General features: G+C 40.6%; 198 protein-coding genes and 1 tRNA gene (2 of these 199 running past the window's edge). 81 read left to right on the plus strand and 118 right to left on the minus strand.

All coding sequences use genetic code 11. From position 1 onward, the window contains the following. Nucleotides 1–549, minus strand: partial view of a LytR/AlgR family response regulator transcription factor gene (locus tag N7E81_RS14265; RefSeq protein WP_263050267.1) — the 5' portion only. The gene continues 165 nt to the left of window position 1, outside the view; the window shows 549 of its 714 coding nt (coding positions 1–549); the start codon lies at nucleotides 547–549; the stop codon falls past the left edge of the window. Continuing rightward, nucleotides 539–1,600 carry a sensor histidine kinase gene (locus tag N7E81_RS14270; RefSeq protein ID WP_263050268.1) on the minus strand — a complete coding sequence of 354 codons (1,062 nt, stop codon included), beginning with the start codon at nucleotides 1,598–1,600 and terminating at the stop codon, nucleotides 539–541. Before N7E81_RS14270 ends, N7E81_RS14265 begins: the two co-directional genes overlap by 11 nt. Before the next feature lie 300 nt (nucleotides 1,601–1,900). On the opposite strand from N7E81_RS14270, the gene N7E81_RS14275 reads away from it, so the two are divergent. The 6 genes from N7E81_RS14275 (at nucleotide 1,901) to N7E81_RS14300 (ending at nucleotide 11,993) form a co-directional block, all read left to right on the plus strand. Further along, the gene (locus N7E81_RS14275; protein ID WP_263050269.1) at nucleotides 1,901–4,960 is read left to right on the plus strand and encodes a SusC/RagA family TonB-linked outer membrane protein; all 3,060 of its coding nucleotides are present in this window, start codon (nucleotides 1,901–1,903) and stop codon (nucleotides 4,958–4,960) included. Between the two features lie 13 nt (nucleotides 4,961–4,973). Next, nucleotides 4,974–6,518, plus strand: a complete 1,545-nt coding sequence (locus N7E81_RS14280; protein ID WP_263050270.1) for a SusD/RagB family nutrient-binding outer membrane lipoprotein — start codon at nucleotides 4,974–4,976, stop codon at nucleotides 6,516–6,518. Between the two features lie 412 nt (nucleotides 6,519–6,930). Further along, entirely contained in the window at nucleotides 6,931–8,895 is a 1,965-nt protein-coding gene (gene nagB / locus N7E81_RS14285; protein WP_263050271.1) for a glucosamine-6-phosphate deaminase, read from the plus strand. Between the two features lie 61 nt (nucleotides 8,896–8,956). Beyond that, nucleotides 8,957–10,048: an acyltransferase family protein gene (locus N7E81_RS14290; RefSeq protein ID WP_263050272.1), complete on the plus strand. Its 1,092-nt coding sequence runs from the start codon at nucleotides 8,957–8,959 to the stop codon at nucleotides 10,046–10,048. A 110-nt stretch (nucleotides 10,049–10,158) separates the two neighbouring features. Continuing rightward, entirely contained in the window at nucleotides 10,159–11,016 is an 858-nt protein-coding gene (locus tag N7E81_RS14295; protein ID WP_263050273.1) for a hypothetical protein, read from the plus strand. Beyond that, nucleotides 11,016–11,993, plus strand: coding sequence for an ROK family protein (locus tag N7E81_RS14300; RefSeq protein WP_263050274.1), 978 nt, complete (start codon nucleotides 11,016–11,018; stop codon nucleotides 11,991–11,993). The genes N7E81_RS14295 and N7E81_RS14300 overlap by 1 nt, the downstream gene beginning before the upstream one ends. A 9-nt stretch (nucleotides 11,994–12,002) precedes the next feature. Here the strand turns inward: N7E81_RS14300 and N7E81_RS14305 are convergent, their stop codons facing one another. The 4 genes from N7E81_RS14305 to N7E81_RS14320 all read right to left on the minus strand — a co-directional run bounded on the left by N7E81_RS14305 (nucleotide 12,003) and on the right by N7E81_RS14320 (nucleotide 16,345). Next, on the minus strand, nucleotides 12,003–14,531 hold the full coding sequence (locus N7E81_RS14305) for a sensor histidine kinase (RefSeq protein ID WP_263050275.1): 2,529 nt from the start codon (nucleotides 14,529–14,531) through the stop codon (nucleotides 12,003–12,005). A 281-nt stretch (nucleotides 14,532–14,812) separates the two neighbouring features. Next, nucleotides 14,813–15,289, minus strand: coding sequence for a hypothetical protein (locus N7E81_RS14310; protein ID WP_263050276.1), 477 nt, complete (start codon nucleotides 15,287–15,289; stop codon nucleotides 14,813–14,815). 23 nt (nucleotides 15,290–15,312) lie between these two features. Then, nucleotides 15,313–15,762: a hypothetical protein gene (locus N7E81_RS14315; RefSeq protein WP_263050277.1), complete on the minus strand. Its 450-nt coding sequence runs from the start codon at nucleotides 15,760–15,762 to the stop codon at nucleotides 15,313–15,315. Between the two features lie 43 nt (nucleotides 15,763–15,805). After that, the gene (locus N7E81_RS14320; RefSeq protein WP_263053091.1) at nucleotides 15,806–16,345 is read right to left on the minus strand and encodes an RNA polymerase sigma factor; all 540 of its coding nucleotides are present in this window, start codon (nucleotides 16,343–16,345) and stop codon (nucleotides 15,806–15,808) included. Between the two features lie 202 nt (nucleotides 16,346–16,547). Here N7E81_RS14320 and N7E81_RS14325 point away from each other — a divergent pair, with 202 nt between their 5' ends. The 7 genes from N7E81_RS14325 to lepB all read left to right on the plus strand — a co-directional run bounded on the left by N7E81_RS14325 (nucleotide 16,548) and on the right by lepB (nucleotide 24,436). After that, nucleotides 16,548–18,182, plus strand: coding sequence for a CTP synthase (locus tag N7E81_RS14325; protein WP_263050278.1), 1,635 nt, complete (start codon nucleotides 16,548–16,550; stop codon nucleotides 18,180–18,182). A gap of 3 nt (nucleotides 18,183–18,185) precedes the next feature. Then, nucleotides 18,186–20,018: a membrane protein insertase YidC gene (yidC, locus tag N7E81_RS14330; RefSeq protein ID WP_263050279.1), complete on the plus strand. Its 1,833-nt coding sequence runs from the start codon at nucleotides 18,186–18,188 to the stop codon at nucleotides 20,016–20,018. 188 nt (nucleotides 20,019–20,206) lie between these two features. Next, the gene (locus tag N7E81_RS14335) at nucleotides 20,207–20,989 is read left to right on the plus strand and encodes a ParA family protein (protein WP_263050280.1); all 783 of its coding nucleotides are present in this window, start codon (nucleotides 20,207–20,209) and stop codon (nucleotides 20,987–20,989) included. Between the two features lie 25 nt (nucleotides 20,990–21,014). Beyond that, nucleotides 21,015–21,929 carry a ParB/RepB/Spo0J family partition protein gene (locus N7E81_RS14340; protein WP_263050281.1) on the plus strand — a complete coding sequence of 305 codons (915 nt, stop codon included), beginning with the start codon at nucleotides 21,015–21,017 and terminating at the stop codon, nucleotides 21,927–21,929. Nucleotides 21,930–21,936: 7 nt separating this feature from the next. Beyond that, entirely contained in the window at nucleotides 21,937–22,533 is a 597-nt protein-coding gene (locus tag N7E81_RS14345) for a DUF5683 domain-containing protein (RefSeq protein WP_263050282.1), read from the plus strand. Between the two features lie 56 nt (nucleotides 22,534–22,589). Further along, the gene (dapB, locus tag N7E81_RS14350; protein WP_263050283.1) at nucleotides 22,590–23,303 is read left to right on the plus strand and encodes a 4-hydroxy-tetrahydrodipicolinate reductase; all 714 of its coding nucleotides are present in this window, start codon (nucleotides 22,590–22,592) and stop codon (nucleotides 23,301–23,303) included. Nucleotides 23,304–23,344: 41 nt separating this feature from the next. Further along, on the plus strand, nucleotides 23,345–24,436 hold the full coding sequence (gene lepB / locus N7E81_RS14355) for a signal peptidase I (RefSeq protein ID WP_263050284.1): 1,092 nt from the start codon (nucleotides 23,345–23,347) through the stop codon (nucleotides 24,434–24,436). Between the two features lie 60 nt (nucleotides 24,437–24,496). Here the strand turns inward: lepB and ung are convergent, their stop codons facing one another. Then, nucleotides 24,497–25,159: a uracil-DNA glycosylase gene (ung, locus tag N7E81_RS14360; protein ID WP_263050285.1), complete on the minus strand. Its 663-nt coding sequence runs from the start codon at nucleotides 25,157–25,159 to the stop codon at nucleotides 24,497–24,499. 80 nt (nucleotides 25,160–25,239) lie between these two features. On the opposite strand from ung, the gene apaG reads away from it, so the two are divergent. The 3 genes from apaG to N7E81_RS14375 all read left to right on the plus strand — a co-directional run bounded on the left by apaG (nucleotide 25,240) and on the right by N7E81_RS14375 (nucleotide 27,435). Then, on the plus strand, nucleotides 25,240–25,626 hold the full coding sequence (gene apaG / locus N7E81_RS14365; protein WP_263050286.1) for a Co2+/Mg2+ efflux protein ApaG: 387 nt from the start codon (nucleotides 25,240–25,242) through the stop codon (nucleotides 25,624–25,626). Between the two features lie 12 nt (nucleotides 25,627–25,638). Further along, entirely contained in the window at nucleotides 25,639–26,427 is a 789-nt protein-coding gene (locus N7E81_RS14370; RefSeq protein WP_263050287.1) for an O-methyltransferase, read from the plus strand. 78 nt (nucleotides 26,428–26,505) lie between these two features. Further along, nucleotides 26,506–27,435, plus strand: coding sequence for a coiled-coil domain-containing protein (locus tag N7E81_RS14375; RefSeq protein ID WP_263050288.1), 930 nt, complete (start codon nucleotides 26,506–26,508; stop codon nucleotides 27,433–27,435). A gap of 1 nt (nucleotide 27,436) precedes the next feature. On the opposite strand, the gene N7E81_RS14380 is transcribed toward N7E81_RS14375, so the two are convergent. Beyond that, a complete protein-coding gene (locus N7E81_RS14380) occupies nucleotides 27,437–27,862 on the minus strand; it encodes a DoxX family protein (protein ID WP_263050289.1) in 426 nt (141 codons plus the stop codon). A 121-nt stretch (nucleotides 27,863–27,983) separates the two neighbouring features. Between N7E81_RS14380 and N7E81_RS14385 the strand changes: the two genes are divergently transcribed. After that, a complete protein-coding gene (locus tag N7E81_RS14385) occupies nucleotides 27,984–28,445 on the plus strand; it encodes a MarR family winged helix-turn-helix transcriptional regulator (protein ID WP_263050290.1) in 462 nt (153 codons plus the stop codon). Here the strand turns inward: N7E81_RS14385 and N7E81_RS14390 are convergent. The 3 genes from N7E81_RS14390 to serA all read right to left on the minus strand — a co-directional run bounded on the left by N7E81_RS14390 (nucleotide 28,442) and on the right by serA (nucleotide 32,731). Then, on the minus strand, nucleotides 28,442–29,365 hold the full coding sequence (locus N7E81_RS14390; protein WP_263050291.1) for a universal stress protein: 924 nt from the start codon (nucleotides 29,363–29,365) through the stop codon (nucleotides 28,442–28,444). The genes N7E81_RS14385 and N7E81_RS14390 overlap by 4 nt on opposite strands. A gap of 70 nt (nucleotides 29,366–29,435) precedes the next feature. Continuing rightward, nucleotides 29,436–30,518: an aminotransferase class V-fold PLP-dependent enzyme gene (locus N7E81_RS14395; protein ID WP_263050292.1), complete on the minus strand. Its 1,083-nt coding sequence runs from the start codon at nucleotides 30,516–30,518 to the stop codon at nucleotides 29,436–29,438. A gap of 314 nt (nucleotides 30,519–30,832) precedes the next feature. Then, a complete protein-coding gene (gene serA / locus N7E81_RS14400) occupies nucleotides 30,833–32,731 on the minus strand; it encodes a phosphoglycerate dehydrogenase (RefSeq protein WP_263050293.1) in 1,899 nt (632 codons plus the stop codon). A gap of 467 nt (nucleotides 32,732–33,198) precedes the next feature. On the opposite strand from serA, the gene N7E81_RS14405 reads away from it, so the two are divergent. Continuing rightward, the gene (locus tag N7E81_RS14405; RefSeq protein ID WP_263050294.1) at nucleotides 33,199–34,452 is read left to right on the plus strand and encodes a cation:proton antiporter; all 1,254 of its coding nucleotides are present in this window, start codon (nucleotides 33,199–33,201) and stop codon (nucleotides 34,450–34,452) included. 43 nt (nucleotides 34,453–34,495) lie between these two features. Further along, nucleotides 34,496–35,131 carry a GOLPH3/VPS74 family protein gene (locus N7E81_RS14410; RefSeq protein ID WP_263050295.1) on the plus strand — a complete coding sequence of 212 codons (636 nt, stop codon included), beginning with the start codon at nucleotides 34,496–34,498 and terminating at the stop codon, nucleotides 35,129–35,131. 33 nt (nucleotides 35,132–35,164) lie between these two features. On the opposite strand, the gene N7E81_RS14415 is transcribed toward N7E81_RS14410, so the two are convergent. The 3 genes from N7E81_RS14415 to N7E81_RS14425 all read right to left on the minus strand — a co-directional run bounded on the left by N7E81_RS14415 (nucleotide 35,165) and on the right by N7E81_RS14425 (nucleotide 39,767). After that, nucleotides 35,165–35,587: a hypothetical protein gene (locus N7E81_RS14415; RefSeq protein WP_263050296.1), complete on the minus strand. Its 423-nt coding sequence runs from the start codon at nucleotides 35,585–35,587 to the stop codon at nucleotides 35,165–35,167. Nucleotide 35,588: 1 nt separating this feature from the next. After that, entirely contained in the window at nucleotides 35,589–36,671 is a 1,083-nt protein-coding gene (locus tag N7E81_RS14420) for a potassium channel family protein (RefSeq protein ID WP_263050297.1), read from the minus strand. Nucleotides 36,672–36,938: 267 nt separating this feature from the next. After that, complete coding sequence (locus N7E81_RS14425) at nucleotides 36,939–39,767, minus strand: response regulator (protein ID WP_263050298.1); 2,829 nt, start codon at nucleotides 39,765–39,767, stop codon at nucleotides 36,939–36,941. 464 nt (nucleotides 39,768–40,231) lie between these two features. Between N7E81_RS14425 and N7E81_RS14430 the strand changes: the two genes are divergently transcribed. From N7E81_RS14430 to N7E81_RS14440, 3 genes are all read left to right on the plus strand, one after another. After that, nucleotides 40,232–41,656, plus strand: coding sequence for a thioredoxin-like domain-containing protein (locus N7E81_RS14430; protein ID WP_263050299.1), 1,425 nt, complete (start codon nucleotides 40,232–40,234; stop codon nucleotides 41,654–41,656). Between the two features lie 105 nt (nucleotides 41,657–41,761). Beyond that, nucleotides 41,762–42,235, plus strand: a complete 474-nt coding sequence (locus tag N7E81_RS14435) for a hypothetical protein (RefSeq protein WP_263050300.1) — start codon at nucleotides 41,762–41,764, stop codon at nucleotides 42,233–42,235. Nucleotides 42,236–42,285: 50 nt separating this feature from the next. Next, entirely contained in the window at nucleotides 42,286–42,843 is a 558-nt protein-coding gene (locus N7E81_RS14440; RefSeq protein WP_263050301.1) for a rhomboid family intramembrane serine protease, read from the plus strand. Here N7E81_RS14440 and N7E81_RS14445 read toward each other — a convergent pair whose 3' ends face one another. From N7E81_RS14445 to N7E81_RS14470, 6 genes are read right to left on the minus strand one after another with little or no spacing between them, the layout of a single operon-like run. Then, nucleotides 42,844–43,659, minus strand: coding sequence for an alpha/beta hydrolase (locus N7E81_RS14445; RefSeq protein ID WP_263050302.1), 816 nt, complete (start codon nucleotides 43,657–43,659; stop codon nucleotides 42,844–42,846). A 54-nt stretch (nucleotides 43,660–43,713) separates the two neighbouring features. Next, nucleotides 43,714–44,598, minus strand: coding sequence for a metal ABC transporter permease (locus tag N7E81_RS14450; protein WP_263050303.1), 885 nt, complete (start codon nucleotides 44,596–44,598; stop codon nucleotides 43,714–43,716). Then, nucleotides 44,598–45,902, minus strand: a complete 1,305-nt coding sequence (locus N7E81_RS14455) for a metal ABC transporter permease (protein ID WP_263050304.1) — start codon at nucleotides 45,900–45,902, stop codon at nucleotides 44,598–44,600. The genes N7E81_RS14450 and N7E81_RS14455 overlap by 1 nt, the downstream gene beginning before the upstream one ends. A 5-nt stretch (nucleotides 45,903–45,907) precedes the next feature. Continuing rightward, on the minus strand, nucleotides 45,908–46,699 hold the full coding sequence (locus N7E81_RS14460) for a metal ABC transporter ATP-binding protein (RefSeq protein ID WP_263050305.1): 792 nt from the start codon (nucleotides 46,697–46,699) through the stop codon (nucleotides 45,908–45,910). Then, nucleotides 46,696–47,616 (minus strand): metal ABC transporter solute-binding protein, Zn/Mn family, encoded by a 921-nt coding sequence (locus N7E81_RS14465; protein ID WP_263050306.1) that lies wholly within the window; start codon nucleotides 47,614–47,616, stop codon nucleotides 46,696–46,698. Before N7E81_RS14465 ends, N7E81_RS14460 begins: the two co-directional genes overlap by 4 nt. Next, nucleotides 47,613–48,269 (minus strand): metal-dependent transcriptional regulator, encoded by a 657-nt coding sequence (locus N7E81_RS14470; protein ID WP_263050307.1) that lies wholly within the window; start codon nucleotides 48,267–48,269, stop codon nucleotides 47,613–47,615. Before N7E81_RS14470 ends, N7E81_RS14465 begins: the two co-directional genes overlap by 4 nt. Before the next feature lie 221 nt (nucleotides 48,270–48,490). On the opposite strand from N7E81_RS14470, the gene N7E81_RS14475 reads away from it, so the two are divergent. The 12 genes from N7E81_RS14475 (at nucleotide 48,491) to N7E81_RS14530 (ending at nucleotide 62,997) form a co-directional block, all read left to right on the plus strand. Next, nucleotides 48,491–49,669: a DUF4856 domain-containing protein gene (locus tag N7E81_RS14475; RefSeq protein WP_263050308.1), complete on the plus strand. Its 1,179-nt coding sequence runs from the start codon at nucleotides 48,491–48,493 to the stop codon at nucleotides 49,667–49,669. A gap of 72 nt (nucleotides 49,670–49,741) precedes the next feature. After that, the gene (locus N7E81_RS14480) at nucleotides 49,742–50,851 is read left to right on the plus strand and encodes an imelysin family protein (RefSeq protein ID WP_263050309.1); all 1,110 of its coding nucleotides are present in this window, start codon (nucleotides 49,742–49,744) and stop codon (nucleotides 50,849–50,851) included. Next, nucleotides 50,841–52,214, plus strand: a complete 1,374-nt coding sequence (locus N7E81_RS14485) for an HTTM domain-containing protein (protein ID WP_263050310.1) — start codon at nucleotides 50,841–50,843, stop codon at nucleotides 52,212–52,214. The genes N7E81_RS14480 and N7E81_RS14485 overlap by 11 nt, the downstream gene beginning before the upstream one ends. Next, the gene (locus N7E81_RS14490; RefSeq protein ID WP_263050311.1) at nucleotides 52,195–54,669 is read left to right on the plus strand and encodes a TonB-dependent receptor; all 2,475 of its coding nucleotides are present in this window, start codon (nucleotides 52,195–52,197) and stop codon (nucleotides 54,667–54,669) included. The genes N7E81_RS14485 and N7E81_RS14490 overlap by 20 nt, the downstream gene beginning before the upstream one ends. Nucleotides 54,670–54,776: 107 nt before the next feature. Next, nucleotides 54,777–56,144: an MATE family efflux transporter gene (locus tag N7E81_RS14495; RefSeq protein ID WP_263050312.1), complete on the plus strand. Its 1,368-nt coding sequence runs from the start codon at nucleotides 54,777–54,779 to the stop codon at nucleotides 56,142–56,144. Nucleotides 56,145–56,315: 171 nt separating this feature from the next. Beyond that, a complete protein-coding gene (locus tag N7E81_RS14500; protein ID WP_263050313.1) occupies nucleotides 56,316–59,312 on the plus strand; it encodes a ligand-binding sensor domain-containing protein in 2,997 nt (998 codons plus the stop codon). After that, nucleotides 59,305–59,925 carry a response regulator transcription factor gene (locus N7E81_RS14505; RefSeq protein WP_263050314.1) on the plus strand — a complete coding sequence of 207 codons (621 nt, stop codon included), beginning with the start codon at nucleotides 59,305–59,307 and terminating at the stop codon, nucleotides 59,923–59,925. The genes N7E81_RS14500 and N7E81_RS14505 overlap by 8 nt, the downstream gene beginning before the upstream one ends. Before the next feature lie 132 nt (nucleotides 59,926–60,057). Further along, nucleotides 60,058–60,270 carry an RNA-binding S4 domain-containing protein gene (locus N7E81_RS14510; protein WP_263050315.1) on the plus strand — a complete coding sequence of 71 codons (213 nt, stop codon included), beginning with the start codon at nucleotides 60,058–60,060 and terminating at the stop codon, nucleotides 60,268–60,270. 1 nt (nucleotide 60,271) lies between these two features. Next, nucleotides 60,272–60,577 (plus strand): DUF3817 domain-containing protein, encoded by a 306-nt coding sequence (locus N7E81_RS14515; protein WP_263050316.1) that lies wholly within the window; start codon nucleotides 60,272–60,274, stop codon nucleotides 60,575–60,577. Between the two features lie 92 nt (nucleotides 60,578–60,669). Beyond that, entirely contained in the window at nucleotides 60,670–61,446 is a 777-nt protein-coding gene (locus tag N7E81_RS14520; RefSeq protein WP_263050317.1) for a tRNA pseudouridine synthase A, read from the plus strand. A 78-nt stretch (nucleotides 61,447–61,524) separates the two neighbouring features. Next, a complete protein-coding gene (locus tag N7E81_RS14525) occupies nucleotides 61,525–62,202 on the plus strand; it encodes a hypothetical protein (RefSeq protein WP_263050318.1) in 678 nt (225 codons plus the stop codon). Nucleotides 62,203–62,241: 39 nt separating this feature from the next. Beyond that, the gene (locus N7E81_RS14530; protein WP_263050319.1) at nucleotides 62,242–62,997 is read left to right on the plus strand and encodes a TIGR01458 family HAD-type hydrolase; all 756 of its coding nucleotides are present in this window, start codon (nucleotides 62,242–62,244) and stop codon (nucleotides 62,995–62,997) included. A gap of 24 nt (nucleotides 62,998–63,021) precedes the next feature. Here N7E81_RS14530 and N7E81_RS14535 read toward each other — a convergent pair whose 3' ends face one another. Further along, complete coding sequence (locus tag N7E81_RS14535) at nucleotides 63,022–64,746, minus strand: 7TM diverse intracellular signaling domain-containing protein (RefSeq protein ID WP_263050320.1); 1,725 nt, start codon at nucleotides 64,744–64,746, stop codon at nucleotides 63,022–63,024. Between the two features lie 311 nt (nucleotides 64,747–65,057). Here N7E81_RS14535 and N7E81_RS14540 point away from each other — a divergent pair, with 311 nt between their 5' ends. Beyond that, nucleotides 65,058–66,905 (plus strand): FG-GAP-like repeat-containing protein, encoded by a 1,848-nt coding sequence (locus N7E81_RS14540; protein ID WP_263050321.1) that lies wholly within the window; start codon nucleotides 65,058–65,060, stop codon nucleotides 66,903–66,905. Between the two features lie 41 nt (nucleotides 66,906–66,946). Here N7E81_RS14540 and floA read toward each other — a convergent pair whose 3' ends face one another. Further along, the gene (gene floA / locus N7E81_RS14545) at nucleotides 66,947–67,858 is read right to left on the minus strand and encodes a flotillin-like protein FloA (RefSeq protein ID WP_263050322.1); all 912 of its coding nucleotides are present in this window, start codon (nucleotides 67,856–67,858) and stop codon (nucleotides 66,947–66,949) included. Between the two features lie 211 nt (nucleotides 67,859–68,069). On the opposite strand from floA, the gene N7E81_RS14550 reads away from it, so the two are divergent. Beyond that, nucleotides 68,070–69,767, plus strand: coding sequence for a polysaccharide lyase 6 family protein (locus tag N7E81_RS14550; RefSeq protein WP_263050323.1), 1,698 nt, complete (start codon nucleotides 68,070–68,072; stop codon nucleotides 69,765–69,767). Here the strand turns inward: N7E81_RS14550 and mltB are convergent, their stop codons facing one another. The 5 genes from mltB to N7E81_RS14575 form a co-directional block, all read right to left on the minus strand. Continuing rightward, nucleotides 69,768–70,778, minus strand: coding sequence for a lytic murein transglycosylase B (gene mltB, locus N7E81_RS14555; RefSeq protein ID WP_263050324.1), 1,011 nt, complete (start codon nucleotides 70,776–70,778; stop codon nucleotides 69,768–69,770). A gap of 238 nt (nucleotides 70,779–71,016) precedes the next feature. After that, entirely contained in the window at nucleotides 71,017–71,478 is a 462-nt protein-coding gene (locus N7E81_RS14560; protein ID WP_263050325.1) for a heme-binding domain-containing protein, read from the minus strand. A 37-nt stretch (nucleotides 71,479–71,515) separates the two neighbouring features. Next, the gene (locus N7E81_RS14565) at nucleotides 71,516–72,268 is read right to left on the minus strand and encodes a glucose 1-dehydrogenase (RefSeq protein WP_263050326.1); all 753 of its coding nucleotides are present in this window, start codon (nucleotides 72,266–72,268) and stop codon (nucleotides 71,516–71,518) included. Then, on the minus strand, nucleotides 72,265–73,095 hold the full coding sequence (locus tag N7E81_RS14570; RefSeq protein ID WP_263050327.1) for a mechanosensitive ion channel family protein: 831 nt from the start codon (nucleotides 73,093–73,095) through the stop codon (nucleotides 72,265–72,267). The genes N7E81_RS14565 and N7E81_RS14570 overlap by 4 nt, the downstream gene beginning before the upstream one ends. A 28-nt stretch (nucleotides 73,096–73,123) precedes the next feature. Then, nucleotides 73,124–73,621 (minus strand): mechanosensitive ion channel family protein, encoded by a 498-nt coding sequence (locus N7E81_RS14575; protein WP_263050328.1) that lies wholly within the window; start codon nucleotides 73,619–73,621, stop codon nucleotides 73,124–73,126. A gap of 129 nt (nucleotides 73,622–73,750) precedes the next feature. Between N7E81_RS14575 and N7E81_RS14580 the strand changes: the two genes are divergently transcribed. From N7E81_RS14580 to N7E81_RS14610, 7 genes are all read left to right on the plus strand, one after another. Then, complete coding sequence (locus tag N7E81_RS14580) at nucleotides 73,751–74,584, plus strand: DUF4197 domain-containing protein (protein WP_263050329.1); 834 nt, start codon at nucleotides 73,751–73,753, stop codon at nucleotides 74,582–74,584. 102 nt (nucleotides 74,585–74,686) lie between these two features. Continuing rightward, nucleotides 74,687–75,151 (plus strand): hypothetical protein, encoded by a 465-nt coding sequence (locus N7E81_RS14585; protein WP_263050330.1) that lies wholly within the window; start codon nucleotides 74,687–74,689, stop codon nucleotides 75,149–75,151. A gap of 197 nt (nucleotides 75,152–75,348) precedes the next feature. Then, nucleotides 75,349–77,214 carry a DNA topoisomerase IV subunit B gene (locus tag N7E81_RS14590; protein WP_263050331.1) on the plus strand — a complete coding sequence of 622 codons (1,866 nt, stop codon included), beginning with the start codon at nucleotides 75,349–75,351 and terminating at the stop codon, nucleotides 77,212–77,214. Nucleotides 77,215–77,217: 3 nt separating this feature from the next. Beyond that, nucleotides 77,218–79,914 carry a DNA gyrase/topoisomerase IV subunit A gene (locus tag N7E81_RS14595; protein WP_263050332.1) on the plus strand — a complete coding sequence of 899 codons (2,697 nt, stop codon included), beginning with the start codon at nucleotides 77,218–77,220 and terminating at the stop codon, nucleotides 79,912–79,914. Next, nucleotides 79,907–80,602: a TrmH family RNA methyltransferase gene (locus N7E81_RS14600; protein WP_263050333.1), complete on the plus strand. Its 696-nt coding sequence runs from the start codon at nucleotides 79,907–79,909 to the stop codon at nucleotides 80,600–80,602. Before N7E81_RS14595 ends, N7E81_RS14600 begins: the two co-directional genes overlap by 8 nt. 5 nt (nucleotides 80,603–80,607) lie before the next feature. Next, a complete protein-coding gene (locus N7E81_RS14605) occupies nucleotides 80,608–81,207 on the plus strand; it encodes a SanA/YdcF family protein (RefSeq protein ID WP_263050334.1) in 600 nt (199 codons plus the stop codon). Nucleotides 81,208–81,328: 121 nt separating this feature from the next. Next, a complete protein-coding gene (locus N7E81_RS14610) occupies nucleotides 81,329–82,570 on the plus strand; it encodes a hypothetical protein (RefSeq protein WP_263050335.1) in 1,242 nt (413 codons plus the stop codon). A gap of 25 nt (nucleotides 82,571–82,595) precedes the next feature. Here the strand turns inward: N7E81_RS14610 and N7E81_RS14615 are convergent, their stop codons facing one another. From N7E81_RS14615 to N7E81_RS14645, 7 genes are all read right to left on the minus strand, one after another. Further along, a complete protein-coding gene (locus N7E81_RS14615; RefSeq protein WP_263050336.1) occupies nucleotides 82,596–82,952 on the minus strand; it encodes a DoxX family protein in 357 nt (118 codons plus the stop codon). A 124-nt stretch (nucleotides 82,953–83,076) separates the two neighbouring features. After that, nucleotides 83,077–84,633 carry an NFACT RNA binding domain-containing protein gene (locus N7E81_RS14620; RefSeq protein ID WP_263050337.1) on the minus strand — a complete coding sequence of 519 codons (1,557 nt, stop codon included), beginning with the start codon at nucleotides 84,631–84,633 and terminating at the stop codon, nucleotides 83,077–83,079. Between the two features lies 1 nt (nucleotide 84,634). Further along, nucleotides 84,635–85,396: an MBL fold metallo-hydrolase gene (locus N7E81_RS14625; RefSeq protein WP_263050338.1), complete on the minus strand. Its 762-nt coding sequence runs from the start codon at nucleotides 85,394–85,396 to the stop codon at nucleotides 84,635–84,637. Next, nucleotides 85,393–85,665, minus strand: coding sequence for a hypothetical protein (locus N7E81_RS14630; protein WP_263050339.1), 273 nt, complete (start codon nucleotides 85,663–85,665; stop codon nucleotides 85,393–85,395). The genes N7E81_RS14625 and N7E81_RS14630 overlap by 4 nt, the downstream gene beginning before the upstream one ends. Continuing rightward, nucleotides 85,658–86,035, minus strand: a complete 378-nt coding sequence (locus N7E81_RS14635) for a response regulator (RefSeq protein ID WP_263050340.1) — start codon at nucleotides 86,033–86,035, stop codon at nucleotides 85,658–85,660. The genes N7E81_RS14630 and N7E81_RS14635 overlap by 8 nt, the downstream gene beginning before the upstream one ends. 67 nt (nucleotides 86,036–86,102) lie before the next feature. Next, nucleotides 86,103–90,464 carry a PAS domain S-box protein gene (locus N7E81_RS14640; protein WP_263050341.1) on the minus strand — a complete coding sequence of 1,454 codons (4,362 nt, stop codon included), beginning with the start codon at nucleotides 90,462–90,464 and terminating at the stop codon, nucleotides 86,103–86,105. A gap of 116 nt (nucleotides 90,465–90,580) precedes the next feature. Then, complete coding sequence (locus N7E81_RS14645; protein WP_263050342.1) at nucleotides 90,581–91,090, minus strand: hypothetical protein; 510 nt, start codon at nucleotides 91,088–91,090, stop codon at nucleotides 90,581–90,583. Nucleotides 91,091–91,241: 151 nt separating this feature from the next. Between N7E81_RS14645 and N7E81_RS14650 the strand changes: the two genes are divergently transcribed. Continuing rightward, entirely contained in the window at nucleotides 91,242–92,960 is a 1,719-nt protein-coding gene (locus N7E81_RS14650) for a PAS domain-containing sensor histidine kinase (RefSeq protein WP_263050343.1), read from the plus strand. Here the strand turns inward: N7E81_RS14650 and N7E81_RS14655 are convergent. Next, nucleotides 92,957–93,574 carry a beta/alpha barrel domain-containing protein gene (locus tag N7E81_RS14655; protein ID WP_263050344.1) on the minus strand — a complete coding sequence of 206 codons (618 nt, stop codon included), beginning with the start codon at nucleotides 93,572–93,574 and terminating at the stop codon, nucleotides 92,957–92,959. The two genes, N7E81_RS14650 and N7E81_RS14655, sit on opposite strands and share 4 nt — an antisense overlap. Nucleotides 93,575–93,673: 99 nt before the next feature. Between N7E81_RS14655 and N7E81_RS14660 the strand changes: the two genes are divergently transcribed. The 4 genes from N7E81_RS14660 to N7E81_RS14675 all read left to right on the plus strand — a co-directional run bounded on the left by N7E81_RS14660 (nucleotide 93,674) and on the right by N7E81_RS14675 (nucleotide 98,229). Next, nucleotides 93,674–93,991 carry a thioredoxin family protein gene (locus N7E81_RS14660; RefSeq protein WP_263050345.1) on the plus strand — a complete coding sequence of 106 codons (318 nt, stop codon included), beginning with the start codon at nucleotides 93,674–93,676 and terminating at the stop codon, nucleotides 93,989–93,991. A gap of 1 nt (nucleotide 93,992) precedes the next feature. Next, a complete protein-coding gene (locus tag N7E81_RS14665; protein WP_263050346.1) occupies nucleotides 93,993–94,238 on the plus strand; it encodes a DUF6952 family protein in 246 nt (81 codons plus the stop codon). Between the two features lie 601 nt (nucleotides 94,239–94,839). Further along, the gene (locus N7E81_RS14670) at nucleotides 94,840–97,047 is read left to right on the plus strand and encodes a DNA cytosine methyltransferase (protein WP_263050347.1); all 2,208 of its coding nucleotides are present in this window, start codon (nucleotides 94,840–94,842) and stop codon (nucleotides 97,045–97,047) included. Nucleotides 97,048–97,050: 3 nt separating this feature from the next. Continuing rightward, on the plus strand, nucleotides 97,051–98,229 hold the full coding sequence (locus N7E81_RS14675) for an MvaI/BcnI family restriction endonuclease (protein WP_263050348.1): 1,179 nt from the start codon (nucleotides 97,051–97,053) through the stop codon (nucleotides 98,227–98,229). A 633-nt stretch (nucleotides 98,230–98,862) separates the two neighbouring features. Here the strand turns inward: N7E81_RS14675 and N7E81_RS14680 are convergent. The 6 genes from N7E81_RS14680 to N7E81_RS14695 all read right to left on the minus strand — a co-directional run bounded on the left by N7E81_RS14680 (nucleotide 98,863) and on the right by N7E81_RS14695 (nucleotide 101,377). Continuing rightward, complete coding sequence (locus N7E81_RS14680; RefSeq protein WP_263050349.1) at nucleotides 98,863–99,795, minus strand: hypothetical protein; 933 nt, start codon at nucleotides 99,793–99,795, stop codon at nucleotides 98,863–98,865. Nucleotides 99,796–99,925: 130 nt separating this feature from the next. Further along, a complete protein-coding gene (locus tag N7E81_RS14685; RefSeq protein WP_263050350.1) occupies nucleotides 99,926–100,537 on the minus strand; it encodes a hypothetical protein in 612 nt (203 codons plus the stop codon). A gap of 11 nt (nucleotides 100,538–100,548) precedes the next feature. Beyond that, nucleotides 100,549–100,773 carry an MJ0042-type zinc finger domain-containing protein gene (locus tag N7E81_RS19510; RefSeq protein ID WP_407692702.1) on the minus strand — a complete coding sequence of 75 codons (225 nt, stop codon included), beginning with the start codon at nucleotides 100,771–100,773 and terminating at the stop codon, nucleotides 100,549–100,551. Between the two features lie 11 nt (nucleotides 100,774–100,784). Beyond that, complete coding sequence (locus N7E81_RS19515) at nucleotides 100,785–101,042, minus strand: DUF1883 domain-containing protein (protein WP_407692703.1); 258 nt, start codon at nucleotides 101,040–101,042, stop codon at nucleotides 100,785–100,787. Next, entirely contained in the window at nucleotides 101,039–101,188 is a 150-nt protein-coding gene (locus N7E81_RS14690; RefSeq protein WP_263050351.1) for a hypothetical protein, read from the minus strand. The genes N7E81_RS19515 and N7E81_RS14690 overlap by 4 nt, the downstream gene beginning before the upstream one ends. A gap of 18 nt (nucleotides 101,189–101,206) precedes the next feature. Then, complete coding sequence (locus tag N7E81_RS14695; protein WP_263050352.1) at nucleotides 101,207–101,377, minus strand: hypothetical protein; 171 nt, start codon at nucleotides 101,375–101,377, stop codon at nucleotides 101,207–101,209. Nucleotides 101,378–101,545: 168 nt separating this feature from the next. Between N7E81_RS14695 and N7E81_RS14700 the strand changes: the two genes are divergently transcribed. The 4 genes from N7E81_RS14700 to N7E81_RS14715 are packed head-to-tail and all read left to right on the plus strand — an operon-like array spanning nucleotide 101,546 to nucleotide 103,880. After that, on the plus strand, nucleotides 101,546–102,124 hold the full coding sequence (locus tag N7E81_RS14700) for a sigma-70 family RNA polymerase sigma factor (RefSeq protein ID WP_263050353.1): 579 nt from the start codon (nucleotides 101,546–101,548) through the stop codon (nucleotides 102,122–102,124). Next, on the plus strand, nucleotides 102,121–102,873 hold the full coding sequence (locus tag N7E81_RS14705; RefSeq protein ID WP_263050354.1) for a hypothetical protein: 753 nt from the start codon (nucleotides 102,121–102,123) through the stop codon (nucleotides 102,871–102,873). Before N7E81_RS14700 ends, N7E81_RS14705 begins: the two co-directional genes overlap by 4 nt. Nucleotides 102,874–102,888: 15 nt before the next feature. Next, complete coding sequence (locus N7E81_RS14710) at nucleotides 102,889–103,344, plus strand: hypothetical protein (protein WP_263050355.1); 456 nt, start codon at nucleotides 102,889–102,891, stop codon at nucleotides 103,342–103,344. Next, the gene (locus N7E81_RS14715) at nucleotides 103,341–103,880 is read left to right on the plus strand and encodes a GIY-YIG nuclease family protein (protein ID WP_263050356.1); all 540 of its coding nucleotides are present in this window, start codon (nucleotides 103,341–103,343) and stop codon (nucleotides 103,878–103,880) included. Before N7E81_RS14710 ends, N7E81_RS14715 begins: the two co-directional genes overlap by 4 nt. A gap of 710 nt (nucleotides 103,881–104,590) precedes the next feature. On the opposite strand, the gene N7E81_RS14720 is transcribed toward N7E81_RS14715, so the two are convergent. The 16 genes from N7E81_RS14720 to N7E81_RS14795 form a co-directional block, all read right to left on the minus strand. Beyond that, a complete protein-coding gene (locus N7E81_RS14720) occupies nucleotides 104,591–105,202 on the minus strand; it encodes a hypothetical protein (RefSeq protein ID WP_263050357.1) in 612 nt (203 codons plus the stop codon). Nucleotides 105,203–105,215: 13 nt separating this feature from the next. Continuing rightward, a complete protein-coding gene (locus N7E81_RS14725; protein ID WP_263050358.1) occupies nucleotides 105,216–106,097 on the minus strand; it encodes an inositol monophosphatase family protein in 882 nt (293 codons plus the stop codon). Then, nucleotides 106,094–107,083, minus strand: a complete 990-nt coding sequence (locus tag N7E81_RS14730; protein ID WP_263050359.1) for an ecdysteroid 22-kinase family protein — start codon at nucleotides 107,081–107,083, stop codon at nucleotides 106,094–106,096. Before N7E81_RS14730 ends, N7E81_RS14725 begins: the two co-directional genes overlap by 4 nt. A 15-nt stretch (nucleotides 107,084–107,098) precedes the next feature. Continuing rightward, nucleotides 107,099–107,746: an MCP four helix bundle domain-containing protein gene (locus N7E81_RS14735; protein ID WP_263050360.1), complete on the minus strand. Its 648-nt coding sequence runs from the start codon at nucleotides 107,744–107,746 to the stop codon at nucleotides 107,099–107,101. A gap of 156 nt (nucleotides 107,747–107,902) precedes the next feature. After that, a complete protein-coding gene (locus tag N7E81_RS14740) occupies nucleotides 107,903–108,682 on the minus strand; it encodes a cysteine hydrolase family protein (protein WP_263050361.1) in 780 nt (259 codons plus the stop codon). Continuing rightward, nucleotides 108,675–109,913: a Zn-dependent hydrolase gene (locus N7E81_RS14745; RefSeq protein WP_263050362.1), complete on the minus strand. Its 1,239-nt coding sequence runs from the start codon at nucleotides 109,911–109,913 to the stop codon at nucleotides 108,675–108,677. The genes N7E81_RS14740 and N7E81_RS14745 overlap by 8 nt, the downstream gene beginning before the upstream one ends. Nucleotides 109,914–109,943: 30 nt before the next feature. Next, nucleotides 109,944–111,935 (minus strand): asparagine synthase (glutamine-hydrolyzing), encoded by a 1,992-nt coding sequence (gene asnB, locus N7E81_RS14750; protein ID WP_263050363.1) that lies wholly within the window; start codon nucleotides 111,933–111,935, stop codon nucleotides 109,944–109,946. 3 nt (nucleotides 111,936–111,938) lie between these two features. Further along, the gene (locus N7E81_RS14755; RefSeq protein WP_263050364.1) at nucleotides 111,939–113,021 is read right to left on the minus strand and encodes an aspartate/ornithine carbamoyltransferase family protein; all 1,083 of its coding nucleotides are present in this window, start codon (nucleotides 113,019–113,021) and stop codon (nucleotides 111,939–111,941) included. Then, nucleotides 113,015–113,137 (minus strand): hypothetical protein, encoded by a 123-nt coding sequence (locus tag N7E81_RS14760; RefSeq protein ID WP_263050365.1) that lies wholly within the window; start codon nucleotides 113,135–113,137, stop codon nucleotides 113,015–113,017. Before N7E81_RS14760 ends, N7E81_RS14755 begins: the two co-directional genes overlap by 7 nt. Before the next feature lie 16 nt (nucleotides 113,138–113,153). Beyond that, a complete protein-coding gene (locus N7E81_RS14765; protein ID WP_263050366.1) occupies nucleotides 113,154–114,584 on the minus strand; it encodes a sodium:solute symporter family protein in 1,431 nt (476 codons plus the stop codon). Continuing rightward, the gene (locus N7E81_RS14770) at nucleotides 114,581–114,988 is read right to left on the minus strand and encodes a fibronectin type III domain-containing protein (protein WP_263050367.1); all 408 of its coding nucleotides are present in this window, start codon (nucleotides 114,986–114,988) and stop codon (nucleotides 114,581–114,583) included. The genes N7E81_RS14765 and N7E81_RS14770 overlap by 4 nt, the downstream gene beginning before the upstream one ends. Before the next feature lie 11 nt (nucleotides 114,989–114,999). Further along, nucleotides 115,000–115,233 (minus strand): cold-shock protein, encoded by a 234-nt coding sequence (locus N7E81_RS14775; protein ID WP_263050368.1) that lies wholly within the window; start codon nucleotides 115,231–115,233, stop codon nucleotides 115,000–115,002. A gap of 149 nt (nucleotides 115,234–115,382) precedes the next feature. Beyond that, the gene (locus N7E81_RS14780) at nucleotides 115,383–115,856 is read right to left on the minus strand and encodes a MarR family winged helix-turn-helix transcriptional regulator (protein WP_263050369.1); all 474 of its coding nucleotides are present in this window, start codon (nucleotides 115,854–115,856) and stop codon (nucleotides 115,383–115,385) included. Nucleotides 115,857–115,977: 121 nt separating this feature from the next. Beyond that, entirely contained in the window at nucleotides 115,978–116,694 is a 717-nt protein-coding gene (locus tag N7E81_RS14785; RefSeq protein ID WP_263050370.1) for a peptidase, read from the minus strand. Between the two features lie 46 nt (nucleotides 116,695–116,740). After that, a complete protein-coding gene (locus tag N7E81_RS14790) occupies nucleotides 116,741–117,715 on the minus strand; it encodes an alpha-E domain-containing protein (RefSeq protein WP_263050371.1) in 975 nt (324 codons plus the stop codon). Beyond that, nucleotides 117,700–119,148, minus strand: coding sequence for a circularly permuted type 2 ATP-grasp protein (locus N7E81_RS14795; RefSeq protein WP_263050372.1), 1,449 nt, complete (start codon nucleotides 119,146–119,148; stop codon nucleotides 117,700–117,702). The genes N7E81_RS14790 and N7E81_RS14795 overlap by 16 nt, the downstream gene beginning before the upstream one ends. 154 nt (nucleotides 119,149–119,302) lie before the next feature. Between N7E81_RS14795 and N7E81_RS14800 the strand changes: the two genes are divergently transcribed. Both N7E81_RS14800 and N7E81_RS14805 read left to right on the plus strand, forming a co-directional pair. Continuing rightward, nucleotides 119,303–122,782: a transglutaminase family protein gene (locus tag N7E81_RS14800; RefSeq protein ID WP_263050373.1), complete on the plus strand. Its 3,480-nt coding sequence runs from the start codon at nucleotides 119,303–119,305 to the stop codon at nucleotides 122,780–122,782. Between the two features lie 10 nt (nucleotides 122,783–122,792). Continuing rightward, on the plus strand, nucleotides 122,793–123,587 hold the full coding sequence (locus N7E81_RS14805; RefSeq protein WP_263050374.1) for a transglutaminase family protein: 795 nt from the start codon (nucleotides 122,793–122,795) through the stop codon (nucleotides 123,585–123,587). 138 nt (nucleotides 123,588–123,725) lie between these two features. On the opposite strand, the gene N7E81_RS14810 is transcribed toward N7E81_RS14805, so the two are convergent. The 5 genes from N7E81_RS14810 to N7E81_RS14830 form a co-directional block, all read right to left on the minus strand. Further along, complete coding sequence (locus N7E81_RS14810; protein ID WP_263050375.1) at nucleotides 123,726–124,931, minus strand: tetratricopeptide repeat protein; 1,206 nt, start codon at nucleotides 124,929–124,931, stop codon at nucleotides 123,726–123,728. Between the two features lie 52 nt (nucleotides 124,932–124,983). Continuing rightward, nucleotides 124,984–127,524, minus strand: coding sequence for a DNA gyrase subunit A (gene gyrA, locus N7E81_RS14815; RefSeq protein WP_263050376.1), 2,541 nt, complete (start codon nucleotides 127,522–127,524; stop codon nucleotides 124,984–124,986). Nucleotides 127,525–127,673: 149 nt separating this feature from the next. Continuing rightward, nucleotides 127,674–128,750: a hypothetical protein gene (locus N7E81_RS14820; RefSeq protein WP_263050377.1), complete on the minus strand. Its 1,077-nt coding sequence runs from the start codon at nucleotides 128,748–128,750 to the stop codon at nucleotides 127,674–127,676. A gap of 19 nt (nucleotides 128,751–128,769) precedes the next feature. Next, nucleotides 128,770–129,765 (minus strand): FKBP-type peptidyl-prolyl cis-trans isomerase, encoded by a 996-nt coding sequence (locus N7E81_RS14825; protein WP_263050378.1) that lies wholly within the window; start codon nucleotides 129,763–129,765, stop codon nucleotides 128,770–128,772. A 136-nt stretch (nucleotides 129,766–129,901) separates the two neighbouring features. Next, nucleotides 129,902–130,408, minus strand: a complete 507-nt coding sequence (locus N7E81_RS14830) for a hypothetical protein (protein WP_263050379.1) — start codon at nucleotides 130,406–130,408, stop codon at nucleotides 129,902–129,904. Between the two features lie 143 nt (nucleotides 130,409–130,551). On the opposite strand from N7E81_RS14830, the gene N7E81_RS14835 reads away from it, so the two are divergent. Further along, a complete protein-coding gene (locus tag N7E81_RS14835; RefSeq protein ID WP_263050380.1) occupies nucleotides 130,552–130,905 on the plus strand; it encodes an arsenate reductase family protein in 354 nt (117 codons plus the stop codon). Here N7E81_RS14835 and N7E81_RS14840 read toward each other — a convergent pair. From N7E81_RS14840 to N7E81_RS14885, 10 genes are all read right to left on the minus strand, one after another. Beyond that, nucleotides 130,902–132,302, minus strand: coding sequence for a COG3014 family protein (locus N7E81_RS14840; protein ID WP_263050381.1), 1,401 nt, complete (start codon nucleotides 132,300–132,302; stop codon nucleotides 130,902–130,904). The genes N7E81_RS14835 and N7E81_RS14840 overlap by 4 nt on opposite strands. Before the next feature lie 88 nt (nucleotides 132,303–132,390). Beyond that, nucleotides 132,391–132,966 (minus strand): penicillin-binding protein activator LpoB, encoded by a 576-nt coding sequence (locus tag N7E81_RS14845; protein WP_263050382.1) that lies wholly within the window; start codon nucleotides 132,964–132,966, stop codon nucleotides 132,391–132,393. A 28-nt stretch (nucleotides 132,967–132,994) separates the two neighbouring features. Next, nucleotides 132,995–135,361 (minus strand): TonB-dependent receptor, encoded by a 2,367-nt coding sequence (locus N7E81_RS14850; protein ID WP_263050383.1) that lies wholly within the window; start codon nucleotides 135,359–135,361, stop codon nucleotides 132,995–132,997. Between the two features lie 46 nt (nucleotides 135,362–135,407). After that, nucleotides 135,408–137,045 (minus strand): S8 family peptidase, encoded by a 1,638-nt coding sequence (locus N7E81_RS14855; protein WP_263050384.1) that lies wholly within the window; start codon nucleotides 137,043–137,045, stop codon nucleotides 135,408–135,410. After that, nucleotides 137,032–137,715, minus strand: coding sequence for a hypothetical protein (locus tag N7E81_RS14860; RefSeq protein ID WP_263050385.1), 684 nt, complete (start codon nucleotides 137,713–137,715; stop codon nucleotides 137,032–137,034). Before N7E81_RS14860 ends, N7E81_RS14855 begins: the two co-directional genes overlap by 14 nt. Further along, nucleotides 137,705–138,823, minus strand: coding sequence for a tRNA 2-thiouridine(34) synthase MnmA (gene mnmA, locus N7E81_RS14865; protein ID WP_263050386.1), 1,119 nt, complete (start codon nucleotides 138,821–138,823; stop codon nucleotides 137,705–137,707). The genes N7E81_RS14860 and mnmA overlap by 11 nt, the downstream gene beginning before the upstream one ends. A 445-nt stretch (nucleotides 138,824–139,268) precedes the next feature. Further along, a complete protein-coding gene (locus N7E81_RS14870; protein WP_263050387.1) occupies nucleotides 139,269–140,822 on the minus strand; it encodes an SDR family NAD(P)-dependent oxidoreductase in 1,554 nt (517 codons plus the stop codon). Nucleotides 140,823–140,826: 4 nt separating this feature from the next. Next, complete coding sequence (locus N7E81_RS14875; protein ID WP_317624078.1) at nucleotides 140,827–141,123, minus strand: T9SS type A sorting domain-containing protein; 297 nt, start codon at nucleotides 141,121–141,123, stop codon at nucleotides 140,827–140,829. Nucleotides 141,124–141,136: 13 nt separating this feature from the next. Further along, complete coding sequence (locus N7E81_RS14880; protein ID WP_263050388.1) at nucleotides 141,137–141,376, minus strand: hypothetical protein; 240 nt, start codon at nucleotides 141,374–141,376, stop codon at nucleotides 141,137–141,139. Nucleotides 141,377–141,625: 249 nt separating this feature from the next. Continuing rightward, a complete protein-coding gene (locus tag N7E81_RS14885; protein ID WP_263050389.1) occupies nucleotides 141,626–142,018 on the minus strand; it encodes a hypothetical protein in 393 nt (130 codons plus the stop codon). 287 nt (nucleotides 142,019–142,305) lie between these two features. Here N7E81_RS14885 and N7E81_RS14890 point away from each other — a divergent pair, with 287 nt between their 5' ends. The 3 genes from N7E81_RS14890 (at nucleotide 142,306) to N7E81_RS14900 (ending at nucleotide 155,721) form a co-directional block, all read left to right on the plus strand. Then, the gene (locus tag N7E81_RS14890) at nucleotides 142,306–147,930 is read left to right on the plus strand and encodes a choice-of-anchor tandem repeat GloVer-containing protein (RefSeq protein WP_263050390.1); all 5,625 of its coding nucleotides are present in this window, start codon (nucleotides 142,306–142,308) and stop codon (nucleotides 147,928–147,930) included. 301 nt (nucleotides 147,931–148,231) lie between these two features. Beyond that, nucleotides 148,232–150,988 (plus strand): ATP-binding protein, encoded by a 2,757-nt coding sequence (locus tag N7E81_RS14895; protein ID WP_263050391.1) that lies wholly within the window; start codon nucleotides 148,232–148,234, stop codon nucleotides 150,986–150,988. Nucleotides 150,989–151,113: 125 nt separating this feature from the next. Continuing rightward, nucleotides 151,114–155,721 (plus strand): leucine-rich repeat protein, encoded by a 4,608-nt coding sequence (locus N7E81_RS14900; RefSeq protein ID WP_263050392.1) that lies wholly within the window; start codon nucleotides 151,114–151,116, stop codon nucleotides 155,719–155,721. A gap of 115 nt (nucleotides 155,722–155,836) precedes the next feature. Here N7E81_RS14900 and N7E81_RS14905 read toward each other — a convergent pair whose 3' ends face one another. Continuing rightward, on the minus strand, nucleotides 155,837–158,764 hold the full coding sequence (locus N7E81_RS14905) for a response regulator (protein ID WP_263050393.1): 2,928 nt from the start codon (nucleotides 158,762–158,764) through the stop codon (nucleotides 155,837–155,839). A 259-nt stretch (nucleotides 158,765–159,023) separates the two neighbouring features. Here N7E81_RS14905 and N7E81_RS14910 point away from each other — a divergent pair, with 259 nt between their 5' ends. The 5 genes from N7E81_RS14910 to N7E81_RS14930 all read left to right on the plus strand — a co-directional run bounded on the left by N7E81_RS14910 (nucleotide 159,024) and on the right by N7E81_RS14930 (nucleotide 173,086). Then, a complete protein-coding gene (locus tag N7E81_RS14910) occupies nucleotides 159,024–160,985 on the plus strand; it encodes a histidine kinase dimerization/phosphoacceptor domain -containing protein (protein ID WP_263050394.1) in 1,962 nt (653 codons plus the stop codon). Further along, on the plus strand, nucleotides 160,985–161,731 hold the full coding sequence (locus N7E81_RS14915) for a LytR/AlgR family response regulator transcription factor (protein ID WP_263050395.1): 747 nt from the start codon (nucleotides 160,985–160,987) through the stop codon (nucleotides 161,729–161,731). Before N7E81_RS14910 ends, N7E81_RS14915 begins: the two co-directional genes overlap by 1 nt. A 454-nt stretch (nucleotides 161,732–162,185) precedes the next feature. Then, nucleotides 162,186–168,050, plus strand: a complete 5,865-nt coding sequence (locus tag N7E81_RS14920; protein ID WP_263050396.1) for a cadherin domain-containing protein — start codon at nucleotides 162,186–162,188, stop codon at nucleotides 168,048–168,050. 180 nt (nucleotides 168,051–168,230) lie between these two features. After that, a complete protein-coding gene (locus N7E81_RS14925; protein WP_263050397.1) occupies nucleotides 168,231–168,485 on the plus strand; it encodes a hypothetical protein in 255 nt (84 codons plus the stop codon). Between the two features lie 11 nt (nucleotides 168,486–168,496). After that, a complete protein-coding gene (locus tag N7E81_RS14930) occupies nucleotides 168,497–173,086 on the plus strand; it encodes a BspA family leucine-rich repeat surface protein (protein ID WP_263050398.1) in 4,590 nt (1,529 codons plus the stop codon). Nucleotides 173,087–173,330: 244 nt separating this feature from the next. Here N7E81_RS14930 and N7E81_RS14935 read toward each other — a convergent pair whose 3' ends face one another. From N7E81_RS14935 to N7E81_RS14965, 7 genes are all read right to left on the minus strand, one after another. Beyond that, on the minus strand, nucleotides 173,331–173,675 hold the full coding sequence (locus tag N7E81_RS14935) for a hypothetical protein (protein WP_263050399.1): 345 nt from the start codon (nucleotides 173,673–173,675) through the stop codon (nucleotides 173,331–173,333). 333 nt (nucleotides 173,676–174,008) lie between these two features. Next, complete coding sequence (locus N7E81_RS14940; protein WP_263050400.1) at nucleotides 174,009–174,368, minus strand: hypothetical protein; 360 nt, start codon at nucleotides 174,366–174,368, stop codon at nucleotides 174,009–174,011. Between the two features lie 18 nt (nucleotides 174,369–174,386). Beyond that, nucleotides 174,387–175,850: a potassium/proton antiporter gene (locus tag N7E81_RS14945; RefSeq protein WP_263050401.1), complete on the minus strand. Its 1,464-nt coding sequence runs from the start codon at nucleotides 175,848–175,850 to the stop codon at nucleotides 174,387–174,389. A 186-nt stretch (nucleotides 175,851–176,036) separates the two neighbouring features. Then, nucleotides 176,037–176,306, minus strand: a complete 270-nt coding sequence (locus N7E81_RS14950) for a hypothetical protein (RefSeq protein WP_263050402.1) — start codon at nucleotides 176,304–176,306, stop codon at nucleotides 176,037–176,039. Then, on the minus strand, nucleotides 176,290–176,742 hold the full coding sequence (locus N7E81_RS14955) for a VOC family protein (RefSeq protein WP_263050403.1): 453 nt from the start codon (nucleotides 176,740–176,742) through the stop codon (nucleotides 176,290–176,292). Before N7E81_RS14955 ends, N7E81_RS14950 begins: the two co-directional genes overlap by 17 nt. 49 nt (nucleotides 176,743–176,791) lie before the next feature. Next, nucleotides 176,792–177,172, minus strand: coding sequence for a nuclear transport factor 2 family protein (locus N7E81_RS14960; protein ID WP_263050404.1), 381 nt, complete (start codon nucleotides 177,170–177,172; stop codon nucleotides 176,792–176,794). Between the two features lie 71 nt (nucleotides 177,173–177,243). Then, nucleotides 177,244–177,636 carry a VOC family protein gene (locus N7E81_RS14965; RefSeq protein WP_263050405.1) on the minus strand — a complete coding sequence of 131 codons (393 nt, stop codon included), beginning with the start codon at nucleotides 177,634–177,636 and terminating at the stop codon, nucleotides 177,244–177,246. A gap of 114 nt (nucleotides 177,637–177,750) precedes the next feature. Here N7E81_RS14965 and N7E81_RS14970 point away from each other — a divergent pair, with 114 nt between their 5' ends. The 5 genes from N7E81_RS14970 to N7E81_RS14990 all read left to right on the plus strand — a co-directional run bounded on the left by N7E81_RS14970 (nucleotide 177,751) and on the right by N7E81_RS14990 (nucleotide 184,184). Further along, nucleotides 177,751–178,743 (plus strand): GlxA family transcriptional regulator, encoded by a 993-nt coding sequence (locus N7E81_RS14970; protein WP_263050406.1) that lies wholly within the window; start codon nucleotides 177,751–177,753, stop codon nucleotides 178,741–178,743. 403 nt (nucleotides 178,744–179,146) lie between these two features. Further along, nucleotides 179,147–181,531, plus strand: a complete 2,385-nt coding sequence (locus N7E81_RS14975) for a TonB-dependent receptor (RefSeq protein WP_263050407.1) — start codon at nucleotides 179,147–179,149, stop codon at nucleotides 181,529–181,531. A 21-nt stretch (nucleotides 181,532–181,552) separates the two neighbouring features. Then, a complete protein-coding gene (locus N7E81_RS14980) occupies nucleotides 181,553–182,764 on the plus strand; it encodes a hypothetical protein (RefSeq protein WP_263050408.1) in 1,212 nt (403 codons plus the stop codon). Between the two features lie 71 nt (nucleotides 182,765–182,835). Beyond that, a complete protein-coding gene (locus tag N7E81_RS14985) occupies nucleotides 182,836–184,002 on the plus strand; it encodes a PepSY-associated TM helix domain-containing protein (RefSeq protein WP_263050409.1) in 1,167 nt (388 codons plus the stop codon). Nucleotides 184,003–184,007: 5 nt separating this feature from the next. Next, a complete protein-coding gene (locus tag N7E81_RS14990) occupies nucleotides 184,008–184,184 on the plus strand; it encodes a hypothetical protein (RefSeq protein WP_263050410.1) in 177 nt (58 codons plus the stop codon). On the opposite strand, the gene N7E81_RS14995 is transcribed toward N7E81_RS14990, so the two are convergent. The 26 genes from N7E81_RS14995 to mnmE form a co-directional block, all read right to left on the minus strand. Then, on the minus strand, nucleotides 184,185–184,766 hold the full coding sequence (locus tag N7E81_RS14995) for a C40 family peptidase (RefSeq protein WP_263050411.1): 582 nt from the start codon (nucleotides 184,764–184,766) through the stop codon (nucleotides 184,185–184,187). It abuts the gene before it with no gap. A gap of 55 nt (nucleotides 184,767–184,821) precedes the next feature. Beyond that, nucleotides 184,822–185,547: a metallophosphoesterase family protein gene (locus N7E81_RS15000; RefSeq protein ID WP_263050412.1), complete on the minus strand. Its 726-nt coding sequence runs from the start codon at nucleotides 185,545–185,547 to the stop codon at nucleotides 184,822–184,824. A gap of 219 nt (nucleotides 185,548–185,766) precedes the next feature. After that, complete coding sequence (locus N7E81_RS15005) at nucleotides 185,767–186,123, minus strand: iron chaperone (RefSeq protein WP_263050413.1); 357 nt, start codon at nucleotides 186,121–186,123, stop codon at nucleotides 185,767–185,769. A 2-nt stretch (nucleotides 186,124–186,125) separates the two neighbouring features. After that, entirely contained in the window at nucleotides 186,126–186,503 is a 378-nt protein-coding gene (locus N7E81_RS15010) for a DoxX family protein (protein ID WP_263050414.1), read from the minus strand. Further along, nucleotides 186,504–187,037 (minus strand): dihydrofolate reductase family protein, encoded by a 534-nt coding sequence (locus tag N7E81_RS15015; protein WP_263050415.1) that lies wholly within the window; start codon nucleotides 187,035–187,037, stop codon nucleotides 186,504–186,506. 8 nt (nucleotides 187,038–187,045) lie between these two features. Then, nucleotides 187,046–187,510: an SRPBCC domain-containing protein gene (locus N7E81_RS15020; RefSeq protein ID WP_263050416.1), complete on the minus strand. Its 465-nt coding sequence runs from the start codon at nucleotides 187,508–187,510 to the stop codon at nucleotides 187,046–187,048. A gap of 48 nt (nucleotides 187,511–187,558) precedes the next feature. After that, nucleotides 187,559–187,888, minus strand: a complete 330-nt coding sequence (locus tag N7E81_RS15025) for an ArsR/SmtB family transcription factor (protein ID WP_263050417.1) — start codon at nucleotides 187,886–187,888, stop codon at nucleotides 187,559–187,561. 66 nt (nucleotides 187,889–187,954) lie between these two features. After that, nucleotides 187,955–188,401, minus strand: a complete 447-nt coding sequence (locus N7E81_RS15030; protein WP_263050418.1) for a DinB family protein — start codon at nucleotides 188,399–188,401, stop codon at nucleotides 187,955–187,957. Between the two features lie 12 nt (nucleotides 188,402–188,413). Continuing rightward, entirely contained in the window at nucleotides 188,414–188,728 is a 315-nt protein-coding gene (locus N7E81_RS15035; protein WP_263050419.1) for an ArsR/SmtB family transcription factor, read from the minus strand. Continuing rightward, nucleotides 188,728–189,159: an SRPBCC family protein gene (locus N7E81_RS15040; RefSeq protein ID WP_263050420.1), complete on the minus strand. Its 432-nt coding sequence runs from the start codon at nucleotides 189,157–189,159 to the stop codon at nucleotides 188,728–188,730. The genes N7E81_RS15035 and N7E81_RS15040 overlap by 1 nt, the downstream gene beginning before the upstream one ends. A gap of 530 nt (nucleotides 189,160–189,689) precedes the next feature. Further along, nucleotides 189,690–190,064, minus strand: a complete 375-nt coding sequence (locus tag N7E81_RS15045) for a DUF1801 domain-containing protein (protein WP_263050421.1) — start codon at nucleotides 190,062–190,064, stop codon at nucleotides 189,690–189,692. Between the two features lie 5 nt (nucleotides 190,065–190,069). Further along, complete coding sequence (locus N7E81_RS15050) at nucleotides 190,070–190,705, minus strand: DUF998 domain-containing protein (protein ID WP_263050422.1); 636 nt, start codon at nucleotides 190,703–190,705, stop codon at nucleotides 190,070–190,072. A 167-nt stretch (nucleotides 190,706–190,872) separates the two neighbouring features. Continuing rightward, nucleotides 190,873–191,823: an SRPBCC domain-containing protein gene (locus N7E81_RS15055; protein ID WP_263050423.1), complete on the minus strand. Its 951-nt coding sequence runs from the start codon at nucleotides 191,821–191,823 to the stop codon at nucleotides 190,873–190,875. A gap of 53 nt (nucleotides 191,824–191,876) precedes the next feature. Next, nucleotides 191,877–192,260, minus strand: a complete 384-nt coding sequence (locus tag N7E81_RS15060) for a DoxX family protein (RefSeq protein ID WP_263050424.1) — start codon at nucleotides 192,258–192,260, stop codon at nucleotides 191,877–191,879. 6 nt (nucleotides 192,261–192,266) lie between these two features. Further along, nucleotides 192,267–192,761, minus strand: coding sequence for an SRPBCC family protein (locus tag N7E81_RS15065; RefSeq protein WP_317624051.1), 495 nt, complete (start codon nucleotides 192,759–192,761; stop codon nucleotides 192,267–192,269). A gap of 2 nt (nucleotides 192,762–192,763) precedes the next feature. Then, nucleotides 192,764–193,078: an ArsR/SmtB family transcription factor gene (locus N7E81_RS15070; protein ID WP_263050426.1), complete on the minus strand. Its 315-nt coding sequence runs from the start codon at nucleotides 193,076–193,078 to the stop codon at nucleotides 192,764–192,766. A 124-nt stretch (nucleotides 193,079–193,202) separates the two neighbouring features. Next, nucleotides 193,203–193,667 (minus strand): VOC family protein, encoded by a 465-nt coding sequence (locus N7E81_RS15075; protein ID WP_263050427.1) that lies wholly within the window; start codon nucleotides 193,665–193,667, stop codon nucleotides 193,203–193,205. Nucleotides 193,668–193,737: 70 nt separating this feature from the next. Then, on the minus strand, nucleotides 193,738–194,553 hold the full coding sequence (locus tag N7E81_RS15080; protein WP_263050428.1) for an AraC family transcriptional regulator: 816 nt from the start codon (nucleotides 194,551–194,553) through the stop codon (nucleotides 193,738–193,740). Between the two features lie 50 nt (nucleotides 194,554–194,603). Beyond that, nucleotides 194,604–195,041, minus strand: a complete 438-nt coding sequence (gene arr, locus N7E81_RS15085) for an NAD(+)--rifampin ADP-ribosyltransferase (protein WP_263050429.1) — start codon at nucleotides 195,039–195,041, stop codon at nucleotides 194,604–194,606. Between the two features lie 10 nt (nucleotides 195,042–195,051). After that, entirely contained in the window at nucleotides 195,052–195,501 is a 450-nt protein-coding gene (locus N7E81_RS15090; protein ID WP_263050430.1) for a MarR family winged helix-turn-helix transcriptional regulator, read from the minus strand. Between the two features lie 101 nt (nucleotides 195,502–195,602). Continuing rightward, nucleotides 195,603–198,014, minus strand: a complete 2,412-nt coding sequence (locus N7E81_RS15095) for an outer membrane beta-barrel family protein (protein WP_263050431.1) — start codon at nucleotides 198,012–198,014, stop codon at nucleotides 195,603–195,605. After that, entirely contained in the window at nucleotides 198,001–198,468 is a 468-nt protein-coding gene (locus N7E81_RS15100) for a PepSY-like domain-containing protein (protein WP_263050432.1), read from the minus strand. The genes N7E81_RS15095 and N7E81_RS15100 overlap by 14 nt, the downstream gene beginning before the upstream one ends. A 70-nt stretch (nucleotides 198,469–198,538) precedes the next feature. Next, entirely contained in the window at nucleotides 198,539–199,822 is a 1,284-nt protein-coding gene (locus tag N7E81_RS15105; protein ID WP_263050433.1) for a sensor histidine kinase, read from the minus strand. Next, nucleotides 199,819–200,493, minus strand: a complete 675-nt coding sequence (locus tag N7E81_RS15110; RefSeq protein ID WP_263050434.1) for a response regulator transcription factor — start codon at nucleotides 200,491–200,493, stop codon at nucleotides 199,819–199,821. Before N7E81_RS15110 ends, N7E81_RS15105 begins: the two co-directional genes overlap by 4 nt. Nucleotides 200,494–200,799: 306 nt before the next feature. Continuing rightward, nucleotides 200,800–201,633: a hypothetical protein gene (locus tag N7E81_RS15115; RefSeq protein WP_263050435.1), complete on the minus strand. Its 834-nt coding sequence runs from the start codon at nucleotides 201,631–201,633 to the stop codon at nucleotides 200,800–200,802. Nucleotides 201,634–201,785: 152 nt separating this feature from the next. Then, nucleotides 201,786–203,147, minus strand: a complete 1,362-nt coding sequence (gene mnmE, locus N7E81_RS15120; RefSeq protein WP_263053093.1) for a tRNA uridine-5-carboxymethylaminomethyl(34) synthesis GTPase MnmE — start codon at nucleotides 203,145–203,147, stop codon at nucleotides 201,786–201,788. A 121-nt stretch (nucleotides 203,148–203,268) separates the two neighbouring features. Here mnmE and N7E81_RS15125 point away from each other — a divergent pair, with 121 nt between their 5' ends. Next, the gene (locus tag N7E81_RS15125) at nucleotides 203,269–204,216 is read left to right on the plus strand and encodes an FKBP-type peptidyl-prolyl cis-trans isomerase (protein ID WP_263050436.1); all 948 of its coding nucleotides are present in this window, start codon (nucleotides 203,269–203,271) and stop codon (nucleotides 204,214–204,216) included. Nucleotides 204,217–204,305: 89 nt separating this feature from the next. Here N7E81_RS15125 and thrS read toward each other — a convergent pair whose 3' ends face one another. Next, a complete protein-coding gene (thrS, locus tag N7E81_RS15130; RefSeq protein WP_263050437.1) occupies nucleotides 204,306–206,246 on the minus strand; it encodes a threonine--tRNA ligase in 1,941 nt (646 codons plus the stop codon). Between the two features lie 4 nt (nucleotides 206,247–206,250). Beyond that, nucleotides 206,251–207,363, minus strand: a complete 1,113-nt coding sequence (locus N7E81_RS15135) for a tetratricopeptide repeat protein (protein ID WP_263050438.1) — start codon at nucleotides 207,361–207,363, stop codon at nucleotides 206,251–206,253. Between the two features lie 507 nt (nucleotides 207,364–207,870). Here N7E81_RS15135 and N7E81_RS15140 point away from each other — a divergent pair. The 5 genes from N7E81_RS15140 to N7E81_RS15160 all read left to right on the plus strand — a co-directional run bounded on the left by N7E81_RS15140 (nucleotide 207,871) and on the right by N7E81_RS15160 (nucleotide 212,627). Then, complete coding sequence (locus tag N7E81_RS15140) at nucleotides 207,871–208,452, plus strand: SiaB family protein kinase (protein ID WP_263050439.1); 582 nt, start codon at nucleotides 207,871–207,873, stop codon at nucleotides 208,450–208,452. A gap of 110 nt (nucleotides 208,453–208,562) precedes the next feature. After that, complete coding sequence (locus N7E81_RS15145) at nucleotides 208,563–209,120, plus strand: hypothetical protein (RefSeq protein ID WP_263050440.1); 558 nt, start codon at nucleotides 208,563–208,565, stop codon at nucleotides 209,118–209,120. 26 nt (nucleotides 209,121–209,146) lie between these two features. After that, nucleotides 209,147–211,045: a sensor histidine kinase gene (locus N7E81_RS15150; protein WP_263050441.1), complete on the plus strand. Its 1,899-nt coding sequence runs from the start codon at nucleotides 209,147–209,149 to the stop codon at nucleotides 211,043–211,045. 23 nt (nucleotides 211,046–211,068) lie between these two features. Then, nucleotides 211,069–212,349: a response regulator gene (locus N7E81_RS15155; protein ID WP_263050442.1), complete on the plus strand. Its 1,281-nt coding sequence runs from the start codon at nucleotides 211,069–211,071 to the stop codon at nucleotides 212,347–212,349. 35 nt (nucleotides 212,350–212,384) lie between these two features. After that, complete coding sequence (locus tag N7E81_RS15160) at nucleotides 212,385–212,627, plus strand: hypothetical protein (RefSeq protein ID WP_263050443.1); 243 nt, start codon at nucleotides 212,385–212,387, stop codon at nucleotides 212,625–212,627. A 269-nt stretch (nucleotides 212,628–212,896) separates the two neighbouring features. Here N7E81_RS15160 and N7E81_RS15165 read toward each other — a convergent pair whose 3' ends face one another. Beyond that, nucleotides 212,897–214,696 (minus strand): acyl-CoA dehydrogenase, encoded by a 1,800-nt coding sequence (locus tag N7E81_RS15165; protein WP_263050444.1) that lies wholly within the window; start codon nucleotides 214,694–214,696, stop codon nucleotides 212,897–212,899. A 261-nt stretch (nucleotides 214,697–214,957) separates the two neighbouring features. Between N7E81_RS15165 and N7E81_RS15170 the strand changes: the two genes are divergently transcribed. Then, a tRNA-Asp gene (locus tag N7E81_RS15170) sits at nucleotides 214,958–215,031 on the plus strand. A gap of 294 nt (nucleotides 215,032–215,325) precedes the next feature. Here N7E81_RS15170 and N7E81_RS15175 read toward each other — a convergent pair. Beyond that, on the minus strand, nucleotides 215,326–215,724 hold the full coding sequence (locus N7E81_RS15175) for a hypothetical protein (RefSeq protein ID WP_263050445.1): 399 nt from the start codon (nucleotides 215,722–215,724) through the stop codon (nucleotides 215,326–215,328). 56 nt (nucleotides 215,725–215,780) lie between these two features. Continuing rightward, complete coding sequence (locus tag N7E81_RS15180) at nucleotides 215,781–217,394, minus strand: capsule assembly Wzi family protein (RefSeq protein WP_263050446.1); 1,614 nt, start codon at nucleotides 217,392–217,394, stop codon at nucleotides 215,781–215,783. 101 nt (nucleotides 217,395–217,495) lie between these two features. Here N7E81_RS15180 and N7E81_RS15185 point away from each other — a divergent pair, with 101 nt between their 5' ends. Beyond that, nucleotides 217,496–218,479: a glycosyltransferase family 2 protein gene (locus N7E81_RS15185; RefSeq protein WP_263050447.1), complete on the plus strand. Its 984-nt coding sequence runs from the start codon at nucleotides 217,496–217,498 to the stop codon at nucleotides 218,477–218,479. On the opposite strand, the gene N7E81_RS15190 is transcribed toward N7E81_RS15185, so the two are convergent. From N7E81_RS15190 to N7E81_RS15205, 4 genes are read right to left on the minus strand one after another with little or no spacing between them, the layout of a single operon-like run. Then, complete coding sequence (locus N7E81_RS15190; RefSeq protein WP_263050448.1) at nucleotides 218,476–219,429, minus strand: hypothetical protein; 954 nt, start codon at nucleotides 219,427–219,429, stop codon at nucleotides 218,476–218,478. The two genes, N7E81_RS15185 and N7E81_RS15190, sit on opposite strands and share 4 nt — an antisense overlap. Beyond that, nucleotides 219,426–220,256, minus strand: coding sequence for a DUF1647 domain-containing protein (locus N7E81_RS15195; RefSeq protein ID WP_263050449.1), 831 nt, complete (start codon nucleotides 220,254–220,256; stop codon nucleotides 219,426–219,428). The genes N7E81_RS15190 and N7E81_RS15195 overlap by 4 nt, the downstream gene beginning before the upstream one ends. Beyond that, nucleotides 220,256–221,869 (minus strand): cyclic peptide export ABC transporter, encoded by a 1,614-nt coding sequence (locus N7E81_RS15200; protein WP_263050450.1) that lies wholly within the window; start codon nucleotides 221,867–221,869, stop codon nucleotides 220,256–220,258. Before N7E81_RS15200 ends, N7E81_RS15195 begins: the two co-directional genes overlap by 1 nt. Nucleotides 221,870–221,903: 34 nt before the next feature. Further along, nucleotides 221,904–222,812, minus strand: a complete 909-nt coding sequence (locus tag N7E81_RS15205; RefSeq protein WP_263050451.1) for a stealth family protein — start codon at nucleotides 222,810–222,812, stop codon at nucleotides 221,904–221,906. Between the two features lie 40 nt (nucleotides 222,813–222,852). On the opposite strand from N7E81_RS15205, the gene N7E81_RS15210 reads away from it, so the two are divergent. Next, nucleotides 222,853–223,455, plus strand: a complete 603-nt coding sequence (locus tag N7E81_RS15210; RefSeq protein WP_263050452.1) for a LicD family protein — start codon at nucleotides 222,853–222,855, stop codon at nucleotides 223,453–223,455. Nucleotides 223,456–223,460: 5 nt separating this feature from the next. Here N7E81_RS15210 and N7E81_RS15215 read toward each other — a convergent pair whose 3' ends face one another. Then, the gene (locus tag N7E81_RS15215) at nucleotides 223,461–224,177 is read right to left on the minus strand and encodes a phosphocholine cytidylyltransferase family protein (RefSeq protein WP_263050453.1); all 717 of its coding nucleotides are present in this window, start codon (nucleotides 224,175–224,177) and stop codon (nucleotides 223,461–223,463) included. A gap of 268 nt (nucleotides 224,178–224,445) precedes the next feature. Between N7E81_RS15215 and aepX the strand changes: the two genes are divergently transcribed. The 4 genes from aepX to N7E81_RS15235 all read left to right on the plus strand — a co-directional run bounded on the left by aepX (nucleotide 224,446) and on the right by N7E81_RS15235 (nucleotide 228,992). Next, complete coding sequence (aepX, locus tag N7E81_RS15220; protein WP_263050454.1) at nucleotides 224,446–225,738, plus strand: phosphoenolpyruvate mutase; 1,293 nt, start codon at nucleotides 224,446–224,448, stop codon at nucleotides 225,736–225,738. 6 nt (nucleotides 225,739–225,744) lie between these two features. Beyond that, on the plus strand, nucleotides 225,745–226,863 hold the full coding sequence (gene aepY / locus N7E81_RS15225) for a phosphonopyruvate decarboxylase (protein WP_263050455.1): 1,119 nt from the start codon (nucleotides 225,745–225,747) through the stop codon (nucleotides 226,861–226,863). Between the two features lie 106 nt (nucleotides 226,864–226,969). Continuing rightward, entirely contained in the window at nucleotides 226,970–228,049 is a 1,080-nt protein-coding gene (locus N7E81_RS15230) for a 2-aminoethylphosphonate aminotransferase (protein ID WP_263050456.1), read from the plus strand. A gap of 136 nt (nucleotides 228,050–228,185) precedes the next feature. After that, the gene (locus tag N7E81_RS15235; RefSeq protein WP_263050457.1) at nucleotides 228,186–228,992 is read left to right on the plus strand and encodes a phytanoyl-CoA dioxygenase family protein; all 807 of its coding nucleotides are present in this window, start codon (nucleotides 228,186–228,188) and stop codon (nucleotides 228,990–228,992) included. A 47-nt stretch (nucleotides 228,993–229,039) separates the two neighbouring features. Here N7E81_RS15235 and N7E81_RS15240 read toward each other — a convergent pair whose 3' ends face one another. Beyond that, the gene (locus tag N7E81_RS15240; RefSeq protein ID WP_263050458.1) at nucleotides 229,040–229,861 is read right to left on the minus strand and encodes a C45 family peptidase; all 822 of its coding nucleotides are present in this window, start codon (nucleotides 229,859–229,861) and stop codon (nucleotides 229,040–229,042) included. A gap of 36 nt (nucleotides 229,862–229,897) precedes the next feature. Then, nucleotides 229,898–230,686: the 3' portion of a hypothetical protein gene (locus N7E81_RS15245; RefSeq protein ID WP_263050459.1), read on the minus strand. Its footprint extends 936 nt past the window's final position; 789 of the gene's 1,725 nt are visible here — the last part of the coding sequence; its start codon lies beyond the right edge, outside the window; the stop codon is at nucleotides 229,898–229,900.

Here is a 230,686-nt window from a genome sequence, read left to right on the forward strand (position 1 = left end):
CTCAGTGATACCTACTAGGTTGTTGTGATTGATCAAACTCTCATCGTAAGTTTTGATGCGTACATAGTCCTTGAGACTTTCGATATAGAGGATGTCGTCCAAATAGACTTTGATCATCTTCTTATCTATTTTGAAAAACACATGTGCTTTTTCATTGTCCTCAGACCCATTCGATTCGTTGGATTCTTTTTCCGCATGGCGTTGCTCTATGCGGTTGATAGTTTTCATAAACCGCTGGAGCGAAAATGGTTTGACCAAGTAGTCGATTACATCCAGTTCAAAACTTTCTACGGCATATTCTCTATAAGCTGTGGTGATTACTACAGCAGGAGGGTTTTGTAAACTTCGAAGAAAGTCTAGCCCAGAGATGGTAGGCATATTGATGTCCAAAAAAATCACATCCACCTCGTGGTTGGATAGGAAGTTGAAGCCCTCTACGGCATCCTTGCAGGTGCCTGCCACTTCAAAGTTTTTGAAATTGACCAAGAAGTTCTTGATCACATTAATGGCTAGTGGTTCGTCGTCAATGATCAAACAATTAATTTTCATCCAATGGTATATTTAAATAAGTTCTGTATTTCTCTTCGCCTTCGATGAGCTCTAGTTCATAATCATGATTGTAAATCAATTTAAGTCTTCTTTTGGTATTTTCTAGACCGACCCCATGATTATAGGTTTGTAGACCATTGTCGGCAATGGGGCCAGGAGACTTGTTATTTTCGGTTACGAAATGCAACCGACCCGCTTTCACACTCAAGGAGATCAGAATAGGAATGTCTTGCCCTATAAGTCTTGTGCCGTGTTTGAAACTATTTTCTATAAATGGCAACAGCAGGACAGGAGGAATGAGCTTGCCTTCTATATCTCCAGAAATTTCTAAATCTACATTGAGTCGCTCACCGTAGCGGAGCATTTCTAAATCTAGATAGTTTTGAATGTGTTTGATCTCTTTTACTAATGGTACTTTTTTTTGTTTGGCATCGTAGATCACGTAGCTCATCAGCTCGGATAGTTTCAATACCGTATAGGGTGCTTTGTTGGATTTGTCCAGTGTTAGCGAATACAGGTTGTTGAGTGTATTGAAAAAGAAGTGCGGTTGTATCTGTGACTTGAGGAAAGCCAATTCTGTTTCTAAATTCACTTTTTGCAGTTCAGTAGTCTTGCTTTTGTACTGTATCCAGTCTGCGGTCATTTTGATTGCCGTGCCTATAGCCACCACATAGATCTCTCCGATAAAGGAAGCAGAGACATATTTGAAATGGAATAATGAAAGGTCTTCAAAACCAGATTCTTTATACACATCGGTAGTCACGAAATAATAAGTCAACACAATACGAATGAGCGTGATCGCCAAAGTAGATACAAACAGTATAATGGCATACCAAGCTATCCTTTTAGGAATGAGGTGGGGCATCAGGTAGTATATATTGAAATATACAAGTACGATGTGTAGTGGGAATTCTACCAGATTGGATTGAAATGAATAATGATAATCATCAAAGTAAGATCCCCATCTTATCCAATTGAATGTGAAGTAAATAATCCAAAAAAGGAAGTGATATACAATAGGGTGCTTTGCAAAGCTTCTGTCTGCTTGCATAGAAGTGTCTTCGGGTTGAAAAAAAGAATAATTTGAAGATAGCAAAACTTTGTCTTAGTTGTTCTTGTAATCTTATCTCTATTCTGTCGAAATTTGCATGACAAGACCTATCTATTCGCTGGCTAGTGCATATTAGCCGCTCAACGACCAAATCTTACTGTTAACAGGCATAACCTACTTCCTAACTTCATTCAAAGGCAAAATGATGCCATTCAGCTATTTATTTTTAATAAGGCTGAAATAATAGTCAAAATTAAGGATGCTAAAATCTATTAATAATGACTATCTAAAATTAAGTCTATGAAGAAGAGAATACTTTTATTAAGTTTTGTCATGGGTATGGTGCTGTTTGCACAAGCCCAAACCCGGACCTTGACTGGTACAGTCACAGGGGCAGACGATGGCGTTGCTTTGCCGGGTGTAAACGTGTCAGTAAAAGGGACCAGCACAGGTACAATTACTGATATCGATGGTAACTATAAGTTGGATGTATCAGACGAAAGCGTTTTGATGTATTCTTATATAGGATATACTACGCAGGAAGTTCCTGTAGGTGTGCGAACCACAGTCGACATCATATTAGCAGTAGATGCAGAAGAGCTAGACGAAGTGGTAGTAACAGCTTTGGGTATTGAAAGAGAAGAAAGATCGCTTTCGTACGCAGCTGCCCAAGTGGACGGAGACGAGCTAGCATTAGCTAGAGAATCCAACATCATGAATAACCTTTCTGGAAAAGTAGCTGGTGTGAATGTGTCTCCATCTGGATCTGGTATGGGTGGTTCTACCAAAATCACGATTAGAGGTAATAGCTTCCTTTCGGGATCTAACCAGCCTTTGATTGTGGTAGACGGTGTGCCTATCGACAACATGGGAGGAGCTACTGATGACACTTGGGGAAACAGACAAATCGATTATGGTAATGGATTGAACGACATCAATATGGATGATGTAGACAATATTTCTGTATTGAAAGGTCCTGCTGCTTCTGCACTATATGGTTCTAGAGCAGGCAATGGTGTCATCATGATTACGACTAAGAAAGCCAAGAGCGGTACGAGCGGGTTTAGCTACAACTCTAATACTGTAGTGGAAATTCCAAGAGCTTACCTAGAGATGCAAAATAAGTATGGACAAGGTATAGAAGGTACTTTCGATCCTAATGCTGGAGGTAGCTGGGGACCTGAGATGAAAGGCCAGTCTGTGACAGATTGGACAGGGGAGACTAAGTCTTTGGAAGCTCGCGACAACGACATCAGAGATTTCCTACAAAAGGGACTATCAACTACCAACACCATCGAGATGTTCTCTTCGGATGAAGTAAAAGACGTTCGTGCTTCTGTAGGATACAACTACACTAAAGGGGTATTGCCGACTAGCGATATCAAAAAAATTACTGCAGCTCTGAAAGCAGGTACTAAGTTGGGCAAATCGTTTTCTACTGAATTCAGTGTAAACTATGCCAACACGAGAGCCAACAATAGAATCAAGTTGACCAGAGACCCTGACAACCCATACTACGCATATACCATTATGCCAAGAAGTGTGAGTTACACAGATTTGGAAAACAATGTGAGAGATGAGGATACTTATGAGCCACTACGCTGGACAAACAACGGTGGAGTGATGCTCAATCCTTACTTTACTACACAATACAACACAAATGAAGACACTAGAAATCGAGTGATGGGCTATGGTAAAGTAGCTTATGAAGCAGGTGATGTATTCAAGTTTCATGTGAGATACGGTGTAGATCACTATGATTTCAGACAAAGAGATCAATTGGGTACAGGCGTACCATACTGGTTTTCTTCTGGAGATGTGAGACAGACGATGACAAGCTCTACGGAGACTAACTTGGAATTGCTCGGTCAGTTCAACCCTTTCGAATTGGGAGGAGGATTGAAAGTAGGTGTGACGGCTGGTGCCAATTTCATGGCTGCCAATAGCTATGCACAGACTGGTCAGGCACAAGGTCTGGTCGTGCCAGATTTTTACTCGATCAACAACTCTGCTGACAAAGATGCCTCTGAGTATATCTACAGAAGAAGAACTAACTCAGTATTTGGAATGGCTCAATTGTCGTTTAGAGAATATCTATTCTTGGATTTTACTGCTAGAAACGACTGGTCGTCTACTTTGAGCCCAGACAACAGATCATACTTCTACCCATCTGTAGGATTGAGCTGGGTGATTTCTGATACTTTCGATGGTATGCCTTCATGGTTGAGCTATGCTAAAGTAAGAGGGTCTTATGCAGAAGTAGGTAAGGATGCAGAGCCATATAGTTTGTATCTAACTAACACCATTACTAATGCAGGTGCTTTGCAGCCAGACATCAAACCAAATGAAAACATTCAGCCTGAGCGTTTAAAGTCAACTGAATTCGGTGTGGATTTGAACTTCTTCCACAACAGATTCACTTTGGGATATACTTTCTATAAAAACAACGCTGAAAATCAAATCATTCCTTTGCCAGTCAATGCGGCTACAGGGTTTACACACGAGTTGATCAACGCAGGTAACATCGAAAACAAAGGGCATGAAGTGACTTTGGGAGTAGGTATTATCAATACAGGTGCATTCAAGTTTGATGTAGGTCTAAACTGGGCCAGAAACAGAAACAAAATCATCGAACTAGCTGATGGGGTAGATTCATACCTACTAGGTAGTGGAGAAGAAGGGTCTCGTTTGGTTCAAGTAGTAGCTGAAGAAGGTGGCTCGTTTGGAGATATCTATGGGTATACTTATATGACTGACGATCAGGGCAATATGATCCTTGATGGTAGTGGTAGATTTCAGAGAAGCAATGAAAGAGAATACCTGGGCAATTTCAACCCAGATTGGAATGCAGGTATCACAGGCGCATTGAGCTACGGTACTGCCAGCATGGGTAGAGTTTCTTTTACCGTATTGTTTGATTACATGAAAGGTGGCGACATCTATTCTTATACCAATGCCCAAGCTGCAGCTTTTGGAACCAGCGCCATTACTGCTGAAAATAACAGAGCAGATTATGCGATCGCTGGTGTAGATGTAGATGGTAATCCTGTTTCTAGCACATTGAGTGCTCAGCAGTACTGGGGAGCTATGTCAGCCATCGATTCTGAGTGGATGTTCGACAAGAGTGAAATCAATTTGAGAGAACTTACTTTAGGCTACAGCCTGCCGTCATCCATCTTTGGAAACTCTGGCATTCGTGGAGCTACATTGAGTATAGTAGGTAGAAACTTAGCCACCTTCGGTAGCGAACTGAATGGGGTTCCTCCATATGCCTATACTACATCAAGCCAGCAAGGCGCAGAAGCTTATACTGCTCCTAGAACGGCAACTATCGGTTTCAACCTAAAAGTTCAATTCTAAATTTCTGATTATTATGAAACTAAAAATATTATCAAGTGTACTTGCATTGACCCTAGTGTTCAGTGCGTGTTCAGATTGGGAAGAAATAAATACGGATCCTAACAATCCTCTCGCAGAAGATGTAGATCCAGGACTGAAAGTGGGTAGTGTGTTCAAAGAGGCTTGTCTCACAGCTCACCTGCACCAAAGGATACAGAACCTATATGTAGACATGTTTGCACAATACTATACAGGTACTGGTTTTGCTACTTATACCAACAATTCTGTAGATGGCTGGACAGGCGATTACTGGAATGAGCATTACAAGTGGTTCAATTCGTTGAGCAATCTTGTAGATCAATACGAGGACTCGGATAGCTATACCAATGCCGTAGCCGTGATCCGTATCTGGAGAGTGTGGGTGACACATCGTGCTACTGACTTGATGGGAGATATTCCTTATTCTAATGTAGCAGAAGGAGTGTATGACTCAGAAGAAACGATCTATAAAGACATGCTTAATGAATTGGAAGAAGCTGTGGCCAGTATCGATCCAGACAAAGCCATGTTTAGTGATGCCATCTATCAGGGAGATTTGACCAAGTGGACTTTGTTTGCCAACTCTCTAAGACTGAGATTGGCAATGAGAATCTCTGGAGTAGAACCTGCATTGGCTAAACAGCACGCAGAAGCAGCAGTAGTTGGTGGTGTGCTAGAGACACAAGCCAATATGCCCACTATGTATGCCAACACGGCTATCTGGGGCGAAGGCTATAGTTACAACTATTATTTCTGGTGGGGATCAGGCAATGGAGTAGGTATGACAAGTACATTCTATGACCTGACAGCTGGAATTGGTGGCCTAGCGTTCAATACGGCAGATGTAGGAGCAGCTGTAGCTACTTACCCTGCTGTAGTAGATCCACGAGCTACTATTATCTTTGGTTCGTCTGATCAAAATGCAGACGTAGGCGAAGGGTTTGAAGGTGTTTGGTCTGGAATTGATGCAGGTCTTGCTCCATCAGCATTGACTGCACCAGAGAATTTTGTACAAAACAACTCTAGAATGAATACAACATTGAGAGGTGAGTTCAATGGCGACAATGCTAGAAGCTGGACCATCATGCCAATTGCTGAAGTATGGTTCTTGAGAGCCGAAGGAGCTTTGAATGGTTGGAATATGGGCAAGACGGCTCAAGAAGCTTACGAAAGCGGTGTAGCTGCTTCGTTTGAATACTGGGGACTAAGCTCATCGAGCACTTACCTTGCTTCAAACGAAGTCAACCAAATGGGCGTATCAGCTGCTTGGGGCGATGGCAATGGTACTGATCTAGAAAAAGTAATTGCTCAAAAATTCATTGGTGGATATCCTGACAATGGATGGGAAGCATGGGCTGACTTGAGAAGATTGGAACTTCCAGCGGTAGACTTTGGTCTACAGTCAAACACTAACGTGCCTGCAGGTAAAGTGATCCAAAGAGTGAAATACCCATCATCACAAGCCGTACTAAACGAGGCTAATTATGCTCAGGTGGCCGACAAGGACGTAGAAGGTACCAAGCACTGGTGGGCCAAATAAGAAAACGTTAATACATAGTGATTTTTCAAAAGGCTGCTCCTTCACCTGGGCAGCCTTTTTTCTGTTTTAAAGTGACTGAATTTTGTGTTCTCCATTCGACTCGTCATTGAGCGACAAACAATTGCGCTCTAGCGAAAAAATAAACAAAAAAACATCCTTACGGTTAGTTTAGTATTACGATTTAGCGACAGCGAGATCAAAGAATTTAAATTAGAGTTTTGGGTTAGAAAGGGTCACGTTTTACGTGATCTTTTCTTTTTTGTGCCAGTCACATATACACACATCCGTTTAGCTTCAAAAAATATCCCTTTAGCTAATATATTTCCCCTCCATAGCGTCACTTATTAGCTTTATACATATAAAGAATGGAGTAAAGGTGTCGTTATCACTTTTAATATAAAGGAAATTGGATATGAGTATTACAATGGTAAAAGAAACCGCAAGAGGATCGAAGAGTATCAGCCGAAAAGCATGGAGTGCGATGGAAGCTACCAAATTCGAGAAAATACATACAGAGGTATTCGAAGGGTCTGACGAAGCCTCACTTGTCATAGCGCAAGAAATTGCCGATTTGATCAGGAGTAGGGAGGCAAAAAATGAAAAGTGCATTTTGGGCTTAGCTACTGGGTCGTCTCCGATTCGGGTCTATGCCGAGCTGGTACGTATGCATAAGAAAGAAGGATTAAGTTTTCAGAATGTAGTGTCATTCAATCTAGATGAGTACTATGGACTAGACAAGACAGACAATCAAAGCTATATCCATTTCATGCATTATCATTTGTTCGATCATGTAGATATCCTTCCGGAAAACATCAATGTACCAAGTGGTAAGATCGCCTTTGAGCACATAGCTGAATACTGCACACAGTACGAAGAAAAAATTGAAAGCTATGGCGGCCTCGATTTTCAACTTCTTGGTATCGGGCGTACAGGCCATATTGGGTTCAACGAACCAGGCTCCAAAATTAGCTCAACCACGCGAATGATCACTTTGGATTATCTCACCCGTCAAGACAATGCCTTTGCTTTTAATAGCAAAGCAGATGTACCACGCAAAGCCGTGACGATGGGTGTGGGAACAATCCTAAAAGCCAAAAGAATCGTGATCATGGCTTATGGAATGAAGAAAGCCGAGATCGTAAAGAAAACTGTAGAAGGAGAAATGTCTACCGACGTACCTGCTACATTTTTGCAGACACATGGCGATGTTACTTTTGTGATGGATGAAAATGCAGCTAAGGATTTGACACGCTTCGAAACGCCATGGATCGTAGGGGACTGCGAATGGACAAAGGACCTAAAAAGAAAAGCAGTGGTTTGGCTGAGCCAAAAACTAAACAAACCCATACTGAAGTTGGCTGATCGTGACTACAACGACAACGGCATGTCTGAAATACTAGGAGAGGGTGGAGCCTATGAGGTAAACATTAAAATGTTTAATCATTTTCAGCACACGATCACGGGATGGCCTGGAGGCAAACCAAATGCGGATGACACCAATCGTCCTGAAAGAGCTAATCCAGATAAGAAAAGAATTATCATTTTTAGTCCACATCCAGACGATGACGTGATCTCTATGGGAGGTACTTTTTTGCGCTTGGTAGACCAAGGACACGAAGTACATGTGGCTTATCAGACGTCGGGTAATATTGCCGTAGCAGATCATGAAGCACTGAGGTTTACGGAATTTGCCAAAGAACTGTACGAATACGCTGCAGGACAAAAGGCAGACCCCAAGGTGTTTGACAAGATATTTAAAGACATCAATGACAAGGCAAATCAAGAGGTAACGCCAGTAGATGTACGAAAAGTAAAAGGCTTGATCAGACGAGGCGAAGCAATCAGCGCTTGTAGATACTATGGCATACCAGATAGTCAGGTACATTACCTAGACTTGCCTTTCTACGAAACGGGAAAAGTGGAGAAAAACCCGCTTGGCAAAGCCGATGTACAGATTGTCAAAAATTTGATCGACGAGATTAAACCCCATCAAATCTACGCAGCTGGCGACTTGGCAGATCCGCATGGCACACATGAAGTATGTCTCAAAGGCATCTTTGCAGCATTAGAAGATCTGAAAAAACAGAAGTATATGAAAGACTGCTGGGTATGGCTATACAGAGGCGCTTGGCACGAATACCCGATCGATGAGATCGAAATGGCTGTGCCTATTAGTCCAGAAGAGCTACTCAAAAAACGTATGGCTATTTTTCGTCACCAGTCGCAGAAGGATGGTGTAGTATTTCAGGGCGACGACAGTAGGGAATTTTGGCAGCGCTCAGAGGATCGCAATAAAGAAACTGCCGAAATGTACGACCAGCTCGGGCTAGCCGAATACGAAGCAATAGAAGGGTTCAGAAGATATCACTTTCTATAAGATCAATTATTATTACGGCTCAGCGAATGTTTTCGTTGAGCCTTGATTCAATCCCTGCCATTTGAATAAAGATAGACTTCTCAGCCTTGATGTCTTTAGAGGCCTCACTATTGCTGCCATGATATTGGTGAATGACCCTGGTTCGTGGTCGTATGTATATGCTCCGCTATTGCATGCACAGTGGCATGGCTGTACGCCTACAGATCTGATTTTTCCATTTTTTCTGTTTATGGTAGGCATGGCTGTTTCGCTAGGTACTCCCAAAGGAGGAGAAGCTAGAAAGCAAATCGCTAAGAAGATATTGAAGCGAAGTTTATATCTGATATTAATCGGCCTATTTCTCAATGGCTTTCCGTATTTCGAACTTGCTACTTTACGAATTCCTGGTGTGTTGCAGCGTATAGGCTTGGTGTTTTTGGCTATTGCACTTATGCATCATTATGTGACTACCCGAAACCAAATCATAATTGGAGCTTTATTGCTGGTGGGCTATTGGGTGCTCATGACGATGGTGTCAGTGCCAGGTATAGGTGTTGCCAATCTTGCGCCAGACACCAATTTTGCTGCTTGGTTCGACAGGATATTTCTATCTGGCCATATGTGGAAACTGAGCAACACTTGGGACCCAGAGGGCTTGCTCAGTACAGTGCCTGCAATTGGTACAGGCTTATTGGGTGTTTTTACAGGCAAATTGTTGTTTGGTACGGCTGATCAGACAGCTGGTCTGACGAAGGTGTTTGTACTGGCCAATGTACTTATTGCGATGGCACTTGCCTGGGATTTGGTCTTTCCAATCAATAAAAGCCTGTGGACGAGTTCGTTTGCGCTCTATACTGGAGGTGTAGCGATGAATTTTTATGCAGTGATGTACTGGCTATTAGATATACAGAAGTATCGTTCATGCTATACCTTTCCATTCGAGGTTTTTGGTTCTAATGCTATCACGGCTTATGCACTATCAGGTATTTTGGCGACTATATTTGGTTTGATTTCCATAGGAGAGCATTCTTTGCAGGAATGGATATACACAGGAATGGTCAGCATATTCGGTGATTTTTATTTTGCGTCTCTGGTCTATGCGTTTGGTTTTGTGGTGATTTGCTATCTCCCTGTACTCCTTTTATATAAGAGGAATATTTTCATCAAGGTGTAAGGGAAACTGAAAATATCATAATAATTTTAAACTTTATTGTAATTTCTTCTAACGAAAGTGGCCAATCGGAAGAATACAATTAAATTCGAGATTTAATAAAGGGGCAACGCATGATACTCATCGGAACTAGTGGATCTTCCAAGTGTGACTGGGAACTGATTCAGGATAATAAAAAAGTACTGACACTCAGTTCGAGTGGTATCAATCCCTATTTTCATACTGAGGATATTATAGAAGTGTCTGTCAGGTCAGCTGGCGAATTGCTAAAATATGCCGATCAGATTGAAGTGGTTTTTTTCTATGGTAGTGGATGCTCTAGTAAAAAACTTCAAAATATCGTCCACCGAGCCTTGTCCAAAGTATTTGTTCAGTCGCATATTTATGTGAATCACGACATTGTAGCAGCTGCTTTTGCTACTTATAATGGTACGCCTAGTTTTACTTGCTTGATGGGTACAGGCTCTAATTCATGTTTTTTCGATGGAGACATCGTAAGGCAAGAAGTGCCAGGTGTCGACTATGTGTTGGGCGATGAGGGGAGTGGAGCTTATTTTGGTAAAATATTGCTGCAAGCTTTTTTACGTAAACAATTACCTGCCGAATTAGCTACGGCATTCGAAGAAACATACAACATTACCAAGCATGATATCCTGCAAAACGTTTACATGAAACCTTTTGCCAATGTGTATCTGGCGTCTTTTTCTCAATTCATTCATCAACACAAAGACCACGATTTTTTTAGAGTGATACTCAAAGATGGGATCAGAGAATTTGTAGAGATTTATTTGGAATGCTACCCAGACCACAAGAACTACACGGTTCATTTCGTGGGTTCAATACCTTTCTTTTTTGAAGACATTCTGAAAGAAATATTAACAGAAAAGGGAATTGCCTTAGGCAAAATTATCAAAGAGCCGATTGAGCAATTAGTACAATATCATATTAATAAACACTACACGACAAGATAATGCTTGAATTAATAGTTGGAATAGACATAGGAGGAACTAGTACTAAATTTGGACTGGTAGACACAGCAGGAAAGGTTCGAATTCATAGCAGTATAGCTACAGACAACCCTGACATCAATGTTTATATCAAAGATTTGGCTAAAGCTATAAGAAATGCTGCCGATTCATTGGACGAGCCCGTAGAGTTTATTGGCGTGGGTGTAGGTGCTCCTAATGGCAATTACAAAAAAGGCACAATAGAGGATGCCCCTAACTTACCATGGTCTGGTACGGTGCCTTTATCAGATCTGCTTAATAAAGAATTTGGTCTGCCTGTACAGCTTACCAACGACGCCAACGCAGCGGCCATGGGTGAAATGATGTTTGGCGGAGCCAGAGGGATGGACGATTTTATTGTGATCACATTAGGGACAGGATTGGGCTCTGGTTTTGTGGCCAACGGGCAGTTGATCCAAGGGCATGATGGACATGCGGGCGAACTTGGGCATATCGCCTACAAAATAGGTGGTGGTAGATACTGTAAGTGTGGCAAGAAGGGATGCTTGGAAACGTACGTTTCGGCTACAGGTTTAAAAAGAACCGTCTATAAGTTGCTGGCAGATCATCACATGGATAGTGAGCTGAAACGCTACAGCTTCGATGATCTAAATACCAAAATGGTAGCTGATGCTGCTAAAAATGGTGATGTAGTCGCTCAGGAGGCCTTCGAGTATACAGGTAAGGTATTGGGAGCCAAGCTAGCTGATGCTGTGGGGCATACCAGTCCAGAGGCGATATTCATCATGGGAGGATTAGCGAAAGCAGGTGATTTGATATTCAAACCTACCATCAAGCATTTCGAAAAGAACTTGTTACACATTTATCAAGGTAAGATCAAGGTTTTGCCTTCAGAATTGAACAGCACGCATACGCCAATCATAGGAGCGGCCAGTTTGATACTGAAAGATATTATGACAAAAAAAGGCTTAGTGATTTGATCTAATGCTTTATGCTTCGATCTTTTTATGCAGGTGATTATTAGTTTTGATAAAAGGTAAGGTAATCGTAAAGCGAGTGAATTTGCCTAGCATGGAGTTGAGCTCAATACTGCCGTTCATTTTTTCTACGGCTTCTTTAATAATGTAAAGACCCAAGCCAGCACCTTTTGACCGGTCGCTGGCACGGTAGAACATATCAAATATTTTGCACTGTTGGTCAGGTTCAATGCCTATACCATTGTCGGCTACTTCTATGCGAAGTCCAGCTGCTGATTCGCTGATTTCTATCATGATTTCTGATGCTTTATCATAGTCTTGATACTTGATGGCATTAGAAATCAAGTTGGATAAAATCATACTAATTCGTCTTTTGTCAGTTTTGAATGGATGATTTAATTCTATTTTGTTTTTGAATTTGAGTCGTTGATAGCCACCGATGTGACTCAGGTTATTTATAGTTTCTTGTATGATGGTATCGAAATGGATCAATTGATATTGAATTTCTAGTCTTGAGTTTCTAGAGTAATCCAATATGTCCATGATAAATTTATCGAGTCGATCTACACTAGTTGTTATTAATTCTAGGTATTTCATCAAAGGAGGGGAAGGCTTTTCTGTAATGGATATATTGACTAACCCTTTGATGGAAAGTAGAGGTGCGCGTAAATCGTGGGAAACACTATAGACAAACCTGTCAAGCTCAAAATTAACTTTTTTAAGTTCGTCTATTTGTTGAACGAGTAGGTTTTGAGCTTCTTTTCTATCGGTAATGTCCTCTAAGGATCCTTCATATTTGATTGGGTTAGAACCGTTAAAGTGCACTCTTATATTTGAACGTACCCAAATGATGTCTCCATTTTTTTTGTAAACCTGATGCTCTATTCCGTTGACCTCACCTGTCATTTGAAGGAGCTCTCTTATTTTCATCCTATCCTGCTGATTCACCATAAGTGATCCAGCACCAGGGACAAGTTTGCAGAACTCCTCACGTGATTCATAGCCAAACATTTTGACCATAGCAGGGTTTACTGTAGTGAAACTTCCCTCGCCGTCAGCAACATATATGCCTTCTAAAGAATTTTCGAAGAGTTCGCGGTATTTGTCTTCTGCATTTTTTTTCTCTGTAATATTCCTAAACGACCATACACGCCCTACATTCTTTCCATCCAGTATCATTGGCACCGAATGCCTTTCGAATATTCTTCCATCTTTGCAATGCACCAAGCAAGTGTGCGTGTCATTAGATGAATGCAATTCAATCAATTCGGTCCAGGTTTCATCTGCATTTTCTATTTGGTCATAGATAAAAGCAGCAACGGTTTTGAAATCACGGATAATATCCAGCTGAGCTGTGTTGATTTTCCAAAGGTGAGCAAATTGTTCGTTAGCTTCTAAAGCTTCTCCTGCTTGGTTAGTTGCTAATATGCCGTTGTCTGTGCTATTGAGTATGGTGTGTAGATATGATGCTCTCTTTATGTTTTGATCTTCCAGTTCTTTTTTTGCACGTAGATCATATATGTGCGCACAAAATAATGCATCTTGGTTTTCATTTAAGGTGAGTATAGAAAGTTCAATCGGAATGACAGTACCGTCTTTATGTAGTGCGATCGTTTCTACTCTTGGGTTAGGAAGAGGAGGGATGCCTACTCGGATATAGTTTTTTATCCCTTCTTGGTGTTGATTTATAAGTTCTTTAGGGATTATAGTGTCGGTCAGTTTTTGGCCAATTATTTCGTCTTTAGTCCACCCAAAAGTTTTTTCAGCTTGTGGGTTCCAGAAAGAGATCACACTGTCTTTGTCGTACCAAATCGAGGATTCGAAAGAGCCGTTCATTAAATTATTACGAAGGGCATTTGCGGTAGTTAGTTTTTTTAGAGCCCTTAAGCCAAGGCGACCTGCTAGACCTATAAGTAATACAATGAAGAAGACATTTACCCAAAAAAGCCAAGAATTGATAGTTCTAGCGGTCTTTCCTAGTACGGTACTGAAATCCCTCTCTATTGTTGTCAACAGATCCGAAACTTCACTAATCTGCTTTAGGGCATTGATGGTTTCTGACTTGGTCAATTTACCTGTGAGTATTACCTGCCGGTATTTCATACCCAGATCAGAAAGGCGTCCCACATGAAAGTCACCTTCTTTCCAAATTGAGATGGCTTCTTTCATAAATGAAATGTTTTGAAATTTTTCAAACAACCAAATCATGTGATCAATATCCTTTTCATGATTTTTCCCCTGCAATAACCCTTCTTGCATTTGTTGGATTGAGTCACCTGTTTGCATGGCTATGCGTGCCAGACTATCTCCGATGGGAATGCTTAGGCCTTTTTCAAATGCACTCCAATACTGTTCTTCATTTGTGATTAGATAGAGCATGAGGTTGTTGGATGCGTCTTTTTGTCCTTTGGAGTATTGAGATTCCCCACTAATGTATGCACGTACAGCTGAGGTTGTTCGAAGCGTGTAGTAGTTGATACTGATCAGGATGGTGCAAATCATGAAAAGTATAGATAGTGCGGTAAGTCTGATTTTTATCATTTGGGATTAGATAAGGATAAGGTGCTTTATACTACGATGTTAGGAAGAATGTAGGACAAGTAAATATATACTAGGCGAGTCGCTTAGAATACTCGTTCAGTTAGTGGTTATTTCTAGGTTAAGCTCAGCAAGTGTAACGTGAATGATCCAAGTAACTAGGGGTATAGTTTGAAGGCCGAAGACATGAATAGACTTCTGACATGATGTAAAATCATAGGAGGGTTAGACCGAAATTCAAATGAATGGATTGGCTAGGTATTATGACAACAGACGGTTTCTCCCTATTTTGAATCTTTAGGTGTCTTTCCTCCGTGGCTGTTTCTGCGTTTTTCTAATCGCTCAAATAGCATTTTTTTGAAATCTCGTTCCGCATCTTGTAGGGCTAGCATCTGCTTGAGGTCAAGCACTGCCTGGAGGCGCTTATTATATTCTTTTTCAATCTCAAATTGTTTTTCTTTCACTTGCATCCCCATCTGTAGAAGGGTTTGTGTTTCTTCTTCAGTAGCTGTTTCTGGATCGTAGGCTTTGCGCTTCTGAGCAAACTCTATATAATTTTCTCTGCGCTTCTGATTGAGTTCGTTATAGATTGGCCAAAATTTCTCTGCTTGCTCAGGAGTAAGCGACACGTGTTCGGTGATGTATGCAATTTTTGCAGACTCTATTCTTTGACGAGCTTCTTCGCGTTGAGCGTGCGCTAGTGTGGAACCTGTGAGAAGTAAAATTACCAAAAGGAGTTTTTTCATCATTAATGTTTTCATGTCAATTTCTTTATATAATAAGCTTACATGATTTCTGTTGAGTAATCGAGTTCAGAATAGATCTTTTCTAAATCCTCGGCTGATATTGACGGGTCTATCAGGTCTTGATCTATCGGCGATAGTTCATCAAGTATAGTGCTTTCGTCTAGTAAGGTTAGAATATCGTAAGTGCCTAGAGTCTCCTCATACAAATACGCAATCATATCTTCAGACTGCACATTGGTTAGTAGTTGGTCTGCTGTGAAGTCTTGAGGACTCGGGGACAAGTAAAACCAACCAGCAACAAATAGAACTATTGCTGCAGCAATAGGCCAAGTCAGTGGTTGACTAAATACAGAAAGGGAAGGAGCCGCTATGCGTTCATGCTCTATTCTCGACTGAACCTTCAAAGGCAGCTGATCAAAGTATCCATCAGGTATTTGATGGATGTTTTGCTTTTTCAATGATTCGATATCTATTTTCCTGTTTTTCATAATCTTACGATCGCTAGCTTAGACCCATGTTTTTCGAAATGGTTTAACCTAAATTTATGTGTTGTTCTATTTTCTTTACTGCTAGATGATAACTCGCCTTTAGTGCACCCACACTCGTATCGGTGATGGTGGCTATTTCTGTAAATTTCATCTCGTCGAAATACTTCATGTTGAATACCAGTCTTTGTTTATTGGGTAATTTCAATAATGCTTTTTGCAATTTCAATTGAATTTCGTCTCCTGAGACATGCGGGCTTTCTTCCAGTTTGCCTGCTAGCTCTCCTGCTACATCGTGTATGGGTATAAAGAATTTGTTTTTCTTTTTCTTTAAGAAGGTTAGACATTCATTTGTCGCGATGCGATAGATCCAAGTATAGAGACTCGAATCCTCTCTAAACTTATGGATGTTGTTCCAGATTTTCACAAATACATCCTGAACTAAATCATCCGCATCATCATGATCAATCACCATTTTTCGAATGTGCCAATAGATACGTTGCTGATACTCGCGTACCAACAAACTGAAGCCGTAGTTTCGACTTTCTTCACCTTTCAATTTTTCTATTAGCTCTTGATCTGTCAACATCGTGTAATTGTGGCTTTAGATGTAGACTGTAGTAAAAGGTTTAAAACCAAGGACAATATTTTTTGTAACACTTTAAGCAGATTTCATCAAACTTCCACCTTTTCTATAACTTCTCAAAATATTATCCAGCCCGTCCAAGATTATTGGGTCTTATGCCATAACTTTGAGCCCCGTAACAATAGTTTCGAATACACATCAAATGACATCTACAAAATACATTTTCGTTACGGGCGGGGTCACCTCTTCTCTTGGTAAAGGAATCATATCAGCATCTTTAGGTAAGTTATTGCAAGCCAGAGGCTTCTCAGTGACCATTCAAAAATTAGACCCATACATCAATGTAGACCCGGGTACGCTCAACCCTTACGAACATGGCGAATGTTATGTCACTGACGATGGAGCCGAAACAGATCTTGACCTCGGACACTACGAAAGATTCCTAAACGAACCCACCTCTCAGGCCAATAACGTAACGACTGGTCGAATCTATTATAATGTAATCAAAAAAGAGCGTGAAGGGGAGTTTTTAGGCAAGACCGTACAGGTAGTTCCTCATATCACAGATGAAATCAAGGAAAGTATATACCGACTAGGCAATACCGAAAAATACGACTTCGTGATTACCGAAGTAGGAGGGTGTGTAGGTGATATCGAATCACTTCCATTTATCGAAGCCATGAGACAGGCTCGCTTCGAATTAGGGCCTACGAATGCGATCAATATTCATTTGACTTTAGTGCCTTATCTACAGGCAGCTGGCGAGTTGAAAACCAAACCGACTCAACACTCTGTAAAGCAATTGCTCGAAGCAGGTGTTCAACCTGATATATTAGTTTGTAGAAGTGAGCATAAGCTCAGTTCTGATCTAAGAAAGAAAATTGCATTGTTTTGCAACGTGCCCGTCAACTGTGTGATCGAAGCCCAAGATGCGGACACCATCTATGATGTGCCGCTATTGATGAGAAAAGAAAAACTCGATGAAAGGGTGCTTTCTCGCATGAAATTTTCCTATAAAAAGGAGCCAGGATTAGAGCATTGGAAAACCTTTTTGGGTAAACTGAAAAACCCTGTTTCGGAAGTCAACATTACCGTAGTAGGTAAATATGTAGAACTACAGGATGCCTATAAGTCTATTTCAGAGGCGTTTGTTCATGCTGGCGCAGATAATGAATGTAAGGTGAAAGTGAAGTGGCTTTCTTCAGAATCTGTAACAGAGGATAATGCCGCTAAACTACTCGAAGGCGTGGATGGATTGCTTGTAGCCCCTGGGTTTGGAGAAAGAGGTATAGAGGGTAAAATCAAGGCGATCCGAATTGCTCGTGAGCAAAACATTCCTTTCTTTGGAATTTGTCTAGGTATGCAATGTGCCAGTATAGAATTTGCTAGAAATGTATTAAATCTCAAAGATGCCAATTCGAAAGAAATGGTGGAAAAGCTGAAAGATCCAGTGATAGATATCATGGAAGATCAGAAAAACATCACTGAGATGGGAGGAACGATGAGATTGGGGGCTTACGAGTGTCAGATACAGAAAGGTACCAAAGCCTATAATGTATACGGGCAAACAAAGATTCAAGAAAGACATAGACACAGATATGAGTTTAATAATGCATATCTAAAAGACTTCGAAGAGCATGGTATGCTTGCCTCAGGCCGAAATCCTAAAACAAATTTGGTTGAGATTATCGAGCTGAAAGACCACAGATGGTTTGTAGGTGTTCAGTTTCACCCAGAACTAAAAAGTACGGTTCTCAACCCACATCCGCTTTTCGTTAAATTTGTAAAAGCAGCCTTGTCATATAAGAAAGATAAATCATCAGAAAACAATAATTAATAAATGGATAGAAACCAGATCACAGGTTTGGTCTTGATGCTTGCATTGATGACCATATATTTTCAATTCTTTGCTCCGGAAGTGCCAGAGCAGCCTGTCGAACAAGCCACCATTGAAACAACTACTCCTGCAGCTATCAGAGAGGCGGAAATATCTACACCAGTCGCGACTGGTGTAGATGATTCTTTGACTTCTGCAATTTACAAAGAACGTTATGGCATTTTTGCGCCATTTGCATCAGGTGAAGAGAAAGAGGTTGAAATAGAAAATGAATCAGTTAAAATCATTCTTTCTAGCAAAGGAGGGGTAGTCAAAAGAGTAGAACTCAAAGATTACTTGACATATGAGAAGGATCCATTGATACTTATAGATAGAAATAGCAGTACGTCTGATTTGCTTTTGATGAGCAACTACAAGGCGATCAATGTTTCTGAATTATACTATCATACACAACACAGTAAGTTAGAGGTGTCGGGCACAGATTCGTTGTCGGTCAGCTTTAGAGTTGCTTTAGACGGAGGTAGATACCTAGAGCACAAGTACAAACTTGGAGGTACAGGCTTTCAGTTGAAATATGAGATCAATCTCGTAGGGATGGATGGCGTGATAGACAACCAAGATGCTCAGCTTACTTGGGTGGATCACATGAAGAATGTAGAGCATACCTTGAAGGAATCAAGAGCAAAAACGACGATCAATTATCAGCCCATTGGAGGAGATTTTGATGACTTAGGTATAAGTGAAGATGCTGAAACAGAAAACATTGAGCAAGGGTTGAAATGGTTTGCTTTTAAGCAAAGGTTTTTTGCTGCAGCTTTGATTGCAGAAAACAAAATTTCAAAAGCTACGCTAAGTACTTATGTTGATACATCCGACAGCACTACAGTAAAATCAGGTACAGCTGTTTTGACATTGCCAATTGGCGATTTAAAAACAGGTAAAGGCCAGTTTCAGTACTACTTTGGACCAAACGATTATACGATTCAGAAGAAAGTAGTAGACGGCTTCGAGCAAAACGTAGAGTTGGGGTGGTTTGTCTTCAGATTGGTCAACAAATGGTTGATTATCCCAATATTCAATTTGCTTGAGAAATTCATTTCCAACTACGGGGTAATTATTATCATTTTAGTGTTTGTCATCCGCTTAATTTTGGCACCATTGACGTACAAGTCGCATATGTCTATGGCCAAGATGAAAGTCTTGAAACCAGAGATGGATGCGATCAAGGAAAAGCACGATGGAGACATGCAGAAATCTCAGCAAGAGACCATGGAGCTGTATCGAAAGGCTGGAATCAATCCATTGAGTGGCTGTATTCCAGTTTTATTGCAGTTTCCATTCTTGCTGGCCATGTTCAACTTCTTTCCGAATTCAATTGAGCTGAGACAGCAACCATTTCTATGGGCGACGGATTTATCTACCTATGATAATGTAATGAACCTGCCATTTACCATACCGTTCTATGGTGACCATGTGAGTATGTTCTGTCTGTTGATGACAGCCTCTACTTTGCTCTATACTTGGTCTAATAGCCAGATGAACACGCAGATGCAAGGACCTATGAAGTCGATGCAGTATATGATGCCGATCATGTTCCTGTTCTTCTTGAATGAATTTTCAGCAGGTCTTACTTTCTATTACTTTGTATCTAACATCGTGTCTTTTGGACAGATGGCTTTGTTTAGAAAGTTTGTAGACGAAGACAAGATTTTGAAGGTGATGGAAGAGAATCGAAAGAAAAACGCAAATAAATCGAAATCCAAATTTCAACTGAAACTGGAAGAAGCCATGAAGGCAGGAGAAGTACAGCGTAAACAAGGAAAGAAAAAGAAGTAAATTTAAAGTCTCGCAAATCGCGAGACTTTTTTGTTTTCAAGTGGTTAGCTATTTATCAACATTCCAATGTGGAGAAGTTTCCAAGGACATATAGAATAAATGCGGAAACGAAAATTATATTTGCCATAGTCGATTATGTGTAATTATCGGCTATTCGACAATTTTCATTTAATCTGACAACGAGCTTTATGGGCAAGATCATCTCAATTGCAAATCAAAAAGGTGGCGTGGGTAAAACGACGACATCGATCAATCTGGCAGCAAGTTTGGCGGCACTCGAATACAAGACGCTGCTAGTGGATGCTGATCCACAGGCCAACTCTACGTCAGGTATAGGAGAAGACCCTAAAGAAGTAAAAGCTGGTATATACGAATGCATGGTCGATGCGATCGATCCTTATGAGTGTATCATCAAGTCAGATATAGATTATTTGGATCTGTTGCCTTCTCATATCGATTTGGTAGGAGCAGAGGTAGAACTGGTCAATTACGAGGAGCGTGAAATGAAGATGCGTACAGCATTAGAATCCATTCGTGATGATTACGATTATATCATCATCGATTGCTCTCCTTCTTTAGGTTTGATTACCGTCAATGCTTTGACGGCATCTGATTCCGTAATCATTCCCGTACAGTGTGAGTATTTCGCATTGGAGGGCCTAGGGAAACTGTTGAATACAATCAAGATCATTCAGGCTAGATTGAATCCAGAATTAGAAATTGAAGGCATCCTCTTGACCATGTACGACATGCGCTTGAGATTGTCTAATCAGGTGGTAGAGGAAGTAACTACACACTTCAAGTCAATGGTCTTTAATACTTTGATTCCAAGAAATATTAAGCTTAGTGAATCGCCTAGTTTTGGGTTGCCAGCTATCTCGCATGATGCAGAGAGTAAAGGAGCAATTAGCTATTTGAACCTCGCACATGAGATCATAGCCAATAATGAGCAAATGGCTGAAATGGCCTAACGGACTGATTAAATAAGATACTTAGATGAGCCAAAATAAAGGGAATAAACGAAATGCGTTAGGTAGAGGGTTGGGAGCATTGTTAAATGACGACAATGTATCAGAGAAAGCCGTATTGCCTAAGAAACCACTTCGCGAACGCAGTGGGTCGGTGGGGAGTATTTCTGAAGTTAGTCTGGATCAAATAGAAGTAAATCCCTTTCAACCAAGAACTGATTTTGATCAAGAGGCCTTGCAAGAACTTTCTGAGTCTATCAAAGTACAAGGCATCATCCAGCCAATTACAGTAAGAAAACTGAATAACAATACCTTTCAGCTGATCTCAGGTGAAAGGAGGTTTCAAGCGAGTAAGCTAGCTGGGTTGGAAAAAGTGCCAGCCTATGTAAGAACAGCTGATGACCAACAAATGTTGGAAATGGCCTTGATAGAAAATATTCAACGTCAAGACCTAAATGCGATGGAAGTAGCCCTCAGTTATCAGCGGTTGCTGTCTGAGTGTGATCTCAAGCAAGAGCAGCTAGGCGACCGAGTGGGCAAAAAAAGGTCTACGGTCAATAACTACTTGCGTCTGTTGAAACTGCCGCCCGATATTCAGGCAGCCGTTAGGGACGGTCGAATTTCCATGGGACATGCCAGAGCTTTGATCAATGTAGAAGACACTTCGTTGCAGCTAGATTTGCTCAAAAAGATATTGAGCGAAGACCTTTCGGTAAGAAAAGTAGAAGCTTTGGTGAAGCAAGCATCGTTTCCTGACGAGCCGAAAGAAGAAGCAGAACAAAAAGAAGAGAATAAAGAGATATTAAGTGTTCAAGACAAGTTATCTTCGCACTTTGGGACAAAAATAAAAATTGCCTCAAAAGATAACAACAAAGGAGAGATCAAAATACCTTTCACTTCCGTTACGGAATTGAACCGTATTTTGGAAATCATTGACGCTTAAATACAGAGTGAAATCATCGGTAATTGTATGGATTTTGTGCCTCACAGGCCTATCATCAGTCATGGCTCAGGATGAGACCATCATTCGAGCCAATACAGATACTACCGTAGTCATTTCAGATTTTGGGGGCATTGAAACCTTTCAAAGCAAATCCACATTAGACCCCGACAAAGCAGCCTTATATTCGGCTGTTTTTCCTGGCTTAGGCCAAATGTATAATAAGCAATATTGGAAACTGCCGATCGTGTATGGTGGTGCCATGGTGATCGGTCACTTCATCAAATACAATAACGATTTTTACAATGCATTTCGCAATGCGTACATTGCTGAGACGGACGGAGATGAAAGTACGACCAATCCATTTGAGGGCCAATTTTCCGAGGAAGCTTTGCAGTTGAATGCAGAGCGGTTTAAGCGCAACAGAGACTTTATGGTCATCATGGGGGTAGTGTATTATTTGGTGCAAATCGTAGATGCACATGTTTCCGCCCATCTGATAGAGTTCAATATAAACGATGATTTGGCTTTGCAGCCAACGTATTACCCAAGAGAAGAATACTTTGCCCAAAATGTAGGTATGTCTTTGGTTTTAAAATTGAAATAAGTAGTAATAAATCTGGATGGTCAACACTAATAAACTGTTTAATAAAAAGTAAAAAAATGAAAGTAGGATTGGTAGGGTATGGAAAAATGGGACAAGCTATCGAAAAAATACTTTTGGATAGAGGTCACTCGATTTCAAAAATAATCAACATAGACAATGTCAATGAGGTCAACGAAATCACGCCAGAAACGACGGATGTGGTGATTGAGTTTACCGCTCCTGAATCTGCACTTAGCAATATCAAAGCCGTTTTGTCTAATAAAGTACCAATAGTGTCAGGCAGTACGGGATGGTTAGCTCATTATCAAGAAGTAGTTGACTTTTGCAAAAAACAAGACACGGGCTTTTTCTATGCATCCAACTATAGCCTCGGTGTCAATATTTTCTTCAAACTCAATCAGCAATTGGCTAAAATGATGGAAGGAAGAGGATACAGTAGTGAAATGCTTGAAATCCATCATACACAAAAATTGGATGCTCCTAGCGGAACAGCCATTACCTTGGCTGAAGGTCTGATTGCTAATAATAGCGACAAAACGAGTTGGGTAAACGAACCCACTGACAAAGCTAAAGAACTTGCTATCATCTCTGAACGTGTAGATAGTGTGCCAGGTACACATGATGTGACCTATAGTTCTGAAGTAGACACAATCAAAATCAGTCATGTAGCACACAACAGGCAAGGGTTTGCCCAGGGAGCTGTCATGGCAGCAGAGTATTTGGCTGGCAAAAAAGGCGTTTATTCTATGAACGATTTACTCAATTTTTAGGAGTCACATTTAATCATATCTTTGCCGAAATAATATCAACTATGAATTGGAATTTTTTTAAACCCAAGAAGAAAAAAGTAAATAAAGGGCCGGTTAGAGAATGGGTAGATGCGATCGTATTTGCCGTAGTTGCAGCCACACTCATCCGATGGGCTTTTATGGAGGCATTTACCATCCCGACGCCCTCTATGGAAAATTCATTACTGGTTGGCGACTTCTTGTTTGTGAGCAAGATCAACTATGGACCTCGTACACCTAAGACTCCATTACAAATTCCATTGACTCATGCTAAAGTATGGGGAACTAATATTCCTTCATATTCTGAGGCTATCCAATTGCCACAATTTAGGTTGCCAGGTTTTGGAGATGTAGAGCGAAATGATGTAGTAGTATTCAACTATCCTCCAGAATTTGAACACCCCACAGATCTCAAAACGCATTACATCAAACGATGTGTAGCAGTAGGTGGTGATACTATAGAAGTAAGAGATTCTCAGGTGTATATCAATGGGGAAAAAGGACAGAATCCAGCAGATATGCAATTTGCCTATTATTTGCGAACGGATCAAAAAATCAATGATAGAGTCTTTAAGAAATTTGGAGTATGGGATTATAACCGTGGTACCAATAATGGTTTTTATCAAATACATGCCAAGCCCTCGGATGCCGCTAAGTTTGAAAGCTTAGATTTTGTAGAGGAAGTAATTCCTCATAAAGAACCAGCTGACTTCGTGAATCCAAGAATATTCCCTAATGCCAATCGTTTTCCTTGGAATGCAGACTTTTTTGGTCCGCTAGTCATTCCTGCCGAAGGAATGACTATTGAGTTGACAGCGGATAATGTGGCCATGTATGGCACCACTATTCGCAATTACGAAGGTTTGGATAAGGTAGATCTGAAAGAAACGGAATTGTTTGTGAATGGGGAGAAAGCTACTTCGTATACATTCAAACAAAATTATTACTTCATGATGGGTGATAACCGTCACAATTCGGAAGATTCGAGATTCTGGGGATTTGTACCAGGAGACCATGTCGTGGGCGAAGCATCATTCATTTGGATGTCAATCGATCCTAATGAGAGTTTTCTCAATAAGATCAGATGGTCTAGATTGTTTAGAGGCATCGACTAAAAAAATGAAATTACAAGAAGTAAAAGCGTCTAGCATTAATCAATGTTAGACGCTTTTTTGTTACCACTCTATCTCTTTGCATCCATTGTTACGCAAGAAAGTGTTTGTCTTGCTAAAATGTTTGTTGCCAAAAAAACCTCGGTGTGCTGCAAAAGGAGAGGGGTGCGCCGATTTCAATACATAGTGTCTGGATTCGTCTATGAATTCCCCTTTGCGTTGAGCATATGCCCCCCAAAGAAGGAAGACTAGATTTTCCTTTTGACTTACTAATACCTTCACCACGGCATCTGTAAACTCCTCCCAACCTTGCTTCTGATGAGAGCCAGGTTCGTGTGCTTGTACCGTGAGTGTTGCATTGAGAAGCAGAACCCCTTGCTTTGCCCACCGTTCTAGGCTACCATGGCTAGGAGAAACAATGCCCAGGTCGTCCTGAATCTCCTTAAAAATATTCTTTAAGGAAGGAGGCATTCGCATACCTTCTTGTACAGAAAAGCATAATCCATGTGCCTGTCCGTCTCCATGATAGGGGTCTTGCCCTAGTATTACCACACGTGTTTCGTCAAACGGACATAAGTCAAATGCACGAAAGATTTGCCCCGCAGGAGGAAATATTTTGTGCCCCTGGTATGCTGACTTCACAAAGAGTGTCAGGTTCTTAAAATACTCAGCTTCAAATTCTGCTTGAAGTTTTGACTTCCAGCTTTTTTCAATTTTTACATTCATTATTTTCGAAAATAAAATAAATTGACTTACTTGTACACGTAATCTTAATCGTATTTATCAATTGAAGGCATTATTTTTTGATGGTAACAGAAATAACAAAAGGCATTAAAGTAAGTGTGGAGACAGAATACCAACCCAAGTATTCTAGCCCCAGACAATTTCATTATGTCTTTACTTATAAGGTTACTATAGAGAATCAAAGTGAGCACACTGTTCAATTGAAATCACGCCATTGGTATATCAAAGATGCAGCTTATAGTGATCGTGAAATCGAAGGAGAAGGCGTAGTAGGGCAGCAGCCGATTATCGAACCTGGTCAGGAGCATATTTATGTTTCGGGTTGTAATTTGAAAAGCGGATTAGGTAAAATGATTGGTACTTATTTGATTGAACGAATCATCGACGGTAAAAAAATAGAAGTTCGCATTCCTGAATTTGTAATGATCGTGCCAGATCGTTTCAACTAGTATTCTCTTTTCTTGACACTTCAAATCATTGTTTTTCGAATCATTCGATACATCAGGTATTGGCTTTTGTGTATGGATGAGCATGGACTGCAGTCTCCATTTGTATTTCAGGTATACAAAGAAGTGCTAAACCCATCGAAACGAAAAAAATGCAAGGATACTGCTATAGAGTCCCTGAGAAGTCAGCTTTCCAAAGATGATACAGTTATAATGAGTAGTGATTTTGGATCAGGGTCGAGTATGGCTGTTGCTAAATCCAAACAAGTAAAAACCATTGCGCAATCGGGTATTTCCGAACTCAAACAGTCTGAAGTCATTACTAATCTCATTGCTTTTGTGAATGCGAGTCATGTCCTAGAACTAGGCGCCTCTTTGGGTATCAACACCCTGTATATGAGTAAAGTGTCAGTAGTAGAGCAAGTCATTAGTATAGAAGCAAACCCAGAATTAGCTGCGTTAGCGAGCGATCATTTAAAAATATTAGCCTCTTCGAATGCGGAAATCAAAGTCGTCGATGTGGATGATTTCTTTGAAGCAAACAGTCAAACTTTTAACCTTATTTATATAGATGCCAACCATACGTATGAAGCGACTATCAGGTACTTTAATCAGGCGGTGAAGGTGCTTTCGACACATGGTGCCCTAGTGATTGATGACATCAATTGGTCGCCAGGTATGTCAAAAGCTTGGACTCAAATCATAGCTCAGCACCCAGCACATCTATATCTCGAAAATCATAAATTTGGAATAGTATTTGCCAATAGAGCACTCGAAAGGAATCATTACATTTTACGGTTTTAGAGGGTTTTTATCTCTTCACTTGTATGTAATTGTGTATCTCTAATTATCTTATATTTTTGCAGCTAACATTATTCACCTATGGAAAATAAATCTACAATGCCAGAGTCGAAACCAGCACCTGAAAAGGGGCAAAACAAAAGAATTGTTACCGTAGTACTAGTCATCTTGCTGTTGGCAGCTAGTGGAGCCTTTGTGTATAAATACATGGAATCATCTGATTTGGCTGCGCAAAACCAAATGACTCAGGCACAACTGGATCAGGCCTACAATGATCTCGATTCAATGAGTAATGAATTGGATACTAGAATATTGAAAATCGCTCAATTAGGTGGAGAGATCGATACGCTGTTGCAAATCAAAACACAGTTGGAAGAAGAGAAGAAAGCTTTTAGAAAAAAAGCTTATAAGCAAATTAATGACCTACAAGGCAAGGTACAAGGCTACAAAGATTTATTGTTGGCACAAGATGTAGAAATAGAGCGATTGAAAGTAATGAACGACTCTTTGTTGGTAGAAAATACGGAATTAAAGGTAGAAGCTAATAATCTGAGTGCGTCTATCAAAGACCTGAATCAGAGTAAGGCTAAACTAGAGGAAAAGGTAGCTACAGCATCTAAGCTAAAAATAGAGAAGGTGCAAATATTGGCGGTAAGCTCGAGTGGTAAAGAGCGGCCATCTCCATTCAAAAACAGGCATATCGATCATTTGAAAATTGATTTTGAAATCCAAGAAAATCGAGTAGCTCCAATAGAAGGTAAAGGTATTCTGGTGAAAATAACAGGCCCAGATGATAATGTGATTTTTGATGTCGCGGCAGGGTCTGGCACGTTTGTGTTTGAAGGAAGAGAGAGCTTTTACACGATTAAAAAAGACATTCTATTCGATAGAAATAGTCAAGCATTATCTTTTTTGTATAACAAGGGGAGTGATTATGAATTGGGTAAATACATCTTGGAAGTGTATACCGATGATTATAAAATGGGAAAAACAGAGTTTATCGTGAAGTAAACTACTTGCCAAAGTAATTGAGAATTTGCTGTTTTTCATCAATCATCACTTTGGTACAGCACATCAGTACGATGAGAGCCATCATCATGAGTTGGCCTCCATCATTGCCTACAATTACGCCAATAATAAACACATGAGAAATAATGGCACCCATCATCAGAAAAACGCCCATGATAGCGCCTATGCCTGCATGTCTAGGCCAAAGTAGAAGAATGGAAGTGATCAACTCTAAAACGCCTGTGCTTACCCTGAACCATCCTTCAGATTCTGCGTGACCGAGTACGAATATTGCCACTTGAGTAAATAGAGCCTTCGACTCACTAAGAAATACCTCGCCCCCAATACCAAATTTGAAAAGTAAAGTTTCAAGCAAAATAATCGCTGCAATAATTCTTGGAAGGTGTTTTATGATCTTATTTAAATTCATAGGTCACGGACTAATTCAGACAATAAGTTAATGTAAAGTCTCCGTTGACTGACTATTTTGCCCTTCAAAATTTACTTTTTATCATTTGTGTATCTACATTAGATATAGGTAATTATAAGGTATGGGATTGAGTAAAGAGATCAAACAGAAAAAATTCAAATCTGAATTTGAGAAAGCAGTGGTTAATCTAATTTTCACTAGAAATTGGTTTGATGAACAACAGCAGAAACTATTGAAACCCTATGGGTTGACTACTGCACAATATAATGTATTGCGAATTCTGAGAGGTCAGTATCCTGAAGTTTGCACGGTTAATCTAATTATAGAACGCATGCTCGACCGCATGTCAAATGTTTCCAGAATAGTGGATAAACTGGTTTCAAAAGGGTTGGTGTCCAGGTTGCCTAATATAGAAGATAGGCGAGCTGTGGATGTTTCCATTACTTCAAAGGGATTAGAAACTCTTGAAATACTGGATGAGACGTTTTCACAGCTATTCAAAGCTATTAATGTCTTCACAGAGGATGAGTGTAGGCAGGTCAATGATTTTTTAGACCGTTTTAGAGGTGTAGAACCAGACTAAATCCCCCTGATGATGTCGATAAGGCCTTTTTGTTTTTCTTTAGATCTTACAACCAAAACAGGAATCTCTGAGTGCAGCTGAACAAGTTTTTCGGCACTGCCGCCGATAAACAAAGAAGCTGCTGCCGTGATGCCTTGGGCTCCAATCACGATAGCGCCAGCCTTTTCTTTCTTTGCCGTCTTATAGATCGCAGAAATAATATCCTCATGTCTGTCGAGCGTATATATAGGTTCCAAAATCAATTTGGTTGGGTCTACTTTTTTCATAAATACCTGATAGTCCTTTTGGGCATGCTCTTCCATGATCGAAGCGAATTCCTCGAAAGACTTGCCAGTATAATGATACCCACTAGGTACTTGATATACATGCTGTACTAGACATTTCGGTTTAGGGAAATGTTCAATATTGAGTAGATCAATGGTTTGGTTGAGTGCATCCAGAGAGTTTTTCGAATAATCTACCGGTACGAGCACTTTGCTGATTCTGCGTTTGAACCCTTTGGGGATAATTAGCAGAGAACAAGCGGCCCGTCTAGCCAAACGGCTTATCGTAACTCCACCACCAGGCTTTTCATTCTTTCGTCCTACGATGATCAAATCTACTTCTTTGCTTGCGCTAAACTTAAGAATAGATTTTGTAGGCTGACCTGATTTGATTTCTACTTTTACGATCGATTTATCTTCAGTGTAATATCTATCTATCTCTCGTTTTATTTCCTTTTTTCGCTCTTCCATTGCATCATGGATGATGTTTGGAAATTCCTTTTTAATGGCAGCAGGTACGTTTAAATCTTTGATTACATTGATGAATTTCACTGACTTTGCTTCTGCCAATTTTGCAATCATGGCAGTAGCAAAGATCAATTCTTTATCAAGATCTGTGTGATCTAAAGCAACAAGGATAGTTTCGAATTTATACATTAGAATGTGGTGTTCAGGTCGTTATAGTATTGTCTAGGTCTGTAATTAATGTAAAAAGATAATTCAAAAATTAGAAATCCAACTGATTTATCTCATCTACTAGCATTTCTATTTGCTCTTTTGAGTGAGTTGGGAAGGAAGCTATTCTGATTTGCTTGTTTTTGAATTCTCCATACCCATTGCCAATATGAAGGCCTTTAGCTGCTAACCCTGCAATCAATTTTTCAGAACCGCCTTCTACATTCGCTACTCCGACAGTTTGCGATCTGAATTTTTTATCGGCTACGAATGCACTCAGCTTCGGGTGAGATTCAAATAAGTTATATAGCAATGCACTCTTATATGCCGCTTCTTGCCTGATTTGACCTATGCCTTTTGTGTTCATGTCTTGTACTACTTTACCTAGTAGGTAGATGTTGAGCACATTAGGGGTGCAAGTGGTCTGATGCTTTTGAGCCATTTTGGCAATTTTCAAAAGACTGTTGTATGATTCATGGTATTGATTGTTGGCTTTCATGGCTTCAGCCTTTTCCAAACATCTGTCGTTGAATGTCCATACGCCTAGACCAGCAGGAAGGCCAAAAGATTTTTGTACAGAAAAATACAAGCTGTCTAGCTGGTTGAAATCGAATGCAGGTACTGGCAACGAACTCACTGCATCTATAGCAAGAAGAGGGGTGGGGTATTTAGACCTCAATAGATTGATGTCTTCCACAGGCATAGCAGCACCTGTACTTGTCTCATTTTGAGCCAATCCGATTAATTCTATATCTTCATCCATGACTACGCTGGACAAGTCATGGTGAGTGCCAGCTTCTACTTCGCGAGATTCGGCATTTTTGCCATGAGCAGCTACTGCACTATGGAATTTTTTAGAAAAGTCTCCATTCACAAAATGTAGCGATCGGTTGGCAATCAGATTTTCACTCATGCGATCCCAGATTTCTGTAGCAGAAGAAGTAAACCCGATAGTGAAATTGTCTGGAAGCTGGAGTAGTTCGGTAAGTGCTTCAGTAGTTTCCTGATGCATTTTCACATAGCTCTTGCTTCGATGGCTGATCGACGGAATATTTTCGTTTAGCGCATTTTTGATGTGCTGCTCAGCTGTGAAATATAAGCCAGAAGGCCCAGGAGTGAAGAAGATGTTTTTCATTATGATATCGATATAAAAAAAGGAAAGATAAAGGCGTATTTACCTGTCGTAATCCAATGCAAAATGAATACTTTTGCTGGACAAATCTCTGGGTTTTTGAATGTTTATTAAACTAACAGTATAAAAATGACCGAGTGATTTCTGTGGCTAGAGCAGGCCTCATTCCGGTTTCTGATCGGAACTCTTCGGAGATAACAGAGGAAGGTCGAATCATTTGAATAGCTCAAATCCTTACATTTATGGGTTTAATTTAAACCTTAAACTCAGAGATTTTATAAAAAGTCTCCTACTTTGGTAGGAGACTTTTTTCGTTTCTAATACAGTACACGGAAGCGGATAGTGCCTTCTATTTTCTTAAGGTCTGCTATAGCTTCTTTGCTGTAGTTTTTGCTAATGTCTGTAATCACATATCCTACTGTATCATTGGTTTTGAGGTATTGTCCCAAAACGTTGATGTCGTGCTTAGCTAATGTATTCGTGATTTTTGCCAATACACCTGGCTGGTTGTGATGCATGTGGATGAATCTATGCGCATCATGGAGGATGGGCAATGTTAGGTTAGGGAAGTTTACACTGTTGGTCGTGGTGCCCGTATTGATATAGTCAATAATTTTGGTCGGTACGAACTCAGCAATATTTTCCTGTGCTTCCAAAGTGCTTCCACCAATGTGAGGAGTCAGTATCACGTTAGGCAAACCTCTTAACTCTGATACAAACTCATGTGCATTGCTTAGTGGTTCTTCAGGGAATACATCAACAGATGTTCCTGCGATTTTACCACTTTCGATATTCTTTTTTAGTTCTTGAATATCTACTACATGTCCCCTTGATAGGTTCATGAAAATGACACCATCCTTCATATAGCCAAACTCTTTTTTGCCTATTATGTTCTTGTTGGTTTTTCGACCATCTACATGAAGAGAGATTACGTCTACCTTAGAAAGTAGCTCTTTGAGTGACTTGCATTTGGTGGCATTGCCAAGGGCTAGTTTTTCATCTAAATCATAATAGTAGACATTCATACCTAAGGCTTCCGCCAAAACAGAAAGCTGTTTACCTATGTTGCCATAGCCTATGATTCCTAATTTTTTGTTGCGGATTTCAAAACTGTTATTAGCAGATTTGTTCCATTTGCCTTGATGCATGGCAGCTATTTTGTCAGGCAGATTTCTAATAAGTAGAATCATCTCACTGATGGCCAGCTCTACTACTGATCGTGTATTACTAAATGGAGCATTGAAAACAGCTATACCTCTTTTGGTGCATTCGGCTAGATCTATTTGGTTGGTTCCAATACAGAAAGCACCTACAGCCATTAGGCGGTTAGCATGGTCTAGTACTTTTTTGGTTAATTGAGTTTTGGAGCGAATACCAATGATGGATACATCTTTGATTTTCTCACAAAGCTCATTTTCATCGATCCCCGCTGGGTATATTTCGACCTGATAACCTTCTTCTTCTACAATTTTCACCCCTTTCTCATGGATGTTTTCCAAAAGCAGGACTTTGATTCTGTTCTTAGGATATGATAGTGCTCCTTCCATTTTGTTATGATATAATATTTCGTCCAAAGAGGGTGCTACGTGGTCTGCATTTTTTACCACTTCTTCTCTTGAGACATTTTCAGTAAAGGCATAAAACCGGTTGGCTTTTCCTTCTTTTCTAATTTCGTAGTCGTTGTACCCATCGCCAATCACATGAATTTCGCCTTCTAGCTTGAGTGATTCTATTAAAGCTGGCTTGCCTTTGCTTTGCGAGAGGACATTAGTTTTGTCAAAGCCAATGATATTTCCTTCGTTATCCATGACGAAGGTATTGGCATGAACATTCTCTTCTTTTATTCCATATTTCTTTACAATAGGATAGATGAATTCTTTAAAACCATTGGACAATATGTAGACCTGATCCGCATGTTCTTCGAGAAATTTCTTATTTCTCTTGAATGATTTGGAAACTAATTTTTCTAACTCATCAATAAGGAGTGGGATATGCTCTTTTTTAGCATTCAATACACTGAGTCGCTGCTCTAGTGATTCCCTGAAAGAGAGGTTGCCACCCATAGCCAGATCTGTGACATCTGCTATTTTCTTTAGCCTTGCTTCTTTTTCAGGGTGATTTTTTAGCGATATCGCTCCTAATACATCCAGTGCTTCTACACTAGTGAATGTACTGTCAAAGTCAATCACAAAATTCTTTGTAACTGTTTCTGTCATGCTAACAATGTTCTTTAAACATGAATTTGTATTAACCTATAAATATCACCTTGGGTTGAGTGCTGCAAAATTATTTTTATATTCCTATAAATACGTACTTCAAGTAGATTTTATAATGTCCATCATGATATTTTAATCAAATAAGCAAAAAAGCCATGCTTCATTAGAAAATTTTAAATTTTATTCAATTTCACCAAATGTTATTCTTTCTAATGGCTATTTGTGAATGACTATCGCTCAATTCATAGATGCTGAAAAACATATGCAGGATACTAATTCTTAAAATTAAGGGCGTAGGAATGCTTTTAAGTACAAAAACTATAGTCTTTCATGAGAGGATAAATACATCCGACTGATAGTTTATTTGTTGTATATTGGTGATATTCTTAACAAATAGTATAATTGCACTATTGGAAGAAAATTGAAAGTGAAATAATTATAGCATCTAAAACTAAAACTTTGCTCCAATGGGTATTTTAGACCTTATTACTTTATTAATTTTTCTGGCTGCAGTATTTACACTTGTCAATATTACTTTTCTTCGTTTGCCATCCACCATTGGACTTATGGCCATTGCTTTGGCTGCATCTGTAGTAATTGTGATTTTAGGCTTGGCTGTGCCTGCCGTGATGAACGGCGCAAGTCATATCGTAGAAGAATTTGACTTTAAAGAAGTGTTGCTCAATGTCATGTTGAACTTCTTATTATTCGCTGGGGCACTCTCTGTGAATTTAAGTAAGCTCTTAGAAGAAAGGGCGCCTATTATTGTCTTGGCAACGATAGGTACGTTGATGTCTACTTTTATTGTAGGCTTTCTTATGCAGTATGGTTTTGCTTTTGTAGGTGCTGATGTGCCGATGATTTATTGCCTATTGTTTGGAGCCTTGATTTCTCCTACGGATCCTATTGCGGTATTGGCATTGACCAAAGAATTTGGTTTAAATAAGAACTTAGAAATAAAAATTGCAGGAGAATCTCTATTCAATGATGGTGTTGGAGTGGTGATTTTCTTAACCATATCAGGTATAGCCATGGGCGGAGACGCACATGGGGGTGGAGAGATCACAGCCATGAGTATTGGCGGTCTATTTGTGAAAGAGGTAGTAGGCGGGCTATTGCTTGGCGCTGGGTTTGGTTACATTGGCTTTAAGTTGCTCAACTATATAGACAATGATCATGTAGAACTAGAAGTACTTGTTACTTTAACGCTTGTCATGGTAGGAGGTCGTGTAGCAGAGCTGTTGCATGTGTCTGGCCCATTAGCCATGGTGGTTATGGGACTATTCATTGGTAATGAAGGAAGAAGCGAGCACCTAGCCAATGCCACTGGTGAATATGTGTTCAAATTTTGGCATTTGTTAGACGAAGCACTCAACGCCATATTGTTTATTTTGATAGGTCTAGAAGTTATTATTATTGCTCAAGATTTTCAAATGGAATTCTTAATGATTGCGCCTATTGCAATTATAATTGTATTGTTTGCAAGATTCCTCGGGGTCTCTATTCCTATTAAAATCATGGAAATGATGGGTAAGAAATTTGAAGATAAAACAATCATTATCTTGACGTGGGGCGGATTAAGAGGAGGAATTTCTGTAGCTTTGGCACTTTCGTTGTCGGATACGATACCTTATAAGGATATTATCTTGGCAGCTACATATGCAGTGGTGGTTTTCTCTATTCTAGTGCAGGGACTTACCATTAAGAGCATATTGAAATAATTAATAAGAAGAAACAAATTAGTAGTAAATAAATTACGGTTAGATGAAACTAAGTTTAGCAGAAGGATTGATGTTGATTGCGTTGGATGACGAAGAAGGAAGATTATTGTCAGCAGCAGAGCATTCAATTGATCATGGCCTGTTGTCCATTTTCATATTAGAGCTTTCATTAATAAAAAGAGTCGGGTTCGAAAACAACAAGATAGTTGTTAAAGACTCTACAGGTACGGGTAATAAAGTGCTTGATAATGTTTTAAAAGCGATTGGTGGCGGCGGAGATTCTGTGTCAAATACAGTTAAAAAAATTGCCCCTTCATTTGAGTCTGTTCAAGACGATGTAATAGAGCTTTTGGTTCAACGTGGGATATTGAAAGTAGAATCTACTAAGTTGCTTTGGATTCCTGTTTCAGAAAGAATGGATAATGCTAATTATGCTTTTGAACAGGAGATTAGAGATACTTTGAAAGCTGTTGTTCAGAAAGGTCAAAAAGCAACACCAGCCATAGTTATTTTGATGTCTATGATTTCTAATTGTAAAATATTGGAAGAAGTATTCAAGGAAAAAGATGAGCTAATAGATGCTGTGAAAGTGGCTAAAGACATCACTAATTCTGGGGTGGTGGATAAAGAAACTCAACTTGTATTGAACGATCTAAAAGAACATTTTTTGTCGTTGTAAGCAAATTAGAGATACAAAAAAAGGAGCTGATGATTATTCATCAGCTCCTTTTTTTTGTGTTGGAAGAAGACTTTGACTATTCTTTAGGTGGAATTCGAAAAGCTTATTTACACTAGCCTCAGATTCTTCAATAGATTGACCTGTCTTTGCTGCTAACGTTTCTACCTGAATATCTACTAAGGTCTTGAGGTATGCTTTGATAGTATCTAGGTTTCCTATTGTTTTGTTGGCTTTCATGGCCATAAAACCAAACCCTTCGTGAGGGTTGTTTCTGTCTCTTTCTAGGATATAATATTCATGGCCTTCAATGGTGACTTGATCAAAGTGATATTCGATGTCCTCATGAATTTCACTAAAATTAGGTCCATCTGAATAATTGACATCGCGATTTTCACAAGACAGCAAAGAGATCGTTAATAAACCTAGGATAGGTAGGATGTGGGTGTGTTTTGTCATATTATTTTTCTTTAAAATATCCTTCTTGGACATTAAATACTTTTTGGATCTCTTGAAAAGAACTGCCGTTGACTATAATGATCAAGTAATCGCCTAGTGAAATTGTGAATTTCTTTTCAGGATTTTTAATCAACTGCCTTTTGCCAGTTTTGTCCTTTTTACTCATACCTATCAGGATGCCATTGTAGGTCGATTTTATCAAACTGAATGTTTCGTGATAATCCTTGTTTAGATAGGGGTTGTCATAAGTGACTAGAAATTGTTTGATGTCATAGTCAGTAGGGGTATGAGCAAATGACATGATGTCTTCAGTGAATGCAGCCACATCTGGTTCAAACATGTAGCTTGCTAATATTTTAGATGAGATGTCATGAGGAGAGATGGCATTAGTCACACCAGCACTAATAAAAGTGTTTTTGAGGTTGGCATTTTCTAGTGTTACTACAAATTCAAGGTCTTCAAATACCTTTTTCATGTTTAAGATAAACACCAACTTTTCTGTGTCATCATCGAGGTTTACGAAGACAACAGTTGAATGCTCTATGTTTGCTTTTTTGAGCATTTCTGTGTTTTCAAAATCAGAATATAAGGTGAACACCATATTTGTGTCATATTTTTCATGGATATGTTCTATATGACTTTTTACGTTCGTAATAATAGCCACTCGCTTATTGGCTCCGATGAGTTGCTCTACGACTAGCTGACCAAATTCGCTCCAGCCGATCATGACCACATGTTGTTCAAACATGGTTCCGTTGTACCCTAGCATTTTGTTTTGTTTTAAAGTGGTAATAAGGTTTGTAATTTGTCCAATCAAAAGCCCATAGATCCCGACACTGAGCAGCACGAAAATGAACCCTATAAACCTACCGTATAAGGTGACAGGATAAATATCTCCATACCCTACAGTGGTGAGTGTAGCGATGGTAAACCACAAGGCTTGGTGGTAATCAGTAATACTTGATTGAGAGCTATCTTTTTCAAAATGAATGAGTAGGGTAACTAATACGTAAAATATCAATGTACCTAAGATTGACCCAATAATAAAGCGATTTACTCGTCTTTTTTCACTCGTGTTTAGCATTGATTAGCTATAAATTACAACTCAAATTCTGAAAAATGAAGTTATCCAAAATTGACTATCAAAAGAAATTTTGTAGTGATTATTATAATTAGATCGCAGGATTAATGTTTGCTTGAATTAGGCATAAAAAAAGCTCCAGAATTTCTTCTGGAGCCAGCAGCATTTTGAGAAAAATTAATTATGAAACTAAAGTAGGTTGTACCTGTTTCAAAATGCTGCCAACCTTCTTAAATATCTTGCCAATGGCCTTTTCCTTTCATTATAGGGCTATTTGTAGTCCATGGGACTTTTGCCAAACCTCTTTTTAAATTGAGTATTGAAATGACTCACGTTGTTCATGCCTATGGATTTGGCAACTTCAGATGCACTGCTTACATTCTTTTCTTTGAGTATCCTACTGGCATATTGCATACGTACTTCTTTGATAAACTCGAATGGAGTGCCATTGGTCATTTTCTTGATCATTCGGTAAAATTTCCGTTCACTTACAGCGATATGATCAGCCAAGTAGTGGATGGATAGAGTTGGGTCGTCTATTTTGTCAAGAACCAGTTGTTCTACTTTTTTCAAGAGAGATTGTTCTATCTCATCTAAGGTTTGTTGGTTGTTAATAAAAAGCGCCCCTTCGTTGTTATTGTTCCAAATTTCTTTCTTGTCCAATAAGTTTTCTATTCGTTGTAGCAGTTCATTTGGTTTAAAGGGTTTACACAAGAAATCATTGACCCCTTGTGACAAGACTTTAGTTTTATCTTCTTCTGATGTCCTAGCCGAAAGGACAAGGGCAGGGATTTTTTTAAGTTTATCACTTTCCTTCAGTTTTTCAAGTAATTCAAATCCGTCGAACCAAGGCATCATTAGATCTGTGATGATTAGGTCTACCGCTTCTTTGTCTAGTACTTTTAGTGCTCGCTGTCCATTGGGAGCTGTGAGCACGTGATATCGTGTCTCTACGATGGCTTGAATAAATTCTCGTACTTCTGGATGGTCTTCTACGATAAGTATTGTAGGTTTAGTGTTGCTGACCCGCCTGTTTAGATTAATCACTGGTTTTGAGTCTGACTCAGCTTCATCTAATTCTCTGAATAATCCACGAGTTTTGTCACTATATTCTAAATGAGGGAGTTGAGTGATTTGATCCTCATTTACCAGTTCTTGGTGTATCGTAATCATAAATTCAGAGCCTTCGCCTAATTTACTTTTCACTAGGATAGCAGCCTCGTGTTTGTTAATAATCTCTTTCACTAGCGCTAGCCCTATACCAAACCCTTCTTGAGTTTTAAAAGTAGTATCTGGTGATTGATAATAGCGCTCGAAAATATAGGGTAGGTTCTGTTCGGGGATTCCTTCTCCAGAATCAATCACAGAGACGATTAGATTCTCATCTTCTTTGTTCAACGCGACGGTTACAGAGTCATCCTTTTGTGTGTGTTTGAGTGCATTGGTGATCAAATTGAAAAGAACTTTTTCAAACTGAGTAGGATCTATATGTGCGATGGGCGCTCCCTCAAAAATAGATTTGGAGTAGGAGAGGTGTATGCCTTTGAGTTCAGCCATGGAGTCAAACATTTTTACAAATAGTTTGAGCATCTTGTCAAGGTCAATGTATTGTCTATGGATGACTAGTTTTCCATCTTCAAGTTTGATGAGTTCATTGATTTCGTTGGTGAGGTGAATGATTCTTTCACCATTCAACAATCCTGTTTTTAACTGACGCTCGGCTTTGTCGGTGAGTAGCATGTCTTCACTTTTTAGTACTTGCTCTATGCCTCCCATGATCAAAGTGAGTGGTGTCCGGAGGTCGTGCGAGATATTGGCAAAGAATCTAGATTTGGCTTCGTCGAGTTGTTTGAGACGATCAGATTGTAGCTGTATTTTGGCTGAGAGCTGCTTGTTGATTAGGTAACTTCTGTAGATGATTAAAGCGATAATCACGACAAGTAAAAGGCCGATACCAATACTGTAAAGTAAGATGTTTTGTGCTCGAATGGTTTCTTCGTTCACTTTCTTTTGCTCCTTGAGAAGTTCGTTTTCGTTGGCACGTTTCTCTGCCTCTAGCCTCATTTGTACCTTGTATTTATTACTTTCCTCTTGGCGTATTTCTATAGAGTCTTTGGCTTGTTGGAAGTTTTGATGGATATATACGGCTTCTTTATAGTTGCCCTGAGCGACCAGAGCATCGTACATGATTTCGGACATAGAAACCACGTGTCTTAAGTTGTTGGTGTTGTAGGCAGTAGGTAGGTGCTTTTCACAAAGAGAAATGGCTTGGTCGTAATTTTTTAATTGGATATTGATTAGAGCCAGTTGCTCAATGCAATCTAGTGCATGGTCTCTTGCGTTTATGGATCTATACCCAGCCAGTGCTGCTTCGTAATACGGGATGGCTTCAGCGTACCTTTCTTGAGTATACAAATTGAGCCCCATCGATCGTGTGGAGTAAAATTCTTCGTTTTTATTTCTTTGGGCGATAGCCAGACTTTTAGCACTATCCAGATACAAAGCTGCCTGATCATAATTCTCAAGCCTTATATTTATTCGGCCTAATTGGTTGTAGTTATAGGGGTAGGGGCTCAGTCCATGATCTAGGAATATATGATTTGATTCATCATAGCAACTAAGCGCACGCTCATAGTTTTTTAATTTAAAATAGATCAGTCCAATGTTACTGACAATCTTAGCGACCTCTTTATATCGCTTGTCCTTGTTATGGATTTGTTTGGCGGTGAAGTAGCAATCGAGTGCGATGTCGAAATCATCGAATCTATAATATGAATTAGCCAAGTAGGTATAGGTGTAGGCGAGTAATGTATCTGATTTGTTATATTTAGAAATAAAATCACGCGCTACTGATATAGACTCAATGTAGTTTCCTTTTTTGTATAGCTCCTTCATTTTTTTGTATAAAAAAGAAAAGTAACGGTCGCTATACATCTCTTCTCCAAGAAGCCCACCAGACTCCTCACTTAGTAGGTAGTAGGCTTTGTCTAGTTCGTTGGAATAGAGCAACGAGTCGAATGTTTGAATGAATTCTTCTGAGTGGTTTTCAGTTTCAGTTGAAGTGTGCTGAGCAAAACTTCTCAAAGTAAGTATCAACAACCCAAAGGTGATAAGAAGGCACTGATATGTTAGGTTTTTAATCAAACGATTTAAATAAATAATCTCTCAAAATGCTGCTAGGCTTGATTAATTGAAATGCTCTCCTCCTGGATCAGTAGGCGCATCGTCATCTTCATCATCCTTTGGCTTACGGCCACTCAACAGCCATTCTTCTTTAAGATTCATGATAAATTAGTTTTAGTTATTATTAATTTGAAATCCAAGGTAGCCAAACTTATCTATCTGGTCAAGAAGCGCTGATTTTCTTTTTGAAGAATATTATTCTGATTAAAAAATGGGGAGTTTATTGATGATTTCTCACCTCTATCCAAGAAGAATTTGACTTTCAAGAATGCTTCCGTTTGTTAGAATAGTGATTATCAAAAGTTAAAAATTCGTTAAAAATTTAAATGCTAGTGCCATTTTTGTTTGCTTTACGTTCTTTTAGAATTAATTCAAAATAGATGAATCATAGAATATCTCTACTTACATGGTTGGCCAGCTTTTTCGCTTTGGCTCCAGTGGCAGTAGCCCAACTATCAAATGATCAAAAAGAACCATATCGAATCGAAATATCTGTAGAAGGAGTGACTGATAGTGTTGCTTATCTGGGGTATTATCGAGGGGATAAACGGTATGTATTGGATACGACCTCGATCGACAATAAAGGATCGATGGTTTTTGAAGGAGAAAAGGTGATCAAAACGGGTGTCTACTTCCTATATACGGGCTCATATACCATGGAATTTCTTATAGATCGGTCTCTGAATTTTAGTCTAACTACTAAAAAGGAAACGACTTATCCTGATATGATTATTGAAAACGCGGAAGACAATGAGCAGTTTAGGGCCTTTCAGCTAATAATGATCGCACATCAGCAAAAGATGAAAGAGCTGATGTCGGTGTTGGATTCGATCAGCACGGCAGCTGATACCATTCGTGTGCGAGAGGATATGGCAAAGGCTACTGAGCTCAATCAATCAAAGAGAGACAGCTTGCTGGTAGCATTTGGAGATTCCTTTATGACCCAAATCTTAGTGATGATGAATAAATCAGCTGAGCTAAAGATTGACTCGCCAAACCCTACACTAGCACAGAAAAAAGCACAGTACAACTACTATAAAGACCACTTTTTTGATGGTTTGGATTTCGACTCAGAAGGGTTGATTCGAACTCCCAACTTTTACGGAAAAGTAAAAGAATACATAGATAGAGTCACCTTTCAGAACCCTGATTCTATCATTGCATCTATCGATGTAGTGCTTGATAAAGCTAAAAACAATCCAGAGCTATACCGGTATTGGATGGGGGTGTTCTTTCAAGAGTATCAAAACCCGAAAATCATGGGTATGGACAAAGTGTTTGTACATCTTTCGGACGAATACTACCTAAAAGGGAAAGTAGACTGGGCAGATAGTACGCTGCTGGCCGAACTCAAAAAGGAAATGACTTTTTTGCGCGAAAATCAGATTGGGATGAAAGCCCCTCAGATCTATCTAGTAGATACACTAGATCGGCGAACTACGTTATATGATATCCAGTCGGATTACTTGGTGCTTTATTTTTATGACCCAGACTGTGGACACTGCAAGAAAAAAACCCCTGTGCTGTTTGATTTGTACAAAAAAATGGAAGGAGATTTTGACGTGGCCGCTGTGACGGTAGGTACCGATATTGAAAAATGGAAAGAGTTCATCCAGAAATTTGGACTGGAAGGTTGGCTGAACCTAGGAGACCCTCACTACAAGAGTAACTTTAGAGTGCAGTACAACGTGAGAAGTACACCTCAGATTTATATACTGGATCGGAACAAGGAGATTATTGCTAAGAAACTAGACGTAGAACAAATCGAGGGTTTTATCAACGATAGAAAAAAGATGGATCAGTAAAAGTAATAGCTAGTACTGGTTTGCCATAATTACTTAGAAAATTTCCTGATTTAGATGAAATTAGTTTATTTTCGATTTTTTTAAACCAAAATAAATTTCAATCAGATGATTAGTGAATTCAACACGTTACGTGATGATGAAATAGAGGTGTTGCTGAAGGCTCCTGTCTTGGTATCCATTCTTATCGCCGGGGCCGATGACAATATTGATAAGTCTGAAATCCATCAAGCAGTGGAAATTGCGAATAACAAGCAATCAAGAGCCAGAGAACAACTCATGGAATATTACAAAGAAGTGGGTAAGGACTTTCAGCAGAAGTTTGAAACGATGGTCAATGAAATGCCTGATACAGCAGAGGGGAGAGCCGAAATCATTGGTAAAGAGCTCAGAAAACTTAACTTTATTTTGCCAAAGGTGGATCATAAATTTGCTGTAAAACTACATGCTAGTTTGAAGGATATGGCAAAGAAAATTGCAGAAGCTTCTGGCGGGATTTTAGGATATATGTCCGTGAGTTATGAAGAAGCCAAACTAATGGAACTCTCGATGATAGATGATCCTTCCGACTACGAAAACTAAAAAAAGGATAACCCCGCCAGTCGGGGTTTTTTTTGCTCCCTATACCACCTATGTATACCAGATACAGAGCCAGCATCATTTTTCCCTTGCGGTTGACATTTGTCATTTGGCTGGTATTTACCTTTCAATTTTACTCACATATCGATCTAGGTTTTTTAGGTGTGTATCCGCGTACGGTCAAAGGGCTGGTAGGCATACTGACCGCCCCGCTTATACATGGCAATACCCAACATATTCTTTCTAATACACTCCCTTTACTTTTTTTAGGAATTACCCTATTTGTGTTTTACAACCGAATAGCCCTTTGGGTGTTTATCAATTGCTATTTTCTGACTAGTATTTTAGTGTGGTTTTTTGGGCGTCCATTTTATCACATAGGAGCCAGTGGGGTTATTTATGGACTGGCTTTCTTCCTGATTTTTTTTGGGTTATTCCGAAAAGACTTTCGCTCATTAGCCATTTCGATAGTTGTGGTGATTTTATACGGTGGGCTGGTGTATGGCATGTTGCCTACTGGATCTAATATCTCTTGGGAATCGCATGCCTTTGGTGCCTTTGTGGGGATTGCACTGGCTTTTGTTTATCGCCATATGCGTAATCTGGACTAGTTACAAGCTTAGTACGAAGCCGTAAATTTGCCGTGCGTACTCAGATTCATTAATGGTAAAATTGTCCATTCTAGAAGCCAAATCAAACTGATACAGTTCTTTGAAGTCTAGCGTAGTAGCCTCGAGTAATAATTCCATATCTTCGGTACTATATAAGAAATTTTTAGAGCCATGCAAGAAAAGCAAACCACGTAGTTTTTCTCCAGGCTCTTTTTTTACAATATTGAGCGTATTGTAATCATTGTTTTCTATGCCTTCCGGCAATGTCATCACAGCGTTGATGTTTTTAAATTTAGTTTTTAAAGCGGTGAAATCCACAAATGGTTCGTCAGCAATGATTCCAGCTATGTCTTCTTTTTGATAACCTCTAGCTAAAGAGATGCCAGCTCCAATGCCCCACCCATAGGCTATGAGCTCATGATGAAAGGTCTGTTCGCAATAGTTGTATACTGCGTCAAAGTCGTCGTAAAACTCCTTGTAGATGTATTGATATTTATTGATTTTGAAATCACTGCTTTCGCCAAACCCTCGATAGTCATAGATCACTACACTAAAACCATAGTTAACCAATATTCTGACACGTTCTAGGTAATCCCCTATATTACCTACTCCATCATGACTCATTACCATCAGCTGGTCTCCAAGCTTGGATGGGAAGTACCATGCATTCAACTCCGCACCATTGGTAGAAGGTATGCGAAGCTTTTCATAGGTCATATGAAAATCATGAGGTGTCCGATCATAAGTGCGCTTAGGTGATAGAGCAAATGCAGAAGTAGAGAGAAGACATAATAGGAGTAGGTTTAATATTCGCATGCGTTAATTTTTCAATTTGGGATAAAGAAAACGTTTTTCGAGTGGAGAAAAAAATCAGATCTCAGTTTTCATCTCCTTGCTGCGCCATTTTTTGATCGCTAACCCTTCAGAAGGGGAAAACAAAAACGCAAGTAAAAATAACAGACCAGCTACCGTCGACATGGCACCTGCGATTGAACCATCCACCCATGCAGCCAAGTAATAACCCATTATAGACACGATAATACCCAAAACGGCCGTAATGAAAAGCATCTTAGGAAAACTCTCTGTGAGTAAATAGGCAGTAGCAGGAGGGGCGATCAAAAGTGCTACTACTAAGATAGCTCCTACAGACTCAAATGAAGCTACAGTAGTAAGAGACACAGCTGCCATTAATAAATAATGCCAAAGTACAGTGGATATACCAATGGCTGTAGCAAAAGCAGGGTCAAAAGTAGTGAGGTACAACTCTTTGTATCCGAGTATGATAAAGCTAAGAATGAGAAGTAACACAAAGCCAGAGACATACAATACACGAGGCCCCAAGATCGTTCCTGAGTCCGTGATCCAAAGATCGAGTGGTACATAAGCAATTTCTCCATGCAAAACACAATCTTGGTCTAAGTCTACCTCATTGGCATAGATGGAAATCAAAATCACACCCAAGGCAAAAAGCGAGGTGAAAGTGACCCCAATAGCAGCATCTGTCTGTAGGTTTCCTTTTTTATGGAAAAATTCGATGAGGACAGTCGTTAGGATGCCTATAATTCCAGCACCCAGTAGCATGATGACAGAATCTCGACTGCCACTAAATAGAAAAGCCAACACGATACCAGGTAGTACCGCATGAGAAATAGCATCTCCTACCATCGCCATCTTTCTGAGGATTAGAAAACACCCCAAAAGACCACAAGTAATAGCCACTAAAGAACCTGCAGATATGATATATAAGGCATCCATCAGTTATTGATTGGTTTGTGATAAGGTATAGTAGATTCGTGTGGATCGCTTGTAGGGTATTTCAGCAGGGCTTCCAACCTAGCTTCTAGTTCTGGTGTAAGAATATGCTCTATATTATCAGCATCTTCATGAACATGATCTGGCGCTATGCGCAAGTAGGTGGTGAGATATACCTCCCATAGCCTATGTAGTTTTACGATACGTTGTCCTTTTTTCTGCCCTTGGTCTGTAAGCTTCCACGTGTCTTGTTGTTTTTTTAAAAAACCTTGATAGGCTAGTGCATTCAATCCTGTAATCAAAGTTGGAGTTTTAATAGGGCGTTTGGCTTGGATTTGAGCAACGCTACGTTGCTCCTCAAAGTTCTGGTCTATTTCCCCTAATTGGTAAAATAGCTTTAGGATATTTTCATTTAATATGCGTTTCTTGATTTTAGTCTGACGAATCAGTTTGTAGAGTATTCCTTTTTCAGGAGCTACAAAAAAAGAGACTAAAGCAATCACAGATATCATCATAACGATCCATGGCCCAGTGGGCATCGATGGTGCCACATATGAAATGTAAGCACCACTCACTCCTGAAAAAGCTCCAAATATGGCAGCCAGTAGTAGCATGATACTGAGGCGATTCGTCCAAAATCGAGCAGCAGCGGCAGGAGTGATGAGCATCGCTGCCATAAGTACCACCCCCACAGCTTGTATGCCAGTTACCACAGCTAAGACCGTAAGTGTAGTCAGAACTAGTTCGAGCCGTTTTACTGGAAATCCAATCGATTTGGCATAGTCTTCGTCAAATGATATCAGAGCAAACTCTTTGTAAAAGAGAATCACACCGAGCAACAAGCTAATACTGATTACACTAAAAATCATTAAATCTTGACCTACCAAGGCAGCTGCTTTTCCAAAAAGGAAAGAATCTAGTCCTGTTTGTGCAGCATTACCCGAATGCTGAATCATCGTAAGCAATAAAATGCCTACACCAAAAAACACGGAAAGGATCAGGCCTATAGCTGTGTCTTCTTTAATTTTAGAATTACGGGTAATGGCATCAATCAATAGCAAAGACAGCCATCCTGTAATGAATGCGCCAATGATCAGATAGATAGGGTTTTTAGTGCCAGACAGTAAGAAAGCCAAACAGATACCTGGTAATACTGCATGCGCTACGGCATCGCCTACCAGTGCTTTTTTCTTGAGAAAGGTAAAGCATCCTACGAGCGCAGAGCTGATGGCTAAAAGCATAGAGCCGCCCGTGACATATCGAATGTTCGGGTTTTGAAAAGAGAAAAATGTAATCAAGTCTTCCATGTCGACTAGGTCAAATCTCGGGTTGGAAATTGCTGTTTCTTTAGTAGGTTGCCGACTTCAGAGAGTATACTTAGTTTGCCGCCATAAGTTTCTTGCAGTAGCTCTTGAGTGAAAGCTTGCTCTACAGGGCCTGAAGCTACCAATCGAGTATTGAGCTGTACTACCCAATCGAAATATTGAGCTACGGTTTGCAGATCGTGATGTACAACGATCACTGTTTTACCTTCTGCCGACATGGTTTTTAGGATATTGATAATGGCCTTCTCGGTAGCAGCATCTACACCGGCAAAAGGTTCGTCCATAAAATAGATTTCGGCATTTTGTGCCAGTGCACGAGCCAGAAAGACGCGTTGTTGTTGGCCGCCAGAGAGCTGGCTGATCTGCCGATTGGCAAACTGCTGCATGTTGACTTGCTCTAGGGCGTAGTCAGCTGCTTCATAGTCTGCTTTTCTTGGTCTTTTGAATAGCCCCAATTCAGCATATCTGCCCATGACTACCACATCGCGAACGGAGGCGGGGAAGTCCCAGTCTACAGATTCTTTTTGAGGGACGTAGCTTACTTGGTTTCGTACTTCAGCGATTGGCTTTTGCAGTAATTCTACCCAGCCACTACTCAGTGGTACAATTTCCATAATGGCTTTGATGAGTGTGGATTTTCCAGCACCATTAGGCCCTATAATCCCGACCAACGCACCTTTGGGTAGAGTAAGGTCTACACCCCACAAGACTGGTTTTCTGCTGTACGTTACCGTCAGGTCATGAATCTCTAATATCGGTTTCTCTACGTTTACTATCATTTGAGTGCACTTACTATAGTTTCCACATTGGTATGAACCATGCCAATATAGGTGCCTTCGAATTGACCAAAAGCCCCCATGGCATCTGAGTAGAGGCTGCCGCCAATTTGCACATCGTGCCCGTTTTGTTTACAGCCTTCTACTACTGCGTTAATGGCTTTTTTAGAAACAGAGGTTTCGATGAAGACTGCTTTGATTTTGTTTTCTACTATCATATTGACTAAGTCTGCGACATCCTTCAAACCAGGCTCAGATAGAGTAGAGATACCTTGCAATCCTTTGACCTCTATGTCGTAGGCTTCACCAAAATAGCCGAAAGCATCGTGTGCCGTGATGAGTATGCGTTGGTTTGGAGGGATTGTGGCAATACTGTTTTTTACGGCGAGGTGTAGAGAGTCTAATGATTTCAGGTATCGGAAAGCATTTTCATCATAAATAGGCTGATTAATACTGTCTAGTGATACTAGCGTGTGGTGAACTTGTGTCACTGCTTCTTTCCAGAGCGATACATCAAACCAAATGTGAGGGTCATAAGTGCCTGGGTATAATTCGCTAGAGCGAAACCGGTCTTTTTCGATGTGGCTAGATACTGCTTTTACAGCTTTGATTCGTCCTAGCTTTTCAAATACCTCACCCATTTTGCCCTCCAAGTGCAGGCCGTTGTAAAGAATAAGATCAGCGTCTTGGAGTTTTTTTAGATCTCCTTGTGTAGCCTTATACAAATGCGGATCTACGCCTGGCCCCATCAAGGCTTGTGCAACCACTTGATTTCCTCCTATATTGATCACAGCATCGTAGATCATGCCTGTAGTTGTTGCCACTTTTAGTTTACCATCTCTGGTTTTTTTGGTGTGTTCACAAGCGCCTAGTGCGATGAGTAGTACTGATCCTATGATAAAGAGTTTATTCATTTTCATTCTGTTACTAATAAGTTGTCTGCCACTTGCTTTGAAATAAATATGACTTGTTTGTCTGATAGCTCTATTTGCATTGAGCTGTCGAAGCTGTTTTTTTCTTTGACTATAACCTTGGTGCCAAGGGCTATTTTGATTTTGTCGAGGTGTAACAAGAATGCTGAATCCGAATCTTCTACACCAGTCACCAATACTGTTTTACCCTCTGTGATTTCTGATAAGGGTACTTTTTTACCAATCACGATTTCGCCTCGTTCGTCTGGAATAGGGTCACCATGTGGATCTACTCTCGGATAGCCCAAAAACTTGTCTAGCTTTTGAGTCAGAATAGGAGATTTGATATGTTCCAGTTGCTCTGCGATATCATGAACTTCGTCCCACTTGAATTGTAGCTTATCTACTAAGAACACTTCCCATAGTCGGTGCTTTCTTATGATCTGAAGTGCTTCCTTTTTACCTTTCGGTGAAACATTGACGCCTTTATATTTTTGATAATATATAAAGCCCTTTTCGGAAAGCTTTTTAATCATATCGCTTACAGAAGCAGGCTTGGTCTGTAATACTTCGGCTATGGCATTAGTCGAAACATCCGATTTATCAGCTTGTGATAAATGATAGATGGCTTTCAAATAGTTTTCTTCTGCGTGACTGAGCATGGATTCTAAATGTATTTATGCAAAAGAAAACAATTTTTAGGTCAATCTAAATATAAGTTTTGATTGATTTGAATAGGGTGATAGTTGTCAATCACTAGAAGTAGTGATTTTTTTGTATTATCTAGAGTTTGTCTAAATAATAATTGCCTCGATAAGGGAAGTAATTACTTTTGCATTATTATTTATAACCAGTCTTAATAAACATAATATATTTACGACTTATGAACTTCAACAAGTTATATATAGCCCTTCTTTTTGGTGCCACGGTTATGGCTTCTTCTTGTAGCGACGACGACAGTGACAATCTTCCTAGTGTAGATGCTCCAGATGCCTATGTATTTACTAGAAATGGCTCAAGCTCTGTTTCTTATGATGGCCAGACGACCAGAATAGCAATGACTCAAGAATTGGGTACTGCCATCAAAGACGAAACTAAAACGAAAGAAGAATTGCTAGCCATGTTTGCACATGAAGCAGGCGATGCAGATTTTACTGATACGGACTTGAACGCATCAGACAAAAACATAAGAAGCAAAGTAGCTGCTTCGGCCGACCTATTCGCTAGCAATACCACTGATGCTACAGCGATCAAGTCGCAGCTAGATACTTGGATCGAAAAACAAGAGGAAGAAGTGTTTCCAAGATGGAATGAAGAAGCATCAGCAGGTGAAGCAGGACAGCTCGTGGATGGCGGGTCTGCTAGATATGTAAGTGCTGATGGGTTGGAATACAACCAGTTGCTTGCTAAATCATTAATAGGTGCTTTGTTTGCTGATCAGGTGATCAATAACTATCTAAGTACTGCTGTACTAGATGCAGGAACCAACCAAGAAGACAATGATGCTGACGTAGTAGAAGAAGGTGAAAACTACACGTCTATGGAGCACAAGTGGGACGAAGCCTATGGTTATGTATATGGTGCAGCAGAAGGCAAAAGCTACTTGCTAAGTTATATCGATCAGGTAGCAGAAAATGAGAACTACGCAACGATAGCCACTGACATCGAACAAGCTTTTATTCTCGGAAGAGCAGCTATCGTAGCCAAAAACTATACGGTAAGAGATGCGCAAGCAGAAATCATCAGAGAAAAAGTATCTCAAGTCATTGCAATCAGAGGTGTACATTACCTACAAGCTGGCAAATCACTACTAGCTGCAAAAGACTTTGGAGGCGCATTTCATGACTTGTCAGAAGGCTTGGGTTTTGTGTACAGCTTACAGTTTACCAGAAAACCAAACACTACGGAAGCGTATTTTACTAAAGCTGAAGTGGATGGATTTTTTGACGACATCCTAGCCAATGAGCATGGCCTATGGAACGCCTCAGCGACTACGCTCGATGAGGTGTCGCAGGAGATCGTGGATGCACTAGGACTTACTTTGGCAGAAGCCGCTGAGTAAGCATAGAAATAAATTTAAAATAAGAAGTGAGATCGTTTTGATAAGCGATCTCATTTTGCTGTATTGAAGAATATGTATCGATTTTTTTTCCTTCTTTTGGCTGTAGCCGTTTTCTCTTGCGAATCTGCAAGTAATGAATCTTCTGATGACAACTTTGATCGCAGCGCAATGCTTGCCAGCTGGGCCGATCACATCATTATCCCAGCTTATCAGCACTACGAAAAGGAAATGGATGCCTTGGTGGATCAATCCAAAACATTCACGGCGGATGCAAACACCAACAATCTGGCGACTCTAAGAGCACAGTGGGAAAAGGCTTATCTCGCTTGGCAGTGGGTAGAAATGTTCGAGATTGGTAAAGCAGAAGCCCTCTATCTACAGAGTTATACCAATTGGTTTCCCACCAAAACGGACCAAATAGACAACAATATATCTACTGGCAGTTACAATCTAGCATTGGCATCCAAGCGACAGGAGCAGGGCTTTCCCGCGATCGATTATATGATCAATGGACTAGGGGGCACGGATGCAGACATCCTTGCAGCCTATACCGATGCTACTACAGGAGCAGCTACCAAAAAATACCTAACGGATCTAACCGCAAGATTACAGACGTTGACCTCCGAAGTAGTTGCCGATTGGGAAAATGGCTACAGAGATACTTTCGTAAACAACGACGGGTCTAGCGCTACAGGTGCGGTAAACAAAGTGGCAAACGACTACATATTCTATTTCGAAAAACAACTAAGAGCCAATAAGATTGGTATTCCTGCAGGCGTATTCGACACACAAGGCGATACATACTCTGAGGCTGTAGAGGCATACTTTGCCAAGGATATAAGTAAGGTGCTGTATGAGGAAGGGCTGGCAGCCAGTGAGACATTTTTTAATGGTCAGTATTTTGGAGGTACTGAAAAAGGGGCAAGTTTTGCTAGCTATTTGGACTACATCCGAACATTGAATGGAGGGGATGATATTACTAAAATGATTAATGATCAGTTTACGAAGATAGAAACTACCAGCCAACCACTTGCCAATGATTTTGCCGACCAAGTGGAGACAAACAATACATTGATGCTGCAGACTTATGATGAGCTGCAAAAAAATGTAGTCTATTTCAAGGTAGATATGTTGCAAGCCCTAGACATTAGTGTGGACTATGTAGATGCGGATGGCGATTGATACGAAGATATCATATTGGACACAAACGACTCAGGCCGCACCACTAGCGGTCTTTCGTGTTTTATTTGGGTTGCTCATGTGTGTGAGCATGATTCGTTTCTGGTGGAATGGCTGGATAGAAAAACTTTACCTCCAACCTCAATTTTTCTTCTCATATTATGGGTTCGAATGGGTCAAGCCATTAGGAGCATATACCTATCTCATATTTCTAATTTGTGGGATTTCAGCCTTTTTCGTTGCTTTAGGTTATAAATATCGCATAGCGATAGTCGTCTTCTTTTTGAGCTTCACTTATATCGAGCTCATGGACAAGACGACCTATCTCAACCATTACTATTTTGTGAGTCTGGTGAGTTTTCTACTCATCTTTCTCCCTGCTCAGGTTACCGCATCGATAGATGCCGTAAAGCATCCCCAATTGGCCTACAGTCATGTTCCACGCTGGACGATCGATTCACTCAAGCTCATGATGGGTATTGTCTATTTTTATGCTGGCTTGGCCAAACTCAATTCGGATTGGCTCTTAAATGCTATGCCTCTTAAAATTTGGTTGCCAGGTAGTTATGATTTGCCTTTACTGGGCTACTGGCTTCAGCAGACGTGGGTACATTATGCCATGAGTTGGGTCGGAGTACTTTATGATCTGAGTGTGCCCTTTTTGTTGCTTTTTGCACCCACTAGATGGCTAGGCTATGCTTTAGTGGTGGTGTTTCACTTGCTCACGCGATTGTTGTTTCCTATTGGTATGTTTCCCTACCTGATGATCGCTTGTACCCTCATTTTTTTTTCGCCACAGCTGCACGAACGCTTGTTGGCATGGGGCGGACATTGGCTACATTGGCTCAAACCAAATACGGAATCAAACCGAATATGGGCATTAGATCAGAATTCTTTCTGGCTAAAAGTAAAAGTGAATCTTGTAATCGTTTTCTTTGCGCTCCAATTGACGATCCCTTTCAGGTATCTGTGCTATCCTGGAGAATTATTTTGGACAGAGGAAGGCTTTCGGTTTTCTTGGCGTGTGATGCTGATGGAAAAAGCAGGTGCTACCAATTTTAAAATTGTGAACAGAGATACAGGACATCGGTTTTATGTAGACAATCAGGAGTTTTTATCTCCTTTTCAGGAAAAACAGATGTCATTTCAGCCTGATTTTATTTTGGAGTATGCCCATTTTTTAAAAGCATATTTCGAAGCAAAAGGGATTGAAAATGTAGAAGTATATGCCGAGAGTTTTGTGGCACTCAATGGCAGAAAAAGTCAGCCCTATATTGATCCTACAGTCGATTTAGGAAGGGAAAAAGAATCATTTAGATCTAAGCATTGGATTTTACCATTCGGAGATGAAATTAAAGGTTTGTAGTATCATAGGTGTTTGTATGTTGTGGACTCAGGTAGCTTGGGCACAACATAGCCTGAGTGGTCGGGTGATAGATGCCGCGACTCAGAAAGGTATTGCCACCACACAAGTCTATATTCAAGAAACCAATCAACTCTTCGAAACCGATAAAACAGGTACATTCCAATTCAAGAATTTACCGAAAGGTACATACACTATTGTCATTTTTTCTTACCAGTACAAAACCCAAACGGTATCTGTAGACCTTGATGAAAATGAGGTGGTTAATTTCGAGTTGAATGAATTGAGTACGGAACTTTCTGAAGTAGTTATCAATCAAAAGAAAGAGGAGATATTTGGACTCAAAAGACTGCAGCCAGTAGAAGGAACAGCAATCTATGCAGGTAAAAAAACAGAGGTCATTCTACTAGATCAGATGGTGGGCAATCGCGCCAGCAACAATGCCCGACAGGTCTATGCACAAGTAGTAGGTCTCAACATCTATGAAAGCAATGATGGAGGCCTGCAGTTGAGCATTGGTGGTAGAGGGTTAGACCCCAATCGAACCTCAAATTTTAATACGAGACAGAATGGCTACGATATTAGTGCAGATGTGCTGGGCTATCCAGAAAGCTACTACACGCCCCCAATAGAAGGATTAGAAGAGATAGAAGTAATTCGTGGAGCAGCATCGCTGCAATATGGCACACAGTTCGGCGGGTTGATCAACTTCAAAATGAAGAAGCCCGTAGCAGATAAGAAAATCGAATTGGAAACCAGACAAACACTAGGTTCTTTTGGCCTGTTTACCAGTTTCAACAGTCTAAGTGGTACGATAGGTAAGTTTAGCTATTATACTTTTTTTAATTACAAAAAAGGGGATGGCTATCGTCCTAATGCTGGCTTTGACTCCAAAAATCTCTTTACCAATTTTAGATATGCTTTTAGTGATGAAACTAGCTTGTCAGTAGACTTTACCTATCTCAAATACCTGGCTCAGCAAGCAGGAGGGCTCACGGATACGCAGTTTGAAGCAGATGCCCGTTTTAGCAATAGATCTCGTAATTGGTTTGCAGTGGATTGGAAGCTCTATTCCATTAGACTCGATCATAAAGTGTCGAACCGGACAGACTTTAGTTTGAACGTATTTGGACTCAATGCTTCGCGCAATGCACTAGGTTTTAGAGGCATTCCTGGCGTAGATGGATTGAATAGAAATCCCGTGAATGAACCCGACGAGTATTATAACGGGCAATACACCTATCCTAGAGATTTGATCAAAGGTAATTTTAAGAATTGGGGAGTAGAAGCCCGTTTGCTTACCAGATATAGCTTGTTCAATAAAGATGCGGTCTTTTTGATCGGATCGAAATATTATAAAGCAGAAAACACTTCGGTGCAAGGCCCTGGTTCATATGGCTCTGATGCAGATTTCAGCTTTGATCCTAACAATCAGACTTATTCAAACGTGTCGGACTTTACCTTCCCCAATCAAAATATAGCGTTCTTCGCCGAAAATATCTTTTACCTCAATGACCACCTCTCCGTGACGCCTGGTGTCAGGTTTGAGCACATCAAAACAGAAAGTGATGGTACGTATCGCTATTTCCCCAATCCATCAGATGATACGAGTTATGAAGAAAAACAAGACCTACAAACACTGCCACGTACGTTTGTACTCATGGGAGTAGGCTTGAGCAACGAGTTTAAACCCAATTTGGAGTTGTATTGGAACTTCTCTCAGAACTACCGATCGGTGACCTTTAGTGATATCCGCACGGTGAATCCTTCCTTCATCATAGATGAAAACATAAAGGATGAAAATGGGTACACCAGCGACATTGGATTGCGAGGCAAATGGAAAAAGTATATCTCCTATGATGTGGGAGCTTATGCTATGATGTATCGAGATCGTATTGGAATCATATTCGACGATCGTGCTAATCGGGTGAGAACCAATATCGGCGATGCATTGATCTATGGTTTTGAGTTTTTCGCAGATTGGAACCTTCTAGAAACCCTACAGGTGAGAAATCCAAACCTGAAGCTGCGGTGGTTTGTCAACGCTGCTTTTACGGGCTCACAGTATATGAATGCCATCGAGGGCAACAATGGTGTAAACGGGAAGAAGGTAGAGTTTATACCAGGTGTAAATATCAAAACGGGATTGAATATGGGATACAAAAACCTACTGGCTAGTTTGCAGTTGACCCAAATGACCAAGCAATACACCGATGCACAAAATTCGCCTGTAGCCGAATCTGGTAGTGCTAGAGAAGGGGTGATCGGGGAGATTCCTGCCTATCATATTTTGGATTTTTCTATATCCTATGCCTACAAGGTATTCAAACTAGAAACTGGTGCAAACAATCTGGCCAACAATAGCTACTTCACCCGAAGAGCTACGGGCTATCCTGGGCCTGGTATTATCCCCTCAGATGGTAGGAGTTTTTATGTGACACTGGGCGCTAAATTTTGAGTTTTCTCCTAGTGAGCGGAGTAAGGTCGACTAATACTCTATATTTAATTTTTAATCAGTCGGGACAATCACCTCAAAGAATTGAGACTTAGTATTTTTAATATTCCATGCAACCCATTCCATCACATACAGAAGGTAGTATTCTAAAATCCTTGGTCAGAATGGCTTTCCCCATCATCATGGCCAACATCCTGCAAACCATGTATCAAATGATTGATACATTTTGGTTAGGACGACTGGGTGCCAATGCAGTAGCTAGTGTGAGTTTGAGTTTTCCTATACTGTTTTTGGTGCTTTCACTAGGGGGTGGACTCACCTTGGCAGGCACAGTGATGGTATCGCAGTACAAAGGAGGCGGCAATCAGCGGATGGTCAACTATAGCTCTTCTCAGACCGTTATGGTCATTTTTCTGCTTTCCATTATATTGGCTTTTGTGGGCTATTATGCTGCACGACCTTTGATGCAGCTGGTAGGTGCTGGGCCAGAAGTACTAGAAGACTCGGTCACTTATTTTCAAGTTTCTTCTTGGGGCTTCATTTTTCTTTTTATGTTTTTTGTTTTTCAATCGCTTATGCGCGGTATTGGCGATGTGATTATGCCCATGTATATCGTGCTGGCTACGGTTTTGCTCAACCTGATTTTGGATCCGCTGTTTATTTTCGGATACGGTGCTATACCAGGGTATGGAGTAGCAGGCGCAGCTATGGCAAGTATAGCGACACAGGGCTTGTCCGCCTTGGCTGGAATGATTATACTATTTAGCGGCAAGCGAGGGATCACCGTTAGCTTTTCGCAAATGAAGTGGGACTTTTCATGGGTTAAGCGCCTATTTGCCATGGGTATACCTTCGAGCTTAGACCAATCCAGCCGAGCAGGAGCCATGACGATCATGATCATGCTCGTGACACACTATAGCAACGACGTAGTAGCGGCCTATGGGGTAGGCGCAAGGATTTTAAGTTTGGTCATTGTACCAGCCTTGGGGTTTTCTATTGCCACCACGAGTTTGGTGGGTCAGAATTTTGGGGCAGGTAAGATCGAACGTGCCGAAAAGGTGGGTAATCTCAGCAGTCTGATTGCTCTAGTAGGGCTGTCGTTTGTAGGCATGGTGCTGTATCTTTTTGCAGAACCCATCACCGCCTTTTTTATTCCCAACGATCCTGAAGTAATCCGTGATGGTGCCGTGTTTATCAAAATCATGGCACCTTCTTTTGGTCTGCTTGGCGTGCAGCAAGTGCTCAGTGGTGTGTTCAATGGCGTAGGGCTCACTAAAGTATCCATGCTCATTTCCGTATTTGCACTCTGGGTCATTCGGTTTCCCGTCGCTTTTATGTTGTCCAATAAGACGCCGCTGGACTATGAAGGCATTTGGTGGGCATTTCCCGTGTCCAATGCTTTAGCGGCAGTAGTGGCCTTCGCTTATTATAAAACTGGATCATGGAAGCTTGGAGATAAGCAGATACCAGCCATTTAAGTTTGTAGTTCTATCATCATTTCAAATGGTCATAAAAAAACAATTTGCAGCCCTAGTGTTATCTACTTACATTTATCTACCCATCTTAACCCTATTGATTGTAAAATAAAATACTAGCTAGAATTTTAAAGGAAGGGAAGGTTGAAGGTTTATGTCATTTTGTGGTTGGGAATGCTTACGCATTATTTTGGCGCATATGCGCAAGTAGACACCCTTCAAATCAACTACATAGGCCAGGAGCAAGGCATTACTCAGCTCAATATTCAAGAAATAGTTCAAGATGATCTAGACTACCTCTGGTTTTCCACAGAAGATGGACTACACAGGTTTAATGGCAAACAGCTCAAAGTATATGAGGACAATCCACTAGACAGTCTGAGTATACCCGATGATCACAATAGAGGACTACTTATCGTAGACGACACACTTTGGATTGCTTCCAATTCTAAAGGTTTTTTTGGTTTAGATCTTCGTGCAGAAAAGTTTTTCATTCCGTTCGACAGGCTTTCCGAAGTTATCTCTTATCATGTTTTTCAACTCGACGAGACTCATCTCTTATTTTCGTCTGCCAATGTTTTTAATATTTATAACCGAAAAACTAAACAACTGAAAGAAGTCGTATTGCCACATGAGTACTCAGAAAACTATGTGAAGGCGATAACCAAACTTCAAGACGGGATTTATGCCTTGGCTACGCTGAGCTCAGGTTTGTTGATCTTTGATCTGAGTACAATGAAAATTATCCATCAGCAAAACCTTGACGAATCTGCTCATAATGCTGTTTTGTTGGTAGATGATCAATTGTACATAGGTACGGAGTTGGGGTTGTATGTCATGCCTCTGTTTAGCTATGAAGCGATAAAAGTAGTTGCTAATGAAGTGATCAATTGCATCTTTTTGGATGAACATGGAACATTCCTAATAGGAACTGAAAGTGGTTTGATGACTTACGACAGGTTGGACCAGTCTTATGCTTTTCAAATACTTAAAGACCAATCCGATAGGGTTTATGCCCCCTTAGAGGTCACTTCAATCTATGGAGATGAAAAGGGGAATTTATGGATTGGTACTGCAGGAGAAGGCTTGCATTATTACAACAAGTATCAAAAGAAATTTCACTCAATTGAAATCAGACTGGATGGCTATACAAAAGACACTAGACTGAGTACGTTTCAATTCATGCCAGATGTAGATTCTACGTTGTGGTTGGGCACCACAGACAACGTGCTCAAGTACAATTATAAAACCCAGCGATTCAAACATTACAGTGCCCCCCCCAAGGCATTGATATATGCTATGGAACGCGATCTGAATGGTGATATTTGGTGTGGGGGCTTTGAAGGAACAGGATTGCTCAAATACAATTCTAAACAGGACAAATTTGAGCAAGCAGTAGTGGCAGATGGCTTTAATAATGATAAAACCGTCATTGACATTCGCCCGCTTAAGAAAGACAAACTGCTAGTATCGACCTGGTCTAGTGGCATGTATAGCTATGACTTGGTTAATCATCGCTTTGAAGAATTTTTGGTCAATGGTGAAAAAATCAATCGTGTACGCACATCTTTTATCGACAGTAGACAAAATCTGTGGCTAGGTTCTGATCAAGGTGCTTATCGTATAGCAGATTTGGGAGCGGGAGCTGTTCAGCTTTTCTCAGATCATTTGCCCGATTCATTCGCAATCAATAGTAATCGCATTTTCGCTATCAATGAAGACGCCAACAGTAACATCTGGCTAGGTACAAGTTCGGGGCTTGCACAAGTACAACGAGATACCTGGAAGACTCAGCGGTATTATCAGCAAGAAGGTTTTCCTAATGATTTTGTGTATAGTGTGCTTATCGATCCCAAAGGCAAAATTTGGATGGGTACCAATAAGGGGATTGCTGTTTTAGACCCAGTTACGGGCCAGTTTGTAAACTATTCTGAAAAGGATGGCCTGCAAAACGATGAGTTCAATGGCAAGGCAGCTTTCCATGACGAGTTTGGCAACTTTTATTTTGGAGGAGTCGATGGAATCAATGTTTTCAATCCATTGGCCATAAAAACCAACCCATATCACCCCCAAGTACACCTAGAGTCTATCGAATTGTTTAATGAACCTATAGATGTAAATACACTATACACGGATACGTATGATTTTCATAGTGATGAAAATGTGCTGACGTTTCGCTATGCGGCAAACAATTTTCTAAACCCGTCTAAGGTCAACTATTCCTATTACATGGATGGGTTTGATAAAGGTTGGCGGCCAGCTACCAAGAGCCAAAATATTACTTATACCAACCTACCTCCAGGAGAGTATACTTTTCGTATCAAAGCCACTAATGACCATGGCGTCTGGGGCGACGAACGAAAGGTGAAAATCACCATCATACCACCATGGTATGATCAAATATGGTTTAGATTGGTGGTTTTATTTACGCTGGTTTTGTCTGTGGTGGGATATATGCTGAACAAGTCCTACAACTACAAACGTAACCAAATCCGCCTAGAGTACATCGTGCAAGAACGAACCAACGACCTGCAGAAGGCACTGAGTGTATCTAACGCTCAGCAGGATAGTATCAAGTTTTTGATGCGTGAACTGAAGCATCGTGTGAAAAACAATCTGCAGATTATTTCTAGTTTACTTAGCCTACAAGCCATGCAGATCAACAACAAGGAAGCTGGTCGTACTTTGCAGGTAGCCAAAAATAGAATCTTGACGATTTCACATGTGGAAAACATCATGGATTCCGAAAAAGAACATGTACAGGTAGATGTGTTTACCCGAGAGCTATGCGACAATGTATTGAAACTCATAGCGATAGAGGAAAAGCCTAATTTTGAATTAAAATATGAGCTCCAATCAGCCAAGGTCACTAATTTTAATATCACCTACTATGGTTTAATGATTAATGAATTGATTACCAATACCAGTAAATATGCTTTTGATTCATATAATGAAAAGAATGAATTGTATATAAAGTGTAAGATAGAAGGGGACTTGTTAGTTTTGGAAATTGCAGATAACGGGAAAGGTTATCAAGTGGAAGAGATCAAAGCTAACAGCATAGGACTTGATTTGGTCAAAGATATGGTCAAACAACTGAAGGGTGATATACAAATAGAAAACCTAAACGGAACCAAAAATATAATTAGAATACCGTTGATTTATGGATAGCCTAAAAATTCTGCTAATAGAGGATGTATTGATAATAGCCAAGGACATAAAAGTGACTTTGGAAAAAGACAAATATGCTCAGGTAGAGATAATAACAAACCCTGAAGATGCTCGTGTGAGCTATGCTTCTAATGACTATGATTTAATTATCTCTGATATCAATCTCAACGCTGAAATCGACGGTATAGATTTAGTGAAAGAATTATGCGTGCAAAAGAGAGTACCTATTGTGTATCTCACCGCTTATAGCGATGCCGCCACCGTGACTAAAGCAGAACAGTCATTGCCTTTTGCATACCTACTCAAACCGTACAATTCTAACCAACTCAAACTAACGATTAATTTGGCCATGCTCAATGCTCAAAAAGAGCATCAATCCATCGAATACGATGAGAAAAACGTCGAATTACTCAATGCATTGACACGCCGAGAACGCGAGATATTGTTTATTCTGGCTTCGGGCAAAATGAGTAAAGAGATTGGTGATATACTCAATATAGCTACCAGCACTGTAGAAAAGCACAAGCAACACATTAAAGAAAAGCTAGAACTAAAAACTCTTGGCGAATTGGTCAATTTTGCTGTATCTACCAAAACAGTGACTATAGATTAAAAACAAAAAATCAGCTCTATTCTAAAAAGATTCTGATGAGGATATTCCTTTTCACTCTCAGGGATTTCATGGCTTGGTGTGTGAAATTTTGGTTTAGCTTTGCATTAAAAATATAGCCTAGAGATCAACTTTATGGAGACATTCAATCTCAAACCAGACGAAGAATACATTGAACTTAACAACTTACTAAAAGCTATGGGTTGGGTGGCTACAGGAGGTGAGGCTAAAATCAGAATAGACAGTGGAGAAGTGAAAGTGAATGGTGAAGTAGAGACCCGCCGCCGAAAGAAAATGAGAGCAGGGGACGCCGTCGAATTTGAAGGAGAAAAAGGAAAAGTAGCATAATATGTATTTGAAAACACCACTAGGTCGCTTGCGTCTATTCGCCATACTAGAAGGGATCAGTTATTTGTTATTTGGGATCACCATGCCACTTAAATATATGCTCGACATCAAAGAACCCAATTTTTATGTGGGTATGATTCATGGGTGGCTATTTATACTCTACGTAGTGCTTTGCTTTCAAAACATCTATCTTCGCCAGTGGAATTTTAAAACTTCCATGATAGCTCTTGCTGCATCATTAATCCCTTTTGGGACTTTCTATGCGGATGCCAAAATTTTTAAAACAGCACAAGTTTCTAAAAGATAATCACCTTAGTACTTAATGCTTTGAAAAACTTTTATACGGCCAAGGCCATATAAATACTAAATTTGCGCCACGCAAAAACACTACTTTAATACATGCAAAAAAATCATTTCTATCTCATCGAGATACAATACCTCGGGTTTCGCTATCATGGGTGGCAAAGGCAGCCAGGAGTGAAGACCGTACAAGAGATGATCGAGCGTACGCTCAAATATATATTGGCCGACAAGCCTTTCAAAATACTGGGTGCTAGCCGTACAGATGCTATGGTGTCTGCTACACAGGCGGCTTTTGAGCTCTTCTTGCAAGAGCCTGAAGACCCCTCACTACTCTTGGCAGCTTTTAATGAAAACCTACCAGCAGATATAAGAGCCACAGACATCCAAGAGGTAGACGCTACATTCAATGTCATTCAGCATGCCAAGCAAAAAGAGTATTTATACTTATTTTCTTTTGGTGAAAAAAACCACCCTTTTGCAGCGCCTTATATCACTTATATTAGAGAGGAATTGGATGTTGAATTGATGAAAGAGGGAGCGCGTTTATTTTTGGGTAAGCATAATTTTAGCGAATACTGCTATAAGCCCAATGAAGGAACCGTGTTTGAACGTGAGATTTTAGAAAGTGAGATTGTGGCCAATGACATTTGGACCGCTAATTTCTTTCCCACTCAGAGTTTTTTATATCGGGTAAAAGGCATGGGGTTTATGCGCAATCAGATCCGGTTGTTTATGGGGCGTTTGTTTCGGCTAGGCAAGCATGAGATCACATTGCAAGATATCGAACAGTCGCTGACGAGTCCTTCCGAATCTCCAACATACTATATAGCACCAGCTTCTGGGCTGATGCTACATCAGATGGCGTTCAAATAATTAGGATTTGATAACAAGCTAATAATTAGTAATATTGAACAAGAGCTACGGTTCTTAATAATTTCATAATGCAACTCAATGAGTCTCGAACAATTAATCAATGAGCGGAATGAAGCCATACTCAAAGTAGATGAGTATGGTTTACTGTGTATGACTACACCCTATATGCCGCCTGAGGTAAAGCATGATCCTAGCAAGCAACTACTCTATACGTCTAAACAAGCCTATATGTGGGTGCCTATTTTGGCGTATATCGTAGAAAACGTAGACATTTCAGAAGAAGACATGAAGATTTTTTTGGAGATGTCGCTAGACTCGCTGACCACACACCATAGGACACGCTGGAGCAATAGAGCAGAGGCACTCGAAGGTATGCTAGAGATGCTCAACTCGATGTTGTTTTATACTACACGTAAAAAACTAGAAGATCCTATTTTTGAATACGCCTCCTTATTTGGCGGATCTATTGAAGACATATTAGATCGATTGGAAGGCTTAAGCTTGGTAGAGGAGCATTATATAGAGCCGATTGGCAATCAGCAAGTGGCCATGATGGGTTTCGTTCCCTTTGGCTTTACCAAAAGAACCCGATTGGGAGAAGAGTTGTTTGCCAAACTTAATAGCTTGATGCTATTTTATGCCCAAAAGAATTTAGTAGAAGAGTCCGATTTCAAAATCCATTACAAATTCTTCCGTGCTTGGGAAATATTTAAAGAAATAGTGATGAAAATGGATAAACCACTAGACAAGAAATAAGAAAAAAATCACTTGCCTTTTTTATTATTTTAAGATCATATGAATCCCATCAAAGGCCTCCTTATTGATATCGACGGTGTTTTAATAGAAGATGGTCATGCTTTGGATAAGGCAGTGGATAAACTGAATGAACTGAAAAGTAATTATAGCATTAGGTTGCTGACAAATACCACTACCAAGCGAGTGAAAGAAATCCATCAAATGTTGACACGCTTGGGATTCGATATTCATCAAAATGAAATTGTGACAGCTCCAGTGGCTGCTCAAATACTGCTAAAGCATAGCGGTTATACCCGTATCTATCCTGTGGTAAGTACTAATATTTTGCCTGAATTTGAGGGTTTTACATTTGACGAAAAAGAGCCTCAAGCGATTGTAGTTGGTGATATTGGGCGACGTTGGGATTATGACTTATTAAATCAGATTTTCAAACCTCTGATGAGTGGAGCAGAGTTAATTGCTTTGCACAAGGGAAAGTTTTGGAAGAGTGAAGGAGCCCTGCAGCTGGACATTGGGGCGTTTGTAGCAGGGCTAGAATATGCCACTGGCAAGGCTGCTACCGTGATAGGCAAACCCAGTAGGTCTTTTTTTGATGCTGCATTAAAAAGTATGGGCTTACCCAAAAATGAAGTATTGATGATCGGGGATGATATCGATGGAGACATAGGAGGAGCACAGCACGCTGGTATAAAAGCTTGTCTGGTGAAAACCGGAAAATATAACGAACAATTTGTGGCTCAATCTGAACTAAAACCAGATCAGGTCATAGCTACCTTTGCTGCTCTATCTTTATAGCATAATCTACTCTCTTTCATGTCGTTAGACCTTATCTAGTCGCTCACATTGGTTTAGTGTTTGCAAATAACTGGTAAGGTCTAGGTCGGTAGGTAATTGAAGACGCTTTTTCAATCGGTATTTAGAAGTTTGAACGGTTCGCTTGGAGTGATGGAGCAGTTGGCATATTTGATCCGTACTCAAGTTGAGTACGAGCAAGGAGGCAAACCTTAGCTCATTTTCAGTGAGGTCAGGTGTCTTACTGAGCAACTTTTGAAAAAACTTAGGATTCGTTTTTTCAAATCGAATTTTAAACATTTTCCAATCTTCTTCCAATCGCATTTTAGATTTGATCTCAGAGAGTAGTTCCTTGCTTGCTAGATTGGGCAAGGTGCTCATGTGATGATACACCTTATCTAATATTTCTTTTTTGGATGCTGTGATGATGGATAAGTTATAAAGTTCATTGTTTTTTAGTTGCATCTCAGTCTCGTGTTTTTCTTTTTCAAGCAACTGGATGGATAGCAGGTGTTCTTTTTCTTTTTGTTTTTCTCTGAGCTCAAAAGAGGCTTTCACTGCTTTCTTTTTGTTTTGGTTCATTTTTCGAGTCAAACCCAACTGGAAACAACACAGTTCAAAACCATAACCTATCAGGGTATAATGGTATGATTCTGTCAGAAATGAAAGATGAAGAGACAAACTGGTAAACACGGCTCCTGCAATTCCAAACATTAAACCTGCAATGACGAAATACTTATTTCTTTGCTTGGATAGCAATACCGTAAACATAAAAGGAATGGAAACGATAGCTATAGAGGTATTGGTGCGAGGTAAAAAATGGTAATACACCTCTGTGGAAATCATATAAAGAACCATCATCGACACAGAAATGAATGCAGCATAACCGATAAACAATTTGGCAATTCGCCAGGAGCGGGCGTGTGTATATCTGTAGTCTAGGTAATTGCTGGCAAAAAGAGCATAAAGCATCCAGTTGACAGGAAACAATATACTCGCATCAAAATTGAATCGAGGGGCGACAAACCATGTGAATTTAAAATACCCACAGAGGTAAAGGCTCAGTGAAATCACAAAAAAGAGATAATACAAATTGCTTTTTTCTTTGAATATCAACCCTAGTGATGAATTGGTCAGAAGCAATACCACGACCATGCCTACGAAAATGCCAATGGCTAAAAGATCATTGATAGCCTGTTCTCTAAATAGGTCTTCGCGTTGAATGAAAAAATGATCTGCCACTTTGAATGGCATCTCCCATACCTTACCTTCAATCTTGATATATAATCGCTTGGCCTCCTTGGCATCAAGTGCGATTCTAATCTTTGTTTCATTGTTTTGTCCCGTATAAAAATCGTCGTGGACTTTGGAGAGTAATACGCCTTTTTTTTCGCTACGAATTAATTCAGTGTTTTTAAATTCCCAGAATTCAACTTCCCATTCATTGCTAAAAAGTAGAAAAGCCAATGGGGACGAACTGCTATTTTCAAAGTCGATGCTATACCAATAATTATAAGTAGAAAAGTGCTCAGACAATGTATCCGTATATACAAATCCGTCGGCATTTAAGACTTCATCTATGTTCATTACACCAGTGGTGTCTATATACAACCCAACCTGATGAGCAGGTAGTTCTGATTTGTTTAAATAATCGGTAGTCGCCAAGCTAACCCGCTCCAATTCCGCAGAGAGTACTGGACTGACCAGCCAAAGTGAAAGGGTGATAAATAAGAAACTAAAGCTTTTTTTCATGAGTGTCAAAAAAGAGAAGCATGACTTAGGCGAATATAAGGTGATTAGGGCCTTGGTGTGTAGTTCTGGAATTAAAAAACGGCATGTAGTAGCTATGTAGTAGGCCTTTTTTGTAGGATTTTAGGGCTATAGCGTACTATTGGGCTTCAATCAAACTATACTGAATAAACATGAAATCTTTTCGAAACCATTTAAATACTATACTATTTCAATCTATAATTCTAGGGCTTTTTACCTTTTTATGTCTGGGCTCAAATAGAGGCTATGCTCAGTTTGTTAGAGATGAAGCGGCTAGTACTATCATTCAAGATATGGCAGGTACCAAAGCCGATTGGGGTGACTATGACAATGATGGAGATCTAGACTTGGCAGTAATCGGAGGTAACGGTTCTAGCTATGCCAAAATATATAGAAACAACAACGGTTCGTTTGAAGATATAGAAGCTGAACTACAAGGCATTTCAGATGATGGCTATGTTATGTGGGGAGATTTTGATATGGACAACGATTTGGACTTGCTGATTACTGGAGGGGCTACAATTGGCGTTTTTCCTAATCAGCAAGACATAAATATTAGCTATATCTACCGAAACGATAATGGGGTATTTGTAAACCATCATGCTGAACTCACAGGAGTAGCAGGATGGGGGCTATGGGGTGATTATGATCACGATGGGGATTTGGATATCGCTCTGATTGGCCCTCCTACAAATACAGAAGAAAATGATGTCATAAAAATATACAACAACGATCAAGGGGTATTTGCCGAAGTAGATATACCGCTACAGCTGACACGTCGTCATATGGGAGCCTCAATAGATTGGGGGGATTATGACAATGATGGAGACGAAGATTTATTTGTGTCGACCACAGGAGAAAGCGATGAAGCTTTAGAAAACTGGATTTCTGTCATTTTAAAAAATGACGATGGCGTATTTTCAGTTGTATACCCTAATATTCATGGCGTATTTGATAGTCATGTCAAATGGGGAGATTATGATGCAGATGGGGATTTAGACTTGGCTATCATGGGGATCAACCGAAAGGATAAGGATGTTACTACGATCTATAAAAATGATGAGGGCGACTTTAAAGACATTGGATTTGATTTTGGAGGCAATACCGACGATCATAAGTGTGCGTGGGGTTTCTTAGACTGGGAGGATTACGATACGGACGGAGATCTTGATTTACTAGTATCAGGTAAGAATGGAGCAACATTTACATTCATTACTAAAATATTAAGAAACGAGGAGGGCATATTTAGCGACATGTATATGCCTCTGCCAGGTGCACTTGGGTATGCCATTTGGGGTGATTATGACAATGATTTTGATCCAGACGTATTGATAGGAGGCGTTCAGCTAGTAGATGGTAAATATGAGAACCTTACAGAATTGTACATCAATGAAATCAGAGCACCTCATACCATCACGTTCAATCCTATTGAAGAGAAAACCTACGGAGATACTGATTTCGAAATACTAGCTGAATCTAGCGCAGATCTTGAAGTGAAATATAAATTGATCAGCGGAGCTGCTACCTTAAATGATCGCTCCATTAGTATTCATGGTGCTGGTGAGGTGAGTGTGCGCGCCTTTCACGCAGGAACCGAAACGTATAACCCCAGCCAAAAAGATCAGTTGATTTTAGTGAAAAAAGCGATTTTAACCGCAACAGCAAATAATGAGTCCATCGACTTAGGAGATGCCATACCCGAGCTTGGCATCTCCTACGATGGATTTGTGAATGACGAAGATGTCGATGATTTGCAAGAAGCACCTAAAACAAGTACTACCGTTACTACAACAAGTGACCCAGGTACGTATACCATTCGTTTGTCTGGTGGGCTGTCCAGCAATTACGAATTGGTATTGGTAGATGGTGTACTAACTATCGAAGGGGTAGTTATGGAGGCGGGTTTAAAGTCATCGCATATGATGGCATACCCAAATCCGACTCGTGATGTTTTGACCATCGATGGAGGGGGAAGTTGGCATAATATGAAACTCTACGACTTGAGTGGACAACAATTGCTTATTAACATACAAGGCAACTCATTAGATCTTTCTTTGCTGCAAACGGGCGCGTATATTCTTCATCTCACTGATACCAATGGGACAACTGTTTTTAAACAAAAAATAAGGAAACAGGATTAGACCTTGTAATTGAAAATAAAGAAGGCATTTAGCGAATCAAGCTATTTGCCTTTTTTCATATAGCCTTGCATCAGATTGCCAGCTCTAAACGAATAAGACAGAGCCGCAGGAATGAGTGTTTCTGCCTCTATTAGTTTGGCTTTGGCTTCTTGAACCAGGGCAGTCATTTCTTGCTCTAGGGCGACAGCTTGTGCTCGTCGCTCTTCTGCTTTCGCCTTAGCAATATTCAAATCCGCCATGGCTTGATCGATTTGCAATTTAGCGCCAATGTTTTTACCAATATTGATATCTGCTATATCGATAGAGAGAATTTCGAACGCAGTGCCAGCGTCCAGACCTTTGGATAGAACTAATTTTGAAATGGCTTCTGGTTTTTCTAAAACCTCCAAGTATGTTTTTGCCGCACCGATTTTGGAAATAATACCCTGACCTACACGTGCTTTGATGGTTTCTTCTCCTGCACCGCCTACCAATTGTTTGATGTTCGTTCGAACCGTTACGCGTGCTTCAGCAATCAGCTGGATGCCATCACGAGACAAACCAGTAATAGCCGGAACAATAATCATATAAGGAGTCACTGAGATGTGAACCGCCTCCAGCACATTTCTACCTGCCAAATCTATGGCGGCGGCTTGTTTAAATGACATTTCCAGATTGGCTTTTCCTGCTACGATTAAGGCTTTGATGACTGACAATAATTTGCCATTTGCCAGGTGGTGGGTTTCCATTTGTTGGGTTGTTACATCCATGATACCAGCTTTGGAAGCCAAAATCATCATGTTGACAATCAACCCTGGCGGCACACGACGAAATCTCATCATTGCCAAATCCAACAGATTGATATGAACGCCTGAAAACGCAGCTGTGATCCATAAATTGACAGGAATGAGATAAAGGATTAAGGAAATTCCTACAAGGGTAAGTCCAGCGAATAGAAGAATGGAAAGGATCATGTATAGTATCAAATATGTACCGCGGAAGGTACGCCTATTCCTCTGCTACTGTACTATAACATGGCTCTTATATTATGTAACTTGTGAGAGCTTATGTCTCTTTCTATATAACATGACAAATAGCAGGTAGAAGGAGAGGCGCAAATGACAAATGTGTACATTGATGGTGTGCCGAATTTGTATAAACGTTAAATTAGAATAAAAAAAGCACATGGTACGTTCTGTTTTTACACTTCTTTTTCTAGTCAGTTTCTCATACGCCTTTGCCCAAAATGTATTGGTGAGTACCCTTCAAGGGTTTGATGCAGCGGTAGAAGGTGCAAATGCTGGCGATACCATTTTTTTGACAAATGGGACTTGGTCCGATGTCGTACTGAATTTTTATGCCACTGGAACCTCCGACAATCCTATTGTGCTCACAGCTCAGACACCTGGTGAGGTGATATTATCTGGGTCGTCAAGGTTAAAGATTTACGGTGAGCATTTGGTTGTTCGTGACTTGGATTTTCAAAAAGGAAGCACATCAGGAGATGCCATTGTTGAATTCAGAAAAAGCAGTGACGAGCTGGCGCAAAATTGTAGACTCACCAATTCTAGAATTCTAAACTATAATCCTGCCACAGATGCTATTGATTACAAATGGGTGTCTATGTATGGTAGCAATAATAGAGTAGACCATTGTCATTTTGATGGAAAAAATAACGAAGGAGCCTTACTCGTGGTATGGCTGACTGGGCAAGCTAATCATCACAGGATAGATCATAATTATTTTGCTAATATTCCTAGCTTAGGTAGAAATGGAGGCGAGACCATTCGAGTGGGCACCAGCACCAATAGCATGACAGAATCCCGTACGATAGTGGAGTACAACCTCTTTGAAGCATGCGATGGTGAAATTGAAATCATTTCGAATAAATCTGGATTTAATATCTACAGGTATAACACCTTTAGAAACAACGATGGTACATTGACTATACGACATGGCAATGATTGTGAGGTTTATGGTAATTTCTTTTTTGGAGGAAAAAATAAATCTTCTGGAGGTGTACGTATCATTGGCGAAAGGCATAAGGTCTACAACAACTACTTTCAGGATTTGAGCGGAACAGGGTATAGAGCAGCGATAAGTATGATGAATGGTGTCCCTGATGCAGCACTCAATAGTTACTTTCAAGTTAAGAATGCGGAAGTGCTTAATAATACCCTGGTTGACTGCGAAGAACCTTTTGCAATAGGAGAGGGAAGTGATAGTGAGAAAACATTGGCTCCGTTGGATTGTGTCATTGCCAATAATATTGCTATCCGTACGACGGGTAGTAAGGCTATTACCTATACCGATACTCCTGTGAATATGACCTACGAATCAAATTATATAACTGGAAATGTTGGAATCAGTGATGCCGGAATTGTCAATGAAGATCCAGGGTTGGAGTTGACTGACGGACACTGGCGAGCGAATAGTTCCAGTGCCATTACAGATGCAGAAGCACGTGCAGTTAGCTATTTGGATTTGGATATTGACGGTCAGGCAAGAGATGAAAACCCAGACATTGGCTGTGATGAAGTAGCCGATTCTGAAATCACCAATTTTCCATTGTCACAAGAAGATGTAGGCTTTGATTGGAGCCATTCGGGTACGCCACCATTACTAACAGTACATAAAATAGATGATAAAATAAATATCACATACAGCAATGGTCGGCTGGTGATTCATGGGTTAGAAACAACCGACCTTCCTGTCAGATTGATTATTCACGATTTGCAAGGCAGGCGATTAATAGCTGAAAACATTGCCAAGACAGATTTCAGCCTTCCGTTAGATTTTGGTGGAATCCATATCATCTCACTGGAGAATCAACAGGGAGTGATTCGCTACAATGCCAAAGTTCTAATTTCAGAAAAGAGATGATTACCCATCCGTCTTGCGTGCTTCCTTGATGGCTTCGCCCAACTGAAACACAGCCAAAGCGTAGAGTGGACTATGGTTGTACCGGGTGATTACATAAAAATTCTTGAAGGTAACCCAATACTCTTGACTGCCGTCTTCCATGTCCATCACTTGAAGCGAAACCAATTTAGAAGGACTCACTGGCTCTGCGGGTTCATATCCCTTTTGGGTATAAAATATTATCGTGTTAGCGGGTTTTACACTTTGTTTGGAAAGCGTTTCAGCGTGCTCGCTTTTGTTAGCGGGCATGGCTACCAGTTCACCTTTGTTCCACCGATGCACTTTCAGGTAATTGGCCACGCTGGCTATACCATCTTCTACCTGATTGATCAGGTCAGCTCCTGAGTCACTGTCGTAGCTTTTGGCATAGGCTAGATAGCTGCTCGGCATAAATTGGCCATAACCTATAGCACCAGCGTACGACCCTTTGACAACCAAAGGATCAAGTCCTTCTTTTTTGCATAGTTCCAGATATTTACCCAATTCTTTTTTGAAAAAAGACGATCGCTTTGGATATCCAAATGCCAAAGTATATAAGGCATCTAACACACGGTACGTTCCCATGCGTGCTCCAAAATAGGTCTCTACACCTATGACCCCAAGGATGGTTTCTATAGCCACGCCAGTTTCTTCACTCACTCGATTGAGCGCCTGCTCATTTTCTTTCCAAAAAACTACTCCTGCATGGATTCGCTCAGAAGTCATGAAAATATTTCGATAACGCTCCCATGTCATGGTCTTTTCTGCTGGTCGCGACATCTTTTCTATAATCACAGGCTGAAATTCAGCTTGATCGATAATATAAGCAATGTCTTTCAGTGGTCGCTTTTGCTGATAAGCTGAGATTCTCACAAAATCATCTACAGCTGATTGATCCACTTGGGCATAGCTCACAGGTGGAATAAACCATCCCAAATAAAGCATGAAGAGTATAGAGATGCTTTTGGCCGAGAGGGTATGGGTAGTGTTCATAAATGTAAACGGAATGATCTGTGGTGAATTTCACCATTTAACAGACAACAACAAAGTACTGACACACTTATGCTTTATTTGCAATAAAAAAGAGGAGGGTATTGAATTCACAATTCAGCCAAAGAGCTACACTATTGCTATCCGACCCTATTTTCTTTAATGACTGGAATTTTTAAGCATAAAAAAACCTCTAAAGCTGTGACAATCTTAGAGGTTTTAAATTGATTTTTTTATCTATTTAATGCTCTGCTTCTACTCCTGGTAGACTTTTGACCCAAGTCACCAATTGAGAAACTTGCTCTGGAGAAAGACTGGCATCGCCATGTAGAATGGTGTAGGAACTCAACGGCATTTCGCCTTTTTCTACTTCTTCGTAAAATTCCTCTAGCTTGTGAAGGGCTTTCTTTTCAGTATAAGTGCCCCATGTCGAGAGGTTAAAGTGTTTTCTACCATCTTCGATATGATCGCCAATCCACCAAGAAACAGGAGCCACGCTAGCATACCAGGGGTATTTGGTTTCATAAGAATGACAGTCGTAGCACGAGGTTTTTATGATCTGAGCGATTTCTGCAGGAGGATTCATCATTGTGATAAAATCATTTTTCGCTTCATAAGCTGGAATTTCATTATCGAACCCGAAAAATTGGATGAAGACCAATACTGTCAAAAGACCTATTATAATTTTAGTTTTTATAGTCATGTGAAATGCTTGTTATTTCTATTCGAAGATAAAAAAATTAGATAGTAAACCCACCATCGGCTGTATAAACGCCTCCTGTGCAATATGAAGAAGCCTCTGAGGCAAGAAATAGAGCCAAACCAGAGATCTCGTCAGACTCCCCAATACGACCCAAGGGCAGGTGTTTGATGAATTTTTTGGTCAATTCGTCATTGGCCCACAGTGCTTCGCTAAACTTTGTTTTGATCAAGCCTGGGCAGATTACATTGGCACGAATGCCTTGTGGTCCTAGTTCTTTGGCTAGCACTTTGGTTAGGGAGATGAGCGCAGCTTTACTCACACTATAGATGCCTAATTGAGCCTCGGGAGAAATACCCCCCACACTGCTGATATTGATGATAGACCCGCCAGCCTTCATATGTGGTGCGCACAACTTTACCAGTTCAAACGGTCCCTTCACGTTCACATCCATGATTTTATCAAAGGCATCTAGGTCTGTATTGATCACAGGCCCAAAGACAGGGTTGGTGGCGGCATTATTGACTACAATATCCACTTGGCCATAAGCTTCGAGGGTTTGATCTACAAGATGACCGATTTGCTCCATGTCTCCCGTGTTGCAAGCGACACCAATGGCTTCAAAGCCTGCTTCGTTTATTTTGTCTGCTACTTCGTCTACAGCTTCTTGCTTGCGGCTAGATACCACCACTTTGGCACCAGCTGCGGCATAGATACTGGCCATGGCTTCACCGATACCTTTACTGGCACCTGTTACGATGGCTACTTTGTTTTTGAGTGAAAATTTGCTCATTGGGTATGATTTGATTTAATGTGAATATCTGTTTGGGGAAAGGGGATTTCTATCCCATGATTGTGAAAGGCATCGTAAATATCAAACCTAATGTCACTCTTAATGGATTCGATCTCCCACATGTTTTTACACCAAAATCTAATTTCTAAATCCAAAGATGAATTTCCGAAGTCAATGAATCTAGCAAATGGTTTGGGTTTTTTAGCTACTTCTGGATGCCTAGCAGCCACATCTTCGATGAGCTTGGTCGCCTTGCGCACATCAGTACCATAGGCTACGCCCACATTTACTTTGAACCGAGTCGATTGGCGGTTGTGCGACCAATTGATGACTTTGTCGCTTACTAGTTTGGAGTTGGGCACGATGATAATGATACCATCCCTAGTCACCACTTCGGACGTACGGATATTGATTTCTGTGATTTTCCCAACTAAGCCTTCTAGCTCCACAATATCTCCAATGGAGACAGTGCCTTCAAATAACAGCACTAAGCCAGAAACTAGGTCATTGAACTGCTGCTGTACCCCAAGCCCAAACCCAACCAATAGAGCCGCCGAACCAGCCAGTAGCAAGGTGAGCTTGACGCCGATCAATTCTAAACCAGCGGCTATGGCTGCTACGATCACGATATACTTTACGATTTGATAAACAGCCCACGCCCGACCTTCATCAAACTTATTGAACTTGATTTGTCGTTTGAAAAAACGGCGAACCAAGAGTAAAACCAGTTTGGCAATCACTATTACACCAATCAATGACAGCACATGATAAACCATGATGTTGATGTCGCCAAAGTGTAAAAGTTTAAATTGAAGAAACTCTTTCATATCGTTTAAGTAGTAGTTGGTTTATGGATTAATCCATAATTTCCATAATTGGCTTTTGCAATGCAAGATTATTAGGATAGAAAACCACCTTTTTCTTTTCTACTTCTAGCTGTAGCGAAAACAAGGTCATATCCAATATGGTACCTTCGACTGTATTGTCGCCATCGATGATTCGGATCTTAGATCCGATACGATGAGGAAAACTGAAAAACAAAACGGCACTTGCTGTGATGTTGCTCAGGATAGACCAACTGGCAAATAAAGCAATACCTGCTACTGTAAAAAATGATGCAAAGTATATGGCAATACCCTCAAAGGTAATGTTCCAAATAAAGCCTAAGATAATCAGACAGGCCACCAAAAAGGTACTATTGATGATTTTGGCTGTATCTGCCGCTCTTCCTTTTTTGAATTTTCGGCTTGTGGCAAACTTTTCGGTATAGCGTCTGGTGAGAAATTTAGCTACAGAATAAACAATGAGGATGCCTACAGAGAGGAGACTTTGGATGATTAACTTTTCTTGCATTACGTTTTACTTCTTCTACTTTTTTGAGTGAATGATAGGCCGAAGTTAGAATTTAAATTTTATTTATAATGGGCCATTGTACAACAAAATCGACCTATTTTTGATTGTAGTATAGAGAAAAATATAATTATGATGAGATTAACATTAATAGCAGCAGTAGTATCACTTTCCTTTGTTTTTATATCCTGTGATGAATTGGAGGACGCCCTCAATCAAGACCTGTCTAATGACGACATCGTAGCTGGACTCAAAGAAGCCCTAGACACTGGTATAGATAGTGCTGTGACTTCTGGCTCGGCCGTAGATGGGTATCTCAAAAATGAATTGATCAAAGTGCTATTGCCAGAAGAAGTGAAAAAATTACAGGCGGAGATTGAAACAGGGAGTATCAACCTTGCGGTTACCTCCGTATCCTACCAAACCATCTTGGATGCCTATGTGAAGACCAATCCCAAGATTGACAATGATCCTTTTGACGAACTAGTCACAGCGATGAATCGAGGCGCAGAGCAAGCAGCTTCCAAAGCCAAGCCCATCTTCGTGAGCGCCATCAAAAACATGAGCTTCACAGATGCACTCAATATCCTACAAGGCGATGAGACTGCCGCTACCGACTATTTTAAATCAACTACTAGTGCAGCACTGATCACGGCTTTTCAACCAGATATCAAAACCGCACTAGGCGAAACAGCCGCTACAGATATCTATGCTGGGGTAGTGAGCTTTTTGAATTGGGAGTATAAAGTGAGTGGTTTAATCCCCATAGAAGTAAAGGTCAATGACTACATTGGCAAAAACTTAGACTTGCCTGAGTCGCTCGACGAATATGCCACCACCAAAGCCGTGGATGGGCTGTTTTATCTAGTAGGGGAGGAAGAGAAGAAAATCAGAAAGGATCCCTTCGGGTATGCTAGCGACATCATTCAAAAGGTATTCTCAAGCGACGAAGCGCAAGGGAAGTAAGTGCTTTTTAGTTTCAAATGGCTTACAGGCAGGAGACAGAATTAGCCCTTTGAATCCGAAGTACATTATATACATTTGCAGCACAAAACTGACGCGAAAAATATGATCAAGATTACCAAACTCCTGTACACACTATCGATATTCATTTTTCTTGCCATGCTCTTGTATGTATATGCATTTCTTCCAGAGCAATTCGGCATCTTTTTCGATGGTAGTGGAAAGGCATCGATCATGATAGGTCGTACGGATTTTTTTTATGCTGCATTGGGTTTGTTTGTCCTTACCAACGGCGCCATTTTATTGTATAGGCGTATGAATCGCGGCTCGCTCAACTTGAGCAAAACCAGTTTTGATGAAATGTCTGCGCCAGAGATTGTCTACCATTGGCTCAATGGGTTGTCGTTCGTCATCAACGTGATTTATATCTTCTCTATCATGTTTGTGGGCATGTATCACAATTCAGAGCATTTCGACATTGCCAATTATGCGGCGCTGATTTACATCGGGCCTGTACTTTTGGCTGGCTGGATTTTTTGGTTTATTTATTTGCAAATTTCTAAGCGATAAAAAACCAACTGTTTATCAAATACTTACCTTGATCGAATTAAATAATCGGTCAAATATTGAAACTGTTTTTGGGCTGATCTCAGGAGATTCTGGTTTGATTTTTTTATTCCAAATGTTCTATATTCACCTTCAATTTTGGAAAGTGAAAAACCCCCATTTTTTGTTTTTGATTAATCACCTTTAGGAATAGGAGACGTATGGCTGCTAGTGTAGAATATAATGAAGACAGTATAAAATCGTTGGATTGGCGTGAGCACATTCGCCTAAGACCTGGTATGTATATCGGGAAACTAGGGGATGGATCTGCTGTAGACGATGGCATCTATGTCTTGGTCAAAGAAGTAATAGACAACTGTATCGATGAGCACGTCATGGGACATGGCAAAACGATACATGTCAAAGTAGGCGATCATCGAGTAGAAGTACGTGATTTCGGCCGTGGTATTCCATTAGGCAAAGTGGTAGATTGTGTATCCAAGATCAATACAGGAGGGAAGTATGATTCATCCGCTTTTCAAAAATCTGTAGGTCTGAATGGAGTAGGTACCAAGGCGGTCAACGCCCTGTCTACTTATTTCAAAGTACAATCCTTCCGCGAAGGAGAAACTAAAATGGCTGAATTCAACACGGGGCAACTAACCAACGATGCACCCATTACCAAAACAAGTGATCGAAACGGCACGTTGATCACCTTCGAGCCAGACAATACGGTATTCAAAAACTACCATTTCATTCCAGAGTATTTGGATAACCAAATCTGGAATTACGCTTTTCTAAACGCAGGGCTGACCATCAATTTTAACGGTCAGAAATACCACAGCGAAAATGGTCTTTTAGACCTATTGACTCGAAAGTCTAATATGGACAATATTCGATACCCAATTATTCATCTAAAAGGAGAAGACATCGAAATTGCCATGACTCATACCAACCAGTATGGAGAGGAGTACTACTCCTTTGTGAATGGGCAGTATACCACACAAGGCGGTACACACTTGTCCGCTTTCAGAGAAGCAGTAGTCAAAACCATTCGGGATTTTTATAAGAAAGACTATGACGCGGCAGATATACGAGCTAGTATCGTAGGGGCGATTGCCGTACGAGTACAAGAACCTGTATTTGAATCACAGACCAAAACCAAGCTAGGGTCGATTAATGTAGCGCACGATGGCCCTACCATGAGAAGCTTTGTGTTGGATTATATCCGAAAAGCACTCGATGATCATTTGCATAAAAACCCTGATGTAGCCGATGCGCTACTCAAGCGTATCCTCCAATCAGAGCGCGAACGAAAGGAAATTGCCGGCATCAAAAAATTAGCCAACGACAGGGCTAAAAAAGCCAACTTACACAACAAGAAATTGAGAGATTGTCGTCTGCACTTCGACGACAAGAAGCAGGATGAAGACAAGCGATCAGCGACTATGCTCTTCATTACAGAGGGAGACTCTGCCAGTGGATCGATTACCAAATCCAGAGATGTACAAACGCAGGCAGTGTTTAGCTTGAGAGGTAAGCCGTTCAACTGCTTTGGCCATACCAAAAAAGTAGTGTATGAAAATGAGGAGTTTAACCTCTTGCAGCATGCGCTTAATATAGAAGATGGTATCGAAGGTTTGCGTTATCGTAAAATCGTCATCGCTACCGACGCAGATGTGGATGGCATGCACATTCGATTGCTACTACTGACTTACTTTTTGCAGTTTTTTCCTGAGTTAGTCAAAAGTGGGCATGTATTCATTCTCGAAACGCCTCTGTTTAGGGTTAGAAATAAGAAAGAAACGATCTACTGCTATAGCGACGAAGAGCGTCAGCGTGCCATAGCCAAGTTGGGCAACAAGCCCGAAATCACTCGATTTAAAGGATTGGGTGAGATATCTCCAGAAGAATTTGGGGAGTTTATTGGAGAAGATATTCGGCTAGAGCCAGTCATATTAAAGAAGGATACCAAAATCGAAGATTTGTTGAAATTCTATATGGGTAAAAATACACCTGATAGACAGAATTTTATTATCGACAAGTTGAGAGTAGAAAAAGATCTAGTGGAGGAAGAATTAGTTTAACCAATGGAAGAAAATAATCATAATAACGGGCAAGAATCACCTAACGAACCTCTACACGATATCATTCCAGTATCGGGCATGTACGAAAATTGGTTTTTGGACTATGCCTCTTATGTCATACTCGAAAGAGCAGTACCAGCTATTAATGATGGACTAAAGCCAGTACAACGCCGTATCCTCCATGCCATGAAGGAAATGGATGATGGCAGGTATAATAAGGTGGCCAATATCATCGGTAGCACCATGCAGTATCACCCACACGGCGATATGTCTATCGGCGATGCCATGGTAAACATGGGACAAAAAGAACTGCTCATAGATATGCAAGGCAACTGGGGAGATGTACGTACAGGCGATCGAGCGGCAGCCTCTAGGTATATCGAAGCCAGACCTTCCAAGCTAGCATTAGACATCCTCTACAATCCTCAAACGACCGAGTGGCAGCTGTCTTACGATGGTCGAAAGAAAGAACCAGTTACTCTTCCAGTTAAATTTCCATTATTGCTAGCACAAGGCGTGGAAGGGATCGCCGTAGGTTTGTCTACCAAGATATTGCCTCACAACTTTTGCGAACTGATCGACGCATCCATCAAACACCTGAAAGGCAAAAGCTTCAAACTGTACCCAGATTTTCAGACTGGAGGAATCATCGATATAGAAGAGTACAACAAGGGCCATCGTGGTGGAAAAGTAAAAGTTCGGGCAAAGATCGAAGAATTTGATAAAAAGCAGTTGGTTATCAAAGACATCCCCTTTGGCACTACGACCACCAGTTTGATTGAATCAATTATCAAGGCCAATGACAAAGGTAAGATCAAAATCAAAAAGGTGATAGACAACACAGCCAAAGACATCGAAATTTTGGTGCAATTGGCTCCTGGTGTGTCGCCTGATATTACCATAGACGCACTGTATGCCTTCACGGACTGTCAGGTCTCTATCTCACCCAATGCTTGTGTGATTGTAGATGACAAACCGATGTTTACCAATGTCCATGAAATCCTCAGGCTCAATACAGACCAAACAGTCAACTTACTCCGTCAGGAATTAGAAATTCGAAAAGGGGAGTTGTTAGAGAAAATTCTCTTTTCTTCTTTGGAGAAAATATTTATAGAAAATCGCATTTATCGAGACATTGAGGAGTGTGAGACATGGGAGGCCGTGCTCGAAACGATCGACCAAGGCTTAGAGCCATTCAAATCTCAGTTCTATAGAGTAATCACACAAGACGATATTGTGCGATTGACAGAGATCAAAATCAAGAGGATTTCTAAGTTTGATAAATTCAAAGCAGACGAGTTGATGAAAAGGCTGGAAGAAGAGCTCGCACAAGTAGAGCATGACTTGATCCACATCATCGATTATTCTATTGCATATTATCAAAACCTATTGACCAAATATGGTAAAGGCAAAGAGAGAAAAACAGAGATTTCATCTATCGAAACCATCGCTGCTACAGAAGTAGCCGCCAACAACGCCAAGCTTTACGCCAATTTCAAAGACGGCTTTATTGGATTTGGTCTAAAGAAAGACGAATACATTTCAGAATGCTCTGATCTGGACGATATCATCGTGTTTAGAAAAGATGGTCGATGTGTGGTTACCAGAATTCAAGACAAAGTCTTCGTAGGCAAAGACATCATTTATGCAGGTGTGTTCAAAAAGAACGACGAACGCATGGTTTACAACCTTGCATACTTAGATGGAAAATCTGGCCGTACGATGGTCAAAAGGTTTAATGTGACTTCTGTTACACGAGACAAAGAATACAATCTTACCAAAAGTGAAAAAGGATCAAAAGTGCTTTACTTCACGGCCAATCCAAATGGCGAAGCAGAGGTCATTACTGTATACTTGACGGCTGGTGCCAAAGCTCGAAAAAAGGTATTTGACTTCGATATAGCCGACATAGATATCAAGGGCCGTGCTGCTGGTGGCAACATACTGACTAAATACCCTGTACGCAAAATTGATTTGAAGTCAGAAGGAAAATCAACGCTTGCAGGTACAGACATCTGGTTTGATGAATCTATCGGAAGATTGAATAGAGACGAAAGAGGAGTGCATTTAGGTAATTTTAATGCAGATGACTATATCATCGTATTCTTTAAAGATGGCAGCTATGAGCTGACTTCTTTCGAATTATCTAATCACTACAATACAGGGCAAATGTTTAGTATTCATAAATTTGACCCCGATAAAATTGTTTCTGTCTTGCACCAAGATGGAGAATCTAAAGTGGTGTATGTCAAGCGTTTTATGATCGAGACCATGACCGTTGGTAAAACCTTTTCCTTTATCCACGAAGCGCCTAATTCGAAGTTGCTACACGTTTCTATAGCGGATCAGCCACAAGTAAAAGTGACCTACAGAAAGAAGGGAGAACGTTCGAAGAGCGAAAGAGAACTAAATCTAGCCGACCTTATTGATAAGAAAGGGTGGAAGTCGATTGGTAATAAATTTCCCGTACAAAACATTTCTATAGTAGAGGAAATACAATCAGAAGAAGAAAAAACAGAAGAAAAAGGCTCTACTGATGTAGATCCAAATCAACTGTCCGAACTGAAAGCAGAAGTGCAAAAGGAGGTAGAAGAAGAGGAAACGAAGAAACCTGGATTTGATGTTGGGAGTTCTATTGATCTGAATACAGATAAAAGCAACGATGATGATGAAAAACCACAATTAGGGCTCTTTGAATAATATTGAATACCAAAAAGAGCTATTGGCTTATCTATCGGACTATGTGACCGACCATAAAAAAGAGCTTTTTGAGGAAGTACTCAGTCAGCGTACGAGACACCTCACCGTGGTATTAGAAGATTTGTTTAAAGCGCACAACGGCAGTGCTGTCATGCGTACGGCAGAGGGTATGGGCCTACAAGATATCCATGTGGTAGAACAGCGCAATGCTTATGATTATAACCCATACGTGCTAAGAGGAGCGGGTAAGTGGCTGACTCTGTACAAGTATAAAGACACTGATCAAAACATGAAGGTTTGTTTTGATCATTTGAAAGCCGAAGGCTATCAAATCATTGCCACTTCACCACACGAATACGCCAAAGACTTTAGAGACTATGAAATCACTCAAAAGACAGCAGTAGTATTCGGTGCTGAGGAAACAGGAATCAGTGACTATGTAAAGGCACATGCCGATGATTTTGTTAAAATCCCCATGCATGGGTTCACCGAGAGTTACAACATCTCTGTAAGCGCTGCTATCATCCTAGAAGACTTCAGCCGCCAACTAAGATCAAAAATAAAAGGCATAGGGCTAACGCCAGAGGAAATATTTACGTTGAAATTAGAATGGTATCAAAAAATGGTACCCAATGTCGACGCTCACTTAAGAGCCTTCGACAAATCGTATAAAACCAAGCTGAACTAAACAAGATGTTGGATATCATCAAATGGCTGACCATCAGCACCCTTTCCTTTGTAGTGATATGCAACCTATGGATTGTTGGCACCACACATGAGCGAGTGATCCGAGACAGTAGCCAACTCATAGGTGCCGAAGTAGGCCTCGTATTTGGCACTAGTCAACATCAAATAAACGGAGAATCCAATCCATTTTTCACCAATCGTGTGGCTTCAGCCAAGCAATTGTTTTATACCGGAAAAGTTGAAAAATTGGTATTAAGTGGTTCTAAAGACTCTATTTATTATGATGAAGCCGAAGCTATGAAATCAGCTTTGCTGGAGCAGGGGATAGCTGATGAAGTGCTTATACTAGACAAATATGGTAATCGTACGATAGAATCTTTGTCCAGATTGAGAGATGTGTATGGCTATAATCAGTGTATACTCATCACCCAAGAGTATCATGCCTACCGCTGTTTGTTTATCGCCCAAAAGCTCGGTTTGGATGCCCAATGTTTCGTGGCACAAACCCCAGATCGTAAAGAACACATCTGGGCACTACTCAGAGAATTGCTAGCTCGTACCAAAGCAGTCATTGATTTATACATTCTACCCGCCCAAAATGACTGATCTTTGATTAATTCAAAGCATTGTTTTTTTTCTTAACCCCTTATCATAACTTCGTGTCAAACTTGGTGAATTAGGCGTTATTGGCTTAATTTATTATTCCTACTTAAATGAAGCTGAGCATATGGAGATTATTGATACTTATCTAGAAGATAAAAGTACCTATCAGTTTGGTCGCGAACCTCTACTAATACAAAGCGAGTTTTTCAATATAAAAATCCAAAAGGCCGTCGAAAATCTCGGTCGAAAAATAAACCTAAAGTCTGTATTAATGGTTTCAGCTCAGGTATTGAGCTATAATCAATTTTCTAATTTCTTTAAGGATCAACATAAAATGAGCGTAGAAGACCGCAAAAAATTTGTGGAAAATTACTATGCACATTGTGGATTCGGCAAGCTATCTATGCGAGGCATCTCCAACAAAGGTGGACATGCCGACTTGATTTCAGATCATTATGCTGCTGCTTGGGTCAAATATTATGGTCAGCGACCTAGTAGCCATCCTGGAGTAGGTTATTTCACCTGTGGATTTTTATGTGGAGCAATCGAAGCTATTTTTGACGTGCCTTCTGGTACTTTCGATGGTAAACAATCCATGTGTATTTCCAAGGGAGAATCTAATAGTAGATTTGAAATATTCAGAGGATTGAGAAGAAAATTAAACCCTTCGCCAGCTTTTGGTAAGCAGCAAGCGATTGATGAATCTATATCTGAAAATGGATTAAACAATCAAAAAGTAGTAGAAGCCATCCGAAATTTGCACGTTACGGGGCTCGCCTCAGAAAAAGGTTTGATAGAAGCATTCGATACTACTTGGACTAAGCACTATGCCAATTATCATTCGTTGATCATGATCAAGTTGCTCATGAAAGCAGATCAAAAACTAGGAAAAGGAGGGGTAGGACATATCAAAAAAATATTTAAAGAAGGCGCTGAGCGCAATGCTTATTTCACACTAGGCAAAGTGCTAAATTCTTCTTTTTGGAAAGAAAAAATAGCAGGTCTAGTGGATAGCGATGCCAACAGCCAATGGAGTGCTTGCCTAGCTGTCATGACAGGGTTTGGCTATGGCAAATGGGAACTGACTGAAGGTAGCTCTACGGAATACAAAGTCAATGTGATTAATAATCCGCTCACCAATGCTTACTTAAAACTAGTTGGTAATACCAAAGCACCTTTAGGGTATTACACAGGAGGGTTTCTTACAGGCTTGGCTAATTATATCCGTCAAAACCCGAAGCCTACAGACGTAGACGCTGAGTTTGTAAATGAGATGGTTGCTGCAAAAGGTGATGTCTCTTATAAAGAAGAGCAGTCTCGAATGACAGGTTCAGATAAAGAAACGCTTATGATTCTAGTGCATTAAAAATAGAACCATAAACGTATAACAATCAGTCAGAAAGTTGCCCAGACATATACCAAGCACCACCTGCAAGAGCTATATCTTTCAATAGGTTTGGCATACTCATTTCATTGCCATTTGTCACGGATACCAAATGAATCAATACTGCAAAAAGTAAAAGCATCAGTCCTAATAGCTGAGTGGCAAGCTTTGCTTTTTTGCCAATGATAACAGCTACAGCAGCAGCTACTAAAGCGGCGCCAGTCAGATATACCCACAAGATACCGCCAGGTACAAATGACGGCACCGTGCCTGACATTTCTCGTGCATTTAAAAAGTGAAATAATCCAAAAATAGCCATTGGAATAGCAAACATAAATTTGCCTAGTGTTGGTAACATTTTCATACTGTAATTGGTTTTTGTTGTTTAATCATTTAGATGTATCGACAAATAAATTAAGCAAATTCCAGTTGAAAACAAACAATGTAAAGAGCAGAGTCTTAACTGCTTTCTTGCAAGGATTATTTTTTCAATCTAATGCCGTACGATTGGGAGGGACGAGAATGACTTCTTCTTTCGACAGCAGGACTTGTCCAGGCAGTGCGCCTTTAGGTTTTCGTACAAATTTTTTAGGCGTATAGATCACAGGGCATAGGGTGTCGGACTTTCGCTTAGAATACCACGCAGCTACTTGCGCTACCTTCTCTATGATGTGCATGGGGATATTCACTCCATTGGGGTTGCGTATGATAGCATGTGATCCAGAAACGTCCCTAGCGTGCAGCCAAAGGTCATCCTTCTTCGCAAATTTCTGAGTAAGCACATCATTGTTTTTGGCGTTTTTTCCAACATAGACCTGAAATCCACCAGCCGAAAACTCCATAAAAGGTGTGGTTTCTTTATGGTTTTGTTGGGTTGGATTAGGCTTGGTCAGTGTTCTTAGCGCTTTGATATCGCCTAGTGCTTCAATCTCCAATTCTTTTGCTTGTAGTTGTGCTAATGTCTGCTGTTTGGCTTCTATATTTTTTTTCAGCATCTCCACTTCCTTTGCTTGATTTTTGGCCTTACGGTAAAGGTTTTCTGCATTGAGCTGAAGGGATTGATGTGGCTTTAGCTTGATAGTGATCTGTTCATTGGTATAAAAGTCAAACAGCTCGATTTGCTTGTCAGCAGGGTTTACTTTCAAATGAAGGTTAGCCATCAGAATATTAGCCAATTCGCCGTAGCCTCTACGATTCATGATTTCATCCAATTTGGCATCAGTCTGACTGAGATACGACAGACTCTTTTTGATTTCTTTTCTGACCTGTCCCAGTAGTTTGTTTTTGAGTTGGGCTACACCATGATTAGTAAAAAATTCACGAGCTAGGGCATTAGAAGCTACTATGGGGTCATTGTACACCTCGTACTTCCCTTCGGGCTTGAAGAGCAGTAACTTCGGTATATCTTTGATTGTAGTAAGGTAGTATGTTTTTTCATGAAGCTGATCTAATAATTCATGTAGGATATGAAGTTTAGTTTTAGGAGTCTCCGTGTCGTAAAACCCAGCTGATTTTAGGTGGTTTTTGATATGCTTATCGAACGTAGGGAAAATTGGAAATAAGTCAAAAGATTCCCGAACTATAGCTTCATCACTTTGGTCGATCTTTCTATTAAGGTCATTTAGGATCAAGGCCTGGTCGTGTTCAATATTTTTTTTGAACGCCTCTTGTATAACCTCTTTTTTGAAAAGTATCAGATTAGCATGCCTGCCGTGCAGTTTGAACAAGAGTTCAAAATGATTTTCAAACAGGATTGAAAAAGAGCGCTCGTTATCAAACTGTCGTATACTATAAACCTTCAACCCAACCAACTCCTCAAAAAGATCTACAGAGTTTTTCTTTGCTCTTGCAAAGTCAGCAGGAAACGACAGAAGGGAAGCTTCACTGTCTAGGTTGGCCTTGATGAAAATCTCAGTTCCTTCTCCTTCGAAAGCAAGAATTAGCTCATCTTTATTTTGTGAGAATACAGCTGTTATTCGCAGGTTTATTAGACGAGGTCCCAGTACTTTGGAAAGCTGTTTTAAGAAATAATAGTTGAATTGCATCCTAGCTATTCAGAATTAAACCATCGTAAGCCAAATGCACATTTTTTGGTAATTCGAGCGCCACATCGCGGTAGAGCCCCATGTAATGCCCTACATGAGTGATGTAAGCTCTTTTCGGATTTATTTCTTCGATAAACTGAAGGGCTTCCGCCAAGGTGAGGTGGGAGATGTGCTCTTTCTTTTGCAAGGCATTGATCACAAGTACGTCGAGATTCTTTAGTTTTTCTCTTTCAGATGGTGCTACTGTTTTAGCATCTGTGATATAGGCCATATTGTCAAATCTAAAACCAAAAACAGGAAGTTTATAATGCATCACCTCGATAGGTTGCACCATGATATCTCCTATTGTAAACGGACTGTTTTTTAGCTCATGGATGGCGACATTGGCTACGCCCGGATATTTCTTTTCAGCAAACATATAGGCGTATTCTTTCTTGAGTTGATCGAGTACGGTATGTCTCCCATAAAGTGGCATATCCATTTTTTGTTTGAAGTTGAAACTTCGAATATCATCCAAGCCTGCGGTGTGGTCTTTGTGTTCGTGTGTGTACAAGACGGCATCTAGTCGTTTTACCCGGTGAGTGAGCATTTGCTGTCTAAAATCCGGTCCAGTATCAATCAATAAGCTGGTCTCTTTATGTTCAATGAGGACAGAGGAGCGTAGCCTTTGGTCATGAAAATCTACGCTGCGGCATACTTCGCAGTCACAAGCTACTACAGGAATACCTTGTGATGTACCGGTCCCCAGAAATGTAAGTTTCAAATCTTAAGAGTGGTTTGCGAGAGCTCTTTGAAGAGTGTCTTGTTTTTATCACTAAATTTGGAAGTGTCGAGTTTCACTTCTTTTAGTATTTCGAGTAGACAGTTAATCTTGCCATCTAGTGTATAAAATTTATTGACGATGGCTACTTTGGTGTCTTTGAGTACGCAGTAGCCAGACTGAAAACTTCCCTTTTCATACCTCAGCACGTAGTCCGACTCTGAAAAAAGATCTTCCAGTTTGTTCAGAAAGTGCTTGGAGTATTTAATCATCTGTCGAAACGTAGTTTTTCACCTTGTCTACTAGTATATCAAAGTTCAACGGCTTAGGAATATATTCGTTGATGCCTACTTCTTTAAAATCATTGATTGAGTAATTTTTTGCATTGCCCGTGATGGCCAAAATTGGAATTTTTGACTTGATCGGATCTGTCATTTTTCGAATGGCCTTGGCGCACTCCATGCCATCCATTTTTGGCATGTTGATATCCATCAGGATCAGGTCATAATCTTCTGCATCCAATTTTTCTAAAACCTCTTGTCCGTTTTTCACAGAAGTGATGCTAAAATTTTGAATCTCTAGTATCTTTTTGGTTAGGTTTTGAATGACTGAACTGTCTTCAGCAATAATAATTTTTTTCATAGAAGAATGATTAATAGACCTGCTTCCTCAAGCGTTAAAACAAGCCGTCAAGTTAAAAACAAATCGATCAGATTTGAAGTATATTTTTGTAATTTTCTTTAAACTCAATGAAACACTCTTGTATCCTATCCAATTGTGGTTTCAAATTCGTGGTGTCTGTTAATTTTAATTGTAATTCTAGTTTAATGACATGATTGGCTAGTTTTTCAATACCTAATGTTCCAGCACTACCTTTTAGAGTATGGAGTTCTTTTCGAATTTCTTCGATCTGATTATCAGCAAAATAAATCATACAGTTTTTGATCAGTTCGTTGGCTTCTTGCTCAAAATCAGACAGGACAGATTCTAGCAATTCAGCCCCTCCAAATTTAGCCAGCTGATCTAGTGTTTCCATATTGATGAGTAGATCCGAGGCTTTCTCATTTTGCGGTTCAATCTCAGTGATTTCTGGTTTGTACTGAATGTATTCTTTTACTTTTTCGATAATCGTTACAGCTCGAATAGGCTTGGCAACATAGTCATCCAGCCCTTGCGATAAGAATTTCTGACGGTCATCTTCCATCGAGTAGGCCGTCATGGCTATGATAGGAGGGAGCTTAGGCAAACCCAAGGCTTTTATGTTTTGTGTAGTTTGTACACCATCCATATTTGGCATTTGTATATCCATAAACACCAAGTCTAATGGATGTTTTTCAACAATTTCAAGAGCTTCGAGTCCACTAGCAGCTAAATACACTTTGCAGCCAGACTTCTCTAAAATTTGACTAGCTACGGTTCGGTTTACTTTGTTGTCGTCTACTACTAGTATATGAGGAATGACATGCTCGAATGACTTAGTAATATGCAATGGTTCTTCTGGCTCTGACGATACTGTGCCTGTATTGCTGTCGAGGATTTCTCCTTCGAAGGTGAACCAAAAAGTGCTTCCTAGACCAGGAGTAGAAACTACACCGATCTCGCCGTTCATAGAACGCACCAATTCTTTAGATATGGCAAGTCCCAAGCCTGTACCTGAATACACTTTGGTGCTAGAGTTGTCGAGTTGGTTGAAATTGATAAAGAGGTGCTTGATTTGATCTTTAGGAATCCCAATTCCTTCATCTTTGATCTGTACCTTAAACGTGCAAGTATTATTTTCTTGTCGTTTGAGCCGGAGACTAATATCTATTATGCCTTTGCCATCTGAAAACTTAATGGCATTACTCACCAAATTAGACAAGACCTGTAGCAACCTTGTCTCATCCAGCATAATGACTGATGGTATTTTTTCATCTAGGTTATAATTGAGGTAGATGTTGTGTGTGTTGGCTTCTTTAGAAAAGAGGTCGTACAATCGCTGAAAAGTAGCGATTAAACTTATTGGGCGCTGTTTTAATTCCATTTTACCCGCTTCTATTTTAGACAAATCCAAGATGTCGTTGAGAATATCCATCAAAGTCTGAGATGACTTCTTGATAGTCTTTACATAATCCATCTGCTCTTTGTCTAGCGCGGTACTGCCTATCAGGTCGATCATACCAATGATACCATTCATAGGTGTCCGGATTTCGTGACTCATATTAGCCAAAAACCGCTCTTTGATGGCGAGAGATTTTTCCGCTAGTTCTTTCGCTTTAGAGAGTTCCTCGTAGGCACGTCTGATTTCTGTAATATCACGTGCTACGCCTTCAAATCCTATGGTTTGTTTGTTTCTAAATAATATGCGTACGTTACACAAAAAGTCTATTTTTTCGCCGTCTTCGGTCTGATAACTGGCCTCTAGGTTTTGTACCTTGTGCTGGCGGAGTAGGTTTCGCAAGATAGAGCCCGACGAAGATTCTGAGTTAAAAAAATATGTAATGTTTTTGCCCAGTACATCTTCAGATGACAACCCCAACGATTCTTTGGCTGATGGGCTGATCATGACAATTTTGCCATGCATGTCGCATCGGAAATATATATCTTGAATCGACTCGAATATTTCTCTAAACTTAGCTTCACTTTCATATAGGGCTAATTCTGAGCTTTTCTTTTCCGTAATGTCGTTGGATATGACAGAAACTTCTTCGATCGTGCCATCTTCTTTTACAATCGGGTTGATAAAGACCTCAGACCATTGTATTTGGTCATTGATCGCTCTTACTTCGTGCTGGAAGTTAAGTGCCTTGCCCGCAAATGCTTCATTGTATTTTTGTTCCCAAAACCGATTGAAAGCACCTGACAACTTATGTTTTTCCTTGGAGTATGCAGAGCCCACCATCGCCTCTATGCCATAATTGCTTTTCAGTGACAAGGCATAGTTGTTATTGAACGAAGTCAATAAGTACTGCTCGTCTACCGACCAAATCTGATGACTGCTACTTTCGAATATAGCCTTGAGTCGGGCCGCTTGATCTACGATCTTTTCTTCGTTTATTTTTCTCTCGATAGCCAATGAAATTTGACTGGCTATGAAGTAGAGCAATTCCAAATCTTTGGCACCAAAGTCGGATCTGTCGTCATAGGAGTATGTGCTAAGTAGCCCTATAGCTTTATTGCTTACTGTGATCTGTACACCAAGCCATACTTTAGGGTATAGGCCCGTGTAAGCATGGTCGAGCTGAGCTACATGGGCTTTGATCTGCTCTTCGTAGGTGATCAATTGCTTGGACTTATCATCCATTTGTGTAGCAATCAGCTCATTGATAAGCTTTTGATTTTCTAGCTGCACAGTGTCTTCGAATTCTGATCGCAGATATGGGGTAGAGGCATTGGATTTGTCCGTCAGGTTCAGTTCGATAGACAAATTTTTGATATTGAGTAAACCCTGCAACTCATCAAACAGCTTGGAGTAGAGCGTTTCTAGTTGTGGTCCTTCGATATTGAAGTCTGCTACTTTGTAGTATAAGCTTTGAGCCTTCTCTGTACGGATACGCTCGGTAATGTCGTAGAAAATACCTCTAAATTGGGCATTGCCATTCATATCAAACGAGCAGTTTACACGGCCAGATACATAGATGTTTTTGCCCATATCCGAGACCAGTACAGTTTCAAACCGATCTACTTTTTCGCCCTTGATGATTTTATCAAGATTTGCGACGGTCTTGCCCCAATGGTCGGCATGTACTAAGTCTTTAAATCTGATTTTATCAAGCTGATTGGTATAGCCTAACTTTTCTACCCAAGCTTGGTTTACAAATTGGAATACACCGTCGTGATCAAAGGTTTGGATTAGGTCATAGGAGTTGTCGAATAGTTCCTTGAGCTGGTCGTTACTCTTTTCAAGCTGCTTTTTAACCTTGTTTTGTTCGGTCACATTTTCACCTATCAGGTTGATGCCAGAAACTTCGTTGAAACTATCCTTGAGTAGGATTACATTAAAACGGACATAGATTTCCTCCTTCTCTTTGGTGAAAAACTTGCCTGCGATAGCTCCAGAGTGTTTACCTGTTTTAGCAATTTGTCCAAACTTCTTTTGGTTGATTTTGGTGGCTGCATCTGGAATAAATAGATCAAATAGATTGGCACCTACGATTTCGGTCTTGTTCAAGCCTAGCGTGTCTACTAGCTTGTTGTTACAAAAAGTAATGCTACCTTCAGTATTGGTAGTCATAGCCACCACTTCAGATTCGTCGAGTGACTCCTGAATCTTATGTTCTGATTCGGATATGGCCTTTTCTCTTGTGGTTTCTACCTCTAGAGCCTTTCGTTCAGTGGTATCTATAGCGGCGGCGGCATAGCCTATAAATTGTTTGTTTTTCGAGTACCTGGGTGTGCCAGATTCGAGCAGCCATCGATAGTTGCCTTTGCTGTCTTTGATCCGAAACGAATACTCGTAGTTTTTCTTTTTCGAAATTGAAAAATCTACAGTACTGCTGTACTCTGCGAGATCATCTGGATGAATATTATCAACCCATTTCGAATACGTTTCTTTGTCTTTGCTGCCCAGTAGGTCATACCAGCCTTTGCTGAAATAGGTAACGTTGTTTTTTTCGTCGCTTATTTTGATAAATACAGGAGCATTGTCTGTGATGGCATTGGCCGAAACGACCAAGTTTTCTGTGTTCTCTACCAAATCAAAATGCAATAAAAATCGCTCGTCTTTTACTTTGCTGATCGTAGCGATCGTGGCAAAAGATTGTCCATTTTTATCTAAAAACTCAAATTCAAAAGGGGCTGACTTGGTATGTTGGGCACTTTTGAAATTGCTCGCCCAAGTCTTACTGCTTCGTTCGCCATCTACTTGAAAAATGGGCATCAGCTCGTCTATAGTTTTGTCAGAGAAGTCGCTGGCAAAAACAAATTTTTCTTCTGCCTTTGGGCTAAATTCTATGACAGTCCCTTCCTCAAATATCACAAAATAACTGGCAGAAGACTCTAACAAGAGGTCATACTTATTGTTGAGCTCTTTGAGTTTATTCTTGAGCTTATCTACTTCATTTAAGAGTTCAGTCCTGCCTTGGTTAAGCATGAGATGTTCAGAAATTTGATGGTATTAAGAAATAGGCTGGCATAGTAATTTATATTTTTTAATGAAAATATATGAATATAATCTAATATTTAGATGAGCTATTTCTGACCTTTTTATTAGTTAAGGTCTTTCAAGATTTTTTTCCCTCTGTTCATCACTCCAGGCGTGGCGTGTAGGAGTACATCTTCAATCACTAATTTGAGCTCTGGCTTCAGTTCGGGGTACTGTTTGGTGAAGCGATGAATAATGGTCATGGAGAAGGCTTTGACCGCAGCGGTCTCATGAGCTTGCTGCAGATATTCGAAACATTTCTCAAGAAGGATGCCTTGGAAAGCTTCAGGAATTTCTTGGCTTTGTAGCAGTCTTACTGTATTTCTTCTAATAGCTACCTCAGGGTTAGACTGCAGGTATTCTATCATAGGTCCGATATAGGGGAGTAGCAAATGTGGGTAAGCATCTACACAATGGCTCACGGCATGGGCGGCACGCTGAGACACTCGATACTCTGGATAAAAAAACAGCTGCATCAGCTCAGCAAAACGATCCTCGTCTGAAGCGATGTGGTCAGCGATCAGTCGTGCATTTTCTTTGCTGTGCACTAAGGCCAATTGTTTTTTTAAATCCATTCAATCTTGAAATTTTATCTTAAAAAAGCAGACAAAGAAATATTGCCACTCTCTTTCATTTACTTTGAATTTAAAATTAAATGTTTAACTTATTAAAATCCAATCAATCCTTCAGCTACAATTAACAGCAGTTTTATTTTATAGATAGTGAATGAGGGTTTTGAGAAATTTAATTAGATACCTGCTAAACGCAGGGGTGTATGGTAATACACAAATAGTAGAGCGTAGGAGAATCAGATTAGTCAATACTTTTAACCTGATCGGTTTCATGATTCTATTGCTTTTTAGCGGAATCAATTTATTCGTCGGTTCTTATGAAAATGCAATTGTTATTTTTACAGGTGTATTTTTCTTGAGTTTACCCGTCCACCTGCTCAACTCGCATGGGAAAAGACAATTAGCCAAATACTACTTTGTGATTGTGACTTTGGCTTTTACTAATGTAATGGGTTACAAAACCATCCTTGAGTTTCAAAACAGAGACAATGAGTACTTCTTTATTGGTTTTTCTGCGGTCATCATTGCATTATTCGACAATCCAGTAAAACGAATGGTATTTATTTTTTCAGCTTTTTCAGCTATTCTGATGAAACTGGTGCGGTTGTCATACCAAGAGCAGTTGACAGAGAATACGGACAGCTGGCTCTCTATCACCAACCTCCTTGTTGCCTTTGTCTGTGTCTATTTTTTTACAGATATTTTTAAGCAAGATCTGATACGAGGAGAGCAACGTATTCGAAAATTTGCTGGACAACTAGAAAAACAAAAACGATTGGTGCAATCAGAGCGAGACGAGCTTCAATACAACAAGCAACTCCTCCGTATGACCTTGGATAACTTACCCATTTTCATCACCATGATGGATATTACGGGCAAGTTTCTTATCGTCAATTCACGATTTAAAGACATTGTCAAAGACAAGACCAATGAAATAGAAGGGCAGCATTATTCAAAGATATTAGGAGAGGATATTACCCGAGAAACGGATCCACTTTTTGAAAGGAGTGTGAATGGGCTGGTCTCGGAAGTCAATCGAGCCCTTACCTTTCCTTCTGGCGAAACCATCCATGCTTATGGCAAATATTACCCCTTGAAAAACGAAAAAGGGGAGATAACCCATATATTGGCCTACGTGACAGATATTCAACACCTCAAAGAAACAGAAAAAGAATTGATCGCTGTGAATGAAGCCAAAGATAAGATCTTGAGTATTTTGTCTCATGACTTGCGCTCGCCACTGCATTCTTTGAGCGGACTCATCACATATTCTAAGGACATAGACCCAGCGACGTTCGACCAACTCATGAGCAACGTAAAAAGGCAGGTAGACACGCTCGGTTTTACGCTCGACAATGTGCTCAGTTGGGTCAAAACCCAATTGGAAGGGTTTGTTGCCAACCCAAAGACCATCAACACAAAAGAGGTTGTAGAGGAAAGTATCAGCTTGTATGCAGAACAGGTCAAGGAAAAGAACATTGGCATAACGATCAAAGCAAGAGACTCGGCACAAGCATGGGTAGATGAAGATCACCTGTCTATCGTAGTTAGAAACCTCATCAGCAATGCCATCAAGTTTACGCCAGCCCAAGGCCATATAGAAGTACTAATCGAAACAAACGAATCGCAAGTTATCCTTACCATAAAAGACTCAGGGATAGGGATGTGCAGCAAAACAATTGATCTTGCACTTAGAGGGTTGAGTAATGAAAAGCCACAAAGTAGACCAGGTACTAATGGTGAAAAAGGAACGGGGCTAGGCTTGAGTTTTTGTTTGGATTTACTCCAGCTGAATCAAGCCACGATAGAAATCCAAAGTGAGCCTGACCGTGGCACCACTACTGTTATCCATTTGCCTAAAGTTGTCGCTTAATCTTCTGCCTCCAGTGCTTCGAGGATATCCGCTAGTTCGTCATACTCCTTGAAGCCCGGTTTTTCTTCTTGCGAGCCTTTCAATTCGATGCCCGAAAAAGGCTGCACTTGTATGATATGATCCAGCTGCGATAGCTCCACATCGTAGGCCTTGATCAGGGAGGTAAGCCCACCTGTAGTAAGTATCTTTTCAATATCAGGGACCAACTGCGGGGCGGTGCAGTCTACTATGATGTGCTTGAGTTTAGCCCCATGCACTTGCGCCAGCGATAGTTCTTCCAAGTCTTGGCGACTAGTCACATCTATATGCAGGATCACATCATACCCCTTGACCTGCAAGGCACTGGCCGTCTCCAAAGTATTCACCTGTAGCAAAGGAAATTTGTTTTCCTCCTGTAGCTTAACGATTTCTTCTAGCCCCATATCGCCAAACTCGGCCACAAAGGCAGGGCCAGCTACCCAGCCCATGATTTCATTGGCTTGTTCTATAGAAATATAGTTGTCCGAACTAGGGTTAAAGTCAAACCCTAAAAGGTCTACGCCAAAGCCAGCGCAAAATCGAGCATCACTCAAATTGGTGATACTTCCTACTTTCACAAACGTTTTTAAATTCATATCAATGTAGGCAATGGCCCGATCAAATTATTTTATGCTATTAGAAAATCTTCGTGCACAAACTTCCGTAAAATTGCACTGATAATCAACGATAACATCATGGAAGTAAAAGAAACAATAGATAGCAATTTTCAGGAAGCCATTTCCGCTGCAGATAAAGTAATCGTAAAGTACTACGCCGACTGGTGTGGGTCTTGTAGATTGTTTAATCCTAAATATAAGCGACTGGCCAACGACGAAAGGTTTGATGGTATTACCTTTTTGAATGTGAATGCAGAAGAAAATCAGGAAGCAAGAAAAGCAGCTGGCGTCACTAACTTACCCTTTTTTGCCATCTTCAAGAATGGTGAATTGGTGGAAACCGTGGCGAGTAGCAAAGAAGAAGCGATTGTTGAATTATTGAGTAAATTGAACTGATATGCAGATTCCTGTGATTAAAAAACTGGTTGAAAATCACTCCGCCGAAGAGCTAGAGCAAGCTGAGTTTTTGCTGATGGAAGAAAAAGATCTTCCATTCGAAGTAGAAGGCAAAGACGATGGAGAAGTACTGACTCATCTGATAGCAGCGGGATGGATTATCGAAAAGATGGAAAAGGACGATATTCCTTTCCCTAAAGCCCTGAGGGCGTATACAGAGAAAGTTCGTTCGTCGATCTCTGGCTAAAGGCCATCTCTAAAAACATAATAAAAAAGGCTCGTATCTACGAGCTTTTTTTGTTCTAGGTCCCTAGTGCCACGTATTCTTTTGCCCAAATTTTGCGATCATCTGCACATTGACTTATTCTTGTCTATGGTCAAGCCTAACCGTCGGTATTGAATGACGGCTTCAAGTTGCTCGGCATCTGACCAGCAGCCCCCTCTGAGAAAAAAAGAATTAAAACACAAGGAGAGCCAAGCAAAACAGTTGTTTGAGCAAATTTAGATTATCGAACTGAAGTTGCGATAACTGATCTTATATTAACCATGTCTGGCGGCCTTGCCGTAAAATACCATAAGTATTATATAATGTTATCGTGTTATGTTAAATCAGCTTTGGGTTTGGGGTAGGGGATTAATAGTGAGGGAGGGCTTTTCGTCATGAAAGTACCGTTATCTCTTACTGTTGCACTAACTGAGCACTCTTTCGGCTTTTTATTGGGGTTGGAAATGGGAGAGGGGAAAGGCGAATGTGTGCGGCTTAAATACAACTAAATATTTTAGTACTCTCTAGGAAATATAGAGTTTGTCCGTAAATTTGTCCGTGTCCGTAAAAACGTCCGCAAATAATGGCTTCAATCAATTTCTATTTAGACAAACCCGACAAGAAGGGACTATCACCAATTCATCTAAGAATCAATAGTGATGGAAACCAAGTCAAAGTATCAACAGGAGAGAAGGTAGATCCAAAAGAATTTGACAAAGCAAATCAAGTAATAACAGACAATGTAGAAAATAGTAATTCCATCAATTACTATTTGAACTTTCTAAAAGAAAGAGCGGAAGAGATATTTACAAATTCTTATAAGAAAACATACTCGAATCAGGACATTAAAGATATTTTACACAAACATATTGAAGCGTACAAAGAAGATAATACTGTCAATATGGTAAAGGAACAAGTTCCATTGTATGGACAAGCCTTTACGTTTATAGACTTTTTTGCTGGAGCAGGTGGGTTTAGCGAGGGTTTTATCCAAGCAGAACATAACAACAAGTACTTCGATTTTTTATTGGGTAGCGATATTAATGAGAATTGTGAATTAACTCATATTGTTCGATACAATCATCAATTAGGTTTAGACGCAGAGTTTATAAGGCAGGACATTACTGAACCAGATTTTGTTGATAACCTGATGGGAAAACTAAAGAATAAGAAGATTGATGTTATATGTGGTGGCCCGCCATGTCAGAGTTTTAGTCTAGCAGGGAAAAGAAAAAAATTCGACAAGAAAGATGATCTATTCTCTAACTATCTAAATATTATCAAAATACTACGTCCTAAGTATTTTGTTATGGAAAACGTAAAGGGGCTTTTGACCAAAGAAGGAGGGAAGATCAAGGAAATGATCTTACGGGAGATTAGATCTATTATCGATATTGATGAATTACCAAAACTCGTCTCATTTATTAAGAAACTCAAAAAGGAAGCTCCTTATCAAAGCTTCATTCTCGATTGTATTTCGAAGAGAATTGATTTTGAATCTAAGAGTGACAAGGAATTGGATGAAGCAAAGGAGCTATTCATCAAATCAGTTGAGGCGAAGTTTAGAAGCTTGACACCCAAAATAGTTGACTATAAAACGAGTAAGACAGATTCTAATATAAGTTCAATTCGTCATGGATTAAATCTACTCGTAAGAAGCAAAGAAATAGCAAAGCTCAAAAAAGACATTATAAGAGAAAAAGATATCAATTACCTCGACAATGATTTGTTCGTAAATCAGTTTAATGATTTTATTGAATTTCTTGATCCAGAAACGATTATAGGAAAAATAAGTGATGCATTTGATGCTCTTGCTATAAGTAATGAGTTTGAAAGTGAGTACTTAGAAATTATTGAGTCTCTCAAAATATACACTTCAAACTTTGACGAGTGTATTTCAAAAATTGAGTTGAATTGTAATTCGTCTGATCTTGAGATACTTAATAAGATAATAGAAAGCATTAGGCTTTATAAAATCAAAGATGCTTATGTTGCTAATTCGTCAAACTATGGCGTACCTCAAAATAGAGAAAGAGTACTATTCATTGGATGTAGAAAAGATCAAAAGCTCATTGAAGAAGTGCCAGCTACTGTAAACCCAGAAGAAAAGGTCACCATTTTTGAAGCTCTTCACGATTTAGATTTCATTGGAAACAATGAGGACCTTCGCCAATATGATGAAGTGGATTTAGAAAAATATTATAACGGTACATCCCAACAAATGAAGTCTTTGATAAGGTCTCGCGCAATAGATGGTAAGCCGTCTAAAAAAGGGGCATCATATGCTGATTGGAGTAAAAATGGACGTCTTACGGAAAGGTTTTCAGCTACAAAAGCATTTTATGTTAGAAGTAACGATGCATTAGAACTTGGAGAAAAGGACTTTAATGAATTGAATAACCACCGAACCAGTAAGCAAAATGAAGAAGTTGTTAAAAGGCTTCAAATAATTTTGGAAGAAGGTGGATATAAAGAGGCTCAGAAAAGGCTAGTAAAAGAAGGGCTTTCATCTCAAAAGAGAAATTACAATATGTTAAAGCCTGAAGAACAAAGTTCTACTATCATGACAATTCCTGATGACTATGTTCATTATCGCGCTCCTAGAGCATTAACAGTAAGAGAAATGGCTAGATTACAGTCGTTCGATGATTCTTTCGTATTTCAAGGTAAAAGATCAACAGGAGGAAACAATAGAAAAAATGAAGTACCACAATATACATTGGTTGGTAACGCAGTTCCACCATTGATGGCAAGAGCTATTGCCACAGAGATTCTAAAAAACATCAAATAACCCGTGAGAGAGCTTAATCTAACTGAACAAAATAACCTTAAGGTATTAACCGAAAATTCTGTTTCGTTAACTTTGATAGAACCAACCATGACTGGATTGAAAAAGTCAATCATGGATGCGACTGGATCAGTACGTAATTATCTAAAGTCAAAAGGTGTTCATGATTATGAACAACAATCCCAAGGGCCTGATCATAAGATTCTAATAGAAAGTTTACTATATCAAGATTTCTCTATATTCGAATCCAGAGCATCTCTTTATAGACCAACGACAAAAAAAGGTGACCCAAGAATATGGTTCTCAGGTTTAAAATCTGTAACTAGTGAAAATGATATTCTAGCCATAATCAGTTTCGATCAGAGACTTCATGTATTAAATATATCACAACTTACAATTGACACATTAATCTCGTCCAATCTTGCCAATCCTGTAAAGGAACTAATATCTGAGATTAATAGAACAGAGAATACCGTATCTCAAGAACTGTTAAACCTGATTGGAAAATTAGCAAAAAAAGGCCCAATACCATCTATGCTAGATGCAGATACTTCTGTTGGTCGTACACTCGAAACGGAATTAGGTATACAAATAAACTCATCACGAGAACCTGATTACAAAGGGATTGAGCTAAAAGCTTTCAGAGCTAATAAAGGCAATAGAAAAAATTTATTCGCTCAAGTCCCTGATTGGAAGTTGAGCAAATTTAAAAGCTCTGCTGATATACTAGATGCATTTGGTTATACACGAGAAGATGATTTTAAATTGTATTGTACTGTATCTGCTATTACTTCAAACTCTCAGGGTTTATCTTTAAAAGTTAATTCAGACATTAATCACTTAATAGAAACTTCAGACAACAAAAGAGTAGGGGATTTTGTCGTTTGGACATTAGAAAAGTTACATAAACGTCTTCTTGAAAAACACAAGGAAACCTTTTGGGTGGCTGCAGATTCTCTCATAATTGATGGAAAAAACCATTTTCAATATAAGGAAATTGAACACACAAAAAAGCCTATAATATCTCAGTTCGACATATTACTGGAACAAGGTGTAATAACGTTAGATCACTTAATTAAAAGAAATTCTAAAGGAAGGGTTGTAGAAAAAGGTCCTTTATTTAAGATCAAACCTAAAGGTTTGAATTTGTTATTCCCACCAAGTGAGAAGTATCAATTGATATAGATTATGTTAAATAGAAATTAAATAGCGTTGGCCAGTCAGAAAAGCGGGGTGTGCGTGAGCCCTGGGGGCGGAAGCATTTTTCTGTCTAGATTTTTGCATACTTTTCATCAATGGAAAAGTATGAGCCCAGCGGCTTGAGCGACACAGCAAATACTCTACAAACTACGAATCTGTGAGCTGTATACAGAGCTTGTATGAAACTCAATTCATCCTTGGCTTATCGTAACTCGAAAATTCAAACTGATCAAAAATTGACGATGATAACAAAGCGTTGGCAAGCATGTGTTTCAGAGTCAAATTTTAAACGCTGAGAATCGCGTATTTGAATCTAACCTGAGTAATTGCCCGAATGCTGAATACTTTAACATAAGATCATTACCGTTATCGAACTGAAGTTGCGATAACTGATCTTATATTAACCATGCCTGGCGGCCTGGCCGTAAAATACCATAAGTATTATATAATGTTATCGTGTTATGTTAAATCAGCTTTGGGTTTGGGGTAGGGGATTAATAGTGAGGGTTGGCCTTTTTTGCTTCTAGTACCGTTGCATTTCAAATCTAGTATTACCGTAACACGCTTTCAGCTTTTCTTGGGTTGGCAAAAGGGGAGTGGAAAGGTGAATGTGTGTGGCTATGAAATTAAATGCCTATGCATAACTTTAGCTAAGTTAGGAATTGTATATTTATTAAGACCACTTTCATCATCGTTCACCAAATCATTCATAAAATCCTTAACTTGTTGATTAGAAGGGTTTTCTTTTCTTACCTTTTTAAAAATCTGACAGTAGTTTGATCTTAGATTTAGATGCATTTCATGAGCGGAATCTTTCAATAGTGAAGCATTGATGATATTCCTATCATCAATTTGCTTTATACGAAATTCTGATTCCCTGTAATTTATATTGCTAAGAATCTGAGTTTTGTCAATAGAATAGACTTCACCAAAGTCGAATTGTGTTTGTGTATTTGTACAATACAGACAAACTATAAACTCATTTATCATTGAAACACAGGGTATGCTCACATCATTATGAGTATAAATCATATTTCCAGAGGATTCACCTTCGAGCATAGGCGCATAAAAAACACTCATTGGAAACGTCTCAATTTCTGATCTATACTTACTGAGGTTATTTAATAGTTCCTTTTTTTCACTCGACAAGGTTTTATTTATAAGTCTTTTTAATCGCCGAGCTAAAACTGGGTTTAGATTACAATTGTGTTTGTTTGAGTAATGTAAACGAAGAAGAATGGAGTAAAAAAGTATTCTAAACTGCAAGCCATTTTGGTAGGTGAGAATTTCACAATTTGACTTTTGGCAAAAGGTTGATTTGAAATCAACAGCACAACTCCCTTCCAAAACACCTAATTTACTTTCGCATTGCGAGCAAAGAAGATTGTCAATTACAAATAAGTTCGTGTTTTTATCTATCTCCTCATCGGTCAATTCTCTATTAAAAACCTCTTCAATTGTACTTGTAGAGACTTCACGTCCAATATATTTTTCTACATAACCCAGAGAAGAAATTTTAAAGCCAATTTCATTATCTCTTTTTCCAATCATTGTATTTAACATAAATGCGGGAACCATGTGAGAGCCCAATTGATTGGCTTCTCTTTTTTTACATAAGCAGCATGAAATCATAATTGACAAAGGAGGAAAAAAATAGATGTATAACGAATTTTAGTAAGGCTCAATTTTGATCTGGGTTCATATCTTTGACTAAATCTTCTATTATTTCATCAATGGATTCATCATCATCTTTGATTTTTTGACTTGAACAATTTTTGTAAGAAGAAAAAATAAGCCCATTTAAAGGGTGCAATGTATATTCATGATTGTAAATTCTAATAAACTGTTGGAGATATAGCATACCATAAAAGCTATCATTTTCTGTCCATTTTAAATGTCGTCCAACTAGATGACAATGAATTCGAAAAGTGCCCTTTTTAAGAAGTCCACTGGTTACTTCCCATCTCTTTAAATAGTTTTCAACATAATTCCTATACCTCAATACCAGACCCAATGATAGGTAAGCTACATCGTCTTTTTTCAACTCAAATATATGAAGATCAAAGTACTTTTTATTCTTTAACTCAGTAGAATGACTGACTAAAATATCAGCTATATGATGTTCTCCTAACTCTTTCTCTTTATAGAGTTTCAAATTGGAAATAATAGATTTATCTCCTATCGCATAAGTTATAAGCTCTTTTTCAATTAATGTTCGATTTTCTTCATCTACCAATAGTAGGGAATCTCTCAAATCTGCTTCTGAGTAAAAAAATGTATCTACGTTTGTCATGCACTCTAAATTTATTTGCCAAATGATTTTAATGTTCTTTCTAAATCCTTAAAAGCTTTATTCATCTCTCTAACACCTTTCTTAGCTGATCCTCTAGAATCCTGAAGCTGAATATCTTGAGAACAAGAATTACACCTTACTATTTGTTGTCTTGAGACCTGATCTAAACTGATTTTAATTGACCTCCGACAATTAGGACATTTCATGTCAATTTTCTGTTTTCCAATATCTATCATTTCCTATTCATTTAAATCACATTAACAGAAGCCCTAACTGTTCCTCCATAACCACCTGTATCAATTACAAGGTGCCATCTACCCGAACAGGGAGGAGAAAGATTAAATGGTGATCGTTTTGCTAAACCGCCATAATAACTATATCTGCTTCCAGACCTGTACTTTTGAAAGTTAGAAGTGTCTAGAAGAACCACATTTGCTTGTTTGTCTAATGTTACTTGCACACAATCATTTTGTGTCAAATCAAATTCGTAGTGTAAAAATTTCATTTTTGAAATGCTTTTGAAATTGCTGAAATAACCAATACAAAACTTGCTATGGTCGCTAGGCCATTCACCAGCTCTGCATTTTCATCGTAAACTTTTGCGCACCAATCCTTAAAACAGATTTGCGCTTCACTTCTTTTGTTTCTCATAATCGTAAAATTTAATTGTTACTTTTCTTTTCTAACTCCTTTGAATTTTCCTCCTGTCGTCTTTACATCCATGAACTGACCATTCTCGGTATTTCGTTTGACATAGAGACCAGTTTTAGGGTTCTCAAATTGTGTTCTATTTTTAACAGCACCCTTTCTGCTGTTATCTTTTGGAGGATTTGTTGCCATAATTTTTAATCTTTAATAATTGAATATAGAAGCGAATCGCACTTGCGTTTTACGCCATATTTTAAATAACTTGTTTGTCTATATGAACTCATGCTACTGTCGAATAAAAAGTTGCCATTGATGTGGCATTTTTTTTAAAGTTGTTAGCATATATGAATAATAACTTACTTGTCTATTCTTGAAATGAGAGATAATGGAGATGATCATTGGGAACCCATTCTGCGTGTGTTAGTAGCTTATGCCTACGCATTACTCGATGACGACATGCCGAAACTAGAAAGGGCAGAATTAGCTAAAGACTTTGCCGTTGAAACTATTACCAAGCACCTAGAGAATGAAGGGAAATTTGATCCCAATCGAAATTCGAATTTGACTTGGTACTTGAAATACAGTATTCTTCGTCAACTAATATCTAATTTTCAAAAGTCTTCTTATAAAAGGAAACAAGTTAATCTGCATGGTCAAGATAATGAGGATGCGATTTTAGAATCATTATATATTGAGGAATTTGATTTAGACGGTAAAATTGATGCAGATAAAATTTTATTACAAATCGAAAGAACGATTGAAGATGATGTAGAATTGTTGCCAATATTTAGAGCCAGGTACTATCAGGATTCAAAAAGAAGTGAAATTTGCGGTGATCTCAATATTAGTCCTGATGAGTACAATAATCGAATGAAAAGGCTGAAGAGGCTTTCTAAGCCAATATTTGCGTCATTTATATCCAATAAAAAGGTATCATGAAAAGCAACGATAGAAATAAGGAGTACAAAAAAATGATCCATGATGTTGCTGAAGCAGTTAGTAGTAACGTTAAATCTGCTAATGAATACATGGAAGAAGAAGGTATTGATTTTGACAGTTTGATTTCATCAGGAATGAAATCCATTCAAAGAATTCAAAAAACTAAAACAAACTCAATAGAACTAAATAAACAACAATTATATTTTCGCAGAGTAGTGCTAGCTGGTGAAATAGCAAGGAAACTATATGCAGAATTCACATTTGGTCATGTGAAATTTCAAAAACTGATGTTCTTATGTGAGAAAATATGTGAGTATAATCTTCAAGATCGATACTTAAAACAAGCAGCAGGACCAATGGATCATAAGTTCATGCATTCAATTGATAAGGAATTTAAAAAGCAGAATTGGTTTGATGTAACAAGAGAAGGGAAATATAAAAAATTCACTTATCATCCATTATCAGGTCTTTCAAAACAGGAAGAGTACTATTCTCGATACTATTCAATGTATGATGATAAAATTCAGTGGTTACTACAAATCTTTAAATCTACGAAAACTGATAAAGTTGAGTTAGTAGCTACACTATTTGCTTGTTGGGAAGAGGCATTGCAAAATAATGAACTTGTAAGTGATAGGTTATTGATTGCAAAGGTGTATAAGTGGTCGAAAGAAAAAATAAAATTTAAAGAAGCAGAGATCATAAAATCTATACGATGGATGGAAGAAAATGATCTCTTTCCTCATTAATCTTAAAACGTCCTTGTGAACAATTGGTCTCAACTCCGTCCATTATCCAAGCTAGATCAACTAGCCGAGACCATTATGAAATCAGCTTTTTTGTTGTCTGAAAATCACAACGTTATTCAAAGCTATTTAAACCACAAAGGAGCTAATTTCAAGATACATAATAGAGTAGGGGAGTCAGAGTATGATATTCTATGTCGCCAGATCAATATTGAGAAAACTAACTATGCTTTTGTGCCAAAATCTGATCTTGAAAGAGGTTTGAGAGATGATCTTTGGGTCGGACTTGTACTATTTATCGATGGGGAAAAGCCAAGTAAGTATCTGTTTTCTAGTACAGTTTGGAATGAACCAAATCAATTATTTACTGATACATCAGTGAAGAATCCAGAATACGGGATTAATCTGAATAAGTATACAATGAAGGAATTTGTAGAGAAATATGCCTTTGAGAAAATGATATTGGAACTATGATCAAATCTAGCCCTAAGTCTCATACTAGTACATTCGAAGAACTTGCAGTAATCTTTGATTCTTGGTTAAATGACTGGAGGCCGATTGATAACAGCCTAAAAATTGAGGAGTACTTCGGTAAGGGTTATGGTGTTAAAAGAAGCCTTCAAAAGCTTCACAAGTTTGAAAAAGTTAAATTAAAAAACGATTTTAAAGGGATCTATCTATTCCTAAAAAATGGTAAACCATTCTACACAGGAATATCGAAGCATGTAATTGAGAGAATAAATCAACATGTGAAAGGAACTAACCACTTTTCATCTTCACTGAGCTACAGGATTGGAGCTGATGAATATTTGAATCGAAATGGAGAATCTCATACAGGAGGTCGTGAGGGATTAGACTTTGAAAAATACGCAGAGCCTGCAAAGAGTGAATTGATTAAATGTGAAGTGTCTTTGTTTCGAGTGGAAAAAGATCTTGATTTATACTTATTTGAGGTTTACATAGCTATGAAGCTCAAGACCCTTTATTATAATGAGTTTAGGACTCATTAATATTATGTTAAATAGATGTATAGGTGAAATAGTAATAATAGGTACATCTCATAGTGAAGGAGGTGCTAATAATTCAGATGAGCTAACCAAACTCATAAATGAAATATCACCCGAAGTAATATTCTGTGAAGCTGCCCCCAATCTTTTTCCAAAAATGATGGAGGCAACTAGGTTTATCATACTTAAATAGCCAAGACTGTGACCAAATCAACAGAGACAAATACACAATGGAAATGTCTTTTATCAATCGTGCAAACAATAAAGAGTTAACTCATTTTTATCAAGATTGGTTGACATGGAATGATGATCGTGAGAATCATTGGATTCAGAGAATATATGAACAGGCTGAATTCAAGCCATTCACTAAAGCAGTCTTTCTTGTAGGGATAGCTCATCGCACACGATTGATGGATAAGCTTAATAATAAGGCAACAGGTAGTAACAACGTTTTAGACTGGAACTATTACTACAACAATTCCTAATCTCTGAGAATCTCATATTTGAAATTTAATTAATCATATATTCGAATAGTGAAAAATTGCGTGCTAGGATTTTATTTGAACTAACAAAAGCAGACACAGTGTCCAGCACACAAACTGTATTGTGTTATATAATTTATATTATGTTAAATAAAGAATTGAGAAATACTGCCCTATGATTCATTACGGATACTTTGTGAAAAACTTTATAACTCTGAACAGCACTATTGGTTATAACAAAACCCGGGGTCCATCTTTTAGCAAGTCTTGAAATGCTGGCGGTCCAACCAGTTCGTCTTTGAGTTTATTAAACTCATCTATGGTTTCGTTTGATAATAAGTTGACAACCGCATCGAGTGCTTCACTGCTGATCATATAAGGATAATCTCCCATCACCAGCTGATCGCCCAGACACTGTGCATAGATCTGACATTCGCCAATGGCTGTGACGTGCTTATCCGTTACCAAACAATGACCCATCCACAAATCCAAATCATCATATAACTCGTGCGCCACTAAATATTGTCGGCGACTGACGTCTACATGCTCCATAAAGAACTGATTGATATTGGCTAGAGAAGATTTTGAAATTTTATTCTTATGTGTGTCCATGCATTTGAAACACATCGCATACTCAAATATGGTAGCATACGCTTGGTATCCCAGATGTGGTTTGATCGCCTTTTCTATAAAATACGGTGATTGGTTCTCTAGCAAATCTTGCTCGCACGATATGCAGTGCCTCATCATTGCTCCTGTCAGGTCATCAAAAAATACTTTCGGAATCGGTCGATGGTTTGTTGGCTGATCTGGAGAGTCATTATTCGTGTTTCTGATAGTCATGATGAACTGCTTATTAGAGTATTACCTGTTGCCCCAAACTTAGCAATTCCTTGTGTAATACTTCATTCGTGGCATATATCACGCCGTGTGTATTCATGTATGGAGAATCCTTGCGATTTAGCGCAAGTAGTTGTCCGTGTATGTCTGTGGCCTGTGCGCCGAGTTCGTGGTAGATCAGGCTAGTGGCTGCGTAGTCCCAAATACAGCCACCACCGCGATTGGGTTTGGGTAGTTTGAAATAGCACCCACTGCCTAGTGTCAACAAGCCCAAGGCATTCATCACGGCGCCATATCCCGTGTGTATTTGATAATCAGCAAAACCCAAACGTGTACACAGCGTCTGTAGCGCTTCACGTGTCGACTCATAAGATATGGAGGTTGTAAAACTCCGATCAAAATGGACATGTAGGCGATCAGTTGCCACGGGCAAAGTTAGCGGCTGGTCACCCTTGAGGCTGCCCTTTCCTTTGATCGCCTGATAGATCTGCTGGTGATATGGATCAGCTACCACTCCCAATACAGACTCGCCAGATCTTGCCACTAGCGCAATCGACACGGCATAGCCTGGTTCGCCTAGCGTAAACGGCAGCGTACCGTCTAGCGGATCTATACACCAGAAATAATCTTTGATCAGCCGCGAACCATCGTCGGCAGACTCCTCCGACAGCCAGCCTAAATCGTATGTGGCTAAGGTAGCTTTCAGCTGCGCCCAGATAATCCGCTGACTGCCCAAGTCAATCTCTGTGACTACCTGAGTTGCCAGGCTGTCTACACCAGCTTTGTATGAAATCTCATGTGAGAGTTGGACTTGCTCACGGATATAGGCTGAAGCATCCTGAGCGGCAGTTTTGGCAAGTGCAGCCAATGTGTATAGATCGCCTGTGGTCAGTTTCATGATAGGGCGCTAAGTACACGGTTTTTTATGGCTTCACTATAGTCGTGCATTTTCCAATGTCCAGGACTCCACCCATCCAAAAACCGGTAGAAATCCGCCCAGGCATAATCGTAAAGTTGGCTCCACTCCTGTTGAATTTCTTCAACATCCACTCTGGGATGATCCTGCTTCAAGCTCAACTTCAATTGCTCAAAATAATAAGATAAAAGCTCTGATTCATAGGTAGTTAAATCATCTTCATGTAAGCAACTGCTTAAGAAATAGGCCACGTCTTTCATGCCGCATCCATGGCCAATATATTGAAAATCTACGGCGGCTACTTGTGTGCCATCCTGACTGAAACAGAAGTTGGCCAGTTTGGCATCGCCATGTACCAGCGTCTGAAATTTGGCGGTATTTAGTACTTGGTCTATGGCCTGTGCGGCAGTCTGTAGCTCCTTGTCTTGCATGGCCACCAGCTCATCGGGTCTGGTATCCAAGTGCCAATATGTACCTATCCGCCACAGTTTATCACTCGTCACACCTAGGTATTTCGCATGAAAATGCGCCAACCAGTGCAAGCAAGCTCTCATTTCTGTAAGGGTTGCTTCCGTTTTCCGTAAAGGAAATCCCGAGGCGTTGAGATCTTCCATGATCATGAGCATTTCCTCGGCCTCATGGCTTAGGTGGTGTATCCTAGGCACTCGACATTCAGACGTACACTGCTGAGCCAGATCGGCATACCAGTCCATTTCTACCTGATAAGATTTGAGTTTTCTCTGATGAGAAATATCAGTATTCCATCCTCTGGGGTGATTGACTGCCTTCGGCAATTGCACGTGCTTCACTACTATGGATGCTGTATTTCCTCCTTCGAGATGACATCGCATGATTTGGCCATAGCCACTCCAAAGCGCTTGGATGGTTTCGATGCGCACCAGCTGTTTGGCGTCAGTGGCTTTTAGTATCGTCTGAGACAGAGATTCGGTCATTCTATCGATTGGCATGTATCCGATGAGTCGTCAATTCAAATTGAACTTTTGAGGGAATTTGGGTTTGATAGGCTTCGAAGTGATTACCAATACTTGGGCAAACACTCCAATTACGATCAAGATAATGATTTCGAAACGCGAAAAGGAATTGCTTAGCGCAATCACGTCGTTGGACTCAGCGATGAGATTTTGCCCCTCTTCAATCTGGATATCGGATAGCCCTTTCAGTAAGGCTACGAGTTCCTGATGTTTTGTTTCTATTGCTTTTAGTCGAGTAGCTGTTTGTGCTTCTTGATAATAAGCCGCTTCCATGTTCTCCAACTCAGTTAATTCTTTTTTGAAATCTTCAAATAGCCGAGTTTCTTTTTCGGTGTATTTAGTGGTTTGGTAGTGTGCCAGTAGCGAATCTATGGCTTGGTTCGTAGTTTGCCAATTTTCAGAAGCAGCGGAAATGTGGGTGCTGTCATATAAATAGAATCGTTTCTCATTGATCAAACTGGAGAGCTTAAAAATGTAGTTTTCAACCATCAGCCGATCTTTGTACACAGAGGCAAATGATTCTTGAAGTCTTGAAAAGTGATTTCTATCGATCAAATTGGTAAACAATACCAATAAAAAGACGATGGCTAAAGCCAAACCAGCCTTGAGTTTCTGTTGAATAGAATGTGTCCAATTCATGCGTTTTGTTGTTTTCGGAATCCAGCTTGCCAACCGTCCATGCATTGGTTCCCTTATATTGCAAAATAGACAATGAAGCGATCAATTACCTAAAACTCAGGATACGAACACAAACTTTTGGCGCTAATGGATACAGAGCCGCACGCATAAAAAGGCCTAATGCTGTCGTCTGACCACCGAAGGCTCGTCGGGGTTGATTTCGCAGGCTTGTATTTTTCGGAATCTATTTTCGATGTCTGCTGTGGCAAGTACAGAGGCATACCGGTCTTTTAGACTATTAATACTACCCTGATGCAGTTCGGGCGTCACGGTGGTGCAAGCGTCTTCTACTAGTGTAACCAAATAGCCCAAATCACAAGCATCTCTGATGGTGGTTTCCACACATTCGTTGGTATATACACCCGCCACGATCAGCTCATTCACTTTCAGGTTTTGCAACACGTAGTTTAGGTTGGTAGATGAAAATACACCACTAGCGGTTTTGTTGATCACAATCTCGTCGCCTTCGGGTGCCACTTCGGGCAAAAACTCCGCTTCCTTAGAACCTGGTGCAGCCAGCAGATTGAGTCGTTTGTGCCCATTGCCACGGTCTCTTCCATCCTGTGTCAGCGACTGGATTCTGGTATGAATCACCTCCATTTTCTTGTTGCGAAAAGTCTTGAGTAATTTTTGCACATTGGGGATCACACGTTCTTGAAGCGAATCAAAATAAAAATCCTGCTGTGCTTTGGGTATGCCCGAGGTTGTCACGTCTTTGAATACCCCATAGCCTCTCGCCGCATCCAAGTACTGAATGTCGATCACCAATAGCGCCACTTCATGATGTTCGAGGTGCTCAATACGCTCTTCGGTCTGGTCATCTACGATGTCGTGGTAAAACTCCTTGAGCGGATCCAACGAATCTGCGGGTATCAATGGTCTTTCTATATCAATCATTTTGACTTAATTCTATGAGTGTATTTAACATAAGATTAGCTCCTTGTTCGATGTGGTGCCAGTCTGTCCACTCGTGTGGTGAATGACTGATGCCGTTTTTGCTTGGTACAAATATCATCCCTATGGGGGCTATTTTAGCCATCATTTGGGCATCGTGTGCCGCGCCACTGGGCATTATCTTGTAGCGTTGATTCAGTTTTTTAGCTTGTTTTTCAATGCTTTTCTGGATGTGATCGTCACAGGCTACAGGCTCGATTACGCTCACTTCGGTGAAATCAAATTGCAGCCCTCTCCTTCTGGCTATGGCCGAAAGTGTTTTGCGGCAAGCCGTTTTCAATTCTTTCAAAACCTCTGGGTTCACATCACGGGCATCGATGCTAAATTCTACCTTGCCGGGTACAGTATTAGCCGATCCTGGATAGAGCGTAGCATTTCCTACTGTCAATCGAGAGGCTTCACTCCCATTTTCGTCTATGATTCGAGGAATCTCATGGGCAAAATCTGCCAACCCCATAAAGGCATCTTTGCGCAAATCCATTGGCGTAGTACCTGCATGATTGGCAGCTCCAGTGAGCTGCACTTGCCATTTGAACAATCCTGTAATGTCCGATACGATCCCTACCGAAAGATCTTCTACGTCCAACACAGGCCCTTGTTCGATATGAAGTTCTAGATAGCACTTCACCGTTTCGTTGGGTCTGGATGCGTCCAGTGCCTGATACGGATCGTGTCCCAAGTCTTTCAGTACGTCAACCAAGGCCTGTCCATCTAGGTCAATAGACTCTTCTAGTATGCCAGGGTTGAGCTGACCAGAAACTGCTCTGGAACCAAACATGCCACCAAACCGACCTTCTTCGTCGCTAAAGGCCAGCAGCTCCAGAGGAAACTTCGTGGTAAGCTTTTCTTCTTTGATTCTCGTCAGGCATTCCAATCCCACCAGTACTCCCAAAGCGCCATCGAGTGCACCTGCATTGGGCACGGTATCTATATGCGAACCGATGAGAATGGCGGGCTGCTTTTCGTTTTTGTCATCAGCTATACGACCAATAATATTCAACGCGCCATCCCAATGACAATCGATATTGCCCTGACATAATTGATTTTCTAACCAGGCTCGGGCTTCATACTCCTTTGGGGTGAAAGCCATGCGATAAATGCCTCCATCCTCTTGCTTGCCAATTTGAGCCAGCTCATTGATGTTTGCTTTTAATCTTTCGAAATTAATGGTCATATCCATGAATATATGGGGCGCTACTGGTACTTACAACAAGGCCGGTTCGTGGTTTTGAGTGATGAACTGGCCATGTAATACATGTAGTCCTAGCAGGTGATTGATCAAGGCATCTTTTCGCACGAGCGATACAGGATCTTTGTCGTTTCTATAGTCTTTCATAAACTGATCGAGACGTTTGATATCAAATAAGCCTGCCGCTCTGACCACATCTTCATTCATGTATTGATCTACAAGTGATTGTAGTGCTCTTTTTTTCTTCTCTTCGGTATGTGCAGGTGGCGACATAAAAGCGAATTTTTCACGCTCGTATAGCACCTGAGGCAGTATTTCTTTCATTGCTTCACGCAATACCCATTTTTCTGTATTGCCTTTGATGCGCAAATGTGGCGGGATATCTCTGGCCATTTCAGCCACATGATGATCCAAAAAGGCGGGTCTCGATTCCATTGAATTGGCCATATCTACACGGTCGCCACCCCAGTTGAGTATTTGACATTCGAGCATGGTTTTGCTCCAAGTGTATTGCGCCTTGTCTAGTGCATGACGGCCTTTGAGCTGACTGGCATCAAAGCTCTGAGCAATAGTTGCAATGGGGTCATAGCCTTTGATATCGTCCAAAATATCATTGTGCAAGAGCGGTCTGGCAATGTCTAGCGTATGCATCCATGGCTGTATCCACGACGGGGTGAAACCACAGATTTCATCCATCACAGGATGACTTAAATGCTCCTCGGACAAGATGGCTCCTTTAAACAGGCTGTTGGTTTTGTCCATTAGTTGGCGGTAGCTTTCTAGTTCTTCTTGGCTCGTGCCATTGGAGCTGTTGAGAGACTGATAGCCATACTTGAGCATGTCCCGTTTCAAAGCTGGGTAGCCACCAAAGAGTTCGTCGGAGCCTTCTCCAGTCACCACCACACGGTAGCCACATTCGTTGACTCGCTTGCTCATACGGTACTTGGCCACACCCAGTGTATTGTAAAAGGTGCGCTCGGCATGCCATAAGGTTTTGATGTAATTGTCGCCATATAACTCACTGGCAGACAGGTTGATTTGCTCCTGATCTGCCTGTACTCGATCAGCCATTTCTTTGGCGATCGGTGCTTCATCGTAGGCTTTGTTGTCGAAGCTGATCGTGAATGCTTTGACTGGCGACTGCTGCATAGAAGACGCCAAGCCCAACATAGAGCAACTATCTATTCCTCCAGACAAATAACACCCTACAGGCACATCTGCTTCCAAACGCAAGGCCACAGCTTCCAACAACTCCTCTTGTACTCGTTTGATATGGTAATCTGCTGATTGACCAAGATCTCGTTCGTTTTCCATAGGAAAATCCATATCCCAGTACTTTTGGTCTTGGATGTCGAGGCTGTCTCCATTGCGCTGAATAATAAGCATATGGCCTGGTCTGAGGGCGTGTATGTCTTTGTAGGCGGTAGTGCCTGGCACCATGGTATGCATCAGTTGGTGGAGCACGGCTTGGTTGTCAAACCCTCTAGGCACTTCTGGATGGGCAAATAATGCTTTGATTTCTGATCCCCAGAATACATTGCCATCATTGACATGATAAAACAAGGGTTTTACGCCAAAGCGGTCTCTAACCAATATCAATCGGTCTCTCTCTTCATCATACAAAGCAATAGCGAATTCGCCTCTGAGATGATCTACAAAGCTTAGTCCGTGTTTTTTGTAAAGCGGAAGCGCAATTTCGCTATCACTCTTAGAGCCAAATTCGAAACCTTCCAACCTGAGATTGGTACGAATGCGCTTATAGTCGTAAAACTCACCATTCACGGTCAGGACGTTCTTTTTGTCCTGGCTATAAAGTGGCTGTGAGCCTGTATCCAAGTCAATGATCGACAACCGGGCATGCCCCATGGCCAATCCTTTTTCATCGTTTTGGTGAAAACCATAGCCATCTGGCCCCCGATGATGGAGCGTACTGGCCATATTTTTCAAATTTATTTCCGCTGCAGACTCTAATCGTCCTGCTTTCCAGTATCCAGTTATTCCGCACATGACCTATTCTATTTCTTCTTTTGGTATTTTATCAAATCTATTGAGAATGGAGATAAACAGCGCCTGCCTCACAAAAACAGCTCCGTGCGCTTGGGTAAAATATAAATTGTGATGGGTGCCGTCGAGCATAGGATCTAGCTCATCGAGCCGAGCCAAGGGATGAAGCACTACCGCATCTTCTTTTAGTTTGGTGTTTTCATCTAGTTTGAACCTAGAATCCAGCGACTTATAACTATCACCCAAAAAGGCAATGGAATTCATATAAATGATATCCAAATCACTAACGACATCATTGATGTCATTGGATATAAATACTTCTATACCAGATTCTTTTACTTTTTGAGTCAACTCCTCTCCCAATGGGTCGGCCATTTCGGAGATAAGAGAAATCTTCTTGATGTTGTCTTTAAACAAAAGTGACATGCGCAAAAAGCTATTGACTGCCCGCATGCTACCTGGTGTCCCTAATATGCCTAGATGAATTCGGTTTTCTGGTTTAAGCTGGCCTTTGAGTTTAGGTTTCCATTTGAGGATGGCAAACCAATCGGCTAGCGATTGCGTAGGGTGCTCGCCTGTGCCATTGCCAGCATTGATGAGGGGAATGCGTAAGTTGCGCATGATTTCATCTACGGCATCAGTATCTGTGTGCCGCATCACCACGCAGTCAGCATAAGCATTAAACATCTCTCCAATATCGGGCAGCGATTCTCCTTTGGCTTGCCCTGTGGACTTGCCTTCAGGTATGCTGATGATCTTGCCATCGAGCCGAAGTACTGCACTTTCAAACGACAATCGCGTCCGTGTACTAGCTTCAAAAAAAGCTGTGATGATGATCTTGCCATCTAGGGGATGTGACTGCGCAATTTCTTTGCTTTCGAGCAGTGCCGCGAATTTACATACCTCAAGTACGAGTTCTTTGTCAAACTGATCTACTGAGAGTACGCTCTGCCCAGTTAGCTTTTTAAGTACCTCTAGATTGATGGGATCTTTATCCAAAAGCCCTTGAGGATCAAGGTTTAGCCCTTCGGTTTCTAGCGGATCTTGATCCAGGATGCTTTGATCTGGATTGAATTTGTCGCTTACCATAGTTTTTTCGATTTGATATCCTTTACAAAAAGCCATACCAATGCGATAACCGTAGCGGCGATTCCTGCAAGGGCCAGCACGATCAGTACACTCAAAAAGGTTTGTGAGAAAAACATATCTATCAGTTTGGGTTTAGGGTTTAGTTTTTTCGTCGAGTAAATGCCATTCGAAATCTGACGGGTACAAATACGTCAGAGCCAAAACAGTAAGCATAGATACGGCTGCTCCGATTAAGGACGCCGTGTACCAGCCCAATTGGAAATAGGCAATCAGGCCAATACTACTACCGAGTAGCATGCCCCAGATGGCTCCTTTGGCATTGGCTTTTTTCCAGAATAGCCCTGTGACGATCGGCCAAATGGTACTGCCCACCATAGGTCCTGCAAAAAATAGAACGGTGGCCAGTGTGCCAATGCGTGGCATACAAAATGCCCAAGCCAGAAGCCCTAATCCGATTATGATACCCGCCGAGACTTTTCTTAATTGTTTTTGATCTGCCAAGGGGTTTATCATTTTACGATAAATATCCTCGGTAATCAGGTCGGATGTGGCTGCCAACAAACTATCGATACTAGAGGCCAGCGAACAAAAGAAAACAGCAAAGACGATGATGGCTCCTGTCTGTCCGAGTACACTGGCTGAGACCAGTGGACCTACCATGTCTGGACTGGTGATATTGATGCCCAACGAGCCGCTAGTAAGCGCAATAAATCCTGCTGCAATAGGAACTGGAAACCAGAACAAGCCCGATAGCAGATAGGCTTTTTTGCCAATATCTTTTCTCATGGCAAAGGCCCTACTCCACCATACATTGCTATGAAAAACTTCGCCTAGCCCAAAAAGCATATTGTTGAATATAGACATGATCGCTGCTGGCATGAGGGCGTTGAGTAGCATGGGTTTTTCCGTTGAAACATTAATATATAAGTCGCTAAAGTCGATCTGCGTCAGCACCCCTATACCCACGATCACAATGCCGATAAGAATGATCAATGATTGGATAAAGTCGGTGCCGATGACGGCATACATACCACCAAACAAGGTATATACCACGCAGACCAATAAGATAACGGTCATTCCCAATTCATACGGGATACCTGCAATAGCATTCATCAAGATACCTCCTGCCATTCCCATACTCACGAGCCATGTAAAGCCATAAAAAATACTGATAATCAGGAATAGCACCCAAGTAGGTTTGCCATATCGCAAGCGAATAAAATCACCGCTAGTATAGCCAGAGGGCATCAAAGCTCTAATTCGTTTAGCCAATGGTGCAAATAGAAATAATCCAAATGAAGCGGTAGAATAAGCAATCATCCCCCATATGCCGAGCTGCAAAGCAAATTGCGGAGCCAACATGGTGGTATTGGATGTGACCCAAGTGGCCATGGCTGTAGCTGCCCCAAAGGCCAAGCCTACATTTCGGCCTGCTACCATAAACCCATCCATGTTTTTGGCTTTTCTGCCCCAGTAGATACCTAAGACGATCCAGAGGACACCAAGCGTACCTAGCAGTATCCAACCAGTCTGTGGTGATATAATGAAAGATTGATGATTCATGACTGGGAGGTGGTGTATACACCTTTGATGACTACAAAAACGGTAAAGGCAAACACCACAAAGCCTAACCCAAATAAGGTCAGCGCCAAGGGCATGGATTGATGCTCTACTTTGAGCGTGAGTGTATCCGACCAATGGCCTTCATCATCTCCTACTCTATAATAATAGGTGCCATTGTCTAATCCAGACACAAAACTGGCGTGGTCGGGCCCTTGATATATCGTGTGGCTGTTTGTAAAATCAGGCTGCATGGATCTTTGCAGGATATATTGACTTCCTTCTACTGCGGTCCAGTCCAATTGGATATAGCCACTATTGGATTCCAATTGCAGGTCTTGATTCGTAAACTGTATGGCTGAAGGCTGAGCCAACTGTAAAAAGGAAAATAACAAGAATGTAGTCATGGAGGTGTACGTTACTTTTCTTCTTTGTCGCTTGGACTATTGGGTGTCAAGATTGCCTCTTGGTCTTCTGGAGGCTCTTCTAGGATGTTGCCAAATTCATCTACGTAGGCAATCATGTCTTGAAGATCCCCACTGGTCTCTTCATTTTTTTTGTCTTCTTTTCTGAGTTGCTTTTCTAGCTTTTTCTTTCTCTTGATCTCAGCTTTTTGTCTTTTGATAAATGCGTTGAAATTTTTTCTCCCCATATAAACAACTTCCTTTCTCTTTTAATGTGAATCGTAATAGTAAATATGTTCTATACGACATAAAATTGAATTCAAGACAAAGGTAACAAAAAGGTTCTATAGAACATATTAATATATAGCTCAATCCTAGAAACAGTGTTTATAGCAAATTAATCGATAGGATCTTCTGGCGTGAGTAATGGAGAAGCATCTAGTTGATGAATCTGCATCGCTGAAGTAATAATTTCTAGCGAATTTCTAACCATCCCTCGTTCGTCATTAGACAGCAGGTCTAGTTTTTTGGCTAATCGTTCATGTAGAACATTTGGGGTTTCTTCGAGTAGTTTGATACCTGAAGCAGTGAGTGTAATGTAGGTCATCCGCTTGTCTCCTTGCTTAGGCATGCGGATCACATAGCCTCTTTTCTCTAGTCTATTTATTATACCAGTAACTGTACTAGAGTTAAGGCTTAGAAGATTCATAAGCTCTCGATGGTTAGACTGGTAGTTAGGGCTTTTTTCTAAATGTCCCAAGCAGAGTAATTGCGTAATACTCAGTCCGAAATCCTTTTGAATACTTTTGGATTCTAAATTTAACGAACGAACAATTTTGCGTATGCTTACTAATATCTCTAAAGAGTCCATGTATTGATTTTTTCAAGCCAACAAACTTAATCAACACCTTCCATTTGAAGAAATTCCTTTATTAATCAATGAAATATGAGTTGTTTATCTATCCTATCATTGATATTAGTTATCTAATGGATTAGATATCCAACTTATCCATCCAGTCGTCATTCAGATTCTCCACATTTTCTCTCAATTTTTGCGCCCAAGTCACGGCTAGATCTTTGAGTTCTTCATGAGTAAACCGCTGTTCTACCATTTTGTAAGAGCCTTCTTTGTAGATCACCACATCAATCGGGTACTCTACGTCATTGGCACTGACGCGGGTAGAATCAAAAGATAGAAAACCCGTTTTAAGAGCAAATTTCAGATCAGATTGATAGGTAATTGCACGATTGAGAATGGGCTGCCCATACCCCGTATTACCAATGATAGTAAAGGGGGTGGCCTCACCTATCTCGATCCAATTGCCCTCTGGGTACAACAAGAATAATTTGTGTGTGCTATCCCCTTCGAGCTGTCCTCCCACTATGCTGTGTAAGTTGAAAAACAGTCCAGATTGTGCCAGTGCACTTTTGTCTTCGTCCGCTACACGACGGAGTTGCGCCCCAAATGCATTTACTGCTTTGTACATTTTATCATACTGAAAAGTCTCTTGGCTGATGGCTTCCTCAAAATATGTGACGGCCTTATCACGTACCGACCTAAGGCCTGAGGTCATGATAAATAGACTATTTTTGCCTATTTGGTGTGTGGTTATTTTTCTGGAGGTGGTCGTACGAGTACCAGACGTGATACAAGTATCGGCTAAGGCTACTAAGCCACTTTTAACCTTAATCCCTAAACAATATGTCATAAATTCAATTTTTCAAACGCAAGTTTATCGACTATGCTCGCGATTTTTACTTTTTGTAGTCAAAAAATTCTTTGTGAATGAGATCATTGAAAATGAAAACCTGAGACATAATGTACTCCAAATATTTCTCTACTCCATTTTCAATTTCACAATAGTCCGAATAACGCATTTGTGACGCTATTTTAGCACTCTTGAATTGCAAAGAGTCCTTAGCCAAATGGTTGAAATCCTGCGTATCATTAATTTTACATAGCAGCTCATTGATCTTGCTAAAGCCGTGGGCTATGGATCTAGGAAATTCCAGATTGAATATGAGAAACTGACAGCTGTTGCTTTGTTGCACACTAGTCTTGAATAATTTTCTGGTCATGTCTGTCGCTTCCATGGCATTGAGCATCATGAGCCATTGATGATTTTCGACAGTTAGATTTTCATGCTCTCCACGAAGTGCTCGTATGTCAATAAATGTATTCATCAAGCCTCTAGTAGTCTGATAAATGCGCTCTAAATAAATACCCATTTTAACAAAAGCCCAGACATTATCATGCAGTAAAGTGCTATCTAATTTGGCATGAAATGAGTCCGAATTTTCTTGAACCCCATGTGTGAATTCATACAGCCCTCTGGACTTGAGATAATCCGAATTGAAATTATTAGCAAAATGAAAATTTTTATTGACACTCTCCCAGAGTTCGTTAGAGATTAAATTGCGAACGCCTTTTGTATTTTCTCTTACTTCTTTTAGATAGTACAAAATAGAAGTGGTCGACTGCGGGTTGATCGCTACATTCCATATAATATCGGTTTCTTTTAACCCTTCTTCTTGGGGTGGTATTCCCGTTGCCATGTAGGATATAGATCGCATGGTGAGATCTCTATACTCTATCATATTCGAATCCATCGTGGAAAAATATTTGACCTGTAAATAACGGGCCAAAAATTCTGCTCTTTCCTGATACCTACCTAGCCAATAAAATGAACTAGCATGCCGTGCTAATATGGTTTTTATTCTATAACCCATGTGTCTTTCGATCCTCCTCCTTGTGATGAATTAACAATTAAACTTCCTTTTTTTAAAGCTACTCTAGATAGTCCTCCCTTCAATACATACTCATAGTCATCTCCTATCAGTGTGTAAGTTCTCAGGTCAATATGTCTGGGTCCAAATGCTTTATCGCTTTCTATGTAAGTGGCGTGCATCGATAGGTTCATGATCGGTTGGGCAATGAATTGTCTTGGTGCATTTTTTATTTTATTTGCCAAATCTGCTAGTTCGGCCTGGCTCATGGTATTGCCAACACAAATGCCGTACCCACCACTTTGATCGACTGGCTTTATCACCAGCTTGTCTAAATTTTCTAATACATATTTTAGATCTGTTGGATTTTCACAGATGTAAGTATGCACATTGTTCAATATGGGTGCTTCTCCCAAATAGTATTTGATAATATCAGGTACATAATGATAAATAGCTTTGTCATCTGCCACACCTGTTCCGGGAGCATTTACAATAGAAACATTGCCAGCGATATATGCACGCATAATGCCTTTTACTCCGAGTACACTTTCTTTGTTGAAGACTTCAGGATCCAAATATTCATCATCGATACGACGGTATACTACATCTACCTTCACTGGCCCTTTGGTGGTTTTCATAAAAACATAATTGTCTTCTACAAATAAGTCTCTACCCTCTACTAATTCTATTCCCATTTGCTGCGCCAAAAACATGTGTTCATAGAAAGCAGAATTATACATGCCAGGAGTCAAAACCACACAGATGGTATCTTCAAAATCCTGGGGGGCAACGGATTTTAGCATGTCCAGAAGAGCAATAGGATAATCCCAAACAGGTACAATAGGATATCGCTGAAAAATATCACTCATCGTTTTCTTCAACGCATCTCGATTGCCCAAAACATAACTCACACCAGAAGGAGAACGCAGATTGTCTTCAAGGACATAGTTGTTGCCATCGTTATGTTTGATTAGATCTGTGCCATTAATATGGCAATAAGCTCCCCCTTTTGGGACAAACCCAAGCATTTCTTTGCAATAATGCGGCGAGCTTAGAATCATTTCTTTCGGAATGATTTTATCCTTCAGAATCTTTTGCTCTGTATAAATATCCTTCAAGAATAAATTTAAAGCTTTTGAACGCTGAATAGCACCTTGCTCGATGGAAGACCATTCGCCTTTTTTAATAATCCTTGGAAAAGGATCGAATGGAAAGATATGTTCTTTCGTATTTTTTTCAGAATAAACTTGATAGGTAATCCCCTGATTGAAAAATGACAATTTGATCAATTCATTTAGATTTTCAAATTGGTCTATAGTTAAAGAATCAAAAACAGCCGTTATTTTTTCATACGGATCTTTTACGTTATTATCCTTATTCTCGAATACTTCATCCAGACAATTTTCTGGAACTTTATATAAATCAAAAATACCCATTCCCCTCTTTTAATAATTAAGTACGATTACCTTTTGCTAAAGCTAATAATAACATAAATTCACGCAAATATTACGTAGTAAAATACGTATTTATACTTAAATTATTAGCGTAAAGTACAATAGTATATCTATATAGTGCAAAATAAACAACCATATGGCCATACATGCAGCAATTAAACATAGTACAGGATATACTTATGATAGGTTGGTCACTATGTCACCGCAAGTGATTCGCCTTCGTCCGGCCCCTCATACTCGTACTCCAGTTGTAGGGTATTCGATAAAAATCTACCCTGAGAATCATTTTATCAATTGGCAACAAGATCCATTTGGCAACTATTTGGCTCGTATAGTTTTTCCAGATCAGATCAAAGAATTTCGAGTAGATGTAGAAGTAATTATTGAAATGAAAGTGATCAACCCATTTGATTTCTTCATGGAGGAAAGCGCAGATAAATTTCCGTTTTCATATCATACGGACCTTAAAAAGGAACTTGCGCCCTACCTAGAAGTATCAGAGACTGGACCACAATTAGAACAGTGGGTAGAAGAAATCAAGAGCTTTTATGGTTTGAATACAGTTGATTTCTTGGTATCTGTCAACCAAAAACTTTACCAACAGATTGCCTATACTATACGTTTGGAGACAGGGATTCAATCACCAGATGAAACTTTGACTAAGGCCTTAGGGTCATGCAGAGATTCTGCTTGGGTGCTGGTTCAGGCGTTGCGTCATCTAGGTTTGGCTACTCGCTTTGTTTCTGGCTATTTAGTCCAGCTCAAGCCAGACAAAAAGAGCGTAGATGGAGCATCAGGCCCAGAAGAAGACTTTACAGATTTGCATGCATGGTGTGAAGTGTATATTCCGGGTGCTGGGTGGATTGGATTGGATTCTACCTCAGGATTATTTGCTGGCGAAGGACATATTCCGCTGTGCTGTACGCCAGAGCCTGCGAGCGCCTCTCCCATTACTGGGTTTACCACTCCTGCAGAAGTTAAGTTTTCTTATGCTAATCAAGTTTTTCGTATTCATGAAGACCCAAGGATAACTAAGCCATACTCGGACGACGAATGGCAACGTATTCATGCACTTGGAGAGTTCGTCGAAGACAAGTTGCATCGCAACGATGTAAGATTGACCATGGGAGGCGAACCTACCGTCGTGTCTATCAAGGACATGGAGAGTGAGCAATGGAATACTAATGCAGATGGTGAAGACAAACGTAAAATGGCGTTTGAATTGGCTGACAAATTGAGTCAGGCGTTTGGGAAAGGAAATGCATTGATTCACATCGGTCAGGGCAAATGGTATCCAGGAGAACCTGTACCTAGGTGGCAATATGGTATCTATTGGAGAAAGGATGGTTTGCCTCTGGTAAACGATGCTAGAGTATATGGTGACCCTAACGAAGACTATGGGTATACATTTAAGCAGGCTGAGGGATTGATGAAAGAAATCACTTTACAGCTCAAACTGCCACTATTCAATGTGCAGCCTGCCTATGAAGATGTTTATTATTATCTATGGCAAGAGGACAAACTACCGATCAATATCAATCCCTTACGAGTCAATCTCTCCGATTCATTGGAAAGAAAAACCATGTCTGGAGTGATCAAAAATGGCTTAAACAACCCTGTAGGTTTTGTTTTGCCTTTGGAGTGGAATTTTGAGTTAAACTCATGGCTGAGTTGTGCTTGGGAGTTTAGGCAAAAACAATTATATCTAGTCCCTGGCAATTCACCTATGGGACTACGTCTGCCATTGGAATCATTGCCACATATGGTGCCAGCACAGCGAAAACAAGAGGTTGAGCGAAGTTTGTTTGAAGAACTGGGAAACCTTCCAGATTATCACAATCAGATCAAACAACAGCAACAAAGCGATACTAAAAGCTTTGAGAAAATACCCAAGGATTGGTTGTATCCTAAAGAAAAAAACGAAGCCAAAGAAGGTCAAAAAGATGAGGGTTTCTTTGTTGTAAAAAAGAAAAAAGAGGAGAAAGATACTTTCGAACCCGAGTTTAGAGCGCATACAATCAAGACAGCTTTGGGAGTAGAAGCACGAAATGGTGCATTATATGTGTTTTTTCCTCCATTCAAACATGTAGAGCAATACTTAGAGTTGCTAGCCATTGTAGAAGCAGCGGCAGCTAAATTGTCTCTAAAGGTATTGATCGAAGGCTATGAACCACCGCGTGACAATCGTATCGAAAAATTGGTAGTCACCCCAGACCCTGGAGTGATTGAGATCAATATACATCCAGCCAAAAGCTGGAAAGAAGTCACAAGAAATTATGATATCCTGTTCCGTTCTGCAGAACAAGTTGGGTTGGGTACAGAGAAGTTTATGCTGGATGGCAGGCACATTGGTTCTGGTGGTGGTCACCATATTACCCTTGGCGGTACCACTCCCGCAGATAGTCCATTATTAAGAAAGCCGGGTGTACTAAAAAGCTTTTTGATCTTCTGGCAAAATCACCCAGGTCTCTCCTATTTGTTTTCAGGAGCATTCATAGGCCCTACCTCTCAAGCGCCTAGAATAGACGAAGGGAAACCCGATCAGCTATATGAATTAGAAATTGCGCTCAACCAAATCGAAGAGGGTGAAGAAGTTCCGTTTTGGTTGGTCGATCGGCTATTAAGAAATATACTGGTAGATATCACGGGCAATACGCATCGAGCGGAGTTTTGTATCGACAAGTTGTATTCACCAGATAGCTCAACAGGTCGTTTAGGAATACTAGAACTGCGCGCCTTTGAGATGCCACCAGATGAGCGCATGTGCGTGGTGCAGCTGCTACTTGTGCGTACCTTGTTTGCTTGGTTTTGGGAAAAACCATACAAGCAAAAGCTAATTCGTTGGGGCACTGAGTTGCATGATAAGTTTATGCTACATCACTATGTAAAAGAAGATATGTTGGACATTTGCGAACAGCTCAATAGTGATGGATTCTCTTTCAATCCAGATTGGCTAGAGCCATTTTTCGAGTTTCGTTTTCCACTGGTAGGTAGAATTCAAAAAAAAGGCATTAACCTATCTCTAAGAACTGGCATAGAACCTTGGCAAGTATTGGGTGAAGAAATGTCTAGCACAGGTACCGCTCGTTTTGTTGACTCATCGGTAGAGCGAATTGAACTCAAGGTAAGTGGACTCAACGAAGAACGGTATGCTATACTTTGTAATGCGCAAAGAGTGCCAGTAAGAAGTACAGAGCGAAACGAAGAATTTGTGGCTGGTATCCGATACAAGGCTTGGGCGCCACCGTCAGCCCTGCATCCTACCATACCAGTCGACGTACCTTTGGTATTCGATATTTATGATTTGTGGAATAAGAAATCTATTGGAGGATGTACTTACTATGTATCTCACCCAGGTGGAAGAAACTACGATACTTATCCTGTCAATGCCTATGAGGCGGAGTCTAGGCGAGAAAGTCGCTTCTTCAATTTTGGGCATTCACAAGGTGATGCTAAAAATAAAATAGAGACCAAAACACAGTTGTCAAATGTAGGCTATAGATACGTTGATGAACAATATTCTACGAATATTGAAAATGTGCCTATGGTAAAGCCAGAAACAGATAAAGAGTTTCCATATACGTTCGATTTAAGAAGAAGTAGAAAATCATCATAAATAATGAAGTATGTGGTTAAGAACCAGTTGTGAATTGTCGTTTTATATTGCTGTACCTACGCCGTTCATTCTTATGCTACGCCCGCGTAGCAATGCACAACAATGGGTAGCCAAAGAAGAGTATAAAATCTCCCCTCATGTACTCGTATATGAGCACACAGATGGATATAGCAATCTATACCAACGACTGATCGCACCAGAAGGAGCGTTTTCAATACGAACTTCTGCTGATGTCAAAGTAGTCGATCAATTAGATCAAACTCCTGGTGCTCCATTCGTAGAGGTTCAAAACTTACCTGATCAGGTACTGAGTTATTTGCTCCCAAGCAGATATTGTGAATCAGACCGATTCAATGAGATGGCCATCGAAATTACGAATGGTAAAGCACCTGGCTATGATCAGGTAGCAAGCATTGAAAAATGGCTATGCAAGCGGATTTTATACACGCCAGGAGAAAGCAATTTTGCTATCTCTGCTGTAGAAGTAAACCAGAGACAATCGGGTGTCTGTCGGGATTTGGCACATTTGGGAATCGCCTTGTGTCGCAGTTTGAGTATCCCAGCTAGGTTGGTGGTTGGCTATTTGTATGATTTGAAACCCATGGATTTGCATGCTTGGTTTGAAGCTTATGTTGGGGATCGCTGGTACACATTTGATGCCGTACACCAAGGGGCACGTGCTGGATATGTGGCAGTTGGGTATGGACGTGATGCCGCAGATGTTGCAGTCTTCAATCAATTTGGTCCATCGGTATTTCCAACAGTGCAAACCGTACGAGTAGAGAAAATAGATGAGTTTATTTGACAAATAGGATGCTTTGCTATGCAAGCATAATATGTAATTAATACTAGCACTTTCATATTGAAGTCTGAATCATATACACAAAAAAACCGGATAACTAAGGTTAGCTATCCGGTTCGGCAGTTTCAAACTGCTAATATCTTATTCTTGACCAGCTGCTTCCAAGGCATCTACTCTATCTAGAATAGCTTCTGCTTTGTCCAACATCTTCAATTGCGTATACATTTGCTGCAAAGCTGACAATCCACCTATATCATTTGGTTCGACTTCAGTCGCTTTTTCCATGTATGGCAGACCTTCTTTTAGAATTTTGTCTGCTTTAGCCAATTTAGCCGGGCCGTATTTGTCGTAGTTTTTCAAACTCATATCACGTACTTCATCATAGTATTCTTTCGCCAAGTTGACGTAGATCACACCTGTGTTGAAATTTGCAATATAGTTGTCTGGATCTACCTCTAGGGCATTGAGGTAAGAGGCTTTTGCTTGGTTGTAAGCTTCTCTTGCGGCTTCTTTTTCGCCATCTTTCAACTTCGCACTACCTAAGTTGTCGTACAATACACCAAGGTTCAAGTGAAGATTGATGTTTGTAGGATCTTCTGCAATAGCAGATTCTAATTTGGCTTTAGCCTCGTCTACTTTGTCCATGGCCAATAGCAAGCTGATTTCTTCCTGTCCAAATTTGCTAACAGTAGGAAAAAGTTCTCTTGCTTTCATCACCAACTCCAAAGCCTTTTCGTCATTCTTCTTTTCAGATCTTTCTAAATAGATCAAAGTAGAATACACGTCTTCACTTGCAATGCCTGCATCTACCATTTGGTAATAGTAATCCAAAGTCTTGTCAGTGAATCCAGCTTGCTGAGCAGCTACACCAGAATACAAAAGTGTTACAGAATCTGTAGGCTTTACTTTGAGTGCTTGCTCAAAGCTTGTTAATGCTGATTCATAATTACCTTCTCCATAAGTCGTACCGCCTGCATTGATGTAGTTGCCCCACATCGCATCAAGGTTTGTACTAGAGAGTAAGTAGTTTGGATTGTTTTCACTTTCCATTTCCATTACTTTGCTATATGCAGCTACAGCTTTGTCTAGTGCCTCTGTATCTAAGCTAGAAACAGCTTCGTCTGTACTAGTAGAAATGGCTTGAAAAATTTTACCTCTTACAAACCAAGTCTTGGACTTGCTTGCATTTTTTTCGATTGTGATAGCTACATCTATTTCTGCTTTAGCGTTAGCATAATCACTTTTGGTCAGATACGCATCTGCTTTATTCACAGACCCTTTCTGCGCGAAAGATGCCACGCTCATAAGTAAAGCAAGCGTAAGCACAAACAATTTACTTGTATTCATAGTTCTAATGTTTACGGGGGCCGAAGACCCTATCTATTCTCTGGTTTAATTTTTATTCTTTTTCGTTATTCTCGTCGGCAGAAGGTGTTTCACCATCCTGATTCTCCATTTCAGGTTCTTCCTCTCCTTCTATTCTTTCAATTTTCTCAACAGACGAGATTTCATCTTTCTCTCCTAGTTTGATCAGACGTACACCTTGAGTAGCTCTACCCATTACTCTCAGGTCGGCTACTGCCAATCTGATGGTAATGCCAGATTTATTGATAATCATCAAATCATCTGTATCTACTACTTCCTTGATGGCTACGAGTGCACCAGTTTTTTCTGTGATGTTCATGGCTTTCACTCCTTTTCCACCACGCTTGGTAATTCTATAAGCTTCGATATCAGACCGCTTACCATAGCCTTTTTCAGTTACCACCAGTAGGTTGGCTTCTTCTCTTGCTACACATACCATACCGATTACGTAATCATCTGCACCTTCTAGACGTACTGCTCGTACACCAGCTGCGGTTCTGCCCATTGGACGAACGTCTTGCTCGTTGAAATGGATGGCTTTACCTGATTTTTTAGCAATTACAATATGGTTATTGCCATTGGTAAGATTCACGTTGAGCAATTCATCGCCTTCGTGGATGGTAATGGCATTGATACCATTCTGACGTGGTCTAGAGTAAGCTTCCAATGAAGTCTTCTTGATCACTCCTTGCTTGGTACACATTACGATGAAGTTGTTATTGATGTAGTCTTCGTCGGTGAGGTTATTCACATTGATGACTGCCCGTATTGCGTCTTCACTTTCTATATTGATCAGGTTCTGAATGGCTCTACCTTTCGTGGCTTTTTGACCTTCAGGAATTTCCCAAACCTTTTTCCAGAATACTTTACCTAACTCAGTGAAAATCAGCAAGTAATTGTGTGTGGAAGCGACAAATAAATGCTCTGTAAAATCGTCTGTTTTGGTAGTTGCACCTCTTGATCCTACGCCGCCTCTGCCTTGTGTTCTGTATTCAGTAAGTGGTGTTCTTTTTATGTATCCTTCGTGTGAAATAGTAATGACCATTTCTTCGTCAGGAATCATATCTTCTGCTGTGAAATCATCTGCGGCATGCTCAATGACAGAACGACGCTCATCGCCATATTTGTCTTTGAGCTCAGTCAGTTCTTCTTTGATGATATCCATTCGCATCTCTTCACTTTCAAGAATTGCTCTTAAGTGATCGATCAGTTTCATGATCTCATCATATTCTTTTTGGATTTTCTCTCTTTCAAGACCTGTTAGTCTTTGGAGCCTCATTTCCAAAATGGCTTTCGCCTGAATTTCACTCAATTCAAATTTCTCCATCAAGCCAGCTTTGGCTATATCTGGGTCTTTCGAATTTCTGATCAAGCTGATGACTTCGTCTAGATTGTCGAGTGCGATCAAATACCCTTGTAGGATATGAGCTCTTTTCTCTGCTTCGTTTAGCTCATATTGCGTTCTACGAATCACTACTTCATGCCTGTGCTCCACAAAGTATTTGATCAGTTCCTTTAGATTCAAAGTATGCGGTCGACCTTTGACAAGTGCCACATTGTTGATGCCAAATGATGATTGTAGCTGGGTGTATTTGTATAGGTTGTTGAGTACGATGTTTGGTATCGCATCTTTTTTGATGTCATACACGATACGCATACCGTCTCTATCGGATTCATCTCTAATATCTGAGATGCCTTCTATTTTTTTATCGTTAATCAAAGCCGCTGTCTTTTCGATCATGTTGGCTTTGTTCACCTGATAAGGGATTTCAGAAACAATAATCTGCTCTTTACCAGATTTGAGTGTTTCAAACTCTGCTTTGGCACGGAGTACGACACGGCCACGGCCAGTTTCATACCCTTGTCTTACGCCCTGGTAACCATAGATAGTGGCTCCTGTAGGAAAATCAGGTGCAGTAATGTGCTGCATCAATTCTGAAATCTCAATATCGTTGTTGTTGATATAGGCGATCGTACCGTTGATCACTTCCGTAAGGTTGTGCGGAGCCATGTTGGTTGCCATACCTACAGCAATACCAGATGTTCCGTTTACCAATAGGTTAGGGAATTTTCCTGGCAATACGGAAGGTTCTTTCAATGAGTCATCAAAGTTGGGCTGGAAATCAACAGTTTCTTTATTGATGTCATGAAGCAATTCTTCGGCCATGCGCTTGAGTCGAGCTTCGGTATATCTCATCGCTGCTGGTGAATCACCATCTACAGACCCAAAGTTACCTTGTCCGTCTACCAAAGGATATCTCAAAGACCACTCTTGTGCCATACGCACCATGGTGTCATATACAGATGAGTCGCCGTGTGGGTGATACTTACCCAACACTTCCCCGACAATCCTTGCAGATTTTTTGTACGCTCTGTTGTGCAATACACCTAAATCTAGCATACCATACAGTACTCTTCTATGTACTGGTTTCAATCCATCACGTACATCTGGTAAAGCTCTAGAAATGATAACTGACATTGAATAATCAATGTATGCGCCACGCATTTCATCTTCGATATTGATAGGTATTATATTCTGATCGCCTAATGGTAGGTTTTCGTTGTCTTCAGCCATAAAATTTTAAATAATGACAAGCAAATTAAGTTCGCAATTTAACGAAATTTCTACCTAAAATTCACCATCTGAAGCAACAATGTGACCGAAAGAAATAAACTATTTTTTAAGGATTGTAGGAGACAATATTGGGTTGGATATTTCTTCCATCAATAGGGGTTCATCTTCTTCCTATTCTTGAATTTATATCGCCAGAGTTTGCGATGGTTTTGACCCACTTTTGGATTTTGATGTTTCCATATAGGTTGCCCTCTCACTTCACTGACACGGCCTGTTTGTGGATCTGTATATAGGTGTTTGAGCTGCACATGATCACTTTTCATCGGTGATCGAGGAATCTCTGGAATGGTGATACTAATACCTACATTGACTTTGAAAGCTGGGTTTTTATGCTGGATAGAACCTCCCCCTTCTGGAATGTTTATGCTATAATTTTTAAAATCATACGATGGCTTGACAATAACTCTAAAATACTCAGATAAATTTTTCTCAATTGAAATTCCAAAATTAACAAGCATCCCTTGACTCATTAGACTAGAATTAAAATTCTTACCCATCTTATTTTTTCCTAATTCTAGCTCGGCGGCAAATGAGTAATCCCAAAAATCGTAAAATTTATATCCAAGGTTTAAAAAGTAACTGAAGTAAACTGCTTTCTTAAAATTAGGTTCATAATTGCGAATACCCATATCAGATACAGTAGGGCTTAACGACTTGATCGTATGAAATTCCAAGCTCATGCCTAGCCCTATTCTGAAATTTTGATAGTTGTATCGTATACCTAGATTGATGGGGATGCCCCACCCCTTGCCTTTGAACCCCAGGTTTAATGAATCTGCATTGTAGGTGCTTAACCCTTGATTTAATTCAGGGTTACCAACTGGATTCGCCAATGGCGAATATGGGACGTCGTATATATCATTGACTATAATGGTGTCTGCCAGCGTAGGGTCATTTAGCCAGTTTCTATAGGCTGGAAATGAAGCTCCTAGCGGCTGTCCTGTATCTGGTGTGATAAATTGCTCGGTGTCTGTTTGTAAGTAATAGTAGCCACTGAGATCATGGCTGTATGTAGTGGCGTTGTAACCAGTACTAAATGTGATCGAAAACTGATTGAGAACTGCTCGCACGGGCGAACGATAGATTTCATCTGGATCTATAGGATACTCTTGTGCGAGTGATACGCCAGAGCATAAGACGAGATATATTAATATTCTATATTTCAATGAGTTGACAATCGTTTGATTAAGGGTTGTTTAATAGATTGACTTCGAAAGTTACAATCTGGTATGGCTTGACTTTAGTCGCGTATTGAGGGATTATTTCTAACGCTACAAATTCCTGTTTGTCTGCCTGTGGGATCACCAGACCTACACTTTCTCCATAAGCTTTGTGTGAAGGTAAAATAATCAAAGCGGATTCGCCTTTTTCCATCATTCCTACGCCTGCGTCTAATCCTGTGATTACCTCTCCCGAGCCGAAAGTATACTCGAATATATTAGCTCCTGTCCTTCTGTCAAACTCTGTGCCGTCAAGACCGCTACCTACATAGTTAATACTGACTAATTCATTGTTTTTTACAGTGGCATTGGCTGTTCCTGCCTGTTGTCTTTTGTAGTAGATCTGATCAGAAGAAGCATATTCTACAGGATCTAAAGGGTGAGCTGTAGTGTTATTAAGGTCTTCTGAGACGATGTAAGCATTGATAGCATCGAGTTCTACGGCTAATACATCTGATTCGTTTTGAATCGCAACCAGCTCTACTTCAATTTCTAGAATGGCATGAGACGGAATAAGACTACTGAATGAATAATCGCCATACCCAAGTGTCGATGGGATATAAAAAATAAAGGTTTCCCCTACTTTCATCTTAGCTAGCCCAAGATCCAGACCTACTGGGTAAACGGCGTTTACTCCTTGTTTGAGCAATAAAGAATCGTGTGTGTTTTTGACTCTGGCATCATATCCTGATCCGCCCATGACTTTGGCCGAATAGAAGATACTGAGGATTTTCCCATTGGCTTGTGTATCTCCCGTTGGGTTTTCAGTAACTATAGTGTAATAAATACCTGAATCATCTTTTGTAGCAGTCAGGTTGTTTTCAGCCAGATAGGCTTCTATTTTTTCCTGATCGGCATAGAGTAGATCAGAAGAACCTGCGTCATCATCGCTGCACCCAACCAAAGTCAGGCTTATGCAAAAGCCAATAAGTATACAAATGCGATTGAGATTAAAAATCAAGGTTCTAGCTATTTTCCACAAATTGATGAAATAACGACGAGAATGGAAATAAATTTTGACATTATCTTTCACTTCTCTAGAGGAAATAAAAAAGGCATACCTAATTAAGTATGCCTCTTATTTTCTATTGGAGGAATTATCCCTCGCCTTCTGTAGCTTCTTCTGAAGCTGTAGCCATACTCGCTACGATTTCATCGTATTGTGCTTTTACTGCAGCATCAGCTTTCAAGGCTTTCTTTACCTTATTGTATGTACCTGCACCTATTTCATCTTTTACCACGCCAGTATATTGCTCTTTAAACTCTGCCTTGAATGCTTCAATGCTTTTTTGAATTTGTGCATAAGCAGCGATTTGTTCTTCTGTGGCTCCTGATTCAGCTATTTTAGTTTCATCTCCTTTGGCTTTATTTAGCTCATTGTACATTCTACCTCCATCCATCAGCTCATTGCTTTTTACAGCTTCACTTATTTGAGCTTTCATATTGGATTTGAGTGTATCAATCTTCGCAGTAACTTGTGCATACAGTGTTAACTCTTCACTAGTCACTTCCCCATCTTGTGCCATCGTCTTTGGGCAAATGGCCAAACAAGCGACCAACATTCCAAATACCAGTAGGCTATTCTTCAACTTCACACTTTTCATTTTTAAATATATTTTAATCGTTAATAATTAAACTAATCACGAATAAAGGCCGATTTGGGCAATATGTCAAGTATTTCGGGTATTAATCAGGCAAAAGAGGAATAGTATATATCTTCGCTTTTCTATTACAAGCTTATATCTTTATGAATAAAATATACTACTTAGCGACTTGCAGCACTTGCCAAAGAATCATCAAAGAACTGGGCATATCTGAAGAGAATTTTGAAATGCATGACATCAAATCTCAGCCCATGACAACGGCTCAGGTGAACGAAATGAAAGCATTAAGCGGAAGCTATGAATCACTATTTAGCCGTAGAGCGATGAAGTACAAATCTATGGGCTTGGCTTCTCAATCGCTGACGGAAGAGGATTATAAAAAGCTGATCGTAGAAGAATACACTTTTTTGAAACGACCTGTTTTTCTGATTGATAATGAAATCTTTATTGGCAACTCCAAAAAAGTGGTGGAAGCCGTACAGGCGAAACTTACCTAATAAGAATATTGCTGCCGCCTAGGTATGCTTTCAAGCGAAAAAAAAGTATGAAAGATCGTTTCACCCTTTTTCATATCAAATTTAAATTCATGATTTTGAACGGGCTCTGAACCTGAGCCGATGTGCAGCCGAGTGGTGCTTGTCCCTTCTGGAAGTGTCGCTCGTGTATAGTAGATCGTATGAGGAATCGTCTGCCAGTTTCGTGTGTCGGCTTTTTCGGTCATGGCATTGAACACACCCAATGCTGCCCCCCACCCTTCACTTTCTTCTCGCAGTTGTTTTTCAGCGGCTTTTTTGATAGCCAGCCTAAGCAATGACTTACTCAATTCTAACCCCATGCGTTGGTTCAAGGAGTAAAAGGCTATTTTATTGATATCCTCAGCTTTTTCCAACTTATACGTTTGGTCATCGACAACTAGGGAGGCTTCATGAAAAACAGGCATACGCTCGTTGTATTTAGGTATCGTGACTCTATAAAACTCTAAGTCGGACAGATTTCCATTTGACTCTTCATCATCGGAGTCGAGCCAAAATGGAAAACTCATATTCATATCAGCATTATTGAAGGTAACCATTCCGCTTTCACCATGTACGACCGTAAAATTGATAGAAAACTCATCTTTGACGGGGCCCAAACCATTGTTCCATAGAAAAACCAAATCACCTCCTGAATTTCTGGATGGCACGTATTTCATGTTAAATTCCTTTTCGAATCTATCCAATTCATCATTGAATCCGATCAAGTAGGCTGTTCGCAAGATATCTTTTTTGAGTTGTTCAGGAGCTGGTACGGCAAACATTGTGACATAATCCTCCTTATATATGTTGTAGGCGTTTCGGTAAGCGATAAAGGCATTGTTGTAATCCTGATCGGCGTCATAGATCAACCCCATTAGATTATGAATAAAGGCGTCTCTTTTGTACCGAGCATCGCTTTTGTATTTTTCGTTGAGTTTGAGCAAGCGCTCATTGAGTCGTCTACATTCTACCAAGGCACTTTCCCGATCACCCATTTTCAGGTAGTTCAATGCTTTGTAATATAGTAATAACAGATGTTCGTGATCTTCTCCTTTGTATTCGATTACTGTAGGGTTGATCACAAAAGCACCAGCCTCATTGAAGTAATTGGTACGGTAATCCTCTCCATAAATGAAAGCTTTTTCAAAATACTGGTTACTTTCTTCTGGTTTGCCTAGCATAGCTGCTACAGTGCCTCTATTGAGGAAGTAGAGGAATTTCTCCTTACTATTTGCCGCTTTTTTGTTTTGTTCCAATACCTTTTCAGCCTCCTCCATTCGACCAGACTCAAAGTCTTGATTGAAGACCAGATTCATTTGGTAATAAGTCGCACAGCTTAGCAAAAAGCAAAGGGGCAGCACTTGATAAATTTTTTTCATTATCAACGTAAAGGGTAGTGTTTCAGGTATTATATGAAAAAGCTGTCTTATGTTTTGGCACATAAGACAGCTTCTGATTTTGGCTTACTTAGTTCTTGATGTACTTCTTGATTTCTTTGTCTCCAATCCAAACTTTTTCGCTTGATTCGATACTTGCTAGCTCAAGATTTACCTTATAGTTTACTACTTTTTCTTTCTTGTAAGAATCCGTCACAGAGGTGATTACACCAAACATCATAAAGTCTGCGCCTAGCTCTTTTCCCCATTTAGCCTGAGTCTCGATAGAAGCAAAATCGCCTTGCTGAGCGCGCTCTTCTCTTAGTTTCTCTCTAAATACAGAATTTTGTACCACTCTCACCAATCCTGAGTTGATAAACTCTCTTTCTACGTCTTTAATGAAAGTTTCTGATTCGATATGCTCAGAGCTTTTGTTGGCGATGTTGCCTACAATCACCACAGGTCTGTCGTCATTTGCATTTCTAAAATCGCTGATCCAAGGTCTGTTCAACACGTCTTTGATCATTTCTTCGGCTACTAGTTTAGAATCCGTATCATTCCATCGGCCACTTAGGTCTATTTGCTGGTCTGGGCTCACTCTAGTCACAGTACGCGAACATGAGGTCATCAATGCAACAGCAGTCAAAATAATGGTTAGTCTTTTCATCAATTTTATCTTTTAATGGTTTTTAATTTTAAAATTTAGCAATCACCCGAAGATTCAAAAATCTTGCCGATAATGCATTGGGTACGGCAAACTGATTGCCTACTACGTCTTGTATCCAAGTGTAAGATATGGTGTTTTCGGCACCTAGGGCATTTAAAAGTTCTAATCCAATCCATAAAGAATTAGGACTCAATGTTTTATCATTTTCGAATTCAAAACTCTTTGAAAAACCTAAATCTAATCTATAATATTCATCTCCACTAAATTCATTCCGAAGATCATCATTGCCTGGAGGCCCAAATGGCAACCCACTACCAAAAAGCATATTGACGCTTACTTTAATGCTCGGATCGTTGGGCAAGTGGTCCTGAAAGAAGATACCCAAATTGATCAGCTGATCTGTTGGCCTTCTGACATATCCATTGCCCTCTTGGAGGTCTTCCATAGTCTTGAGTATGCCCAAACTAAACCACGACTCTGTGCCTTCGATAAATTCGCCATTGACCCTGAAGTCTGCACCATACGCATAGGCTTTGGCTTGGTTTGTAGCGAAGTATCTGATTTTGATATTATTGACATCATAGGGGTTTACATCCCACAGGTATTTATAATACAAGTCTGTACTGAACTTGAATGGTCTCCCCCAAGCCATAAAATGGCGATCCATACCCCCTACTACATGTAAGGAAGATTGGGCTTTTACGTCAGGATTGATCTGACCATCCCGACCACGCAACTCTCGGTAAAATGGGTGCTGCTGATACAGTCCTGTAGCGAGCCTAAGTGTTGTACTGCGGCGCACACCTACACGATAGGCGTATTGGATTCGTGGACTGACTAGCAACTGATTGCTATACGACCAGTAACTGAGTCTAGTGCCTATATTGAGCGAATGTAGCGAATCTGTAGAGTTCAAAGTGTATTGGGCAAAACCTGACAGCTTGTGCGACTGAATATCGATGGCATTGTCTGCTGCAAACGTGACGTGCGAGTAGTCCGCCGAGTCTGTAAAGGCATATTCCTTCAAGCGATCGTCTAAGCTCTCATAATCCCATGACATGCCAAACGCTAAGACATCGTTGTCTATATAGATTTCATTTTTCTGTTCTACGGTCAGCACTTTCGCTTCTAGTTTATTTCGACCATAGGTATAATTGCTCCCGATACCACGCACGGTCACACACTCATTGAATCGGTTAGACCCTGGGTCACGGTTTACATCGCAAAGCAAATAGCCTCCTTCTACTTCATAGTTTTCTCGCTCTTGCGAATACACGCCAGAGACAATAAGGCGAGAGATAAAATCTTCATTAAACGAATGCGTAAGCACCAAGCCTGCCTGATGGGTATTATAGTCTAGTTTTTCTCTGCCTTCGAAAGCCGTCGACATTCTAAAAGAAGCCTGTATGGTACCAAACTCCGTTTCTTTCGATTCGGGGATCGTCAGGTAGTTGTTGTGCGCAGAGGAGAGTAATAGCCCTAGTTTAGTATTTTGGCTTAGTTTTTTAGAAATAAACCCTTGAAAATCTGTGAACTTAGGCAAGTAGTTGCCATTCGTCTCTAGTGTGCCGAGTAGGTACTTGCTATTTTTATGGCGTACGCCAAAAGAATAATTGAGATCTCCTTTTTTATTGATTCCGCCGTAATACAGGCTTCCGCCTAATAGACTTAAATTGATCGTGGCCTGGTTTCGCTGAGGTTCCTCATATTCTACGTTGAGTACCGACGACAGTTTGTCTCCATCTTTGGCTTGCCAGCCACCAGCCGAAAACTGTACATTTCCCACCATGTCGGCATTGATAAAGCCAAGTCCTTCTTGCCGACCTGCACTCACCAAAAATGGGCGATAGATTTTAATACCGTTTACGTAGATCAGGTTTTCGTCGTAGTTGCCACCACGCACCGAATATACAGATGCCAGTTCATTGTTGCTCGTCACGCCAGGTAGCGTAGCTAGTACCTTACTAAAGTCGCCTGTAGCCGACGGCATGGTATAGGCATTTTTAGCATCTATTTCTATATTGCCGATTTCTCTCGTCTCTTCAAATCTACGTTCGAGTATATCCACACCAGAAAGGACTTGTGTTTTTTCGGTTAGTATCAAGCTAATTTCATCAGTTGGTCGATCTAGATTAAGAACGGATGTTTTATATCTCAAATGTGAGAAAACAAGCTTGACAGGAAAGTTGTTTTTTGTTTTTAATGAAAATTCACCTTTTCGATTGGTGAGTGTAGAGGCAGAGTCGGGCAGCAATAAGATAAAAACATCGCTAATGGGCTGATTCAAAGAATCCAACACCACTCCTTTTACCGAAGTATTTTGCGCCTGCAGATCCGTTTTGACAAAAGCCGAAAGGAGTAATAGTAAAAGAAGATGTTTCAAATAGTCGGGCATGAATGCGTACTACAATTCGACCGCAATATATACATGGCTCTGCGAATCAGTAGCGCAATATTTTAACATTTTTGGAATAGTCTTCACATTCGATCTGCAGAAAGTAAATGCCTTGGCTCCCACCATTGAAAGGCAATTCTAAAACTAGTCCCTTACGAGCTTTTTTGATAGATTGCTCACTTATCAATTGTCCACTAGGAGACAATAGCCGAACATTGACAGGCATAGGAAGGTCTTTTTTTTCAATGGACAAATTGATATGATCTCCACTCACTGGATTGGGAAAAACAGATATGCCTTCGCCAACTAGCTTAGATACGGCCAAGGGCTCGTTGCCTATGGCTATGTTGTATGACGGCAACCCATACCCCACTTCGTTGTTGGGATTTTCAAAATTATCGGAAGATGACAAAATTAAATCTCGCAATTCTAGATTAGTGAAAGTGGGAAACTTCTGCCAAAGACCTGCCGCAACTCCCGCCACCAATGGTGCTGCAAAGCTGGTTCCGCTTTTGTTGTCGAGCACATTGCCTACCGCCAAAACGGTCACATTAACCCCAAGCGCAACCACTTCAGGCTTGATTCGGTCGTCTGCCGTAGGACCGATTGAGCTAAAACTGACTCGATCGTAGCCAGAGGTGAGTGCACCTACAGACAAAACACGGGGAGCATCTGCTGGCATCGAAATGTATGGCCAAGATTCTGTACCCGAATTGCCTCCGCTGGTTACAACCAGTATACCTCTATCTATGGCCATTTCGGCAGCCTGTGTTACAACGGCCGTTTGCCCATCTAAATCTGCAATTACATAGTTCATAGATGGGTCATCAAAATCCGTATAACCCAGCGAAGCAGTAATGATATCTATCCCTACGCTATCGGCTCGCTCAGCGGCAAAAAGCCAATTGTATTCTTCTATTCTGTATTCAGTGTCTACATCCTCAGTTACATACAGACTAATGGATGCATTGTAAGCCGAACCCTTCAGTGTAGAATTATATTTAGCGCCCAAACAGCTCCAAGCACTGGTACCATGCGCATCGTACTGAAAAACATTTTTTCCTCCTGTGGTAAAATCAAAAACATCTTTGAGGCCATCATTTTCGAAAGTATGAGCAAAAGCAGATGAAATATTAGCATCCAAAAAGCCATCGTCAAATACCGCCACCCACACACCTTCACCTGTAATATTGTCGTTCAGCATCAAATCGGCCTGTAGCATACTTAGTTGAATGTCTGAATTTAAATTTTCTGGGTTGGTAGGATCATTACTGATAAAAATAGTGTTTTCAGGGGCTGGAGTAGTGTTGAGTTTTTGACCAGGTGCTGCGTAGTCGGTTTTTGAAACAAAAGTCTGTTCTTCTATTGTTTCTATTTGCTCTGGTGTAGCTTCTACCAATACGGCATTCATCCATCTGGAAGTGAAATAGGTATCTACACCAAGAGCTTGAATGGCTTCTACATAGCTTTTATTAACTGGGAAATCTTGGGATGTGATTTCGATATTTTGATTTTCTCGTCGATCTATGGCTCTTTGAGAAAGATATGCTATAGGATGATCTACGGTATATTCCGTATCATTTTTATCTGTAAAGTAAACCACGTACCGGTTGGTTTGTGCTACCGCCGAATGACTCATCAGAGTCCATACTCCTATTAAAACCCAAATTTTACTCTTTCCCATACGCTTTCAACGTCATCGCTAAATCCCTGCCTGAATCTACTTGTTTTTCTGTTTTGCAATCTAATTGACAGTACTTTTTTATAGAACTTTCTTTGATAATCATCCCGACATTAGGCGCAAAAGTCTCTGATTTGTATTCAAATCCTAAAAAATCATCTCCTTTGTCATTTTGTATCACCTTTACAAGATGCTGATAAAGCGTGTCGTAAAGCGTGGTGTCAGGCCGCTCGGTATCATACCAATAGTTTTCTGTTTCCAGGCTATTCAGTGCGTTGCCATCCCAAGTGACTTTGTTGGCTATGGGAAAACTCAACTTTACAAAGGGTACATTGTTTTCTGTGAGCACAGCTATATTGGTGCTTTTTTGTGCCGTCCATACTGAATCCAAATGCCAGTCTTCGGTATCATTGGTTCGGGTGGAACGATGAATGATGTATTGCAGATTATTACTTGCATTGAGGCTGGAGTCAGCTACCGACTCCTTGAGCTCATACTGCGTAGTTGTATTTCCTAAAACGGAATATTTAGTTTCTACCACATCGTAGATACGATAGCTACCCACTTCCAAAGGAAAATAGTGCAGGCCCAACCGATCCGTGTCCAACGGGACTTCCGAATCAGCACAGGCCGAAAGGCACCAGCCTATAAAAAACAGCCACTTATACCGCACGTTGTTTGGCTTGATTGAAGCTACTACTGATCCAACCGCCACCGATTACATCGTCGCCTTCGTAGAAAACAGCCGCCTGCCCTGGGGCTATTGCCGACACGCCATTGCCAAAGTACACTTTCATGGTGTCTCCTACTTGCTCGATCACGGCAGGGTTGCCATTGTCGTTGTATCGTACTTTTGTGACCGTATCCATACGCTCTGTTAGGCCACTGTACTTGCCTAAAATCAGCTGATTGACATACATGCCGTCTCTGGACAGCTCGTCGAATGTACCTAGTACGACCTGGTTCTTTTCTTTGATAATTTCCACTACATACACAGGAAAGCCTAAGGCGATGCCTAGGCCTTTTCGTTGACCAACGGTATAGAATGGATAGCCTTCGTGTGTACCTACTACGGTACCATCTTCGAGTACAAATTCGCCTCCTGCTACTTTATCTTCCAGTCCTTCCACTCTTCTTTTAAGAAAACCACGATAATCATTGTCAGGTACAAAGCAGATTTCGTAAGACTCAGATTTATTTAATAAATCAGTAAAACCTCTCTCACGAGCCATTTCTCGTATTTCGGTTTTGGTGAGGTGACCTAGTGGTAATAAGGTTCTACTTAAGCTTTGTTGAGACACGCCCCACAAAGCGTAAGATTGATCTTTCATTCCATCTGCGCCTCTACTGATAACGTATCTACCGTTTTCTTCACGCACATTGGCATAGTGGCCAGTCGCAATAAAATCACAGCCCAGTTTATCTGCACGTCTGAGCAAAGCGTCCCATTTGATATGGGTATTGCACAGCACGCATGGATTGGGTGTCCGGCCTGCTAAATATTCGTCGGTAAAGTGATTGATGACATAGTCGCCAAACTCTTCTCTGATGTCTAATATGTAATGGGGAAATCCTAGATTGACCGCAATGTTTCTTGCGTCGTTGATTGAATCCAGACTGCAGCAGCCCGTTTCTTTCTTGCCACCTCCTGAGGAATTATAATCCCAGGTTTTCATGGTCATTCCGATGACTTCATAGCCTTGTTCATGAAGCATCACAGCGGCCACTGAGCTGTCTATTCCGCCGCTCATGGCTACTAATACTCGTCCTTTTGTACTCATGTTGATGTTTTATTGCCAGGTTCACAGCCTGGTGTTGACATTGATATAAACCACAAAATTAGGGCAAATAGTTTGATTGCCAGTAAATTGTAAGCAGATATTAATTAGGAAGAAAAGGATTTACTTCTTCTTAGATTTTTTCAATCGCTTTTCTTCTTTCTTTTCTTTCGGAGTTTTAGTGGCTTCCTTCTTTACTGCTTTTTTGGAGTCTTGTGCTTTTCCCATGAGTTGTATTATAAAATTTGCGTTGAGAAGGTACGCTTATTCGTACGGTAACTGATGATGATTGGTGGGAATTATTTTTTTTGGTTGAACCTGCTTTATACATAAGAAATCTATTCCGAGCTTAAACATCGATAAATCACGAAGTCCTAATGCATCATGTAGGTTGAAATGAGTTGGCTGTCTTTTGGCTTTATCACAACTTTCAGGACTAATATATTCCCTACCAAGAAGTGGGCTTATAATCCTTCAAGAACTTGCCGTTCCAGTGCTTGCCTGTATTGATCCCGTCGAAGAGCGGATCCATTACCCTGGCGGCTCCGTCTACGATATCTAATGGGGGCTGGAAGTCGTGAAGATCCACCTTTCGCTTAGCTAGTTCGGCAGGATCCTCGTCAGTCACCCAGCCAGTATCTACCGCATTGGTATAGATACCATGTTTATGCAATTCGGCAGCCGAAGTGAGCGTCATCATATTGAGAGCAGCCTTGGCCATATTGGTATGAGGGTGGCGCGCTTCTTTATGAAATTGATGAAACTTGCCCTCCATAGCAGACACATTGATGATGTGCTTGTTTCCTGTGTTTTCTTTTTTCATCAGGTTGACTAGGCGATTGTTCAACACGAAGGGAGCCACGGAGTTGACGAGCTGCACTTCGAGCATTTCGATGGTATTTACCTCTCCTAGTTTCAGTCGCCAGCTGTTGGTTTTGCGCAGGTCTACTTGTTGGAGATCAGCATCTAGTTTCCCTTCGGGGAATACCTCTTCCGCTGTGATCGAGTCATCAATACTGTAAGGAATTTGCGAAAGTTCAGCAGAAGCACTCAACCCTATGCCCAATTGTTTGCCATGCCAAGACACAGGCAGGTTCTTATTCGACCCTTTCTCAAAATCAGCACTCAACACCTTCAATTCCTGGACACAGGACTCGTGGTCTGCAAGCAGGATCTGTGCGTGTACGGGCAATTCTCCCAATGGTTTTTTTTCATTGGGCATCAGGTGAAGGTAAAATCCTGCCGGACGCCGAACGGTCTGTGCGGCATTGTTGATCAATACGTCCAAGCGGTCATATTGCTGCTCGATGAAGTTGCAAAAGATCTCCACGCTGGGAATATGCCTCAAGTCCAATCCGTGAATTTTGAGTCGGTCTTTCCACTGATTGAAATCTGATTCTTGTGCAAACCGTAGCGCAGAATCCTTAGGAAATCTAGTGGTGGCAATCACCGTGGCTCCTGCCCTGAGCATCATGAGTGTGATGTGATAACCGATCTTGAGCCTAGAACCCGTCACCAGCGCCACTTGATCCGTCATATCTGCCGTCTGAAACCGTTTGGCGTAGTTGAAATCTCCACACGCTTGGCACATGGTATCGTAGAAGTGGTGAAGGGTGTCGTAGTTTTCTTTACAGACGTAGCACTCTCTAGGAGTGGCCAGTTTTATTGGAGCCTTCCCCTCTCCTGTCAGTGAGATCATAATGGGTGCTACGAATACGGATGCCTCTCTGGCACTTCGAATACCCGTATGCGCTCTGGCTGCTTTGTCTTGGAGTTGTAATTTTTTCTTTACCGTTTTGCGAGCGCCTTTTTTACGTTTGAGTAGTTCTTCTTTGTCTGGTCTGGATAGTTTGCCAGCGGCTATGAGCAGGGCCAACCGCTTGTCTTTGGGTATTTCAAATATTTGATTGGTGTTTTCATTCAGTGATTCGAGAAATGCGATACATTGATCAACCTGACTCTCTCTTAATTTGTCTGACGCACCTTGCTTGTTGCTGCTCATTCTTCTATTTTGAGTAGCAAAAGTAGTTGATTAAAGTATCTATTAATTCTTCTTGTACAAATTCTATAGCAGTATATAGGTAATGCTTACCAATGGGTTTGTTGTCTAGCTTGATGATGAGCAAGTATACGCCATTGGACAAACTGTTCAGCTCGATGGTTTTCTTTGTAGAAAAGTCTACTGCACTTTCTTGCAGGACAATAATCCCGAGTGAATTGACGAGCTGATAGCTCCCCTGATCCATCCCCGAAGTGGGCTGTATCGCTAGCCAATCACTTGTGGGGTTGGGATAAATATCAATTCTCTGGTTTTTCTCAGCTTCTGCTTAATAATATGGTGATTTGATTCTCTCCCGTGTGAATACCAGAGCCGAGATAGATGTTGTGATTGGTACTAGAAAAAACCGATACCCGAACAAGTGACCAAGTCAGTTGATGACCGTTAGCCGTACTGTGATCACCTGCGCTAGTGATGGCATACTGCTGACCATGAGACTCTAGTACGACTAAAAAGAGAATTGAAAGGGCGGCTAAAAGTGCCTTGAGTAACTTCATAGAATAGTATTTTTTTTCACTAACCTATTCTGTCTTTGCACTGAGCTAAAAAAAGATGACGAATGCCAATTATTGCTATACGAAACCTTTATAACTGGTGATGAAATATTAGAGTTGATATACTTTTAAAACTTTACTGTAGCAGGCTAATATATATTAAAAGTAGCCTTTTAAGTAAGTGCCTTATTGGCAAGGCTTCATTATAGAAATGAAAAAGCCAAGCCGCACGATGAATGCTATTTATACCCCTCACTCATCCTCTTTCTTCGCCTGTGTCACCTCATGAAAGGTTGGTAAAGCTTCTGTGATGCTGCCTGCTCCTTTTTTATTGATTTTGAAAGTCACGTCCTTGGTCGTGGTAAATAACAGGACAGAGGAAAAGGACGTTTTGAGGTACGGTTTCAAGACCTCAAAAGCCTCTGCTAAGGTAAGTTCGTCTTCCTGGTCCTCAGTCTCTTCGGATCTGTATCGCAGTTTGAGCAAGACCTTGAATCCCTCATCAGTATAGACGGGTCTGACATATATGTTTTTCAAGTTGGGTTTGCCAATGGTCTTGGCCATGGTCAACTTGGCAAAACGGCCTTCTTGAACACTCTCCTCTACCTGTTTCCAGAAGAGGACAAATACATCTTGGTACTGCATAACATGAACGATTGATAAGGAAGTATTTAGAAGCTTCAAAAGTAATGCTAATTAAGAAACCAGTATAGAAAAATGGCTCCCTATTATCTACCTGTGGGCAATGGCAATACCAGTTGATAGTAGATTTTCTTCTAGCATCAAGACATTAGACCAATGTATGTCTAGTGTCTAATATCTTAAGGTCTTGATGCTGCCATTTGCAACGAGAGTACCGGCATTGCAACATGAGTACTGGTGAACCCGCTATGAGCGCGTTAATTTTGAAGCGTAGCTAAATATCATAAAGTATGAACAGTCCAATACGCAAATTAGTATTCACTTTATCCGCCCTATTCCTACTACAACTCACGCTTTCGGCCCAGACATTCAAAATCATCGGATTAGGTACGGAAGGATACGGCACCATCTTTTCGGTCTTACCGGACGGTTCTGAATATGAAGTGCTGCATGCTTTCAGCGGTTCAGATGGCGAGACACCTAATGGCAAATTGGTAGAGCTAAACGGTAAACTCTGGGGTACCACTCAAAAAGGTGGAACTGATGACTTAGGGACTGTCTTTCGCATCAATAAAGATGGGACAGGTTTTGAGCACGTCGATAGCTTCAAGGAATACGGAACCCTACCTAAATGTGGTCTCACAGTTTATGGTGATGAATTATATGGAGTGAGTAGCACTTCTCCATATGATTATAGTACCATTTTTAAAATCGACTTAGAAAATGATTTGCTTGAGCACAAGAAATATTCTTCTCCAGAACAAGGAGAATCGAACTCCCGAGAGCTCGTAGTGAGCAATGACTTGCTTTGGGGAGTGGCATTTCGTGGTGGAAATGAACCTGGTACAAATACCATAGATAATCAAGGTACCTTGTTTAACTACGATCCTGCTACTAATAACATTAATCTGATCCATGATTTTGACGGATACCAAGCAAGTGACGGCAGGAGTCCCAATGCTTCATTAGTCAACTATGGCGAGTACTTATATGGCAGTACCAGACATGGGAGCATCGACAATTTCACCACCTATGGCACGATATTCCGTGTCAAAAATGATGGTACAGACTATGAAGTTCTTCAGCAATTCAATGGTATTGACGGTATAAGCCCCGTTGGTGCCATGACAGTATTTGATGACCAACTATATGGCATGACCAGTGGAAAAGGAGACCATAACTGGGGCACAGTCTTTCGTTTTGACCCAACAGACAACGGATTGGAGGCCATCTATCACTTCACATCTACTAATGGCCGACCCAATGGCCCATTGGTATTAAAAGACGGCTTGCTCTGGGGATTCACGTTCTACGGGGGAGCCAATGGTTTTGGTATACTCTTTAGTATCGACCCGACCAATGGTGATTTTACCACGGTGCTGGACCTAACCGCTGCCAATGGTGGCGCCACCGTTCCGGGCACAGTGACTATCGTGGACTTGGAGCCAACTACACTGACGATAGACGATATTGCTGACAAGACATATAGTGACGAGCCATTTAACCTGACAGCTCAGACCAATTCAAGTGAAACGATCACTTTTGAAAGTTCTGATGAGAATATATTAAGCATCTCAGGAGCTACCGCTACGATCTTGGGGGCAGGCAACGTAGACATCACAGCTAAAGTCGCATTTGATGGCACCTATGCCAGACAAAGTGCGACATTAAACTTATCTATCAGCAAAGCTGAACTGATCGTATCGTCAGACGATTACATGATTGCTCTAGGAGATCCGATACCAGAAATTTATTTTAACTATGAGGGTTTTGCGATTGGTGATGGGATATATGATTTAAGTGAACCTCCAAGTCCCTTTGTAGCTGGCCTTCCGATCGCTTGTGCCTGTGAATATGCTATAGAAATGACTGGCGGTTCGGACCAAAATTATACCTTCTCAAAGCCTGAATACTCAGCCATACTGGTCTCACCTGGTAATCAGTTTATTTATGGTTTTGGCGAACCAGGAGAAGTGCTCATCACGCAAGGCACCTATGAATTGGGTGCCGCGTCTAGTGTGGGTTTGCCGATAAGCTATGAAATATCTGATGCCAGTGTAGGCACCATAGACGGCGGTACATTGACCTTTCTTAAAACAGGAAGTGCTACGATAACGGCTTCTCAAGAAGGAACGGACGACTACAATGCAGCTACACCAGTAGAACGAACCATTACCATTATCAAAGAAGATCAATCTTTGGAAAATTATTACCTTATTGAAACTTTCTATGCCAGCACACCATACGCACTTCCCTTTACGGCCTCTTCCGACCTACCTCTGACCTTTGCTTCTTCGGATGAGGATATCGCCATTATTCAAAATAATACCATTGTCCCTTTAAAATCCGGCGAATTTGATTTGATAATTACACAAGATGGAAATGAGTTCTACAATGCGCTGGACCCCAATCCAGTCGAACAAACCATCACCATTACAAAAGCTAATCAGTTTTTGATGAATATTCCAATTCCCGCCCCCATCCTCTATGTTAACACGCCATATGAACTTACAATTTCGAGTTCCTCAGGCTTACCACTGACCTTTGCTTCTTCTGATGAGAGTATCGCCACTATCCAAGATGGTGAAATCTTTCCCTTGAAAAATGGTCAGTTTGAATTGATTATCAGTCAGGCGGGAAACGATATATATGAGGCTCTGACGACTGTGAATGAGCTCTTTTTTGTGAATCCGGAAATCACCTGTGATATTGACTTCAGCTATTCTGTAGCTGATGATGGACTGACAGTATCCCTCTCAGGTCTAGGGATTCCGGGCAACTACAGTTGGGATTTTGGGGATGGTGGATCGAGCACAGAAGAGCCTGCCACACATGTCTTTTCTAACTATGGCGATCACGAAGTAGTGCTGACTTACACCAACTTTGATGAAGACTGCACCGACATAGCCACCAGGACGATCAACCTCTGCCCTACTTTCTACATTGATGAGGACATCGATGGATTTGAGGGAGATTTTTCTGTCAGAATACCTGAGGGCTTTACTGTAGATGCCGACGATAGCTTTGTTTGGGACTTTGGCGATGGCAGCGATGAGGTATCAGGACAATCGGTGAGCCATAGCTTCCCCAATCAGGAAGGATATGAGGCGACCGTCACACTGACCTACTCGATCAATGGTGATGTATGTTCAAATTCGACTTCCTCGTTTTTCAACTTGACTGAGTTCGGCTGTTTAGGGTTTGATAACCCTGCAGCTTCAAAAATCAGTACTTACGAGTATAGTTTTTCTCCCTCCCCTGGCAATCAAAACTCTACCTACACTTGGGACTTTGGTGATGGCCATACTTCTACTGAAGCCGAACCTACACATACCTATAGCGAGCTTGGACTTTATGTAATCACCATGACCGAGACTAATTTCGTCGGCCAAACTTGCACCAACACGACAGATGTCTATGTGCAAGAAGACGTCGTGAGCGGCTGTACACCTGAAATCACATTTTCCTATACGGGATTGGCCGTGCACTTCGAACCGGACTACACCTTCCCTTCGGGCAATTACGAATGGAGCATAGATGGCCAGACCTTTACGACGGCGGCGGTAGATTATACCTTTCCCAGGGTTGGAGGTTACGAGATCGCTGTGTCAGGTGATATCGATGGCTGTGATTTTGAAAAGGAAACTCAAATAATCGTTAGCGAAAGCGGAATATACCATATCTATGAGGCGCCATTGCCCAGAGGGATCTTGTGTGGAGCGACCCTTGACATCACCTACCCCGACGATACAGAAAATGGGATTCGTATAGCCATCAATGAACCTGACATAGCCTTGATTTCTCCTTATGTTTCTATTCAGATCAACTCAGCGATTGATCCCGATTTCAGCTTATTTATCAGTGAACTACCCTACGAGGGCACATTAAGCCCTGGATCATACTTCCTTTCTGGCGGGTTTTATTCAGGCGATCAGATATGTGAAGTCTCATTCAGTGAAAACATTGACATGGGAGACATCTCTGAATGTGCTTTTAAATTGTCACCTATCGAGTACCTCAGCAATACAGCTATTTCCATCAATGCACTGCCCCTCAATATGGATATTCATGAGATGAGCTTCTCGTACAGGCTCGCGAATGGAGAGCGGATTGGTGATGGAAGTGAGGCATTTTCCGTTTCTAACCTTTCTTGGGACTTCCCTAATGACAAAGCACACACGGTGATCGTCACAGGTACCAATGGTGCGTGTGAATACGAGCAGCGCGTGACCTTTCATACCAAAGATGACAACCCCTGTTTCTTTTCTTATGATATAGAAGAAACGGGCGCTAACACCTATGCCTTTAGTGCCAGCGCAGAAATAGCCGGCACGTTTGAGTGGAGTTTTGGTGAGACGACCATGAGTGATGAAATAGTTTCTCATACGTATGCCGAGGACGTGGAGCACAGCGAAATGGTCACCTATACCAATGATCAAGATTGTTTCAATCGGGAGTACCTCAATTTTAATGACCCATACGAGGATTGCGCCAGCCCTGTCATTAGCATGGAGCAAGTGGGCAACCGTGTTTATCTATCAGCCAGCCTAGAGGAATTGGACGAAGGCATCACGAGGTACTATTGGTCTCTGGGCGGAAACAACTATGCACAAGGTGCCACAGCGTCGCATGTATTTGCTGAAACAGGCGTGTACTACATTGGTTTGTTTTACTTCACCGCTGAGGGCGAAGAGTTCGTGCCGTTGTGCTATGGTGCTGATGGTATCAACGTCACGATTGATGAAATCACCACCCCAACACATCAATTGGACATTAACCTTTATGAAAGCAGTCAGGCTTCTCCTTTTAGCTTGGCATTGATTTTTGATCTCAATGGCTCGAGTGTATACCCGATCATTGAGCAATTTGGCGAAGGTCCACTCACAGTTGACCTGCCTGCTGGGGAGTACAAAGTTCTCGGCTACTCCCTCAACTACTTCAGCGAAGAAATCGATCAGTATGTACCTACCTACTATGGCGATGTAGCCGAAGCAGCATCTGCTCAGACGCTTACCTTGACTGGTGACCAGTCGATCGACATCAATTTAGCAGAGATGAGTGCAAGTGGAGACAGTTGGGATAGCGGTAGCGATGTGCTCACAGGGGCAGTCGTGGCGGACAACAACGCAGCACCGAGTGAAAACGGCAGAGTCCTAAACATACCCCAAGAACCTGCAGGAGATGTAGCGGTGAAGCTATATGACGATCAGGGTCAATTGCTCACTGTGACTTCAACCAACGATTATGGTGAGTACGAATTTGAAAAATTGGCAGCTGGCACGTATAAAATAGTGATAGAGCATCCGTATGCCCAAAACATCACATCCAAAACAATCACCATAGACGGTGAATCAACTACCTCTGAAGTGAGAATAGCAAAAGGAGTACTGTCTCGTAGTGGTGCTACCAAAACAGTACAAACCATTAGCGTAGTGCCTATACCAGATATGCTTGTGACCGATAAGCCATTTGATTTGAATGTGACATCTACTAGTGGGCTAACAGATTTTGAATATACAATCTCTGGCCCAGCAACTATCTCCGAAGGTTTGGTGACTTTAACTGGAGAGACAGGTACAGTCAATATCACGGTTAAACAGAGTGGTGATGCTACCTATCAAGAAGCGAGCACCACCATTTCATTCGATGTATCGGCGAACAATGAAATACTCGCTGTATCAACTATAGACGACACCTGGCAACTGGTACCCAACCCTGCTACTGATCACCTATCAATCAAAGGCCTAAACCACCAGACCATCAAGCAAGTAGTAATCATGACAGTCAGTGGAGTGCCAGTAGAAATCTATACCGACACGCAGCGTTTTGACATCAGAAATCTTTCTACAGGGATATACTTAGTGCAGGTACAAACAGTCAATGGCTCCTACCTCAAGCGACTGATCAAACGATAAGTACAAGGTATGAGTTAGAACTGGGTCGCTCATCTTCCTGCAACGAAACCATAGCTGGTTAACTGATTCAATTCAGGCCCCTCTAATGAAAGTTAGAGGGGTTTTACTCCTATCGAGAAAAACCCTCTTATAGCTTTAAGACAAAAACATTAAGTACACTTATGCTATTTTGGGTTACAATAGCGAGACGCTTTCTTACTGGTCTCTAGTAATGGCGTTATTTTTTTCACGAGTATGCCATTTTTATACTAAATTCAACTCTTTTTTCATGTTATCCAATCAAGACTAAGTTTCAGTCTATATGAAGTCATTTCTATTATTTAGTATTTTAATAAGCCTTATATTCTCGTCGTTGGGCACACAGGCGCAAAATGGAACACATTCGGAGGCAGAAAATTGGATTCGAAAATCCGAGGATATGCTACTGGTTCAATGGGATTCAGCGGTGGCATTCGCCAGAAAGGCGGTTGCATTAGCGGCTGATGCTCACTCGGATTCAACCAGAGTGAAAGCCATGCTACAGCTAGGAAAGTCCTTAAGAAAAGCTGGGTATAATCTAGAAGCTTCTCAGACCTTCGAAGAATTATATGAAGGCATGGATAAGCTTTCACTGGAATTAAAATCAACCCTGCTCTATGAAAAAGGGATGAGTCATATCAGACTTCACGAAGTTGATTCGGCTATGATTTCTTTTCATAAATTGTTTTCGAGTGCTTCAAATTCTCGTTCAGAATCGGAAGCACATTATGGTATGGGGTTAGCAAGCTATCGGTCTGGATTCACTACTGAAGCTATGGAGCATTTTCAAAATGCGCTTGATATTTGTCAGAAGAATGCGGATTACGACGGAATGGTAGTTTGTTATAATCAAATTTCAACCGTTTATCGTGACCTCTACGAGGATAGTACATCCTATGCTTACCTTCAAAAGGCAAAGGGTTTAATAGAACAGCATCCTATCAAACTAGAATTACAAACTAGCCATTTATCCAGAATAGCTCGATACCATCTCGATCAGGGTGATTATGACCGATCCATTGCTTTGATGAGAAAGGAGATGGAGGCATATGAAGCATTTGGTGGTATGGCGAAGCTCCCATCCACTTATATGGCCTTGGCTTATGCCTATCAGTTGAACTTTTCCAAAAGTGAGAGTTATAAAGATTCAGCCATATATTTTGCTGATAAAATATTGAAATTAGATTTCTCAAACACTGATCCATTTCTCAAAAAGGATAATTATCAACTTCTGTCTACGATCAACCAATTTTTAGGGAGGAAAGATGAGGCACTCAAATTTATGAAACTAAGTGTGCAATGGAAGGATACACTTTACGCCATCACAACCGGAAAGGCTTCACTTGCATTGCGTGAGAAGTATGAAAGTGAACGGAAAGAAAGCGAAATTGCAATCCAATCCTTGCAACTCAAACAGGCCAGTTTAATAAGGAATGGATTGATAGTACTCCTTGGTCTTGTCGTACTGGTTGTTTTTCTAATATGGAAAAGTTGGGCAAAGGCACGTAGGTCCAACGAGCTGTTAATGGAAAAAAATCGAATTATCAAAGAAGCCGAGCAGCTCAAGTCTCGCTGGTTTGTCAACGTATCTCATGAACTGAAAACACCGATTACGCTAGTACAAGGCCCCATCCAAAAAGTACTTGAGCATGATGCTTTGAATGCTATTGATAAGTCCGATTTGAAAATGGCCAATCGAAATCTTAAACAGTTGAAAAACCTGACTAATGAGATTTTGGATTTGTCTAAATTGGAAAATGGGTCACTAGAACTCAAGAATAGTATAGTCGATTTTTCATCTCTTATTAGAATTGAAGTAGCCTCCTTCGAATCATTAGCTGATTATAACAAAGTGAAATTAAATGTCCAAGTGGATAGAGAAATCACGATAGAAGGGGATGAAAGTAAACTGAGAAAACTCGTCCAAAATCTGCTGTCGAATGCGCTTAAGTTTACGCATGAAGGTGGTGAAATACAGTTGTCACTCAAAGACATCGAAAACCATTTCGAATTAGAGGTGAAAGACAATGGAGAAGGGATTAGCCCTGAAGATTTACCTTTTGTTTTTGATCGCTTCTATCAGTCTAAGAATGAAAAAAAATCAAATCAAGGAGGAACAGGGATTGGACTTGCCATATCCAAAGAAATTGCCCAAATGCATGGTGGCTCGTTGGAGGTAATCAGCCAAGTAGAAAAGGGCAGTAGTTTTTACTTCAAATTTCCTTTGAGTCTGGAACGTGAAGGAAGGGAACGTACGGCAATCCAAGAGGACCTATCGGAGCAACTAACTAAAGAGCAATATCGCTCCAGAGTTGATAAAAAACCCAGACTTTTGCTAGCAGAGGATAATCCTGATATGCGTGAATACATCCTTGGCATCATGAAACAGGATTACCAAATCACATCAGCGAGAGATGGAAAGGAGGCGCTTGAAAAGTTACAAGCGGATCATTTTGACTTGATCATTTCAGATGTCATGATGCCGCGAATGGACGGACTGGAATTAATCAAGGAAGTAAAACGGAATGAAAAATGGAGTCAGATTCCTTTTATTATCCTCACTGCTCTGAACAATGAAGAGCATAGAATTCATACCCTGCGTACGGGTGTAGATGACTATTTATCCAAACCCTTCAACCCAGAAGAACTCAAAGTCCGAACCGCCAACCTATTGAATAATCATAGAGGAAGAAGAGAGGAAGAAGTGGAATCTGAGCTGTCTTTTGATGACCAACTGCTAAAAACACTTGAGCAGGAAGTCAATGATCACCTTTCGGATCACCTGCTCTCCGTAACATTTTTAGCTGATAAGGCTGCCATGAGCGAACGAAATTTACGGAGATACTTAAAGAAAACTACAGGCCTTTCTCCTTCGGATTTCATCTTAGAGATCAAATTACAAAAAGCACTTGTCCTACTGGAAAAACGAGTACACTCTACAGTAAAGGAAGTGGCTAACCGATGCGGATTTGATCGAGCGGATAGATTTTCTACAGCCTTTGTCAAAAGGTACGGAAAGTCTCCCTCAGAATATCTATAACGATCAAAATCAGCCGTCAAATCAACAATTAGAGAGTAATTAGACCGATTTTGGCGGTGATCTGTCCGATTCTGGAATGGTAGAATGCATTGCTTTGCTTCATAATTTTTTTAAAAATAGAATTTATGAAAGCTATGGCAACAAACCATTTCAAGCACATCTCTCTCTTAATCTTACTATGTGCCCTTCTCTCGAAAACCGCTCAAGCTCAGTACACCCTGACAGACGACGACGTAGTAGTCACCGATGGAGTGATCACCAGCTATTCGGCTACAGAAACAGACATCATCATCCCAAATATGCTGGATGGACAGGTAATTACGAGTATAGGTTTTAAGGCTTTCTTTAACAAATCATTATCCTCAGTTGATCTTAGCCACCTTTCTAGCCTGACGACTATCGGAAATTATGCTTTTCAAGCCAATAGTCAATTAACTACTGTGAATGTAAGCGGCCTAACCAATCTGACGGCTATTGAATCTTTTGCGTTTCAAGCGAGTGGCTTGAGCAATTTTGATTTTTCCAGCGTACCCAACTTGAAGACAATCGGGGTCAATGCTTTTCGATCCTCTTCTTCCTTCACAGCAACTGGTTTTAGCGACTTAACCAATCTCACTTCCATTGGTACCAATGCCTTTTCCTTTACCTCCATCACGAGTTTTATACTCCCATCACCTACTACGACTGGATATAGCTTCGATGGATGGACAGATGGCACTACAACTTTTGACAACGGCGATGAAGTTAGTGATTTGACAAAAGCCTACACAGCCAATGTCGAAAGTCTAGTAGACTATTCTATAACCTACCACGCAGATGGTGGTACACATGCCAATGCAGCCAACACTTACACCGTGGAGGATGCCGTGACGCTAAATCCAGCGAGCAAATCCGGGTATATATTTTCAGGCTGGTATACAGAGCCGGAATTTACCAATGAAATAACCGAAATTGCGGCAGGTACTACAGGAGACCTAAACTTATACGCACAGTATCAGTACACCCTGACAGACGACGACGTAGTAGTCACCGATGGAGTGCTCACCAGATATTCGTCTACAGAAACAGACATCATCATCCCAAATATGCTGGATGGGCAAGTGATCACCGCGATTGGTCCTTCTGCATTTTTATTCAAATCATTGACTGGAGTTGATCTAAGCAACCTCACTAGTTTAACCACTATTGGTAATTTTGCTTTTCATGGTAATTCAATCACCTCAGTGGATTTCACGGGTCTCACCAATCTAACCACTATTGAATATGTTGCTTTTGAAGATAATTTAATCACGTCGGTGGATTTTACGGGTCTCACTAATTTAACCACTATTGGTAATTCTGCTTTTAGATTAAATTCACTCACCTCAGTGGATTTTACGGGTCTGACCAATCTAACTACTATTGAACTTTATGCTTTTCGTGAGAATTCAATAAGTATAGTTGATTTTACGGGGCTCACTAATTTAACTACTATTGGAGATTGGGCTTTTCGTGATAATTCAATAAGCACAATAGATTTTACGGGTCTGACTAACTTAACCACTATTGGTAATTTTGCTTTTCAAGATAATTCAATCACCTCAGTAGATTTTACAGGTCTTACTAATTTAACCACAATATCGAAAAATGCTTTTGATTCAAATACTTTGACCAGTTTTGCACTTCCAACACCCCAGAAGGAAGGTTACACCTATAGCTGGTCTGATGGCGAAACGAATTATGCCAATGGTGATATTGTCGATGACTTAACTGTAACATATACTGCGACAGCGAACTTGGTAGATTATACCATCACCTATCACGCAGAAGGCGCTACACATGACAACACTATTGTTTCTTATACAATAGAGGACGAAGAAGTTACCTTCTCATCAGCTGCTAAATCAGGTTACACATTCGAAGGGTGGTTTGCAGAAGATAGTTTCACCAATGAGATTACCGAGATCACTACTGGTACTACCGGTGACTTAGACTTGTATGCTAAGTTTGGTGCCACCGACTACGACATTACCTACCATGCAGAAGGCGCTACGCATGACAATCCAGATGCGTATACCATAGAAGATGCCTTGACTTTGACAGCAGCAACCAAAGAAGGCTACACCTTTGCCGGCTGGTATACAGAGCCAGAACTTACGAATGCCATCTCTGAAATCGAGAGCGGTACCACAGGAGATTTAGACCTTTATGCAAAATTTAAATACACCCTGACGGATGATGATGTGGTGGTCGAAGATGGAGTGATTACGAGTTATACAGGATCGGAAACCAATATTATCATCCCCGAAATGCTCGATGGGCAGGTGATTAGAAGCATTGGATCTTATGCTTTCCAGAATAAATCTTTAGGAGAAGTTGATCTGAGTAATATGACTAACCTGATGACTATTAAGCCCAGTGCTTTTGCATTTAGTTCATTATCGGCAATTGATCTTACAAACTTGACCCAGTTAACAACTATTGGACAGGCGGCTTTTTATGGAAACAGCCTAACTGAGTTGACACTGCCTACTCCTATGCTAGATGGAGAATGGAGAAGTGGAAGCAATATTTACGCATCTGGAGCAACTGTAGTAGACTTTCTCAACGAATACTTATACACAAGTGACACACCCTATACCTTGACGAGTGACGACGTAGAGGTAGTGAATGGAGAGCTTGTTTCAGTTCAGATGGAAATGAATTATTCCAACATCATCATCCCAAATAACCTGGATGATCAAGAAATCATTGCTATTGGAGAAGGTGCATTTCTGTATAGTACAATTACTTCTGTAGACTTTAGTGCCTTGACTAATTTGACCACTATTGGAGAAGGAGCTTTTTACCAATGCGATCTAGCTACGGTAGATCTATCTGGCCTAACCAGCCTAACGACAATTGGTGTGGAGGCATTTGCCTATGGAGGATCAATAACCTCTATTAATTTGACAGGCCTCACAAACCTCACCACCATTGAAGCAAACGCTTTTGACTACAATTTGTTAACCTCTGTTGACTTTAGTGGGTTAACTAACCTAACGACTATTGGAGTAGGGGCTTTTTCACGAAATGATATAATCTCTTTGAACTTCACTGGAGTAGATAATTTAAAATCCATTGAGGATGAGGCTTTTGCTTATAATGCATTGACCTCTATTGACTTTAGTGGTTTAACTAATCTGACGACAATTGGAGAGTATGCCTTTGAAGGCAACAGTTTGACCTCAGTGAATTTCACACCCTTGACAAATCTAAGAACCATATTGGAGGGGGCTTTTGAAGACAATAGCCTGACTTCAGTTGATTTTACAGGTTTAACCAATTTGACTTCTATTGAGGGATATGTATTTGCGGACAATTCATTAGCTGCTGTTGACCTGAGTGGTTTATCCAATTTGATAAAAATTGGCAAGGAAGCTTTTTTTGATAATAGTTTAACCGCTGTGGATTTAACACCCTTGACAAATCTAACGACTATTGGACTGGATGCTTTTACTGAAAATGATTTAGAAGAGTTTGTATTGCCCACACCTTCGCTTGACGGAGAATGGCGAGACCAAGGTAATGAGATTCATTCTTCCGGATCTATTGTATCTGTTTACGAAGCATACTATTACACGAGTGATGCCCCCTATACCTTGACCAGTGATGATGTGGTAGTCGAGCAAGGAGAAATTATTTCAGTGCTGCCAAAGATGAATTATACCAATATCGTGATCCCTAACGATCTTGATGGACAAGATGTTTTAGTCATTGGGGAAGATGCTTTTCACGAAATAGGGCTAAAATCGGTGGACCTAAGTGGCTTAATCAACTTAATTACTATTGAGCGATTCGCATTTTATAGTAATGAATTGACCACAGTAGATTTGACTGGTTTGACTAATTTAACAACTATTGGTTGGGGGGCTTTTGCAAGTAATGTTATACCAAATTTCACACTTCCTTCGCCTCAAACAGCGGGTTATAACTTTGATGGATGGATAAAAACAGGAAGAACGGAGACGAGGTATGCCAATGGTGCTGTCGTTGATGATTTGAATGCTTTTTACACAGCTGTAGTAGAAAGCCTGGTAGACTATACTATTAATTATGAATCAGATGGAGGAAGCCATGACAATCTTGTATTCAATTACACAGTAGAGGATGAGGTGACATTAGCTACAGCTACAAAAGAGGGTTATGCTTTTGATGGTTGGTTTACCGAGCCCGAATTTACCAATGAAATCGCAGTGCTATCTGGAGGGTACACAGGAGATTTGACACTATATGCCAAGTTCACTGCTGTAGACTATTCGATCACTTATTACGCGGATGGTGGGTCTCATGACAATTCCGACACCTATACTGTAGAAGAAGCGGTAACTTTGACCGCAGCCACTAAAGATGGTTATACCTTCGAAGGATGGTTTACGGATGAGGATTTCACCACTGAGATCACAGAGATTTCAATTGGTACTACAGGAAAGATTTCCTTGTTTGCCAAGTTTACAGAAATCGTACTTAGTGTGTTTGATACTGGCAAAGTAGCACTTTCTCTATATCCTAACCCTGTGACTGATAGTTTCTCTGTAGATGCAGCGGTGGATCAAATAAACGTACTCAATCTTGGCGGTCAAGTGGTACACACATTTAGAGGAAATCAGGTACAATACGACGTGTCCCACCTCAAGCCTGGCCACTACATTGTACAGCTAAGCCATACTGGCAATGCTCTAGGTTCACAACACATCATTATAAACCCTAGGTAATTATTTGTCAGAGGTTTAATAAAAAAATACTCCACAACAACAAAAGAGATCACATGATGTGATCTCTTTTGTTGTCTGAAGAGAAAAATCTAATATACCATCAGGCCGAAGCAGGTTATTTCACCTCACTAGGCACCTGGCCATATTGCTTTTTGAATATTTTAGAAAAGTACTCACTACTGCTAAAACCAACCGCAAAGGCGATTTCACTAATCGACATTTGTTCGTTTTTGAGTAGCTCCATGGCCTTGGTGAGACGGATCGTTCTGATGAATAATGTGGGGGTCATGCCCGTGATGGCTTTCAATTTCCTGTAAAGCGTGGAGCGTTCAATTTTCATCGCTTCACTCAGTTGCTGTACATCATAATCTCCCTGCTGTAGGTTTTCCAAGATATGCTGCTCAGCTAGCTCGATAAACCGCTGCTCAATCAACGGAAGCTGCTCTCGATTGTTAGTACCAGAGAGTTCCTTTCCGTAAATTTCCCTGAGTTTGATTCTATTCGAAATCAGTGATTCCACTCTGGCGACCAGTTCATCCCCTTCAAAAGGCTTGGTCAGGTAGTCGTCTGCACCTGTCCCCAGTCCTTCTACTTTATGTTCGAGGCTCGCTTTGGCGGTTAATAATATAATAGGAATATGAGAGGTGAGCATATCTTCCTTTAGTTTTCGGGTCATGAACACCCCATCAATCCTAGGCATCATCACATCTGAGATGATGAGATCTGGGATAATCCTTTTCGCCATATCTACCCCCTCCTGACCGTCTGTGGCTTCAAAAACCTGATAGTCAGCTTCAAAAAAAGATTTGATAAAATCACGCACACCCGCATTGTCCTCTACGATCAGTAGAGACGACTGTTTGTCAGAAACTGGTGCTATTGTCTCATTTTGGGCGCTACCCTCCTCTCCTGACCAAGGGGCGTTAGTTGCCCCGCTATCGGTCGGATTCAAGGTGACTAGCTTGCCATTACTTTGCAGCACCTGCGGGATTTCAACAATAAATTTGCTACCAATTGGCGTATTGTTTTCTACATACACCTTTCCTCCATGCAACTCAACGTATTCCTTGGCCAGTGCCAAGCCAATACCAGAGCCTACATTGGTATCCTTTTGATTGAGTTGATAAAATCGTTTGAATACATTCTTCTTTTCGTCATTAGGAATACCCGCGCCTTGGTCAATAATTTCAATCCGATGATATTCGTCTCCTTCACTCACATTAATGATCAATTCACTATCGTTTGGACTGAATTTGAGCGCATTAAAAAGGATATTGTCTATCACACGGCTCATTTTTTGAAGATCCATGGTAATTACTGATGCTTCTACCCCTTGCAGGATGATTTGAATGTTTTTGGTCTCAGCCAGTGCCAAAAATGGACGCACTTGCTGGTAGATCCACGGCTCTATTTCCACCTGAGAGAGGTGTAGTTCCAACTGTCCGTGTTCTGATTTGGCCAAATCCAACAGTTGATTGATCAGATCCAATAGCTGATTGGCATTGGACAGGATGGTCTCTAGATGCTTTTGGGCTTGCTGGTCATTGTTGACTCTGCTGAGTTGCGTCTTGGCAGGGCCGATGATCAAGGTCAAAGGCGTCCGGAATTCATGTGAGATATTTGCAAAAAATCGAGACTTCATCTTGTCTAGCGCTTCCAGTTGCTCGTTTTTCTCCAAGATCTCCGCCGTGCGCTCCAATACCTTTTTCTCTAGCAGTACATTTTGCTCACGCACCAGGTTGTTTTTCTCTGTTTCAATTTTCCGAATGGCTTGCTCAGCTTCCAACGCCCCTTCCAACTGCTGCTGCTTATTGATATAGAAATGATCGAACAACCCAAGCAATAAGAAAAAGCTAACCCCGGGTATCAGGACACGAGAATAATCATAAGCTATGTATACCTCATTTGAAATAATCCCCAGTTGATTGAGGATAAACCAAACCAGCGCCAATACACCAAACAGCAAGGTCATGCTGTAATAATAAGCCAGTCTATGCTTTGATTTCAGGGAAAAATAGAGACATGAAATGGCTATAAAAACACCCATTCCATTGAGTACGATCAAGGTTTTGTAGATATAAATATTAAAAAGGGCTGGGACAAATATGAGCCCAAGGGTCAATGCAATGCCGTACAGGAATTTCCTCAAAGTAGGTGCGGTTTGACGGGTATTCAAATAAGAGGTCGAAACCAATAGAAATGTGATGATATAAAATACGCCAAAGAAATATTCTAAATAGAGTGCCCAGCTGGGGTGGTCAAACAATGCATATCTGACCAAATACCCGCTGAACGTGAAAGGAAATAATATCGTCAGCAGTAGCATAAAAAAGGTCTCAATAAATAATCGCTCACCATTGATGAGGTATAAGACCAAACTCAGCAACAACAACAACACACCCGCACCATAAAACATACCATCGGCAAACATGGAGGTGCTAAACTGGGTTTCAAATTTGGATCGACCCATCAATATCAAACGGTTGATTTTGAGATGATCTTGGGTAAGCTTGCGCGTATTCTGAATACTTAGATATAGCACATACTTGCCAGGTGCTATCGTGAGCGGAATTTGTACATCATTTTGGTTGTATCCCTGGAGCGGTCTATCGGCCAGTCTTACCATAGCTCCACTCCTAGCCGCAGTCACCAATTCGCTGCGATCATTGACCAAGTACATACTTACATAGTCAATGTTGTGATACAGCCACAGCATGTAGGCGATCGATTTTTTTGTGTCATTGTTCAATCCTAGTCTGAGCCATTGCACGCCCCTCCCCCTCTCAAAATCCACATTTTGTTGAAAAAGCGAGTCGGGCAACTGATGTACGGCTGACCAATCCATTGGCACCTGCTCCATCCCCTTCAGGAGCTCCGCATGAGAATCAATGAAAATATAATCTTCCGCACTTTTTAGCTGAACAGGCGTGAGTGAATCCTCTGGATTTGATGCTTGTCCAAATAATTGATTGGCAATAAAAACCAAGCACAATGCAAATAGCATGGATGATATGGTGGCGACAGGCACCCTAATAATAGACATGATTTAAAAATAGGTAAAAGCTCCAATAAAAACTGGCTGATAACCGCAATTGCAACGAGCGTACAGGCATTGCAACATGAGTACCGCATGTACTGGCTCTGGATTTAGTGTAGGAGACTTCCTTTGCTCGGCTTCAGTTCCCTTTTTTTGCATGTACTCAATTAGTATTGTATTACTTTTATCTCACGGTTGCTTATCATGAAAGTTATCTGCGTATTCCTTGAGCCATCGGCATGTATTACTTTTTCGATTAAAACCCATGTCATCCAAACCATCAAATTTCGTCATCATTCTATTACAAACCTATATCTGTAGAGCCATTCTCTTCATTGGGTTAGGATACATTTTAGTGCCTTATCCATGCCAGGCTCAATTATCAGAAGATTCGGTACGAAAAATCTTCGAACTCCCAATTGAAAATTTTAGTGAGTATGAGAAGCTCGCGACATTGGCCAACACGCTGAATAATGCAAGTCCAGTGGATGCCTTAAAGATCCTCCCAAAACTAGAGCAGCATTTAGACAAAGCTGATTTTAGGTATCAGTTCTATTTCTATAAGACGAAAGGGCACAACTATACTCAATTCGAAAAATATGATAGCGCACTTATATTCTTGACAAAGGCAGAGAAACTCGCAAGAAAAAATAAGGACAATCGCCTCCTTTCCCTAGCCATATCAGATCAGGGTCTCCGATTGGCAAGTCTAAACTTATTTGCAGAATCATTGGAAAAATTTCAATCGGCACTAGAGGCGATCCAGGGCATGAACGAATTGAATTTGGAAAGCAATTGTCTCAATCAAATGGGACATATCTACAGAAAGACCAAAGATTATGATCAAGCGATAGTGAGTCTTAATCAATCATTAGCGATTAAAAGACAACTAGACCTCCCGGTTGAGAATACTTTGAACGAACTGGCCAACGTCTATTATTATCAAGGTCAATATGACAAGGTGATGGAAATGGATTTGTCCCTTGCCGAGGAGAATAGGAAAAAGGGCAACATCAGAGCGCTATCTTTCAACCTCAATAACGTAGGAGAAGATTTTATAGCACTAAAAAAGCATGAACAAGCTATTCCATATTTCTTGGAGGCTATTGAGTTGAAGAAAATAAATGGAAATGAAAACCTACTCTTGTCGAGCTATCTGGGTATCGCTAGTTGCTATGCGTCATTGCGCAACTACCCCATCACCAAGAGCTATTATGATTCGGCGCGAGCCATCGCCATGAAAGGAAGTCATGACAACAAGATGGAATACTTCAATTATGTCTATCAATTTGAAAAAGGCCGAGGAAATTTCGAAATGGCACTTACCAACTATCAGCAAATGATAGCCTATAAGGATAGTATATTCAATGAAAAAAATGCCAATAAAATCGGAGAACTAAAGACCAAATACAATACCGAACAAAAAGAAATGCAGATAGAACGCCAAGAAGAGCAGTTGGCCACGCAGTCGATGTATAGAAATGCATTGATTGCAGGCGTGATCGCTTTATTAGTCATCATTACACTAGTCTATCGCAGTGAACGAATCAAAACCAGAAAAAATCAGGAGATTGAAGAGAAAAACAGCCTCATAGAAAAATCTCTACAGGAAAAAGAATCCTTACTCAAGGAAATTCACCATCGTGTCAAAAACAATTTGCAGGTGATCTCCAGTTTGCTCAACATGCAGTCGCGTACCACCGAAAACGAAGAAATACTGGATGCTTTTCAGCAAGGGCAAAGCCGCGTAAGGGCCATGTCATTGATCCATCAAAAACTATATCAGACGGACAACCTCAGCGAGATAGATTTTCAAGAGTACACCAGTCAGTTGATAGACCAGCTCTCCACACTATATACCGGCAACAAGGACGACATCACCACTGAAGTAAGAGCCAACGACATCAAATTAGATATCGACACAGCCATTCCGTTGGGTTTGATTTTAAATGAATTGATTTCCAACTCATTTAAATATGCTTTCAAAAATGTGAGCCATGGCAAGATCAAAGTAGATATGGAGCGTCTGGCAGATGGAAAAATTCAATTGGCCATTTCAGACAATGGACAGGGCTTGCCATCAGATTTTAATCTGGAAGCCACTAAAACACTGGGCTTAAAACTGGTCAATATATTGACCAAACAGCTCAAAGGAAAGCTAGCCTACAAATCCACGACTGATTCGATATTTATCATTACTTTTCACGAAATTAAACTGTCCGCCTAATGTCTGAGATAAAAATTCTCATAGTAGAAGATGAAATGATCATCGCAGAAGATATGAGTGATATGCTCCAATCGCTAGGCTATGACGTGATCGGCGTGACTGGCGAACTAGACGAGGCCAAGCAGCTCCTCGATGAGCTTGCGCCAGACATTGCGATGGTCGACATCACGCTTGGCGTAAAGCAAGAAGGGTTAGACTTTGCACAATACATCAAAGATCATCATGACATGCCCTTTATCTTTTGTACCTCTCACGCAGACAAGTCTACTATAGACAAAGCCACCCCACTCCACCCCAGCGGATATTTGGTGAAGCCATTCACCCAAAAAGACTTATACTCAGCGATTCAGGTGGCTCTGGCCAATTTCGCCAATGACCAGCCGAAAACAGATAAAACTCCCATTGCTGCATCCGAAGATTTAGTGATCAAAGATTCGATTTTCATCAAAAATGGACACCTATATATCAAGGTAAAGTTTGATGATATGCTATGGATTTCCCCTGACGGCAACTATGCCTCCATCCAAACGGTGGATAATACCAAGCACTTGGTAAGGATGCCGCTCAAGGACTTTCAGGATCAGTTGCCAACGCATAAATTTTATCGCACCCACCGATCCTATTTGGTCAATATTGATAGAATCGAAGGGATAAACAATCAGCATGTTTATCTAGGCGAGCACCAAATCCCTCTAGGCAAAAACTATAGAGAGGAGCTCCTCTCGCTTATCAAAAAATTGAGTTGATCAGTAGCTGACGCTCAGCCGAGCCTGTCAATTCCTAGAAGTATGAACAAATCTTAATAGGCATTATCAGCATCTCATGCTGATAAGCGCCCCCTTTTGTACAAAAGCATAGAGATCAAGCCACCGAACTACGCTTAAGATTTCAACTTCCCCAAAGTAGCAAATCCTTAAAAAAGAGCACTCCGCATACATAGATGAGGTGTTCATCCCTATTTGTTGAATGGCATTCAGCGACACCATAGTTTTATTTCAGATTGGCAGACACGCATCATCATTTCGACTCTTATTGAGTAGAAAGGAGGTGCGTGTTGATTCATAAAACTACGAATTGCAACGAGAGTACCGGCATTGCAACATGAGTACTGACAGTGAATAGCCTTTCGTGGCGTCATTTGTAGTATAGATGACCAAGTACACTACGAATACATTCTTGTTGAATTTTAAAAATAAACTTATGAAAAATTTATACCTAGCTAAATCTGCGGTGCTTACGCTGTTGTTTGCTTTGTTACAACTGGCTGTACATGCACAAGATCAAGCGCTTGTATTGAACAACGAAGAAACTATTGCTGATTTAAATCTCAATCTCTATGAAACGGTTACAATTTCGTTTTGGGCCAAAACGACAGGTGTAGGAGGATTGGTACCTAAGATCGTTGATAATGACAATGGTGGCTTTGACCGGGCTATTGTCTTCAAAAATGGAGAATGGGTTGTTTTCAATGACGAATCGTATGATACTAATGTGGAACATAAGCTGAATGAGTGGGTCTACATTGCTGTGGTTTTTTCATCTACACATACTTATTTTTTTGAGAATGGTTTCAGACTCTGGAGTGGACCAGGAGGTTCTTCGGTGAGGACTGGGGCTTCGTTCCTCACATTGGGCGAAGATTATTCGGGTATAATTGATGAGTTGGCTGTCTGGAGCGATGAACGCACCACACTGGAAGTTATACAAGGAATGACCTCCACCCCCGACGGAACTGAAGATAACCTAGTCGCTTATTATGATTTCAATGACGGCACCATTACCGACCAGACGGCCAATGGATATGACGGTAGCTCCAATAATACAGAATATGTCAATTCGCTCGCTACCACTCATGTCAATATCACAAGAAGCTACTTGTCTCCTTATTCATTCAGGCTCTCCTGGGAGGAGCCCGCGGAGGGAGGCACTGTAGATGGGTACTATGTGGTCATTGATGATGACAGTGATTTTTCTTCCCCTCTCTACGATCATATAGACGTAGGCACAGACAGATCGTATGATGTGCTCGGTTTGTGTGCAGATGCTTTCTATTACATTGGCGTGCAAGCCTATTCAGACAACGATGTTAGTCGGTATTCTAGGGAATCTTATGGTTCTGGGTACTTGAGGCCTATCGTTAGTTCTACTTCTTTGGCCGATCTCACAGATGCTTGCAGCGTAGCCGAGCCTACCGCCCCCACGGCTACAGACCAGTGTGCCAACGTGATCACCGGGACTAATGAGTTGATTTTTCCCATCACGACACAGGGCGAAACTACGATTGTATGGACTTATGAAGATGCGGATGGTAATATAAAGACTCAAAATCAGAAGATCATCATTGATGATAATGAGGCACCAGAGGCCGACCAAGCTACCCTTCCAGACATTACGGCGGAATGTAGCGTAGCCGAACCCTCAGCTCCAACCGCTACAGATAATTGCCGTGGACAGATCACAGGGACACAAGCATTGATCTTCCCGATCACTACACCAGGAGAAACTACCATTGTTTGGACATACACAGATGATAATGGGAATACATCCACCCAAAATCAAAAAATTGTAATCGAAGATGTGACAGCCCCTGTGCCTGTCTTGTCTTCGCTGCCGCCAATTACGGCCAACTGTAGCATTGCCGAGCTGCCCACAGCCCCTACTGCTACCGACAATTGCGACGGTACGATCGTAGGAGTTGCCAATCGCTCGTTCCCTATTAACTATGCGACAAGTTTCACGCTGACCTGGACTTTCGAAGACGCAGCTGGCAACACTTCTACACTTGAGCAGGCGATCTCAGTCACCAACGCACCACCCGTGCCAGACGTAGAAAACTTACCAGCATTGGTAGACCTGACCTCAGTCACCCCTACACCGCCTACCGCTACTGATGACTGCGATGGTGTGATTACCGCCACTACTAACAGTACATTTCCCATTACCGAGCCAGGTTTTCACGAGATACGATGGCAATTTGAGGACAGTCACGGATCTTATGAATGGCAGGAGCAGATCGTGGTTATAGGCGAAATTCCAGCCAATGATCTATGTGCAGATGCCATAGCCATTAGTCTCGATCAGGAAGTGACAGGAACTTTAGTCAATGCTCTCCCCGAAGCTCAAATCAGCGATTGCTCATTAGAGCCTTTCTTTGAGGAGGAGGAAGAGGAAGAACTAGAGCCTTCGGAAATGTGGCCAGGCGTATGGTATAGCTTTCAAGGCACAGGAGAGGCTTTGACTTTAAATATTGACTATAAGGAGGGCGAATCTTTATTCAGTGTCATGGCTGGTACGTGCAATGATGAATTGGTATGTATAGGCAGTAATTTAATGGAGCCTTCCTTTAGCTTCGAAACAGTAGCCGGAGAACCTTACCTGATTCATGTTTCTGAATTCTTTGGAGAGTCAGATTCATTCACTTTTTCTCTATCTACGATTCCTACTAATACTTCGTGCGACGTAGCCGAAACGGTAACGATCGGCAGTGAGGTGAATGGGACTTCTATTGGATTGCTCGAAGAAGAGGACGCTGAAGCTATGTGGTATCATTTTGTAGGTACAGGTGAAGAGGTGCAGTTTAGGGCTACGAGTATTGAGTTTTCGTTTCATAATCTATCCATTTTAGATGGAAGCTGTGGGGGAGATTGGATCGATATTGAATCTGACACTGAGGAGGTAGGAGAATCACCGGAAGGTGAAATTCAAGAGATCACTACGAAACTCACCTTAAACACCGAACTGGACGTGGATTATTATATAGCAGTTTCACCAACGGATTTAACAGGATCGTTTCTTTTTGAAGTACTGCCTACCACTCCGCCTGCCAACGATCAATGCACTGGTGCCATTAGCGTGAGCTGCGGAGATACGATCACTGGCAGCACAGAGTTTGCTACAGCAGATCATGCCTTGGCTCCCGCATGCGGAACCAATTCGGACATAGGCAATGGCGTATGGTATCGCTTTGTAGGTACAGGCGACAAAATCACTTTGTCTACCTGTAGCGATGACTCGTTTGATACTAGTCTTAGCGTGTATTCAGGAGCTTGCACCACCGGACTGGTGTGTGTGGCTGGCAATGAAGATGGCCCGTCATGTCCCAATTACTCGTCTGAGTTGACTTTCATTTCACAACTAAATACTGAATACCTCATTCTGGTAGATGGGTATTACGACATGTATGAAGATATAGACGCAGTGGGTGAATTTTCCCTGGAGATTACTTGCGAAGAAGCTCCTACACCTCCCACGAATGATACCTGCTCGGATGCCATGGCCCTTACTGTATATGAGCAAGAAGCAGGCACTCCCACGCAAGGAACCAACGAAGGAGCTACGACTTATCTAGGCGTGGTAGAATGCGACAAATTCGCCAATGTCAACGATGTTTGGTATAGTTTCAACTCGGGTTACAATACAGAGGTTGAATTGACTGCTACGTTTGAGACGGCTGGGTATTTGTTCTACGCGATGTATGAATCCTGTGGCGGAGAGGCAATTGAATGCGCGGCTGGCTATGACTATGATTTTGATACAGAAGAAGGTATACCATTATTGATTAACAATGTAACGTTTGAAGTTGAATCCAATACAGATTACCTCATCCAGGTATGGAATAGCAGCCAGGCAGGTACTTTCACATTGATACTCAACGATGGCGAGAATACTGCCCCATCCATTACCAATAGTCAGGATTTGGCGATATCGAGATATGCCACCTCAGCGGATGTACTTTGGGATTTCGAATACGAGGATGACGAGGGGAATGACCAGCGATTCGAACTATTGAGTGGCGAAGAGGATGGTAGCAATGGCGACGATGGGGCGTTTTTCGCGATCAACGAACTGACCGGAGAGCTGTATGTAGCAAACCCCGAAGCCTTCCAGGCTTCAGACCAAAGTTATTTTGTGATGAGAGTGAAGCTGGTCGATCAGGGACCAGGAGAGCTTTCGGATGAAGTGCTTTTTGAGATAGACGTCTTAGATGATCAGCCGCCAGTGCTAGATGATGTTTCGGTATCAGTCGACGAAGGAGTGTATTATATACCTTCTGGTTTTGAATATGTCCTACTGGGTAGTTCGCCTGATGGAGATGAATTTTTCTATTCCATTGTAGATGGAAATGATTACAACTTATTCATGATCGAAGATGGAAAATTGATCATCAACGAGGATGGTCATGAATTGGATGGTCATGAATTAAATGATCCTGATTTTTACCTCGATTATGAATTTCAAAATCAGTTTGTCCTCGATATCAAGATCCAGGAAGACACAGACTTGAACTTGAGCGTCGTGGGTAGGATCACCATCAACCTTAATGATCTGAATGAGTACCCTCAGGTGTACGAGGGTACTGCTATTTTGAACTTAAATAGTGCAGTTGGTACTTCTGTTGGATTTGTAAGGTTTGATGATCCGGATGCCGGGCAGACACACACCTATTCGATCAGCGATGGCAATTCGGCAGGTATTTTTGCTATAGACGAAGCTACCGGAGAAGTGACCGTTGCGGATGCTGCAGCACTGCTGAGTGCAGGTGAAACCGAACACACGTTTGAAGTGGGTGTGACGGATAGTGGAGAACCAGGTTTTACCGGGTACAGTGATTTTAAAGTAAATGTACAAGGCACACCAATGACCACCCTATTTGAGATAGCAGAAGATGCTGGCGATGATGACGAAGTTGGTCAGGTCGTTTATGATGCCACAGCTGATTTACAATATAGCCATGATGATCGCGATTATTTAGACAATGGATTAGAAGGCATTCCTTTTTATATAGGTGAGGATGGTACGATCAAAGTGGGCGATGCGGACGTGCTTGATTTCGAAACACAAAGCAGCCATCAGATCTACATCAACATATACGAAGTCGGAATCGGGTACAAGGCGTTAGGTCTGCCCATCACCATCAATATCACAGATGTGAACGAGAGACCTGATTTTGTTACTCGGACGGAAGACATCTATCTGTCTAATACTGCCAAAAATGGGGACGAAGTAATGCAAGTATCAGCGTTTGACCCAGAGGGTGATGATCTGACCTACACATTAGATGACGAGCTGTTTGCGATTGATGAATCCACAGGCATGGTTACCATCAAGGATGTGAGTAAAATCCCCTTTTTTATAGAATCAATGATTGATCTTTATATAGTGGTGTCAGACGGAGAACTGGAGGAAATCACTGAGCCCACAGTTTATTTAGTGATCAATGCCGCGCCTACCTTGGCTGTGACCTCCATGACCATCGACGAAAACGAGTCCGCAGGCACGCTGATAGGTACGCTTTCTTCGGACGATGTGCATGGCATCAAGAGCTATAAGATTACCTCGGGTAATGACGCGGGACATTTTGAGTTGGATGAAGTGTCAGGAAACCTAACCTTTGTTGGGGATACACCATTCGATTATGAGTCTACCCAGTCGTACGAACTCACCGTTGAGCTCACAGACAAAGGGCCTGGCCACCCAACATCAGTAGAGACTTTGACCATCCAAGTTTTGGATGTCAATGAAGCCCCTGTCCTATCGGCCATTGGCGCACAATCTGGCGATGAACTGACAACCATCACCTTTACGGCAAAAGCCACCGATGAAGATTTGCCAGCCAATACGCTAAGCTATAGTCTGGATGCTGCGGCTGCAGCCAAAGGCATGACGATCCACACAACAACAGGCGTTTATAGCTGGACGCCAACTGAAGAACAGGACGGTACACACGACGCAACAGTCACCGTGAGTGATGGTACCCTCACCGCTAGTGAGGTGATCACCATCACGGTCAATGAAGTGGATGCTGCGCCTGTCCTTTCAGTTAATGACGGTAAATCACTAGCAATCATCAAGTTATACCCCAACCCGGTCGTCAACGAACTCACCATGGAGGTGAAGAGCGACATGCTGGTGAGTGTAGTGGATTTGCAAGGAAAAGTAGTGCTTCATCAGCGCGTCACTCCTATACAAAATACCATCGAATTGAAATCATTGAGAAGTGGTCTCTACACGGTGGTGCTGACAAGCGAGAGCAAAACCGCGCACTACAAAGTGATCAAGAATTAAAGATATGTCTACAGCGAGCACGGACGGCCAACCCGTGCTCGCTTGATACATAAAGCGTCCATAAAAATCGAGAATAAGCCGCAATTGCAACGAGCGTACCGGCATTGCAACATGAGTACCAGCTCTGAGACCCCTTTTCCACCTTGCTTTGTACAGATTTTAAAACCTAAAGGTAAAACCATGAAAAAAGCCTTGTCTATTTCGACATTACTACTACTGGCTTCATTCTCTGAATGGATACAACTACTATACATCGATTGGGTCTACGCCATGCGCTTGTCGATGCTACTATTCATTATTGGCAGTGCTTGTGCAGCTATTTTCATCCAAATGAAAAAACTACAGGAGGATCGGATGTACACACAAAAAGTAGCGACAGAATACGACGAGGCGTGTAAAATAAACAAAGCTAGCCAACCATGTACAACACTATAAAACAGAACCTTATGAACCAGTTAATCACTAAGTTGCTCAAGTGTGCGGCATGCACACTGCTATTTTTCTTCATCGCAGGCTCCACCCAAGCCCAGCTCATAGAGGGTGCATTTGTCACCACCTGGCGGACGACGGCCGCTGGTGAATCCATCACCATCCCGACTACAGGGTCTGGATATGCTTATAAAGTAGATTGGGGTGATGGCAGTGATGATGAGACGGTGTACACAGGCAATGCTTCGCATACTTATACTGCCGCTGGCGACTATCAGGTGTCCATCAGTGGAGATTTTCCGCGGATCTATTTCAACAATGGAGGACAAAAAAACAAGATCCAATCCATCGACCAATGGGGGGATATTGAGTGGACGAATATGTCTTGGGCTTTTTACGGCTGTTCAAATTTAACTTATGCTGCCCCAGATGCCCCAGACCTGTCGGGGGTGACTGATATGGCTGGTATGTTTGCACATGCCAGTTCCTTTAATGGTGATTTGAGCAGTTGGGATGTGAGTGGAGTGACGAATATGTTATCTATGTTTCGTTTAGCGAGCTCCTTCAATGGTAATTTGAGTGCATGGGATGTGAGTGCGGTCACTAGTATGTCAGCCATGTTTTATTCTGCCAGCTCGTTCAATGGCGATTTGAGTACCTGGGATGTGAGTGCGGTCACTAGTATGTCAGCCATGTTTCGTTCTGCCAGTTCTTTTAATGGCGACTTGAGTACCTGGGATGTGAGTGCGGTGACCAATATGTTTGGAATGTTTAGCAATGTCAGTTCCTTCAATGGCGACTTGAGCACTTGGGATGTGAGTGCGGTGACCAATATGTCTGAACTGTTTTATAATGCCAATTCCTTCAATGGCGATTTGAGCTCCTGGGATGTGAGTGCGGTCACTAATATGACCGATTTTATAGACAATACTGGTATGTCTTCAGGTAATTATTCTGCCTTGCTCATCGGATGGAGTGATCTGACGCTGCAGTCAGGTGTGACGCTCGGTGCCAGTGGACTTGACTACTGTGACATTGCCACTGCCGCACGGGCGACCATCGCAACCCAATGGACGATAGATGATGGGGATGAGGTAACCTGTGGCACTGATACAGATATTTTAACATTTTTCCTTAAGGATAAAATGCAAGGCGAAGCGGTCATCGATGCAGAGGCGCATACGGTGACCGCACAAGTGTACAGTGGGGTAGATCTGACGAATTTGGTGCCAGATTTGACTTTGTCTACTGGAGCAACAGTTTCACCAGAGAGTGGTGAGCAGGTGGATTTTACGGATGCAGTGATCTATAGTGTTCAATCCGAAGACCAGCTGACGTCACAGGACTGGACGGTCACCGTCACTCACGGTTCTGCTAGTTCAGAGACGGATATTCTAACTTTTGACATAGCAGATCAAATAGTGTTTGACTATGTGGATCTAGAAAATCATCGCATTGACGTAGTCGTGTTTTATGGTGCTGATTTGTCTGCCTTGACTCCAAACTTGACGACTTCATATGGTGCAAATGTATCACCAACGAGTGGTGTGGCCCAGGATTTCACTAATGAACGGACTTACACCGTGACGGCTCAGGATGGAACGACTACACAGGACTGGACAGTTTCAGTTCTTGTACAACGATCCTTCCAAACCACCTGGCGGACAACGGTCGCTGGTGAATCCATCACCATCCCGACTACAGGGTCTGGATATGCTTATAAAGTAGATTGGGGTGATGGCAGTGATGATGAGACGGTGTACACAGGCAATGCTTCGCATACTTATACTGCCGCTGGCGACTATCAGGTGTCCATCAGTGGAGATTTTCCGCGGATCTATTTCAACAATGGAGGACAAAAAAACAAGATCCAATCCATCGACCAATGGGGGGATATTGAGTGGACGAGTATGCTAAGTGCTTTTTATGGCTGTACTAATTTAAGTTACTCAGCCACAGACGCCCCAGATCTGTCTGGAGTGACTGATATGTCAGCCATGTTTCGTTCTGCCAGTTCTTTTAATGGCGACTTGAGTACCTGGGATGTGAGTTCCGTTACTGATATGTCAGCCATGTTTTATTCTGCCAGCTCGTTCAATGGCGATTTGAGTACCTGGGATGTGAGTGGGGTGACCGATATGTCTTCTATGTTTAGTGGTGCCAGTTCCTTCAATGGTGATTTGAGCACTTGGAATGTGAGTGGAGTGACCAATATGTTATCTATGTTTAGTTCTGCGATCTCCTTCAATGGCGATTTGAGTACATGGGATGTGAGTGGGGTGACCGACATGCGGAGTTTTCTGAACTATTCTGGTATGTCTTCAGCTAGGTATGCCAATTTGCTTATTGGGTGGAGTGACTTGACACTACAGTCCGGTGTGTCACTGGGTGCCAGTGGACTTGACTACTGTGACATTGCCACTGCCGCACGGGCGACCATCGCAACTCAATGGACGATAGATGATGGGGATGAGGTAACCTGTAGCACTGATACAGATATTTTAACATTTTCCCTTAAGGATAAAATGCAGGGCGAAGCGGTGATCGATGCAGAGGCGCATACCGTGACCGCACAAGTGTACAGTGGGGTAGATCTGACGGATTTGTCTCCTGATTTGACTGTGTCCACTGGGGCAATGGTTTCTCCAGCGAGTGGCGAGCAGATGGATTTTACGGATGCAGTGATCTATAGTGTTCAATCCGAAGATTTATTGTTTTTTCAGGACTGGACCGTGACCCTTACGAGTGGGGGCGTCAGTTCAGAGACGGATATTCTAACTTTTGAAATATCAAATCAAGCAGGATCTGCTTATGTGGATGTGGACAATCATCGCATTGAAGTAGTCGTGTTTGATGGTGCTGATTTGTCTGCCTTGACCCCTGTTTTGACTACTTCCTATGGGGCAAGTGTATCTCCAGAGAGTGGTGTGATGCAGGATTTCACCAGTGAGCGCACTTATACGGTGACGGCACAGGATGGTACGACTACTCAGGATTGGACAGTAACTGTTATAGAACACAGGCCCTTCCAAACCACTTGGCGGACGACGGTCGCCACCGAATCCATTACGATTCCCACGAATAGTGATACCAACGGTGATGGCACCACAGATGAACAGGATGTACCTTACAGCTATAATGTAGACTGGGGAGATGGAACGACCGACTGGACGGTGTACACCGGCAATGCGACACATACTTATGCTACAGCGGGAGATTATCAGGTTTCCGTTACAGGGACATTTCCCAGAATTTTCTTTAATTATGGAGGAGATAAAGACAAAATCCAATCCATCGACCAGTGGGGAGATATCGAGTGGACGAGTATGATTTTGGCCTTTGCCGGCTGTTCAAATTTAACTTATACTGCTACGGATACGCCGGATTTCTCTGGGGTGACTGATATGAGTGCTATGTTTGGAGGAGCCAGTACCTTCAATGGTGATTTGAGTAGTTGGGATGTGAGTGAAGTCATCAGTATGAATTCAACGTTTGTAGGTGCTAGTTCTTTCAATGGTGATATAAGCACTTGGGATGTGGGTGAGGTGACCAATATGAGTTATATGTTTAACGGTGCTAGTTCTTTCAATGGTGATATAAGCACTTGGGATGTGAGTAATGTAACGAACATGGTATGGATGTTTTTTGGTGCTCATTCCTTCAATGGCGACCTGAGCGCCTGGGACATTAGCTCTTTAGAAAAAGCGGATGTAATGTTTGCTCAGTCGATCCTTAGTACTGTCAATTATGATAAATTACTCAAAGGTTGGAGTACATTGGATGAAGGAGAAACCGCCATACCCACGGGTGTTTCACTAGGTGCTTATGTTCTGCTTTATTGTGAAGCCGAAGCTGCTAGGGATAAATTAATTGGCGATTATAGTTGGTCCATTTCTGGAGATAAAAAGGACTGTCCACCGGTGCCTGATGTAGCCGAGCTACCAGTATTGACTGATTGTGTAGAAGTCACTCAGCCTACCGTACCTACGGCCAATGGCGGTGAGGTCACGGCCACTACCACCACCGAATTTCCGATCACCACTATAGGAGAAACGATGATTAAATGGGAGTATAGATCAGACAATGGCAATCGAACGACTCAATTTCAACAAGTAATCGTGGGAGATGATCTCGCCCCAGAGGCTGATAAAGAATCGTTGGATGCCCTCACCGCTGAGTGTATGTTAAGCGCACTGACAGCCCCCACCGCCACGGACAACTGCGATGCTGGGTCGATTACAGGCACGCACGATGTCACCCTACCGATCACCGAGTCCACGACCATCACCTGGACATACACCGATGATGCAGGCAATAGCAGCACGCAGACGCAGGCGGTAGTGATCACATGCCAGGAAGTGACAGGCATAGAGCCACTCGAATCAGCACGGGGCATCTACCCCAATCCGGTCGTCAACGAACTCACCATGGAAGTAAGTAGCGATATGAAGGTAAGCGTAGTGGATTTGCAAGGAAAGGTAGTGCTTCATCAGCGCATCACTCCTATACAAAACACCATCGAATTGAAATCATTGAGAAGTGGTATCTACACGGTGGTGCTGACAGGCGAAAGCAAAACTACGCACTACAAGGTGAGGAAAGAATAATTGACCCCGTACAATTTAGTTAGCCAGATAGATAAACGGGCAGCTCAAGACAAACACAACAACAGGCAATTTTAGCAGATAGCCAACTGAAGAACAGGACAGTACTCATGAAGTAACCCTTGCGGTCAACGAAATGAATACTGCTTCTGTTTTTTTAGTTATTCGTAGTAAGTCATTATCAACAATTAAAGTATACCCATAGTGCTTGATTTGATATTGAAAACCAGTTGTGACTCCCCTTTCATTAAACTTTATAAACTTCATTCCTAAAAAAGAATAGCATACCGAGTAAGATCAATATCATTCCTACTACGTTTGTGATGGTGATAAATATTCCAAGGAAAAAAATCAGCATGCCTGATAGCAGGATTCCTTCTGAATACGACACCAATTCCATCGCTGTAAGGCTTTCCATATCCCTGCGGTATTTGAATAATTCTTTATCTATATGTATTTGGGCAACTATGATCCAAACAATGGCCAGTTTGATGATTAGCATTCCAGTGATATTGATAAAAGGATGATGAAATATATCCAGAGGTAAAAACACAAAATAGAGATCTGGCACAGTTGCGTAGATGATTGTCATAATTCCGAAAAGTGAAAAGATCACCCAAAACACTAAGCTAACCCGCTTTAACCGTTTATAGCTGGTCTGTATATCAGATGATTCAAAAGAACTTAGTTTCAGTCTCTTTCGAAACTGCCCCCAAAAAAGGAGAACGGACATGGTCACTACCATGCAAGCCATTAGGTACATTTGTAATTGTGGATCAGTCATAGCTTTAGCTTATTCCAATAGTAAAAAGGTTCGATAAATTGAATAGAAAAATCAAGGTTTAACATATAGTTAAATCCTAGATGAGCTTAAGAACTAAGCAGGTGACAGGCAAAGTCCTGTCTGAAATAAGAGACTGACGTACTAAGAAAAAAAGTGGTGAGGGGAAATTAATTTCCTAAGCATACCATAACGTATGTAAGACAATTCATGCGCATACCCAGCAAGCCTGAATATGGTTCTAAAATCAAACAAAGCAAGATCAACCACACTACATCCCATATAGTCGTTAGATAATATGGGAAACAACCTGCCTGCTCGACTCGACTCCTTACATTTGGAAGCAATAAAAAGATCAGTATTAAGGTCTGGCGTATAGGATATTTGTGTATCAGCTGAATTGATCAGTACCTGAATCTTGTCCGCATAGATATCCCCATGGGTGCCATACACCACATTGGCAGAAATCAACAGAAGAAGTATTCGGGTAATCCAAAGACGCATATCGCAAATATAGTAAAGTTAGGTGCCTTTCAGGCAATCATGTGCCTTTTGCAGCTCTACAGGATTTTCTGCCAAAATGATCAAAACATCATCAGCTTCTATAGCAGTAGCCCCATTGGGTACAATAAAACTCCCTCCTCTATTGATCATGGCTATGATTGTTGTTTTAGGTACATTCAGTTCCACTATCATCTTCCCTACTGCCAAATTACCTTCCTTCACGTTTATTTCTTTCATAGATGATTTCATTCCATCAGACAAAAACAAATCCATAGAACTCATCATTTTTTCTTCTTCAGGTATAGAAACCCTGAACCATTTGGCAAACAAGCTCAAGGTGGTGCCTTGCAGTAAGACAGATGTGACGGAAATGAAAAAGACAATGTTAAAAATCATATTAGACTTTTCTATTCCAGCGATCATTGGGTAAGTAGCAAAAACAATCGGTACAGCTCCCCGCAGCCCTACCCATGAGATATAGAACCTGCGTCTTAGTTTCATCTTGAAAAATGACAAGCTGATCAGTACACTTAAAGGTCGAGCAACGAAAATTAAAAATAAAGAAATCAAGAGTCCTATACCGATAAACGGGACGATTTCAGAAGGAAAAACAAGCAGCCCGAGGGTTAGAAAAAGCACAATTTGCATCAGCCAAGCCAACCCATCAAACATATTGATAATAGTTTTCTTATGAATGAGGTCTTGGTTTCCTAGATACACCGCACATAAATACACCGCCAAAAAACCATTACCACCGCATACATCCGTCACTGAAAATACGACAAACATGATGGCAATGGTCAGCACAGGATACAATCCCTCAAACCCAAGTCTGATATGATTGATTAGGTATTTGCTCAGATAACCAAACAGCAGCCCAGTAGCACTTCCCAAGATCATCTGCTGCAAAAACAGTGGGACAATTGACCAAACATTTGCTTGATCATTTACAACCAAACCCAAAAAACCAATGGTCAATACATAAGCCATGGGATCATTACTCCCGCTTTCTAGTTCCAAAGTAGGTCGAAGATTGCTTTTAAGCGCTAAGCTTTTTTGCCTCAAAATAGAAAAAACCGCTGCGGCGTCGGTAGAAGAAACAATAGCTCCCAATAGCAATCCTTCATAAATAGTAAAATCAGTCAGAAAGTACACAAATACCCCTAGACTTATTGAGGTGATCAAAACTCCTAGACTGGATAACGAAATGCCTTGCCACAAAACAGGTCTGATAGTCTCCCAACTGGTCACTAACCCACCTGAAAAAAGAATAAAATTCAAAGAAACTATCCCAATAAACTGAGCCAATTCAGGGTCATCAAAATGAATCCCTCCTATTCCTTCTGATCCAGCCAACATGCCAATGGCCAAGAAAAATATGAGGGTTGGCACACCAAAACGATACGAAGTTTTCCCTGCGATTACACTCAGTAAAAGAAGTAAAGACCCAATCAATAATATATTCTCAATTGTCAGATTCATTCAGATTTTATGCTTTCATTTTCAATTATGTACAACCCAAAAGGAACTATTAAAATGATCCTCCATTTTTGGCTAAAATAAGAAAATATAACTACTCAGAAGGAGCTTATAAAACGCCACAACACAAATCATCGCAACATATTACACTCAATATGAGTGAGTTATACATGAAAACAAGAAAACCGTTCATTCAAGAATTTCAATGATGTGATGAAAACTTTCTACCACTTGGGTTATTTCCAATACTTCTATACCTCCCTGCAGAGATTCTACCCGAAGAATATTGTCACAATCGTCCAAATCAAAATTGATTTTAAGTGCTGGCCAGATCGCTGCTAGCCGCTCTAAAACCTCATTGGCCATTTGTTCATTAGTAATATTGGTCCTAAAAACCTCAATGGCAGGATGAATAGTATCATCCGCTTGATATACTATCGTATTATCGTTCTGCTTCATTTTTCTCTCCACAGTTGAACATCCACTGCACGCCAAACTGATCGATACAACTGCCATAATAATCACCCCAAAACATTTCCTGCAGTTCTTGAGTTACTTCTCCTCCTTTGGATAGTGCATCAAATAGCTGCTTGGTTTCCTCACGGGTATCGGGCTGGAGGTTGATGTAAGCATTATTTCCAAAATTCAGTTTAAAGCCCATCGACTCTGGTACATCTGTCCCCATGAGGTTGTGACAGCCCAATATTTTTAGTTCGATATGCATGATTAGGTTTTTGTCCTCTTCGGCCATAGGTGGCATTCCTTCTTGCGGAGGGATATCTCCAAATCGCATAGGACCATCGCCAAAGAACTCTCCTCCAAAAATGGACTTGTAAAAATTGAATGCTTCTTCTGTGTTTCGAGAAAAATTGAGATAGGTGCTTACTGCTGCCATGATATCTGGTTTTATATGAAAATGATTTATTTAAACTTTAAAAGACGATTTAGCGATTGGTTTCAATCACGTATGATTGCATTTCTTTGATGATAGAACTGCCTGCACTTGCAAAGCGATACACATCACAAAAAGCATACGTTTTATCCCCCATCTTCATCTCTCCATTGAGTGACGCTTCTTTGCCATGCGTAATGATTGTATGTATAACTACTTCATCTGCCACATAGCTTTTCATGAGGTTGATCTCTTTGGAAAACTGTTCCTTTCCTTGGATGAATTGGTCTCCGTAGATTTCCCAATGTATGTCATCGCTGACATGCTCGATTATAAAATTCACATCTCCTGTGGCAAATGCTATGTTAAAATCTTTGAGAAAGCCCTTTCTAGGAGCGTTTCCACAATCAGGGATTACAGTTATTTTAGTCATAGTATCATGTGTGATTAATATTTAAAAAAAACAAGGTTTTGAAGTCAATGTATAAATGACATTTATTCCTTTTACATATTGTGATCATCCATATACAAAAGATTCCACCGGTGTCCATCTAGATCGGCAAAGGCGCATCCATACATCCATCCTTGAATGTCAGCTGGAGGTGAAAACACCTTACCTCCTGCCGCTTCTACTTTCAACGCCATTTCATCTACATATGTCCTATCAGGAGCTCCTACCGAAATGAGTACCTCTGTACTCTTGGTGGTGTCTGTGATAGTTTGTAAAGCATATTTCTCAAACTGTGCTTGGGTCACCATCATGACAGGCACCCCTCCGATTCTGAAGCCAATCATTTCGGGAGCATCTCGCAAGGCTTCAAAGCCTAACTGAATGAAAAAAGCCTTTGTTTGTTGCAGGTCTTTTACAGGAATATTAAGCCATAATTCTTGTTTCATCTTTTTACTTGTTTTGTTTTCATCAAAATTCGAAAAAATCAGCCTTAATTACACAGTGTCAATACGACATTAAAGGGGGTTGATCACGACAACATAAATGCATAGCTTGCTCATATGAAACACATCTCCATTCTTGTACCTGAAGGTGACACTAGTCTCAGTAATCTAGAGGCTACCCACAAAATGTTTACCATGGCCAATAACCATTTAGAACGATCTGGCCAATCGCCTTTATTTGCAGTTCATTTGGTCGGACAAACCAAAGAAAGTCAACTCAGCAACGGGATATTCAGCATAAAGCCAGACACCACCATTAACGAAGTGAATAAGACTGATCTCATCATTATTCCTGCCATTCACGGAGACATCCAAACTATTTTGAAACTCAACCAGGCCTTTGTTCCCTGGATCATAGATCAATATAAAAAAGGTTCAGAAGTAGCCAGCCTGTGCATCGGTGCCTTTCTACTCGCCAAAACGGGACTTCTGGAAGGGAAAAGTTGTGCAACACACTGGCTGATGACCAAAGAATTTCGAGAAATGTATCCAGAAGTCAATCTTGTGGATGATAAAATCATCACCGATGAGAGCGGTGTTTACACCAGTGGAGGAGCTTATTCTTCGTTGAATCTCAATCTGTACCTCATCGAAAAATTTGTCGGTAGAGATATGGCTGTACTCTCTTCTAAAATATTCGAAATCGATATCAATCGCCACAGCCAATCACCCTTCATCATTTTTAGCGGACAGAAGGATCATGATGATAAAGCAGTAGTACAAGCTCAAGAATATATAGAAACACATTTTGCTAAAAAAATCAGTGTCGATGAACTTTGTGATCACTTTTCTATAGGCCGAAGAACCTTTGAAAGGAGGTTTAAAAAAGCAACATCAAACACCATTGTTGAATATATTCAGCGAGTGAGAGTTGAAGCAGCAAAAAAAATGTTAGAAGCTGATCGTATAGGCATCAATCAAGTGATGTACGAAGTAGGCTATACGGATACAAAGGCATTTAGGGAGCTATTCAAAAAGATTGCGGGCATGTCACCAATAGATTATCGTAATCGATATGGTAAAGAGGCAGTGAACAAACCCATCCCTTAATTCCTTAAATAAAGCCAAATAGCAAGTTCAAAACACAAAGGCCGCACGGATATATCGACCGCATGTAGTGTCTACACAAACCCTTAATTAGCATTCATTTTCACTACTAGTAGTGATTGAAAGTAAATATTTTTTTAATCACTTTTGCGCTATTAATAATTAGTCTAAATAAAGATAGCAACAAGGGGATACACCGCATTATTAAATGTTTTTGCAATAGAAGCAAACAAAACATCTACTGATGTAGGCTAAATCTTTCTTCTAAAAATTACACTATCCGCTAGATTGAATTAAAGACACTCAGTGTCAAAAAAACCTATCCTATACGAATTGTTGAATTGAAGATCTTTCTCAATAGATATGATCTTATAATGACTCATTTTAAGCTTTTATAAAAATCTGAATGGCACGTTATACGCTGCATTATTTGTTAAAAACACTACTTACAGCAGCAATTGTTGTTTGCTCGTTTACCGTTGTAGCTCAGCATACGCTCTCTGGACAGGTGAAGGATAGCAAGGGAGTAGCGCTTGAGTTCCTCAATGTTTATATCAAAAGCCTTTCCCGAGGAACAACAACCAGCGAAAGTGGTCAATTTAATCTGACAGACATCCCAGCTGGAGAATATGAACTAATGATTTCAGGAGTGGGATACGGTACACATTTGATGCAAGTGGCGGTGCCAGGCAATCCAGTGAATGTAACGATGGAAAGCGGCGATTTTCAACTAGATGAAGTCACGGTAGAAGCCAAGTCAGAGACGAGTCTCATGCGAGAAGAACCTATCCAGTCAGTAGTCATCGACACCAAAGTATATGCCAGCCAACCCTCTACGATGATCGAGCTGATGAATCGCTCTGCTGGTGTACGTGTGAAGCAAACGGGAGGATTAGGTTCCAGTGCGAGCCTTTCGCTCAATGGCTTTCAGGGCAAGGCTATCAAATATTTCAAAGACGGTATACCCATGGATTATCTGGGAGCAGGGTATAACTTTTCGCTCGTACCTGTCAATATGCTGGAGCGCATGGAAATCTACAAGGGTGTACTCCCTGTGAATTTGGGTGCTGATGCGCTCGGTGGAGGATTGAATATGGTCAGCCGTAAGTCTTACAAACGCTATGCTGAGGTTTCCTACGAAATCGCTTCCTTCAATACGCATCGTCTATCACTCAATACTTTTTATCAAAACACCGAGAAGCATTATTTCGCTGGTGTAGATATGTACTTCAACCACTCGGACAACAATTATGAAGTGACAGCACCTGTGGTCAATCAAGATTTAGGAACAATACAAGATCAAAAGGTTGATTTATTTCACAATGACTTCACACAATATTTTACTGAAGTATATGGAGGACTGACCAATTTAACTTGGGCGGATGAATTGAGAATCAGTGTGTCTGGATTTTGGATCAATCGAGACAACCAATATGGGTCCAGGATGAATCAGCCGTTTGGCGCGTCTACCAGTCGCCAATACTCGGTGATACCCACACTCCGATACCAGAAGCGCTTGCTCGATGATCGGCTGACTATCGATCAGTTCTTAGTGGCCAATACCATCACCGTCGAGCAAGTAGATACCCTACGCGGCACCTACACTTGGCTGCAGGAGTTCATCCCAAGTGACTCTCGAAAAGGGGAAATAACCACACAGGGATCTGCTGCTCAAACAAAATTCTCCATTTTCACCAGCCGAACCAATTTGAGCTACGAGTTGAGCGACAAGCACAAGGTGGAAGTAAATGCCGTATACACTTCCTCGAAGCGTGTAGGTCGAGACTCACTGGGCCTCACTTTGATAGGATCGGGTCGTGATTTGCTGTCTGTACCTGCCTACTACAGCAAACTAGTAGTATCCGCTGGGCTAGAGACCAAGCTACTGAATGACCGCCTGACCAACAATTTGATTATCAAATATTTTCAATCCAACGTAGAAGGTGTAGATGGTGATTTTTTCGGCAATGAAACTATGCAATCTGCCATGAACAACAGATGGGGTCTAGCAGAGGCAGTTAAATATAATCTGTCGGAACATTCATTTTTGAGGCTATCGGCAGAGGCTGCCACACGTCTTCCAGAGCAGGATGAGATATTTGGTGACGGAAATCTACACGTATCTAATCTAGCCCTAAAACCCGAGCGTAGCGTAAACGTCAATGCAGGATATCGGGCTTCTACATCCAAATATTCACTAGAGTTGAATTCGTTTTACCGAATCACACATGATTTGATTCTTAATGTCCCTTACAACTTCCTGTTTAACCGAAACGAAAACGTAGATAACGTCAAAGGACTAGGTGTAGAGGTAGATGTCACCGCCCACCTACAGCAATGGCTCAGTGTCAATGGTAATATGACCTATCAGGATTTTAGAGTTTTTGATACCGACAATACAGCACTAGAGGGAGCTAAACTGAGGAACACGCCTTTTTTCTTTGCTAATCTGGGCTTGAACTGCAACTTCAATAAAGTGTTTGGTTCGAAAGATCGAATTCAACCTTACTGGTTTTACACCTTCGTGAGACAATACTACCTCGATTACATACCCAAAGACAAAGAGCCTGACGGATTTCTCGGGCTTTGGGGAGATGCTAAATTCGATGCACCCAACATTATTCCCAACCAAAACCTTCACACGGCAGGCCTCACCTACTACCCTATGGGAGACGCACTTACTGTAGGCTTGCAGGTGAAGAATATATTTGATGCCCAAGTCTTTGACAATTTCAAAATTCAGAATGCCGGCCGAAGCTATCACCTAAAGCTTACTTACATTTTAAATTAATTTCTTTAATAATAAATTCACATGAATAAATATTTCTCAACACTCGGAATCGTGCTAATGGCACTGTCATTAGCATTAATATCATGCAACGATGATGATGACCCTACGATTGAAGGTGGCAAATACATCATACTTAATGCTCAAGAAAAATTCGGAGCAGGATACATCACTTCTTACGACGAGTTTCCATCAGGCGATACAGAAGAAATCACCAATCAATCTTTGCAAACCAGTACGGCCTTTGGTTTTAGATCATTTGGTAGCTGGATTTTTGTAAGAGCAAATCCCGCTGGAGATGCTGGACTACAAAAGTTTATAGTCAATGAGGATGGAAGTTTAGCTGTAGGCGGCTTCATTGCTAATGCAAGCCAGTTTCTAGTCGTTGATGAAACAACGGGGTTCTACCTAGACGAAAATAGAAGCACATTGAAAATACAAACATTCAACCCTTCTACTATGCAGCGTACAGGAGATATCGACTTGACTTCATTGAAAGACGAAACGGTAGAGTATCAAGTCATCGGTAAGCATACCCTAGCGGCTAAAGAAGGCAAGCTATATGCGGGAGTCACCTATGGCACTACGGCTCGTGGAGGGTTTGGTGACGATGTGGTAGATTACATCGAATTTGCCGTTATAGATATCGCTACAGGTAGCTTAGACAAAACCATCAAGTACGAGCAAGGTGGATTGAAATCTATCGGATGGGGATCCTCTGGAAACAAAATGTGGACATTGGGTGACGATGGTGCTTTGTACTTTTACAGCACAGGAATTGGCGTTGCATTCGAAGCGTCAAGTATCATCCGTATCAAAGCTGGCGAAACTGATTTTGATGCTAATTGGAGATTGAATGCGACTGATTTAGGCTCTCAATCTAAGTCGTCCATAGCGACTGGTCTTGTCAAAAACGGTAAAATTTATATCGAATTAGCAAGTGAAGATTTGTCTGGTGACTTTGCCAATCTTCAAGATGATATTTTCGAATACTATACCGTGGATATCAACACGCTACAGGCGACTAAGATCACAGGCATGCCGATGCACCACTACGCCTATGGCAACGAACAGTGTATTACTGAAGTGGATGGAAAACTATTGTTTTGGGTGAGAAATGTGGCTGACAATATCGACGCTTACTATTCGCTCAATAGTGATGGTGTCAGCGCCACACAAGAATTCAACCTAGCGCATGATGGTTTCATGTGGGGATTCGTAAAGCTTACAGACTAATTTTTAGTATATAAAATATCAAAGAAGGTTCTGGATGGTTGTCCAGAACCTTCCCTATTAAACCTTAAACTATGAGCATCTCCAAAAAAACGGTCAGGGTGTGGTTCGAAATCCATAAGTGGACGAGCTTGATATGCACCGTGTTTCTATTGTTACTTTGTCTTACGGGTTTGCCGTTGATCTTTCATGAAGAAATCGAACACTTGATGGGCGAAGCACCCGAGGCGATTGTTATGCCAGCAGACACACCCAAGATGGCGCTTGATAGTATCGTCGCAAAAGCCAAACATGCAAGACCAGACGAGGTCGTTCGATTTGTCATCCTAGGTGGTGATCTGCCTAATGTAATAACGGTAATTATGGCTGATTCGATAGATGCTCCCCCAGACAATGCCAACTTGGTATCTATGGACGACAGGTCTGGTGAGGTACTCGCTCAGCCCAAGTTCAACGAAGGTTTCATGTATATCATGTTCAAACTTCATGTAGATCTATTTGCGGGTATTCCAGGCAAACTGTTTCTGGGTTTTATGGGACTGCTCTTTGTGGTTGCCATCATTTCAGGATTGATGCTATACAGTCCTATTATGAGAAAATATAACTTTGGCATGGTCAGAACAGAAAAGTCTCCTCGGATCAAATGGCTGGATTTGCACAATGTCCTAGGGGTAGTTACCGTCGCATGGGCGCTGGTCGTAGGCCTCACTGGAGTGATCAATACCACCTCTGATATCGTACTAGGCATGTGGCAACAAGGGCAACTCGCTGAGATGATCGCGCCCTACAAAGATGCGAAACCGTTGACAGGAGAATATAGTTCTTTAGATACAGCCGTCGACGTAGCGTTAGCTGCTGCTCCAGGCATGTCGACATCCATTGTGGCTTTTCCTGGAACGGTATTTACAAGCAAGCATCACTATGCTGTATTTGTCAAAGGTCAGACACCTTTGACCGAAAGGCTCGTCAAACCCGCCCTCATCGATGCAAAAAATGGTGAGTTGACAGATATGCGTGCCATGCCCTGGTATATCAATGCCATATTTATATCACAGCCGCTGCATTTTGGAGATTATGGTGGACTGCCTTTGAAGATACTTTGGACCATTTTTGACCTCATCACCATCGTGGTACTGATTAGTGGATTGTATCTGTGGGTAGTCCGTAGAAAAGCACAATCAGCCCAAATCACCAGACTAGAAGAACTAGAAGAAGAAAAAACATTAGAACCCGCAATTTGAAAATCATGAATTCTGTATTTATACGTGTTTGGAAGTACCCCATTATTCTTGCCGTGTTGACCGTTTTTGGGCTGCTTGCAGCCTTAATGGGAACGGGTATTTGGCATGTTTTGTCTTGGTTGGCTCTGACGATCCCTGCGGTGGTCTGTTTGCGATATGCGTTGTTTCCAACCAGTCGATAGCTACCTGTTAGGCACGGGTATGTCGAGTGCAGGAGCAAATATCCGTGTACCAAACAGATAGTGCTCGTTCCAGTAATAGGGATCGTCTATGGGGGTAATCTGCACCCCCTTGGACGTAGAGGCATGAATCATCAATCCTCCCGCTACCACAAATGCGGCATGCGTCACCAGTTTATTTGTAGGATAAGTATTGGTAAAGAAAATCACATCGCCAGGTAACAACTCACCTTTGTCCAACATGATTTCACCATAACGCGCAAGCGCTTGCGCACCATGCGGGGCTTTCAACCCCAAGTCCCTAAACGTTCTGAAAATTAGGCCAGAGCAATCCATCCCTTTGGTAGTAGTTCCTCCATATTGATAGGGAGTCCCCAAGTAGGTTTTGGCAGTAGCAATAAATTCTTCTCGAGTGTGTGTACCATAGTCTAGTGCTTTTTCATACCCACCTTTTCTAAATTGCTCTATTCTGTGAAGTATAGTCGAATCATTCTGGTTTTGCATGATAAGCATAGTCATCGCATCCTGAGCCACCATTGGCTGAAAACAACTCATCACAAACACAAAGACCATTGTTTTTTTCATGTATATACCCTTTTGTCGTAAACAGGTGACTCCAAGTCTCCTGTTTACTAAATGGCTACCGACCAATACGCAAGGCCTGTGCCAATGCATCGTCAAAACCGCTCTGCTCGACGGCCTGGGCTGCACGTTCTACATCATATGCGATTCGTCTAAAAGTAACTTGGAGCTCAGGTGAAGAGGCTGAAGTGGCACTATTCATCTCCACAACGGCATAGCACCCACGAGGGTCGCCATCCTTGGGCTTGCCTACAGAGCCAATATTGATCACATGCCTATAGCGGTCACCATCGGCGAGCACTCGGTGAAAAGGCAGATGTGTGTGTCCGCAGAGCAGCACATCTGCCTGATGGGCGCGCATCATGCCGAGGACTTCGTCCTGCGGATAATCGACGACCATGTAGTCATTGATCGCCTTGGTGCTACCGTGTACCATGAGCAGTTTGAATGGCTTCTGCTCAGTCCCAAACGACAACGACATATGACGCGGCAGATGGATCAGGTAGTCCCTCTGCTGATCGCTCAGTAGCGATCTGGTGAGCCCGCGATTAGAAGTGGGCACCTCATCGGCCACAGACGCTAGCAGCGCCTCCTCATGATTGCCCATGATGGTAGGTATGCGTCTTTTTTGAATTTCGTCTACTACCGTCCCCGGCCATATGTTGTACCCCACCAGATCTCCAAGGCAGTAGATCGCCTCTGGGTTGAGTGTCTCCACATCTTCAAAAAATGCTTCTAATGCTGGTATATTGGCATGAATGTCCGAAAAAAATACTATTTTCATTTTGCTATGGTATCTATTGATCACTTTCCGAAAAGTAGGTCTTTTTCGGTCAAAAGTGGATCACTTTATCGTATAATTATTCCCTTGTTTTCAAAAAACAAAACAGCCTCCATAAGCTGCTTGTTCCTGCCTGAAAATACCAATACGCTGGGCTATGGTTTTTCATTGACGGACAGTACATTTTACTTCACTCAGGATATGTTTTATAATTTCAATTGGTTAAACCTCATTCATTTTAACCTGTTCTTTAATGAGCTGTTCTATTTCTGAACTTGGTACGTTTTGGTCGAATTTTATCTGAATGGTTTTCTTACCCGTTTTGTATCCTTTCTCTTCAAGGCTTTTGCGAACATCTTCCGTTAATGAATCTATGCCAAAACTGACATGTTTTTTAGCTAAGGAAAAACCAGCAAGAATTCCGTGGTACTTGTAAATAGGCACATTCCAACTTATACCACCTTCAGCGCTGGGCTCAGTAGTTTCAATTAGCTTTTTAAGCTTTATCATTACCTCTTGAGATTCTACTGGTGAAAAATCGATAAACTCATCCACTGTTTTTGGTTTTGAAGCTTCCATCTTTATTGTTTTTCATATTTTCTATTCACTGGTCTAAAGTACCAAGACACGATTGAAAGCACTAAGAGTAGCGTGGGGCCAAAAAGCGTAACTGCTTCGTCTCCAACTGCAATATGTGAAACAATTGCACCAGACATTGCAAAGAAAAAACCTGCATACGCCCATTCTTTTAGTAAAGGAAACTTGGGGACTAAAATGGCTATCACTCCTAAAATCTTCCACACACCAAGTATTGACAATATATAGGTTGGGTAGCCTAAAGTATTTATGTTTTGCACCTCTTCTTCCATTTTTATCAGTTGCACAATCCCAGTAGAAAGCATTCCTAATGACAACCAAACCGTGGCTATCCAATAGATAATTTTGTCTCTTTTTTTCATCTATTTTTTTCTTTTGTAGTGTAGTTGAGTGAGACCTGTATCATATGTCTTTGTAGTAATGAGTTCAAGCGTTTGCTCAGGTCTTCCATCTTTAAATAGTCTAGTCCCGTTGCCTAACAAAATTGGAATGACTGAAATAATAAGTTCGTCAATCAAGTCATTTTTTAAAAGTTCATGAATGACTTCTGCACCACCGTCACAGTAAATGTTTTCCCCTTCTTTAGACTTTAAGCGTTTGACTAATTCGGTTAGGTCTCCTGTATAGAAAGTTGTTTTTCCAACATTCGGTCTTGGAGTTTTCGTCACTACATAAACATCTCTTTCTCCATTGTCATAATGAGAAGCTCCTATTTCTCTGACCACATAATCATAGGTTTTTCGACCAATAATAAGTGTGTCAATCGTTGCCGTGAATTTTGCATAGCCGTAGTCTTCACCTTCCTTTTCTACAATTTTTAAGAAGCTGAGGTCGTCATTGGGTTTTGCAATGTAGCCATCTAAACTTGTGGCAATGAAGAGTGATATTTTTCTCATTTCTTGATTTATTTTAAGTTTGTTAGTATTTCCTCAAGTTTATCATGAGCCATATTTAAACCATAGGCAAAAGGTAGTTTTAATTGCTCTGCTCGGTGTTTTTCGGATTTATAAATAATCTGAATAGTTAGCTTGCTTTTGTCATCTGTGATTTTTTCAAAATTTAAGAACTCAAGCTGTACACCAATAGGCATATTTTCCATTTCGAAGGTGCGTACGATTTCTTTATTTGGTATGACTTTGTGAATGGTTCCATTAGCCTTAAACATAACGTTACCTTCATGTGAGGTTTCAAATGCATAGCTTCCATGATCTCTGTTCTCCAACTTTAAAACATTTGTCCCCATCCATTGGGCTACAAATTCTGCCTCAGTGTACGCTTTGTAAACAAGCTCTACAGGAAGGTCAAACTCTCTGGTGATGGTTAACTCTTGTTTGTCCTCTAGAGCATTGATTTTAGTTTTTTGATTCATTGTTTATTTTGTATCTGATTGATGCTTTTTACTCACTTCTGGGCCACTTTATTTTTTGTATTCGTGAATCTTCGATTTCATTATAGCCTCCAACGAATTAAAGCGCTCATCCCACATCTTTCTGAAAGGTTCAATGAAATCAGCTATTTGCTTCATCCCTTTAGGGTTCAATTGATAATAGATTTCTCGCCCCTTCTGCTCCTGTTCCAAAATTTCACACTCGGTAAGGATTTGTATGTGCTTGGAAATGGTTTGTCTCGAATAGTCAAAGTTTTCGGCAATAGCGGTTGGCGTCATAGCACTTGCCGCAACCAAGGTTATAATTGCTCTTCTTGTTGGGTCGGCTATGGCTTGGAAAACATCTCTTCTTAATTTCATTACGCAGTTATTTGACTGCAAATATAAGTGCAGTTATTTGATTGCGCTTATGTTTTTATAGTTTTTCTAGTACTTTTTTCCTTTTATAATCGCAGAAGATATTTGTCCGCAATGATGCGCATTATGATTAAGTAGAACCGATAATAGTTTTATTCTTTCTATTTTCCCGAACCAAGTTGTATCAATTTCTTCAAGCCATTCTTGACCTGAAGTATTTGCAACTAATCTCTCAAGCGTATTGTAGCCTTTTTCAAAATACATTCGACTAGTTTCAAGGTCAAACTCAATACCTATATCATTTTTCCCAATGGTTGTTCCTTCTACATCTGTTTTGTAGCCAAAGAATTGGCCAATTAAATTTGTTGTTTCACCGATATGTCTATAAATAAATCCTACAGACGCTGTTTGCTCTATTAAGCGATAAGATGAGTTTTCAGTATTTATATTTTTACAGAAATGAGAACAGTCTTTTCGGTTTTGTTCAAGTAATTGTGATAAGATTTCGTTTTGCATTTTCAAGGTATTTTAGTTCTTTTTATTCTTTAAAACAGTTTCTAAGTTTTTCAGTTTACTATTCCAAAACTCATCAAAATGGTTAATCCAAACTTTTAGCTCATTAAATCCTTCCTGATTTAAAATACAATGTCTTTCCCTGCCTATTTCTTGAATTGATATAAAACCTGCCTTCTGCAATATTTTAATGTGCTTTGACACAGCGGGTCTGCTCATTTCAAAGTTGTCTGACAAACTATTTATATTGTAGCTATTTTTAGTTAGAAGCATTAAAATTTGTCTTCTGCTTGGGTCTGCAATTACTTGAAAAGTATCAAGATTCGACATTATTTGGTTGTATTTAAGTGATTAAGCATTTTTTGGATGTTCTTTTGCCAACCGTCTGTCATACCTGTGAAAATTGCAAAGTTTATTTCTTTGAAACCTGAATGTTTCAGAATCAACTTAGCTCCATTATTGTGTTCTACTAAATTCCACTCAACAATGGTGTCGAGTGAAAAATCGCCATTTCCAGAAACACCTTTCCAACTATAAACTAATCTTTGTAATGGAATTATTTCTATAATCTTACAATGAAAAACACCATCCAAATCTAGACTTGGGATTGGGTTTGTATTGAATTGAAATTCGTGCCCTAGAATTAATTTAAAATTGTTTGGCATAAGCCAAAGAGCTATTAGTTCAGATTTAGTTAGATATTCCCAAACTTCGTTTGGTTTTTGTTCAAAGACCCATTCATTTTCAATTTCTGTTTTCATATTTTTTTGTTTTTTTTGCGTAACCTTCAGGTTACAAATATATATGTAACCTGAAGGTTACGCAAATTTAATGATCTCAATTTTGGATGAAACCCCCTGCACTTTAGTGCAGCCACTACCCTTTGGTTTTACCTGCTTGAATAAAAATTCCCTGCAAAATAGTTTCGGGTATTAGTACGTATGGGTTTATCCCTATTAGTTCTATGGAAGCTTTGAAGGAGTAACTTTGCATTTTCGAAAATTAGTTATCATTGCCAGAATTACCGTTCTTCCTTTTAGGGATTTCAGCTTTATTTAGTTGGATTTGCCAATATTCTTCTATAGTTAATGGATGAGGCTCAAATGTTGAGACTTATTTTCCTTATTTTGAAAAATAGAAATTTGAAGCTTTGGATTGTATTTAGATGCAAAAGTTAAAACCCATTCCAAATCCATCACCCATTTCATTTCTCAAAAAACAGTATAGAATTTTTTACTTGCCTCTATATTATTGGACTAAATGTTAGGGACTATTCTTAGGGTTGATGTTTTCATCTTAAATCATTCTTACTATCTAATTCAATTGCCTGCAAAATATAATACTCAAAAGCTTCGTCTTTATAATCTTTAGGGTCACTCAGCCTTAAGTTCAACGATTTTTTACCTACACCTTCGAGAAGGTTATACTTATCTTCAAACTGTTTGCCATCCGTGAATGAAAACGTAATTCCTTTCTGAGTAGGACTCACCGAAATAATTATTCTATTGTACCTATACACTGGAACTCCATAATATTTCTCGGTTCCTCCCCTCATCTCTTCTTTTAGAAAAGAGAATTTTGCTTTAATCAAGTCTCTAAATTTCGTGAAAATAGGTTGGTGTTCTTCCTTAATTTTATCTTCTATGAATTGATTGATGGTTTTCATGTGGGCTAAATTTTGTGATTAGATTTTTGAAGGTATTTGGCACAAATCCAAACCCATATTGCACAAAATACTATAACAGTTCTACCAAGCCAGCCAATTGGAGTCTCTGGTGTAAGCATACCATTTGTTTCGCTCAAATAAATACCCATAGCAATGATTAAAGCAAACTCTAAAACCCATAACATTATGGTTAACAGGAGCATATTTTTTTTATACGGTTTAAGCTGCTCCTGTTTTCTGAATTGGAAAGCAATAAACACTGTGGCCAAAATCATAAAGCCTAATAACCCTGCTGCAGCGTTATGAATTTGACCGCTTATTGTCATCTGCTCTGGTAGCGTGCTTACAGGATCTGTATTAAAAATGCCTGCTAAGAAATTACCAAGGGATGCTACTATTAATAGTACACCTCCGACTTTTGAACCAGTATTTGGTAAGTGTTTAATTAGATATATCCCTAAAGTAAAAAAGCTTATTCCAAGTGAAAAAAACGCAATTTTCATTAACCAACCTGCATTGCCTAATGCATATTCGCTAATAGGTTGCCATATTGGGTTCACAGAAGTGCTTATGACATGTAACAGTACTAATAGGGCAATAAATCCGATGGCACTTATTTTAGTAATAGTTAAACTGTTCATTTAATCGTTGTTTTAGGATATTTTACGCTAGACATAGGTGTACATAGCCATTGCGTGACCATGACCTAGTTCAAATTCTTATTTATTAAGTCTATTCTGTATGAAAAGTTAGTGCGGACATTACTCCTTCAAAAAGAGCTGTAATTTTAGTCGCAACTTCATGGGTTCTATCTTATCTGGTAATTAAACATCCAGTTGATTCCATACTTATCAGAGCATTCCCCGAAGAATGCACCGAAAAACATGTCTTGCAACGGCATGGTAATATTGCCATCTTTGGATAACTCATCAAATAGTCGTTGTGTTTCCTCTCTCGTATCTGGCTCAAGGCAGATGTGCATGTTGTTTCCCTGATTTAGCGTAAACCCCATTTCTTTGGGAGCGTCCGTTGCCATGAGTACATGACCGCCTAGAATAGGCAACTCAACATGTAAAACCATCTTTTTAATGGTATCCGCAACTGGAGGGTGTCCAGCCTCAGCAGGGATATCGCCAAATCGCTGAATACCCTTTCCACTAAACTCAGTTCTAAATACGGATTTATAAAAAGTAAAGGCTTCTTCTGTGTTTCCAGGGAAATTGAGGTAGGTGGTTACCCTTGGTTTATTATCAACTTTTAGTTCGCTTCTTAAGTTGAATTGTTGTTTGATATACTCGTCAAGGTTGTCAAATGCCATACTTAAACCTTCCTTCATACCCATCTCTACGACTTGCTGCAAATGCTCCTCTGAGGCATATTCTGAGACAATTGTCACGACCGTATGATCAGATTCGTCTTCAAATTGATTTTGGAATTGTGCGACTGGAAAGTCTTCATTAATACCCCACTCTTGATCGGCAAAAGCATCTTCTCCTGTAAAATGATGATGTCTTGAGATGGTTTTGTAAGTAGTGATGCACTTATGTTCCTCTCCTTCTGGTCCTACCATAGCATAAAGACGCTGACCATTTTCTTTAAAATCCATGGATTTGGTGACTGACTTCCAAGGCTTAGGCGCCCACCATAGATCTAATAATTCAGGCTCTGTCCAAGCCCTCCACACCAAATCAATAGCGGCATCAAATGTCCGTATTACGGTCAATTTGTTTTTGTCTGATGTAAAAGATGTCTTATTCATTATTGTTTCTCGTTTTCCATTTTCATTAATTAGGCTATCGAGTTGATTTTGACCTAATTTATATTTTCCAAGGATTGAATTTTATGATTATAGATATAGGATATAACCAATACACCTCCCACTACAACTGGCATGACTATATAACTGATGTTTTTATCCACCATTATGTGGCTATACGTAGCAAAAAGCAGATTGAATGACAAGCCTGCATAAGCCCACTCTCTCAATTTGTTTGGCAATTGTGGTAGCATTATCGCTGTTGCTCCTAGTACTTTGCAGATAATTAGTGCGTAAGCGAAATAGTCCGGGTAGCCTAAAGGTTTTGTCCCTGCATTAAAGTATTCGTGTGCAAACAGTAAGGTGCTTAGTGGCATCAGTCCTTCCAATAAAAAGATGATGCTTGTTGTAATCCAAAAGATAATTCTGTTCTTTTTCATTGTTGCTTACTTTAAGGTTGGCAATAGGTCATCAAGTCTTTCCAGGGTGGACTCTAGACCTTCTTTCATTCCCATATTAATCACCGCTTCCAGATCAGCAAGCGATTTGTAGGTCACGGTTGTTTCTACCATAGCATTTTCACCCTTATCCAGAAATTGAACATGCCATTCGGCTCTGGGAAGGTCGGTATTCAAGTTGCCTTCGCTATCACAGAAAGCATCCAAGGTTTCATAAAAATCAATAGGCATGATCTTGGTGTACTCCGTCCACCCCCAGTATTCCTGACCCTCTGGGTCTATCATGGCATAGTGCCAGTGCCCACCTTCGCTGAAGTCCATGGATTTGGTCTTAGTAGTGAAAGGCTTGGGGGCAAACCATTGGTCTAGTAGCTCACTCTTGGTGTAGCAATCCCAAACCAGCTGTCGATCTGCAGCAAATTCTCTTTTTACAGTGATGGTGTTTTTTTCCTTATCCACAAGGAAGTCGAATTGTAGATTCATTTTCATTTGTTTTTCATGGTTAATAATAAGTTATCCAGTTGACTGAACCGATTTTCCCAGATCTTCCGGAACTGCTCTAGCCAATGGTCGATTTCTTTCATTTTATCATGGTTTATGTGATAATGTATTTCCCGTCCATTTTTCTCTTGCTTCAAAAGCTCGCATTCATTTAGAATCTTAATGTGATTTGATACCGCCTGTCTGGTAGTATCAAAATGCTCGGCAATGGCATTTGGCGTGAGTGCCTGTACGGCAAGCAAAACCAAAATTGCTCTTCTTGTCGGGTCGGCTATGGCTTGAAAAGGATCTCGTCTCATATTTATACGCAAATGATTGGTTGCAAATATAAATGCAATCAATCATTTGCACAATAATTTTTTAAAAAAACATCCAGCTATGAAGTGTGAACCTCTTGAGCGCTTTCATCGTAACGCGATGTCCTTATTGGGGCGAATATTTCACGATATCAATCCCAATACCGTTAGGATCCTGGATAGCGAAATGTCGATCACCCCATGGTTCGTCACGAATGCCAATTTTCATTTCAACCCCCTTCCCTTTCAATTCCTCATAAATGCTATCCACATCATTTACTTCGATGGTTAGATATACACCTTGATTAAGGAACGGTCGTTGAAAAATGGGCTGTTGGCTTGGGTGATCAGGAAGGAGAAAACTAACTTCAGCCTCGTGGTTGGGTGTATGCAACAAAAGGTAAAAGTCATTTTCGAACGTTACACCAAAGTTGAGTACTTCGCAATAAAACTCCTTTGTCTCTGCCAGTTTTGACGTGATGATGCCTGCATTTAATTTCATTTTGCTTGGACTTTTAATCATTGAACTTGTTTGGGCTAATACACTTGCTACTGAGTAAAGTGCTGCAACCATAAATACTATTTTCTTCATAGGGTTGTAATTGATTTACACTGTAAAGCTCAAACTTGTAGCACATGTAGCATAGTAAAAATCGGACATATTATGGATCAAATACTTTGCCTGGTGTAGTACCATAAAAGTTTTTAAACTCTTTTATGAAATGTGATTGATCGTAATAGCCCATATCAAAGAACAGTTTGTTATGCTGCGGACTTAGAGCTGATGAATGGGCTTTCAAAAGATTCTGAAATCTTACAACCTTACTAAAGGTTTTGGCAGTGTCCCCCACATAAAATTCAAAAATTCTCCTCAGCTGCCTTGCGCTGATCCCAATATCCAGGTCCTTCTCAATGTCCAGCATCCCATGGTTGGTCAGGATAACTTCAATGGCTTTGTATAATCGGGGATCGTTGTTAAACTCAATTTTTGAAATCAGACTACTGAAATACTTATCCAGCAATATTTTTATTTCATCCAAACTTAAGGTCTCATTGAAACAACTTGAGATAAACTCCGACAAACGCGGTGCAACTAGACTGAGATGCTCATAACGATTGCTCAGTTCTACCGCATTTACTTTGAAAAGTTGAGGAAACACGGTTGGCAAAAAGCGTACACCCACATAGTTGAACATATTGTCGAGTGGAAATTCTGTGAATTTTTCACAAAACCCCATCACATAATTTTCATGGGGATTGTTTAGCTCAAAATAGATATCAATACACCCGTCAGATACCACACGATAATTGAATTGTTCTGACAGTGGGACTTTGGTATAAAGTCTCCAATAGCAATAAATGAATTCTCGAAGAGGAAGGTCCGGTAGACATTCGGTATATGTGACAATATCGGATGATTGTCTTACGGTCGGTTGAATAGGCTTGTATAAGTCCCGAAGCTTAGTCTCAATTTTCATTTTATCATCAGCTTTTTGAGTTGGCTACACCCATACGGATTTATCATCAATTACTCGATGGCTCGAATCCCCTGAGCATCAAGCTTTGCTATGGCATCTTTCATCTCTTTGAGTTGATCAGCAGAGTGACTTTGCCAGATTGTTACCTCTCCGACCACCTTTAGTGGGTGTTGAGTACGGTAGGACATTGATGGATTCCCTGGGAATTTTTGGTTTGTCAGATTTGGATCGTCTTCAATTGGACCCGTAGGCTCTACCAAATAAATCCTTTCGCGCATTTCACCCAAAGCCAGTTCGGCTCCCCAAACAGCTGGATCTAGGGTCGCTGTGAGGTAGAGATATTTGGCTTTGTTCTGTTTACCAAAGTTTGAATTGTACCCTACTTCCAGAAGTTCTCCAAGTTTCAAATCAGCTTTAGTACCATGCAAGTACGTCTGAATGAATGGGGTATGTACAGTCGGTATCGCTTGAGAGCTATTGTTTGTCATATGCCTTGATTTAGTTGAGTTTATCAATGGTTTGATTGGCCAGTTGTAAAGCTTTGGTCAGGTAAGACGCTATAACCTCTCTTTCATTGCCTGAATAAGAAGCAATCAGCTCTTCTGTTTCATCTTGAAACATCTGGTAAAAGGGGCTTAAAAGGTTGATTATTTTTTCACTATCAGGGACTATAAAGACCTTCCGTCTATCAACTGAATCTGCTTGTCTCTTAACCAATCCCTTTTTCTCAAACCTGTCAATCAAAGCAGTAACTGAACCTGTGGTCAATCCCGTCAGTTCAGCCAATTCACCTGCTGTAAGCTTACCTCTCTGAATGAAAAAACCTAAGTATTTATGGTCTGTGCCCGAAAAGCCTGCTTTCCTGGCAATGGTCTCATGCATTTGAATTGAGGTGTAGGCATACTTCTGACTAAGTTTTCGAATTTCGAGTACTTCCCTATTATCCATATTTATATCTTGCTTGTCAATTATCTTGACCGTAAAGATAAAAAATAAAATCACATATAGGATAAATGAGATATTGATCTCATAATTGGTAAATAAGGTGGTCAAAACTTGAAATTGTATCCCAATCTGAATACTTGCGTCTCGTAATAGTCACTACTCGTGTAGCTAAAAGTGTCGCCTTCTATTTCTTTGTGGATCACCATGGTATTGAGCACATCCGTGGCATTAAAAAACAATTCGCCTTTGCCTTTTTGTATGCCTTTTTTGACGCCAATATCCAGCGAAAACCTAGAACCGATCGTTCCCTGCGGGATGATGTCTGGTGCGAGGTAGATGGCCGTCAATTGCGCTTCCAGATTGCTGAAAAAACTAAAAGCGGTATTGAGCTTGACATTGCCGGAGTAGACATCTTGCTCATCTACTGTAAAAGAATTGTCCTTGGGGTATTGACTGACTGCTGTGAATGCATCTATCTTGTTGTAATACCCATTGATATTTAGGTTCATAGATAGCCAATCGGTCAAGTCCTGAGTAAGTACCATCTCTACTCCAGAGTTGTAGCTTTTGCCCGCATTTTGGGAGATGTTGTAAATCAAGTTACTGGTATCCGATTGGGTGGCTATCCGTGTGATCGTCCCATCCGACATGCGATGATACACGGCACCATAGTAGTAGCCATCGTCCCACACGTTTTTATACCCTAGCTCAAAAGAATTGGTAAACTGCGGCCTCAGTGCAGGGTTGCCCACCTTGATGATTTCTGCATCGTCATACTTGGGAAAGATGCGAATATCTCCCTCGTCAGGTCTGTCCACTCGTCGGTTGTAAAACATCGACAGTTTGTTTCGAGCATCTACATTATAGGTGATTCGGGCATTAGGAAACGGCTGAAAGTAATCATATCCATCACTCGCATAAGTGTTGTGATTGGGATCTACCTCATAGACGAGGTTGACGTACTCTACGCGCAGGCCTACCTCAGCTTCTAGGTGTTTGATCTCATACAGGTAGTTTCCATAGATGGCAGGGATCATCTCCTTGTATGTCGCCTTGCCATCCGCCCCAGGATCCAATACCGAATTGGATGATGAGGAGTTGAATTGCATATCTGTTGGGATCGCCCTGCTTCGAAACTTCACACCAGTCTCCCAAAGTCCATGCTTGGTAGGGCGAGTATAGTCTAACGAGATATCCGCCACCCGCTGATCTGCTATCAGAAAAAACGATTCTTCGGTCGTATAAGCAGGCATGGTATTATCGAAGAAATACTTTTCGTCCTCTCGGTCGAAAGTATAGTTGAATCCAATGTTCAGCTTTTCTCCAGGTTGGGCAAACTTGTGCGCATAAGCCACTGATAGCATCGCTGCGGTGAGCACCTCATCTTCCAAAAACTGCCAAAGTCTAAGGTTTTGACTATAATCCTCGTCGAAGAAGGGCTGGTCTCCATAGTCCTTGATCGACTCTTGACTAAACATCCCCGAAACCGTCAGGCTGTTGTGCTCATCGATGTACCAGTCCATACCTGTCGTCGCAGAAAAGAAGTTGGTATTTCGGTTTCGTTTCATCTGCTGATGGATGACCGTGCCGTCATCGTAGGTTCTGGTGACAAACTCATTTTTGTTGAGGGTCTCGGTGTATAGATTATCCGCTTGCAAAAAGAAATTGACGTTCTTCTTCCTATAGTTCAGCGAAAGCGAAGGGTTGATTTTGGGAGTCGCTTGGTACTGTGGCCGGATGCCCGGCAAGTTATCTTTACGAATCCAAAGTGCTCCTAAGCCAGTGGTCAATCCTACCTTCCCATTCAAGCCACTCTCCTCTTCCTTTTTCATGATGATGTTGATGATGCCACCATTGCCGTTGGTGTCATATTTGGCAGAGGGGTTGTTGATGATCTCAATTTTCTCCACAGCTGATGCCGGTATGTTATCTAGTCCGTTCTGATTGCCAAAGCCTGTGATGGCTGTTTGCTTGCCATCGATCAGCACCATGACTTGCGTATTGCCACGCAGGGCTATTTGCCCCTCTTGGGTCGTCACGCCAGGCAGGTTTTGCATGGACTGCATCACGCTCCCACCCCCTTGACTGACATTGTCCTCTACCGTGAAGGTCTTTTTGTCCATTTGTCCGCTCACCGCATCTTGCTCTCCTGTGACGATCACTTCTTGGAGTTGCTGCGCACTCTCCGTCATATCAATCACTCCCAAGTCCAAGTATGCCGAGTTAGACCCTACAAAAATATCGCTCTGATGTTGATCATATCCCACAAATGACGCAGAGAGCCAATACTCCCCAGACGCAACATCCCTCAGGGTGAACTGCCCCGCCTCATTAGAAATCGTACCTGTCACCTGCGTAGTGTCACGCGATTGTTTCAGTACAACGGTCACAAAAGACAAAGCCTCCCCTGAGTTTTTGTCTTTTATGGTACCTGAGAGCGTTACCTGTTTTTTTTGTGCTACTAGTCCTGATGTCAGTAGCAACAAGAGCATAGTCAATAGCTTAATCTTCATCATACTCATCCTCTTCTTCACGCTGCTCTTTCTTAGTTAAATTTCCATTTGCATCAATGGCGACCTCATATTCCGTTTCTCCTTGTTCGATCTCAAATTCATAGGACTGACCCTGTGGAGTCTCTACGATCTCTGCTTCTTCGATCTCAAAGTCGCTGAAGTTGGTCGCCAAGATTGCGTGAATATCTTCAGAAATATCAGATGCCTTGATCGCATACTCGGTCTCCATCCACTCACCTTTATTTGTAAAATTGGCAGAATATTCCTTGCCATCCATGTCGAATTCTGCTTCCCACTCCGTTTCGTTCTCTCTTTCCCATTCGGCCTCTTTGACCTCTGGAAACTTCTCTGCGAATGCGGCCTTAACTTGCTCAGGTGTATTACCTTCCTTGTTTTGATCACAGGATAGTACTGATGCAGCTATGGCTATTACAATCCATAATGTTAGATTTTTCATAGTTCTGATTTTTTTAACGTTTCACTTATTGAGCAAACATCAACTATGAATTAGAAGGAATTTGGAATTTTTAGAAGACTACAGAAAAAGTATGCTGCTCTCGAAAAGAATATTCAACCGACCAATTGTACTTGCTGGCAATCTCTTGGACAATCGCCAGCCCTAGTCCACTGCCTACTACTTCGTTGGACACAGCCGAAAAGCGCTTGAACAAACTATCAGCAGCCAAAGGCGCTGCTCCGCTGTTCGTCACGATCAATTGACCGTTTCCAGTCGTGAGCGCAATAGACCCGCCGATTGGTGTATGCCGGATGGCATTTGACAGTAGATTATTGACTAGGGTTTCCAATAGAAAGGGATGAGCATCGATCATCATAGCACGATCAAACGAGGATTCCACCTTCAACTTCTTACCCGCTACATAATCCTCGAATAGTGCCAAAGAATTCTCCAAACAACTATACATACTTACATGCTCCGACTCTTGGTATTGATTGTTCTCCACTTTGGCGAGCAGTAGCAGGTTTTTGTTGATGCGCGACAGCCGCGATAGCGGTGCCTCGACACTGCTGATCATGTCCGAAATTTCAGGCGTGACACCCCTCTGCTGTAGCAAGAGGTCCAGCCTTGATTTTAGCAAAGCAATAGGTGTTTGCAGCTCATGCGAAGCATTTTCGGTAAAGGACTTCTGCTGTTGGAAAGCCCTGACATTCCCCTCCACCAAGCGGGTCAAAGCCTGGTTCAGTTCCCGAAACTCATAGATATTAGTCTCCTCCAACACAATCCTTTTGTCTATCGCCAGGTCAAAGGACTGGAGGGATTGAAGCGTCTGGTAAAAGGGCTTCCAGCTCTTAGCGGCGATACGTCGATTGAGAAAAATGAATCCGATGATAAGAAGCACGAAAAAGAGAAACGTCACAACAGCCACCGCCAGCAGGGTCTCGTCAGACTCCTCTACATTGGTCTCTATGTTGATCTGATAAGACTGATCATTGATAACCAAATGGGATTTCAATCCACGAAAACGGTCTTCTCCATCTTCCTCATCATACACATTGTTTCGGATCACTTCATACACACTGTCCTGAAGTGTGTTGGATTCATCGATTTTAGTAATGGATACTCCGGGCTGTAGCTCACCCCATATCTGATTGATCTTTTCGATTTCGTCCGCTGTGAAATCTCTAGACTTCAGTTTTTCTTTGGTGTGCTGTAGAGTTAGCCAGTTGTTTTCGTCCAGCTCACTGACCCAGATATAGTCTATGACCAATACATAGACGGGCACACTAATCAGCAAGATGAGCATCGAGAACAGCGCAAAGGCTTTGAGCGGTCTATTGAGTAGTTTGGTCATTGTTCCCATTTGTATCCTGTACCGTAGATGGTCTGGAGGTAGTCGCGATAGCCCCCCTCTTTCAATTTTCTTTTCAGGTTCTTGACATGTGCATAGACAAAATCGTGGTTGTCAAACATATCGGCCAAGTCGCCCGACAGATGCTCAGCCAACGCGCCCTTTGACAGTACGCGATTCTTGTTGCCGATGAAAAACAGCAACAGATCGTATTCCTTTTTGGTCAGGCTCACAGGGTTGTCGTGGACTGTGACTGTTTTGGATTGGGTATCGATGGTCAGTTCGTTTTGCACGATCACATTGCTACTGTCAAACTGCCTACGTCGGATCAGCGAATAGATGCGAGCGGATAGTTCTGAGAGGTGAAAGGGCTTGGCGAGGTAGTCATCCGCGCCTAGTTTGAGGCCTGAGACTTTGTCATCCGTGGAGTTCTTGGCGGATATAATGATCACTCCCTCCTGCTTGTTGAGTCTTTTCAACTCCTTCAAAATACTCAAACCATCTCCACCAGGCAGCATCAGATCCAGCAGGATACAATCGTATTCATAGGCATAGACCTTGTCCATCGCTTCTTGGTAGTCGGATGCCAATTCACACATATATTGCTCATTTTTCAAGTACTGACTGATATCCCGTGCGAGTTCTTTTTCGTCCTCTATGATTAGAATTTTCATGCTTGTAAATTACTGCATCAATTTAGAAGGAATTTCGAATTTTGCAGCCTCCCATCTTTTCCGTGAAGTTGGGTTGTAGAAGTGCAGGAAGAAACTGAGCCTATTATCTTTTAGTTTCTTCGTCTTTAATTGAATCTTTATACCTGATGAACTCATGTATAAAATTAAAAGTGAGGTTTGGCAAAACGAAGGTCAACGGCCAAAATTTACAAAAAATTTAGTAGGTATATGAGTAGCTATGATTCGAGGAAAATTGATCAGTTTAATGTAGGTCGTGGACTAATAGACTCTATGTGCCCGATAAGGTTATTTGTTCTCTTCTATTGCAAGGGAGTCTGAGTTCACTTTGATCTTCACATCATTTTGAAGTGTTATTGAATCTAAACTCACATTTAGATTCAAATCTATTACATATTCGGGTGTATTCTCAGTAATATTTTTTTCTTGTTCATTAGGTATGAAAACACCAAACCATGAAACAAATGCAAAAATAGAGACATAGAATGGCATGTTAAAATCCCATCTATCACGCCACTTTTTTACAATTGCATATTGATTTGAATTTACGACTGCATCTTTCAAGTTTTGTTTTGCCTCAAAATAATCTTCAAAATGAATTCTTATAGAAGTCAAATCTAATCTGCCTTTTAGATTATTGCCAATTTTTACAGGTTCTTGATGTGGATCGTAGAATAAAAAGAAATTCTCGAATTTTTCTTCTAAGAATGTTTTGCTAAGAATTGATTCCGTTACCAAATCATCAAAATGCACTATTGGGTCTCTATCAGACGCATTGTTTTCTAACCAATTAGCCGAATTCAGCTTCTTAATATTTGAAATACCTTCAAAGAGTTTTTCATCTGATTCTGAATCTAGTCTATCCCTTTCGCTTTCCGCAGTTCTCAATTCAGGATTATTTAAATCATCTTTAACAAACAAGGAAAATGAAATTAATAGATATACTAACCCAATCAATAAAAAGGCTGGAAGAAGATATTCAGAAAAATTAAAACCTAAGCCTATAGTTGAAACCGCCTTAATACTTACATCGAAGTATACCATTAATATTATTGCAACAGCAAAAGTTAATAATCCTTTTCTTGCCTTTTGAGTTCTTTGTGATAACGGTTCATGAGCCATTTCAATTAGGTTTTAGTCAACTACCAAAAGGTACAACTTTTTGAAAGTTTGATCCCTCAAAGGAGTAAATAACTTTCATTGTGCACCTTCCTTGCACCCTCTAGTGAATGTAATCTATGCTTAGGCGATATAGAGACTGATTTCCTGTTCTTTTACTTCCCAATACAGAACTTAGAAAATATATTCGCTAGCAAATCATCTGTCGTGATCTCACCAGTAATTTCTCCCAAATAGTGCAAGGCGTGGCGGATGTCTTGCGCCAAAAAGTCATTCGTGATCTGATTATCGATGCCTCTGAGTACGTCATGCAGGGAGTTTTGGGTATTGACCAGACTTTGGTAGTGGCGGGCGTTGGTCACTACCACATTGCCCGGCTGAAAGTTGTCCATCTGGCTTTTCGACCAGATCAGATCCTTGAGCTGATCTACGCCTGTTTTAGATTTGGCAGATATGGATACATAGTGATCATTAGCAATAAGTGAGACTTCTTCATTCTCCACTTTATCGAGCTTATTTCCCACCAAAATATACGGTTTCCCTTTTTCGACCAGCATTTGCTCCGTATCTAGAATCGTCTGCAATGACTCTGTAGCCAAGTCAAACAAATACATAATCAACGAAGCTTCCTGCATCTTTTGCTCGGCACGCTCCACTCCTATGGCTTCTATCTGATCTTTGGTTTCTCTCAGTCCTGCCGTATCAATAAATCTAAACTTCACGCCCCTGATATTCAATTCGTCCTCGATGATGTCTCTGGTCGTGCCCGCAATATCCGACACGATGGCTTTCTCTTCGTCGAGCAAGGCATTGAGCAAAGTAGATTTGCCTGCATTGGGTTTGCCTACGATCACCACGGGCACACCGTTTTTGATCACATTGCCTAGCTGGAAGCTATCGATCAACTGCACCAGTACCACGTCTATTTTTTCTATGAGCGCTTTGAGCTCTTCTCTACTGGCAAACTCCACATCCTCTTCGGAGAAATCCAGCTCTAGCTCAATCATCGAAGCAAAATGCACGAGTTTCTCTCTTAGGTTTTTAATTTCATTAGAGATACCGCCACGCATTTGATTCAATGCCGTGGCATGTGACGCCTCATTTTCGGAGGCGATCAGATCGGCTACGGCTTCGGCTTGCGCCAAATCAAAACGGCCGTTGAGGTAGGCTCGTTGGGTAAACTCCCCTGGCTCTGCCAGTCGGGCACCAGACCTGACCAACAGCTGAATGATGCGGTTGATAATATAGGGAGAGCCATGACAGGAGATTTCAAGGCTATTCTCTTTAGTGAAAGAATGAGGAGCTACAAACAAAGCAATTAGCACTTCATCCACGATAGTCTCTCCATCCATCAAATTCCCAAAATGAATGGTGTGTGACTTTTGAGTAGTCAATTTTTTACCCGAAAATAAAGGTGAAACCACTTCTACACAATCAACTCCAGACAACCTAATGACTGCTATCGCTCCTATGCCTGGCGCTGTAGCCAATGCAACTATCGTATCATTCATACCCATAGACACAAAGATAACCGCACGGTTCACATGTAACCCTTGGACAAGGAAAAAATCCTTCGATTCACTTCCAACCATTCGAATTTCCTTAGTGTCTTACAAAAAGAGAAAAATTAATACAGCTATGAATACAAAGAAAAAAAACAATTTATTGACGTTGGCCATATTCGCTCTGGTTGCTATTATACTTCCAGGGTGTATCGAAGATTCTGATTACGAAAAACAACAACAAGAAAGCGATCAGCTGATCAAAGACTATATAACATCCAACAACATAGAAGCAGAGAAATCCAACAATGGCGTCTACTACGAAGCACTCACCAGCAACCCTGATGGCGAACTTCCCAAAATAGGTGACGTAATGAAGGTAAAATATGAATTGCGAACACTAGATGGCAAACTTCTAGAATCGCATATGACTGATTCCACCTTACTTCGGTTTAGTTCGAATGCTGTTATACCCAGCGGGGTGAATTATGGATTAGATATCCTTAGAGAAGGCGAAAAAATCAGGTGCTATTTACCTTCTTATTTAGCATATAACTCTTATAGTGTACAAGACGAGTTTGGCCCTAATGCCAATTTTATATTGGATATAGAGTTGACCGGAACGGCTACTGAAGATGATATTCACAAAATGCAAATAGATGAAATTGAAGCGTATATCGATTCAGAAAAGTTGGGGGATCTTACACCCTCCACCTCTGGTTTGTATTTCAAATCACTTGAAGCAGGCACTGGAGATGAGGCAAAGGCCTATCACACCGCCACACTTCATTACAAAAGAAAAACTTTAGATGGATCTATCATTCAGGAAACTGAAGCCGACAATCCTCTCATTGTTAGCCTCAATACCAACCAATTGGTGTCTGGTTTCCGAGAAGGTGTATTGAAGATGAAGGAGGGCGAGAAAGCTTTACTTATTCTTCCGTCAGACATTGCTTTTGGCTCTAGTGTGAAAGTAATTCCTAACTCGATCAGGGAAGAACTTTGGGAAAACGGGTTAATCGGTTCACTGGTAGAACCATATACTATAGTGATGTACGAAGTGGAATTGTTGGAGGTAAAATGATAAAGCATAAAAAAAACCGTTTCGAAAGTTAGTCAAGCACTAACTTTCGAAACGGTTTTTAGTTCTATGGAATCAAAGAAGCTCTCTCTTTAATTGATCGCTGCTGCCTTTCTAAACAGAGCAATGAATTCCTCTTTAGTAAAGCTACCCAAGTCACCTTCACCGTGTCTACGGGCACTTACCTTATTTTCTTCTTGCTCCTTCTCTCCTACAATCAGCATAAATGGAATCTTTTTGGTCTCAGCATCTCTGATTTTTCGCCCAATTTTTTCATCTCTATGGTCGATAAATCCTCTGATATCATTTTCTTCCATCAAAGAGAAAATCTCATGTGCGTAGTCTGCATATTTCTCTGAAATCGGCAAAACAGCAATCTGATCTGGCGTCAACCACAATGGGTAGTTGCCCCCACAGTGTTCAGTAAGCACAGCTACAAATCGCTCTAGCGAACCAAACGGTGCTCTATGAAGCATCACTGGACGATGGCGGCCATTATCTGCTCCTATGTATTCTAATTCAAACCTTTCTGGCAAGTTGTAATCCACCTGAATAGTACCTAATTGCCAACTTCTACGCAAAGCATCTTTGACCATAAAGTCTAGTTTAGGTCCGTAAAAAGCCGCTTCACCGTATTCGGTAACGGTATTTAGACCTTTTTCTTCGGCTGCTTCTATGATGGCACGTTCTGCCTTTTCCCAATTCTCATCACTACCTATGTATTTGGCTTTGTTGTCTGGATCTCTTAGCGAAATCTGAGCTGTATAGTCTTCAAAACCCAAAGCCTTGAAAGTATAGAGTACAAGATCAATCACTTTCGTGAATTCTTCTTTCACCTGATCGGGTGTACAGAAAATATGAGCGTCGTCTTGCGTAAAACCCCTTACCCGCGTAAGTCCATGAAGTTCTCCACTTTGCTCATAACGATAAACGGTTCCAAATTCTGCATATCGAATAGGCAAATCCTTGTACGAATGTGGTTTAGACTTATATATCTCACAGTGATGTGGACAATTCATTGGTTTCAAGAAAAACTCCTCTCCTTCGTGTGGAGTAGCTATAGGCTGAAATGAATCCTCACCATACTTCTCATAATGACCAGAAGTCACATACAGTTCTTTGTTTCCTATATGTGGTGTAATCACTGGGCTATAGCCCGCTTTGACCTGCGCTTTTCGCATAAACTGTTCTAGTCGCTCACGAAGCATTGCTCCTTTGGGCAACCACAACGGTAAGCCTTGTCCTACTTTTTCAGAAAAAGTAAATAGCTCAAGCTCTTTGCCTAGTTTTCTATGATCTCTTTTCTTAGCTTCTTCTAGCAGCTCCAAATGCTCCTTCAGATCCTTCTGCTTAGGGAACGAAACTGCATACAAACGAGTCAACTGCTTGTTATTCTCATCACCACGCCAATAAGCACCAGCGATGTTCAACACCTTCACGGCCTTGATTACACCTGTATTGGGGATGTGTGGCCCTCTACAAAGATCCGTAAAGTTACCTTGCTTATAGAAAGTGATGGTACCGTCGTCTAGCCCTTCGAGCAAATCCAATTTGTACTCATCTCCCTTCTCTTTGAAATAGGCAACAGCATCTGCTTTAGAAATTTCTTCTCTAATGTACTCGTTCTTTTCACGGGCCAACTCCAGCATTTTGTTTTCCAAAACATCTAGATTCTCAGAATCAAAAGTCTGATCACCAAAATCGACATCATAGTAAAAACCGCTCTCAATGGCTGGTCCAATACCTAGTTTCACTCCAGGGTACAGGGCCTCCAATGCTTCTGCCATGAGGTGAGCAGATGAGTGCCAAAAGGTAGACTTCCCTCCTTCATTTTGCCAGGTAAGCAAACTCACCGTAGCATCTTCACTTATGGGTCTGTTGGCGTCCCATATTTCTCCATTTACTTCAGCGGCCAGCACATTTCTAGCTAGCCCTTCACTAATACTCAAGGCGACATCCATACCAGTCGCTCCCTTGTCCATAGATTTCACACTACCATCAGGAAGGGTAATGTTAATTTTAGCGTCACTCATCAATTCATTCATTTCTTGTATTTGGGGAAGCAAAATCGAAAGTTGGTATAGCCTCTCTTCTTTCCCTTAATTTGCGCAAATATGCGATTTTTCCTTTGACTTTCCTTACTCCTTCCAAGCCTTCTTCATTCAATGAATCTACAGCAAGTATATATTGGTAATACTGCAAGGCACTAGCATAATACCCCTTATGGTCGAAAGAAACTGCCTTGGCTTTCAATGCCCCAACATTTAAGCTATCTTGAGCCAGCATCTGTGTAGCATAAAATATCATAGAATCATACATGGCTTGTTGTTCAAAATGTCTAATTAGAGAATCTCCAGCCACCATATTCCCAGTTAACAGCATCTCTCCTAGCAACTGATTGGCTTCCTGATTTTTATGCTCTTCACGATACAGCTCTACATTAAGAAAATTGATTTCTGCAGTCTCATAATCCGAATCATATAATAAAGTAACTAGTGTTCTTGATTGGTCGTAATTGCGAGCATATGCGTATAAAAATGCCAGATCTCTGGCGATATCTAATCGACTAGAGTCCTGCTGAAATGCTTGCAACTTATATTTCAATGCGGAAATAGAATCGCCTAAACTCAAATAAACTTCTCCTTTTAGTAAGTAAATGTCAGGGTCATTTCCATTGATCATCACTGCTTTATTGATATAGTCTATGGCTAGCCCATTCCTGCCTAATGCAGCATATATGCTTGCTCTTTTTTTATAAAATTCTGTAGTGTTAGCACCATAGTCCTCTGCCATAGAATTGTAATGCAGGGCTTTGGCTAAATCTTTCTTGTCTAAATAAAAATCAGACACCAACTCCAGTAATTCTGCATTTTTCTGATATTGACTCAACCAGTCTAGTAATTCTTCTTCTGAAGTGTTCTTCCATTCTGCTTGCTCATGCACTTGCAGGTATTGTATCAGCTCATTGATGTCGAAAGAAGACAGTTGTTTGCCACTCACCTGTACCGACTCACTAGGAGGCGCTATTTTTGCATCCATTTGCTGTACGGGCACATTCCCAAATCGCTTTTCACACCCCTGACAAAGTAGAGTAATACAACAAGCGAATAGGAAACTACAACTTCTAAATAAGATACTTTTACAGTTCATACAAAATTGGAAATATTCAATAACGAACCTATTCAAACAAAATAAAGAATCAGGTATCAAAACATGCTAAATAATTATTTGACAAGTCAATGAACAAAAAAAGTACTTTTTCCATTCGTTTTTGTCATCTTTCAGTGTTAAAAATAAAGAGATAGGTAATCCTCTTAGTCTATATCACCAAAACACTTAAAAAGTGTATAATTCAAAATCAAAATTTGTTTATCTCGGCAAATCTTGGTAAAATTCAAGATTGATTTTTTATCAATTCAGAGGTTGGGTAGTTATAAGGAAAGGTTTGAAACTCATTTCAGTTATTGCTAATCGTCAAAATGTTATAGCATTTTGATTGCTTCGGTTAAATAGCAATTGTTTTCTTTGAATAGTCCAATTTATGTTTGTAAATTATTGAAATCTTGATTGTTCAAGTATCTTTACTTTTAGATTGAAAAATTAGAATTATAAGACTAACCAGTACTAGTCAGGTTTTCTGGTAATACATTTGATATAATGGATTTATTAAAGAGATATAAAAATATATACGATACTAACATCATCCTGATGTATAAAGGCGAAGTTACATTTGACTTAGTCACTTCTATTATAGAGACACTCGACGGAAGAATAACGGAATTAGAATCTGACCGAATGATTAAAAAGAAGTTTTATGGAGCAGCTACAGAATGTATTCAGAATCTATATCATCACATGGATGAAGTAGCAGACGAAACTCATCAAATCGATACCTATGATTCCAAATCAGGTCTTCTACTGGTAACTGCTCGAAAGAAGTTTTACAATATCATGACTGGAAACTTCATCCCCAACACAAAGATTACAACTATTAAATCTAAACTTGACAATATCAATGCTTTGGACAAAGATGGCTTAAAAAAGCTCTACAAAGAGATTCTATACAATGGTGAGTTTTCAGACAAAGGCACTGCAGGTTTAGGTTTTGTAGAAATAGCCCGAAAAACTGGCCAAAAACTATCGTATGAATTTCATCAGGTAAATGATGAGTACTCTTATTTTACTTTTCAGATAAGGGTTCCTAGAGAATTAGAAAAAAAACTGGCTGAGGCTTCATAAGCCATCTACCCAATGCACATAAACAACTCAAATATCAATTTAAATTCATTACATACATCAGACATGAGACTGGGAGTAAGTGAGGAGGCATATAGTAACGTTGAACTGAAATGAAAGAACTTTATCACGAAGAGCAAAAGATACTTTCGGAGTATGTAGGAAAAGTAAAAAAGAAAGATGTAAACCTTGAAGATGCAGTAGGAATCGCTATGCACTACAAAGATTTGCTAGATCAGAGTAAGGTAATCACTCGAATCAGTGATCGACTACAGAAAAAACTAGATCACGCCAACCAAAAAATCAAGGTTCAGAACAATGAAATCCAAAAGAAGAATGGAGAGTTAGAAATAACTATTGATCAGCTCGACAAAATGACTATGGGTAAAAAAGCCACCAGAATACTTTTTGGCGTTTTTGTAATTCTTTTCATTTCTGAGCAACTGTTTCTTGAACCCATCATTGATAGTTGGGCACAGGGCAATTTTATCGGCATCGGAGTCATGCTAATCATTGCATTAATGTTAAAATTCTTCGAATCTAAATTAGAAGATTACTTCACCAAGCAAAGCAAACGTGAAATATTATCTAATCAGTCAGGTACTACGCAGCAAAATAGTACTGAGGAAAAAAGTCAATTTTCTTTCTTAAAAAGTAAAGGAGCGGCTTAATTAATTAAAACAAAAGCATAAGAGCTATGAAAAAGGATAACCTGATACGATCGTATATTCTGACCTTGATACTTATTATATTAGGTCTATTTATTGGTCAATTTATAGTCCAAAATGCCATCAGAGTAAATCAAGATGATGCCATCTTGGTAAAGCTCGCACAGAAACAGGCCACACTAAGCGAAGAAATCTCCAAAAATGCAGCGCTTATCAATTTAGACAGAATTAAATCTAGTGAGACCAATTTCAACCTTGTAAAAAGAAGATTAAAACCAGCAGTAGAAGAATTCACTAAAATTCAAAAAGCACTCACAAAGGGAGACATTAACTATGGCCTGTCTGGAACAGAAAACTCTGAAAAAACAACCGCCATGCTCAACGACATGGACCTCTCCTATCGCGAAATCAGAGATGCAGGAAACGAAATCGTCAATGTGAGTTTCACAGACCCCGAAGAGGATAAAGCTTTGATTTTAAGTAGAGCACTTACCAACATCCTATCCCAAAAAACTTTTAGTGACAAAGCTTCTGATCTAGCAAGCCAGTATCAACTAGAGGCAAAAACCAACAAAGGTGGATTTTCGCAATTTGAGTACGTAATCACTGCTGCCATCATAGCTATATTACTACTCCAAGCCTCTTTCATCTTTCGACCTGCTGTAAACTTGGCTTATAAAAACTTTCTTACAGCAAATGAGGCCTTCGTAAAACTACAGAGATCAGAAGAAGAATTAAGAAGTAGTGCAGAAAAGCAGCTGGAAGTAAATGAAAAACTCATCCTCTCTCAGCGAGCTTTGGAGCAACGAAACAAAAAATTAAAACTCTCTGAGCAAGAGATTTTGAAGAGTTCTAGAAAACAAATAGAGGTCAACGAAAAACTGATTCGCGTACAAGAAGAACTTAGAAAAGCATACGATCGAGTAAAGTACTCAGAGGAGCGCATGAGAAATATTGCTGAAGAGCAGCTAGAGGCTACAGAACGACTAATGATAGCTGAGAATAAGCTCAAGCAAACACTTACTATCGAGCAAGACAGTAAAGCAGAGCTGGCTCAAACATTGGAAAACCTTAAAAGCACCCAATCTCAATTAGTACAATCAGAAAAAATGGCCTCTCTGGGTCAGTTGACAGCAGGTATTGCTCATGAGATCAACAACCCCATCAACTTCGTTTACAATGGTATCGATACACTCAAAGTATCTCTTGATGATTTGATCACCATTGTAGAAAAATATGATCAGCTCGAAGACAGCAAAGATTACAAAGCTGCTATCGCTGAAATTCATCAAATGAAAGAAGAGTATGCTTATGACGATCTTCTTAATGATTTGAAAGAATTGGTATCGGATATTAAAAAAGGAGCCGTACGAACCATAGAAATTGTGAAAGGTCTAAGGGTCTTCTCTAGATTGGATGAAGAAGAAATGAAGCCAGCCAATGTCAATGATGCATTGGATGCCACTCTTGTCCTGCTTAGAAACAAAACCAAAAACAAAATCAACATCAAGAAATTCTACGACGATTCTATCTTGGATATCAACTGCTACCCTGGACAGCTCAATCAGGTATTTATGAATATTCTAAACAATGGTATTCAAGCCATTCCAGATGAGCGTAAGGATGGTGAAGTTCAGATTTATACAGAAAACCAAGACCAGCACGTCATGATCAAAATAAAGGATAATGGTGCAGGAATGTCTGAACAAGTCAAACGAAGAATCTTCGAACCTTTCTTTACAACTAAACCCGTAGGCATTGGTACTGGACTAGGCATGTCTATTACCTTTGGTATCATAGAAAAACATGGTGGAAACATCTATTGTAATAGTGAAGAAGGAAAAGGAACAGAGTTTTCTATTTTGATCCCAAAACACATGGACAAATCTTCGGAAGAAGAAAAGGTATCCGAGTCTCAAAAAGCATAATATATTTAGAAGTAAACTAGCAAATGGAAGAAGTTCAAAATCCAGTAGAAGATACAGCAGTCAAAAATAAAAAGAAGTACACCATTCTTTATGTTGATGATGAAGAAAGCAACCTTCGTATTTTCCGAATGGCTTTCAAAAGAGAGTACAACGTACTCACCGCTCCCGGAGGAAACGAAGCTATAGAAATGCTACGCGAGCATGACATACAGTGCTTGATCACGGATCAAAAAATGCCTGAAATGACAGGAACTGAATTGCTTGAAAAAGTGCTTCCTGAGTTTCCTGATGTGATTCGAATGATACTTACGGGTTTTGCTGATATTGAAGCTATTGTGAAAGCTGTAAACAAATGCGGCATTTACAAATACATTACTAAACCATGGGATAAAGGTGAAATGAAACTCACCATAGACAAAGCATTGGAGGCTTACGAATTGAAAAGTGATAAAGTAAAACTTATCCGTCAGCTAGAAAAAGCCAACAGTGGGTTGGAGGAAAAAGTAGAGCTACGTACCAAAGAACTAGCAGAAGTAAATAAACGCTTGATGGATAGTATCAAATACGCGATGACTATTCAGAATGCAATGCTAATGTCTCCTGAAACAATCAAAGAAGGCTTTACAGACTTCTTCATCCTGTTCCAACCACTAGATGTAGTAAGTGGTGATTTCTATTGGTATGCTGATTTTGAATCTGACGATGTCAATTACAAATTCATTGCATCAGTAGATTGTACTGGACACGGTGTAGCTGGAGCGCTAATGAGTATGATTGGTGAATCTCTACTCAACCAAATCGTTTACGAGCATGAAATTACTGATGCAGGTGAAATCCTAGACAATCTCAATATAGGCATTCAGGACATACTCAATCAATCTGAGAACAACATGCATCACGGCATGGATGCTAGCATCATGATCATTGACGAAGACAATCAGGAGGTGTATTTTGCTGGCGCACAACAAAATCTACTTTATTCAGATAAAGGCAAAATAAAAACCGTAAAAGGAGATCGGATTTCTCTAGGTGGCTATTTGGATCAAGAAAGAAACTACACAACCCACAAGGTATCTTATACCAAAGGGGAAACTTCTTTCTTTATGTTCTCAGATGGCTTCCAAGATCAGTTTGGCGGGCCAGATAACAAGAAATTTACAGTAGCTCGATTAACAGAAAGTATCGAAGCGGGATTAGACAAACCTATGGACAAGCAAAGAGATCTGCTCCATAAGGTATTGACCGAATGGAAAGGTGAAGAAAAACAAACCGATGACATTTTGGTAATGGGAATTAAGATATAATTTGACAATATTTGCAACATTAAAAGCGGCTCCGTATGAAGATTAAGGTATTAACATTGAAGAACTGGTGCAACAAGAGCATAACGCCTTTAGCATGGCAAAGAATTATCATCAAGATACTGCCTGAGATGCGGGACAGAGGATTTGAGCTTAACACCTTGGAAGAACCAGGTCCAGACCTAACCTTCGGTGAGGAAGAATTCCAGCTCTTTACCAATTCATTGGATACGGTATACAAAATCACATTCCCTAAAGAGGTCTTAGAAAAAATCTCATAAGTAGTGAAGAAATTAATTTCACCCACAGTATTCAAGCTTCAATTCTGAAGCTTTTTTTATGAATTAGAATCCCCTGTTTACTTGAATATAAAAACCCTCGCTTATATATTATCAGCATGGATAATAATAAGCACTTTGATGACCAGCTGCGTCAGCAGTCATAGCGCAACCAAAATAGCTGTTGTACAACCTAAAAAGAGAATATTTGCATACAAACCACACAAGCACAAGCATAGAAAGCGCACCAAAACAGTAAGATTCCGAGTACACTAAATAATATCTTTGCTATCTATCTCAAGTAAGAGTTTGTCTGAGCTATTGAGTCGAGCAATTATACCTTCAGTCTTGGGCAACTCATACTCATAATAATACCGCATAGTATGTATCTTACTATTGTAAAACTCATCTCCCCTGTTTTCATTTATCGCAATCTGACATGGAATAGCCTGTAGCAACCACTGCCAGCCAATAGCTACAATACCGAAGAGCTCCAGATATAGCGTAGCATCCATCAGGAAGACTTCTTTTTTCTCTTTCATAGCAATGGTCGAAAGTCGCATCGTAATGTTCTGAAGCCTAAATAAAGCATCGTTTAGCTTCTCACCATATTTGGACAATTCAATGACTTCCAGTTTCACTTTTTTAATGGACTTGGATACTTCTTCCGTGAAAGCACGAAAAGCAATCCCCCCTCCCATAACTATCTTCCTCCCTAACAGATCCACACCATGAATTCCAGTAGTTCCTTCATGTATCGTATGAATACGCATCTCTCTAAAATACTGCTCTAATGGGAAATCTTTACAGTAGCCAGCCCCCCCTAATATCTGTATAGCAGCAGAAGTAGACAATATACCCATTTCACTCGGGTAACTCTTAGCCACTGGCGTAAGCAAGTCTAAGGTCAGTCTATAAATTTCTTTAATTTCTTCCTTACCTCCTTTAGCCATATCTGCGTAATGCGCACATTGTAGTAATAAGGAAAGAGAGCCTTCTACTATAGCTTTTTGAAAGAAAAGCATTCTTCTCACGTCTGCATGGTCTATGATATTGATCTGAGCAGAAGTTGGGTCCTTCTCATCAGGTTTGCGGCCTTGTGGTCTTTCTTTTGCATAATTGAGCGAAGCATAATAAGCTGCAGACCCTATGGATGCTGCACTCAAGCCTACGCCTATCCTTGCTTCATTCATCATTTGAAACATGTACGAGAGTCCTTCATTCGGTTTGCCTAATAAATAGCCGAAACATCTTTTCTTCTCTCCAAAACTCAAATGGACAATAGGTGCCGCTTTGTATCCCATTTTGTGATACAAGCCTGTCGTTGTGACGTCGTTCATCACCACTTGATCACCTTCTTTAAACCTCTTCTGTGGCACCACAAACAGCGACAAGCCCTTTGTTCCTTCTGGTGCTCCTTTTATTCTCGCCAACATTAGGTGAACCACATTACCTACAGCATCATGATCTCCAGCAGAGATAAATATTTTTTGCCCCACGATACTGTAAACCGTTCCTTCATCATCTAGCGGTTCCGCAGAAGTAGTTACATCAGACAGTGAGCTTCCTGCATCTGGTTCAGTCATGGCCATGGTACCTTGCCAAGCTCCGCTGTATAATTTGGAAACGTATGTTTCTTTTAATTCTTCAGAACCGTACTCTTCGATCAAACGAGCAGCACCAGCTGTCAAGAATGGGTATACACTTGCAGAATAATTGGCAGCACCAAAAATAAACTGAGCACATGATGAAACAGTAATAGGTAGCTGCTGTCCTCCCGTTGCTTCACTGGCATTAGCTGAGATCCAGCCACCATCTCCAAATTTCTTAAGTAGTTTTCTAATTTGCCCATGAACTTTAACCTTGCCTCCTTCAAACTGAGGTTCCATTCTATCCATTTCTTCATTGTAGGGACGCAACTCTTTATCAGCCAGATCACCTGCAGCATCCAGTATCATCTTCACCCCGTCTAGGTCATGATTTTTATAGATATCAAGCTTCATTAATGTCTCAATATCAAAGACCTCTTTGAGCAAGAAATCAAGGTTTCGTCGGGAATAGTATTCAGGCATGGTATTTTTGGAATTTTATTTTCTCTACAATAGAGATTGAAGATAAATCAATGGTTGATGATATTCAAATTTATCCTTCAACAAAAGCATTAAAAAATTCGAAATCCATTGATACATAAGCCCTTATCTTACATCAAAAATACAAGCTCATATGCGATGAAAAAATATTTAAAAATATTCCTAGACAGTTGTTGCATAATAGAATAATAGCTTCTACTTTTGCATCGCAATTGAGGGAAACAAACCCCGAAAGAGCAGCCAGGAGCGGTAGTTCAGCTGGTTAGAATGCCTGCCTGTCACGCAGGAGGTCGCGGGTTCGAATCCCGTCCGTTCCGCTGGTTATCAAGCACTTACATTAATTTGTAAGTGCTTTTTTTATACCCATAATCAAATCCTTGATCCATCAGGATCAAGCCGTATTTCTGGAGGATTAGAAATTTCACGCATAAATTTTAGAGAGTCGGAATAAGAAAAATTCCACATTTGTGACACCACGGAATTGACTTCTAAAGGCTTTGATCTTGGCCTTCAAAAATTTTCTAAAAGCCGTCCAGATAAACTCTAAAAGAAAAAAAGGTTAGTACATTTAGCACTAACCTTTACATTCTTTCGATCGTTCGACGTTTACATTACAGATCGTTCCAGTAAAAAGTATAAGAGTAAGCAACTCTCTTATCTTCATCCCCTTCACCATTATCATACTGATAATCCATCACCTCATCACCGTCAATAATTTCATAGCTGACACCCCACGGATTACCTCCAGTACAGTCTGGGCAGTTGGTATTAACCACTTCTATTGTTATATCCTCATCACCAGTAACTACATACTTAGTAATATCTACTTCAATTTTTACCCCTCCTAGATAACCTACTTCTTCACTTTCATACACCAATTTATCATCGATTATAATCTTTGCTTTATCATCGATTTCATAGAAAAAAATGGTCTTTTTAGACTGACCCAGCGAGCTAAATCCTACAAGGACAAAGACTGAAAAGATTATAAACTTCAATGTATATTTCATATGTTCTGTTTTTTTTCGAACCCGTATTTCAAATATCATTCCAATTTCGATAGGAGTTAATTACTTATGCTAGAATTCTTAATCAAGTAATGAATTTGCAAGCCAAAATGAAAATTATGGACTTCGACATCATCTTGATAATACCAATTTTTCCTGTAGTTCCACATGATTTGTGGCCTGACACTGAATCTGTTAAAATAGCGTACATAATCGATACCCGCACTTACTTCAAAATCAGCAGGATATGGAGGTTCAGGCTGCTGGCTATACGCATTCACAAAATAATCATCATTAAACCTTATTCTTGAATAAATCACCCCAAGTTTCCCTTTAGGGTTATACCAATCAATTTTTAATATACTTCCATTAGAACCCGTACCAATTCCTGCACCCATTATTTGCCCCTGATTAGTATATCCATTAGGCACGACGCTATGTACATAGTATGGGGGATTAACATTACTAGGTAGTATCTGATTTTGATTCGCACTTAGGGTGGTAAATTCGTACCCAAATTTCAATACATTCTTATCATCCAAATCAAATAACTTCATCACACCCCAATTGAGTGCCCTACCCCTATCAAACTCCTCAAACCAGCCTGTTAAATTCGAGTGAAAATCATTTTTAGCATACTCTATATAACATTCGAAACCAACTTCTGGAAAACGATACTTAATTGAAACAGAAATCATTTGATCATACTCATCGTTTTTCAGGCTATCCTTAAACGTATTATGAGAGAATACTGCAAAAATATCCCTAGCAGCCAAATCCCCATCTGCCCATCTGGTATAAAGCAACCTGTTTAGTCCCAAACTTAACCCTGGCGCAAAAGATGGCTCATAACCTAAAGAAATCCCTGTCACATATTTTCGATCATTTTCAGGGTTATCGTCAAAATAATCCGACTCATATGCTGCCCCCCAATACCATTTACCTTCAACCTTACCAATTTTAGTATCTATTGGTATGGCAGTCCCTATATCAATATGTGGAATCCCTGCTGCATTATTACTCATCAAAATCGGGTTCCAAATAGAAGGACCCCACTTAAAATTCTCGGTAGAAACTCCTAAAGTCATTTTTTTATATACTAGTCTCACCTCTGATTGTCCAAAATTGAACTGAGAATAATCCCCTTCTCCAAACTGCTGGACATAATCGATCCTACCATTAAAAGGGTATGAATATGGACTTTTAACTGTACCAGTAACATTAGGAGGAATGTCAATAGACAGATTCTGAGACCAAGTAACAATAGGAACAAATGAGAAATGAAGGATTCCCAACTTACCTTGAAAACCACCTGTGAGTGCCATATTCGAACCTTTCCCTGACCAAATAGCTCCATCATTATACCCACGAGGGGTTATAGTGTTAGCATTATAATTAACATACGGATCCACCCATACGAAGCTTTTTTTCTCCGAAGACTTTACCCCAAGTTTAAAATTATCTCCCCAAATATTCCAAGACAACGTCGAATCAACCTGATACTGTGAAATTATAGAAGGATGTATTGATATAGGGTGTGATATTTCTGGGTTTTTAAGCACTAATATCTCATAATAGTCGCGTGTATGATCTGAAGGATATATCACTTGACCTGACACTCTTGATGACACTAAAAAAATTATATTCAGAAAAACAAACAATCGTATATTCATGAGGCTATTGGATTATTAAAGCGTAAAACTAATCAGCACAACCTAATGATTTCGGATCGTTATCCATAAATTCGCACAATAATGTAATTAATCAAATAAGCATGGCAAGAGTCACTATACTTATGGCAGTTTACAATGCTGCAGAAACTGTATCTGAGTGTATAGAAAGCATTTTAAATCAGACATTCAAAGACTTCAAACTACTAATAGTCAATGATTTATCCACTGACAATACAGTAGAAATCATCGAAGATTTTAATAGTGACAAAATAGAAATTATTCATTTCAAAACTAAAGGTTTCATCAACGCACTGAATACTGGATTAAGCAGATGCAAAACAGATTACATCTGCAGAATGGATGCTGACGACATTATGCTTCCTACCAAATTGGAAGAACAAGTAAAATTCATGGACAATCACCCTGAAATTGCGGCTTCGGGCACTTTTATTGAAGTATTTGGCAAATACAATGCTATATGGAAGCGTTTTAGACCAGGGTATGAACAATGCAGGCGAAATATATTCTGGTTTAGTACAATACAAAACCCATCAAGTATTATTCGTCATAGCGTTATCAAAGAAAACAACCTTAAATACAAAAGAGAGTATGCTTTTATCGACGGAGACAAGGATTATGCCTTAGCCGAAGATTATAAATTCTGGTATGATGTTTCGAGAGTAGGTATATTATCAAACCTCCCAAAAGTTTTACTCAAATACCGAATTCACCCTACGCAAGCCAGTACATCAAAAAGGAAGGTTCAAGATTTTGTAGCAAACAAGATACGAAGAGAGGCCCTAACGGACTTTCTCAATGACCAAGGTTTATCTATTGAGAAAATAGACAAAAACACAAACAAAAAGGCTCTTTTAAAGAAAGTGAATACACTGAAAGTAGCCAAAAGAGACCGATGGCACTTGGCCATGTCCAAATACATGCTTATTCAAAGCACCAAAGAATTAGGTTTTATACATTTTCTTAAAATTCTGTTCTTCTCTCGATTTGCCTTTGACAGAAATAGTCCAGAATTATTCATGAAAATGGTTTATAGCAAGTTTGGCAACGAAAAGCCAATGATCTAATTACCCCACTTATCCTTGAAGTATCGCAGGGCAATTGAATTATTCCTGTCCTCGTCTCTCTCTTTTCCATGATTGTTTATTGATGCCAAACTATTGGCTTTAAAAAAACCTTCTGTCCAAAAGGGTATATAGCAAAACCTGCTTGATGGAAAAACATATTTAGGCACTCGGGCATGTGCACTTACCCAAACATCATCTACAAACCGAACAGCTCTTGGTTCTTCTGGATAATCGGTCAATTCTTCATAATCAAAAAACTTAGGCCTAACTAAAAAACCTGAATACCCCTGCACAATATCTATTGGATAATACTCGCTCACACGAGTAGTAGGCACAGGCACAGGTGCTTGTTTGGTTATATTAGTCCAAAGTGTAGTACTCCTATCCACCAAATCAGCCGGAACCCTCCAACCACTAGCTGCTACGATCCAATCTGGCTTTTCATCAGAAGCTTTATCAAAAGCTGCCAACATCGTACGAGGATACATATTGTCATCATCTACCACTAATATTTTTTGATCAGGATCGAGAGACCCAACAGCTGGTATAAATTTAGTACTAGGCCCCCAGTCCTTGTCTACTCGCTTCACCTCCAAACACTTCAATCCTTCTATTTCTTTGGGAATAACATACCCTACCTTCTCTCTCATAGACATCTGAGGAACGTATAAATAAATTTTCTTTGGAGCTCTTTTTTGCGACAGCAGACTTTTGACTGTCGGTACAATTTCTGAAATCCGACTTGGTATAGTAGAAAAAGAAACAATTATGTCTGACTTATTAGTGTTGCTCGCGCAATACTCGTCCCAATAGGCTAACGACTTTCTCGTAGTAATGAAATAGTGCCAATAGTCTCTAATAAACTTCTTGCCCGACAAATAATTATATGCCTGATTCAACAAGAAAAGAAAAACTACTACGCCTACAATAATGGATTGAATTAATGTCATGATTTGATTTTATTGACCCAAACGTCTACCTTTTTTCGAAGATTAAAATAAAATACCGATAGCCAATTTAGACTATAGGGAAAATCAGGTTTTAGTTTATTTCTAACGCTTAAAAATTTTACAGGGTGTGGAGAACTGATATTAACCTCGTCCTTTGTTAAATGAATTCCTTTACTATCCTTAAACTGATTTAAAAGAATAGTCAACACAGACTGATCATCCTTGTGGTTATACCTATTGGCTCCTTTTGGCTTGATACACTCATGTATAAGCGAATATCTTTTCCATTCCGAAACGAGCGCTCTTATATCTGCATTATGATAGCCAAAACCACACATACAACCACAAATATTACGAACATAATAATGTGATTCAGGCACATTCATATAATCCAAGGTAGGCTGCAGCGTCCATTCCTTTAAAGTCCCTGATCCGCCTATAGGAGCATATAGACCATACTGATCAATCTGATCCCAAACATAAGTTAGCGGCTCATTGAGAATTGTTGCGCTATCCAGCCAAAGTAAATTACCTTGCTTTTCTTCGAAAATCTCATTCACCATAATAGGCTTAAATGAATAAGTCCTAAATTCTAATTGGACGAATTTGGGATATTTTGAAAAGTCAAAATTTCTTACCGATAGATTGGGAACCTTTTTTATAAGTTGATTGAGATGTGACTTTTGATCTTCATTAAAACCAAGATCATAACAAATCAATTCGCTATTCTCGTACTCTTTTTGCTTATTAAAGGAATAGACAAATTGACAAAAAGTTCTAAAATAAAACTCATCAGCAGCGGTTAATATGACATTGAGTTTCGTCATCAGGACACCAATTGGCCTTCCATTAATTTTATCACTCGATCGCCTCTATCAAAATACTGTTCATCATGGGAGATGACAACAATCGTCTTGCCAGCTTTTTTTAGATCTTGTAAAATAGTTTCGTAAAAAATCTTCTTAAAATGCGGGTCTTGATTTGCAGCCCATTCATCAAAAAGATAAACTTCTGTATCCTTTAGGATGGCGTTGATCAGTCCTAGTCTTTTCTTCTGTCCCTCAGACAAACGAGTAGTAGAAAATTTACCGTTTTCTATGCGCACCTTTTTTGTCATCTCTAAGGTTTTCAATAGCTCTTCTCCACGTTTCAACACGTCCGCATCATCGATGTGAGTTACATTATCAAACAAATAGGAATCAACAAAGGTTGCTGCAAATTTGCTTCTATAATCTTCTCGATTAGAGTCATCTATCGATTGTCCTTTATATTTGACTACCCCTTCTTTAGGAGGATATAAGCCTAACATCATCTTTGCCAATGTAGTCTTTCCACTCCCATTGCCGCCAAGAAGAAAAATCAGCTCTCCTTTCTTGATAGACAAATCAATAGGTCCTAACTCAAAATGCTCGTCTTCATCTGGGTTATAATACTCATGCTTTACTCCTACTAAATCTATAATAACATCATCTGCTACATTTTCCTCATCTAGCTCAATAGGCTTTACCACATGTGCTGTATCTTCCAAATCAATACCCGTTTCACTGATTTGCTCTAAGGCAACTTCTATCCTTTTCAAATTGCTAAACCAACCTGAAACCGTAGATAATGGAGCGATAATAAACAGGACTAAAGTCAAAAATTCACCAAAAACAGAAGGTTCTACAAAACCCGTAGCAAAAATATAAACCACCAACGCTGCCATACCTAAAAGCAACACCATATCTCCAGACTTGGACGCAATAGCCACTACTACACTTTCCTTGACCATGTATTTGTTTTGCTCTTCACTGGTCTTCTCAATTACTTCCTTCAAATAAAATTTCTTGAATTTTTTATTCAACGAAAGCTCTTTTATCCCATAAGTCAGCCCCTCAAATATTTTAAAAATATCATTCCAAAGCACTCGTGATTTCTCTTGGTATTTTCTTGTCAATGGTAAGGAGAGTTTGGTAAGAATAAATACTGCCAAAAACAGCCCTAAAACTGCCAAACTCAAAGTAGGATGTTGATATACAATATACCCTAGTACTCCCAAAACTGTAGCTAATCCAGTAGTTACGCTAGGGAGCCTATCAATACCATGATATATGGTCTTTATATCCTCTGTAAGGATGGGGAAAATTCTATCTTGATTACGTTCAATTTCACTAAAATCAGCTTGTAAGATCTTAGTAGACAAAGAAATTCTTAATTGATGAATAATACCTTGGCTCAATTTTGATACTGCAAATGACGAAACCACAGCAAGCACTCCATATCCTACCCAAAACAAACCAAACTCGACCTGAAAGCTTGCCGCATTAAAATTTTCAGTGTTTATAGACTCCACAATCATCTTTATCAGAAAGGAAGAACATATCCCTGTAAGAGCGCTACTAAAAACAGCCAGTACAAATAGTAACTTAGAGGACTGTATAAGGAGTTTAATAATTTTCATTTGAATATATTGAATAACTTAAATCACGGACGGATTACTTCTCAAAAGAAGACTTGTTCGGATAATAGTTCTGTAAAAAATTTTGCACCAGTTCAACCACCTGTTGGTTAGGGTTATCTTTTTGATCATCGTTGAGACAATAAAAATAAGGGCGAACCCTATCGATACGGGCAAAAGCTTTTTTTTGTCTATTGAAACTATTGGTAATCTTGTGGAAAATTTGCCATTTCTTAAGTTCAAACACATTCATTGGACGGCATAGCTCTCGTTGATACTTCAGCATATAATACTTGTACAGCTTATATGCCATAAAGTCGTCATCCTGCCTGAATCGATGCTGGCGCTTCTCATGTGTTTTTTCTGGCCAAAGCTTATACATGGCATCCCAGCAGTCCTTCTTCACCAAAATCGGACAATGCTCCACCAATCCCAATCCTATAATATCATTCTTAGCTTCATAGATCCTCCAACTCGGATTTTCACCGAATAGCGTCCCGAAAATATTGATTCTGCCAGCATCAGACACAAACGCCTCCATTGGAGTCGTATTTCCGAAAAGAAAATCATCATTCATATAGAGAAAATGATCTGATAGCCCTGGGATTTTATCCAAATAACTTTCAATAACACTAGAGCTATAGGTAGGCAAATACGCCTCATCAAAAATATCTTCGTGATGAACCACCTTCACTTTGGGGTGATCTGTATTAAGCCATTCTGGCACTTGTGGTTTTTGGGTCAGTATATAAATATTGCGCGCCCATGGTACAAACTGCTCGATAGAACGAAGACTGTACTTGAGCATATCATATACATCTCGAAATCTTTCGGGATTAACATCATCAAGATTTTCTGCGAATTTCTGACATTTTTTGATGTAAACGGGATCATCTCCATTCACCCAAGTGTAAACAATGTCAATAGACTGGTCCGAATTGCTCAAATTTTATTTGATTTGCACGATTAAAATTGAGCGCAAAAATATGAATCTTTCATCCATCATACAAAAACTTCAACGCTTTATCCATGTGTTCTTTACCACCCTACCAGGTAATTACACCAATAAAAAACTGGAGATTCTTGAAGAGTTATTTAGAGTCACTAATAACTACATGAAAAGCACTGGAGCCATGTATTGGATAGACTTTGGCACCTTACTGGGATATCACAGAGAAAACACCATCTTACCTCACGATATAGATGTAGATTTTGGGTGTCATGAAGAGGAGTATGAAAAAGTTTGGAGTAAGCGCAAAGAGCTTCCTAATGGATTCAAACTTTACGACACGTCATTTAGACATAGAGGACCCAAACTTTATTTCAATTACAAAGGGTTTGATGCTGACGTATATTTCTACGAAGACAAAGGCAATACTTTGACTTCGTATGAAAACAGCCATTACCCTAGCGAACGCACTCCATTTGCCAAAACACTGGCTCTACCTGTCAAGGCTACAAAATTCTTGGAACAAGACACCTTCATACCAGCTCAACCCAAAGCTTACCTTGAGCATATATACAATTACCTAGGCAGCAATGGTCGTCGCGACAACACCACAGGATACTGGTACGAAAAGGAAGATTAACTGATTTAACTACTTAACTTAGGCAACACCAAATTCAGTGCACGTTTGAGATGGTCTTCATCATCGATCTCACACCAAACTAGATCTACCTGTTTTTCTACATGAATAGCTTCTGAGGGAGACAACACGTTAAAAGCATATTCATACTTCATCTTCTTGATCGTTGGCAAAGCAATCATTTTTTGATACAAATCTTGACTGATTTTACAAATACCAACCAACTCGGCATAGGAGTTTATTTTATCATTACCATCTTGCGACAAATATCTAAAATCACCATTTTCGAAGGCATGTAGATAAACCTCATCACCAGAATTGGTAAAACCACTGCCCAAAATCACATTTGCTTGAGTCGAATTCAGAATAGTCTGCAAAGCAGATATGTCATAAAGCAAGTCAGACTCTAGCAATAAAAAATCGCCATCTACATGAGGAGCTGCGCACACGAGCGTATACATGCTTTCTGTAGTGGAATACTCATCATTATAATAAATGGTGAGTCCATATTGCTCCTGAATATCTTCATAGGCCGTCCCTTTATGGCCTACCCCCACGACTATTTTCTCTATACCATTAGCTTTGAGCAATCGAATAGAGCGTTCGATCAATGTTTCACCACCAACCTCCAAAAAACCTTTTGGCATTTCTTTAGTTCTATCTCCTAACCTTGTCCCTCTTCCGGCAGCCAAAATCACTGCTGTTTTGATTGTCTGATTGCTCATTTTATATCTTAAAATTTACCTAAAATTTAGAATTGCGAAGATAGATAAAAAATGCTTTGGGGGTAGAAGCATTTTTATGAGTCATTACAAATGATTGCAAAATATATCTTTTAGTTTTGCACTCCGACCCAAAAATGAATTTCAGAATAATTAAGACGTAAAATCAAGTTTAGCATGAAACTGACATTGTCAATAATTAACTCACAAGTAGAGTAGAAATTATGCAATTAAAGTTCCTTGTGACAATTAAAAATCAAATAATAAGCGCATGAAAAAAGTGTATGTCGGTATGGGTACTGATTTGGTGCACCACGGCCACATCAATATAATTGAAAAAGCACGCGAGTTAGGAGAAGTAACTATCGGGTTATTATCAGACGAAGCAGTATCAAAATTTGCACGTGTACCCTTCCTATCTTTCGATGAGAGAAAACAAATATTGGAAAACATCAAAGGCGTGCATGAAGTCATTGCACAAGAAGAGCTTGATTACGAAACCAACCTAAGAGCATTAAAACCTGACTACGTTGTGCATGGTGATGACTGGAAAACAGGCCCACAAAGACACATCCGGGAGAAAGTACTTAAAGTAATCGGCGAATGGGGTGGCGAACTAGTAGAGCCTGCTTATACGTCTGGCATCTCTTCTACAGGCTTGAGACAAGCCATGAAAGAAATCGGCAACACTCCTGACATTAGAAGAAGAATGTTGAGAAGAATGCTCGACAACAACCATTTAGTGAAAGTGATGGAAACACACAATGGTATCTCTGGACTTATCGTAGAAGACACTAAGGTGGAACTAGACGGTGAAGTAAGAGAATTCGACGCCATGTGGTTGAGTAGTTTGACTGACTCTACTGCCAAAGGAAAGCCTGATACAGAGTATGTAGACCGAACTTCTAGATTCGCTACGATCAACGATATTCTGGACGTAACGACCAAACCAATGATCCTTGATGGTGACACTGGTGGCGTAGCTGAGCACTTTGCCATGTTGGTAAGAAACATCGAAAGACTAGGATTGTCTGCCGTAGTCATCGAAGACAAAGTAGGATTGAAAAGAAACTCTTTGTTTGGTACTGAAGTAGAGCAAACCCTCGACACCATCGAAGGATTCTGTGAAAAAATACAAGCGGGTAAAAAAGCACAGGTTACTGACGAATTCATGATCTTCTCTAGACTAGAAAGCTTAATTGCTGACAAAGGAATGGAAGACGCTTTGACAAGAGCAAAGGCTTATATCGAAGCAGGTACCGACGGTATCATGATTCACTCTCGTCACAAAGACGGTAAAGAAATCATGGAATTCATGAAAGAATACCAAAAATTCGACGTGAAAGTACCTGTGATTTCAGTGCCATCTTCATACAACCAATTCACTGAAGACGAATTGAAAGCAGCTGGGTTTAGTATTGTTATATATGCCAACCACTTGCTAAGAACAGCATTCCCTGCGATGAAGAGAACTGCTGAGTCAATCTTGACGCACAAGCGATCTAAGGAAGTAGATGGAGAATGTATGTCCATCAAAGAAATATTGACCATTTTACCAAATTAAGCCTACATGCTGAATACCGCAGAGTTTTTTGATTTTGTAACAGCCAAAGGCGTAGATTTTTCAACGGGAGTCCCTGACTCCCTATTGAAAGATTTTTGCGCCTATGTCTCTGACAATAGTAATGACATCATTGCAGCCAACGAAGGCGCATGTATCGGAATTGCCGCTGGCTATCACCTAGCCACTGGTAAGATTCCACTCGTATATATGCAAAATTCAGGTTTTGGCAATACCGTCAATCCTTTGACGTCTTTGACTGACCCTGAAGTGTATGCCATCCCCATGCTAATCATGGTAGGCTGGAGAGGCAGACCAGGAGTAAAAGACGAACCTCAGCACGTAAAAATGGGCAGAATCAATGAGGCGATGATCCAATCTTTGGAGATTCCTTATTGTATTTTGTCGAAAGACATGGCTGAAGCCCAAAAGCAAATAGATACTGCTTTTGAATTTATGCAAAAGGAGAAAGCGCCTTATATTCTATTGATAGAAAAGGAAACTTTTGAGCCTTACAAACTACAAAGCGCGAAACCTGATACCTACCCGATGTCTAGAGAGCGCGCCATCGAAGTGTTGCTCGAAGAGCTAAACGATGACGACGTGATGGTATCTACCACAGGGAAAACTTCTAGAGAAGTTTTCGAAGTGCGAGAAGCTAGAAATGAACCTCATTACAGAGATTTTCTATGCGTAGGCAATATGGGACATACATCTCAGATTGCACTGGGCATAGCCTTAGGCAAGCCTGACCGCAGAGTAATCTGTCTGGATGGCGATGGTTCATTCTTGATGCACATGGGATCTGCTGCTATAGTAGGAGATCAAGCACCTGATAATTTAAGGTATATCTTGGTAAACAATGGCGCACACGAATCTGTAGGCGGTCAGCCAACGGTTGGTTTCACTACAGACTTCAAGAAAATTGCTGAGGCTTGTAACTACAAGTCTACATTCACCGCTTCCTCTGAAGAGGAATTGAAAGAGATCATGCCTAAGTTTTTGGAGAGTACTGGTCCTTCTATGTTGGAAATCAACGTAAAGAAAGGCTCTAGAAAAGACCTTGGCAGACCTACCATCAAGCCTGCTGACAATAAGATAGATTTCATGAAAAATTTGGGTAACTAAGCCTTATCCTCTTTTTTTCAAATGAAAATTATTATAAAGTCATTCTGACTCGATAGCAATCGAAATTCGGAATGACTTTATTTTTGCACTAAATAATACTAATCTCATGACAAGAAAAATCCTCCTTAATCCAGGCCCAGCCACCACTACCCAACAGGTAAAAGATGCATTGGTCGTAGAAGATATTTGCCCTAGAGAAACCGAGTTTGGCAATCTCATGCACGAAATATGCGATGGGTTGCTAGAAATTGGCAATGGCCAAAAGGACTATAACGTAGCCTTGTTCGGCGCTAGTGGAACGGGAGCTATGGAAGCTACACTTACTTCTGCCATCGGCAAAGGCGACAAAATATTGATCTTGACCAATGGAGCTTATGGGATTCGCATGACGCAAATCTGTGAAAATTATGACATTAGCTACGATTCACTATTTGAATACGGCGACTACACCGAACCAGCTCAAGTAAAAGAAGCACTAGCAACTAAAAAATATACTCATTTGGCTTTCATCCATCACGAGACCTCTACTGGCATGATGGATCCTGTAGAAGAATTGGTAGCTGTATGTAAAGAGTTCAATGTCGTTTCTATTGTGGACGCTATGAGTACGTTTGGTGCCTATCCGTACCATCTCTCTGAACTAGGAGTGGATTACATCTTCAGCTCGTCCAATAAATGTATCCATGGTATGGCAGGCCTTTCATTTGTTTTGTTTCACAACAAGCAAAAGGAAGCTTTAAAAGCCAATGGCCGCAGCTATTATTTCGATGTATATAAGCAATGGGAAAACCTTCAAAAGAAAAACCAACTTCGCTTCACTCCTCCTGTTCAAATTTGCTACTCCTTTATGGCAGCCATTAAAGAAACCCTCACTGAAGGTGTAGCTGCTCGATGGGAACGATACAAGGCCAACTGGCAAATTCTATATGATGGCCTTTTAGATTTAGGTTTCAAACCTTTGCTCCCGTTGGACCAAGAATCTAAAATACTTCTTGCTCTCAAACTAGACGGCAAAGAAGGTTTTGACTTCGATCATTTTCATGACTATCTATACGAAAGAAGCATCACTATCTATCCTGGTGTAATGCCCGAAAAGGCAACTTTCAGAGTGGCTATCATAGGAGATTTATATCCAGACGATATGCACAAAGTCATGAAAGAAATGACCGCCTATTTTAATGCTTAACCTATTTGAAATATCCCGTAGAATTACATCCATTTTCTAGTAATAGTCGTAATACTACGGGCTGACTATAAACAATCTATCAGTAGCCATTTTGATAACCTTACCATTTAGTCTATGGTATATTCTATTTATTTCAATGTTAAAAACAATCTCCAAAGCACTAACCAAGGAGCAACTCCAATTTTGGAATGAAAACTCCTACATTCATATTCCTAGTTTATTTAAGGAACGTGTCAATGAAATGTCCCAATGGATAGATGAAATATCTAATTGGGAATCAAGCATGGATCAATGGATGTGTTACTATGAAATGGACAACCCCAAACAGTTGTCTAGAGTGGAAAATTTCATTCCCTATCATGCGGGTATGAAAGAAATCTTTACTGGGTCTACTATCATCGATTTAATCACAGAATTGATGGATGAACAAGCCATATTGTACAAAGAACGTATCAACTTCAAATCGCCAGGAGGTGGCCCGCATGCAGCACACCAAGACGGTGTAGCCTATGAACAAGGAGCCAATGCTTCTTTCGACCCTAACATCAAGCCTTACTTGTCTATACTAGTGAGTGTAGATGAAGCTACGGAAGAAAATGGCTGTCTACAGGTGGTACCCAATTGGCCTTTAGACACTTTAGAAATCATCCCTATGGAAGCTCCCTATCCTGACAAACCACATTACATGAAAATGAAGCAAAGTGTAGAAGATTCCTTGACTTGGAAAAAACTACCTACACAGCCTGGCGATGCTTTGATATTTACCGAGCGACTGCCGCATAGGTCTGAACCAAATCATTCAGACAAGACCAGACGAATTATCTATGGGGTTTATAATCCTTTGTCAGACGGAGACAAGAGAGAGAAATATTACGCCGACAAACGCAAAAATCCAAACGATGCTCGGTATATGGTAGGCAATCCGCATGCTCCTAGCAATTAGATTAAACAACAAAAAGGCTTCTAAAACATAAATAGAAGCCTTTTTGTTTAATTCCTCAATTTAATTTTTTGTCTATTAGGTTTTGAAAATTCTGAACCTAGATCGAGAATCACGACATTTTCATTGCTCAACTTATAGGACAATACAAACTTCATATCGGTCAGACTAATAAAGCTGGTATATACCGTTCCACCTAATCTTCCACTCTCATCTGCTCTTGCAGGTTGCCCAGCCTGCCCAAACGTATTGCCCACGCTGAGTAGATTTATTTCTTTCTCACTTTTTTCCAAAGCTTGGATACGCTCTTCGATAGAATGATAGCGATAACATGGATAATTTCCTGCAGTAGTGTCTGACAACAAGAAGTTGGTCATAATAAGCCGATTATCTACCACCCAATGCAATTCACGTTTACCACCTACCCACTCTACCACTACCGCCTTACCAGACTTGTCACCAAACATCATATGGCTTTTAGTCAATCCTGTTTTCCGCTTTTCTATATAAAGCAAAGCCTCGTCTACTGTGGCACAATGAGCCAGTATTTCGTTGCCTAAGTTACTATTGGGGTTACCATAGCCAGGTACTTTTTCTTGTTCTGGCGTGACGGCAGCGTCAAAAAACAATCCCACCTCATTCACTCCTCCTTGAGCAAACTTATCCCAGCCATACCACAGACGTGCCCATTTATTTTTGGATTTTGGTTCTATTTGAATATAAGCATTCACATCGTACCAATAGTCTTCGTTGTTTACTATATAGATTTTTCCTGTCGTCGCATCTATATAGTATAATACAGCACAAGCCTCTACTTTTGAAGTGAATAGCCACAAAACGGACAGTAGTAAAGCAAGCGATTTTAATTTCATAAACTACTTCGAAAAATCTTTATCAACATCGTTCTGTTAATCCTTGAGTACCATGATTCCCCACATGGCAGGGTCATTAGGAGGATCATCGTTCCACCGGCGATACGAGTGCGAATCATCTGTTTCGTAGTAGACACGATAGGCACCTTTTTTCAAGGTCATAGTTTCGTCAAATGATCGATTTTTTCTCGCACCACCTCCATGATCGGAATTACGATATTCCATCTCCCAAACGATTTCGTCGGTATCCAAATTTCTGATATATCCAAAGTCGTACATTTCATTTCCACTCCCTTCTCCCAATCCTTTCACACGGACTTTAGTATCTTGATCTACCGAGAATGTCTTTTTCATTAATGCACGATCACCCACCATCATAATCACAGCCAATTCATTTTTGTTTTTATACATCTCAGGATGAAAAGGCACTACATTTTTCACCTCAGATTCCTTGACTGCCCAAACCGTAATACCCCACATCTCTGGTTCATAAGGTTGGCTAGAATTCCAACGTCCATAGGCATGTGAATCGTCCGTAGCATAGTACACAATATAATCTCCTGGATCAAGAGTAATTACCTCTTCGACCGATCGGTTTTTATCCGCACCTCCTGCGTGTTTTGTTTTATATGGTTTCATATCCCATATACGTTCTCTGGTAGAAGCGTCTACAATCCACCCAAAATCAGCCATATCATCACCATGCCCTTCTTCTCCTAAGCAGAATACCCTGACCTCCATAGTTTTTTTGATACTAATGCCTTTAGCTAGCATCTCGTTGTCTCTGGCTCTCGTCAGCGAAACCAATGGCTTCCCATTTTTAGG

It is taken from the genome of Reichenbachiella carrageenanivorans (assembly GCF_025639805.1).
Lineage (GTDB): Bacteria > Bacteroidota > Bacteroidia > Cytophagales > Cyclobacteriaceae > Reichenbachiella > Reichenbachiella carrageenanivorans.

Excerpts from the sequence above, each read along its gene's own strand:
- N7E81_RS14270 (WP_263050268.1), bottom strand. The coding sequence starts at position 1,600 with ATGCAAGCAGACAGAAGCTTTGCAAAGCACCCTATTGTATATCACTTC.
- N7E81_RS14275 (WP_263050269.1), top strand. The coding sequence starts at position 1,901 with ATGAAGAAGAGAATACTTTTATTAAGTTTTGTCATGGGTATGGTGCTG.
- N7E81_RS14280 (WP_263050270.1), top strand. The coding sequence starts at position 4,974 with ATGAAACTAAAAATATTATCAAGTGTACTTGCATTGACCCTAGTGTTC.
- nagB (WP_263050271.1), top strand. The coding sequence starts at position 6,931 with ATGAGTATTACAATGGTAAAAGAAACCGCAAGAGGATCGAAGAGTATC.
- N7E81_RS14295 (WP_263050273.1), top strand. The coding sequence starts at position 10,159 with ATGATACTCATCGGAACTAGTGGATCTTCCAAGTGTGACTGGGAACTG.
- N7E81_RS14300 (WP_263050274.1), top strand. The coding sequence starts at position 11,016 with ATGCTTGAATTAATAGTTGGAATAGACATAGGAGGAACTAGTACTAAA.
- N7E81_RS14305 (WP_263050275.1), bottom strand. The coding sequence starts at position 14,531 with ATGATAAAAATCAGACTTACCGCACTATCTATACTTTTCATGATTTGC.
- N7E81_RS14310 (WP_263050276.1), bottom strand. The coding sequence starts at position 15,289 with ATGAAAACATTAATGATGAAAAAACTCCTTTTGGTAATTTTACTTCTC.
- N7E81_RS14315 (WP_263050277.1), bottom strand. The coding sequence starts at position 15,762 with ATGAAAAACAGGAAAATAGATATCGAATCATTGAAAAAGCAAAACATC.
- N7E81_RS14325 (WP_263050278.1), top strand. The coding sequence starts at position 16,548 with ATGACATCTACAAAATACATTTTCGTTACGGGCGGGGTCACCTCTTCT.
- yidC (WP_263050279.1), top strand. The coding sequence starts at position 18,186 with ATGGATAGAAACCAGATCACAGGTTTGGTCTTGATGCTTGCATTGATG.
- N7E81_RS14335 (WP_263050280.1), top strand. The coding sequence starts at position 20,207 with ATGGGCAAGATCATCTCAATTGCAAATCAAAAAGGTGGCGTGGGTAAA.
- N7E81_RS14340 (WP_263050281.1), top strand. The coding sequence starts at position 21,015 with ATGAGCCAAAATAAAGGGAATAAACGAAATGCGTTAGGTAGAGGGTTG.
- dapB (WP_263050283.1), top strand. The coding sequence starts at position 22,590 with ATGAAAGTAGGATTGGTAGGGTATGGAAAAATGGGACAAGCTATCGAA.
- lepB (WP_263050284.1), top strand. The coding sequence starts at position 23,345 with ATGAATTGGAATTTTTTTAAACCCAAGAAGAAAAAAGTAAATAAAGGG.
- ung (WP_263050285.1), bottom strand. The coding sequence starts at position 25,159 with ATGAATGTAAAAATTGAAAAAAGCTGGAAGTCAAAACTTCAAGCAGAA.
- apaG (WP_263050286.1), top strand. The coding sequence starts at position 25,240 with ATGGTAACAGAAATAACAAAAGGCATTAAAGTAAGTGTGGAGACAGAA.
- N7E81_RS14375 (WP_263050288.1), top strand. The coding sequence starts at position 26,506 with ATGGAAAATAAATCTACAATGCCAGAGTCGAAACCAGCACCTGAAAAG.
- N7E81_RS14380 (WP_263050289.1), bottom strand. The coding sequence starts at position 27,862 with ATGAATTTAAATAAGATCATAAAACACCTTCCAAGAATTATTGCAGCG.
- N7E81_RS14385 (WP_263050290.1), top strand. The coding sequence starts at position 27,984 with ATGGGATTGAGTAAAGAGATCAAACAGAAAAAATTCAAATCTGAATTT.
- N7E81_RS14390 (WP_263050291.1), bottom strand. The coding sequence starts at position 29,365 with ATGTATAAATTCGAAACTATCCTTGTTGCTTTAGATCACACAGATCTT.
- N7E81_RS14395 (WP_263050292.1), bottom strand. The coding sequence starts at position 30,518 with ATGAAAAACATCTTCTTCACTCCTGGGCCTTCTGGCTTATATTTCACA.
- serA (WP_263050293.1), bottom strand. The coding sequence starts at position 32,731 with ATGACAGAAACAGTTACAAAGAATTTTGTGATTGACTTTGACAGTACA.
- N7E81_RS14405 (WP_263050294.1), top strand. The coding sequence starts at position 33,199 with ATGGGTATTTTAGACCTTATTACTTTATTAATTTTTCTGGCTGCAGTA.
- N7E81_RS14410 (WP_263050295.1), top strand. The coding sequence starts at position 34,496 with ATGAAACTAAGTTTAGCAGAAGGATTGATGTTGATTGCGTTGGATGAC.
- N7E81_RS14415 (WP_263050296.1), bottom strand. The coding sequence starts at position 35,587 with ATGACAAAACACACCCACATCCTACCTATCCTAGGTTTATTAACGATC.
- N7E81_RS14420 (WP_263050297.1), bottom strand. The coding sequence starts at position 36,671 with ATGCTAAACACGAGTGAAAAAAGACGAGTAAATCGCTTTATTATTGGG.
- N7E81_RS14430 (WP_263050299.1), top strand. The coding sequence starts at position 40,232 with ATGAATCATAGAATATCTCTACTTACATGGTTGGCCAGCTTTTTCGCT.
- N7E81_RS14435 (WP_263050300.1), top strand. The coding sequence starts at position 41,762 with ATGATTAGTGAATTCAACACGTTACGTGATGATGAAATAGAGGTGTTG.
- N7E81_RS14440 (WP_263050301.1), top strand. The coding sequence starts at position 42,286 with ATGTATACCAGATACAGAGCCAGCATCATTTTTCCCTTGCGGTTGACA.
- N7E81_RS14445 (WP_263050302.1), bottom strand. The coding sequence starts at position 43,659 with ATGCGAATATTAAACCTACTCCTATTATGTCTTCTCTCTACTTCTGCA.
- N7E81_RS14450 (WP_263050303.1), bottom strand. The coding sequence starts at position 44,598 with ATGGATGCCTTATATATCATATCTGCAGGTTCTTTAGTGGCTATTACT.
- N7E81_RS14455 (WP_263050304.1), bottom strand. The coding sequence starts at position 45,902 with ATGGAAGACTTGATTACATTTTTCTCTTTTCAAAACCCGAACATTCGA.
- N7E81_RS14460 (WP_263050305.1), bottom strand. The coding sequence starts at position 46,699 with ATGATAGTAAACGTAGAGAAACCGATATTAGAGATTCATGACCTGACG.
- N7E81_RS14465 (WP_263050306.1), bottom strand. The coding sequence starts at position 47,616 with ATGAAAATGAATAAACTCTTTATCATAGGATCAGTACTACTCATCGCA.
- N7E81_RS14470 (WP_263050307.1), bottom strand. The coding sequence starts at position 48,269 with ATGCTCAGTCACGCAGAAGAAAACTATTTGAAAGCCATCTATCATTTA.
- N7E81_RS14475 (WP_263050308.1), top strand. The coding sequence starts at position 48,491 with ATGAACTTCAACAAGTTATATATAGCCCTTCTTTTTGGTGCCACGGTT.
- N7E81_RS14480 (WP_263050309.1), top strand. The coding sequence starts at position 49,742 with ATGTATCGATTTTTTTTCCTTCTTTTGGCTGTAGCCGTTTTCTCTTGC.
- N7E81_RS14485 (WP_263050310.1), top strand. The coding sequence starts at position 50,841 with ATGGCGATTGATACGAAGATATCATATTGGACACAAACGACTCAGGCC.
- N7E81_RS14490 (WP_263050311.1), top strand. The coding sequence starts at position 52,195 with ATGAAATTAAAGGTTTGTAGTATCATAGGTGTTTGTATGTTGTGGACT.
- N7E81_RS14495 (WP_263050312.1), top strand. The coding sequence starts at position 54,777 with ATGCAACCCATTCCATCACATACAGAAGGTAGTATTCTAAAATCCTTG.
- N7E81_RS14500 (WP_263050313.1), top strand. The coding sequence starts at position 56,316 with ATGCTTACGCATTATTTTGGCGCATATGCGCAAGTAGACACCCTTCAA.
- N7E81_RS14505 (WP_263050314.1), top strand. The coding sequence starts at position 59,305 with ATGGATAGCCTAAAAATTCTGCTAATAGAGGATGTATTGATAATAGCC.
- N7E81_RS14510 (WP_263050315.1), top strand. The coding sequence starts at position 60,058 with ATGGAGACATTCAATCTCAAACCAGACGAAGAATACATTGAACTTAAC.
- N7E81_RS14515 (WP_263050316.1), top strand. The coding sequence starts at position 60,272 with ATGTATTTGAAAACACCACTAGGTCGCTTGCGTCTATTCGCCATACTA.
- N7E81_RS14520 (WP_263050317.1), top strand. The coding sequence starts at position 60,670 with ATGCAAAAAAATCATTTCTATCTCATCGAGATACAATACCTCGGGTTT.
- N7E81_RS14525 (WP_263050318.1), top strand. The coding sequence starts at position 61,525 with ATGAGTCTCGAACAATTAATCAATGAGCGGAATGAAGCCATACTCAAA.
- N7E81_RS14530 (WP_263050319.1), top strand. The coding sequence starts at position 62,242 with ATGAATCCCATCAAAGGCCTCCTTATTGATATCGACGGTGTTTTAATA.
- N7E81_RS14535 (WP_263050320.1), bottom strand. The coding sequence starts at position 64,746 with ATGAAAAAAAGCTTTAGTTTCTTATTTATCACCCTTTCACTTTGGCTG.
- N7E81_RS14540 (WP_263050321.1), top strand. The coding sequence starts at position 65,058 with ATGGCAGGTACCAAAGCCGATTGGGGTGACTATGACAATGATGGAGAT.
- floA (WP_263050322.1), bottom strand. The coding sequence starts at position 67,858 with ATGATCCTTTCCATTCTTCTATTCGCTGGACTTACCCTTGTAGGAATT.
- N7E81_RS14550 (WP_263050323.1), top strand. The coding sequence starts at position 68,070 with ATGGTACGTTCTGTTTTTACACTTCTTTTTCTAGTCAGTTTCTCATAC.
- mltB (WP_263050324.1), bottom strand. The coding sequence starts at position 70,778 with ATGAACACTACCCATACCCTCTCGGCCAAAAGCATCTCTATACTCTTC.
- N7E81_RS14560 (WP_263050325.1), bottom strand. The coding sequence starts at position 71,478 with ATGACTATAAAAACTAAAATTATAATAGGTCTTTTGACAGTATTGGTC.
- N7E81_RS14565 (WP_263050326.1), bottom strand. The coding sequence starts at position 72,268 with ATGAGCAAATTTTCACTCAAAAACAAAGTAGCCATCGTAACAGGTGCC.
- N7E81_RS14570 (WP_263050327.1), bottom strand. The coding sequence starts at position 73,095 with ATGAAAGAGTTTCTTCAATTTAAACTTTTACACTTTGGCGACATCAAC.
- N7E81_RS14575 (WP_263050328.1), bottom strand. The coding sequence starts at position 73,621 with ATGCAAGAAAAGTTAATCATCCAAAGTCTCCTCTCTGTAGGCATCCTC.
- N7E81_RS14580 (WP_263050329.1), top strand. The coding sequence starts at position 73,751 with ATGATGAGATTAACATTAATAGCAGCAGTAGTATCACTTTCCTTTGTT.
- N7E81_RS14585 (WP_263050330.1), top strand. The coding sequence starts at position 74,687 with ATGATCAAGATTACCAAACTCCTGTACACACTATCGATATTCATTTTT.
- N7E81_RS14590 (WP_263050331.1), top strand. The coding sequence starts at position 75,349 with ATGGCTGCTAGTGTAGAATATAATGAAGACAGTATAAAATCGTTGGAT.
- N7E81_RS14595 (WP_263050332.1), top strand. The coding sequence starts at position 77,218 with ATGGAAGAAAATAATCATAATAACGGGCAAGAATCACCTAACGAACCT.
- N7E81_RS14605 (WP_263050334.1), top strand. The coding sequence starts at position 80,608 with ATGTTGGATATCATCAAATGGCTGACCATCAGCACCCTTTCCTTTGTA.
- N7E81_RS14610 (WP_263050335.1), top strand. The coding sequence starts at position 81,329 with ATGGAGATTATTGATACTTATCTAGAAGATAAAAGTACCTATCAGTTT.
- N7E81_RS14615 (WP_263050336.1), bottom strand. The coding sequence starts at position 82,952 with ATGAAAATGTTACCAACACTAGGCAAATTTATGTTTGCTATTCCAATG.
- N7E81_RS14620 (WP_263050337.1), bottom strand. The coding sequence starts at position 84,633 with ATGCAATTCAACTATTATTTCTTAAAACAGCTTTCCAAAGTACTGGGA.
- N7E81_RS14630 (WP_263050339.1), bottom strand. The coding sequence starts at position 85,665 with ATGATTAAATACTCCAAGCACTTTCTGAACAAACTGGAAGATCTTTTT.
- N7E81_RS14635 (WP_263050340.1), bottom strand. The coding sequence starts at position 86,035 with ATGAAAAAAATTATTATTGCTGAAGACAGTTCAGTCATTCAAAACCTA.
- N7E81_RS14640 (WP_263050341.1), bottom strand. The coding sequence starts at position 90,464 with ATGCTTAACCAAGGCAGGACTGAACTCTTAAATGAAGTAGATAAGCTC.
- N7E81_RS14645 (WP_263050342.1), bottom strand. The coding sequence starts at position 91,090 with ATGGATTTAAAAAAACAATTGGCCTTAGTGCACAGCAAAGAAAATGCA.
- N7E81_RS14650 (WP_263050343.1), top strand. The coding sequence starts at position 91,242 with ATGAGGGTTTTGAGAAATTTAATTAGATACCTGCTAAACGCAGGGGTG.
- N7E81_RS14655 (WP_263050344.1), bottom strand. The coding sequence starts at position 93,574 with ATGAATTTAAAAACGTTTGTGAAAGTAGGAAGTATCACCAATTTGAGT.
- N7E81_RS14660 (WP_263050345.1), top strand. The coding sequence starts at position 93,674 with ATGGAAGTAAAAGAAACAATAGATAGCAATTTTCAGGAAGCCATTTCC.
- N7E81_RS14665 (WP_263050346.1), top strand. The coding sequence starts at position 93,993 with ATGCAGATTCCTGTGATTAAAAAACTGGTTGAAAATCACTCCGCCGAA.
- N7E81_RS14670 (WP_263050347.1), top strand. The coding sequence starts at position 94,840 with ATGGCTTCAATCAATTTCTATTTAGACAAACCCGACAAGAAGGGACTA.
- N7E81_RS14680 (WP_263050349.1), bottom strand. The coding sequence starts at position 99,795 with ATGATTGGAAAAAGAGATAATGAAATTGGCTTTAAAATTTCTTCTCTG.
- N7E81_RS14685 (WP_263050350.1), bottom strand. The coding sequence starts at position 100,537 with ATGACAAACGTAGATACATTTTTTTACTCAGAAGCAGATTTGAGAGAT.
- N7E81_RS19510 (WP_407692702.1), bottom strand. The coding sequence starts at position 100,773 with ATGATAGATATTGGAAAACAGAAAATTGACATGAAATGTCCTAATTGT.
- N7E81_RS19515 (WP_407692703.1), bottom strand. The coding sequence starts at position 101,042 with ATGAAATTTTTACACTACGAATTTGATTTGACACAAAATGATTGTGTG.
- N7E81_RS14690 (WP_263050351.1), bottom strand. The coding sequence starts at position 101,188 with ATGAGAAACAAAAGAAGTGAAGCGCAAATCTGTTTTAAGGATTGGTGC.
- N7E81_RS14695 (WP_263050352.1), bottom strand. The coding sequence starts at position 101,377 with ATGGCAACAAATCCTCCAAAAGATAACAGCAGAAAGGGTGCTGTTAAA.
- N7E81_RS14705 (WP_263050354.1), top strand. The coding sequence starts at position 102,121 with ATGAAAAGCAACGATAGAAATAAGGAGTACAAAAAAATGATCCATGAT.
- N7E81_RS14715 (WP_263050356.1), top strand. The coding sequence starts at position 103,341 with ATGATCAAATCTAGCCCTAAGTCTCATACTAGTACATTCGAAGAACTT.
- N7E81_RS14720 (WP_263050357.1), bottom strand. The coding sequence starts at position 105,202 with ATGACTATCAGAAACACGAATAATGACTCTCCAGATCAGCCAACAAAC.
- N7E81_RS14725 (WP_263050358.1), bottom strand. The coding sequence starts at position 106,097 with ATGAAACTGACCACAGGCGATCTATACACATTGGCTGCACTTGCCAAA.
- N7E81_RS14730 (WP_263050359.1), bottom strand. The coding sequence starts at position 107,083 with ATGCCAATCGATAGAATGACCGAATCTCTGTCTCAGACGATACTAAAA.
- N7E81_RS14735 (WP_263050360.1), bottom strand. The coding sequence starts at position 107,746 with ATGAATTGGACACATTCTATTCAACAGAAACTCAAGGCTGGTTTGGCT.
- N7E81_RS14740 (WP_263050361.1), bottom strand. The coding sequence starts at position 108,682 with ATGATTGATATAGAAAGACCATTGATACCCGCAGATTCGTTGGATCCG.
- N7E81_RS14745 (WP_263050362.1), bottom strand. The coding sequence starts at position 109,913 with ATGACCATTAATTTCGAAAGATTAAAAGCAAACATCAATGAGCTGGCT.
- asnB (WP_263050363.1), bottom strand. The coding sequence starts at position 111,935 with ATGTGCGGAATAACTGGATACTGGAAAGCAGGACGATTAGAGTCTGCA.
- N7E81_RS14755 (WP_263050364.1), bottom strand. The coding sequence starts at position 113,021 with ATGGTAAGCGACAAATTCAATCCAGATCAAAGCATCCTGGATCAAGAT.
- N7E81_RS14760 (WP_263050365.1), bottom strand. The coding sequence starts at position 113,137 with ATGTTTTTCTCACAAACCTTTTTGAGTGTACTGATCGTGCTGGCCCTT.
- N7E81_RS14765 (WP_263050366.1), bottom strand. The coding sequence starts at position 114,584 with ATGAATCATCAATCTTTCATTATATCACCACAGACTGGTTGGATACTG.
- N7E81_RS14770 (WP_263050367.1), bottom strand. The coding sequence starts at position 114,988 with ATGACTACATTCTTGTTATTTTCCTTTTTACAGTTGGCTCAGCCTTCA.
- N7E81_RS14775 (WP_263050368.1), bottom strand. The coding sequence starts at position 115,233 with ATGGGGAGAAAAAATTTCAACGCATTTATCAAAAGACAAAAAGCTGAG.
- N7E81_RS14780 (WP_263050369.1), bottom strand. The coding sequence starts at position 115,856 with ATGGACTCTTTAGAGATATTAGTAAGCATACGCAAAATTGTTCGTTCG.
- N7E81_RS14785 (WP_263050370.1), bottom strand. The coding sequence starts at position 116,694 with ATGACATATTGTTTAGGGATTAAGGTTAAAAGTGGCTTAGTAGCCTTA.
- N7E81_RS14790 (WP_263050371.1), bottom strand. The coding sequence starts at position 117,715 with ATGGGTTATAGAATAAAAACCATATTAGCACGGCATGCTAGTTCATTT.
- N7E81_RS14795 (WP_263050372.1), bottom strand. The coding sequence starts at position 119,148 with ATGGGTATTTTTGATTTATATAAAGTTCCAGAAAATTGTCTGGATGAA.
- N7E81_RS14800 (WP_263050373.1), top strand. The coding sequence starts at position 119,303 with ATGGCCATACATGCAGCAATTAAACATAGTACAGGATATACTTATGAT.
- N7E81_RS14805 (WP_263050374.1), top strand. The coding sequence starts at position 122,793 with ATGTGGTTAAGAACCAGTTGTGAATTGTCGTTTTATATTGCTGTACCT.
- N7E81_RS14810 (WP_263050375.1), bottom strand. The coding sequence starts at position 124,931 with ATGAATACAAGTAAATTGTTTGTGCTTACGCTTGCTTTACTTATGAGC.
- gyrA (WP_263050376.1), bottom strand. The coding sequence starts at position 127,524 with ATGGCTGAAGACAACGAAAACCTACCATTAGGCGATCAGAATATAATA.
- N7E81_RS14830 (WP_263050379.1), bottom strand. The coding sequence starts at position 130,408 with ATGAAAAGTGTGAAGTTGAAGAATAGCCTACTGGTATTTGGAATGTTG.
- N7E81_RS14835 (WP_263050380.1), top strand. The coding sequence starts at position 130,552 with ATGAATAAAATATACTACTTAGCGACTTGCAGCACTTGCCAAAGAATC.
- N7E81_RS14840 (WP_263050381.1), bottom strand. The coding sequence starts at position 132,302 with ATGAAAAAAATTTATCAAGTGCTGCCCCTTTGCTTTTTGCTAAGCTGT.
- N7E81_RS14845 (WP_263050382.1), bottom strand. The coding sequence starts at position 132,966 with ATGAAAAGACTAACCATTATTTTGACTGCTGTTGCATTGATGACCTCA.
- N7E81_RS14850 (WP_263050383.1), bottom strand. The coding sequence starts at position 135,361 with ATGCCCGACTATTTGAAACATCTTCTTTTACTATTACTCCTTTCGGCT.
- N7E81_RS14855 (WP_263050384.1), bottom strand. The coding sequence starts at position 137,045 with ATGGGAAAGAGTAAAATTTGGGTTTTAATAGGAGTATGGACTCTGATG.
- mnmA (WP_263050386.1), bottom strand. The coding sequence starts at position 138,823 with ATGAGTACAAAAGGACGAGTATTAGTAGCCATGAGCGGCGGAATAGAC.
- N7E81_RS14870 (WP_263050387.1), bottom strand. The coding sequence starts at position 140,822 with ATGAGCAGCAACAAGCAAGGTGCGTCAGACAAATTAAGAGAGAGTCAG.
- N7E81_RS14880 (WP_263050388.1), bottom strand. The coding sequence starts at position 141,376 with ATGAAGTTACTCAAGGCACTTTTAGCCGCCCTTTCAATTCTCTTTTTA.
- N7E81_RS14885 (WP_263050389.1), bottom strand. The coding sequence starts at position 142,018 with ATGCAGTACCAAGATGTATTTGTCCTCTTCTGGAAACAGGTAGAGGAG.
- N7E81_RS14890 (WP_263050390.1), top strand. The coding sequence starts at position 142,306 with ATGAACAGTCCAATACGCAAATTAGTATTCACTTTATCCGCCCTATTC.
- N7E81_RS14895 (WP_263050391.1), top strand. The coding sequence starts at position 148,232 with ATGAAGTCATTTCTATTATTTAGTATTTTAATAAGCCTTATATTCTCG.
- N7E81_RS14900 (WP_263050392.1), top strand. The coding sequence starts at position 151,114 with ATGAAAGCTATGGCAACAAACCATTTCAAGCACATCTCTCTCTTAATC.
- N7E81_RS14905 (WP_263050393.1), bottom strand. The coding sequence starts at position 158,764 with ATGTCTATTATTAGGGTGCCTGTCGCCACCATATCATCCATGCTATTT.
- N7E81_RS14910 (WP_263050394.1), top strand. The coding sequence starts at position 159,024 with ATGTCATCCAAACCATCAAATTTCGTCATCATTCTATTACAAACCTAT.
- N7E81_RS14915 (WP_263050395.1), top strand. The coding sequence starts at position 160,985 with ATGTCTGAGATAAAAATTCTCATAGTAGAAGATGAAATGATCATCGCA.
- N7E81_RS14920 (WP_263050396.1), top strand. The coding sequence starts at position 162,186 with ATGAAAAATTTATACCTAGCTAAATCTGCGGTGCTTACGCTGTTGTTT.
- N7E81_RS14925 (WP_263050397.1), top strand. The coding sequence starts at position 168,231 with ATGAAAAAAGCCTTGTCTATTTCGACATTACTACTACTGGCTTCATTC.
- N7E81_RS14930 (WP_263050398.1), top strand. The coding sequence starts at position 168,497 with ATGAACCAGTTAATCACTAAGTTGCTCAAGTGTGCGGCATGCACACTG.
- N7E81_RS14935 (WP_263050399.1), bottom strand. The coding sequence starts at position 173,675 with ATGACAATCATCTACGCAACTGTGCCAGATCTCTATTTTGTGTTTTTA.
- N7E81_RS14940 (WP_263050400.1), bottom strand. The coding sequence starts at position 174,368 with ATGCGTCTTTGGATTACCCGAATACTTCTTCTGTTGATTTCTGCCAAT.
- N7E81_RS14945 (WP_263050401.1), bottom strand. The coding sequence starts at position 175,850 with ATGAATCTGACAATTGAGAATATATTATTGATTGGGTCTTTACTTCTT.
- N7E81_RS14950 (WP_263050402.1), bottom strand. The coding sequence starts at position 176,306 with ATGAAGCAGAACGATAATACGATAGTATATCAAGCGGATGATACTATT.
- N7E81_RS14955 (WP_263050403.1), bottom strand. The coding sequence starts at position 176,742 with ATGGCAGCAGTAAGCACCTATCTCAATTTTTCTCGAAACACAGAAGAA.
- N7E81_RS14960 (WP_263050404.1), bottom strand. The coding sequence starts at position 177,172 with ATGACTAAAATAACTGTAATCCCTGATTGTGGAAACGCTCCTAGAAAG.
- N7E81_RS14965 (WP_263050405.1), bottom strand. The coding sequence starts at position 177,636 with ATGAAACAAGAATTATGGCTTAATATTCCTGTAAAAGACCTGCAACAA.
- N7E81_RS14970 (WP_263050406.1), top strand. The coding sequence starts at position 177,751 with ATGAAACACATCTCCATTCTTGTACCTGAAGGTGACACTAGTCTCAGT.
- N7E81_RS14975 (WP_263050407.1), top strand. The coding sequence starts at position 179,147 with ATGGCACGTTATACGCTGCATTATTTGTTAAAAACACTACTTACAGCA.
- N7E81_RS14980 (WP_263050408.1), top strand. The coding sequence starts at position 181,553 with ATGAATAAATATTTCTCAACACTCGGAATCGTGCTAATGGCACTGTCA.
- N7E81_RS14985 (WP_263050409.1), top strand. The coding sequence starts at position 182,836 with ATGAGCATCTCCAAAAAAACGGTCAGGGTGTGGTTCGAAATCCATAAG.
- N7E81_RS14990 (WP_263050410.1), top strand. The coding sequence starts at position 184,008 with ATGAATTCTGTATTTATACGTGTTTGGAAGTACCCCATTATTCTTGCC.
- N7E81_RS14995 (WP_263050411.1), bottom strand. The coding sequence starts at position 184,766 with ATGAAAAAAACAATGGTCTTTGTGTTTGTGATGAGTTGTTTTCAGCCA.
- N7E81_RS15000 (WP_263050412.1), bottom strand. The coding sequence starts at position 185,547 with ATGAAAATAGTATTTTTTTCGGACATTCATGCCAATATACCAGCATTA.
- N7E81_RS15005 (WP_263050413.1), bottom strand. The coding sequence starts at position 186,123 with ATGGAAGCTTCAAAACCAAAAACAGTGGATGAGTTTATCGATTTTTCA.
- N7E81_RS15010 (WP_263050414.1), bottom strand. The coding sequence starts at position 186,503 with ATGAAAAAAAGAGACAAAATTATCTATTGGATAGCCACGGTTTGGTTG.
- N7E81_RS15015 (WP_263050415.1), bottom strand. The coding sequence starts at position 187,037 with ATGAGAAAAATATCACTCTTCATTGCCACAAGTTTAGATGGCTACATT.
- N7E81_RS15020 (WP_263050416.1), bottom strand. The coding sequence starts at position 187,510 with ATGAATCAAAAAACTAAAATCAATGCTCTAGAGGACAAACAAGAGTTA.
- N7E81_RS15025 (WP_263050417.1), bottom strand. The coding sequence starts at position 187,888 with ATGAAATTAAGAAGAGATGTTTTCCAAGCCATAGCCGACCCAACAAGA.
- N7E81_RS15030 (WP_263050418.1), bottom strand. The coding sequence starts at position 188,401 with ATGCAAAACGAAATCTTATCACAATTACTTGAACAAAACCGAAAAGAC.
- N7E81_RS15035 (WP_263050419.1), bottom strand. The coding sequence starts at position 188,728 with ATGTCGAATCTTGATACTTTTCAAGTAATTGCAGACCCAAGCAGAAGA.
- N7E81_RS15040 (WP_263050420.1), bottom strand. The coding sequence starts at position 189,159 with ATGAAAACAGAAATTGAAAATGAATGGGTCTTTGAACAAAAACCAAAC.
- N7E81_RS15045 (WP_263050421.1), bottom strand. The coding sequence starts at position 190,064 with ATGAAAACCATCAATCAATTCATAGAAGATAAAATTAAGGAAGAACAC.
- N7E81_RS15050 (WP_263050422.1), bottom strand. The coding sequence starts at position 190,705 with ATGAACAGTTTAACTATTACTAAAATAAGTGCCATCGGATTTATTGCC.
- N7E81_RS15055 (WP_263050423.1), bottom strand. The coding sequence starts at position 191,823 with ATGAATAAGACATCTTTTACATCAGACAAAAACAAATTGACCGTAATA.
- N7E81_RS15060 (WP_263050424.1), bottom strand. The coding sequence starts at position 192,260 with ATGAAAAAGAACAGAATTATCTTTTGGATTACAACAAGCATCATCTTT.
- N7E81_RS15065 (WP_317624051.1), bottom strand. The coding sequence starts at position 192,761 with ATGAATCTACAATTCGACTTCCTTGTGGATAAGGAAAAAAACACCATC.
- N7E81_RS15070 (WP_263050426.1), bottom strand. The coding sequence starts at position 193,078 with ATGAGACGAGATCCTTTTCAAGCCATAGCCGACCCGACAAGAAGAGCA.
- N7E81_RS15075 (WP_263050427.1), bottom strand. The coding sequence starts at position 193,667 with ATGAAGAAAATAGTATTTATGGTTGCAGCACTTTACTCAGTAGCAAGT.
- N7E81_RS15080 (WP_263050428.1), bottom strand. The coding sequence starts at position 194,553 with ATGAAAATTGAGACTAAGCTTCGGGACTTATACAAGCCTATTCAACCG.
- arr (WP_263050429.1), bottom strand. The coding sequence starts at position 195,041 with ATGACAAACAATAGCTCTCAAGCGATACCGACTGTACATACCCCATTC.
- N7E81_RS15090 (WP_263050430.1), bottom strand. The coding sequence starts at position 195,501 with ATGGATAATAGGGAAGTACTCGAAATTCGAAAACTTAGTCAGAAGTAT.
- N7E81_RS15095 (WP_263050431.1), bottom strand. The coding sequence starts at position 198,014 with ATGATGAAGATTAAGCTATTGACTATGCTCTTGTTGCTACTGACATCA.
- N7E81_RS15100 (WP_263050432.1), bottom strand. The coding sequence starts at position 198,468 with ATGAAAAATCTAACATTATGGATTGTAATAGCCATAGCTGCATCAGTA.
- N7E81_RS15105 (WP_263050433.1), bottom strand. The coding sequence starts at position 199,822 with ATGACCAAACTACTCAATAGACCGCTCAAAGCCTTTGCGCTGTTCTCG.
- N7E81_RS15110 (WP_263050434.1), bottom strand. The coding sequence starts at position 200,493 with ATGAAAATTCTAATCATAGAGGACGAAAAAGAACTCGCACGGGATATC.
- N7E81_RS15115 (WP_263050435.1), bottom strand. The coding sequence starts at position 201,633 with ATGGCTCATGAACCGTTATCACAAAGAACTCAAAAGGCAAGAAAAGGA.
- mnmE (WP_263053093.1), bottom strand. The coding sequence starts at position 203,147 with ATGGGTATGAATGATACGATAGTTGCATTGGCTACAGCGCCAGGCATA.
- N7E81_RS15125 (WP_263050436.1), top strand. The coding sequence starts at position 203,269 with ATGAATACAAAGAAAAAAAACAATTTATTGACGTTGGCCATATTCGCT.
- thrS (WP_263050437.1), bottom strand. The coding sequence starts at position 206,246 with ATGAGTGACGCTAAAATTAACATTACCCTTCCTGATGGTAGTGTGAAA.
- N7E81_RS15135 (WP_263050438.1), bottom strand. The coding sequence starts at position 207,363 with ATGAACTGTAAAAGTATCTTATTTAGAAGTTGTAGTTTCCTATTCGCT.
- N7E81_RS15140 (WP_263050439.1), top strand. The coding sequence starts at position 207,871 with ATGGATTTATTAAAGAGATATAAAAATATATACGATACTAACATCATC.
- N7E81_RS15145 (WP_263050440.1), top strand. The coding sequence starts at position 208,563 with ATGAAAGAACTTTATCACGAAGAGCAAAAGATACTTTCGGAGTATGTA.
- N7E81_RS15150 (WP_263050441.1), top strand. The coding sequence starts at position 209,147 with ATGAAAAAGGATAACCTGATACGATCGTATATTCTGACCTTGATACTT.
- N7E81_RS15155 (WP_263050442.1), top strand. The coding sequence starts at position 211,069 with ATGGAAGAAGTTCAAAATCCAGTAGAAGATACAGCAGTCAAAAATAAA.
- N7E81_RS15160 (WP_263050443.1), top strand. The coding sequence starts at position 212,385 with ATGAAGATTAAGGTATTAACATTGAAGAACTGGTGCAACAAGAGCATA.
- N7E81_RS15165 (WP_263050444.1), bottom strand. The coding sequence starts at position 214,696 with ATGCCTGAATACTATTCCCGACGAAACCTTGATTTCTTGCTCAAAGAG.
- N7E81_RS15175 (WP_263050445.1), bottom strand. The coding sequence starts at position 215,724 with ATGAAATATACATTGAAGTTTATAATCTTTTCAGTCTTTGTCCTTGTA.
- N7E81_RS15180 (WP_263050446.1), bottom strand. The coding sequence starts at position 217,394 with ATGAATATACGATTGTTTGTTTTTCTGAATATAATTTTTTTAGTGTCA.
- N7E81_RS15185 (WP_263050447.1), top strand. The coding sequence starts at position 217,496 with ATGGCAAGAGTCACTATACTTATGGCAGTTTACAATGCTGCAGAAACT.
- N7E81_RS15190 (WP_263050448.1), bottom strand. The coding sequence starts at position 219,429 with ATGACATTAATTCAATCCATTATTGTAGGCGTAGTAGTTTTTCTTTTC.
- N7E81_RS15195 (WP_263050449.1), bottom strand. The coding sequence starts at position 220,256 with ATGACGAAACTCAATGTCATATTAACCGCTGCTGATGAGTTTTATTTT.
- N7E81_RS15200 (WP_263050450.1), bottom strand. The coding sequence starts at position 221,869 with ATGAAAATTATTAAACTCCTTATACAGTCCTCTAAGTTACTATTTGTA.
- N7E81_RS15210 (WP_263050452.1), top strand. The coding sequence starts at position 222,853 with ATGAATCTTTCATCCATCATACAAAAACTTCAACGCTTTATCCATGTG.
- N7E81_RS15215 (WP_263050453.1), bottom strand. The coding sequence starts at position 224,177 with ATGAGCAATCAGACAATCAAAACAGCAGTGATTTTGGCTGCCGGAAGA.
- aepX (WP_263050454.1), top strand. The coding sequence starts at position 224,446 with ATGAAAAAAGTGTATGTCGGTATGGGTACTGATTTGGTGCACCACGGC.
- aepY (WP_263050455.1), top strand. The coding sequence starts at position 225,745 with ATGCTGAATACCGCAGAGTTTTTTGATTTTGTAACAGCCAAAGGCGTA.
- N7E81_RS15230 (WP_263050456.1), top strand. The coding sequence starts at position 226,970 with ATGACAAGAAAAATCCTCCTTAATCCAGGCCCAGCCACCACTACCCAA.
- N7E81_RS15235 (WP_263050457.1), top strand. The coding sequence starts at position 228,186 with ATGTTAAAAACAATCTCCAAAGCACTAACCAAGGAGCAACTCCAATTT.
- N7E81_RS15240 (WP_263050458.1), bottom strand. The coding sequence starts at position 229,861 with ATGAAATTAAAATCGCTTGCTTTACTACTGTCCGTTTTGTGGCTATTC.